Annotated in this window: 225 protein-coding genes, 2 tRNA genes and 6 pseudogenes (1 of these 233 only partly in view); 114 read left to right on the top strand and 119 right to left on the bottom strand. The window is 61.9% G+C overall.

From position 1 onward, the window contains the following. The first annotated feature begins 73 nt into the window (after window positions 1-73). The 3 genes from NHAM_RS02390 to NHAM_RS02380 all read left to right on the top strand — a co-directional run bounded on the left by NHAM_RS02390 (window position 74) and on the right by NHAM_RS02380 (window position 2,229). Complete coding sequence (locus tag NHAM_RS02390) at window positions 74-490, top strand: HIT domain-containing protein (RefSeq protein WP_011509055.1); 417 nt, start codon at window positions 74-76, stop codon at window positions 488-490. 221 nt (window positions 491-711) lie between these two features. Then, a complete protein-coding gene (locus tag NHAM_RS02385; protein ID WP_011509054.1) occupies window positions 712-1,638 on the top strand; it encodes a sugar kinase in 927 nt (308 codons plus the stop codon). Between the two features lie 81 nt (window positions 1,639-1,719). Next, window positions 1,720-2,229 (top strand): Lrp/AsnC family transcriptional regulator, encoded by a 510-nt coding sequence (locus NHAM_RS02380; protein ID WP_011509053.1) that lies wholly within the window; start codon window positions 1,720-1,722, stop codon window positions 2,227-2,229. Window positions 2,230-2,313: 84 nt separating this feature from the next. Here NHAM_RS02380 and NHAM_RS02375 read toward each other — a convergent pair whose 3' ends face one another. From NHAM_RS02375 to hrpB, 4 genes are all read right to left on the bottom strand, one after another. After that, complete coding sequence (locus NHAM_RS02375) at window positions 2,314-3,813, bottom strand: phosphomannomutase/phosphoglucomutase (RefSeq protein WP_011509052.1); 1,500 nt, start codon at window positions 3,811-3,813, stop codon at window positions 2,314-2,316. A 144-nt stretch (window positions 3,814-3,957) separates the two neighbouring features. Next, the gene (locus tag NHAM_RS02370; RefSeq protein ID WP_011509051.1) at window positions 3,958-4,485 is read right to left on the bottom strand and encodes a TIGR02281 family clan AA aspartic protease; all 528 of its coding nucleotides are present in this window, start codon (window positions 4,483-4,485) and stop codon (window positions 3,958-3,960) included. 110 nt (window positions 4,486-4,595) lie between these two features. After that, window positions 4,596-5,306, bottom strand: a complete 711-nt coding sequence (locus tag NHAM_RS02365; protein WP_011509050.1) for an MgtC/SapB family protein — start codon at window positions 5,304-5,306, stop codon at window positions 4,596-4,598. A gap of 89 nt (window positions 5,307-5,395) precedes the next feature. Next, entirely contained in the window at window positions 5,396-7,885 is a 2,490-nt protein-coding gene (hrpB, locus tag NHAM_RS02360) for an ATP-dependent helicase HrpB (RefSeq protein WP_011509049.1), read from the bottom strand. A 186-nt stretch (window positions 7,886-8,071) separates the two neighbouring features. Here hrpB and NHAM_RS02355 point away from each other — a divergent pair, with 186 nt between their 5' ends. The 7 genes from NHAM_RS02355 to rocF all read left to right on the top strand — a co-directional run bounded on the left by NHAM_RS02355 (window position 8,072) and on the right by rocF (window position 18,837). After that, a complete protein-coding gene (locus tag NHAM_RS02355) occupies window positions 8,072-9,118 on the top strand; it encodes an acyltransferase family protein (protein WP_011509048.1) in 1,047 nt (348 codons plus the stop codon). 170 nt (window positions 9,119-9,288) lie between these two features. Then, window positions 9,289-12,333 (top strand): DNA polymerase I, encoded by a 3,045-nt coding sequence (gene polA / locus NHAM_RS02350; protein ID WP_011509047.1) that lies wholly within the window; start codon window positions 9,289-9,291, stop codon window positions 12,331-12,333. 21 nt (window positions 12,334-12,354) lie between these two features. Continuing rightward, window positions 12,355-12,990, top strand: a complete 636-nt coding sequence (locus NHAM_RS02345) for a LysE family translocator (protein ID WP_011509046.1) — start codon at window positions 12,355-12,357, stop codon at window positions 12,988-12,990. A gap of 99 nt (window positions 12,991-13,089) precedes the next feature. Continuing rightward, window positions 13,090-13,653 carry an orotate phosphoribosyltransferase gene (gene pyrE / locus NHAM_RS02340; RefSeq protein WP_041357610.1) on the top strand — a complete coding sequence of 188 codons (564 nt, stop codon included), beginning with the start codon at window positions 13,090-13,092 and terminating at the stop codon, window positions 13,651-13,653. Between the two features lie 227 nt (window positions 13,654-13,880). Then, window positions 13,881-14,882, top strand: a complete 1,002-nt coding sequence (locus NHAM_RS02335) for a Ku protein (protein ID WP_011509044.1) — start codon at window positions 13,881-13,883, stop codon at window positions 14,880-14,882. Window positions 14,883-15,148: 266 nt separating this feature from the next. Further along, window positions 15,149-17,863 carry a DNA ligase D gene (gene ligD, locus NHAM_RS02330; RefSeq protein ID WP_041357608.1) on the top strand — a complete coding sequence of 905 codons (2,715 nt, stop codon included), beginning with the start codon at window positions 15,149-15,151 and terminating at the stop codon, window positions 17,861-17,863. Then, window positions 17,860-18,837, top strand: a complete 978-nt coding sequence (gene rocF / locus NHAM_RS02325) for an arginase (RefSeq protein WP_011509041.1) — start codon at window positions 17,860-17,862, stop codon at window positions 18,835-18,837. Before ligD ends, rocF begins: the two co-directional genes overlap by 4 nt. A gap of 124 nt (window positions 18,838-18,961) precedes the next feature. Here rocF and bla read toward each other — a convergent pair whose 3' ends face one another. The 3 genes from bla to NHAM_RS02310 form a co-directional block, all read right to left on the bottom strand. Continuing rightward, on the bottom strand, window positions 18,962-19,855 hold the full coding sequence (bla, locus tag NHAM_RS02320) for a class A beta-lactamase (protein WP_011509040.1): 894 nt from the start codon (window positions 19,853-19,855) through the stop codon (window positions 18,962-18,964). 254 nt (window positions 19,856-20,109) lie between these two features. Beyond that, window positions 20,110-21,726, bottom strand: coding sequence for a phosphoenolpyruvate carboxykinase (locus NHAM_RS02315; RefSeq protein WP_011509039.1), 1,617 nt, complete (start codon window positions 21,724-21,726; stop codon window positions 20,110-20,112). Window positions 21,727-21,906: 180 nt separating this feature from the next. Then, the gene (locus NHAM_RS02310) at window positions 21,907-22,650 is read right to left on the bottom strand and encodes a HugZ family protein (protein ID WP_011509038.1); all 744 of its coding nucleotides are present in this window, start codon (window positions 22,648-22,650) and stop codon (window positions 21,907-21,909) included. 213 nt (window positions 22,651-22,863) lie between these two features. Between NHAM_RS02310 and NHAM_RS02305 the strand changes: the two genes are divergently transcribed. The 12 genes from NHAM_RS02305 to modC all read left to right on the top strand — a co-directional run bounded on the left by NHAM_RS02305 (window position 22,864) and on the right by modC (window position 33,841). Next, a complete protein-coding gene (locus NHAM_RS02305; protein WP_011509037.1) occupies window positions 22,864-23,565 on the top strand; it encodes a response regulator transcription factor in 702 nt (233 codons plus the stop codon). Between the two features lie 233 nt (window positions 23,566-23,798). Continuing rightward, entirely contained in the window at window positions 23,799-25,622 is a 1,824-nt protein-coding gene (locus NHAM_RS02300) for a sensor histidine kinase (RefSeq protein ID WP_011509036.1), read from the top strand. Beyond that, window positions 25,619-26,125 (top strand): HPr kinase/phosphorylase, encoded by a 507-nt coding sequence (locus NHAM_RS02295; RefSeq protein ID WP_011509035.1) that lies wholly within the window; start codon window positions 25,619-25,621, stop codon window positions 26,123-26,125. Before NHAM_RS02300 ends, NHAM_RS02295 begins: the two co-directional genes overlap by 4 nt. A 150-nt stretch (window positions 26,126-26,275) precedes the next feature. Then, on the top strand, window positions 26,276-26,677 hold the full coding sequence (locus NHAM_RS02290) for a PTS sugar transporter subunit IIA (RefSeq protein WP_011509034.1): 402 nt from the start codon (window positions 26,276-26,278) through the stop codon (window positions 26,675-26,677). Continuing rightward, window positions 26,674-27,015, top strand: coding sequence for an HPr family phosphocarrier protein (locus tag NHAM_RS02285; RefSeq protein WP_011509033.1), 342 nt, complete (start codon window positions 26,674-26,676; stop codon window positions 27,013-27,015). The genes NHAM_RS02290 and NHAM_RS02285 overlap by 4 nt, the downstream gene beginning before the upstream one ends. A 348-nt stretch (window positions 27,016-27,363) precedes the next feature. Then, window positions 27,364-29,196, top strand: coding sequence for a translation elongation factor 4 (gene lepA / locus NHAM_RS02280; protein WP_011509032.1), 1,833 nt, complete (start codon window positions 27,364-27,366; stop codon window positions 29,194-29,196). A gap of 320 nt (window positions 29,197-29,516) precedes the next feature. Continuing rightward, window positions 29,517-30,479 (top strand): penicillin-insensitive murein endopeptidase, encoded by a 963-nt coding sequence (gene mepA, locus NHAM_RS02275; RefSeq protein WP_011509031.1) that lies wholly within the window; start codon window positions 29,517-29,519, stop codon window positions 30,477-30,479. 181 nt (window positions 30,480-30,660) lie between these two features. Continuing rightward, window positions 30,661-30,939 (top strand): hypothetical protein, encoded by a 279-nt coding sequence (locus tag NHAM_RS23835; RefSeq protein ID WP_049769282.1) that lies wholly within the window; start codon window positions 30,661-30,663, stop codon window positions 30,937-30,939. Window positions 30,940-31,051: 112 nt separating this feature from the next. Next, window positions 31,052-31,252 carry a hypothetical protein gene (locus tag NHAM_RS23830; RefSeq protein WP_049769281.1) on the top strand — a complete coding sequence of 67 codons (201 nt, stop codon included), beginning with the start codon at window positions 31,052-31,054 and terminating at the stop codon, window positions 31,250-31,252. 177 nt (window positions 31,253-31,429) lie between these two features. After that, window positions 31,430-32,254 carry a molybdate ABC transporter substrate-binding protein gene (modA, locus tag NHAM_RS02265; RefSeq protein WP_011509030.1) on the top strand — a complete coding sequence of 275 codons (825 nt, stop codon included), beginning with the start codon at window positions 31,430-31,432 and terminating at the stop codon, window positions 32,252-32,254. A 223-nt stretch (window positions 32,255-32,477) separates the two neighbouring features. Beyond that, window positions 32,478-33,173, top strand: coding sequence for a molybdate ABC transporter permease subunit (gene modB / locus NHAM_RS02260; protein ID WP_011509029.1), 696 nt, complete (start codon window positions 32,478-32,480; stop codon window positions 33,171-33,173). 2 nt (window positions 33,174-33,175) lie between these two features. Further along, the gene (gene modC, locus NHAM_RS02255; RefSeq protein WP_011509028.1) at window positions 33,176-33,841 is read left to right on the top strand and encodes a molybdenum ABC transporter ATP-binding protein; all 666 of its coding nucleotides are present in this window, start codon (window positions 33,176-33,178) and stop codon (window positions 33,839-33,841) included. 8 nt (window positions 33,842-33,849) lie between these two features. On the opposite strand, the gene NHAM_RS02250 is transcribed toward modC, so the two are convergent. Next, the gene (locus NHAM_RS02250; RefSeq protein ID WP_011509027.1) at window positions 33,850-35,643 is read right to left on the bottom strand and encodes a potassium/proton antiporter; all 1,794 of its coding nucleotides are present in this window, start codon (window positions 35,641-35,643) and stop codon (window positions 33,850-33,852) included. Between the two features lie 224 nt (window positions 35,644-35,867). Between NHAM_RS02250 and map the strand changes: the two genes are divergently transcribed. Continuing rightward, entirely contained in the window at window positions 35,868-36,692 is an 825-nt protein-coding gene (gene map, locus NHAM_RS02245) for a type I methionyl aminopeptidase (protein WP_011509026.1), read from the top strand. 129 nt (window positions 36,693-36,821) lie between these two features. Next, window positions 36,822-37,532, top strand: coding sequence for a RadC family protein (gene radC / locus NHAM_RS02240; protein ID WP_041357607.1), 711 nt, complete (start codon window positions 36,822-36,824; stop codon window positions 37,530-37,532). A 55-nt stretch (window positions 37,533-37,587) separates the two neighbouring features. On the opposite strand, the gene NHAM_RS02235 is transcribed toward radC, so the two are convergent. From NHAM_RS02235 to NHAM_RS02215, 5 genes are read right to left on the bottom strand one after another with little or no spacing between them, the layout of a single operon-like run. Next, window positions 37,588-38,310, bottom strand: a complete 723-nt coding sequence (locus NHAM_RS02235; RefSeq protein WP_011509024.1) for an AprI/Inh family metalloprotease inhibitor — start codon at window positions 38,308-38,310, stop codon at window positions 37,588-37,590. 1 nt (window position 38,311) lies between these two features. Continuing rightward, entirely contained in the window at window positions 38,312-39,295 is a 984-nt protein-coding gene (locus NHAM_RS02230) for a 2-hydroxyacid dehydrogenase (RefSeq protein WP_011509023.1), read from the bottom strand. Further along, the gene (locus NHAM_RS02225) at window positions 39,295-40,134 is read right to left on the bottom strand and encodes an ABC transporter permease (protein WP_011509022.1); all 840 of its coding nucleotides are present in this window, start codon (window positions 40,132-40,134) and stop codon (window positions 39,295-39,297) included. The genes NHAM_RS02230 and NHAM_RS02225 overlap by 1 nt, the downstream gene beginning before the upstream one ends. Next, window positions 40,131-40,937 carry an ABC transporter ATP-binding protein gene (locus NHAM_RS02220; RefSeq protein ID WP_011509021.1) on the bottom strand — a complete coding sequence of 269 codons (807 nt, stop codon included), beginning with the start codon at window positions 40,935-40,937 and terminating at the stop codon, window positions 40,131-40,133. The genes NHAM_RS02225 and NHAM_RS02220 overlap by 4 nt, the downstream gene beginning before the upstream one ends. 22 nt (window positions 40,938-40,959) lie before the next feature. After that, window positions 40,960-41,982 (bottom strand): ABC transporter substrate-binding protein, encoded by a 1,023-nt coding sequence (locus NHAM_RS02215; RefSeq protein ID WP_041358623.1) that lies wholly within the window; start codon window positions 41,980-41,982, stop codon window positions 40,960-40,962. A gap of 235 nt (window positions 41,983-42,217) precedes the next feature. Between NHAM_RS02215 and NHAM_RS02210 the strand changes: the two genes are divergently transcribed. Next, window positions 42,218-43,036, top strand: a complete 819-nt coding sequence (locus NHAM_RS02210; protein ID WP_011509019.1) for a creatininase family protein — start codon at window positions 42,218-42,220, stop codon at window positions 43,034-43,036. A 384-nt stretch (window positions 43,037-43,420) separates the two neighbouring features. Continuing rightward, complete coding sequence (locus NHAM_RS02205) at window positions 43,421-45,436, top strand: carbohydrate porin (protein ID WP_041357606.1); 2,016 nt, start codon at window positions 43,421-43,423, stop codon at window positions 45,434-45,436. A 253-nt stretch (window positions 45,437-45,689) separates the two neighbouring features. Here the strand turns inward: NHAM_RS02205 and NHAM_RS02200 are convergent, their stop codons facing one another. After that, window positions 45,690-47,315 (bottom strand): FMN-binding glutamate synthase family protein, encoded by a 1,626-nt coding sequence (locus NHAM_RS02200; protein WP_011509017.1) that lies wholly within the window; start codon window positions 47,313-47,315, stop codon window positions 45,690-45,692. A gap of 479 nt (window positions 47,316-47,794) precedes the next feature. On the opposite strand from NHAM_RS02200, the gene NHAM_RS02195 reads away from it, so the two are divergent. Next, complete coding sequence (locus NHAM_RS02195) at window positions 47,795-47,953, top strand: hypothetical protein (protein WP_198136983.1); 159 nt, start codon at window positions 47,795-47,797, stop codon at window positions 47,951-47,953. Window positions 47,954-48,072: 119 nt separating this feature from the next. Here the strand turns inward: NHAM_RS02195 and NHAM_RS02190 are convergent, their stop codons facing one another. The 4 genes from NHAM_RS02190 to NHAM_RS02175 form a co-directional block, all read right to left on the bottom strand. Next, entirely contained in the window at window positions 48,073-49,323 is a 1,251-nt protein-coding gene (locus tag NHAM_RS02190; RefSeq protein ID WP_011509015.1) for an MFS transporter, read from the bottom strand. Between the two features lie 90 nt (window positions 49,324-49,413). Then, window positions 49,414-49,923 carry a PRC-barrel domain-containing protein gene (locus NHAM_RS02185; RefSeq protein ID WP_011509014.1) on the bottom strand — a complete coding sequence of 170 codons (510 nt, stop codon included), beginning with the start codon at window positions 49,921-49,923 and terminating at the stop codon, window positions 49,414-49,416. 254 nt (window positions 49,924-50,177) lie between these two features. Beyond that, the gene (locus NHAM_RS02180) at window positions 50,178-52,382 is read right to left on the bottom strand and encodes an amylo-alpha-1,6-glucosidase (RefSeq protein WP_041358622.1); all 2,205 of its coding nucleotides are present in this window, start codon (window positions 52,380-52,382) and stop codon (window positions 50,178-50,180) included. 88 nt (window positions 52,383-52,470) lie between these two features. After that, window positions 52,471-54,234, bottom strand: coding sequence for an ABC transporter ATP-binding protein (locus NHAM_RS02175; protein ID WP_011509012.1), 1,764 nt, complete (start codon window positions 54,232-54,234; stop codon window positions 52,471-52,473). A gap of 292 nt (window positions 54,235-54,526) precedes the next feature. On the opposite strand from NHAM_RS02175, the gene NHAM_RS02170 reads away from it, so the two are divergent. Both NHAM_RS02170 and NHAM_RS02165 read left to right on the top strand, forming a co-directional pair. Beyond that, the gene (locus NHAM_RS02170; protein WP_011509011.1) at window positions 54,527-55,594 is read left to right on the top strand and encodes a glycosyltransferase family 4 protein; all 1,068 of its coding nucleotides are present in this window, start codon (window positions 54,527-54,529) and stop codon (window positions 55,592-55,594) included. A 121-nt stretch (window positions 55,595-55,715) separates the two neighbouring features. Next, window positions 55,716-55,952, top strand: a complete 237-nt coding sequence (locus tag NHAM_RS02165) for a DUF3551 domain-containing protein (protein ID WP_011509010.1) — start codon at window positions 55,716-55,718, stop codon at window positions 55,950-55,952. A gap of 81 nt (window positions 55,953-56,033) precedes the next feature. On the opposite strand, the gene NHAM_RS02160 is transcribed toward NHAM_RS02165, so the two are convergent. From NHAM_RS02160 to ccmA, 6 genes are all read right to left on the bottom strand, one after another. After that, window positions 56,034-56,651 carry a hypothetical protein gene (locus NHAM_RS02160; RefSeq protein ID WP_011509009.1) on the bottom strand — a complete coding sequence of 206 codons (618 nt, stop codon included), beginning with the start codon at window positions 56,649-56,651 and terminating at the stop codon, window positions 56,034-56,036. 317 nt (window positions 56,652-56,968) lie between these two features. Further along, complete coding sequence (locus NHAM_RS02155) at window positions 56,969-57,562, bottom strand: DsbE family thiol:disulfide interchange protein (RefSeq protein ID WP_011509008.1); 594 nt, start codon at window positions 57,560-57,562, stop codon at window positions 56,969-56,971. Further along, window positions 57,559-57,738, bottom strand: coding sequence for a heme exporter protein CcmD (gene ccmD, locus NHAM_RS02150; protein ID WP_011509007.1), 180 nt, complete (start codon window positions 57,736-57,738; stop codon window positions 57,559-57,561). Before ccmD ends, NHAM_RS02155 begins: the two co-directional genes overlap by 4 nt. Before the next feature lie 5 nt (window positions 57,739-57,743). Beyond that, the gene (locus NHAM_RS02145; protein ID WP_011509006.1) at window positions 57,744-58,475 is read right to left on the bottom strand and encodes a heme ABC transporter permease; all 732 of its coding nucleotides are present in this window, start codon (window positions 58,473-58,475) and stop codon (window positions 57,744-57,746) included. Between the two features lie 94 nt (window positions 58,476-58,569). Then, entirely contained in the window at window positions 58,570-59,238 is a 669-nt protein-coding gene (gene ccmB / locus NHAM_RS02140) for a heme exporter protein CcmB (protein WP_011509005.1), read from the bottom strand. A gap of 112 nt (window positions 59,239-59,350) precedes the next feature. Continuing rightward, complete coding sequence (gene ccmA / locus NHAM_RS02135; RefSeq protein ID WP_011509004.1) at window positions 59,351-59,965, bottom strand: heme ABC exporter ATP-binding protein CcmA; 615 nt, start codon at window positions 59,963-59,965, stop codon at window positions 59,351-59,353. A 232-nt stretch (window positions 59,966-60,197) separates the two neighbouring features. Between ccmA and acnA the strand changes: the two genes are divergently transcribed. The 4 genes from acnA to NHAM_RS02115 all read left to right on the top strand — a co-directional run bounded on the left by acnA (window position 60,198) and on the right by NHAM_RS02115 (window position 65,558). After that, a complete protein-coding gene (acnA, locus tag NHAM_RS02130; protein ID WP_011509003.1) occupies window positions 60,198-62,915 on the top strand; it encodes an aconitate hydratase AcnA in 2,718 nt (905 codons plus the stop codon). A gap of 307 nt (window positions 62,916-63,222) precedes the next feature. After that, window positions 63,223-63,978 carry a DUF1223 domain-containing protein gene (locus tag NHAM_RS02125; RefSeq protein WP_081434928.1) on the top strand — a complete coding sequence of 252 codons (756 nt, stop codon included), beginning with the start codon at window positions 63,223-63,225 and terminating at the stop codon, window positions 63,976-63,978. 628 nt (window positions 63,979-64,606) lie between these two features. Next, window positions 64,607-64,978 carry a DUF2794 domain-containing protein gene (locus tag NHAM_RS02120; RefSeq protein WP_011509001.1) on the top strand — a complete coding sequence of 124 codons (372 nt, stop codon included), beginning with the start codon at window positions 64,607-64,609 and terminating at the stop codon, window positions 64,976-64,978. A gap of 217 nt (window positions 64,979-65,195) precedes the next feature. Beyond that, entirely contained in the window at window positions 65,196-65,558 is a 363-nt protein-coding gene (locus NHAM_RS02115) for a ComEA family DNA-binding protein (protein WP_011509000.1), read from the top strand. Here NHAM_RS02115 and NHAM_RS26350 read toward each other — a convergent pair. The 5 genes from NHAM_RS26350 to ftsY form a co-directional block, all read right to left on the bottom strand. Then, window positions 65,536-65,769: a hypothetical protein gene (locus NHAM_RS26350; protein ID WP_157043510.1), complete on the bottom strand. Its 234-nt coding sequence runs from the start codon at window positions 65,767-65,769 to the stop codon at window positions 65,536-65,538. The two genes, NHAM_RS02115 and NHAM_RS26350, sit on opposite strands and share 23 nt — an antisense overlap. A gap of 47 nt (window positions 65,770-65,816) precedes the next feature. Then, entirely contained in the window at window positions 65,817-66,191 is a 375-nt protein-coding gene (locus NHAM_RS02110) for a hypothetical protein (protein ID WP_011508999.1), read from the bottom strand. 3 nt (window positions 66,192-66,194) lie between these two features. Then, window positions 66,195-66,320, bottom strand: a complete 126-nt coding sequence (locus NHAM_RS28805; RefSeq protein ID WP_283805359.1) for a hypothetical protein — start codon at window positions 66,318-66,320, stop codon at window positions 66,195-66,197. Between the two features lie 223 nt (window positions 66,321-66,543). After that, window positions 66,544-67,143, bottom strand: a complete 600-nt coding sequence (locus tag NHAM_RS02105) for a septation protein A (RefSeq protein ID WP_011508998.1) — start codon at window positions 67,141-67,143, stop codon at window positions 66,544-66,546. A 103-nt stretch (window positions 67,144-67,246) separates the two neighbouring features. Continuing rightward, a complete protein-coding gene (ftsY, locus tag NHAM_RS02100; protein ID WP_011508997.1) occupies window positions 67,247-68,194 on the bottom strand; it encodes a signal recognition particle-docking protein FtsY in 948 nt (315 codons plus the stop codon). 52 nt (window positions 68,195-68,246) lie between these two features. On the opposite strand from ftsY, the gene NHAM_RS02095 reads away from it, so the two are divergent. Continuing rightward, on the top strand, window positions 68,247-69,125 hold the full coding sequence (locus NHAM_RS02095; RefSeq protein WP_011508996.1) for an RluA family pseudouridine synthase: 879 nt from the start codon (window positions 68,247-68,249) through the stop codon (window positions 69,123-69,125). A 473-nt stretch (window positions 69,126-69,598) separates the two neighbouring features. After that, window positions 69,599-71,032, top strand: a complete 1,434-nt coding sequence (locus NHAM_RS02090; RefSeq protein ID WP_011508995.1) for a DEAD/DEAH box helicase — start codon at window positions 69,599-69,601, stop codon at window positions 71,030-71,032. A gap of 145 nt (window positions 71,033-71,177) precedes the next feature. Here NHAM_RS02090 and NHAM_RS27890 read toward each other — a convergent pair whose 3' ends face one another. After that, window positions 71,178-71,390: a hypothetical protein gene (locus NHAM_RS27890; protein WP_245269975.1), complete on the bottom strand. Its 213-nt coding sequence runs from the start codon at window positions 71,388-71,390 to the stop codon at window positions 71,178-71,180. Between the two features lie 60 nt (window positions 71,391-71,450). Here NHAM_RS27890 and infA point away from each other — a divergent pair, with 60 nt between their 5' ends. Both infA and NHAM_RS02080 read left to right on the top strand, forming a co-directional pair. Continuing rightward, window positions 71,451-71,732 (top strand): translation initiation factor IF-1, encoded by a 282-nt coding sequence (gene infA / locus NHAM_RS02085; RefSeq protein WP_011508994.1) that lies wholly within the window; start codon window positions 71,451-71,453, stop codon window positions 71,730-71,732. 270 nt (window positions 71,733-72,002) lie between these two features. After that, window positions 72,003-72,215 (top strand): cold-shock protein, encoded by a 213-nt coding sequence (locus NHAM_RS02080; protein WP_041357603.1) that lies wholly within the window; start codon window positions 72,003-72,005, stop codon window positions 72,213-72,215. Window positions 72,216-72,339: 124 nt separating this feature from the next. Here NHAM_RS02080 and NHAM_RS02075 read toward each other — a convergent pair whose 3' ends face one another. The 3 genes from NHAM_RS02075 to NHAM_RS02065 all read right to left on the bottom strand — a co-directional run bounded on the left by NHAM_RS02075 (window position 72,340) and on the right by NHAM_RS02065 (window position 74,329). After that, window positions 72,340-72,954, bottom strand: coding sequence for a TadE/TadG family type IV pilus assembly protein (locus NHAM_RS02075; protein ID WP_011508992.1), 615 nt, complete (start codon window positions 72,952-72,954; stop codon window positions 72,340-72,342). Window positions 72,955-72,967: 13 nt separating this feature from the next. Next, the gene (locus NHAM_RS02070) at window positions 72,968-73,537 is read right to left on the bottom strand and encodes a TadE/TadG family type IV pilus assembly protein (protein ID WP_011508991.1); all 570 of its coding nucleotides are present in this window, start codon (window positions 73,535-73,537) and stop codon (window positions 72,968-72,970) included. Between the two features lie 306 nt (window positions 73,538-73,843). After that, entirely contained in the window at window positions 73,844-74,329 is a 486-nt protein-coding gene (locus tag NHAM_RS02065) for a pilus assembly protein N-terminal domain-containing protein (protein ID WP_011508990.1), read from the bottom strand. A 322-nt stretch (window positions 74,330-74,651) separates the two neighbouring features. Between NHAM_RS02065 and NHAM_RS02060 the strand changes: the two genes are divergently transcribed. From NHAM_RS02060 to NHAM_RS02015, 10 genes are all read left to right on the top strand, one after another. Further along, the gene (locus tag NHAM_RS02060; RefSeq protein WP_011508989.1) at window positions 74,652-74,822 is read left to right on the top strand and encodes a Flp family type IVb pilin; all 171 of its coding nucleotides are present in this window, start codon (window positions 74,652-74,654) and stop codon (window positions 74,820-74,822) included. Window positions 74,823-74,861: 39 nt separating this feature from the next. Beyond that, window positions 74,862-75,065: a hypothetical protein gene (locus NHAM_RS02055; protein WP_041357600.1), complete on the top strand. Its 204-nt coding sequence runs from the start codon at window positions 74,862-74,864 to the stop codon at window positions 75,063-75,065. An 82-nt stretch (window positions 75,066-75,147) separates the two neighbouring features. Further along, complete coding sequence (locus tag NHAM_RS02050) at window positions 75,148-75,672, top strand: A24 family peptidase (protein WP_011508988.1); 525 nt, start codon at window positions 75,148-75,150, stop codon at window positions 75,670-75,672. Window positions 75,673-75,799: 127 nt separating this feature from the next. Further along, on the top strand, window positions 75,800-76,582 hold the full coding sequence (gene cpaB / locus NHAM_RS02045; protein ID WP_011508987.1) for a Flp pilus assembly protein CpaB: 783 nt from the start codon (window positions 75,800-75,802) through the stop codon (window positions 76,580-76,582). A 15-nt stretch (window positions 76,583-76,597) separates the two neighbouring features. Beyond that, window positions 76,598-78,058 (top strand): type II and III secretion system protein family protein, encoded by a 1,461-nt coding sequence (locus NHAM_RS02040; protein WP_011508986.1) that lies wholly within the window; start codon window positions 76,598-76,600, stop codon window positions 78,056-78,058. Window positions 78,059-78,079: 21 nt separating this feature from the next. Next, a complete protein-coding gene (locus NHAM_RS02035; RefSeq protein WP_011508985.1) occupies window positions 78,080-78,820 on the top strand; it encodes a CpaD family pilus assembly protein in 741 nt (246 codons plus the stop codon). Continuing rightward, a complete protein-coding gene (locus NHAM_RS02030; RefSeq protein ID WP_011508984.1) occupies window positions 78,817-80,085 on the top strand; it encodes an AAA family ATPase in 1,269 nt (422 codons plus the stop codon). Before NHAM_RS02035 ends, NHAM_RS02030 begins: the two co-directional genes overlap by 4 nt. Before the next feature lie 21 nt (window positions 80,086-80,106). Continuing rightward, complete coding sequence (locus NHAM_RS02025) at window positions 80,107-81,576, top strand: CpaF family protein (RefSeq protein ID WP_011508983.1); 1,470 nt, start codon at window positions 80,107-80,109, stop codon at window positions 81,574-81,576. Between the two features lie 12 nt (window positions 81,577-81,588). Then, a complete protein-coding gene (locus NHAM_RS02020; protein WP_011508982.1) occupies window positions 81,589-82,563 on the top strand; it encodes a type II secretion system F family protein in 975 nt (324 codons plus the stop codon). A 9-nt stretch (window positions 82,564-82,572) separates the two neighbouring features. Further along, a complete protein-coding gene (locus NHAM_RS02015; protein ID WP_011508981.1) occupies window positions 82,573-83,550 on the top strand; it encodes a type II secretion system F family protein in 978 nt (325 codons plus the stop codon). 92 nt (window positions 83,551-83,642) lie between these two features. Here the strand turns inward: NHAM_RS02015 and NHAM_RS02010 are convergent, their stop codons facing one another. Continuing rightward, window positions 83,643-84,452: a tetratricopeptide repeat protein gene (locus NHAM_RS02010; RefSeq protein ID WP_011508980.1), complete on the bottom strand. Its 810-nt coding sequence runs from the start codon at window positions 84,450-84,452 to the stop codon at window positions 83,643-83,645. 150 nt (window positions 84,453-84,602) lie between these two features. Here NHAM_RS02010 and NHAM_RS02005 point away from each other — a divergent pair, with 150 nt between their 5' ends. Then, the gene (locus NHAM_RS02005) at window positions 84,603-85,985 is read left to right on the top strand and encodes a leucyl aminopeptidase family protein (RefSeq protein ID WP_011508979.1); all 1,383 of its coding nucleotides are present in this window, start codon (window positions 84,603-84,605) and stop codon (window positions 85,983-85,985) included. After that, window positions 85,978-86,823, top strand: coding sequence for a C40 family peptidase (locus NHAM_RS02000; RefSeq protein ID WP_011508978.1), 846 nt, complete (start codon window positions 85,978-85,980; stop codon window positions 86,821-86,823). The genes NHAM_RS02005 and NHAM_RS02000 overlap by 8 nt, the downstream gene beginning before the upstream one ends. A 1-nt stretch (window position 86,824) precedes the next feature. Here NHAM_RS02000 and NHAM_RS01995 read toward each other — a convergent pair whose 3' ends face one another. The 6 genes from NHAM_RS01995 to NHAM_RS01970 form a co-directional block, all read right to left on the bottom strand. Continuing rightward, window positions 86,825-88,456, bottom strand: a complete 1,632-nt coding sequence (locus NHAM_RS01995) for an ABC transporter ATP-binding protein (RefSeq protein ID WP_011508977.1) — start codon at window positions 88,454-88,456, stop codon at window positions 86,825-86,827. A 6-nt stretch (window positions 88,457-88,462) separates the two neighbouring features. Continuing rightward, window positions 88,463-89,641 carry an ABC transporter permease gene (locus tag NHAM_RS01990; RefSeq protein WP_041357598.1) on the bottom strand — a complete coding sequence of 393 codons (1,179 nt, stop codon included), beginning with the start codon at window positions 89,639-89,641 and terminating at the stop codon, window positions 88,463-88,465. Continuing rightward, on the bottom strand, window positions 89,641-90,750 hold the full coding sequence (locus NHAM_RS01985) for a microcin C ABC transporter permease YejB (protein WP_011508975.1): 1,110 nt from the start codon (window positions 90,748-90,750) through the stop codon (window positions 89,641-89,643). The genes NHAM_RS01990 and NHAM_RS01985 overlap by 1 nt, the downstream gene beginning before the upstream one ends. A gap of 2 nt (window positions 90,751-90,752) precedes the next feature. Beyond that, window positions 90,753-92,639 (bottom strand): extracellular solute-binding protein, encoded by a 1,887-nt coding sequence (locus NHAM_RS01980; RefSeq protein ID WP_011508974.1) that lies wholly within the window; start codon window positions 92,637-92,639, stop codon window positions 90,753-90,755. A 14-nt stretch (window positions 92,640-92,653) separates the two neighbouring features. Further along, window positions 92,654-94,555 (bottom strand): extracellular solute-binding protein, encoded by a 1,902-nt coding sequence (locus tag NHAM_RS01975; RefSeq protein WP_041357597.1) that lies wholly within the window; start codon window positions 94,553-94,555, stop codon window positions 92,654-92,656. Window positions 94,556-95,023: 468 nt separating this feature from the next. Beyond that, entirely contained in the window at window positions 95,024-95,578 is a 555-nt protein-coding gene (locus NHAM_RS01970; protein WP_011508972.1) for a c-type cytochrome, read from the bottom strand. A 232-nt stretch (window positions 95,579-95,810) separates the two neighbouring features. Here NHAM_RS01970 and NHAM_RS01965 point away from each other — a divergent pair, with 232 nt between their 5' ends. From NHAM_RS01965 to NHAM_RS01955, 3 genes are all read left to right on the top strand, one after another. Continuing rightward, window positions 95,811-96,587: a 3-deoxy-manno-octulosonate cytidylyltransferase gene (locus tag NHAM_RS01965; protein ID WP_011508971.1), complete on the top strand. Its 777-nt coding sequence runs from the start codon at window positions 95,811-95,813 to the stop codon at window positions 96,585-96,587. A 185-nt stretch (window positions 96,588-96,772) separates the two neighbouring features. Then, a complete protein-coding gene (locus NHAM_RS24400; protein WP_430707693.1) occupies window positions 96,773-97,273 on the top strand; it encodes a helix-turn-helix domain-containing protein in 501 nt (166 codons plus the stop codon). 137 nt (window positions 97,274-97,410) lie between these two features. Further along, window positions 97,411-97,935, top strand: a complete 525-nt coding sequence (locus NHAM_RS01955) for a hypothetical protein (protein WP_157043509.1) — start codon at window positions 97,411-97,413, stop codon at window positions 97,933-97,935. A gap of 150 nt (window positions 97,936-98,085) precedes the next feature. Here NHAM_RS01955 and NHAM_RS01950 read toward each other — a convergent pair whose 3' ends face one another. Both NHAM_RS01950 and NHAM_RS01940 read right to left on the bottom strand, forming a co-directional pair. Next, window positions 98,086-98,664 carry a terminase TerL endonuclease subunit gene (locus NHAM_RS01950; protein ID WP_430707692.1) on the bottom strand — a complete coding sequence of 193 codons (579 nt, stop codon included), beginning with the start codon at window positions 98,662-98,664 and terminating at the stop codon, window positions 98,086-98,088. A 1,959-nt stretch (window positions 98,665-100,623) separates the two neighbouring features. Beyond that, window positions 100,624-102,633 carry an autotransporter outer membrane beta-barrel domain-containing protein gene (locus tag NHAM_RS01940; RefSeq protein WP_041357593.1) on the bottom strand — a complete coding sequence of 670 codons (2,010 nt, stop codon included), beginning with the start codon at window positions 102,631-102,633 and terminating at the stop codon, window positions 100,624-100,626. A 1,350-nt stretch (window positions 102,634-103,983) separates the two neighbouring features. Between NHAM_RS01940 and NHAM_RS27425 the strand changes: the two genes are divergently transcribed. From NHAM_RS27425 to NHAM_RS01910, 5 genes are all read left to right on the top strand, one after another. Next, the gene (locus NHAM_RS27425; RefSeq protein ID WP_198136982.1) at window positions 103,984-104,187 is read left to right on the top strand and encodes a hypothetical protein; all 204 of its coding nucleotides are present in this window, start codon (window positions 103,984-103,986) and stop codon (window positions 104,185-104,187) included. Window positions 104,188-104,203: 16 nt separating this feature from the next. Beyond that, window positions 104,204-104,455 (top strand): hypothetical protein, encoded by a 252-nt coding sequence (locus NHAM_RS01925; RefSeq protein WP_157043507.1) that lies wholly within the window; start codon window positions 104,204-104,206, stop codon window positions 104,453-104,455. A 253-nt stretch (window positions 104,456-104,708) separates the two neighbouring features. Further along, a complete protein-coding gene (locus tag NHAM_RS01920; RefSeq protein ID WP_041357587.1) occupies window positions 104,709-105,035 on the top strand; it encodes a hypothetical protein in 327 nt (108 codons plus the stop codon). Window positions 105,036-105,175: 140 nt separating this feature from the next. Then, window positions 105,176-105,553 (top strand): Rha family transcriptional regulator, encoded by a 378-nt coding sequence (locus NHAM_RS23825; RefSeq protein ID WP_011508968.1) that lies wholly within the window; start codon window positions 105,176-105,178, stop codon window positions 105,551-105,553. A gap of 426 nt (window positions 105,554-105,979) precedes the next feature. After that, complete coding sequence (locus NHAM_RS01910) at window positions 105,980-106,183, top strand: cold-shock protein (protein ID WP_041358613.1); 204 nt, start codon at window positions 105,980-105,982, stop codon at window positions 106,181-106,183. Window positions 106,184-106,233: 50 nt separating this feature from the next. Here NHAM_RS01910 and NHAM_RS26340 read toward each other — a convergent pair whose 3' ends face one another. Continuing rightward, window positions 106,234-106,494 (bottom strand): hypothetical protein, encoded by a 261-nt coding sequence (locus tag NHAM_RS26340; protein ID WP_157043506.1) that lies wholly within the window; start codon window positions 106,492-106,494, stop codon window positions 106,234-106,236. A 639-nt stretch (window positions 106,495-107,133) separates the two neighbouring features. Here NHAM_RS26340 and NHAM_RS26335 point away from each other — a divergent pair. The 5 genes and pseudogenes from NHAM_RS26335 to NHAM_RS01890 all read left to right on the top strand — a co-directional run. Next, window positions 107,134-107,283 (top strand): annotated as a pseudogene (locus tag NHAM_RS26335) (IS630 family transposase); the annotation flags it as partial. Between the two features lie 44 nt (window positions 107,284-107,327). Further along, on the top strand, window positions 107,328-108,188 hold the full coding sequence (locus tag NHAM_RS01905) for a prephenate dehydratase (RefSeq protein WP_011508965.1): 861 nt from the start codon (window positions 107,328-107,330) through the stop codon (window positions 108,186-108,188). Window positions 108,189-108,525: 337 nt separating this feature from the next. Next, window positions 108,526-109,440, top strand: coding sequence for a methylenetetrahydrofolate reductase [NAD(P)H] (gene metF, locus NHAM_RS01900; protein ID WP_011508964.1), 915 nt, complete (start codon window positions 108,526-108,528; stop codon window positions 109,438-109,440). Window positions 109,441-109,553: 113 nt separating this feature from the next. After that, window positions 109,554-113,450 (top strand): methionine synthase, encoded by a 3,897-nt coding sequence (gene metH, locus NHAM_RS01895; protein ID WP_430707691.1) that lies wholly within the window; start codon window positions 109,554-109,556, stop codon window positions 113,448-113,450. A gap of 3 nt (window positions 113,451-113,453) precedes the next feature. Further along, on the top strand, window positions 113,454-113,879 hold the full coding sequence (locus NHAM_RS01890; protein WP_011508962.1) for a PAS domain-containing protein: 426 nt from the start codon (window positions 113,454-113,456) through the stop codon (window positions 113,877-113,879). 87 nt (window positions 113,880-113,966) lie between these two features. Here the strand turns inward: NHAM_RS01890 and NHAM_RS01885 are convergent, their stop codons facing one another. Together NHAM_RS01885 and glpK are read right to left on the bottom strand one after the other, a co-directional pair. Beyond that, window positions 113,967-114,677, bottom strand: coding sequence for a carbonic anhydrase family protein (locus NHAM_RS01885; RefSeq protein ID WP_011508961.1), 711 nt, complete (start codon window positions 114,675-114,677; stop codon window positions 113,967-113,969). Window positions 114,678-114,783: 106 nt separating this feature from the next. Further along, entirely contained in the window at window positions 114,784-116,295 is a 1,512-nt protein-coding gene (gene glpK, locus NHAM_RS01880) for a glycerol kinase GlpK (protein WP_011508960.1), read from the bottom strand. Between the two features lie 216 nt (window positions 116,296-116,511). Between glpK and NHAM_RS01875 the strand changes: the two genes are divergently transcribed. Further along, window positions 116,512-116,916 carry a hypothetical protein gene (locus NHAM_RS01875; protein WP_011508959.1) on the top strand — a complete coding sequence of 135 codons (405 nt, stop codon included), beginning with the start codon at window positions 116,512-116,514 and terminating at the stop codon, window positions 116,914-116,916. A gap of 141 nt (window positions 116,917-117,057) precedes the next feature. Here NHAM_RS01875 and NHAM_RS01870 read toward each other — a convergent pair whose 3' ends face one another. Further along, window positions 117,058-118,245 carry an acetyl-CoA C-acyltransferase gene (locus NHAM_RS01870; protein ID WP_011508958.1) on the bottom strand — a complete coding sequence of 396 codons (1,188 nt, stop codon included), beginning with the start codon at window positions 118,243-118,245 and terminating at the stop codon, window positions 117,058-117,060. Next, a complete protein-coding gene (locus tag NHAM_RS01865) occupies window positions 118,242-120,365 on the bottom strand; it encodes a 3-hydroxyacyl-CoA dehydrogenase NAD-binding domain-containing protein (RefSeq protein WP_011508957.1) in 2,124 nt (707 codons plus the stop codon). Before NHAM_RS01865 ends, NHAM_RS01870 begins: the two co-directional genes overlap by 4 nt. A 349-nt stretch (window positions 120,366-120,714) precedes the next feature. Here NHAM_RS01865 and NHAM_RS01860 point away from each other — a divergent pair, with 349 nt between their 5' ends. After that, window positions 120,715-121,512, top strand: a complete 798-nt coding sequence (locus tag NHAM_RS01860; RefSeq protein ID WP_041357585.1) for an ABC transporter ATP-binding protein — start codon at window positions 120,715-120,717, stop codon at window positions 121,510-121,512. Then, window positions 121,509-122,222: an ABC transporter ATP-binding protein gene (locus tag NHAM_RS01855; protein WP_041357583.1), complete on the top strand. Its 714-nt coding sequence runs from the start codon at window positions 121,509-121,511 to the stop codon at window positions 122,220-122,222. Before NHAM_RS01860 ends, NHAM_RS01855 begins: the two co-directional genes overlap by 4 nt. Window positions 122,223-122,270: 48 nt before the next feature. Here the strand turns inward: NHAM_RS01855 and NHAM_RS01850 are convergent, their stop codons facing one another. Beyond that, complete coding sequence (locus NHAM_RS01850; RefSeq protein WP_041358610.1) at window positions 122,271-123,377, bottom strand: globin-coupled sensor protein; 1,107 nt, start codon at window positions 123,375-123,377, stop codon at window positions 122,271-122,273. Window positions 123,378-123,505: 128 nt separating this feature from the next. Between NHAM_RS01850 and NHAM_RS01845 the strand changes: the two genes are divergently transcribed. Next, window positions 123,506-124,696: a hypothetical protein gene (locus tag NHAM_RS01845; RefSeq protein WP_011508953.1), complete on the top strand. Its 1,191-nt coding sequence runs from the start codon at window positions 123,506-123,508 to the stop codon at window positions 124,694-124,696. Between the two features lie 104 nt (window positions 124,697-124,800). Here NHAM_RS01845 and NHAM_RS01840 read toward each other — a convergent pair whose 3' ends face one another. From NHAM_RS01840 to NHAM_RS01825, 4 genes are all read right to left on the bottom strand, one after another. Beyond that, window positions 124,801-126,033, bottom strand: coding sequence for an ABC transporter substrate-binding protein (locus NHAM_RS01840; RefSeq protein ID WP_011508952.1), 1,233 nt, complete (start codon window positions 126,031-126,033; stop codon window positions 124,801-124,803). Continuing rightward, window positions 126,023-127,060, bottom strand: coding sequence for a branched-chain amino acid ABC transporter permease (locus NHAM_RS01835; RefSeq protein WP_011508951.1), 1,038 nt, complete (start codon window positions 127,058-127,060; stop codon window positions 126,023-126,025). Before NHAM_RS01835 ends, NHAM_RS01840 begins: the two co-directional genes overlap by 11 nt. Before the next feature lie 2 nt (window positions 127,061-127,062). Further along, entirely contained in the window at window positions 127,063-127,941 is an 879-nt protein-coding gene (locus tag NHAM_RS01830; protein ID WP_011508950.1) for a branched-chain amino acid ABC transporter permease, read from the bottom strand. Window positions 127,942-128,135: 194 nt separating this feature from the next. Next, on the bottom strand, window positions 128,136-130,310 hold the full coding sequence (locus tag NHAM_RS01825; protein ID WP_049769279.1) for an ATP-binding protein: 2,175 nt from the start codon (window positions 130,308-130,310) through the stop codon (window positions 128,136-128,138). Window positions 130,311-130,674: 364 nt separating this feature from the next. Here NHAM_RS01825 and NHAM_RS01820 point away from each other — a divergent pair, with 364 nt between their 5' ends. The 19 genes from NHAM_RS01820 (at window position 130,675) to NHAM_RS01725 (ending at window position 149,290) form a co-directional block, all read left to right on the top strand. Beyond that, entirely contained in the window at window positions 130,675-132,072 is a 1,398-nt protein-coding gene (locus tag NHAM_RS01820) for an NfeD family protein (RefSeq protein WP_011508948.1), read from the top strand. Next, complete coding sequence (locus NHAM_RS01815; protein ID WP_011508947.1) at window positions 132,069-132,833, top strand: slipin family protein; 765 nt, start codon at window positions 132,069-132,071, stop codon at window positions 132,831-132,833. The genes NHAM_RS01820 and NHAM_RS01815 overlap by 4 nt, the downstream gene beginning before the upstream one ends. Window positions 132,834-132,965: 132 nt before the next feature. Then, a complete protein-coding gene (locus NHAM_RS01810; RefSeq protein ID WP_041357581.1) occupies window positions 132,966-133,619 on the top strand; it encodes an ABC transporter ATP-binding protein in 654 nt (217 codons plus the stop codon). After that, window positions 133,616-136,075 carry an ABC transporter permease gene (locus NHAM_RS01805; RefSeq protein ID WP_011508945.1) on the top strand — a complete coding sequence of 820 codons (2,460 nt, stop codon included), beginning with the start codon at window positions 133,616-133,618 and terminating at the stop codon, window positions 136,073-136,075. The genes NHAM_RS01810 and NHAM_RS01805 overlap by 4 nt, the downstream gene beginning before the upstream one ends. Beyond that, window positions 136,065-137,153, top strand: a complete 1,089-nt coding sequence (locus NHAM_RS01800; protein WP_011508944.1) for a lipocalin-like domain-containing protein — start codon at window positions 136,065-136,067, stop codon at window positions 137,151-137,153. Before NHAM_RS01805 ends, NHAM_RS01800 begins: the two co-directional genes overlap by 11 nt. Before the next feature lie 267 nt (window positions 137,154-137,420). Beyond that, a complete protein-coding gene (locus NHAM_RS01795; RefSeq protein ID WP_041357580.1) occupies window positions 137,421-137,645 on the top strand; it encodes a hypothetical protein in 225 nt (74 codons plus the stop codon). Beyond that, complete coding sequence (locus tag NHAM_RS23820) at window positions 137,626-139,665, top strand: AAA family ATPase (protein WP_011508943.1); 2,040 nt, start codon at window positions 137,626-137,628, stop codon at window positions 139,663-139,665. The genes NHAM_RS01795 and NHAM_RS23820 overlap by 20 nt, the downstream gene beginning before the upstream one ends. Before the next feature lie 147 nt (window positions 139,666-139,812). Then, window positions 139,813-140,598 (top strand): hypothetical protein, encoded by a 786-nt coding sequence (locus NHAM_RS01780; RefSeq protein ID WP_011508942.1) that lies wholly within the window; start codon window positions 139,813-139,815, stop codon window positions 140,596-140,598. Between the two features lie 345 nt (window positions 140,599-140,943). Beyond that, window positions 140,944-141,840, top strand: a complete 897-nt coding sequence (locus NHAM_RS01775) for a hypothetical protein (protein WP_011508941.1) — start codon at window positions 140,944-140,946, stop codon at window positions 141,838-141,840. A gap of 8 nt (window positions 141,841-141,848) precedes the next feature. Continuing rightward, the gene (locus tag NHAM_RS01770) at window positions 141,849-142,085 is read left to right on the top strand and encodes a hypothetical protein (protein ID WP_041357578.1); all 237 of its coding nucleotides are present in this window, start codon (window positions 141,849-141,851) and stop codon (window positions 142,083-142,085) included. After that, entirely contained in the window at window positions 142,082-142,285 is a 204-nt protein-coding gene (locus tag NHAM_RS26330) for a hypothetical protein (protein WP_157043505.1), read from the top strand. Before NHAM_RS01770 ends, NHAM_RS26330 begins: the two co-directional genes overlap by 4 nt. Continuing rightward, window positions 142,286-143,509, top strand: coding sequence for a phage portal protein (locus tag NHAM_RS01765; protein WP_011508939.1), 1,224 nt, complete (start codon window positions 142,286-142,288; stop codon window positions 143,507-143,509). Further along, window positions 143,506-144,039, top strand: coding sequence for an HK97 family phage prohead protease (locus NHAM_RS01760; protein ID WP_011508938.1), 534 nt, complete (start codon window positions 143,506-143,508; stop codon window positions 144,037-144,039). The genes NHAM_RS01765 and NHAM_RS01760 overlap by 4 nt, the downstream gene beginning before the upstream one ends. 7 nt (window positions 144,040-144,046) lie before the next feature. Continuing rightward, window positions 144,047-145,195, top strand: a complete 1,149-nt coding sequence (locus tag NHAM_RS01755; RefSeq protein WP_011508937.1) for a phage major capsid protein — start codon at window positions 144,047-144,049, stop codon at window positions 145,193-145,195. A 59-nt stretch (window positions 145,196-145,254) separates the two neighbouring features. Next, a complete protein-coding gene (locus tag NHAM_RS01750) occupies window positions 145,255-145,641 on the top strand; it encodes a hypothetical protein (RefSeq protein WP_011508936.1) in 387 nt (128 codons plus the stop codon). 973 nt (window positions 145,642-146,614) lie between these two features. Continuing rightward, the gene (locus tag NHAM_RS01740) at window positions 146,615-146,914 is read left to right on the top strand and encodes a head-tail connector protein (protein WP_041357575.1); all 300 of its coding nucleotides are present in this window, start codon (window positions 146,615-146,617) and stop codon (window positions 146,912-146,914) included. Further along, window positions 146,914-147,327: a phage terminase small subunit P27 family gene (locus NHAM_RS01735; RefSeq protein WP_011508934.1), complete on the top strand. Its 414-nt coding sequence runs from the start codon at window positions 146,914-146,916 to the stop codon at window positions 147,325-147,327. The genes NHAM_RS01740 and NHAM_RS01735 overlap by 1 nt, the downstream gene beginning before the upstream one ends. A 2-nt stretch (window positions 147,328-147,329) precedes the next feature. After that, the gene (locus tag NHAM_RS01730) at window positions 147,330-148,958 is read left to right on the top strand and encodes a terminase large subunit (protein WP_011508933.1); all 1,629 of its coding nucleotides are present in this window, start codon (window positions 147,330-147,332) and stop codon (window positions 148,956-148,958) included. Further along, a complete protein-coding gene (locus tag NHAM_RS01725) occupies window positions 148,955-149,290 on the top strand; it encodes a phage head closure protein (protein WP_011508932.1) in 336 nt (111 codons plus the stop codon). Before NHAM_RS01730 ends, NHAM_RS01725 begins: the two co-directional genes overlap by 4 nt. Window positions 149,291-149,313: 23 nt before the next feature. Here NHAM_RS01725 and NHAM_RS01720 read toward each other — a convergent pair whose 3' ends face one another. The 3 genes from NHAM_RS01720 to NHAM_RS01710 all read right to left on the bottom strand — a co-directional run bounded on the left by NHAM_RS01720 (window position 149,314) and on the right by NHAM_RS01710 (window position 151,909). Then, the gene (locus NHAM_RS01720) at window positions 149,314-150,117 is read right to left on the bottom strand and encodes a hypothetical protein (protein ID WP_157043504.1); all 804 of its coding nucleotides are present in this window, start codon (window positions 150,115-150,117) and stop codon (window positions 149,314-149,316) included. Window positions 150,118-150,238: 121 nt separating this feature from the next. Then, window positions 150,239-151,243, bottom strand: coding sequence for an exonuclease domain-containing protein (locus NHAM_RS01715; protein ID WP_011508930.1), 1,005 nt, complete (start codon window positions 151,241-151,243; stop codon window positions 150,239-150,241). A gap of 54 nt (window positions 151,244-151,297) precedes the next feature. Continuing rightward, window positions 151,298-151,909 (bottom strand): hypothetical protein, encoded by a 612-nt coding sequence (locus tag NHAM_RS01710; RefSeq protein WP_011508929.1) that lies wholly within the window; start codon window positions 151,907-151,909, stop codon window positions 151,298-151,300. A gap of 96 nt (window positions 151,910-152,005) precedes the next feature. Here NHAM_RS01710 and NHAM_RS01705 point away from each other — a divergent pair, with 96 nt between their 5' ends. From NHAM_RS01705 to NHAM_RS01680, 5 genes are all read left to right on the top strand, one after another. After that, the gene (locus NHAM_RS01705) at window positions 152,006-152,488 is read left to right on the top strand and encodes a hypothetical protein (RefSeq protein ID WP_157043503.1); all 483 of its coding nucleotides are present in this window, start codon (window positions 152,006-152,008) and stop codon (window positions 152,486-152,488) included. Between the two features lie 68 nt (window positions 152,489-152,556). Continuing rightward, window positions 152,557-153,087, top strand: coding sequence for a DUF2766 family protein (locus NHAM_RS01700; RefSeq protein ID WP_011508927.1), 531 nt, complete (start codon window positions 152,557-152,559; stop codon window positions 153,085-153,087). Window positions 153,088-153,095: 8 nt separating this feature from the next. Next, the gene (locus tag NHAM_RS01695; protein ID WP_011508926.1) at window positions 153,096-153,335 is read left to right on the top strand and encodes a helix-turn-helix transcriptional regulator; all 240 of its coding nucleotides are present in this window, start codon (window positions 153,096-153,098) and stop codon (window positions 153,333-153,335) included. Next, window positions 153,336-154,505: a tyrosine-type recombinase/integrase gene (locus NHAM_RS01690; RefSeq protein ID WP_011508925.1), complete on the top strand. Its 1,170-nt coding sequence runs from the start codon at window positions 153,336-153,338 to the stop codon at window positions 154,503-154,505. A gap of 127 nt (window positions 154,506-154,632) precedes the next feature. Next, window positions 154,633-155,409, top strand: a complete 777-nt coding sequence (locus tag NHAM_RS01680; protein ID WP_011508924.1) for a hypothetical protein — start codon at window positions 154,633-154,635, stop codon at window positions 155,407-155,409. Between the two features lie 125 nt (window positions 155,410-155,534). On the opposite strand, the gene NHAM_RS01675 is transcribed toward NHAM_RS01680, so the two are convergent. Next, window positions 155,535-155,726, bottom strand: a complete 192-nt coding sequence (locus NHAM_RS01675) for a hypothetical protein (protein WP_041357567.1) — start codon at window positions 155,724-155,726, stop codon at window positions 155,535-155,537. 536 nt (window positions 155,727-156,262) lie between these two features. Here NHAM_RS01675 and NHAM_RS01670 point away from each other — a divergent pair. Genes NHAM_RS01670 through NHAM_RS01655 form a run of 6 tightly spaced genes read left to right on the top strand, consistent with a single transcriptional unit; the run spans window position 156,263 to window position 158,180 of the window. After that, window positions 156,263-156,454, top strand: a complete 192-nt coding sequence (locus tag NHAM_RS01670) for a hypothetical protein (RefSeq protein WP_041357566.1) — start codon at window positions 156,263-156,265, stop codon at window positions 156,452-156,454. Further along, window positions 156,447-156,584: a hypothetical protein gene (locus NHAM_RS26325; RefSeq protein WP_157043501.1), complete on the top strand. Its 138-nt coding sequence runs from the start codon at window positions 156,447-156,449 to the stop codon at window positions 156,582-156,584. Before NHAM_RS01670 ends, NHAM_RS26325 begins: the two co-directional genes overlap by 8 nt. 53 nt (window positions 156,585-156,637) lie before the next feature. Beyond that, window positions 156,638-156,811 carry a hypothetical protein gene (locus NHAM_RS26320; RefSeq protein WP_157043500.1) on the top strand — a complete coding sequence of 58 codons (174 nt, stop codon included), beginning with the start codon at window positions 156,638-156,640 and terminating at the stop codon, window positions 156,809-156,811. Between the two features lie 15 nt (window positions 156,812-156,826). Further along, entirely contained in the window at window positions 156,827-157,555 is a 729-nt protein-coding gene (locus tag NHAM_RS23815) for a Rad52/Rad22 family DNA repair protein (RefSeq protein ID WP_011508922.1), read from the top strand. Beyond that, complete coding sequence (locus tag NHAM_RS01660; protein WP_011508921.1) at window positions 157,556-157,780, top strand: hypothetical protein; 225 nt, start codon at window positions 157,556-157,558, stop codon at window positions 157,778-157,780. It begins immediately after the preceding gene. A 1-nt stretch (window position 157,781) separates the two neighbouring features. After that, window positions 157,782-158,180 carry a hypothetical protein gene (locus tag NHAM_RS01655; RefSeq protein WP_011508920.1) on the top strand — a complete coding sequence of 133 codons (399 nt, stop codon included), beginning with the start codon at window positions 157,782-157,784 and terminating at the stop codon, window positions 158,178-158,180. Between the two features lie 156 nt (window positions 158,181-158,336). On the opposite strand, the gene istB is transcribed toward NHAM_RS01655, so the two are convergent. From istB to NHAM_RS01635, 4 genes and pseudogenes are all read right to left on the bottom strand, one after another. Then, window positions 158,337-159,200 (bottom strand): IS21-like element helper ATPase IstB, encoded by an 864-nt coding sequence (istB, locus tag NHAM_RS01650; RefSeq protein ID WP_011508919.1) that lies wholly within the window; start codon window positions 159,198-159,200, stop codon window positions 158,337-158,339. Window positions 159,201-159,208: 8 nt separating this feature from the next. After that, window positions 159,209-160,699: pseudogene (istA, locus tag NHAM_RS01645) on the bottom strand (IS21 family transposase); the annotation flags it as partial. 152 nt (window positions 160,700-160,851) lie between these two features. Continuing rightward, window positions 160,852-161,238 carry a hypothetical protein gene (locus tag NHAM_RS01640; protein ID WP_011508917.1) on the bottom strand — a complete coding sequence of 129 codons (387 nt, stop codon included), beginning with the start codon at window positions 161,236-161,238 and terminating at the stop codon, window positions 160,852-160,854. A 2-nt stretch (window positions 161,239-161,240) separates the two neighbouring features. Continuing rightward, on the bottom strand, window positions 161,241-161,603 hold the full coding sequence (locus NHAM_RS01635) for a hypothetical protein (RefSeq protein WP_011508916.1): 363 nt from the start codon (window positions 161,601-161,603) through the stop codon (window positions 161,241-161,243). A gap of 73 nt (window positions 161,604-161,676) precedes the next feature. Between NHAM_RS01635 and NHAM_RS26315 the strand changes: the two genes are divergently transcribed. Further along, the gene (locus NHAM_RS26315; RefSeq protein ID WP_157043499.1) at window positions 161,677-161,976 is read left to right on the top strand and encodes a hypothetical protein; all 300 of its coding nucleotides are present in this window, start codon (window positions 161,677-161,679) and stop codon (window positions 161,974-161,976) included. A gap of 143 nt (window positions 161,977-162,119) precedes the next feature. On the opposite strand, the gene NHAM_RS01630 is transcribed toward NHAM_RS26315, so the two are convergent. Genes NHAM_RS01630 through NHAM_RS23810 form a run of 3 tightly spaced genes read right to left on the bottom strand, consistent with a single transcriptional unit; the run spans window position 162,120 to window position 166,466 of the window. After that, on the bottom strand, window positions 162,120-163,577 hold the full coding sequence (locus NHAM_RS01630) for a hypothetical protein (RefSeq protein ID WP_011508915.1): 1,458 nt from the start codon (window positions 163,575-163,577) through the stop codon (window positions 162,120-162,122). Between the two features lie 3 nt (window positions 163,578-163,580). Then, on the bottom strand, window positions 163,581-165,089 hold the full coding sequence (locus NHAM_RS01625; protein ID WP_011508914.1) for a hypothetical protein: 1,509 nt from the start codon (window positions 165,087-165,089) through the stop codon (window positions 163,581-163,583). A 6-nt stretch (window positions 165,090-165,095) separates the two neighbouring features. Then, window positions 165,096-166,466, bottom strand: coding sequence for a hypothetical protein (locus NHAM_RS23810; RefSeq protein WP_011508913.1), 1,371 nt, complete (start codon window positions 166,464-166,466; stop codon window positions 165,096-165,098). 46 nt (window positions 166,467-166,512) lie between these two features. Here NHAM_RS23810 and NHAM_RS01615 point away from each other — a divergent pair, with 46 nt between their 5' ends. Beyond that, on the top strand, window positions 166,513-166,839 hold the full coding sequence (locus NHAM_RS01615; protein ID WP_011508912.1) for a hypothetical protein: 327 nt from the start codon (window positions 166,513-166,515) through the stop codon (window positions 166,837-166,839). Here the strand turns inward: NHAM_RS01615 and NHAM_RS01610 are convergent. The 9 genes from NHAM_RS01610 to NHAM_RS01570 all read right to left on the bottom strand — a co-directional run bounded on the left by NHAM_RS01610 (window position 166,826) and on the right by NHAM_RS01570 (window position 172,835). Beyond that, complete coding sequence (locus NHAM_RS01610) at window positions 166,826-168,715, bottom strand: hypothetical protein (RefSeq protein WP_011508911.1); 1,890 nt, start codon at window positions 168,713-168,715, stop codon at window positions 166,826-166,828. The two genes, NHAM_RS01615 and NHAM_RS01610, sit on opposite strands and share 14 nt — an antisense overlap. Window positions 168,716-168,717: 2 nt before the next feature. Next, complete coding sequence (locus tag NHAM_RS01605) at window positions 168,718-169,077, bottom strand: hypothetical protein (protein ID WP_011508910.1); 360 nt, start codon at window positions 169,075-169,077, stop codon at window positions 168,718-168,720. Further along, window positions 169,074-169,760 (bottom strand): hypothetical protein, encoded by a 687-nt coding sequence (locus NHAM_RS01600; protein WP_011508909.1) that lies wholly within the window; start codon window positions 169,758-169,760, stop codon window positions 169,074-169,076. Before NHAM_RS01600 ends, NHAM_RS01605 begins: the two co-directional genes overlap by 4 nt. Before the next feature lie 335 nt (window positions 169,761-170,095). Then, on the bottom strand, window positions 170,096-170,434 hold the full coding sequence (locus NHAM_RS01595) for a RusA family crossover junction endodeoxyribonuclease (protein WP_011508908.1): 339 nt from the start codon (window positions 170,432-170,434) through the stop codon (window positions 170,096-170,098). A gap of 79 nt (window positions 170,435-170,513) precedes the next feature. Next, on the bottom strand, window positions 170,514-170,777 hold the full coding sequence (locus tag NHAM_RS01590) for a hypothetical protein (protein WP_011508907.1): 264 nt from the start codon (window positions 170,775-170,777) through the stop codon (window positions 170,514-170,516). A 91-nt stretch (window positions 170,778-170,868) separates the two neighbouring features. Then, window positions 170,869-171,051, bottom strand: coding sequence for a hypothetical protein (locus NHAM_RS01585; protein ID WP_041357563.1), 183 nt, complete (start codon window positions 171,049-171,051; stop codon window positions 170,869-170,871). Further along, entirely contained in the window at window positions 171,048-171,914 is an 867-nt protein-coding gene (locus tag NHAM_RS01580; RefSeq protein WP_011508906.1) for an ArdC family protein, read from the bottom strand. Before NHAM_RS01580 ends, NHAM_RS01585 begins: the two co-directional genes overlap by 4 nt. Before the next feature lie 44 nt (window positions 171,915-171,958). Next, window positions 171,959-172,366: a YopX family protein gene (locus NHAM_RS01575; RefSeq protein WP_041357562.1), complete on the bottom strand. Its 408-nt coding sequence runs from the start codon at window positions 172,364-172,366 to the stop codon at window positions 171,959-171,961. Between the two features lie 121 nt (window positions 172,367-172,487). Continuing rightward, window positions 172,488-172,835, bottom strand: a complete 348-nt coding sequence (locus tag NHAM_RS01570; protein WP_011508904.1) for a hypothetical protein — start codon at window positions 172,833-172,835, stop codon at window positions 172,488-172,490. Between the two features lie 54 nt (window positions 172,836-172,889). Here NHAM_RS01570 and NHAM_RS01565 point away from each other — a divergent pair, with 54 nt between their 5' ends. Then, window positions 172,890-173,645, top strand: coding sequence for a hypothetical protein (locus NHAM_RS01565; protein WP_157043498.1), 756 nt, complete (start codon window positions 172,890-172,892; stop codon window positions 173,643-173,645). On the opposite strand, the gene NHAM_RS01560 is transcribed toward NHAM_RS01565, so the two are convergent. The 3 genes from NHAM_RS01560 to NHAM_RS01550 form a co-directional block, all read right to left on the bottom strand. Further along, window positions 173,642-174,496: a hypothetical protein gene (locus NHAM_RS01560; protein ID WP_157043497.1), complete on the bottom strand. Its 855-nt coding sequence runs from the start codon at window positions 174,494-174,496 to the stop codon at window positions 173,642-173,644. The genes NHAM_RS01565 and NHAM_RS01560 overlap by 4 nt on opposite strands. A 571-nt stretch (window positions 174,497-175,067) precedes the next feature. Next, the gene (locus NHAM_RS01555; protein ID WP_157043496.1) at window positions 175,068-175,361 is read right to left on the bottom strand and encodes a hypothetical protein; all 294 of its coding nucleotides are present in this window, start codon (window positions 175,359-175,361) and stop codon (window positions 175,068-175,070) included. Between the two features lie 331 nt (window positions 175,362-175,692). Then, window positions 175,693-176,343, bottom strand: a complete 651-nt coding sequence (locus tag NHAM_RS01550; RefSeq protein ID WP_011508901.1) for a hypothetical protein — start codon at window positions 176,341-176,343, stop codon at window positions 175,693-175,695. Window positions 176,344-176,541: 198 nt separating this feature from the next. On the opposite strand from NHAM_RS01550, the gene NHAM_RS01545 reads away from it, so the two are divergent. Beyond that, window positions 176,542-176,754 (top strand): hypothetical protein, encoded by a 213-nt coding sequence (locus tag NHAM_RS01545; protein WP_011508900.1) that lies wholly within the window; start codon window positions 176,542-176,544, stop codon window positions 176,752-176,754. Here NHAM_RS01545 and NHAM_RS01540 read toward each other — a convergent pair whose 3' ends face one another. The 25 genes and pseudogenes from NHAM_RS01540 to NHAM_RS27420 form a co-directional block, all read right to left on the bottom strand. After that, window positions 176,755-177,225 carry an HNH endonuclease signature motif containing protein gene (locus NHAM_RS01540; protein WP_198136981.1) on the bottom strand — a complete coding sequence of 157 codons (471 nt, stop codon included), beginning with the start codon at window positions 177,223-177,225 and terminating at the stop codon, window positions 176,755-176,757. Between the two features lie 140 nt (window positions 177,226-177,365). Then, the gene (locus NHAM_RS01535; protein ID WP_041357556.1) at window positions 177,366-177,554 is read right to left on the bottom strand and encodes a hypothetical protein; all 189 of its coding nucleotides are present in this window, start codon (window positions 177,552-177,554) and stop codon (window positions 177,366-177,368) included. Window positions 177,555-177,568: 14 nt separating this feature from the next. Next, window positions 177,569-177,766, bottom strand: a complete 198-nt coding sequence (locus NHAM_RS01530) for a hypothetical protein (RefSeq protein ID WP_041357554.1) — start codon at window positions 177,764-177,766, stop codon at window positions 177,569-177,571. 16 nt (window positions 177,767-177,782) lie between these two features. Then, window positions 177,783-178,718, bottom strand: coding sequence for a hypothetical protein (locus NHAM_RS01525; protein ID WP_011508898.1), 936 nt, complete (start codon window positions 178,716-178,718; stop codon window positions 177,783-177,785). A 113-nt stretch (window positions 178,719-178,831) separates the two neighbouring features. Then, a complete protein-coding gene (locus NHAM_RS01520; RefSeq protein ID WP_011508897.1) occupies window positions 178,832-182,203 on the bottom strand; it encodes a hypothetical protein in 3,372 nt (1,123 codons plus the stop codon). Continuing rightward, window positions 182,196-182,600 (bottom strand): hypothetical protein, encoded by a 405-nt coding sequence (locus NHAM_RS01515; protein WP_011508896.1) that lies wholly within the window; start codon window positions 182,598-182,600, stop codon window positions 182,196-182,198. Before NHAM_RS01515 ends, NHAM_RS01520 begins: the two co-directional genes overlap by 8 nt. 144 nt (window positions 182,601-182,744) lie before the next feature. Next, complete coding sequence (locus NHAM_RS01510) at window positions 182,745-183,896, bottom strand: type IV secretory system conjugative DNA transfer family protein (RefSeq protein ID WP_157043495.1); 1,152 nt, start codon at window positions 183,894-183,896, stop codon at window positions 182,745-182,747. Window positions 183,897-184,009: 113 nt separating this feature from the next. After that, complete coding sequence (locus tag NHAM_RS01505) at window positions 184,010-184,282, bottom strand: hypothetical protein (protein WP_041357553.1); 273 nt, start codon at window positions 184,280-184,282, stop codon at window positions 184,010-184,012. A 525-nt stretch (window positions 184,283-184,807) separates the two neighbouring features. Next, window positions 184,808-185,041 carry a helix-turn-helix transcriptional regulator gene (locus tag NHAM_RS01500; protein ID WP_198136980.1) on the bottom strand — a complete coding sequence of 78 codons (234 nt, stop codon included), beginning with the start codon at window positions 185,039-185,041 and terminating at the stop codon, window positions 184,808-184,810. 121 nt (window positions 185,042-185,162) lie between these two features. Next, window positions 185,163-186,362 (bottom strand): tyrosine-type recombinase/integrase, encoded by a 1,200-nt coding sequence (locus tag NHAM_RS01495; RefSeq protein WP_011508894.1) that lies wholly within the window; start codon window positions 186,360-186,362, stop codon window positions 185,163-185,165. A gap of 162 nt (window positions 186,363-186,524) precedes the next feature. Beyond that, window positions 186,525-186,600: transfer RNA gene (locus NHAM_RS01490), tRNA-Phe, on the bottom strand. Between the two features lie 142 nt (window positions 186,601-186,742). Beyond that, window positions 186,743-186,925, bottom strand: a complete 183-nt coding sequence (gene yacG / locus NHAM_RS01485; RefSeq protein ID WP_011508893.1) for a DNA gyrase inhibitor YacG — start codon at window positions 186,923-186,925, stop codon at window positions 186,743-186,745. Further along, window positions 186,915-187,538 carry a Maf-like protein gene (locus tag NHAM_RS01480; RefSeq protein WP_011508892.1) on the bottom strand — a complete coding sequence of 208 codons (624 nt, stop codon included), beginning with the start codon at window positions 187,536-187,538 and terminating at the stop codon, window positions 186,915-186,917. The genes yacG and NHAM_RS01480 overlap by 11 nt, the downstream gene beginning before the upstream one ends. Then, window positions 187,535-187,849 carry a hypothetical protein gene (locus NHAM_RS26060; RefSeq protein WP_086008300.1) on the bottom strand — a complete coding sequence of 105 codons (315 nt, stop codon included), beginning with the start codon at window positions 187,847-187,849 and terminating at the stop codon, window positions 187,535-187,537. The genes NHAM_RS01480 and NHAM_RS26060 overlap by 4 nt, the downstream gene beginning before the upstream one ends. After that, entirely contained in the window at window positions 187,846-188,454 is a 609-nt protein-coding gene (locus NHAM_RS27885) for a PepSY-associated TM helix domain-containing protein (RefSeq protein WP_245269974.1), read from the bottom strand. The genes NHAM_RS26060 and NHAM_RS27885 overlap by 4 nt, the downstream gene beginning before the upstream one ends. Continuing rightward, on the bottom strand, window positions 188,420-188,737 hold the full coding sequence (locus NHAM_RS27880; protein WP_245269973.1) for a hypothetical protein: 318 nt from the start codon (window positions 188,735-188,737) through the stop codon (window positions 188,420-188,422). The genes NHAM_RS27885 and NHAM_RS27880 overlap by 35 nt, the downstream gene beginning before the upstream one ends. Beyond that, window positions 188,710-188,952 carry a PepSY domain-containing protein gene (locus NHAM_RS27875; RefSeq protein WP_245269972.1) on the bottom strand — a complete coding sequence of 81 codons (243 nt, stop codon included), beginning with the start codon at window positions 188,950-188,952 and terminating at the stop codon, window positions 188,710-188,712. Before NHAM_RS27875 ends, NHAM_RS27880 begins: the two co-directional genes overlap by 28 nt. Window positions 188,953-189,114: 162 nt before the next feature. After that, the gene (locus NHAM_RS27870; RefSeq protein ID WP_245269971.1) at window positions 189,115-189,264 is read right to left on the bottom strand and encodes a TonB-dependent receptor domain-containing protein; all 150 of its coding nucleotides are present in this window, start codon (window positions 189,262-189,264) and stop codon (window positions 189,115-189,117) included. Continuing rightward, window positions 189,209-189,661: pseudogene (gene tnpA, locus NHAM_RS24385) on the bottom strand (IS200/IS605 family transposase); the annotation flags it as partial. The gene NHAM_RS27870 and the pseudogene tnpA, both read right to left, overlap by 56 nt. 71 nt (window positions 189,662-189,732) lie before the next feature. After that, entirely contained in the window at window positions 189,733-191,070 is a 1,338-nt protein-coding gene (locus NHAM_RS01465; RefSeq protein WP_011508891.1) for an IS701-like element ISNha2 family transposase, read from the bottom strand. A gap of 111 nt (window positions 191,071-191,181) precedes the next feature. Then, window positions 191,182-191,649: a low molecular weight phosphatase family protein gene (locus tag NHAM_RS01460; protein WP_011508890.1), complete on the bottom strand. Its 468-nt coding sequence runs from the start codon at window positions 191,647-191,649 to the stop codon at window positions 191,182-191,184. A 94-nt stretch (window positions 191,650-191,743) separates the two neighbouring features. Further along, window positions 191,744-192,238, bottom strand: coding sequence for a UPF0262 family protein (locus NHAM_RS01455; RefSeq protein ID WP_011508889.1), 495 nt, complete (start codon window positions 192,236-192,238; stop codon window positions 191,744-191,746). Next, the gene (gene hisD, locus NHAM_RS01450; protein ID WP_011508888.1) at window positions 192,235-193,530 is read right to left on the bottom strand and encodes a histidinol dehydrogenase; all 1,296 of its coding nucleotides are present in this window, start codon (window positions 193,528-193,530) and stop codon (window positions 192,235-192,237) included. The genes NHAM_RS01455 and hisD overlap by 4 nt, the downstream gene beginning before the upstream one ends. 203 nt (window positions 193,531-193,733) lie before the next feature. Beyond that, window positions 193,734-195,023 carry a UDP-N-acetylglucosamine 1-carboxyvinyltransferase gene (gene murA, locus NHAM_RS01445; protein WP_011508887.1) on the bottom strand — a complete coding sequence of 430 codons (1,290 nt, stop codon included), beginning with the start codon at window positions 195,021-195,023 and terminating at the stop codon, window positions 193,734-193,736. Between the two features lie 270 nt (window positions 195,024-195,293). Further along, window positions 195,294-195,461 carry a hypothetical protein gene (locus NHAM_RS27420; protein ID WP_198136979.1) on the bottom strand — a complete coding sequence of 56 codons (168 nt, stop codon included), beginning with the start codon at window positions 195,459-195,461 and terminating at the stop codon, window positions 195,294-195,296. Window positions 195,462-195,685: 224 nt separating this feature from the next. On the opposite strand from NHAM_RS27420, the gene NHAM_RS01440 reads away from it, so the two are divergent. Both NHAM_RS01440 and NHAM_RS23805 read left to right on the top strand, forming a co-directional pair. Continuing rightward, a tRNA-Thr gene (locus NHAM_RS01440) sits at window positions 195,686-195,760 on the top strand. 9 nt (window positions 195,761-195,769) lie between these two features. Beyond that, window positions 195,770-197,524 (top strand): hypothetical protein, encoded by a 1,755-nt coding sequence (locus tag NHAM_RS23805; RefSeq protein ID WP_198136978.1) that lies wholly within the window; start codon window positions 195,770-195,772, stop codon window positions 197,522-197,524. Window positions 197,525-197,533: 9 nt separating this feature from the next. On the opposite strand, the gene NHAM_RS26310 is transcribed toward NHAM_RS23805, so the two are convergent. Beyond that, window positions 197,534-197,818: a hypothetical protein gene (locus NHAM_RS26310; RefSeq protein WP_011508885.1), complete on the bottom strand. Its 285-nt coding sequence runs from the start codon at window positions 197,816-197,818 to the stop codon at window positions 197,534-197,536. Between the two features lie 197 nt (window positions 197,819-198,015). On the opposite strand from NHAM_RS26310, the gene NHAM_RS01425 reads away from it, so the two are divergent. Then, a complete protein-coding gene (locus tag NHAM_RS01425) occupies window positions 198,016-198,201 on the top strand; it encodes a hypothetical protein (protein WP_041357549.1) in 186 nt (61 codons plus the stop codon). Further along, window positions 198,188-198,724, top strand: a pseudogene (locus tag NHAM_RS01420) (recombinase family protein); the annotation flags it as partial. The gene NHAM_RS01425 and the pseudogene NHAM_RS01420, both read left to right, overlap by 14 nt. Window positions 198,725-199,173: 449 nt before the next feature. Here the strand turns inward: NHAM_RS01420 and NHAM_RS01415 are convergent. The 3 genes from NHAM_RS01415 to NHAM_RS26300 form a co-directional block, all read right to left on the bottom strand. Continuing rightward, the gene (locus NHAM_RS01415) at window positions 199,174-199,398 is read right to left on the bottom strand and encodes a hypothetical protein (RefSeq protein ID WP_041357547.1); all 225 of its coding nucleotides are present in this window, start codon (window positions 199,396-199,398) and stop codon (window positions 199,174-199,176) included. Then, complete coding sequence (locus NHAM_RS26305) at window positions 199,398-199,589, bottom strand: hypothetical protein (RefSeq protein WP_157043493.1); 192 nt, start codon at window positions 199,587-199,589, stop codon at window positions 199,398-199,400. The genes NHAM_RS01415 and NHAM_RS26305 overlap by 1 nt, the downstream gene beginning before the upstream one ends. 218 nt (window positions 199,590-199,807) lie before the next feature. After that, entirely contained in the window at window positions 199,808-199,978 is a 171-nt protein-coding gene (locus NHAM_RS26300) for a hypothetical protein (protein ID WP_157043492.1), read from the bottom strand. 270 nt (window positions 199,979-200,248) lie between these two features. Here NHAM_RS26300 and NHAM_RS01405 point away from each other — a divergent pair. The 4 genes and pseudogenes from NHAM_RS01405 to hemA all read left to right on the top strand — a co-directional run bounded on the left by NHAM_RS01405 (window position 200,249) and on the right by hemA (window position 205,657). After that, window positions 200,249-201,463 (top strand): annotated as a pseudogene (locus tag NHAM_RS01405) (IS701 family transposase). A gap of 506 nt (window positions 201,464-201,969) precedes the next feature. Next, window positions 201,970-202,656 (top strand): outer membrane protein, encoded by a 687-nt coding sequence (locus NHAM_RS01400; RefSeq protein ID WP_041358584.1) that lies wholly within the window; start codon window positions 201,970-201,972, stop codon window positions 202,654-202,656. 457 nt (window positions 202,657-203,113) lie between these two features. Further along, entirely contained in the window at window positions 203,114-204,136 is a 1,023-nt protein-coding gene (gene bioB / locus NHAM_RS01395; RefSeq protein ID WP_011508880.1) for a biotin synthase BioB, read from the top strand. A gap of 291 nt (window positions 204,137-204,427) precedes the next feature. Further along, window positions 204,428-205,657 carry a 5-aminolevulinate synthase gene (hemA, locus tag NHAM_RS01390; protein WP_011508879.1) on the top strand — a complete coding sequence of 410 codons (1,230 nt, stop codon included), beginning with the start codon at window positions 204,428-204,430 and terminating at the stop codon, window positions 205,655-205,657. Window positions 205,658-205,751: 94 nt separating this feature from the next. Here hemA and NHAM_RS01385 read toward each other — a convergent pair. Next, a pseudogene (locus NHAM_RS01385) lies at window positions 205,752-206,458 on the bottom strand (response regulator transcription factor). 190 nt (window positions 206,459-206,648) lie between these two features. On the opposite strand from NHAM_RS01385, the gene NHAM_RS01380 reads away from it, so the two are divergent. Next, window positions 206,649-210,158 (top strand): PAS domain-containing hybrid sensor histidine kinase/response regulator, encoded by a 3,510-nt coding sequence (locus tag NHAM_RS01380; protein ID WP_011508878.1) that lies wholly within the window; start codon window positions 206,649-206,651, stop codon window positions 210,156-210,158. Between the two features lie 87 nt (window positions 210,159-210,245). On the opposite strand, the gene NHAM_RS01375 is transcribed toward NHAM_RS01380, so the two are convergent. The 3 genes from NHAM_RS01375 to NHAM_RS01365 form a co-directional block, all read right to left on the bottom strand. Beyond that, window positions 210,246-210,920 carry a response regulator transcription factor gene (locus tag NHAM_RS01375; protein ID WP_041357543.1) on the bottom strand — a complete coding sequence of 225 codons (675 nt, stop codon included), beginning with the start codon at window positions 210,918-210,920 and terminating at the stop codon, window positions 210,246-210,248. 269 nt (window positions 210,921-211,189) lie between these two features. Then, window positions 211,190-211,606, bottom strand: coding sequence for a BA14K family protein (locus NHAM_RS01370; RefSeq protein WP_011508876.1), 417 nt, complete (start codon window positions 211,604-211,606; stop codon window positions 211,190-211,192). A gap of 189 nt (window positions 211,607-211,795) precedes the next feature. Beyond that, window positions 211,796-212,350, bottom strand: a complete 555-nt coding sequence (locus NHAM_RS01365) for a hypothetical protein (RefSeq protein ID WP_011508875.1) — start codon at window positions 212,348-212,350, stop codon at window positions 211,796-211,798. Window positions 212,351-212,914: 564 nt separating this feature from the next. Here NHAM_RS01365 and NHAM_RS01360 point away from each other — a divergent pair. The 5 genes from NHAM_RS01360 (at window position 212,915) to NHAM_RS01340 (ending at window position 215,509) form a co-directional block, all read left to right on the top strand. Next, complete coding sequence (locus NHAM_RS01360) at window positions 212,915-213,298, top strand: AtpZ/AtpI family protein (RefSeq protein WP_011508874.1); 384 nt, start codon at window positions 212,915-212,917, stop codon at window positions 213,296-213,298. Window positions 213,299-213,365: 67 nt separating this feature from the next. Next, entirely contained in the window at window positions 213,366-214,109 is a 744-nt protein-coding gene (locus NHAM_RS01355; protein ID WP_011508873.1) for a F0F1 ATP synthase subunit A, read from the top strand. A 58-nt stretch (window positions 214,110-214,167) separates the two neighbouring features. Then, window positions 214,168-214,395 carry a F0F1 ATP synthase subunit C gene (locus tag NHAM_RS01350; protein ID WP_011508872.1) on the top strand — a complete coding sequence of 76 codons (228 nt, stop codon included), beginning with the start codon at window positions 214,168-214,170 and terminating at the stop codon, window positions 214,393-214,395. Between the two features lie 63 nt (window positions 214,396-214,458). Then, window positions 214,459-215,016, top strand: a complete 558-nt coding sequence (locus tag NHAM_RS01345) for an ATP synthase subunit b 2 (RefSeq protein WP_011508871.1) — start codon at window positions 214,459-214,461, stop codon at window positions 215,014-215,016. Between the two features lie 7 nt (window positions 215,017-215,023). Then, window positions 215,024-215,509: an ATP synthase subunit b 1 gene (locus NHAM_RS01340; RefSeq protein ID WP_011508870.1), complete on the top strand. Its 486-nt coding sequence runs from the start codon at window positions 215,024-215,026 to the stop codon at window positions 215,507-215,509. A gap of 232 nt (window positions 215,510-215,741) precedes the next feature. On the opposite strand, the gene NHAM_RS01335 is transcribed toward NHAM_RS01340, so the two are convergent. The 11 genes from NHAM_RS01335 to coxB form a co-directional block, all read right to left on the bottom strand. Next, window positions 215,742-216,428 (bottom strand): hypothetical protein, encoded by a 687-nt coding sequence (locus NHAM_RS01335; protein WP_011508869.1) that lies wholly within the window; start codon window positions 216,426-216,428, stop codon window positions 215,742-215,744. Window positions 216,429-216,586: 158 nt separating this feature from the next. Continuing rightward, window positions 216,587-217,171 (bottom strand): GNAT family N-acetyltransferase, encoded by a 585-nt coding sequence (locus NHAM_RS01330; RefSeq protein ID WP_011508868.1) that lies wholly within the window; start codon window positions 217,169-217,171, stop codon window positions 216,587-216,589. Between the two features lie 177 nt (window positions 217,172-217,348). Continuing rightward, window positions 217,349-218,638 carry a M16 family metallopeptidase gene (locus NHAM_RS01325; protein WP_011508867.1) on the bottom strand — a complete coding sequence of 430 codons (1,290 nt, stop codon included), beginning with the start codon at window positions 218,636-218,638 and terminating at the stop codon, window positions 217,349-217,351. After that, window positions 218,635-220,053, bottom strand: a complete 1,419-nt coding sequence (gene thrC, locus NHAM_RS01320; RefSeq protein ID WP_011508866.1) for a threonine synthase — start codon at window positions 220,051-220,053, stop codon at window positions 218,635-218,637. Before thrC ends, NHAM_RS01325 begins: the two co-directional genes overlap by 4 nt. Window positions 220,054-220,484: 431 nt before the next feature. Beyond that, window positions 220,485-220,874 carry a DUF983 domain-containing protein gene (locus tag NHAM_RS01315; RefSeq protein WP_011508865.1) on the bottom strand — a complete coding sequence of 130 codons (390 nt, stop codon included), beginning with the start codon at window positions 220,872-220,874 and terminating at the stop codon, window positions 220,485-220,487. 74 nt (window positions 220,875-220,948) lie between these two features. Then, window positions 220,949-221,803: a cytochrome c oxidase subunit 3 gene (locus NHAM_RS01310; RefSeq protein ID WP_011508864.1), complete on the bottom strand. Its 855-nt coding sequence runs from the start codon at window positions 221,801-221,803 to the stop codon at window positions 220,949-220,951. A 102-nt stretch (window positions 221,804-221,905) separates the two neighbouring features. Continuing rightward, complete coding sequence (locus tag NHAM_RS01305; RefSeq protein WP_011508863.1) at window positions 221,906-222,556, bottom strand: cytochrome c oxidase assembly protein; 651 nt, start codon at window positions 222,554-222,556, stop codon at window positions 221,906-221,908. A gap of 5 nt (window positions 222,557-222,561) precedes the next feature. Then, window positions 222,562-222,726 carry a hypothetical protein gene (locus tag NHAM_RS01300; RefSeq protein ID WP_011508862.1) on the bottom strand — a complete coding sequence of 55 codons (165 nt, stop codon included), beginning with the start codon at window positions 222,724-222,726 and terminating at the stop codon, window positions 222,562-222,564. A 16-nt stretch (window positions 222,727-222,742) separates the two neighbouring features. Continuing rightward, a complete protein-coding gene (locus tag NHAM_RS01295) occupies window positions 222,743-223,681 on the bottom strand; it encodes a heme o synthase (protein WP_041358582.1) in 939 nt (312 codons plus the stop codon). Window positions 223,682-223,792: 111 nt separating this feature from the next. Continuing rightward, window positions 223,793-225,406, bottom strand: coding sequence for a cytochrome c oxidase subunit I (gene ctaD / locus NHAM_RS01290; RefSeq protein ID WP_011508860.1), 1,614 nt, complete (start codon window positions 225,404-225,406; stop codon window positions 223,793-223,795). Between the two features lie 82 nt (window positions 225,407-225,488). Further along, a protein-coding gene (coxB, locus tag NHAM_RS01285) for a cytochrome c oxidase subunit II (protein ID WP_011508859.1) crosses the window boundary here: on the bottom strand, window positions 225,489-225,979 show its 3' portion. 367 nt of this gene lie beyond the right edge of the window; 491 of the gene's 858 nt are visible here — the last part of the coding sequence; its start codon lies off the right edge, out of view; the stop codon is at window positions 225,489-225,491.

Raw genomic sequence — 225,979 nt, 5'->3', positions numbered from 1 at the left:
TTCCGGCCATTGACCTGTGCAGGTCGCCGGGCCAGCTTGCACCGGCACGCCTTGATTAAAGTGTTCGCAAACAATGTCCGCAATCTGGTCGCTTCACCCGCAGCTCGACAGCGACACGGTCGCAATCGGCGATCTGCCGCTCTGCCGGCTGCTGCTCAGCAAGGACCCCAACTATCCCTGGCTCATCCTGGTCCCAAGACAGCCCGACGCGGTCGAGATCATCGACCTCGATCCGGACGCGCGTACGCGTCTGATGACCGAGATCGGTCAGGTCTCGGAAGCGCTCAAGGACATCACCGGTTGCGACAAGCTGAATGTGGCCGCGCTCGGCAATCAGGTGCCGCAACTCCATGTCCACGTCATCGCGCGTCGCATAGGCGACGCCGCGTGGCCGCGCCCGGTCTGGGGCGCTGTGCCCGCGCGCGAATACGATGCGGCAGGGCTTGAGGCATTCATCAATGCGATCCGGCGCAGGATAGGGCTGGGTTAGACCAATTGTCAGGACTCTATAGCGTTTTCGAGCGAAGCATGTCCTCGGGCTTGACCCGAGGATGGATACTGGTTCGCGTGAAGAAAACGCGTCAAATCAAAATCATAGAGCCCCGCTTCTGATTTTATTAGAAGCGGAAAGGCTCTGGCCGGCGGAGCGTGAGCGAAAACGTGCCGATTTAACCGCTTGTCTCGACCTTCCTCATCGGCAAGGATTCCCGCATGATAAAAAAACCACGCATCCTGTGTATTGGCATTCCGGTGCGCGACATGACCTTTCGCGTACAGGGCCTGCCGGCGCGCGGTTTCAAGGTCGGCGCCGAGCATTTCGAGGAAATCGCCGGCGGCAACGCGCTCAACGCGGCCATCGCCATCTCCAGACTCGGCGGCCTCGCGGCGTTCTGCGGTCCGATGGGCGACGCCGGCGAAACATCCAGCCGCTACATCTTCGACAAGGCCGCGGAACTCGGCATCGGGATGCGGGACATCGTCCACATGCCGGGTCTGGTGACACCGATCTCCACTGTCATGATCGATCCCGGCGGCGAGCGCACCATCATCACCTTCCGCGACCCGGAATTGTGGAAGGTGCGACTGCCGGACCCCGACAAGCTGCTTGAGGACTGTGACGCGATCCTGACAGAGAATCGCTGCGCCGCATTTTGCACCGGTCTCTGTGCCGAAGCGCACCGGCGCGGTATCCCCGTCGTGGTCGATGTCGATTCCGCCATGTCGATGCGGGAGGGTCTGCTGACCGCATCGTCACATCTGATTTTCTCCAGCGAAGCGCTCCAGGCCACGGCCGGTGTCGCCGACGATGCGGCGGCGCTGCAGAAGCTCGCCAGGGCCACCTCGTCATTCCTTGCCGGAACGCGCGGGGCGCAGGGCACGGTGTGGCTCGATCCGAACGGCGCTCTCCGGCAGACTCCAGCCTTTCCGGTCCACACCGTGGACACGCTGGGCGCCGGGGACGTCTTCCATGGTGCGTTCGTTCTCGCCATCACCGAAAAGCAGGACGTGCAGGAGGCGCTCAGGTTTGCCTCCGCCGCAGCCGCTATCAAATGTACCCGCTTCGGCGGGGCCTTCGCCTGCCCGCAACGTCCTGAAGTGGAAGCGCTTTTGCGACAGGCGGCCTCGACCTCCGCATAGTCCGGGCTGACCGCTCTTGCGTTGGAATATTTGTCTATATATGAGGTTGAACAACTTCAATATTGGAACAATGTTCTAATCATGAGCGACATCGCCCTCCAGCCTCCTGAGTCCGGCCGTCGCCTCGACGCCATCGACCGCAAGATCCTGACCGTGCTCCAGGAGGACGCGTCCCTGTCCGTGGCCGAGATCGGCGATCGGGTCGGGTTGTCCTCGACTCCTTGCTGGAAACGGATCCAGCGGCTCGAAGCGGACGGCATCATCCTGCGCCGGGTCGCGCTGGTCGACCAGAACAAGATCGGGCTCGGCATTTCGGTGTTCGTGTCGGTGGAAAGCGGCGACCACTCCGACGCATGGCTGAAGACGTTCGCCGATGCGGTCAGCGCGATGCCCGAGGTGATGGAACTCTACCGCATGGCGGGCGACGTCGATTACATGCTGCGCGTCGTGGTCGCCGACATGGCCAGCTACGACCTTTTTTACAAGAAGCTGATCAGCGCCGTGGCGCTGAAGAACGTTACTTCGCGATTCGCGATGGAAAAGATCAAATCGGTGACGGCGCTGCCGGTGCCGGCAGCAAGCGCGGTGTAGCGATTTCAATCGTCATACGCGGGCTTGATCCGCGCATCCGTCATCTGATGGATTGCTGGATCAAGTCCGGCAATGACGCCTCTGTCAGATCTTCTGATTGTATTCGCCAACTTCCGGATGGGTGCGCAGCACGCTGTCCATCGCCTCGAACATGTCGCGCATCCGCTGCTCGGAGACCGGGCTTTCGACCACCACCACCAGTTCGGGCTTGTTCGACGAAGCCCGCACCAGCCCCCAGCTTCCGTCCTCCACTGTGACCCGGACGCCGTTGACGGTGACGAGATCGCGGGTCGGCTGGCCGGCCACTTTGTCGCCGTTGGCTTTGGCCGCCTCGAAATGCTTCACCACGCTGTCGACGATGCCGTATTTGGCTTCGTCGGCGCAATGCGGCGACATGGTCGGTGACGACCAGGTTTTGGGCAAGGCGTTCTTCAGATCGGCCAGCGATTTGCCGGCGGCGCGATCGAGCATGTCGCACACGGCGATCGCCGAGATCAGGCCGTCGTCGTAACCGCGGCCCATAGGCGCGTTGAAGAAGAAGTGGCCGGATTTCTCGAAACCGGCGAGCGCGCCGAGTTCATTGGTGCGCCGCTTCATGTAGGAATGACCGGTTTTCCAGTAGGTCGCGCTGGCGCCCTGCTGCTGCAACACCGGATCGGTGACAAACAGGCCGGTCGACTTCACATCGACCACGAAATGCGCATCCTTGTGTATCGCCGACATGTCGCGCGCCAGCATCACGCCGACCTTGTCGGCGAAGATTTCCTCGCCGGTGTTGTCGACCACACCGCAACGGTCGCCGTCGCCGTCGAAGCCGAGGCCGACATCGGCCTTGTGTTCGAGCACCGCGTCGCGGATCGCGTGCAGCATCTTCATGTCTTCGGGATTCGGATTGTACTTCGGGAAGGTGTAATCGGGCTCGGTATCGAGCGGGATCACCTCGCAGCCGATCGCCTCCATCACGGCAGGCGCGAAGGCGCCGGCGGTACCGTTGCCGCATGCCACGACCGCCCTGAGCTTGCGCTTCAGCTTCGGGCGCTTGGTCAGGTCGGCGATGTAGCGCGCCGGAAAATTCTCGTGAAACTGATAGCCGCCGCCGATTGTGTTGGCGAAGGCGGCTTCGAGCACGATCTCCTTCAGCCGCGTCATCTCGTCGGGGCCAAAGGTCAGGGGCCGGTTGGCGCCCATCTTGACGCCGGTCCAGCCGTTGTCGTTGTGCGACGCCGTCACCATGGCGACGCAGGGGACGTCGAGCTCGAACTGCGCAAAATACGCCGTCGGCGTCATGCACAGTCCGATATCGTGGACCTTGCAGCCGGATGCCAGCAGGCCGGAGATCAGCGCGTATTTGATCGACGACGAATAACTGCGGAAATCATGACCGGTGACGATTTCCTTCTTCTGCCCGAGCTCGCCGATCAGCGTGCCGAGCCCCATGCCCAGCGCCTGAATGCCCATCAGGTTGATTTCCTTGCCGAACAGCCAGCGCGCGTCGTATTCGCGAAAGCCGGTTGCCTTCACCATCGGCTCGGATTCATAGGCATAGGTGTTCGGCGCCAGAACGGGTTTCGGCTTCGGAAACATGCAGATGGCCTCGTTAGGGAAAGGACGTGACTACAACGAAAGTGCAGCCTTGTGCGGGGGGCCGGTTTGAGCGGCAATTGCGGCATAATTCGCAACGGCACAGCAGCGCGCGGCACCGCAGCTGAAATCAACGGCGCCGCCGGTCTATTGTTCCAGCAGCATCCGCCCGTTCGCGAATTCGAAGCGCTTGAGCCTGGATAAAAACGACAGGCCAAGCAGGTTTTCCGACAGCGCCTCGTCAGGCAGCACCATGGCATCGACATCGCGCACGATGAGACCGCCGACGTCAACCATGGCGAGCCGGGTGCGCGCCGCCTTGACCTTGCCGTTGGCCGTGGTCACCTGCGTGGTGTAGTCGTTTTGCGAGGGCCGCACGCCGATCCGTGCCGCCGAGGTTTCGTTGAGCGCGATCACCGACGCACCGGTATCGACCATGAAGCCGATGCGCTGGCCGTCGATCCGGCCTTCGGTCTGGAAGTGGCCGCGGCCGTCGCGTGCGATGCTGACACTGCGGCTATCGGCCTGGGTGTTATCCTGAATCGCGGTAAATGCCGTCTGCTGCGCGGGGGTGGTGACCCGCGCCGCCGCGGTTGCGGTCATCTTGTCGGCCAGTTGCGCCATATAGGTGCCGGCACCGATCAGAAGCGCGGCAAAAATCATCAGATTACGCATGGCGCATACTCACTGATACACGACGACGACGTTCGTTATTTGGGAAAACGATGAGCGAAGCGTTAACGCGGGAGTCTTTGACGCGGGGCAGTGACGCAATCGAGAAAATTCTAGCGGCCGTTTTCGGTGGTCAGGGCGAACACCTTGACCTCATAGTGCTGCCGGATCAGCGCCAGCAGATCGGCCGGCGGCGTCGATCGCTCGGCGCGCCGCCACGAGATATCGAATGAGCAATCGATCGACCCGTCATCGCGCCGTTCGACCTCCGCGAAGCGCGCGCGATAGCCGAGTCCGCCGGTCAGGCGCGGCAGCTCAATCATCGCACGCATCTCCGTGTCGGCCGTCACGGTCAATCTGGCGCGGTGCTCGCGGGGAATCGCGCGGTCCACCCATTGCAGCGCCCACAGGGTGATGACGGCCAGCACGGTGGTAATCATGCCAATTACCAGTTGACCGCCCCCCAGACAGAGGCCGATCACCGTCATCAGCCACAACGTTGCCGCGGTGGTGATCCCGGTGATGAGATCGCCTTTCTTGACGATGGTCCCGGCGCCGATGAAGCCGACGCCGGTGAGGATGCCGAGCGGCAAACGCAAGACGTCCATCACGGCGAAGGACTCGGGCGTCCTGCCGCTCGTCGACAGCAGGATGTTGGTCTGGATCATGGCGACCGAGGCGGCAAGTCCGACCAGAATGATGGTGCGAAATCCCGCCGCGTGCCCCCGCGCGCCCCGATCGAAACCGACGATGCCGCCTGCAATCATCGTCAAGGCGAGACGGATCGCGATGTCGGACCAGGTCGGTTGCAACGGCATGTCCATGGGGAGAGGCCTCGGAGCGAGACCCTTGTTAACGCTGCGAGGCCGGTACAGGTTCCCGGCGAAAACAGGCGGCGAGACGTCAACGCTCCTCAGGTCCCACGCGGCTTGACCCGTCGCGTCGGCGGCGCGTTCGCCGGGTCGTCCGGCCAGGGGTGCCTGGGATAGCGTCCGCGCAGATCGGAGCGAACGGCGGCATAGCTGCCGCGCCAGAAGCCCGGCAGGTCGCGCGTCACCTGAACCGGGCGATGCGCCGGCGACAGCAATTCCAGAACCAGCGGCACCCTGCCTTGCGCGATCGACGGATGCGCCGTCAGGCCGAACAGCTCCTGCAATCGCACAGTGATGGTCGGCCCCTGCTCCGCTTGATAATCAATCGCCAGCATCGTGCCGGTCGGCGCCTCGAAATGAGTCGGCGCCTCGCGCTCCAGCCGCGCGCGCAAATTCCACGGCAGCAGCGCCATCAGCGCGTCCGATAGATCGCCGGGGGAAAAATCCTTCAACGACGTTGCGTCTGATAGGGCAGGCACCAGCCAGGTTTCGATTTCGGCTGCAAGCCCCGTATCGGAGAGATCGGGCCACCCCTCCCGCTGCGCCGCGCGCAGGAACATCACGCGGTCGCGCCACTGCTTCAGCGGTTTCGACCAGGGCAGGCGATCCAGCCCCGCACCCGTCAGGCCTTCCGCGAGGATGCGCGCCGCCGCCATCGACGGAACGACCGCCAGCGGCGCCTCGGAGAGCGTGATCGCGTGCAGCCGCTTCCGTCTCCGCGCCCGCAACGCCATCGCCGCGCGGTCGAACACGACCTCGTCGTCGGTCTCGATCTGGTTCGCGAAGCGCAATTCGATGTCCGTTTGTGTGATCGGCGCGGCCAGCAGAATCCGGCCGCTGGCGGCGGTGCCGGTCAGTTCGGCGACGGCGATATAGGGCCTTCGCGCCAACGCGGACGCCGGATCGACCGACGCGCCGCGGCCGTTAACGAGCACGAACGAGCCGTTACCGCGATTGCGCGCCACGCGATCGGGAAACGCGAAGGCCAGCATAACGCCGGTGGACGGAATGGCTTCTCCCTGCCCCCTCTGGTGGGGAGGGGTCAAAGGAGCCGCCACCTGCGATGCCCACCGCTCCGCGAGTTGCCTTGCGCCGGCGGCGCGCGGCGAACGGTCGCGGCGGAAATTGTCGAGCCGCGCCTCGAGATCGACGCTGTCGCCGCCGAGTCCGCGCTCGGTCAGCACCGCTGCGATATCGGCGGCCTCGCGACCCGCGCCGAGACGATGCGAATCCACGATCATGCGAGCCAGCCGTGGCGGCAACGCCAGCGCCCGCAGGCTTTTGCCCTCATCAGTGATGCGGCCGTCGGCATCGAGCGCACCGAGCTCGCGCAGCAGGCTCCGCGCTTCGTTCAATGCCGGCGCGGGCGGGGAATCGAGAAAGGTCAGCGCCGCCGGATCGCTGACGCCCCATTGCGCGAGATCCAGCACCAGCGTCGACAGATCGGCGCTGAGGATTTCCGGCTGCGTGTAGGCGGCAAGCGAGGCGGTTTGCGGCTCGTCCCACAGCCGATAGCAGACGCCGGGCTCGGTGCGGCCGGCGCGGCCGCGACGCTGATCCACCGCGGCGCGCGAGGCGCGGATCGTCTCAAGCCGCGTCAGCCCGATGTCCGGCTCGTAGCGCGGCACCCGCGCCATCCCGGAATCCACCACGATGCGGACGCCCTCGATGGTCAGCGAGGTCTCGGCGATGGAGGTCGCCAGCACCACCTTGCGATGGCCTTTCGGGGCCGGCGCGATGGCGCGATCCTGCGTTGCTGCGTCGAGCGCGCCGAACAGCGGCACAATCTCGACCGATGCGTCGTGCACCCGCTCGGCGAGCATATTTTGCGTACGGCGGATTTCGGCCGCGCCCGGCAGGAACGCCAGCACCGAACCGGCTTCAGTGCGCAGCGCCACCGCGATCGCGTCAGCCATCTGCCGCTCCAGCGGCGCATCCGGCTTGCGGCCGAGATAGCGCGTCTCGACCGGGAAGGCGCGGCCTTCGCTTTCGATCACTGGCGCATCGCCGAGACGCTTTGCTATCCGCGCGCCGTCGATGGTCGCGGACATCACGAGGATGCGCAAGTCCTCCCGCAAGCCGGTCTGCACGTCGCGCGCGAGCGCAAGCCCCAAATCGGCATCGAGCGAGCGCTCGTGAAACTCATCGAACAGCACCGCGGCGACGCCGGTCAGTTCGGGATCGTCGAGAATCTGCCGCGAGAAGATTCCCTCGGTGACGACCTCGATGCGGGTCGCGCGCGAGACTTTCGAGCCGAAGCGCACGCGATAGCCCACGGTCTCGCCGGCGCGCTCGCCCAGCGTCTTCGCCATCCGCTCCGCGCTGGCGCGCGCCGCGATCCGGCGCGGCTCCAGCACGATGATCTTTTTGCTCTTGGTCCAGGACGCATCGAGCAGCGCCAGCGGCACCCGCGTCGTCTTGCCGGCGCCGGGCGGCGCCACCAGCACCGCCGTATTGCTCGCGCTAAGCGTCCGTCCAAGCTCGTCGAGCACGACGTCGATGGGAAGCGGTGAGGCAAACGTTTTCGTCAAGGATCGGTCCGGGGCGCGGGCATGGTTAACGGAGGAGCCGCCCGCTCTTAGCGCACGGCCAGCACGCGGGCAAAGTCCTCCACCCGATCACGATCCCATGAAACCCGGCACATTATTTGATTGGGGAAAGGAGAATGAAACCGATCCTCCTGTAAACGCGGCCAATCGCGCCGAAAAGGGACACCCATGACCGGAAACGGCACAGCTTCGCTGAAAAACGAACGGGTCGACTGGGTCGACTACGCCAAGGGCATCTGCATCATCATGGTTGTCATGATGCATTCGGTGCAGGGGGTCGAAAAGGCCGTCGGGCAGGACGGCTTCATGCATCTGGTGGTCGAATTCGCAAAGCCGTTCCGGATGCCGGACTTCTTCCTGATTTCCGGCCTGTTCCTGCCGCTCGTCATTAACCGCGACTGGCGGACCTATCTCGACCGCAAGGTCGTGCACTTTGCCTACTTTTACCTGCTGTGGACCGCGATCCAGTTCGGCTTCAAGGCGCCCCACTTTGCCGCCGAGGTGGGCTGGCCGGGCGTCATCCATCTCTATCTGATGTCGTTCATCGATCCGTTCGGCACGCTGTGGTTCATCTATCTGCTGCCGGTGTTCTTCGTGGTCATCAAGGCCACGCGCCGGATCTCGCCATGGGCAATCTGGGGCGCTGCCGCGGCGCTCGAGATGGCGCACATCTCCACCGGCTGGACCGCTATCGACGAATTCGCCGCGCGCTTCGTCTACATCTATTCCGGCTACCTGTTCGCGAGCCATGTGTTCGCGCTGTCGAACCGCGCCCGCGCCTATCCGGCATGGGCGCTGGCGGCACTGGCGTTGTGGGCGGTCACCAATGCCGGCCTCGTCTATACCGGCGCCAGCGAATGGCCCATCATCTCGCTCGCGCTCGGGCTGGTGGGCGCCGGCGCCATCATCACTATCGGCACGCTGCTGGCCAAAATGCACTGGCTGGACGCCGTGCGCTATTGCGGCGAGCATTCCATCGTCATCTATCTCGCCTTCTTCCTGCCCATGGCCGCCTCGCGCACGATTCTGCTGAAAGCGGGCCTCATCCACGATATCGGCCTGATCTCGCTGATCGTCACCATCGTCGGCGTGATCGGCGCGGTGCTGATCTGGTGGGCCTGCCGCAACACACGGGCGAACTTCCTGTTCGAGCGTCCCGACGCCTTCTGGATCGCGCCGAAAAAGCGCGCGGCCGCGATTCAGGCCGCCGAGTAAGGCAACACGGTCGCCGCGCCAACGGACGTCATCCCCGCGAAAGCGGGGAACCAGCAATCGCCCGGTCAAACCGGGCGATGACTCAAAGCCTATGGTGATATGCCCGACAATACCGATCGCGATCCTCCTCGGAGGCTGTCTTTCGCCGCAAAAATCCTTAAGTTGCGGCCATGCCCAAGAAGCCCACCCCTGCCACCAAGCCCGTACCCACTCCCGCCGCCGCGGAAGCTGTGACCGTGAAGTCCGCGGCCGCGACCAAGTCAGACATGCAGGGCAAGCACGTCTTTCTGGTCGACGGCTCCTCCTACATCTTCCGCGCCTATCACGCGCTGCCGCCGCTGAACCGCAAATCCGACGGCTTGCAGGTCAACGCGGTGCTCGGCTTCTGCAACATGCTGTGGAAGCTGTTGCGCGACATGCCGAAGGACGACAAGCCGACCCACCTTGCGATCATCTTCGACAAGTCCGAGGTGACGTTCCGCAACAAGCTCTATCCCGCCTACAAGGCGCATCGGCCGCCCGCGCCCGACGACCTGATCCCGCAATTCGCGCTGATTCGCGAGGCCGTGAAGGCGTTCGATCTGCCCTGCATCGAGCAGGGCGGGTTCGAGGCCGACGACCTGATCGCGACCTATGTGCGGCAGGCGTGCGAACGCGGCGCAACCGCGACCATCGTCTCCTCGGATAAGGATCTGATGCAGCTCGTCACCGATTGCGTCACCATGTTCGACACCATGAAGGACCGCCGCCTCGGCATCGCCGAGGTGATCGAGAAATTCGGCGTACCGCCGGAAAAAGTCGTCGAGGTGCAGGCACTGGCCGGCGACAGCGTCGACAACGTGCCGGGCGTGCCGGGCATCGGCGTCAAGACCGCGGCGCAGCTCATCACCGAATACGGCGACCTCGAAACGCTGCTGGCGCAGGCCTCCGAGATCAAGCAGCCGAAGCGACGCGAGGCGCTGATCGAAAACGCCGAGAAGGCGCGCATTTCGCGGCAACTGGTGCTGCTCGACGACCACGTCGCGCTCGACGTGCCGCTGGACGACCTCGCCGTGCAGGAGCCCGATGCACGCAAGCTGATCGCTTTCTTGAAGGCGATGGAATTCACCACGCTGACCAAGCGCGTCGCCGACTATTCCGAGGTCAACGCGGCCGAGATCGAGCCAGACAGGAAAAACGCCAGCGGCGCGTCTTCCACAGCAGCCAAGGCATCCGCAGAGGCCGTCACCAGCGACTTGTTCGGCAGCGACGGTGTCGCGAAGGCGACATCGGCCGGCAGGACAAGGGCGACGAGCGACACGGCGATCAAGACGCCGCAGGCCCTCGCCGCGGCGCGCCTCGAAGCGGTTCGAAAACTGCCGGTCGATCGCACACAATACGAAACCATCCGCACGCTCGACCGGCTGCAGCACTGGATCGCCCGCATCGCGAACCATGGCAGTTTCGTCGTCGAAGCGCTGGCGCCGACAATAGACCCTATGCAGGCCGAATTGTCCGGCATCGCGCTGGCGCTCGCGCCGAACGCGGCGTGCTACGTCCCGCTCAACCACAAGCAGGCCGGCGACAGCGCCGGTCTGTTCGCCGCCGGCCTTGCGCCCGATCAGATCGCGATCCGTGACGCGCTCGACCTGCTAAAGCCGCTCCTCGAATCCGGCGGCCACCTGAAGGTCGGCTTCAACGTCAAGTTCACCGCCGTGCTGCTCGCGCAACACGGCATCGTCATGCAGAACAACGACGACGTCGAGCTGATTTCCTACGCGCTCGATGCCGGACGCGGCGCCCACGATCTCGAAGCGCTGGCGCAGCGCTGGCTCGATCACACGGCCTTGAACTATGGCGAACTGATCGGCAGCGGCAGGAACAAGCTTGCCTTCGATCAGGTGACGATCGATCGCGCCACGACTTACGCGGCGGAGTACGCCGCCCTGACCTTGCGGCTGTGGCAGGTGTTGAAGCCGCGGCTGGTCGCCGAGCGTATGAATTCTGTCTACGAGACGCTGGAACGGCCGATGATTGCGACGCTGGCGCGGATGGAGCGGCGCGGCATCACCATCGACCGGCAGGTGCTGTCGCGCCTGTCTGGCGAATTCGCGCAGACCGCGGCGCGACTGGAAGCCGAAATCCAGAAGCTTGCCGGCGAGCCGATCAATGTCGGCAGCCCGAAGCAGATCGGCGAGATCATGTTCGGCAAGATGGGCTTGCCGGGCGGCAGCAAGACCAAGACCGGCGCATGGTCCACCTCGGCGCAAATCCTGGACGACCTCGCCGAGCAGGGCCACGACTTCCCGCGCAAGATTCTCGACTGGCGGCAGGTTTCAAAACTGAAATCGACCTATACCGACGCGCTGCCGGAATACGTCAATCCGCAGACCAGCCGCGTGCACACCACCTATGCGCTCGCCGCCACCACCACCGGGCGGCTGTCGTCGAACGAGCCCAACCTGCAGAACATTCCGGTGCGCAATGAGGAAGGGCGAAAAATCCGCCGCGCCTTCATCGCCACGCCCGGCCACAAGCTGGTCTCGGCCGACTACTCCCAGATCGAACTGCGGCTGCTCGCCGAGATCGCCGACATCCCGGTGTTGAAACAAGCGTTCCGCGACGGGCTCGACATTCACGCCATGACGGCGTCGGAAATGTTCGGCGTGCCGGTGACGGGCATGCCGGGCGAAATCCGCCGCCGCGCCAAGGCCATCAATTTCGGCATCATCTACGGTATCTCGGCGTTCGGCCTCGCCAACCAGCTCGGCATCCCGCGCGAGGAAGCCGGCACCTACATCAAGAAATATTTCGAGCGCTTTCCCGGCATCCGCGCCTACATGGACGCGACCCGCGACTTCTGCCGCGAGCACGGTTATGTCGAAACGCTGTTCGGACGCAAATGTCACTATCCGGACATCAAGTCGCCGAACCCGTCGCACCGCGCCTTTAACGAGCGCGCCGCGATCAATGCGCGATTGCAGGGCACCGCCGCCGACATCATCCGCCGCGCCATGGTGCGGATGGACGATGCGCTGGCGGCGAAGAAGCTGTCCGCGCGAATGCTGCTGCAGGTCCACGACGAACTGATTTTTGAAGTGCCAGACGACGAGGTGGCCGCGACACTGCCGGTCGTCCAGCATGTGATGCAGGACGCGCCGTTCCCGGCGATGCTGCTGTCGGTGCCGTTGCAGGTCGACGCCCGCGCCGCCGACAACTGGGACGAGGCGCATTAAAACATGCCGACGGCCTGACCGATGGGCGGCATTTTCACCAGCCCGCTCGCCGCCTTCGCGCTGACCTCGCTCGTCATCGAGATGACGCCGGGGCCGAATATGGCGTATCTCGCCGCGCTGTCGCTGTCGCAAGGTATCCGCGCCGGCCTCGCCGCCGTCATCGGCGTCGCGCTCGGCCTCGCCGTTTATGGCGCGGCGGCTGCGCTCGGTCTCAGCGCGGCGATCGACAATTCGCCGCTGCTTTACGAGGTGCTGCGCTGGGGCGGCGTCGTCTATCTGCTGTGGCTCGCCTGGGAGGCGTGGGCGAACGAAGCGGAGACTTCCCCGGAAAACACCGGTGATCTCGACGCCCGGCCCGGACAGGCGTTTCGCCGCGGCCTCGTCACCAATCTGCTCAATCCCAAAGCGGCGGTATTCTATGTCGCGGTGCTTCCGGACTTCATCCAGATCGGCAGAGGGTCGGTCGCGATGCAGACGCTGATGTTGTCGGCGCTCTATGTCGGCATCGCCACGCTGGTCCATCTCGTCATTGTGCTGCTGGCCTCGCGCCTGCAAAGCGTGATCCAGACGCCGGACAAGCGCAGGACCATCCGGCGCGTGCTGGCGGTGGCGCTTGCCGCCATCGCCATCTGGTTCGCCCTCAGCACCGGCCGCTAATCGTTCCGCATTGAAGTGTTGATGGGCGCGCCGAATAGTGGTTCACCCTCCCGATCGCCGCTAGATTGTGTTTCTCTCATCAACCGTTCGAGTCTGTCCGTGTCCCACACCACCTCCCGCGCCCGCCTCGCCGAGATCATCCGCACGCGCTCGTTCGGGCGCGGCGAAATCACACTCGCCTCGGGCCGCAAGAGCGATTTCTACTTCAACCTGAAGCCGACCATGCTCGATCCCGAGGGTGCGGCGCTGCTCGCGGAACTGAGCTTCGAGGCGCTCAAGGACGACAGGCTCGACTACATCGGCGGCCTCGAGATGGGCGCGGTGCCGCTCGCCGGCGCCATCGCGCAGTTGTCGTGGCTGAAAAATCAACCGATCGCCGCGTTCTTCGTGCGCAAGAAGCCGAAGGAGCACGGCGCGCGGCTGGCGGTGGAAGGTCTCGCCAAGGGCGAGAGCCTGAAAGGCAAGCGCGTCGTCATCGTCGAGGACGTCACCACCACCGGCGGCTCCGCCATCAAGGCCGTGGACTCGGTGCGCGAGGCCGGCGGCGAGATCGTGCTGGTCTTCACCATGGTGGATCGCGAGGAAGGCGCGGCGGAAACCTTCGCGCAGGCCGGGGTGCAGTTCCGCGCACTGTACAAGGCGAGCGAATTCCTCAAATCGTGATCGCCGGCCGGCATCCGGCAAAAACGCCCGGCCCGGCCGCTTGAATCCTTTCAGGGTCGCCGCGTGGACTCCGCTTGCCGCCACACAGCAAATAGCCCGTTTCACGACCAGCCACGGACTCTGCCAGGAACATAACTAGAACACATCGTGACCCGGAACGTTTCGCCGCTGATGATGTTGAATCCGCTTCTGTCGGTTTCCGGCCCGTCGCGTATGGAGTTTGTTCGATGGCCCCGCGTGCGAACTGGAAAGGCTTCTTGCGCCTTTCGCTCGTGACCTGTCCGGTCGCCCTGTTTCCGGCGACCTCGGAGTCGGAGAAGGTCAGCTTCAACCAGATCAATCGCAAGACCGGGCATCGCATCAAGTATCAGAAAGTCGATGCCGAAACCGGCGAGGACGTCGACACCGGGGACATCGTCAAGGGCTACAAGATCGACACCGACAGCTATCTTGAGGTGACCAGGGACGAACTGGACAACATCGCGCTGGACTCCACCCACACCATCGAGATCGACCAGTTCGTGCCGCGCGCCGAGATCGACGACCTCTATATCGTCAGGCCTTATTATCTCGTGCCGGACGGCAAGGTCGGCCACGACGCCTATGCCGTGATCCGCGACACCATCAAAACCACCGGCAAGATCGCGCTGGCGCGGGTGGTGCTGACCAATCGCGAGCATGTCATTGCGCTGGAGGCGCGCGACAACGGGCTGGTCGGCCTGCTGCTGCGCTATCCTTACGAGGTGCGCGACGCGGCCGATTATTTCGACGTCATCAAGGACGCGAAAATCACCAAGGACATGCTCGATCTCGCCAGGCATATCGTCGAGCAGAAGTCTGGCCACTTCGAGCCGACCGCTTTCGAGGATCACTATGAGGCGGCGCTGCTCGACCTGATCGAGCAGAAGAAGGCCGGGCACCCGATCGCGAAAGCCAAGGTCAGGACCGAAGGCAACGTCATCAATCTGATGGACGCCTTGCGGCAGAGCCTCAAGAGCGGCAGATCTGCACCGGCCGCAGGCGAGGCAGCTCCGGTGAAGGGCAAGAAATCCAGAAAGCGCGTCGAAGGCCAGCGCGAGATGCTGTTTCCGATCGAGGGCAAGAAGGCCGCCGCGAAGGAGACCAAGCGGAAGCCCGCGAAGCGCCCGGCCAAGACGTCTGGTGCGAAGACATCTACCACGAAGACGCCTGCTGCGAAGGCTTCCACCGCGAAGCGCAAGGCCGGTTAGCCGGCCGCGCCGATGCGCAAGCTGATCGCCTTCGACGACGAGACCATGGCGGCGCTGACGCAACTCAGCCGCGACCGCATGGCGACTTTTCAGGATCTGGCCGACGAGGCTTTCGCCGATCTTCTGAAAAAGCACGGCATCCCGATCGACCTTAAGGACGCCCTGCGCAAGAGCGCGGGCGTCAAAAAGAAAAAATCATGGCCGCGCGGCACCCGCGCGCCTGTTCGGACGTTGCACACCTCTGATCCCTCATTGGAACCAACGCCGTGCCCTCCCGAAAACTCACCACCTACCGCAACAAGCGCGACTTTACGAAAACCGCCGAACCGAGCGGCAAGGCGCGCGGCGCGGTCTCGAAGCAGCGGCGCTTCGTGATCCAGATGCACGACGCCACCCGGCTGCATTACGACTTCCGTCTCGAATATGACGGGGTGTTCAAGTCCTGGGCGGTGACGCGCGGCCCCTCGCTCGATCCAGCCGAGAAGCGGCTGGCGGTGGAGGTCGAGGATCACCCGCTCGACTACGGCGACTTCGAGGGTACCATCCCGAAAGGCCAGTATGGCGGCGGCACCGTGGAGATCTGGGACCGCGGCTATTGGTATGCCGACGATCCGGCGAAGGGTCTCGCCAAGGGCGACCTCAAATTCGCGCTGATGGGCGAGAAGCTCAAAGGCGAATGGGTACTGGTGCGCATGAAGCACGATCGCAGCGGCGGCAAGCGCACCAACTGGCTGCTGATCAAGCACCGCGACGACTATGCCAAACCCGGCACGGGCGAGGAGGTACTGAAGCACGACCGCTCGGTTGCGTCGGGGCGAACGCTCAGACAGATCGCGGAGGGCAAGGGCAAGGCACCGGAGCCATTCATGATGACCAGACGGATCGCCGGTTCGGATGCGGTGTGGGATTCAAACAAGGGCGTTGCTGCCAAGGCGCGCGACAGGAACTCGAAACATTCAGCGGTAAAGACGAGTGCCAAACCTGCTTCAGCCCGCAAGCGATTACCAACGAAGGCGAAGGCCAACGCGATCAAGAGCGAGATGCCGGACTTCGCCGGGCTTCAACTCTGCAAGACGTCGACGCGCCCGCCGTCGGCGGACGGCTGGGTGCATGAGATCAAATTCGACGGCTACCGCATCCAGATGCGGATCGAGAACGGTGACGTGACGCTCAAAACTCGCAAGGGCCTCGACTGGACCGACAAGTTTCCGGCCATCGCAAGCGCGGCTACGAAATTGCCCGACGCCATCATCGACGGCGAGATCGTTGCATTGAACCAACATGGCGATCCGGACTTCTCGGCCATGCAGGCCGCGCTGTCCGAAGACAAGACCGACGAACTGGTGTTCTTTGCCTTCGACCTGCTGTTCGCCGAGGGTGAGGATTTGCGCCCGCTGTCGCTGCTCGCGCGCAAGGAACGGCTTCGTCAATTGCTGGGACGTTCTGCAAAATCAGCCCGTGCGTCGATCCGCTACGTCGAACATTTCGATGCCGATGGCGCGCAGGTCCTGGACACCGCGCGTGAGGCGGGACTTGAGGGCATCATCTCAAAACGGGCCGACGAGCCCTATCGCGCCGGCCGCGGCGGAAGCTGGCTCAAGAGCAAAAGCCGCGCCGGCCATGAGGTGGTGATCGGCGGCTGGAAGACGACAAGCGGAAAATTCCGCTCGCTGATGGCCGGCGTCTACAACGGCGACTACCTTGTCTATACTGGAATCGTCGGCACCGGCTACGGCCGCGACACTGTCAAGCGCATCATGCCGGCGCTGAAGGCGGCTGCCGCCTCGAAGAGTCCATTCTCCGGCAACAACGCACCGCCGGGCGGTCCCGAGGTGCATTGGCTGAAGCCTGAACTCGTTGCCGAGATCGAATTCGCCGGCTGGACCGCCGACGGCATGGTTCGGCAGGCGGCCTTCAAGGGATTGCGCGCAGACAAGCCGGCCCGCGAGGTCAAGGCGGAGGCGCCGTCCCATGCGACGGTCCCAAGGCTCAACGCGACAAGGCTCGCCGCGAGCGCTGCGGCCGCAGCGCGCGCTGATACGACGACATCGCGCCAGCCGCGCGCACCTGCGGCGCGGGATCGCTCGACGGTCATGGGCGTTGCGATCTCGCACCCGGACAAGGCGCTGTGGCCGGATGCCGGCGACAAGCAGCCGGTCACCAAGCGCGACCTTGCCGCGTACATGGAAACGGCCGGCGACTGGATCATCCAGCACATCCGCGGGCGGCCGTGTTCGATCGTGCGCGCTCCCGACGGCATCGGCGGCGAGACCTTCTTCCAGCGTCACGCCATGCCGGGCCTGTCCGATCTCGTCACCGAAGTGAAGGTGTCCGGCGACCGGAAGCCTTATCTGCAGATCGACCGCGTCGAAGGCCTGATCGCGGTGGCGCAGATCGGCGGGCTCGAACTGCATCCGTGGAATTGCGCGCCCGATCAATATGACGTGCCGGGGCGGCTGGTGTTCGACCTCGATCCGGCGCCGGACGTCGCATTCCCGGATGTGATCGCGGCTGCCAAGGAGATGAAGCAACGCCTCGAGACGCTCGGGCTTGAAACCTTCTGCAAGACCACCGGCGGCAAGGGCCTGCATGTGGTCACGCCGCTTGCAATCACGCAGAAGAACAGGTTGAACTGGAAGCAAGCCAAAATGTTCGCGCAGGCCGTCTGCGAACAAATGGCAACCGATACACCCGATAAATATCTCATCACCATGTCGAAGAAGCAGCGCGAGGGCAAAATCTTTCTCGATTATCTTCGCAACGACACCAAATCGACCGCGGTCGCGCCTCTGTCGCCGCGCGCGCGCCCTGGCGCCACCGTGTCGATGCCGCTGAACTGGTCGCAGGTGAAAGCCGGCCTCGATCCGAAACGCTTCACGCTCCGCACCGCGCCGGACCTCCTGAAAAAGAGCAAGGCCTGGTCGGGCTACGACGAGGCCGCGCGTCCGCTGGCCGCTGCGATCGGAAAGCTGGTCCGATGACGGACGCCGGTGGCGGCCGGGTCGGAAGGGTCGCGCTGCTCGGCGTTCCCATCGACATGGGCGCAGCACAACGCGGCACCTTGATGGGGCCGGCGGCGCTGCGCATCGCAGGCATCAAGCCGGTGCTGGAAAGCCTGAGCATTGACGTGTTGGATCACGGCGACATCTCCATCGCTCAAGTTGCGCCGGCAACCGATCAGATTCCCGCGAACGCCAACCACTACCGCGACATCCAGGCATGGACGCGCACGCTCAGCCCGCGCGCTTATGATCTGGCGAAGTCCGGTGCCATACCGATCTTTCTCGGCGGTGACCACAGCCTGTCGATGGGTTCGATCAATGGCGTCGCGCGTTACTGGCTTGAACAGGGGCGCGAATTGTTCGTGCTCTGGCTCGACGCCCATGCCGACTACAACACACCGCTGACGACGATGACCGCGAACATGCACGGCATGTCCGCTGCATTTGTTTGCGGCGAGCCCGGACTCGACGACCTGCTCGGCGAAGAGCCGCGCGCGTCGATCACGTCAGCGCATCTTGACCTGTTCGGCATCCATTCGATCGACCCGCTCGAGAAGAAGCTGGTGCATGAGCGGCGGATCGCCATTGCCGACATGCGCGCGATCGACGAGTTCGGCGTGGCGGTGCTGATGCACAGCGTCATCGAGCGAGTCAGGGCGCGCAATGGCGTGCTGCATGTCAGCTTCGATCTCGATGTGCTGGATCCCGGCATCGCGCCCGGTGTCGGCACCACCGTTCCCGGCGGCGCGACCTATCGCGAGGCGCATCTCGTCATGGAACTGCTGTACGATTCCGGATTGGTCGGTTCGGTCGATATCGTCGAGCTCAATCCGTTTCTCGACGAACGCGGGCGGACCGCGCGGGTCGCGGTCGAATTGATCGCGAGCCTGTTCGGACAGCAGATCACCGACCGTCCAACCCCAAGCAATACGCTGATGCCGGGCGGAAGCTGAAAGCGGCGCGCCGTATAGCGTTTTCCGAGCGAAGTGGATACCGGTTCGCGTGAAGAAAACGCGTCAAATCAAAATCATGGAGCCCCCACTTCTGTTTCTATCCGAAGCGGGGCTCTAGCGAAAATCATGCGAGGGCGGTCGCGACCGCGCGCCCGACGGCCGCCATGACGGCGTTTTGCCGATCTGCCGAGACCGTGGCGCCGGTGAGGTAGGCGGTTATAATAAACGGCGCCCGGTCCGGTGGCCAGATCACAGCGACATCATTTGCCGTTCCCCGCTCGCCCGTGCCGGTCTTGTCGCCGACACGCCAGCCGGCCGGCAAACCGGCGCGCAGGCGTTTGCCGCCGGTCGTGTTGGCGGCGAGCCAGCCCACGAGTTGCGCGCGCGATTTCGCCGACAGCACATCGCCCACCGCCAGCGCGCGCAGGTCGGAGGCCATCGCGTTCGGCGTGGTGGTGTCGCGCGGATCGCCCGGCGCCGCCTCGTTGAGCTCGGTCTCGATGCGGTCGAGGCGCGTCACGTCGTCGCCCAGCTTGCGCACGAAGGCAGTCAAGCCCTGCGGGCCGCCGATGCTGGCAAGCAGCAGATTGCCCGCGGTGTTGTCGCTGAGCGTGATGGCGGCCTTGCAGAGTTCAGCAACGGTGATGCCGATCGGGCCGACACGCTTGTGCGTCTCCGGCGAGTGCGTCACGAGATCGGCTTCATTGAAATAAATCCGTCGCGCGAGACTTTCCTTACCGGCATCGACACCTTGAAGAACGGCGCCCGACGCCAGCACCTTGAAGGTGCTGCACAACGGAAACCTCTCATCCATCCGATGGCCGACGCACTGACCGGTACCGGTATCGAGCAGTGTGACACCCAGCCGTCCGCCGCTTTCGGTCTCCAGCCGCTTCAATTCGTCGACAAACCTCTCCTGCAATACCGGAGCCGCCCGGACCCGGCCGGCTCGACTCATGACGACAAGCCCGACCAGACCCGCACCTGCCGCGCGCAACAATCGTCGTCTGCCGATCATTTTTGAACCGTCCTCATGGCCGTCTGCGCCGAGTTGTCCACGATGCTGCGTCAAAACATCCATTGCTCAAGACTTAGCGCTAGAGTCTGTTCAACTGCGTTGAATCAGACTCTAGCCTTATTTTTTGATTGCGCATGATCTTATCCGAAACTCCGTTTCCACTTTTCGGGATCATGCTCTAATAACAAGACTCGGGATAAAAAAGGGCGGCTGATCGGGCCGCCCTTTTGATTTCAAGAAATTGATACGCGGGCCTACTCCGCCGCCGCCCTCACCTCGGGTGCCGCCGCCCTGACCTCGGCATCGACGTCGCCCTCGAATCTGGTGAAGTTGTTCTGGAACATGCCGACCAGAGCGCACGCGGTCTTGTCGAACTCGGCCTTGTCGGCCCAGGTCTTGATCGGATCGAGGATATGCGGCTCGATGCCGGGCACCGATGTCGGCACCGCGAACCCGAAATACCTGTCGGTGCGGAATTGAACCTCGCGCAGGGAGCCGTCGAGCGCCGCGCCAAGCAGCGCGCGCGTCACCTTGATCGGCATACGACGGCCGGTACCGTATTTGCCGCCGGTCCAGCCGGTGTTGACCAGCCAGCAATCGACGTTGTGCCTCGCGATCAGCTCGCGCAGCATGTTGCCGTAAACGCTGGGATCGCGCGGCAGGAACGGCGAGCCGAAGCAGGTGGAGAATTCCGGCTGCGGCTCGTTACCGAGCCCGCGCTCGGTGCCGGCCACCTTCGCGGTATAACCGGAGAGAAAATGATACATCGCCTGCGCCGGCGTCAGCCTCGCGATCGGCGGTAGCACGCCGAAGGCGTCGGCGGCCAGCATGACCAGATTTTTCGGCTGACCCGCGCGGCCGGTCAGCGACGCGTTCGGAATGAATTCGAGCGGATAGGCCGAGCGGGTGTTCTCGGTCTTCGAGCCGTCATCGAAATCGGGCACGCGGGTGGATTCGTCGTGCACGACATTTTCAAGCACCGCGCCGAAACGTTTCGAGGCCGCATAAATCTCGGGCTCGGCCTCCTGCGACAGCTTGATGCATTTGGCGTAGCAGCCACCCTCGAAATTGAAGATGCCCTCCTTGCTCCAGCCGTGCTCGTCGTCGCCGATCAGCGTGCGTTTGGGGTCGGCGGACAACGTGGTTTTTCCCGTTCCCGAGAGGCCGAAGAAGATCGTGCTGTCACCCTCGGGACCGACATTGGCCGAGCAGTGCATCGGCAGCACGCCGTTGTCGGGCAGATAGTAATTCAGCGTGGTGAAGATGCTCTTCTTCATCTCCCCGGCATAATGAGAGCCGCCGATCAGAATGATCTTGCGGACGAAATCGATAGCCACGACATTCTCCGAGCGGACGCCGTGCCGTTCGGGGTCGGCGCGGAAGCTCGGCAGGTCGATGACGGTCAGTTCGGGAACGAAACCCGCGAGCTCCGATGTGTCCGGCCGGCGCAGCAGCGTGCGGATGAACAGCGAGTGCCAGGCCAACTCGGTGAAGACGCGGGTCGGAATCCGAAAATTCGGATCGGCGCCGCCATAAAGGTCCTGCGCGAACAGCGTCATGCCTTCGGCGTGATCGAGAAAGTCGGCATACAGCGCGGCGAATTGCTCCGGCGTGATCGACTGGTTGCCGGCCCACCATACGCTTTGATCGGTGGTCGCGTCGCGGACCGTGAATTTGTCCTTCGGGCTGCGGCCGGTGAACACGCCGGTATCCGCACAGAGCGCGCCGTCGGCATTCACCATCGCTTCGCCTTTGCGCAGCGCGTGCTCGTAGAGTTGCGGCGCGCCGAAATTCCAGTACACGGCCTCGAGATTTTTCAAGCCGAACTTGTCGGCGCCGAAGGCGCCGTTACGCACGCCCGTCTCAGGCACGGAAAAACTCCTCCTCGAACCCGCACATCGCCGGGCGCGATCCCAGCCAATCGCACCTCGGCCGCAATGATCTCATTATAACATAACCATCCGGCCCCGGTCCGGCGACCCGACATTGGTGAACGCCGGTCCTGCCAGGCCGATCCCGGCAAACCCGGTTTATTCCAGGGCGAATCCAGGTCAGTGCCGGGTCGCAGCGCGCGCCTTTTCCGCCAGTTCCTTCAAAACAACGCGAAGCTCGGCAGGAGCGACGATCCGCCGCGGAAAATCTAGCCGCAGCGCACTATGCTTGTCGGCACTGATGTCGAGGCCATCGGGATCGCAACCGGTGCAGCGCCAGTCCGCGGTCTCCGCACCGAGCAATTGCGTCGCATAAAGATTCAAGGCGTCGCGATGATCGGCGTTCATATGATCGATCGCACTCTGCTCGGCCTCGAGCAACGCCTCCGCGCCCTCTAGGCTGGTCAGAATCTTTTCCGGCTTGAGATCGACGATCCGCCCGAAGCCGGCCACCAGATGAACGCCTGTCGGCCGAATCCGGAAGAACGAAAAATCGTTGAAATCCGCAAAGGATTCCGCCGATGGGTGAGCGTTCAGATAGCGCCGGCGCAGGGTTGTCCTGAGTTCCCCGCCCGCCTCCTCGGCTGTTCCCGCGACCATGATCCGCGAGCCTTCCAGCGGATCGCCCTCGGCGCGCTCGTCCAGCATCAGCGACACCCTGGTATCGGCGATCACATTTTTGGTATGGACTGCAAGCCGCGAAATGAGAAGAATTGATGAGCCATCGTAGTGACTTGCGACATTGACGAGCGAGCAATAAGGGTCGCCGCTGCCGGTCATCAAGGTGGCAAGCGCGCCCTGCCGACTCCGGCGCAGTAGCGATCGGGCAAGGTTTGCGGCTGTGAAGTTGGCGGTCGGCTGCATGGCTTAAGTCCTCAATTTATTTGAAAAAACCACTCTCTCAGGCTAAATAGACAGCCGAAGAGGCATGGAGCGGTGGCGCCCTTCGCGCGTTTCCGGGAACTCGGTCACACTTCAGCCCAGCTTGCATTGCTCGTTGACTGCGTTCTTAAAGCCACTCCAACGGCAGACGGTCGAATTGTTCGCCTCTCGCCATCCGCTTCGGAAAGCAGGCATATGCCCACAATCGCTTTGGTCGATGACGACCGCAACATTCTCACATCGGTCTCGATCGCGCTCGAAGCCGAAGGCTATCGCATCATGACCTATACCGATGGTGCGTCGGCACTCGACGGCTTTCGCACCAGCCAGCCCGATCTCGCGATCCTCGACATCAAGATGCCGCGCATGGACGGAATGGAGACGCTGCGACGGCTGCGTCAGAAATCCGACTTGCCCGTTATTTTCCTTACCTCCAAAGACGAAGAGATCGATGAACTGTTCGGTCTCAAGATGGGTGCCGACGACTTCATCCGCAAGCCGTTCTCGCAGCGGCTGCTGGTGGAGCGCGTCAAGGCGGTGTTGCGCCGCGCCTGCCCGAAGGACCCGACAGCCGCGCCCAAGGAGAGCGACGCCAAGGCGCTCGATCGCGGCCTGCTGCGGATGGATCCGGAGCGCCACACCTGCACCTGGAAGAACGAGCCCGTCACCCTGACCGTCACGGAATTTTTGATCCTGCAGGCGCTGGCGACGCGTCCCGGCGTCGTCAAGAGCCGCAACGCGCTGATGGACGCCGCCTATGACGATCAGGTCTATGTCGACGACCGCACCATCGACAGCCACATCAAGCGGCTGCGCAAGAAGTTCAAGGTCGTCGACGACGACTTCGAGATGATCGAAACCCTCTACGGCGTGGGTTACCGCTTCAAGGAAACCTGATAAACTGTCATTTTCGGGGCGCGCCGCCCGCCGAATCCATTGCCCGAGAGCATGGATTCCCCGATGTGCGGTAGTACATCCGAGGCCTGCGCCACCGGCGTGAACGCGAAACGTTCGTCGCCCTGGGCGCATCCCCAGCGACAAACGCGGAGGCGATTGCGCGGGGAACGGCGATAATAGTGAGTTGGATGATAGTGAGTTGGGTGAAACCAACAACCGGGTAGTTCCAGTCATTGCTTGATCGAACGCAGCCTGATCTCGATCCGGATACCGAGGACACCTCGCAGGTCCTCGCGCCGGAAGCCCCTGCCGATCATGTCGAGCCGACGCCCTACTGGCAGCGGCCGCTGGGCTGGCTGCGCCGCGTCGGACAGTTTTTTTTCACGCTGAGCTTTTCAAGCCTGACCCGCCGCATCGTGTCGCTGAATCTGGCGGGCCTGATCGCGCTGGTCGCCAGCATTCTGTATCTCTCGCAATTTCGCGCCGGCCTGATCGACGCGCGCGCGCAAAGCCTGCTGGTGCAGGGCGAGATCATCGCAAGCGCCATTGCCGCCTCGGCAACGGTGGAGACCAACACCATCACCATCGACCCCGACCGCCTGCTCGATCTCAAGCCGGGCGAAAGCTTCGGCGCGCCGGACGAATTTTCGGGGCTGGACTTTCCGATCAATCCCGAGCGCGTCGCTCCCGTGCTGCGGCGGTTGATCTCTCCGACCAATACCCGCGCGCGCATCTACGATCGCGACGGCGTGCTGATCCTCGACAGCCGCAGCCTTTTCCGTCGCGGCGATGTCATCCGTTTCGAACTGCCGCCACCGACCGACGTCAAGCCCGGCTTCGTGGAGCGCACCACGATCGCGATCCGCACCTGGCTCAATCGCGGCGATCTTCCGCTTTACCGCGAACTCGGCCCCGAGAACGGCAACGGCTACCAGGAGGTTGCGCAATCGCTCAAGGGCGAGAAGTCCAGCATGGTGCGCATCAACGACCGCGGCGAAATCATCGTCTCGGTCGCGGTTCCGGTGGAGCGTCCCCGCGCCACCATTTTCGGCGCGCTGATGCTGTCCACGCAGGGCGATGACATCGACCAGATGGTCATGGCGGAACGGCTGGCTATCCTGAAAGTGTTCGGCGTCGCCGTGGTCGTCATGATCGTGCTGTCGCTGCTGCTGGCCAGCACCATCGCCGGGCCGGTGCGGCGGCTCGCCGACAGCGCGGAGCGGGTTCGCCGCCGCATCAAGACGCGCATCGAGATCCCCGACTTTACCCGCCGCCGCGACGAAATCGGCCACCTGTCCGGTGCGCTGCGCGACATGACCGACGCGCTCTACAACCGTATCGAGGCGATCGAGACTTTCGCGGCCGACGTCTCCCATGAGCTGAAAAACCCTCTGACCTCGCTGCGCTCCGCGGTGGAGACCCTGCCGCTTGCGAAGACCGAGGCCAGCCGCGCCCGCCTGCTCGAGGTGATCGAGCACGACGTGCGCCGGCTCGATCGCCTGATCTCCGACATATCCGACGCCAGCCGTCTCGACGCCGAATTGCAGCGCCAGGACGAAGCCCAGATCGATATCCGGCGCCTGCTGACCACGCTGACCTCGGTCGCGAACGAAACCAAGCTTGGCCACGACATCGGCGTCGACGTGCGCTTCGAGGGCAATCGGGCCGATAGCTTCTCGATACCGGGGCATGACTCGCGGCTCGGCCAGGTGATCTCCAATCTCCTGACCAATGCGCAATCGTTCTCGAAATCCGGCGGCCGCGTGCGCATCGTGTGCCGGCGCCTGAAATCCGACATCGAGATCGTGGTAGACGACGACGGCCCCGGCATTCGGCCCGACGCGCTGGAGCGTGTGTTCGAACGCTTCTACACCGACCGGCCGCATCAGGGTTTCGGCCAGAACTCCGGCCTCGGCCTGTCGATCTCCAAGCAGATCATCGAAGCGCATCGCGGACGTATCTGGGCCGAAAACCGCCCCGGCCCGATCGATGCCCATGGCGACACCCGGATCGCGGGCGCGCGCTTCGTGGTCCGGCTTCCCGCGCCCGCGCCATGACCGCGTCGTCCGCTCCGACGATCCACGGCTCCGCGGTTTTGGTGGGAGATCGCGCCGTTCTGATCCGCGGGCCCTCCGGCGCCGGCAAGTCGCGTCTCGCTTTCGATCTCATCCTGGCCGGCCGCAGCGGTCAGCTTCCCGCAGCGACGCTGGTCGGCGATGACCGCCTGTGTCTGGAGCCGGTCCGCGATCGACTCCTCGTCAGACCGCCGCCTGAACTTGAGGGACTGATGGAAATCCGTGGGCTCGGCATTCGCCGGTGCGCTTATGTCGCGGAGGCGCCGGTCGGCCTCGTGATCGATCTCGACGCGCCCGATGCCGAGCGCCTGCCCCCGCTAAAAGCGCTGCGGACGACCATTTTGGCGATCGAACTGGCCCGAATCCCGGTCGCAGCCGGTTTTTCGCCACTTCCGATAGCCATCGCTGCGCTGACGACCGTTCCGGGCTGCAGCGACCCACGCTCCGCCGCCGATTGCCGGGAGGAATCTGGTAACCATATATAGCCCACTATTGCCACGGAGTAGATCATCGCGACTTGCGGAGCGGACCCGCTTTTCAGGGAAAAAGCCACCGCTCCCCCTTGCGTGAGGGCTCCGGATGGTCAAAGTGGCCCTTTCGTGCGGTGCACCAAAAGCACCCGCGAGGAGTTGTCAATGATTGGTCTGGTACTTGTGACCCACGGGCGCCTCGCCGATGAATTCAAGGCAGCGCTCGAACACGTAATGGGCCCGCAAAAGCAAATCGAAGCCATCACCATCGGCGCCGAGGACGATGCCGATCTGTGTCGGGGCGATATCATCGAAGCCGTCAACCGCGTCGACAGCGGCGACGGTGTTGCCATTCTCACCGACATGTTCGGCGGCACGCCTTCAAACCTCGCGATCTCCTGCATGAGCCGGCCCAAGGTCGAGGTGCTCGCGGGAATCAATCTTCCGATGCTGGTCAAGCTCGCCAAGGTACGCGAGGAACGCTCGCTGCCCGACGCCATCGCGATGGCGCAGGAAGCCGGGCGTAAATACGTGACGATCGCCAGCCGGGTGCTCGCCGGGAAATGACCGGGAAGCCGGACGACGCAACCTCCCCGAGCGCTGCTCCGGCGGTGAGCGGAGCATTTCCCGCAGGCGCGGTCTCCCGCGAAATTTCGATCATCAACAAGCGTGGCCTCCATGCCCGTGCGTCCGCGAAATTCGTGCAGATGGTCGAGCGCTTCAACGCCGAGGTCAGCGTGACGCGCAACGGCGAGACGGTCGGCGGCAATTCGATCATGGGATTGATGATGCTGTCGGCGGGGATCGGAACAACGATCACCGTGTCCGCAACCGGCCCCGAGGCCAAGGCGGCGGTCGCGGCGATCGCCGAACTCGTCGGCGACCGATTCAACGAGGAAGAGTAGCCGACATCGGTCGCCTCGGCCCGTAGCACGGGAACGACCAGAAAGCGCTTCCCGCAGATGACCCTTGCTTGCCCGCCGTTCGGGCCGGTGCTATCCCGCGCCCCATGACGACCAGTGCCGCCGATTTGCAGTTCCTGCAGCAGATGACGCGCTTCCTTTCAGGAACTGCAAATCGAAAATCCGGCACTGCTCATTGGAGTTGGTCGTGCCCCTTTGCTTCCGAAGTTCGTACTAGAGCCTTTTCGCTTCCGATGGAATCAGAAGCGAGCTCTATGATTTTGATTTGACGCGTTTTCTTCACGCGAACCGGTATCCACTTCGCTCGAAAACGCTCTAGAGGTTACCGCGATGTCTGACGAACTTCGGAAGCGGGGCACGACCCCAATTGCAAACATCCGCAACTTTTCCATCGTCGCCCATATCGATCATGGAAAATCGACGCTAGCCGACCGCCTGATCCAGATGACCGGCGGCTTGAGCGATCGCGAGATGGCGGGCAAGGAGCAGGTGCTCGACTCCATGGACATCGAGCGCGAGCGCGGCATCACCATCAAGGCGCAGACGGTGCGCCTGAACTACCATGCCAAGGACGGCAAGGATTACATCTTCAACCTGATGGACACGCCCGGCCACGTCGACTTCGCCTACGAGGTCTCGCGCTCGCTGGCCGCCTGCGAGGGCTCGCTGCTGGTGGTGGATGCGAGCCAGGGGGTCGAGGCGCAGACGCTCGCCAACGTCTATCAGGCGCTCGACAACAACCACGAGATCGTACCCGTCCTCAACAAGGTCGATCTGCCCGCCGCCGAACCGGACAAGGTCAAGCAGCAGATCGAGGACGTGATCGGCATCGACGCGTCGGACGCGGTGATGATCTCGGCCAAGACCGGCCTCGGCGTGCCCGATGTGCTGGAAGCCATCGTCACCCGTCTGCCGCCGCCGCAAGGCGACCGCGACGCCACCCTGAAGGCGCTGCTGGTCGATAGCTGGTACGACGTCTATCTCGGCGTGGTCGTTCTCGTCCGCATCGTCGACGGCGTGATGAAGAAGAACTCGCGCATCCGCATGATGGGCACCAATGCGGCCTACGACGTCGAGCGCGTCGGCTTCTTCACGCCGAAGATGCAGCAGGTGGACGAACTCGGCCCCGGCGAGATCGGCTTCATTACCGCCGCCATCAAGGAGGTCGCGGATACCCGCGTCGGCGACACCATCACCGACGACCGCAAGCCGATCACCGAGATGCTGCCCGGTTTCAAGCCGGCGATCCCGGTGGTGTTCTGCGGCCTGTTCCCGGTGGACGCCGACGATTTCGAGACGCTGCGCACGGCGATGGGCAAACTGCGCCTCAACGATGCCAGCTTCTCGTTTGAAATGGAAACCTCCGCCGCGCTCGGCTTCGGCTTCCGCTGCGGTTTCCTCGGCCTGCTGCATCTCGAAATCATCCAGGAGCGCCTCTCCCGCGAGTTCGATCTCAACCTGATCGCGACCGCGCCGAGCGTCATCTACAAGATGAAGCTGACCGACGGCGGCGAGATCGAGATTCACAACCCGATCGACATGCCCGACGTGGTGAAGATCGCCGAGATCGCCGAACCGTGGATCGAGGCCACCATCCTCACGCCCGACGACTATCTCGGCAGCGTGCTGAAGCTGTGCCAGGAGCGGCGCGGATCGCAGAAGGAACTGACCTACGTCGGCTCGCGCGCGATGGTGAGATATGATCTGCCGCTCAACGAGGTGGTGTTCGATTTCTACGACCGGCTCAAGTCCGTCTCCAAGGGCTACGCCTCGTTCGACTATCACCTCACCGACTACAAGGTGGCCGATCTGGTGAAAATGCAGATTCTCGTCAACGGCGAGCCGGTCGATGCGCTCTCGATGCTGGTGCATCGGACCCGCGCCGAGGGCCGCGGCCGCGCCATGGTCGAGAAGATGAAGGAATTGATCCCGCCGCACATGTTTCAGATTCCGATCCAGGCTGCGATCGGCGGCAAGGTGATCGCGCGCGAAACCGTGCGCGCGCTGCGCAAGGACGTCACCGCGAAATGTTACGGCGGCGACATCACGCGCAAACGCAAACTTCTGGAGAAGCAGAAGGAAGGCAAGAAGAAGATGCGGCAGTTCGGCAAGGTCGACATCCCGCAGGAAGCTTTTATTGCCGCCTTGAAGGTGGATGGCTGACGGCCACAGCTCGCCCTCGGCGGAACGTCCGGCAGCCGCGCGGTCGCTCTCGGCCAAGAAGGCCGCCGCGACGCGCAAGCGCAGTGCCGCGAAACGCTCCCCGGCGAAAGCAAAACGCTCTCCATCGAAAAAATAGCGCGCAAGCGATAGCAGAAGGCACAAGGGCGCACGCCTGCCCGTCTCCGTCATCCATGCAAGGATGGCCGCCAGGCTGCGGCGGCCGCTATGACGGCGGTGCGACGGCACGATCAACCATTTGTTGCCGCAAAGGCTTTGCGTCGGGCTGATTTCAAAGCGGGATTCCGCTACACTCGCTTCTCATGAACGTTCGCGCGATTCTCCCCCTGCTTCTGGTGTCCGCCATCGCCGTCTTGGGCGGACCCGCGACGGCGCCCGACGCGTTCGCGCAAACCAAGGGCACGCTGCACCCGAAGCCGCTGCCGCCGTTGACCAATCCCGACGATCCCTCGCTCGCCGCCAAGCAACTGTTCGGACGCAAGATGCTTCCGACGGCCGGACCGCCGCACGTCATCGGTTTTTATGCGAAGGGCTGCATCGCCGGCGCCGAGGCGCTGCCGATCACCGGGCCGACGTGGCAGGTGATGCGGCTGTCGCGCAACCGCAACTGGGCGCATCCGGCGATGGTCGCGCTGCTGGAGCGACTGTCGGCCAGGGTGCACAAGGATGCCGGCTGGCCGGGGCTTCTGATCGGCGACATGGCACAGCCGCGCGGCGGCCCGATGATCACCGGTCACGCCAGCCACCAGATCGGACTGGATGCCGACGTCTGGTTGACGCCGATGCCGAACCGGCTGTTGTCGCGCAACGAGCGCGAGGACATGTCGGCGGTCATGATGGTGCGTCGCGACCGTCTCGATATCGATCCCCATACCTGGACGCCAAGGCATCTCAGCGTCATCCGCGCCGCAGCCAGGGAGCCGTCGGTCGAGCGCATTTTCGTCAATGCCGCGATCAAGAAGGCGCTGTGTCGCGAAGCCAGGGGCGACCGTAGCTGGCTCTCCAAGGTCCGTCCCATGTACGGTCACGACTACCACTTCCATATCCGCATCAAGTGTCCTCCGGGCAGCCGTCAATGCGAATCGCAGACTCCGCCAAAGCCAACAGAGGGGTGCAGCGCTCACGATCTGGCCTATTGGTTCAGCGATGCCGTGCTGCATCCAAAACCGCCGAAGGTGCCGCCGAAGCCGAAGCCGCCGCTCACGCTGGCGCAACTGCCGTCGGATTGCCGTCAGGTGCTGGCCGCGCCGGATGCCAGACCATAGCAATGCCACGCGCGTGACCGTTTCGCCCCGCTAGAAGACCTGCTAATGTCAGTCATCGCCGTGCCGTAAGCGTTGGCGAGGTTGCAGGTCAGAGCGACTGATCCTTTTCATTCCCCATTTGCTCATCCCCGTTCGCCGACGCGGCGTTTCGCCGCGGGGATGTCATTGTGAAGGATCCATCATGCGCATCAGTGCACGCAACACGATCAATCCTGACGTCATCGATTTACCAACATGCCGTCGACGAACCCGGCATGATCGCGGTCAACTGATGATGCGATCGTCCCTGCCCGTCGCGCTGCTCCTGATCACCGCGACGTCGGCCTTTGCTGCCGATCCCGCCGGATGCGACAAGTTCAAATGGCCGATGGACAAGGAACTGGCCGTGCTCACCGCGCCTTCCTTGCCGAAGCTGACAGTGGGGGCGGAACGCCTCCGGCGCCCGCCGCCGTCACGGTGACGCTGCGTCCCATCGCCGACGCGGATTTGCCCAAACCGCCGGAGCGCCCCAGAAGCCGGACAGCTACGCAGGCTTCGTTCGCGCCACGGCAGAGTCCGCGGGACTCTATACCGTGACAATCTCCGACTACGGCTGGATCGACGCCGTCCAGAACGACGCCTATCTCAAGGCAACGGGATTTAGCGGCGTCACCGGCTGCCCCGGGGCCAGGAAAAGCGTCCGGTTCGATCTTCCGGCCGGCCCGGTGACCATACAGGTCAGCGGCGTCACCAAAGACGCCATCAACGTCGCCTTTACGCCCGCCACCCACTGAAACCCGTGGCCGCAGCCCTTTACGTGTGCGTCGTGCGGCTGATATTGTTCCCGAGCGATCTTTCCGGCTGGCCGTAAGCCTGCTGGAAATCCGTGGAACGGCGCTTCCACTGATCGTCCTGTCAATCCCTCGCATCGTCCGCGCGATCGCTCGCGCCGGACCGATTAGGAGCGCCCCATGACGTTATTCACCCGCTCATTGTTCTCGGCATTGCTGGTCGGTGCCTTTCTCGCCGTGCCGGCCTCGGCCAAGGACGCCAAGCCCTCGGCCATGGCACCCGCAGCCGCGCAGGACAAGATTCTGACCGTGTTCGCTGCCGCTTCGATGAAGAACGCGCTCGACGATGTCGACAAGGCCTACACCGCCAAGTCCGGCGTCAAGATCGTTGCGAGCTATGCGGCAAGTTCGGCGCTGGCCAAACAGATCGAACAGGGCGCGCCGGCCGATGTTTTCATATCAGCCGATACGGCGTGGATGGACTATGTGAACAACAAGAAGTCCATCAACGAATCGACCCGCGTCAACCTGCTCGGCAACAGCATCGTGCTGGTCGCCCCGAAGGATTCCAAGATCGACCACGTCGCCATCGAACAGGGGTTTGATCTCGCCAAGCTCGCCGGCGACGGCAAGGTCGCGACCGGGGACGTCAAGGCCGTGCCCGTCGGCAAATACGCCAAGGCGGCGCTGGAAAAGCTCGGCGCATGGAAAGCGGTGGAACCGAAAATGGCAATGGCGGAAAACGTTCGCGCCGCGCTGGCGCTGGTGGCGCGGAGCGAAGCCCCACTCGGCATCGTCTATTCCACCGACGCCAAGGTCGAGCCCGGCGTGAAGATCGTCGGCACCTTCCCGGCGAACTCGCATCCGCCGATCGTCTATCCGGTCGCGGCGACCTCCACGGCTCATCAAGGCGCAGCCGATTACCTCGCCTTCCTGCGCAGCTCGGAAGCCAAGGCAATCTTCGAGAAATACGGCTTCTCGTTTCTGGTCAGCCCCACGACCTGAATGGTTCCGGTCATAGCGGGATCGCGACAAAGCTGGCTGTTGCCGGTTTGCGCGTGACGCGAAGCAATCCAGGGCCCGCTTCCTTCCCTCCCCCGCAAGCGGGGGAGGGAAGTATGGGGCAATTGCTCCGTCGCTACCGGGACGACGCTACGCGTCGTTCTTGAAAATCGGCTTTGCCAATTTTGTCCCGACCTCGTAGCGACAAAAACATTATCGAGACCTCATGTTCGATATCTCGCCCACCGAATGGACGGCCGTCCTGCTCTCACTCAAGGTGGGCGTGGTCGCGACACTGGTGGCCACACCGATCGCCGTCACGCTGGCGTGGGCGCTGGCACGGTACGAGTTCTGGGGCAAATCGCTTATCGATGCCGCCGTTCATCTGCCGCTGGTGCTGCCTCCTGTCGTGACCGGCTATCTGCTGCTCCTGACCTTCGGCAGACGCGGGCTGGTCGGCGGCTGGCTCGCCGATCACCTCGGGATCGTTTTCGCATTTCGCTGGACCGGCGCGGCGCTTGCCTGCGGCGTGATGTCGTTCCCGCTGCTGGTGCGGCCGATCCGGCTGTCGATCGAAGCCATCGACCGGCGGCTGGAACAGGCCGCGAGCACGCTCGGGGCTTCGCCGTGGCAGGTCTTCGCCACCGTGACGCTGCCGCTGGCGTTGCCCGGCATTCTGGCCGGCATGGTGCTGGGTTTTGCGAAAGCGATCGGCGAATTCGGCGCGACCATCACATTCGTGTCCAATATTCCCGGCGAAACCCAGACGATTTCCTCGGCGATCTATTCGCTGATCCAGACGCCCGATGGCGATGCGGCGGCGCTACGGCTGGTGGTCGTCTCGATCGTCATGTCCATGGCGGCGCTGGTCGCCTCCGAGGTGTTCGCGCGGCGCGCGACAAGGCGCATTCACGGGAGCTGACCATGCTGCGTGTCGAGGTATCGAAACAGCTTGGCAATTTCTCGATCGATGTCGCGTTTGCGAGCGAAGGACGCGTCACCGGACTGTTCGGGGCATCGGGCGCGGGCAAGACGTCGCTGGTCGGTATGATCGCGGGGTTGCAAAAGCCGGATCGTGGCATGATCTCCGTCGATGGCGACACGCTCGACGACACCGCGCACAATCTCCATGTCGCCGTGCATCGCCGCCGCATCGGCTATGTTTTCCAGGATGCGCGGCTGTTTCCGCATCTCGATGTGCGCCGGAATCTCGACTACGGGCGCCGGATGAACCGCCTGACCCCCGACCCCGCGCAGGAAACCCGGCTCAACGAGATGCTCAATATCGGTCACCTGCTGGATCGCCGACCGGGCCAGCTCTCCGGCGGCGAGCGGCAGCGGGTGGCGCTCGGCCGTGCGCTGCTGGCGCGGCCCCGACTCCTTCTGCTGGATGAACCGCTGGGATCGCTGGATGGCAGCCGCAAGGCGGAAATCCTGCCCTACCTGATGCGGCTGCGCGACGAAGCCGGCGTGCCGATGGTCTACGTCAGCCACGATCCGGATGAGTTACGCCAGCTCGCGTCGCAAATCGTGATGCTGAAGCGCGGGCGGGTCGCCGCATTCGGCGGTATCGACATCCTGCCCGCCTGATTTGCAGGTCATATCCTCGCAATCGACGACCAGGCTTCCGCCATTTTCTGCCTGAATGCGCCGATCCGTGTCAGCGGCGGCGGTTGCTCTTCGTCTTCAGGCAACCGAAGTCCGACCGCGTTGACGCGGCCTTCGCTGATGTTGCGCGCGACAAGGACGATGGTATCGAGCGGCAGGGTCGCGCCGTCCTTCGGCGCGCGGTCGAGATGAACGTCGAAGTAATCCGCCAGCGTCAGCCGCGCGGCGGCCGGATCGACGGAGATGCCGTAGATTTGCGCGATATCCTCAACGGTGGTTTCGCCCGAGACCAGGAAATCGCCGAGCAGATGCGGGTCCGGCGGCGCCATCGGCTGCATTTCGACGAAGAAGCGATCGAGCGCCTCGGCCTTTTCCGGCGGCGCCAGCAGATAGAGGTAGTCTCCCGCCGCGATGGGCTCCGCTTCAGCCGGCGACAGAATTTTCTCGTTGCGGATCACGAGCGTCGGCTTCGACCATGACGGAATCAGCCCGCGCCGAAGGAACAGGCTCTTCGGTCTCACCGCATAGCCGACCAACTGCTGTTCGAGTTGTCCCGGCAGATCGAGTTCAACGCGGCGCGGGCCGCGGTCGGCGCGCGGCAGCGCCACATGCAGCCGCCGCGCGGCCGCGGCGAGCGTCCAGCCCTGCAGCAACAGCGAGATGATCACCACGACGAAAGCGACGTCGAAGTACAGATAGGCCTTCGACAACCCGACCAGCATCGGAATCGAGGCGAGGAAGATCGCGACCGCGCCCCGCAGCCCGGTCCAGGCGATGAACAGCTTTTCCCGCCAGTTGAAACGAAACGGCGCGAGGCAGAGAAACACCGCGAGCGGCCGCGCCACCAGCATCAGCACCAGCGCGACGATCACCGCCGGCACGACGCTGTCCAGCAGGCGGTGCGGCGAGACCAGCAAGCCGAGCAGCACGAACATCACGATCTGCGCCAGCCAGGTAGCGGCATCGAGGAATGTCACAACGGATCTGTGGGCGCGGGTCGGATGGTTGCCGATGATAATTCCCGCAAGATAGACCGCGAGAAACCCGGACGCGTGGAATATCTGCGCCACCCCGAAGATCACGAGCGCCGCGGTCGTGACGAACGGCGCATGCAACCCCTGGGGAAGCTCCACACGGTTCAGCGCGGCGACCACAAGCCGCCCGCCGATCACGCCGACGAGACCGCCAAGCATCGACTCCCTGAGGAATTCCAGCACCACATGCCAGACCGAGCTGTCACCCACCGAGATCAGCTCCACCAGCATCAGCGTCAGAAACACCGCGAAGGGATCGTTGGTGCCGGACTCCGCTTCCAGCGTCGCACCGACGCGCGGACGCAGCCTCAGCCCTTGCGCATGCACCAGCAGAAACACCGCGGCCGCGTCGGTGGAGGCGACAACCGCGCCGATCAGCAGCGCCTCGGTCCAGTTGAGGTCGAGCGCATATTTCGCCACCGGCGCCGTGACCAGCGCGGTCAGCAGCACGCCGAGAGTGGCGAGCACCATGGAGGGCGCCAGGACCGTGCGGATGCTCTGGAATCGTGTCTTCAGACCGCCGTCGAACAGAATCAGCGCCAGCGCGGCCGACCCGACAAGGTAGGTGTTCTGGACGTCGCTGAACATCAGGCCGCCGGGCCCGGAATCGCCTGCCAGCATGCCGATGAACAGAAAGACGAGCAGCAAGGGGGCGCCGAACCGTAGCGCCAGCAGGCTCGACAGAATTCCGGCCATGACCAGAATCGCGCCGAGCAGGATCGCCAGACTGACCGAATCCAGAGATGCCATTAGAGGTCCGAAGCGGTAAACACTTGCATTTTCATCCTTATCGTCGCCGGCGCGGCGCGCCAACCGATTTCTGCCCGTCAGCCGGCCACCGGGCCGACCCGGCCGCACGACATCGATCCCGCCTGTAAGCGGGCTTTCGAATAGCTGCTCCAGCTTGCGCTCACAGCGCCATCCATTAGATTAGAGGCCGACCACTCCTTTCCTCCCAGAATCCAGATCGTCTGATGAGCTACGTCGAAGCCTCCGAAACCTCCCTGCGCAAGACCGGACAGATCAAACTGCATGGCCCGAGCGGATTCGCCGGCATGCGTAAGGCCGGCGCCCTGACGGCGCGCTGCCTCGACGAACTCGCGGATCTGGTGAAACCTGGCCTTTTAACGTCGAAAATCGACGACTTCGTGCGCGAATTCGCCTTCAGCCATGACGCCTATCCGGCAACGCTGATGTATCGCGGCTATCGCTACTCGACCTGTACGTCGATCAATCACGTGGTCTGTCACGGAATGCCCGGCGATCGCACCCTGAAAGAGGGCGATATCGTCAATGTCGACGTAACGCTCATCGTCGATGGCTGGTATGGCGATTCCAGCCGGATGTATCCGGTCGGCCCGATCGCGCGCAAGGCGGAACGGCTGATCGAGGTGACCTATGAGGCGATGATGCGCGGCATCGCCGCGGTCAGGCCCGGCGCGACGACCGGCGACATCGGCTACGCCATCCAGAGCTTCGTCGAACCGCAGAGCATGAGCGTGGTCCGCGATTTCTGCGGCCACGGGCTCGGCCGCATGTTCCACGACGAACCGAACATCATCCATATCGGCCGGCCCGGCGAAGGCGTGCCGCTCAGGCCGGGCATGTTCTTCACCATCGAGCCGATGATCAACATCGGCAAGCCGCATGTGAAGATCCTGTCGGACGGCTGGACCGCCGTGACGCGCGACCGCTCACTGTCGGCGCAGTTCGAGCATTCGGTCGGCGTGACCCAGACCGGAGTCGAGATCTTCACGCTGTCGCCGCGCAAGCTCGACAAACCGCCCTACGGCGGCTGAACCTCGAGCCCCGGCGAAGATCGCGCCGGAGCGCACAGGCTTTCGTAACCGGCATCCGGTGAATTGGGGTTGCAAATGCCGCCGGCCGCGGCAAGGTTGCGGGAGCCAAGAAATGGTCCGCCGCGCCCAATGCCCGCAGATGCCGACAACCCCGCAGGATTTGCCGAAGCGCCGCATTATCACGGCCATCGCGAGCGGCTGCGGGAACGATTCCGCGACGCCGGACCGGATGCGCTCAGCGATTACGAATTGCTCGAAATGGTGCTGTTTCGCGCGCTGCCCCGCCGCGACGTCAAGCCGCTGGCCAAGTCCCTGATCGGCCGATTCGGATCGTTCGCCGAGGTGGTTCATGCGCCCGATGCCCGGCTCCGCGAGATCAGCGGGCTCGGCGAAGCGGCGATCATCGAGATCAAGCTGATCGCGGCGACCGCCAGCCGCGTTGCCAAGGGACAACTGAAGCCGCGGACGATGCTGTCGTCATGGACCGCGGTGATCGACTATTGCCGGGCCTCGATGGCCTTCGCCGACAAGGAGCAGTTCCGCATCCTGTTCCTCGACAAACGCAACCAGCTTATCGTGGACGAATTGCAGCAGGTCGGCACCGTCGATCACACGCCGGTCTATCCGCGCGAGGTCGTCAAGCGCGCGCTCGAACTATCGGCGACCGCAATCATCATGGTGCACAATCACCCCTCCGGCGATCCGACGCCGTCGCAGGCCGACATCCAGATGACCAAATCGATTATCGACATTTCGAAGCCGCTCGGGATTTCCGTGCACGACCACATCATCGTCGGCAAGAACGGCCACGCCAGCCTGAAAGGGCTGCGGCTGATTTAGCGGGTTGGCGGCGGGCAGTAGAGCTTTCGGATTCGAACGCAGCACGCGCCAGCGCTTACTGCCTCACAAGAATCAGCGGATTGGCACTGTCGGGAACGAGCCGCCACTGCGCGTTGTCGTCGGCCTGGAAGTGCCAGGTTTCGCCGCTCGCCGACATCAGCAGGATTTCGCCGCGCTCGAGCCGCCAGGCCTCGGGCTTGAAGCCGGCGATCGCCGGATCGCATTTCGGTTTAAGGAAGGCCTGGAAATTGTCAGGCGGGACTTCGGTATTGGTCAACGTTATGCCGCATATCGCCTGACCGTTGCCGCGGACGAACGCCCAGTCGCCGATCATCTGATCCATCGATCTAGCGAGCGAGCGGGCCTCGGCGAGATTTTGCAGGATGTAGATGCCCTCATTTTCCCGTCGGCCTTCGAAAATGCCGCTTTCGACTTCGGTGAAATCGATCACTGGTTCTCCGCTGGCGGTCTGCAAGCGCACGATATCGAGGCCGGCGACAGTCCAGACCGCGATGTCCTTCGTGAACGGCAGCGCCGCCGCGCAGCCCGGTTCAAGATCGAGCTTGAGACCCTGCGGCGATGGATCGCCGGTGAGCGTCACGACGCAGGTCTTGCTGCGTTCGGTGGTCGACAGCTCCCACTGTCCGATCATGTCCTTTTTCAAGGTGGATGCGTTCTGCGCCGATGCGACCGATCCGCCGGTCGTCAGCATCACCACAGTGGCGAGGACAACCCCCCGTTTCCGCCATGCCTGCGTGCTGTCGTCCGGACAACGCATACTAGCGTCCCTCCACCGGCGTCTCCGGAACCGGCGTCAGCGGCGGCTTGCCGGCGAACCACGCCCTGAGATTATCGACCACAAGCTGGTCCATCACATCGCGTGTCACCACCGACGCAGAACCGATGTGCGGCAACAACACGACATTCTGCAACGCGCGCAGTTCTTCCGGCACGTCCGGCTCATTGGCGAACACGTCGAGACCGGCCGCGAGGGTGATGCCGGACTTCAGCGCGTGGATCAGCGCCGGTTCGTCAATGACGGAGCCCCGCGCCATGTTGACGATGACGCCGCGCGGCCCGAGCGCCGCCAGGACATCGGCATCGATCATCTTCAGCGTCGATGCGCCCCCGGGCGTGATGACAATCAACGTGTCGACCGCCTTCGCCATCTCGATCAGGTTCGGATAGTGCTGATAGGACACGCCCGCGGCTGGATTGCGCGCATGATAGACAACCGGCACCCGCGCCGCATCGAGCCGCCGCGCGATCGCCTGACCGATCCGGCCCATGCCGACCATGCCGACCTTGCGGTCGCGCAGCGAGCCGGCGCTCAAGGGGAAGTCCTGCGTGGCCCACAATCCCTCGCGCACATAACGATCCGCCTTGACGAATTCGCGCAACGTCGCGATCAGCAGGCCGATTGCGACGTCCGCGACCTCCTCGGTCAGGACGTCGGGTGTGTTGGTGACGACGATGTTGTGTTCGCGCGCGTGATCCGTATCGATGTGGTCGTAGCCGACTCCAAAGGAGGACATGATCTCGAGTTTTGGAAAGCGCGTCTGCGCCGTGCTACGGCAAGGAACGGAATCGGTGATGGCCATGCCGCGGATTTTCCCGGCGACCGCGGGCGTCAGGCGTTCCAGATCGGCCTGCTTCTCGCAATGATGCAGCACGAACTGATCGGTAAAACCGTTGTCGACGATCGGCCTGTGCGGTCCGTACACCAGCAGGTCGATCTTTTCCGGGGAGACAGGCGCGGCCATCAGTTTTCCTTCCCAAGCGCGCTTTCGTGCCAGCGCCGCAACATCAGATGCGATACCGCCGCGAGACACATATAAATGACGATGCCCGCCACCGAGAGCAACAACAACGCCGCGAACATGCGCGGAATGTTGAGCCGGTAGCCGGACTCCGCAATTCTGTAGGCGAGACCCGACCCCGCGCCGGCCGAACCCGCCGCGATTTCCGCAACCACGGCGCCGATCAGAGACAGGCCGCCGGCGATGCGCAATCCGCCGAGAATATACGGCAGGGCCGCCGGCAGTTTCAGATATCGCAGCGTCTGCATCCGCGAGGCACCATAGAGCTGGAACAACCCGGCGAGGTTGCGGTCCACGGAATTAAGGCCGAGCGTGGTGTTCGACAGCACCGGAAAGAACGCGACGATCCAGGCGCAGACAACCACCGCGGTCTGCTGCGGCAGGTAGATCAAAAGCAGCGGCGCAATCGCGATCACCGGCGTGACCTGCAGGATGATCGCATAAGGCAACAGCGCATGTTCCAGCCATTTCGACTGGTTGAACAGCAGCGCCAGCGCGACGCCGCCCACAGTTGCGGCGGCAAAGCCCTCCCCCGTGGTCAGCAAGGTCGTCAGCAGTGATTGCCACAGGATCGGCCAGTCCTGCACCAGCGTCGCCGCCACCAGCATTGGGCCCGGCAGCACATAGGGCGGAATCCCGTTGATCCGCACCACCAGATCCCACACCAGAACGCCGGCCGCGAGCACGGCGACCGGCAACAGCACGCGTGCCGCCGATGTTCGAGAATCGCGCTCCGACGCCTCGCTGCCGATCGGCACCGCCGATGAACCGGATACCGTCATCGGCGGAGCGCTCCCTTGCCGGTCGCCAGCGACAGCCCGATCGACACTTCACGGCAATACGCGGCGTATTCCGCCGAGGTCCTGAAATCCTCGCCCCGCGGCTCGGCCGTGTCGATGCGGTACTCGGCGCTGATGCGGCCGGGACGGGGCGTCATCACCACTACGCGGCGCGCGAGATAGACCGACTCGAACACCGAATGGGTGACGAAGATGACGGTCTTGCGCAAATCGCGCCACAGCGCGAGCAGATCGTTGTTGAGGCGGAAGCGGGTGATCTCGTCGAGCGCCGCAAACGGTTCGTCCATCAAAAGGATATCCGGGTCTGTGACCAGCGCGCGCGCCAGCGATACCCGCATCCTCATGCCGCCGGACAGTTGGCGCGGATAGGCCGCGGCGAATTCGGCGAGCCCCACCCGCGCCAGCGCGGCCTCGACGTGTCCGCCGATGTCGGTGCGCGGCCGGTGCGCGAGTTTCAGCGGCAGCGCCACGTTGTCGCGCACGCTGGCCCATGGCATCAGCGTCGGCTCCTGAAACACGAAGCCGATGGAGCGCCCGCCGCCGGCGACACGAACCGTGCCGGACGTCGGCGCGCTCAGCCCGGCGATGATCCGCAGCGCGGTCGATTTCCCGCAGCCGGACGGCCCGAGCAGCGACACGAAATCGCCGTCACGCACATTGAAATCGAGCGGTCCCAGCGCCGCGACGCCGCGATCATAGAGTTTCGTGACACCCTTCAGGCTCACGGCGTCTCCCGCGCGCGGACCCGTGTCGGCTTTGGACAGCGCTAAAGCGGATTCGGTCATCGACGCGAGGCTCTATTGCTTTCTAATTCTTGGGCCGCAAGTCGAGGCCGACGCCCTTGTTGACGAACCGTAGCGTGTAGGCCTTGCGAAAATCGATGTCCCGGCGCACCACCCCCGCCCGCACCATCTTGTCGAAGAAGCTCGCATAGCGCGCATCGCTCATGGCGCCGATGCCGTCACGCAAGGAATCGCCGGAATCGACGATGCCATACTTCCGCATCTTCGCCACCGAATAGGCCAGGAGGTCGTCGGTCATTTCGGGATTGAGCTTCTTGATCATGGCATTACCGGCGGTGTTGTCGCCGTACAGGTAGGTATACCAACCGACGATCGAGGCGTCGACGAAGCGCTGCACCAGATCCTGCTTGTTCTCGACCAGATCGCGGCGGGTTTCGATCAGGGTCGAATACGGGTTGAATCCGGCATCAGCGAGCAGGATCACGGTCGGCTTGAAGCCCGCCCGCTTCTCCACCGCGAACGGCTCCGAGGTGACATAGCCCTGCATCGCGCTTTTCCTGTCGGCGAGAAACGGCTGGGCGTTGAAGGTGTAGGGTTTGACCTTCTCCCCGCTGAATCCATACTCGGATTTGAGCCACTGGAAATAGCTCGCGATCCCTTCCTTTGACACGAACAGCGTGAGTGGCTTCAGGTCCTCGATTTTTGTCACCTTCGATTCCGGGTGCGCGAGAAAAACCTGTGGGTCCTTCTGGAACATCGCGGCGACCGCGACGACCGGCACGTTGTTGGCCACCGCGTCGAACGACTGCAAGGTATTCGCGGTCATGAAGAAATCGAGCTTGCCGGAGATCAGGAGCACCCGGTTGTTCACGTTGGGGCCACCCGGCACGATCTTCACGTCCAGACCATATTTTTTGTAAGTGCCGTCGGCCAGCGCCTGAAAGAAGCCGCCATGCTCGCCCTCGGCGACCCAATTCGTGCCAAAGGAGACCTTGTCCAGCGCCGGCTCGGCCGTGGCCGGTCCGGCAAGGCCGAGCGCCAGCACCAGTCCGGCCGTCAACGTTCGCAGCGAAAGGGCAAGGCGCATCATTGGACTCCCTCGATCGTTCCGGCCCATGATAGGAAGCGACCGGATCGGCGCGAATTCTTCAGATTCGGCCGCGGTCAATCGGACACGACAACCTAGAGCCTTTCCGCTTCTGATGAAATCAGAAGCGGGGCTCTATGATTTTGATCTGACGCGTTTTCTTAACGCGAACCGGTATCCACTTCGCTCGAAAACGCTATAACCTGCATTTCGACTCGATGAAACGCTGCGCACGATGACCCGCACGCCCCCTTTCGACTGGTCCGCCATCTACCGGCCCGGTGTGCCGCCGGAGACCGCCGCGAACTGGATTGCGGTGCTGCCGCTGGCGGCGACCGAGCAGCACGGGCCGCATCTGCCGCTCACGACCGACGTGTTGATCGCGGAAGCCTATCTCGCGCGCGTCCGTGAGCTGCTGCCGCAGGATATCCCCGCGAATTTTCTGCCGGTGCAGCCGATCGGCATTTCCACCGAGCACACCGATTTTCCGGGCACGCAAACGCTGACCAACGAAGCGGCGCTCAAGGCCTGGACCGCGCTCGGTGAAGACGTGGCGCGGACCGGAATCAGAAAGATCGTGATGGTGTCGAGTCACGGCGGCAACAGCGCGGCGATGACGATGGTGGCGCAGGATCTGCGCGCGCGGCATCGGATGCTCGCGGTCACCACCGCATGGTCGCGCTTCGGCGTGCCGGATGGCCTGTTCGATGCACAGGAATTGCGCCACGGCATTCACGGCGGCGCCATTGAGACCTCGATCATGCTGGCGCGCTACCCGGAACAAGTGCGCCGCGACAGCATCGCCGACTTCCACCCCGCGAGCATCGCGATCGAGAAGATCTATCGCTGGCTGGGCACGCAACGGCCCGCGCCGTTTGCGTGGCAGACGCAGGACCTTCACCCGAGCGGCGCCGTGGGCGATGCGACACAGGCCTCCGCGGAAAAGGGCGAGCGGCTGCTCGAGCACGGCGCGCGTGCGTTCTGCGAATTACTGGCCGACATGGCGAGGTTCGATCCGGCGGTGCTGACAGACGGCCCACGCGGTCGCGCCTGACCGTCGCGGCAACTATCCCGACGACTACGGCCGCCGCGGCCGGGCTGTCCCGTCCTCGGGCAAGTCGTTTCGCCCACGTCCCTCACGCGATCCTCGCAGGTACTGGCGCGACAGCCATCCGACCGCTGTCGCGCTGGCGTCATCAGGCAATGGGATGAGCAGTCCTCCTGTCCACACAGTTACAATTGCGAATTAGTTGCAGTAATAATCGGGAATAATCCCACATGGACCTGATCCGAGGCAGATGGACGAGAGAAATGGCGCTATCAAACGGTCGCGGATCGGCGATCGCCGTGCGGACCGAGGGAACCAGGTGACGCGTTGCGAGCGAACGGTGCGATAGATGACCAATACGGGAACTTGCCAGTCCAAGCGGACGGTCCGATGAGTGCCATCCGGCCATTCCGGCTGCGGCGCGGAAGGCACGTTGTGCTGGCCGGCGTGGCCTTGAGCGCGCTTGCGCTGGGCGGCTCGGCTGTCGCCGCCGATGTCGGCGCATCCCTCCTGCCGACCAAAGCCATGCCCCGCCCGGTGATCGACTGGACCGGCCTCTATTTTGGCGCCCATGCCGGGTTCGGCGGCGGCCGATCCACAGCAACGCTCGTCGATCCTGCGTCGACCACCGGCCGCAACGATTACGGCGGCATTATCAGTGGCGTTCAGGCCGGCTACAACATCCAGCTTCCCTCGGGACTGCTGCTCGGCCTCGAAGCCGACATCTCGTTTCCGAACTACATCGAGTCCAATTCGGACGTCTCAAAGCTCGCGACCGCACGCTCCGCCGTCACGCAGCAGTGGGATTTCATCGGATCGGCGCGCGGCCGGATCGGCTACGCCACGGGTCCATGGCTGACCTATGCCAGCGGCGGTCTCGCCTTTGCCGGCGAGCGCTACCTGAACGATCTGCCGTCGGGCGATCAGGAGAAGGCGCTGGACATGCGCCTTGGCTGGGCAGCCGGCGCGGGGCTTGAATACGCCTTCACGCCAAGTTGGAGCGCGCGGCTGGAATATCTTTACTACCGGTTCGACAAGACGAACGTTCAGTTTCCATCGGCCGCGCAATACGCCGCGACGATGGACATGCATTCGATTCGCGTCGGCCTCAACCGCAAGCTCGGCGGGTCGGCCGGCATAGCCGATCTCTCGCTGAAGTCCCTGACCGATCCTGAATCCGATCGCTGGGAGATTCATGGCCAGACAACCTATCTCGGCCAGGGCTACCCGGCGTTCCGCGCGCCCTACAGCGGCGCCAACAGCCTGACGCCGGGCGCGCAGTATCAGGCAACCTGGAGCAACAGCCTGTTCTTGAACGCGCGGCTCTGGGACGGCGGCGAAGTCTACTACAACCCCGAACTGCTTCAGGGCTTCGGCCTCAGCGACACCGTCGGAGTCGCGGGCTTCCCAAGCGGCGAGGCGCAAAAGTCCAACTTCCCCTATCCGCACTACAACACCTCGCGGCTGTTCGTGCGCCAGACCTTCGGCTTCGGCGGCGAGCAGGAAGAACTGGCGAGCGGGCCGGCGCAACTCGCGGGCAAAGCCGACATCTCGCGGCTGACGATCCAGGCCGGCAAGTTCGCTGTCACCGACGTGTTCGACGGCAACGCCTATGCCAAGGATACCCGCTCGGACTTCATGAACTGGTCGCTGTGGGCGCCCGGCGCCTTCGACTATTCCGCCGACAGGCTGGGACTGAGTTACGGCGTCACCGCCGAGCTCAACCAGAAACAATGGGCGCTGCGTGGCGGCTATTTTCTGATGGACGCGGAATCGAACGCGAACAGCTTCGACACCCGCCTGTTCCGGCGCGGCGAGTATGTGCTGGAACTGGAAACGCGCTATTCGCTGCTGGGCCAGCCCGGCAAGCTCCGCACCATCGGCTGGCTCAACAGCGCCTATATGGGCAGTTATCGCGACACGCTGAACAATCCCGCTTTCAATCTCGACATCGCGCAGACCCGCACCGGCCGCATCAAGTACGGTTACGTCGTCAATATCGAGCAGGCGGTCACCGACGACATCGGACTGTTCGGCCGCTGGAGCTGGAACGACGGCAAGACCGAGATCATGGCGTTCACCGATATCGATGCCAGCCTCGCGCTCGGGACCTCGATCAAGGGCACGCGCTGGAGCCGGCCGGGCGACGTGATCGGCATCGGCGGCGCGATCAACGCGCTGTCACGGGATCATCGCGACTTCATCGCCGCCGGCGGCCTCGGCGTTCTCGTCGGCGATGGCCAGCTCAACTACCGCCACGAGCGCGTGCTGGAAGCTTACTATGCCTATGCGCTCAACAAGCAGTTCACGCTGACTGCGGACTATCAGTTCATTGCCAACCCCGCCTACAACGCCGACCGCGGCCCGGTGCACGTGTTTTCCGGACGGCTGCACGGGGAGTTTTGAAGGCTCTCGTCATGCCGTTGAAGATCGTCATGCCCGGGCTTGACCCGGGCATCCATCTTTCATGAACGTTTGATGGATTGCCGGATTAGAGCCTTTTCGCTTCTGATGGAATCAGAAGCGGGGCTCTGTGATTTTGATTTGACGCGTTTCTTCACGCGAACCGGTATCCATCCTCGGGTCTAGCCCGAGGACATGCTTCGCTCGAAAACGCGCTAAGTCCGGCAATAACGCCGCAGTCGCGGCAAAGCATCGCTCACCCCACCGGCGCGAACGAACCCGCCTGCGCCTGCGCCCAGGCGTCGCGGAAGCGCGGATCGGCGGTGCCGTCGAGCAACTCGCCGGGCCGCAGCGTCGGATAGAGCGTGTCGAACGACGCAACCTCGGTGTTCGACACGCGCTGCGAGAAGTGGACCGGACGCAGTTCCCGCGGATGCTCCAGACCCGCCGCCGCGATCAGTTCGGTCAGCGCCAGCAGCGTGGCCTGGTGATAGTTGTAGACCCGCTCGAGCTTGTGCGGCACCACCAAAGCGCGGTTGCGTGTCGGATCCTGCGTGGTGATCCCGGTCGGGCAGCGATCGGTGTGGCAGCTCAGCGACTGGATGCAGCCGAGCGCGAACATGAAGCCGCGCGCCGAATTGCACCAGTCGGCGCCGAGCGCCATGGCGCGCGCGACGTCGAAGGCGGTCGCGATCTTGCCGGACGCGCCGATCCTGATGCGGTCGCGTGCATCGATGCCGATCAGCGCATTGTGGACGAAATTGACGCCCTCGCGCATCGGCATTCCGAGATGATCCATGAATTCCAGCGGCGCGGCGCCGGTACCGCCCTCATTGCCGTCGACGACGATGAAATCCGGATAGATGCCGGTTTGCACCATCGCCTTGCAGATGGCGAGAAACTCCCATTTGTGCCCGACGCAGAGCTTGAACCCGGCCGGCTTGCCGCCCGACAGCCGCCGCATCTCGGCAATGAACGTCATCATGCCGACCGGCGTCGAGAACGCCTTGTGATGGGACGGCGAAATGCAGTCCTCGTCCATGCTGATGCCGCGAATCCTGGAAATTTCCTCCGAGACCTTGGCGGCCGGCAACACACCGCCATGACCGGGCTTGGCCCCCTGGCTGATCTTGAGCTCGACCATCTTGATCTGGTCGTCGGCCGCGACGCGGGCGAACTCGCGGGCATTGAAGCTGCCGTCGCGGTTACGGCAGCCGAAATAGCCGGAGCCGATTTCCCAGATGAGGTCGCCGCCATTCTCGCGGTGATAGGGGCTGACGCCGCCCTCGCCGCTGTCATGGGCGAAGTTACCCATTTTGGCGCCGGCGTTGAGCGCGCGCACCGCATTGGGGCTAAGCGCGCCAAAGCTCATCGCGGAAATGTTGAAGATCGACGCCGAATAGGGCGTCTTGCAATCCGGCCCGCCGATGGCAATGCGGAATGTCTCCTCGGCATGGGGCTTCGGCGCCATCGAATGATGCATCCATTCGTAGCCTTCGGCATAGACCTTTTCCTGGGTGCCGAACGGACGCTTGTCGAGCACCATTTTCGCGCGCTGGTAGATTACGGAACGGGTGTCGCGGCTGAACGGCATGCCGTCCTTTTCGCTCTCAAAGAAATACTGCCGCATTTCGGGGCGAATTTCCTCAAGCAGGAACCGGATGTGCGCCGAGATCGGATAGTTGCGCAGGATGGCGTGGCTCTTTTGCAGGAGGTCGCGGACACCGAGCGCGGTCAGCGCGCCGAAGATCAGGATCGGAACGACGACCACTGTGAGGGTTTCGTGGTCCGCGACCCCGAGGCCGATCAGCAGCGCCGTGACCACGGCGCAGATCGTCAGGACGATGAAGCGCGGCGAAAAGGGAAGCAGCAACGTTTCCATGAATCCTCGCTGAAACAAATCCGCCGCGAGCCGGCAGGACGATGACCGTCCATGATCTGGTATCGCGCCCGGCAACGGTTTGCAGGCCCTGAGGTCCCCGGACCCCGGATATTACACAACATCGGCGGCGTTTCCGATTCAAGGCTCTGCTCCGCAGGGTACGCCTGCCGTGGGCGCAACGATCCGGCCCGAGGGCGCGGTCTCGCAGAGCATGTGATCGCCGTGCCAAGTCAGCGCTTCGTCGGCCTCTCAGGTTGGGTATCTGTCGAGACACAGATGACCCGGACGCGCTTCCGTTCCTCAATCACGGCAACTCCTGTGCAGAATCGAGAACGCAAGGCCCCGGCGCGTGTTAGCAAGCATTCGCGTTTGATGTCGTGGATAGTCGCCTTCCTTTGACGCCTTTCAAGTCAGCCACCGCGGATGAATCGAGCATTGAAGGCTCCGGACCCCAGGAATTCATGAGATCCGATGGCACCATGGATATCGAGTTCCTCAAGCAACAGGCTGAACGCTGCCGCCGCCTCGCAAAGGGAACGGACCCGTTTACCGAAAAGCGCCTGCTTAAGCTTGCCGAAGAATACGAAGCGCAGATCAAGGAGCTCGAGAAACGCAGCTTAGAACCCTGGAGCCATTAAGCCGGCCGCCGCGCTATCCGTAAACAAGGGAAACAAGGCTGGGACATACGGCTTATTGCCAAAAGTATCCCTTTGCCAGCTTTGGAAAAGCATCTCCGTCGCGGGATCGGGTTTTCAGCTTACGACCCTCGCTCCAGTCCCTCCGCGAGGCGGGTTTCCGGCATGAGGGTCCAGACCACCAGCAACCCCGTTAACGCGACGGCGGCCAGGGCCATGAACGCGACGCCATGTCCGAGCTGGTCGCTCACATAGCCGGCAACCGCGGTGCTGAGCGACGCGCCTATTCCGACGGCCGTGCCAATGATGCCTTGCGCGAGGTTGAAATGACCGGAGCCGAAGGCGACGTCGGCGACAATGAGCGGGGTCATGACGCCGAAGACCGCGGCCGTGATGCCGTCCAGCACCTGCACGGCGACCAGCAGCGTCGGATCGTGGATTGTCGCGAACAAGGCTCCCCGAAGCGCCAGCGCGGCGAAGGCGATCATGAGCAGCGGGCGGCGTCCCCATAGCTGCGCCTTGCGGCCGACCGAAGGCGACACCAAGGCGACGATCGCCTGCGGGACGATGATGCAGAGTGCGATCAACGCCGGCGTCCCCTGGCTAGAACGTTCGGTCACGATGCCTGCCATCAACGGCAGCATGGCCGCATTGGCGAACTGGAGCAGGAAAACCGTACAGGCAAAAATGACCAGCGGCCGCTGATGCAGAAGATGGACGATGCTGGTCGTATCGGGATCCGGCTTGGCGCACGCAATCGTCCCATGAGCGTGCTCCGGATCGATTTCCCGGTCGCGGATTCGCGCCAGCGAAAGCAGCGTCGCGATCGCAAACGCAAAACTCACCACGAACACGGCACGGCTCGACAGCAGGTATCCGACGGCACCCATCACCCCCGCCGCCACGCCATTGCCAAGGGATGCGTAGCGCGCGTTGCGTCCGAGCCTCTCGCCGATCGCTCTCGGTCCCACAAGGCCGAGGCTGATGGCGGCGATCACAGGCCCGAGCACGCAACTCGCCGCGGCGTGCAGGATCGCGGCCAGCGCGATGACCGGAAAGATCGGCCAGGCCGCGTAGGCGAGCGCGCTGACGCCGATCGTGGCGACGGCGAGCCCCGCGACCAGACGCTCCGAGCGGGCCGCATCGATAACGGCGCCGCCCGGCATCTGACCGATCAGGCCGACGACCCCGCCGATCGACAGGATCAGGCCGATCTCGGATTGCGTCCACTTCTGCGTGGTGAGATAGACCGCGACGAAAGGACCGAACCCGGTCTGCACGTCGGCAAGAAAGAAAATGAACCAGTCGAGGCCGCGCTGGCTTTGCGCCGAAGGAGAACGGCCCTGCTCGGCGGCCGGCGGCGGCGGATTCACATCCCCTGCGCTCGCCCGCCGCCGCTGGCGCGCGCTATCCGGATCGGACGATCGTCGGGGCCCGTCGCGCAGATCGGATATCCTCTCTGATCAAGGACCGAAATTGAGGGGCTGCAGGGTTCCCGACGCGCCCAGCACCACGACAGGCGCGCCTTCCTTGTATTCCGGCGCCGCCTTCACCTGGTCCTGCGTCAGTTCGAGGCTGATGCTGTCGTTGGTGCCCTTCACTCCGCCAAAGCGGAGCGCATTCCAGTCGACCGCGATCTTCCGGCTGCCGACCCCAAGGAAGCCGCCGAAATCGATCACGGCGGCGCGAACCACGCCCGCCCGGTCCACGATCACCTCGACGATCCGCCCCATGTTCTGACCGCTCATGCTCCGCACGTCGCGTCCCAATACGCCATGCGCATCGGCGGGACTGATCACGGTGATCGAGGGCGGCGGCGCCGTCGTCCCGCCCGAGGGCTTTGCCGCCACTGGCGGGTTGGAGGGGGCGGGATCGGCCTGCGACTGAGCCGTGTCGTCGGCCATCACCTGCGTGGCGGCGAAAACCAGGACGGCCATCGAAAGAACGGCATTGGTCGAGCCTTGTCGAAACATGAATCCTCGCTGCCAAATGAGCCATGCCGCGCGGAGCGCCGTCTAGTGTGGTGGTTTAGACGTTCGCTTCATTGTCTCTGCAAGCTCCTCAAGCGCATCAAAGGTTGCTGCAAGCCCACGCGAACTTCGGAATCGGGGCACTCGATCACGATGATTTCGGATCGAATCGATCCAAAATCATGAACGTGATCGATTCCAATATTTTAGAGCGGGATGCGGGCGGAAAACCGCTACACACTTTTCCTCATCCCGCTCTAGCGCGTCAGCACGATCGACACCTGAATGTGGCCTCGCGTTCGCAACACTTCGAGCGACACGTCCTCATCGTGACGGCGCAGTCGCAGATCGACACTGGATTCGCCAAGATGCAGCCCGCGCAGGATCACCTCGTTGAGGAATGCGGGAAGCCGCGGGTTGCGCAGCCTGATCTCGCTTCTTGCGGCATCGAACTCCAGACCCAGCGCCGCTTCCAGCAGCGTGAACGGTGTCGCGCTCGCCCATGCCTGCGGCGAGCAGGCGACGGGATAGAGCGTCGGCCCGCGCCGCGGCTCGCGCCGGAAGCCGCAGAACAGTTCCGGCAGCCGCCGCAAATCCATGTAGGTGGCCGCATCGAACAGGCCCTTGAAGACATGCTCGACAGAGTGCTTGAGGCCGTATCGCGCCAGCCCGAGCGCGATCAGCGCGTTGTCATGCGGCCAGATCGAACCGTTATGATAGGACATCGGATTATAGCGCGCCTCGCCGCTGGCAACGGTGCGGATCCCCCATCCAGTGAAGAGCGGCGGCCGCATCAGGTCGGCGGCGACCATCCGCGCCCGCTCCTCGCCAACCAGACCGGTGAACAGCAACTGTCCGGCGTTCGATGTCCGTACCTTGCAGGGCCGTTTCTTTCCGTCGAGCGCCAGCGCGTAGGTGCGCAGATCCGGCAGCCAGAATGCTTCCTCGAACCGCGACGCCAGGCGTTCCGCCGCGCGCTCCAGTTCCCTCGCGCGGTCGGTCAGACCGAGCGCGCGCGCGCACCGCGCCGCCGATCGCTTGGCGGCAAAGACGTAACCCTGCACCTCGGCGAGCGCGATATTGCCTTCCGCAAGCGCGCCGTCGGCATGGAAGATGGCGTCGAACGAATCCTTCCAGCCCTGATTGGGGAGCCCCTGTTCGGACGCGCGCCGATACTCGACGAAGCCGTCGCCGTCCGGATCGCCGGGGCCGTCGATCCAGCCCAGCGCCGCCTCGATCGCCGGCCACAGCTCTTTGAGGATCGACTCGTCGCCCGTGCGTTCGACGTAAAGCCCCGCCAGCAGCACAAACAGCGGCGTCGAATCGACGCTGCCGTAGTATCGCGCGAACGGCACCTCGCGTAGCGCGGCCATTTCTCCGCCGCGCATCTCGTGAAGAATCTTTCCCGGCTCCGCGTCCGCGAGGGGATCGACGGCCTGCGCCTGAAACGCTGCGAGCCTCCTCAGAACGCCGCGGGCGATGCCGGGGTCGATCCACAACATCTGCAACGCCGTTATCAGCCCGTCCCGCCCGAACGTCGTCGAGTACCAGGGGATGCCGGCATAGGGATAGCGGCCGTGCGGCGTCTGCGTCATCAGGATATTCAGATCGGCCATCGACTGGCACAGCACCTCGTTGAAGATGTTGTTCGAGGTTTCGACGTTGGTCGCACCGGACCAGGCGCGCCGCATTTCGCGGCGATGCGCCAGCAATCCGCGATAGAACGGAACAGGTTTCTCGGTCGCCGGCTTGTTGCAGGACACGGCGAGGAATATGGCGGTGGTCTGCTGCGGCGGCAGATCGAGGTGATAGATCGCGCCGTTGACGGTCAGGCGCGTCGGCCGCGGATCGAAATGCAGGCGCGAGGTCCGAATGATGTCATCGAGACCGATGTAGGAGAGAGCGACGGTGGCGGGGTCGGACAGTTCGCCGGTGCCGACGCCGCGGCGCGCGCGCCGCTCGCCGCGCACCTCGAACAGATCGGCGAAATCGTTGTCGAACAGCAGGGAGAGATCGAAGCTCGCGGTACCCTCGCCGTGGTTCTGGATGCCGATCCGCTGATACGCGGTCCCGCGCCAGAGAAAGATCGTGCGCACGATATGGATGGTATCCTTGTGAAATACGATCCTGTCGCCGTCGTAGATATCCGGATTGGTCAGATCGACCGTCAGGCCGGAATTATCGTTGCGCAGATTGGATCCGAGCAGCAGCGGTTGCATGTCGTTGAGAACCAGCTCGAGCCGGGCAAGATAGCGCGTGTCGGTATTGAACAGCCCGTCGGGTCCTCCCGCGGAAGCTCCGATATCGCCATGGCTGTCCAGCACGACGAACGTATCATCGTGCTTCAACGTGCGGCGCGGGCGGGCAGAAGGCCCGGTCATCGGAATGTAGAACGGCGATTCCGCCGCAAGAACATCGGATAACTGCGTGGTCGTGATCTGAGCTGTGGCCTTGATTGCCATCATCTGACCCCTGCCGGATTCCCCATCGCACGGCTCCGGCCGACACCCGACGTCAAACGGCGTTTTAGCCGTGTGAACCGAGAGGCGTTCAAGCCGCGTGAACCGCGAGGCGGCTCATCTCCTTGGCGACAAGCTGCCGGTAGTGTCCGTCTTTGCGCATCAGGCGGCCGGGCTGACCGTCCTCGATGATCTTTCCGTTCTTGAGCACGACCATGCGGTCGAAATTACGCAGGGTCGCAAGTCGGTGCGCGATCGCGATCACGGTGCGGCCTCGCATCAGGCGGCCGAGCGCTTCGCGGATGGCTTCTTCGGACTCACTGTCCAACGCCGAGGTCGCCTCGTCAAGCAGCAAGATCGGCGCATCCTTGAGGAACGCGCGCGCGATGGCGATGCGCTGACGCTGGCCGCCGGAGAGTTTGACGCCGCGATCGCCGACCATGGTCGAAAGGCCATCCGACAAGCCCTCGACGAAATCGCAACGCGCCGCGATCGCTGCGCGCAGCACCTCGTCGTCGGTCGCCGTCGGACGGCCGTAGCGGATGTTCTCGAGGATGGATCGATGAAACAGGGAGATGTCCTGGGGCACCACGGATATGGCGGCGCGCAGACTCTGTTGCGTGACCCGCGAAACATCCTGGCCGTCGATCGTGACGCTTCCGCGCTCGGGATCGTAGAACCGCTGCATCAGGACGAACAGAGTCGACTTGCCGCCGCCGGACTCGCCAACCAGACCGACGCGCTGCCCGGGTTGAAGCCGAAGATTAAAACGCTCGAACACCGGCCGACCGCCGGGATAGCGAAACGAAACGTTGTTGAACGCGATGGCCGCGCCGTTTTTCCGCAACGGCTCCGCTTCCGGGTGATCGGTCAATTCGTGCGGGACCAGCAGCGTCGCGACCGCCTCAGACAGCCGCGCGACATGCTGAGTGATATCGACAAGCGCGACCGCCAGGTCGCGGGTCGCGTGCAGGATCGACAGGCCGAGCGTGCAGACCAGCACGACATCGCCGGTGGTGGCGCCGCCGCGCTGCCAGAGCGTGATGGCCCATGCCAGCAGCGAAACGGTCAGCGCGACGGTGATGGCGGCATGGGTGATCCTGAGTTTCTCGAGATAACGAAGACTTCGTCCACGCGCGCTCAGTTCACGACCCACGGTCGCATTGAACCTGTCCAGTTCATGATCGATCCCGCAGAAAGCACGGACCAGCGGCATGTTGTTGACGACATCGACCATCTCGCCATCGACCGCCGCGGCCTTGTCGGCGAAATCCTCATGCAAGGGTTTGCCCGCCGCCGCCATTTTGAACATCGCGACGACCATGATGCCGGCGACGACCGTCAGCCCAGCCGCCATCGGCGGACTGACGGTCCCAATCAGCGCGATCGCGGCCATTGTCGCGATGCAGGGCGGCAGCACATTCCAGACCAGCATGTTTTCGACACTATACACGGCGTTCGATGTCGCCGTGATCCGGCTCGTCAGCATCCCCGGCATCCGCTCGGCGAAGTAACTCGGCGCATGGCCGGTCAGGTGCCGGAAGATGTCGCGGCGCAGGTCGCCGGTCACGCCGACGAAGGTGAAGCTCGCGACCCAGCCCGCGATCCGCCACAGAAAGTTATCGGCGGCAATCAGCGACATGAGAAAGATGAATGCCAGCCATACGCCGCCGCTGCGCGAAGGGCCGCCCGCGAGAGCATCAACAAGGGATTTGACTCCGTATTGCGTTCCCACCGAACACGCCACCGCCGCCACGACGCAAAAAAGAATCGCGACATGCGACGCCGATCGCTGGCGGCAATAGCGCATCACGAATGCGAAGGGCCGGCCGCCGTATCCCGAGAAATCGTCCATGCATTTCCTACCGAGGCGCTTTGAAAGTTCATCGGAGCGTTACGTCCTCGGATCCGGTTCGGCAGTGCCGCACAAGACCCTCAGAAAAGCCGTCAATGCGCAGAAACTTCGTTGCAAAGACTTCGTAGCCTGTCTGGAAGGATGTGATGGCATCAGCAAGACGACAATGTGAAGAAGTTCGTAGATGTGGGGAACTGCGCAGTTACAAAAACGTTCCTTGAAGTAGCGATGCTGGCGCTATCGAGGGCTTTCTAAAATTCATGACAACTTAAATGTGACAGGAGGCGATTAGATGCGCATCGCGCAAGTTGCTCCGTTGACGGAGGCTGTTCCGCCGAAGCTGTATGGCGGCACTGAACGTGTAGTTCACTGGTTGACAGAGGAACTCGTGGCGCTGGGTCATGACGTGACGCTTTTCGCCAGCGGCGATTCTCGCACCTCGGCCCGGCTCGATGCGACATGGCCGAAAGCCTTGCGGCTCGATGGCGCCGTGTGCGATCCGAACGCCCTGCACATGGTGATGCTGGAACGGGTCCGCCGGAAATGCGACGACGAGGAATTTGACTTCCTCCACTTCCATCTCGACTACTATCCGTTCTCGCTGTTTTCGCGGCAGCCGACGCCCTTTCTCACGACGCTTCACGGGCGGCTCGACCTTCCCGAGCATCAGCCGGTATTCACGGCATTTTCATCAATTCCGGTGATTTCGATCTCGAACGCGCAACGCCGCCCGGTGCCGCAGGCCCGCTGGCTCCGCACCGTTTATCATGGCCTCCCGGAAAAGCTGCTGACGCCGCGGCCGACCACACCGGGCTATCTCGCCGTGCTCGGCCGCATCGCTCCGGAGAAAGGCGTCGACCGGGCGATCAGGATCGCCCTTCGATGCGGCATCCCGCTCAAGATCGCCGCAAAAGTCGATCGCGCCGATCAGGACTATTACGATGAAGTCGTCCGCCCGATGATGGATCATCCCCTCGTGGACTTTATCGGCGAGATCAGCGACCACGAGAAGCCGGATTTCCTCAGCGGCGCTATCGGGCTGCTGGTGCCGATCGCCTGGCCTGAACCGTTCGGCCTCGTCATGATCGAGGCGATGGCGTGCGGAACGCCCGTCATCGCCTACAATCGCGGCTCGGTTGCCGAAATCATCGAGGATGGCCGGACCGGTTTTATCGTCGAGGACGAAAACAGTGCCGTCGCCGCCGTCGACCGGCTGGCGTCGCTCGATCGCGCAATCGTTCGCAAGGAATTCGAGGCGCGTTTCACGGCACGGCGCATGGCGCTGGATTATCTCGATGCGTATCACGACCTGATCGAGGCCGCGACGCCGAAGATCAAGCTGGTCAGCAGCGCCGAATAATGCCGCAGCCCGCCTTGCCGACCGGCAGTGCTCGCGGCAGGCGGTCAGTTCGATATCCGCGGCCGACGGAGCGATGGAACGCCTTGGCTACCAATTCGTTCCTCCTTCCGGAGGAAATATCATGCGCAATTTGATCTATGCGGCCCTGTCAGCCGCAGCCATCCTGGCAATCAGCACTCCGATTTCGCCGGCGTCGGCTCATGACTACAGATACTGCCTGCAAGGCAGGGAGTGGGGTTATCCGGGAAACTGCCAGTTCTCGACCTACCGGCAGTGCATGCTCACGGCATCAGGCACCGACGCCTATTGCGGCATCAATCCGCGCGTCGCTTTCCGCGAGCGAGGACATTACAGGTAAGCCGCGACAGGTAAGCCGCAACGGCCGCTAATCGCCGACGATTCATTTGACGGGTGCGGCTCCATCAGAAGCGAAAAGTCTCTAGCTGCGCTCGTCTTTGCGGACGAATGAGCCGAACAGAGCCTTTTTGAGGTCGCGCACGCCGGTTGAAATTCGCGACCAACTGCAAGTCGAGAAAAACGCCTCCTCACAATGAGGCGCAATCTTCGGGCGCGGGCGCGGCAGTACAGCTACATGCTTTTCGGCCGTTTTCGGCGTTGTCGTCAGCCTGACATTGCTGGAGCCGGCGTTGGGCTTGACCGTCGCCCTGGCCTGCTCGACCTCCTGCTGCTTCCGAAAAAACGCCGCTGCAATGATGCCGCGCCGTTGGTCCTTGAGATAAGCGGCATACTGCTCATCGATGTGCTTCTGCTCTTCCGCCGTCGGGTTCGGCCCCGCGATGTCGAAATGCCGGTTCTGCATGAAGTCGTAATAGGTGTAGCCGCCACCGGGGTTGCGCCGGCCGGCAAATTTGGCCTCGCACGCCGTAAGCCGCTGGCCCTTGTCCTCCGCGGACGTCGCATTTTTTTCCACACTCGCAGCGCATTCCTCGAAGTCGGCCGGCGTACGCGACCACCATCCCGCATTTGCATGGGAGGAGGCCAGCACCATGCCGCAAGCAATTGCAAAACCGGCCAGAAGTCTTCTCGCGCCAGCCACCGCCAACAACCCCGTCCAACGCTCTCCCGATTGACCGATTCTCAGGAAATATCGCTGCCTTGTCACCCCTGGATCGAGGTTTATCCCGCTTTTGCTTTAGTCCGACGGCCAGTCAGACCGACGCTGCGTTATATTGGAGCGTTTTCGAGCGAAGCATGTCCTCGGGCTTGACCCGAGGATGGATGCCGGTTTGCGTCGTCCCGGCGAAAGCCGGAACCCATAACCCTTGTGTGCGTGTTCAAGCAAACCAGGCTACGCTGCCGACGCGAGACGACACGGCGTATGGGTCCCTGCGTCTGCAGGGGCGACAGCAGATGTCAAGATCCCGCCTTCAGCGCCTTGTCGATTTCCGGCTTCAGCACCGCATCGATGTTCTCGGGCGTGATCGCCCCGACCAGCTTGTAGGCGATGGTGCCGTCGCGACCGACCACGAAGGTCTCGGGCACGCCGTAGACGCCCCACTCGATCGAGGCGCGGCCGTTGTCGTCGACGCCGACGATGTCGAACGGGTTGCCGTAGCGGCCGAGGAATCGACGGGCGTTGTCCGGCGCGTCCTTGTAGTTGATGCCGACGAATTGCAGCCGCCGGTCCTTGGCAAGTGCGGTCAGAAGCGGCGCCTCGCCGTGGCAGGGGACGCACCAGGACGCCCAGACGTTGACCAGACTGACCTTGCCCTCCAACGATGCGGGGTCGAGGCCTGGTACCGGCTTGCCGTCCGCGACGAGGCCGGACAGCGGAGGCAGCGTGGTTCTGGGCGCGGCGTGGCCGATCAGCGCCGAGGGGATTCGCGAAATGTCGGTGTCGCCGAGCCGGAACCAGAACAGCAGCGCCAGCGCGGCAAAGACCACCAGCGGCAGCGCCATCAGCCAGCGTCGTTTCGGTGCGGCGGCGGGAATTGCGGGATCGGTCATTTGATCTCCGCCGCGCTGCGTCCCGACCGCCTGACGGCGCCGGCGGCCTCAAGGTCGCGCAGGCGCGCTTTCTGACGGCGGTAATCGACGATCACCCAGATAACGAGCGCCACGACCACGGCTGCGACCGCGACATAGGACATGACGATGAAGGAGGCGTAGGGACCGAGCGTCATGATCGTCACGCCGCCGACTTGCTGGCTTGCAGCATCTGCAGGGTGCGGACGCGACGGCGCAGGATTTCATTCCGCATCGCCGCGATATGCAGGGTCAGGAACAGCAGCGTGAATCCGATTGCCATCACCAGCAGGGGAATCAGGAAGGCGCGGTCGAGCGTCGAGCCTCCCATGCGGATCACCGAGGCCGGCTGATGCAGCGTGTTCCACCAGTCCACCGAGAACTTGATGATCGGAATGTTGATCGAGCCGACCAGCGTCAGCACCGCGGCGGCGCGCGCGGCGCGCGACGGATCCTCGACTGCGCGCCACAGCGCCATCAGGCCGAGATACATCAAAAACAGGATCAGCACCGAGGTCAGTCGCGCATCCCACTCCCAGTAGGTGCCCCACATCGGGCGGCCCCACAGCGATCCCGTCAACAGTGCGAGGAATGTGAACGCCGCGCCGATCGGGACGGCGGTCTTGGCCGCGACGTCGGCCAGCGGATGCCGCCACACCAGCGTGCCCAGCGCAGCAATGCTCATCACGCCCCACACGAACATCGACAGCCACGCATTCGGAACGTGGATGAACATGATCTTTACGGTCGCGCCCTGCTGGTAGTCGTCGGGCGCGGTCGCGGACTGGTACAGGCCGATCGCCAGTACGAGCACGGTCACGGCCACGAGCCACGGCAGAATCCGGCCGGCAAGCGCGAGAAATCGGGAGGGATTGGCGAGATCGATCAGGGTCATGGCACCACTGATAGTCGCCGAAGCCATCGCAGGCAATCCGGATTCGGCCCCGGCTTCTCCGTTAAGCAAAAGTTGATCGGCCGCATCGGACGCCTCAATCCAGCCCATGCCGCAGGCTCGCCGCGGCGGCAAACGGGCCGATCACCAGGCTTGCCAGCGACAGCGCGCACAGAATCGAGAACGGCGTGCCGAACGGCGATGGTCCGGATAGCGCAGCGTTGGACGCGGCGACGCCGAAAATCAGCACCGGAATCGATAGCGGCAGCACCAGCACCGAGAGCAGCAGACCGCCGCGACGCAGGACGACGGCGATTGCGGCGCCGATCATGCCGGTAAACGTGAGCGCGGGCGTTCCCGCCAGCAGCGTCAGCGCCACGGCGCCGGTCGCAGCGGCGTCGAGGTTGAGCAGCAGGCCCAGCACCGGCGTCGCGGCGACCAGCGGCAGCCCCGCCGCCAGCCAGTGGGCCAGCGCCTTGGCCGCGCAGGCCAGTTCGAGCGGTGTGCGGCTCATGACGATCAGATCGAGCGAGCCGTCGTCGTGATCGGCGGTGAACAGGCGATCGAGCGTCAGCAGACTTGCAAGCAGCGCGCCGATCCAGAGAATCGCGGGGCCGAGTTTTTTGAGAAGCGCGAGGTCGGGACCGACCGCGAATGGCATCAGCACCACGACGGTGAGGAAAAACAGCACGCCGATCAGCGCGCCGCCGCCGACGCGCAGCGCGACGCTGACATCCCGGCGAACCAGTGCGGCGAGCGCGGTCATGAGGGATTCCCGGAGCACGGCGCGCGCCCCTCCCTCCACGGAGCAAAGCGACATGGCGGGGAGGGGTCGGGGGTGAGAATCGCGTCGGGTGGCATCTCCAGAATAATCACGCTCACGTCGTTCCCCCGATCCGCAGTTCCCGCGCGGCAATGCCCAGCGGCGTGTGCGTCGCAGCCAGAATGATGCCACCGCCCGCAAGGTGGCCGGTCATGATGGCGGCGAAGGCGCTTTGGCCGGCGACGTCGAGCGCCGAGGTCGGCTCGTCCAGCAGCCAGACCGGGCGTTTCACCGCCAGCAGCCGCGCGATCGACAGCCGTCGCCGCTGTCCCGCCGAGAGATAGGCCGCCGGCAGATGCGCGACATGATCGAGCCCGACCGCCGCGAGCGCTTGCGCGGCATCGGGGCCCGACGCCCGCGACGCGCCGCCGAGAAACCCCCGCCAGAACGACAGGTTTTCGCTGACGCTGAGCGCGGGTTTCAGGGCGTCGCGATGGCCAAGGTAATGCGCCTGCTCGGGCAGCGTCAGCTCAGGATCGCCGCCCTCAAGGCCGATCGACCCGCCCTCTAGCGCCAATAGCCCTGCCAGCAGCCGCAGCAGGGAGGTTTTCCCGGCGCCGTTGGGCCCGGTGATCGCCACCGCCCGGCCGGACTCCGCCGCGACATCGAGGCCGGAAAACACCTCCCGTCCGCCTCGTACGCACCGCAAGCCGTGCCCTGAAAGTTTCATGATGATCCTGTTTGCGGAGCCGTCGCGCGGCTTCTGTGCATGGCTGAAAGGCGGGGAGCAAGCATTGTTGGCGTGGCGGACGATCTGGAAAGACTCTATAAATCCGGAACTTGATGCAGCACAAACTGCCCCGCAACGAAACCCCGCGAGCCGGGCTCGTCTGCGGTGTTTTAGTACCTCTAGGGCTCGCCCGACCGGCTAACCCCCAAACTCTTGGATCGGGATTCCTCACATGGCTTCGCTCGACAGTTTCAAATGTTTGAAAACCCTCAAGGTCGGCGGCAAGACCTACGCCTATTACAGTCTGCCGGCTGCGGAGAAAAATGGTCTCAAGGGCATCTCCAGGCTGCCCTACTCCATGAAGGTGCTGCTGGAAAATCTGCTGCGCAACGAGGACGGCCGCTCGGTGACGAAAGAGGACATTGTCGCGGTCTCCAAATGGCTGAGGAAACGCAAGCTCGAGCATGAAATCTCCTTCCGCCCGGCGCGCGTCCTGATGCAGGATTTCACAGGGGTGCCCGCGGTGGTCGATCTCGCGGCCATGCGCAACGCGATGCAGAATCTCGGCGGCGAGCCTGCGAAAATCAATCCGATGGTGCCGGTCGATCTCGTCATCGACCACAGCGTGATCGTGAACTTCTTCGGCGACAACAAGGCGTTCGCCAAGAACGTGGTCGAGGAATACCGGCAGAACCGGGAACGCTACGAACTCCTGAAGTGGGGCCAGAAGGCGTTCTCGAACTTCTCCGTGGTGCCGCCCGGCACCGGCATCTGCCATCAGGTCAATCTCGAATATCTGGCGCAGACGGTGTGGACGAAGAAAGAGAAACTGACCATCAGCAAGAAGACCCGCAGCATCGAGGTCGCCTATCCCGATACGCTGGTCGGCACCGACTCGCACACGACGATGGTCAACGGCCTCGCCGTTCTGGGCTGGGGTGTCGGCGGCATCGAGGCGGAAGCCGCGATGCTCGGCCAGCCGCTGTCGATGCTGTTGCCCGACGTCGTCGGGTTCAAGCTCAAGGGCGCGCTGAAGGAGGGCGTTACCGCCACCGATCTCGTGCTCACCGTCACGCAGATGCTGCGCAAGCAGGGCGTCGTCGGCAAGTTCGTCGAGTTCTACGGCTCCGGCCTCGATCATCTGTCGGTCGCCGACAAGGCGACCATCGCCAACATGTCGCCGGAATACGGGGCGACTTGCGGCTTCTTCCCGGTCGATGCCGCGACTATCGATTATCTCAAGACGTCCGGCCGCGCGCCGTCGCGCGTCGCGCTGGTCGCGAAATACACCAAGGCGCAAGGCCTGTTCCGCACCACCGCTTCGCCAGATCCGGCATTCACGGAAAAGCTGATGCTCGATCTTGGCACGGTCGTGCCGTCGCTCGCGGGACCGAAGCGGCCCGAAGGCCGGCAGCCGCTGCCGGCGATAGCGGAAGGCTTTGCCGCAGCGCTCGCAAGCGAATACCGGAAGACCGACGCTGCGGCGCGCTGGCCGGTCGAAGGCCGCAACTTCGATCTCGGGCACGGCGAGGTGGTGATCGCGGCGATCACCTCGTGCACCAACACCTCCAACCCGACCGTGCTGATCGCCGCCGGGCTGCTCGCGCGCAAGGCGGCGGCGAAGGGGCTGACCGCGAAGCCGTGGGTGAAAACCTCGCTGGCGCCCGGCAGCCAGGTGGTCGCGGAATATCTGGCAAATTCCGGATTGCAGAAGGACCTCGATACGGTCGGGTTCAATCTGGTTGGCTTCGGCTGCACCACCTGCATCGGCAATTCCGGTCCGTTGCCGGAGGAGATTTCGAAGTCGATCAACGACAACGGCATCATCGCCGCGGCGGTGCTGTCGGGCAATCGCAACTTCGAGGGTCGCGTTTCGCCGGACACGCAGGCGAATTATCTCGCCTCGCCGCCGCTGGTCGTCGCCTATGCGCTGGCGGGGTCGGTGACCAGGAACCTGGCCACCGAGCCGCTGGGCACGGACAAGGCCGGCAAGCCGGTGTACCTAAAGGACATCTGGCCGACCTCGAAGGAGATCAACGCTTTCATCAAGAAGTTCGTGACCTCGAGGATCTTCAAGAAGAAATACGCCGACGTGTTCAAGGGCGATACCAACTGGCGCAAGATCCAGACCGTCACGAGCGAGACCTATCGCTGGAACATGGGCTCGACCTACGTACAGAACCCGCCTTATTTCGAAGGCATGACGAAGGAACCGGAGCCGATCGCCGATGTGGTCGATGCCCGCATCCTGGCTATGTTCGGCGACAAGATCACGACCGACCACATCTCGCCGGCCGGAGCCATCAAGCTGACCTCGCCCGCCGGCAAGTACCTCACCGAGCATCAGGTACGGCCGGCGGATTTCAACCAGTACGGTACGCGGCGCGGCAATCACGAGGTGATGATGCGCGGTACCTTCGCCAATATCCGCATCAAGAACTTCATGCTCAAGGGCGCCGACGGCAACATTCCGGAAGGCGGATTGACCAGGCACTGGCCGGACGGCGAGCAGATGTCGATCTACGATGCCGCGATGAAGTACCAGCAGGAGAACGTGCCGCTCGTCGTGTTCGCCGGGTCTGAATACGGCAACGGTTCGTCGCGCGACTGGGCGGCCAAAGGCACGCTGCTGCTCGGCGTTCGTGCGGTGATCTGCGAGAGCTTCGAGCGCATCCACCGCTCCAACCTCGTCGGCATGGGCGTGCTGCCGCTGACCTTCGAGGACGGCGCGTCATGGCAATCGATCGGACTCAAGGGCGACGAGACGGTGACGATTCGCGGTTTGCAGGGCGATCTGAAACCGCGCCAGAAGCTGACGGCGGATATCGTCTCCCGCGACGGTTCGCTCCGTCGCGTCTTGCTGCTCTGCCGCATCGATACGCTCGACGAACTCGACTATTACCGCAACGGCGGTATCTTGCATTATGTGCTGCGCAAGCTCGCGGCGTGACCTGATGGTCCGATTCCAACATTCGCATCCCGTTCCAGCGCGTGCTTTTGCGAATGCCGGAATCAAAAGGACCGCAAGCAAATATAAGCTGTCGGTGGAGTTTTGAATTTGATGCTCGCATGCGGAAGCCGCGGTCCAGGGGTTAGCGAATATCAGATCCAATCCTCCAGTCTCGCGATGGCCTCACCGCGAATTGAGTGGCAGGTAAGCGGAAGGCGGCCTATGAAAATGCCGGTTCCTCGCGTTCGGAGGTGTGCTTCCCTTCATGGCGCCGGCACACGTTGTGTCGCGGTTTCGGTGTAGCCCTATGATGACTCATGGTTGTTTGTCGCGCCTGTCCGGCGCGCTCGGCGTGTGCGTGTTCGTCGCGATCATTCGTCCCGCCGAGGCGGGCCCGCGCGCGGTGGTCGAACTGTTCACGTCGCAGGGCTGCTCATCGTGCCCGGCGGCGGACAAGATTCTTGGCGACCTCTCCAGGGATCCCTCGATTGTCGCGCTGAGCATGCCGATCGATTACTGGGACTATCTCGGTTGGAAAGATACGCTGGCCGACAACCGCTTTACTGCGCGCCAGAAGGCCTATTCGCAGATGCGCGGCGACCGCGACGTCTACACGCCGCAGGTGATCGTCAACGGATCGGCCCATGTGATCGGCAGCGATCGCGCGGCCATCGACAACGCAGTCCGCGATACCAAGAAGAACGATGACGTGATGTCGGTGCCGGTCTCGATGGCGGTGTCGGGACGGCAACTCAATGTGTCGGTTGCGTCCGCCAGCGCCAATCATCCTTCCGATCACGGCGAAGTCTGGATATGTGCGATCTCGAAGGCGGTGCCGATTGCGATCGGGCGCGGTGAGAACGGCGGCCGCGAAGTGACCTACCACAACGTCGTTCGAAGCTGGCTCAAGGTCGGCGACTGGACCGGCAAGGCCGGGACCTGGGCGGTGCCGATGGAGAATATCGCGCAAGATGGCGTCGACGCCGCGGTCGTCTACGTTCAGGACGGCAATCGCGACAGGCCCGGTCCGATGCTCGGTGCGGCCTATACCTCGCTGCACTGAATCATCCTCAATCTTTCAGGATTGTCGTTCCAGGCAGTATCGTTGTTTCGGGATCGTCCTGTCCGACCGGCACAACGCGTTTGCGCGCATGGTGCAATCCCGATGCGCAAATCAAACAGCGGGATTTCTCCCAAAAGAGGCAAAAGAGGCATGTCTCGCAAAAGAAAAAGGACCAGCTTTCGCCGGTCCCGAGCGGTCTTGGAGTTTTAGTTCCCCGCGAATAGGCCCGATCCTGATGGCCCCGGGGGGCTGGGGGCTGAGGATCCGGCACCGAAAGGACCGGGCCATCGCAGTGACTGTTTTCTCGCAATCCAGCAGGGCGGTTGCTTGACGGAAATTGGGCTGCATTATGATTTTGACTGACGTTCTTGTGACGGCGCTGTTTTGATCGCGGCGTTTGGACGCAGCTATAGCGCTTTCGAGCAAAGTATGTCCCCTCGGGCTTGACCCGAGGATGGGGTGAAAACGCGTCAAAGCTGGAGCCCGGCTTAATTCGACCAAAGCCGGAATGGCTCTGGTGCGACGGGTCAGGACGAGGTTGCTGCGGGACCTCTCGAGAACGCCCAAGGCCTCTTGCGGCGAGGCGCATCCGGCGCGATCATGTCGTTGACATTGACAGGAGGCGCCGATGAGTTCGCTATCGGGCGACATTGATCCAAGCGAGAACCGCGCGGCGGACCGCAGTCCCGCAGCGCTCCCCGTTCCAGGCCGCGTCACGTTCACCCGCCTCGAACTCAATCGTATCCTCAATCTTTATGGACGCATGGTCGCCGACGGTGAGTGGCGGGATTATGCAATCGATTTTCTCAAGGACCGTGCCGTGTTCTCGATCTTCCGCCGCGCCTCGGAGGTTCCGATCTACCGTATCGAGAAAGATCCGCGGCTGGCGCGCAAGCAGGGTGCCTATAGTGTGATGTCGGCAAGCGGCCGGGTCCTGCGGCGCGGCCACGAACTCGACCGCGTTCTGCTTGTCATCGACCGCAAGCTGGCGCTGGTCTAGAGCCTTTCGCTTCTGATGGAATCAGAAGCGGGCTCTATAATTTTGATTTGACGCGGTTTCTTCCCGCGAACCGGTACCCACTTCGCTCGAAAACGCTCTAATCTGGTTAACCGCAGGAAAATGCTCTCAATCAATAATCTGCGCGTATTCTAATCGCAAAACCGATGTCTACTTTTGCGGAATACGCGTCTGCACCAGCCCTGGAGGAAAATTTTTCATGCGTCATTTCACGCTCGCCTCGATCACCGCCGCCGCGCTTGCGCTCGGCCTGCTCGCCTCCTCGCCGTCGATGGCCCAATCGACACAGCCTGCCGCCAAATCCGACAGGATGGCGCCGGCGGGGAAAATGGCACCCGCCGCCAAGACGGTGCCCGCCAACTCCGACGCGGCCAAACTCGACATCAACACCGCGACCAAGGAAGAGCTGATGGCCTTCAAAGGCATCGGCGACAAGTATTCCGACAAGATCATTGCCGGCCGTCCCTACGCCAAGAAGGACCAGCTTGTCTCGAAGAACATCCTGCCCGCCGCGATCTACAAGAAGATTGCCGGCCAGATCATCGCATCGCAGTCGAAGTAGTTATTGCGACCGTCTTCATGAGGCGGGTCAAATTATCAAACGCACCGGCCATCGCCGCCGGTGCGCTTTTCATGTGTTTGAAAGAGCCCCGAGACTCGGCATTGCGGTCGACCGCCCCAATTTGTTGGCTTGGAGCGTTTTCGCTTCTGATGAAATCAGAAGCTGGCTCCATGATTTTGATTTGACGCGTTTTCTTCACGCGAACTGGCATCCACCTCGCTCGAAAACGCTCTAATCCCGAGCCTTGCGAAAGGTTCCTTACTTAGCCCTTGCCCACAGGGCCTTTATTTTGTTCGGAACACGCGTGAAGGGCAATAAAAAGCCCAGCCAGAAAAAAGACAAACCGAGCAGCACCACCAGGTTCACTTTATCTGATGTATTGGCTAATCCCGTTTGAAGCGTTTGGGCGTAAGCAAAAGCAAAGTAAATGCAAAACAGCGCGCTCACGCTTAACGTCAGGAACCTTTTAGGACGCGGTCTTACGAACCTGCCAACAAGCTGCCCCGCTTGATATCCAACCATCACGCCAACCGCTGCTATGAGCCGAAACATTGAGAGTTCTGAAGGAACAAAAAATCCAAAGCTCAAAACAAGCCCGGCGACGCCAAATACAATAGTCAGCATTAAATTCATTATTCATTCTTTTGCGAGAGCCAACAACGATACGTCGCTGGCAAAGATAGGCTCCAATTTTTTACGATCAAGCAAAACCAGATCGACAGATACTTTTTGAACCTTCTTCGCCGGTATTTCAAACTTCATTGACTACCCCGAAACGACAAGAAAATCTGATTTTTTAAGATATTTCGACTGGAACGTTGGCCAGAGCGCTTTGGGTGTCACCCGCTGGCGAAAATTCATTCAGGAGTACATGTCCCAATAAACTCAATGGAATGCTGCGCCGCATAACGTGTGGGGGGCTCGTGCGCACCCATGGAGAAGACCGTCAGAATAAACCGTAAGACCCCCAGCGGTTTGGGTGAAGCTACTTCCTGACATCGCCCTCGCTGGCATCGCTGGCCTCGAGCGTGGCAGGCTCCAGATGATAGCGTTTTGTCAGCGGCATCTGCATCATCGCAAATATCATGGTGAGCGGGACCGCCCCGAAAACCTTGAAATTGACCCAGAAATCCGTGCTCTGGGTGCGCCAGATGAGTTCGTTCAGGATTGCCATGCCGAAAAAGAACAGTGCCCAGCGCAGCGTCAACACCTGCCAGCCCCGCGGCGTCAGGTTGAACACCTGATCGAACATGATCGCGATGAAGGAGCGGCCAAACAGCAATCCGCCGCCGAGCACGCCCGCGAACAGGGAGTAGATGATGGTCGGCTTCACCTTGATGAAGGTCTCGTCATGCAGCACGAGCGTCAGCGTGCCGAACACGATGACGACAATGCCGGTGACCAGCGCCATCAGCGGGATATGTCGCGTCACCACATAGGACGCGATCATCGCCGCCACGATCGCCACCATGAACGCAGCCGTTGCGACGAACAGGTTAAACTTGGCGTTGGCGGCGAAGAACACCAGCAGCGGGCCGAGTTCGGTCGCGAGTTTGAACAGCGGGTGCGGTTGCTTCTTGTCCATCGTCCTGCCTGTTGTGACCGTCATCATCCGCGAAAGCGGACGATCCGATATTCCGATCAACGCGCCAGCATACTGGATGCCGCCTTGCGCGGGCATGAAAAAACTAAGCCTCGATCCCCGCGATCGCCTTTGCGAAATCGTGCGCGGTGAACGGCGCGAGATCGTCGACCCCCTCGCCGACACCGATGAAATGCACCGGGAGCTTATGTTTCTCCGCCAGCGCCACCAGAATGCCGCCCCGCGCGGTGCCATCCAGCTTGGTCATCACCAGCCCGGTGACGCCGGCGGTGCGATGAAACGCCTCGACTTGCGACAGCGCGTTCTGTCCGACGGTGGCATCGAGCACCAGCAGCACCGCATGGGGCGCCGCCGCATCGACCCTTCGGATGACGCGAACCACCTTTTCGAGTTCGTTCATCAGTTCGGCCTTGTTCTGCAGGCGGCCGGCGGTGTCGATCAGCAGCACGTCGCGTCTATCGTCCCGCGCCGCGGTCAACGCGTTGAACGCGAGGCTTGCGGCGTCCGATCCTTGCGCGCCGGCGACGACCGGCGAGCCGGTGCGCTCGCCCCAGACCTGCAATTGCTCGATCGCCGCGGCGCGAAAGGTGTCGCCGGCCGCCATCATCACCTTGCGTCCCTCGGCGGACAACTTCGCCGCGAGCTTGCCGATGGTCGTGGTCTTGCCGGAACCGTTGACGCCGACCACCAGGATGACGAACGGCTTGTGCGTTTCATCGACGACCAGCGGCTTAGCCACCGCCGCGAGAACTTTTTCCACTTCGGTCGCGACGACAGCCTTCACCTCATCGGCGGAGATAGCCTTGTCGTAGCGTCCCTCACCGACCGCCGCCGCGATCCGTTCCGCGACCGCGGTTCCAAGATCGGCGCGCAGCAGCACGTCCTCGATATCGTCGAGCATGGCGCGGTCGAGCTTGCGCTTGGTGACGAGATCGGCCACCGCCGTGCCGAGCGAACTCGAGGTCCGCTTGAGGCCGCCGGACAGCCTGCGCCACCAGCTCTGTTTCGGTTTGTCGTCGGTGCTGTCGCTCATTGTGGAGGTGTGTTAGCCGTTTCAACCTCCAAGCGAAAGCCTTGAACTATTCATGGATACGCCCCAACTCAGCGCCGAACAAATCCAGGCCCGCGTGCTCCACCGCGACGGGCTGATGCTGGTGATCGACAAGCCGGCCGGCATCCCCGTGCATCGCGGTCCCAAGGGCGGCGCCAATCTCGAGGCGTCGTTCGAGGCGCTGCGGTTCGGCCTGCCGCGGCCGCCGGTGCTTGCCCATCGGCTCGACCGCGACACCTCGGGCTGTCTGGTGCTCGGACGTCATCGCAAGGCGACGGCGTCGCTCGGCCTGCTGTTCAAGCACGGCAAAATTTCAAAAACCTACTGGGCCGTGGTCGAGGGCGGCCCCACTGAGGACGAGGGCACCATCGACATTCCACTCGGACGGCTGAACCACGAACGCGGCTGGTGGCAGAAGCCGGACCCGAACGGGCTGCCGTCGGTGACAAGATGGAAAGTACTGGGGCGCGGCATTTTCACTGCGGCCAGCGATCGCTTCTCCCCTTCCCCTTGCGGGGTCGAGACGAGCGAAGCCCGTCCTGAGGGGGCGGGCGCGAGGGGCAACAGTGACGGCATTGCACCAGATCACCCCCCTCCCCGCGCAAGGGAGGAGGGAATTCAACTCACCTGGCTGGCGCTGGAGCCGGTCACCGGCCGCACCCATCAACTGCGCGTCCATTGTGCGGCGATGCGCTGGCCGATCGCCGGCGACAACATTTACGGAACGCAGGCAAGTCTGCGCCGCCTGCGCAATGAACAATATATCCCACAGTTCGGCGAACCCAGTCTGCATCTGCATGCGCGCGAGATCGCGATTCCCCTATCGAAGAACAAACCGCCCATCGTCGTCACCGCATCCGCGCCCGTGCATTTGCACGCGCGACTCAAGGCGTGCGGGTGGAATGGGGAGTAATTCGCGGCGTAAGGACGGCGACGCCGCCAGCACGGCTAACCGCCGCCACTTTTTGAGCATTTGCGGCTGATCGGTTAGAGCCTTTCCTCTTCTGATAGAATCAGAAGCGGGGCTCTATGATTTTGATTTGACGCGTTTTCTTCACGCGAACCGGTGACCACTTCGCTCGAAAACGCTCTAGAATTATCGCGCCGCGAATCACAAGCCCAGGCGCACGGCGAGGATCGGTTTTCGCTTCCAAAAATCCTTTGCCAGGCTAAACCTCGACAAAATACCTTGAATCTGCCGCGTTCCTGTTCCATATGGTGTCGCGACCCTGAGAATGATCGGGTCACTGCGAGCCGCGTGTTCTGAGCCCGTTCGACGGTTTCTGGCTTGCCCTTCACCTAGCCTCAATCGACGCCCCAAGCACGCGGGTGTCCGCAGACACCTTGGCACGCCCCGGCTGATGTGGCCGGGCGCCCAGTCGCATAATGGAAAGAAACCACCTTTTGTCCTCCTTTCAGGATTTCGGCCTTGCCGATCCAATTACACGTGCGCTCGCAGAAGAGAACTATCTGACGCCCACGCCCATCCAGACTCAAACCATTCCTCTTGCCCTCGCCGGACGCGACATCGTCGGAATTGCCCAGACCGGAACCGGCAAGACCGCATCCTTCGCGCTCCCGATCCTGCATCGCCTGTTGCAAAACCGCATCAAGCCGCAACCCAAGAGCTGCCGGGTGCTGGTGCTCAGCCCCACGCGCGAGCTTTCGGGCCAGATCCTGGAGAGCTTCAACGCCTACGGCCGCCACCTGCGCCTGACCTCGGCTCTCGCGATCGGCGGCGTTCCGATGGGGCGTCAGGTCCGCGCGGTCATGCAAGGCGTCGAAGTCATGGTCGCCACACCGGGTCGCCTGCTCGATCTCGTTCAAAGCAACGGGCTGAAGCTCGGTCAGGTCGAATTTCTCGTGCTGGACGAAGCCGATCGTATGCTCGACATGGGTTTCATCCATGACATCCGCAAAGTCGTCGCCAAGCTGCCGGTCAAACGGCAGACGCTGTTTTTCTCGGCCACCATGCCGAAGGACATCGCGGAACTCGCCGAGCAGATGCTGCGCGATCCGGCACGCGTCGCGGTGACGCCGGTCGCCTCCACCGTGGACCGTATCGCCCAGCGCATCATCCAGGTCGATCATGCCAGCAAGCCCGCGTTTCTGGCCCAGCTTCTGAAGCAGGAGCCGGTCAACCGCGCGCTGATTTTCACGCGGACCAAGCATGGCGCCGACAAGGTCGTGAAGAGCCTCGCCAAGTCCGGCATCAGGTCCGATGCGATCCACGGCAACAAATCGCAGAACCACCGCGAGCGCGTGCTGGCGGCCTTCCGGACCGGAGAGATCCGGACGCTGGTTGCGACCGATATCGCGGCCCGCGGCATCGACGTCGACGGCATCAGCCACGTCGTCAACTTCGACCTTCCGAACGTCCCCGAGACCTACGTCCATCGCATCGGCCGCACCGCGCGCGCAGGCGCCGACGGCGCAGCGATTTCGCTGGTCGCCGGGGCCGAAGAAATGGCCTATCTCCGCGATATCGAAAAGCTGATCCGCGTGGCACTGCCGAGAGAAGATCGCCGGACACCGGGGCAGCGCGAGGCGGCGCCGGCCCATCAGCAGCATCGCGCCGGACGCCCGGCACAGCCTAGTCACACGACCAGAGCGGGCGACGCCGCTCCCGGCGCGAAAGGTCCGCGCCGCCGCAGCCGTCATGGCAACGGCGTGCCGCAAACGAAGCGGCCGGAAGCCGGCCGGCATGAGCCCTCCCGTTCATCGCAGGGCGGCAAGGCCGAGGGGATGCAGGGCGTTGCCTTCCTGCACCGCCAAAGCCGGCCAGCGCGCGCAAAGCCCGGCCAACGTCCTCAACGCTAGGAGTGGATTTGACATTCACTACCCACCTGACCGCGCGTCCGGGACGCGAATGTCAAATTCAAAACTCCACTGGAAACCTGATAGTTGCTAGTGGTCCCGTGGTTCTAACATTCGCAAAAGGGCCTGCTGAAACGAGATGCGAATGTTAGAGCCGGACCACTAGAGCGGAATGAGGAAAAGTGCGTAGCGGTTTTCCGCCCGCATCCCGCTCTAAAATATTGGGATCGATCACGATCATGATTTTGGATCGATTCGCTCCAAAATCATCGTGATCTAGCGCGCGTTCCGCAAAAGTGGATACCGGTTTTGCGATAGGAATACGCGCAAGTTTTTGATTGAGAGCATTTTCTTCACGCAAACCGGTTTCCACTTAGCCGGAAAATGCTCTAGTGAAGCGCCACTCGATCCGGAGAACCATATGGCGAAAGAAGAACTGATCCAGTTCGAAGGACTGGTCACCGAAATCCTGCCCGACGCCCGCTATCGGGTGCAGCTCGATGCCGGGCACGAAATCGTGGCCTATACCGCCGGCAAGATGAAAAAGAACCGAATCAAGACGCTGGCCGGCGATCGCGTCACCATCGAGATGTCCCCCTACGATCTCGAAAAGGGTCGCCTGATCTTCCGGCACAAGGACGAGCGACCCAGCGGCGCACCGCGTGGCGGACCGCCGCGCGGGGGCCAGTTCCGCCGCAGATAGCCGACGTCCGACGGTGGGAGGACCGTGCGCCGATATCAGGGCGAGGGCCGGCGGCCGCGCCGGCAGCTCGGCACATCTTAAAAAATCCTGCACGTCAGGATTGTTTTGCGGCCTGCCTTCGAATAATATGGGCTCTAGCGATTTTCGGCCGGACGACATTGGCTATCCACCGGTACAGCCGGTTTAGACCCTGACGACCCTTCCAAAAATCCGATCTCGCCAACCCGCCGAAAGCGGGCTTCGACATACGTATTTGAAAAGGGACTACCCGTGAGCATGGGAACCGTGAAGTGGTTTAACGCGACCAAGGGCTACGGCTTCATTCAACCGGACGATGGCGGCAACGACGTGTTCGTTCACGTCAGCGCCGTTGAACGCGCCGGACTTGGAACGCTGCGTGAAGGCCAGAAGATCAGCTACGAGATCGTCGCTGATCGCCGCTCTGGCAAATCATCGGCCGACAATTTGCGGGCCGCTGGTTAAACACTACCTAGACGCTTCGTTCAGCGAAGCGCAATTAAGATCGAAAACGATCGGATTACCGAAGGCCGTGCGTCAGCGCGGCCTTTTTTTTATTTGCAACGATACCCGAAGTGTTGGCGTAGCTTCAATTCGTCGGGCAAGGAGGAAAAGGGGTGCCGGCAGGCGGCGTGGGATAGGTGACGCACATGGACTGACGCGGCCGCGTATAGGCGGTGTCGCTCAGCGTCACGCCGGCTTTCGCCATCACGTAGCCGACGATCGGCTGGTAGAGATAGCTGACCTCGCTGTAGATCAGGTACTGACCGGGAAGCGTCTTGTCCGACGAATCCTTGCCGATGAGGTCCGACGAAATGCTGACTGTCGAGCCCACGCCTCGCGGCGACGATCCCTGGCTCCACTGCACCCGCGCCACAGACGTCGCCGGATCGATGTAGAGTTCCGAAATGGTGGCCTGGACCGGCGCCGACGGATAGGGCCACATGATGCCATAGCTGGCAGCCAAGAAGTTCGTGATGTCCGCGTCGCCCACCACCTTGGACTGCGACGTCAGGTCGGACAGCGTCCTCGCGACCAGCGTGACCTTGCGCTTGACCGCCACGCCCGACGACACATCGATGGTCCCGAACAGCATCACCAGCATCAGCGGCACGATCATCGCAAATTCGATCGCGGCAACGCCCCGCGAATCACGCCGCATCGCTGCCGCCGAAACCCTGATGCATGACCAGATACTGGACATCGACGTCACGTCCTCAGCTATAGGGCTCGTTTTTGAAGGCGACCGTCGCTGCCAGCAGCCGCTTGCTGCCGCTCAGGTTGGCGAGGTTGTAGCCGAGTCCCGTGACAAACAGCGGCCACTGATAGAACAGCCGCACGACGACGATATCTCCCGGACCGCCGGCGCTGTATTGCGTATTATCGACGAAATTTCTGTCCCCGGTGATCGGATCCGCGGTGATCGAATCGTCGATCTCTACGCTTCCGAATCCGGACGGGTAGCTATGGACATCGACAAAGATTCCATTCTCGCAATCGAACAGCACGCTCGCATTCGCGCAGACGACGTCTTTCTTAAAGCTCGCCTTGTCGTACTTGGCGATCTGTGCCTGACCGGTCTGGATCATGCGCGCCGAGTCCTGCAACGTGGTCTCCAGGCTCTGGCTCGCAAAGAACACCATGCCGGTCTCGATGATCGCAAACAGCAGCGCGAAGAACAGCGGCGCGACGAGAGCGAACTCCACCGCCGCGGACCCGCGCTGATTGCCGCGGAAACGGCCGGCCACCCTTGCGGCTACGGTCCTGAAACGGGGGAATGGCGACATCGCAAAATCCTTGAGCACGGCGGGATTTATCTACCGTCAAGGACTAGCCGAAACAGATTGTTGAAGTGTTTCGCCCGATGGAAGCAGAATGCCCCTCGCCGTATACCCGATATCAACCATTCCTGGATTGGCTTGCTAGAGCATGATCCCGAAAAGTGGAAACCGGTTTCGGGTAAGATCATGCTCAATCGAAAGGATAAGGCTAGAATCTGATTCAACGGAGTTGGATCAGACTCTAGCCGCGCTGTCGCGGAACGCACGCGCCAGGCGTCCCGGTATCGGTTGCCGGACGGTCAATCGGCTTTATTATTTTGCACCGCCGGCCTGCGAACTTAGATTGCTGGCCTGGTCCATCGTCGCCTTGAAGTAGGCGACGCTGTCCCCGAGGGTGATGCGCTTCTGGCAAACCGGCATGCAGCTATACGACTCGCGCTCCACGCCGCGATAGACCGTCACCACCTGATCGCTCGGCCCTTCGACCTGAATGACGCGATCCACCAGAATGCTCCCGGCGCGGTCCATCGCAATCACGTTGGTTGCGCCGTATCCCTTTCCGGTCACGACCACGAGGCCGCCCGGCTGCAGGGTGACGTCGGCGATCAGCGGGTTACCGACCACGATCGTCGCGATATGTCCGGGCAGCTTGACCAGCTTCGCCTGGTCCACATTGACCGAGATCGGGTCGCTCGTCACCTCGGCGAGAGCCGCCGTCGGACCAAGCAAAATCGCCGTTGCAAGCGACAGGCCGACGACCGAAGCACGCGAACGACCACGCAAAAACTTGAACCACATACTGTACTCCGGGACGCATACCAGCCGGCAAAAGCGATACGCAACGGTGCCGGCGCCCGACATGGCAAATCTGCCGTTAATTGATGAACGAACTGCAAACGGCCCCCCGCAGCTATCCTTTCGAGGTAGAATGCATTTTTATACATCTCCCTTAAATCTAAATTCACTCTGAGAAAGAACCAGCCCGTTACGGCCGCGTTTCTGCAATCGAATTAACTGCGCTGCAATTTCTCCCACCCTACGGTGGTGTCATGGTCACGGTGCTGAGAACGCCGTTAGGACCAGGTAGTTCGAAAGCCACGTGAGCACAGGGAGTTTTCTTATGAAGAATCTGGTCAAGCGTTTCGCCAAGGATGAGTCCGGCGCCACCGCGATCGAATACGGCCTGATCGCCGCCGGCATCGCCGTCGCGATCATCAGCGCCGTAAACCTCGTCGGCACCAACCTGATCAGCAAGTTCACGCAGGTCAGCGACCAACTGGCGAAGCCATAAGCGAAAGTCTTCCGTTTCGCGCTCAAAAAAGGTCCCGGTATGCCGGGGCCTTTTCTGTTCCTGCTTCTGCTCGTCCGCAAGAAGCTGAACCGGGCCGCCATGATCATGTTGAAGCCTTCCATGCCCAAAACGCATTATCGGCCCGACGATGAGCAAACGAGACAGGCCATCCAGACCGTTTGCATGGCACTGACCCTCGCCGTGATTGCCGTCACAGCCCGGATTATCGCCGTCTGGCCATGACCTTTCCCGTTTCCCGAACGTTCACTTTGACCGGCCAGGATCAAACTTCGTAACGGATGGCGCTGCAGGGGCTCATATCACCATGGCACTCGATGTCGCACGCTTGCTGCTGTTTCCAGCCCTGATGGCATTCGCGGCCGCCAGCGACCTGCTCACCATGACGATCTCCAATCGGGTCTCGCTGCTTTTGGTGGCCGGCTTCCTCGTGGTGGCTGCCCTGAGCGGCATGAGCCTTCACGACATGCTGTTACATGCCGGCGCCGGCCTTGCTGTCCTGCTTGTCGCATTCACCTGTTTCGCGATGGGCTGGGTCGGCGGCGGCGACGCAAAAGTGGCGGCCGCGGCCGCCCTTTGGTTCGGCTTCGGACATCTGCTGGAGTATCTGGTCTATGCCTCGCTGTTCGGCGGAGCCCTGACGTTGCTGCTGCTCCAGTTCCGGCAATGGCCTCTGCCGGCGCTATTTTACAGTCAGGACTGGCTGCTCCGGCTGCACGGCAAGGATACGGGAATTCCCTACGGCATCGCGCTCGCGCTTGGCGCCCTGCTGATCTATCCGGAGACCGGTTGGATCAAGGCGGTCGATTTGGCGCGCTTTGCGCTTCACTGAAGCGCGTACAAGAAACCTCTCATTAACGCGATTTGGATACGCCTCATTAACCATGCTTTGACGAATATCTGTTCAACTCCCGTTACGACGGCGCAAGCGCCGCGGCGTAACGTGGAAAGTGAAGCGTATGAATACCGCACGCATTGTCGTCCTGACCATCGCAGTCGGTGCCGGCGGCCTTGCCGCCTATCTCGCGAGCGGATCCGACAAGAAGCCGCAACCCGCGCAGACCGCGCAGCTCCAGACGGTGGACGTTCTGGTCGCGAAATCGGACATCCCGCTCGGACAGGCGGTGACCGCGAACGACGTGGCGTGGCAGGCCTGGCCCGCAAATAGCGCCAGCAGCAGCTTCATTCGCCGCGACCAGCGTCCCGACGCCACCACGCAACTGGCGGGATCGATCGCCCGCTCGCCCTTCATCGCGGGAGAACCCATTCGCGAACTCAAGCTGGTCAGCGCGAAAGGATCCGGATTCATGGCCGCGATCCTGCCGACCGGGATGCGCGCGATCTCGACCGAAATTTCGCCCGAGACCGGCGCCGGCGGCTTTATTCTCCCCAATGATCGCGTCGACGTGATCCTCTCACAACGAGACAAAAACCCGGATCATCCAAACGCGAACTCCGTCAATTCGGAGACCATTCTCAGCAACGTGCGCGTTCTCGCGGTCGACCAGACCATCGAGGAGAAGAACGGGCAGAAGGTCGTGGTCGGCAAGACCGCGACGCTCGAATTGAAACCGGAGCAGGCGGAGATGCTGGCGCGGTCGCGCCAGATGGGAACGCTGTCGCTGGCGCTGCGCAGCCTCGCCGACGCCAATGCCCCGGAGAGCAGCACCGACGATCAGAGGCGCGACAGCATCAATATCGTCCGCTACGGCGTTCCGACCCAGACCACCGTACAGAGGTAATCAAGGACGCCCGTCATGACGTGGACGATAAATCCGACACCGCTGCAGGCCATTGTGGCGCGGTCTCTCTCGTTCGCAGCAATCGCCGCCTTCACGCTGAACCCGGCGCTGACGCCGGTGTTCGCGAGCGATTACCGCGTGCCAGCCGCAACGGCCGGCGCAAAGATGCACGCGCAATCGCTGTCGCTCGGCATCGGCAAGTCCGTCGTGGTGGACTTGCCCCGTGACGTCAAGGACGTCCTGGTCGCCGACCCGAAGATCGCAAATGCCGTGGTGAGGTCAGCGCAGCGCGCCTACATCATCGGCGCAGCGGTCGGTCAAACCAACATCATATTCTTCGACGGCAGCGGCCAGCAGATTTCGGCTTATGACATCGCAGTCACGCGCGACCTCAACGGCTTGCGCGCCGCGCTCAAACAGATCTTGCCGAATGCGGATATCAAGATCGACGGCCTCGGCGACGGCGTCGTACTTTCGGGTTGGGCCCAGAGCCCGGTGGAATCCCAGCAAGCGGCCGATCTGGCTGCACGCCTCGCGGGCGGTGCCGACAAGGTGGTCAACAGCATAGCGGTTCGCGGCCGCGACCAGGTCATGCTGAAGGTGGTGGTCGCGGAGGTGCAACGCGACATCATCAAGCAACTCGGCGTCGATTTGAGCGCCAACCTGAGCTATGGCACCGCCGTCGTGAACTTCAACAATTCGAATCCGTTCCTGGCGACCGGATCGGCGCTGGTGCCGGGCAACAGCGTGGTGGGCGGCTTCGGCAAAAGCATCATCAACGGCGTGACGATGCCGACCGTTCAGGCGACGCTGCGCGCGATGGAAAACTCAGGCGTCATCCGCACGCTCGCCGAGCCCAGCCTGACCGCGATCTCCGGCGAATCGGCGAACTTTCTCGCTGGCGGCGAATTCCCGATTCCGTCGGGCGTTAGTTGTACCAACGGAACGTGTACGCCGACCGTCACTTTCAAGAAGTTCGGTATTTCGCTGAATTTCACGCCGGTGGTGCTGAGCGAGGGCCGTATCAGCCTGCGCGTCGCCACCGAAGCGTCCGAAGTCAACAACGAAAACGCCATCCAGATCTCGGGCACCGCGGTGCCGTCGATCAAGACGCGGCGCGCCGATACCACGCTCGAGATTCCATCCGGCGGCTCGATGGTCATGGCCGGTCTTATCAAGCAGCAAACCAAGCAGTCGATCAGCGGCATGCCGGGCGTATCCCAGATTCCGGTGCTAGGAACGTTGTTCCGCAGCCGCGACTACGTCAACAACAACACCGAGCTGATGATTCTGGTGACGCCTTACGTCGTGCGCGCCGTCGCACAGAAGGATCTGTCGCGGCCCGATGACGGATTCGCGGATGCATCGGACCCGCAGGCCGACCTGCTGGGCAGCATCAATCGCATCTACGGCGTTCCGGGTCGCGCCGAACCCGCGCGCCAATATCGCGGGACCTATGGCTTCATCACCGACTGAGGCGGGGCAAGGAACGAAACGATGACATCCGCAGATTCCGCCGAACGCTACCGCAGTCTTCGCGTGGCTGTCCTCATCGCCGGCCTGGCCGCCGCGCTGGGCGCCTGCACGCATACGAGCCAGGAAGCCACCACCGCGAGCATTCCCAACGATTATCGCTTGCGGCATCCCATTGCGATCCAGGAAGCCAACCGGACGGTCAACATCTTTGTCGGCAACACGCGCGGCGGCCTGTCGGCATCGCAGCGCGCCGATGTCGTCGGGCTTGCGAGCGTCTGGCTCCGCGAGGGAACCGGCGCCATCGTCGCCGAGGCGCCAATGGGCACCAGCAACGCCCGGGCCGCCGCCGATTCACTCAGGGAAGTCCGCTCGCTGTTGACGGCTGCGGGCGTACCGCCGCGCGGAATCATCGTCCGGCATTACCATCCCGCCGACCCGCGCCTGTTCGCAACCATTCGCCTGACCTATCCGCAAATCGCGGCCGTGGCGGGACCCTGCGGGGTCTGGCCGGAAGACCTCGGCCCGTCGATCAAGAACAAGGGCTATCTCGACAACAAGCCGTACTGGAATTTTGGCTGCGCAAGCCAGCGTAATCTTGCTGCAATGGTCGATAATCCCTCCGACCTCGTGCAACCGCGTCCGGAAACGCCGACCTATACCGCCCGCCGGACCTACGCGCTCGATAAGTACCGGCAGGGTCAATCGTCAGCCACCGTCTATCCGGATGCGGACAAGAGCAAAATCAGTAGTGTGGGACAATGATCAGCTACCCTCGCCAGGACGCAGAAGAGCCAACCGCATCCGCTTCGCCGAAGGCCGACGATCATATCGCGCCGGCGCCGCGCGTATCGGTGCAGGCCTTTTGCGAGACGATGGAAACAGCCACGGCCGTGCAGGCGGCCGGCGAGGATCGCCGGCTGGGCAAGGCCCACCTCAAGATCCAGATGGGCGGCATGGCCGCTGCCGCGGAAGCCTATCGCTCGGCGCCGACGCCGAACGTCATCATTCTCGAAACTGAGGAGCGCGGCGATATCCTCGCCGGGCTCGACCAGCTTGCAACCGTGTGCGACGCAGGCACGCGCGTCATCGTGATCGGCCGGGTCAACGACGTCACGCTGTATCGCGAGTTGGTCAAGCGTGGCGTCAGCGATTATGTCATCGCGCCGGTCACCGCCGTCGACATCGTACGCGCGGTTTGCGGCCTGTTTTCAGCTCCCGAAGCCAAGGCGGTCGGCCGGATCATCGCCGTTGCCGGCGCCAAGGGCGGCGTCGGCGCGTCGACGATCGCCCACAATGTCGCCTGGGCGATTGCACGCGATCTGGCGCTCGATTCCGTCGTCGCCGACCTCGACCTCGCCTTCGGTACGGCCGGGCTGGACTTTAATCAGGACCCGCCGCAAGGCATCGCCGACGCCGTATTTTCGCCGGACCGCATCGACACGGCGTTCGTCGATCGGCTGTTGTCGAAATGCACCGATCATCTGAGCCTGCTCGCCGCGCCGGCGACGCTGGACCGGGTCTATGACTTCGGAACGGAGGCGTTCGATTCGATTCTCGATACCCTGCGGACGACGATGCCCTGTATCGTGCTCGATATCCCGCATCAATGGTCGGGCTGGACCAAGCGCGCCCTGATCGGTGCGGACGACATCCTCATCGTCGCGACGCCCGATCTCGCCAGCCTTCGCAACACGAAAAACCTGTTCGATCTGCTCAAGGCAGCACGACCGAACGACCGGCCTCCGCTCTACTGCCTCAACCAGGTCGGCGTTCCGAAGCGGCCCGAGATCAGCGCCAGTGAATTCGCCAAAGCCATTGAAAGCCAGCCGATCGTCAGCATCCCGTTCGACCCGCAGTTGTTCGGGTCTGCCGCGAACAACGGACAGATGATCGCTGAAATCGCGGCGAACCACCGCATCACGGACATGTTCTTGCAGATCGCCCAGCGCCTGACCGGCCGCGGCGAGACAAAGAAGCCGCGAAAATCGTTTCTGCCGCCATTCATCGAGAAGTTGCGGGCGAAATAAGTCACTGCGTGGAGTACCGTCGTGTTTGGCAAGCGTAGCGGACCAGAGGACGACGCCCGGAAGATGGCGGGCCTGACGCTGGAGGCCACTCCGGCCATCCAGAATGTGCGAGCGCCCGCGGAGATCGCTTCGCCGACCGTCGCCTCACCGCCGCTCGCCCCGGCGCGCTCCGCGCCGCACACACCGGCCATCGATGCCCGCCGGTCCGAAACCTATTATCAGGTCAAGGCGACGATTTTCGGCGCGCTGATCGAGGCCATCGATCTCGCCCAGCTCGCCAAACTCGACGGTGAATCCGCACGCGAGGAAATCCGCGATATCGTCAACGAGATCATCGCGATCAAGAACATCGTGATGTCGATCGCCGAGCAGGAAGAGCTGCTTGACGACATCTGCAACGACGTTCTCGGCTACGGTCCGCTCGAGCCGCTGCTGTCTCGCGACGACATCGCGGACATCATGGTCAACGGCGCCGGCACGGTCTTCATCGAAGTCGCCGGCAAGATCCAGCGGACCGGAATCCGGTTCCGCGACAACCAGCAACTGCTGAACATCTGCCAGCGGATCGTCAGCCAGGTCGGCCGCAGGGTCGATGAATCCTCGCCTATATGCGATGCGCGTCTAGCCGACGGATCCCGCGTCAACGCCATCGTTCCGCCGCTGGCGATCGACGGACCCGCGCTGACAATCCGAAAATTCAGGAAGGACAAGCTGACCCTCGATCAGCTGGTGAAATTCGGCGCCATAACGCCGGAAGGCGGCACGATCCTCCAGATCATCGGACGGTGCCGCGCCAATGTGCTGATCTCTGGCGGCACCGGCTCCGGCAAAACCACACTACTGAATTGCCTCACGAACTATATCGACCACGACGAGCGTATCATCACCTGCGAAGACGCCGCCGAGCTTCAGTTACAGCAGCCGCACGTGGTGCGCCTAGAAACCCGGCCGCCCAACATCGAGGGCGAGGGCCAGGTCTCGATGCGCGAACTGGTCCGAAACTGCCTTCGTATGCGCCCGGAGCGCATCATCGTCGGCGAGGTTCGCGGACCCGAGGCCTTCGACCTGCTGCAGGCCATGAACACCGGCCATGACGGTTCGATGGGCACGCTGCACGCCAATAACCCCCGCGAGGCGCTGTCGCGCTGCGAGTCGATGATCACGATGGGGGGCTTCGCGCTGCCCTCGCGCACCATCCGCGAGATGATCTGCGCCTCGATCGACATCATCATCCAGGCTGCCCGCCTTCGCGACGGCTCGCGGCGTATCACTCACATCACCGAAGTGATGGGGATGGAAGGCGACACCATCATCACCCAGGATATCTTCATCTACGATCTTCTTGGCGAGGACGCCAACGGGAACGTGGTCGGCCGACACCGTTCGACCGGAATCGGCCGGCCGCGGTTCTGGGAGCGCGCCCGGTACTATAACGAGGAGAAGCGGCTCGCAGCGGCGCTCGATGCGGCGGAAGTCAAGGTCGAAATCTGAGGACGCGCGCCGATGAACTTGCAGACCCTCGCAATGGCATTCATGGCTGCAACCGCGGTTGGCGGCGTCGCATGGGTATTCCTGTATCCGGCGCTGTCGGGCGAGGCGAAGGCGGAGAAGCGCCGTTCGGCATTCGCGCGGACAGCGCCGGCGGTCCGGCAGGTCGACAGAGCCCAGCGTTCGCGCCGCGAGCAGATCGAGGGATCGCTGCGGGAAATCGAGCAACGCCAGAAGCGCGACAGCAAGATCACGCTCAACGACCGCATCGCACAGGCAGGCCTGTCCTGGTCGAAGGAAAAATTTCTGATCGTCTCCGGCATTTTCGGCGCGGTCTGTTTTGCCGTTCCAATGTTTTCGGGAGCCGGGCCGATCGCCGCGGTCGGCCTTGCATTCGCGGCGGGCTTCGGCTTGCCGCGCTGGCTGCTGGGCTTCCTCAAGACGCGCCGCGAGAAGGCGTTTCTGCGCGCGCTTCCCGATGCGGTGGACGTGATCGTTCGCGGCATCAAGGCCGGCCTGCCACTGTTCGAATCCATCAAGGTGGTCGCGGCCGACTCGCCGGAGCCGCTGAAAAGCGAATTCGCGGCGATCATCGAAACGCAGGCGATCGGCATGCCGCTCGGCGAGGCCTGTGCGCGGCTGTACGAGCGGATGCCGGTTCCCGAAGCGAACTTCTTCGGCATCGTGATCGCGATCCAGCAGAAATCCGGCGGCAACCTGTCGGAAGCTCTCGGCAACCTGTCCAAGGTGCTACGCGACCGCAAGAAGATGGCCGAGAAAATCCAGGCCATGTCGATGGAAGCCAAGGCGTCCGCCGCCATCATCGGCTCGCTGCCTCCCGTCGTCATGATGCTGGTCTATCTGACTACCCCGGACTACATCGCAATGCTTTGGACCCATCCCACCGGGCGGCTGATGCTGGCCGGCTGCGTATTGTGGATGTCGGCCGGCATCTTCGTGATGAAGAAAATGATCAACTTCGACTTCTGACGGTGCAGCATGCTCGACTTCCTGATCGAGAAACTCCACGACCCGCAGTTCATGACGATGGTGCTCGCCGCCATCGCCGCCAGCGCAACTGTCTATACTCTGATCACGCCGTTCTTCGCGGCGGAGGGGCTCACCAAGCGGATGAAGGCCGTCGCCAGCGAGCGCGAACGCATCCGGCAGCGCGAGCGCGAGCGGCTCGCGAAATCCGAAAAGGTCTCGCTGCGTCAGGCCCCGAAGCAGTTCGTCTCGAAGGTCGTGGAAGATCTCAATCTCGGCAAGTGGGTGGCGCAGGAAGCCGCACGCGAGAAACTCGTCATGGCGGGGTATCGCGGTCAGGCGCCTTACGTCACCTTCCTGTTCTTCCGCATGGTCACCCCGATCGTGATGCTGATCGGAGCGATCGTCTACGTTTTCCTGCTATCACACATGCAGCAGTCGACCCCGATCAAGATCGGCATCTGCATCGGCGCCGCGTTTTTCGGCTTGCAGGCGCCGATGCTGTTCCTGAAGAACGCCATCACCAAACGCCAGATCTCGATCAAACGGGCCTTCCCGGACGCGCTCGATCTGCTGCTGATCTGCATCGAATCCGGCATGTCGATCGAAGTCGCGTTCCGCAAGGTCAGCACGGAAATCGGCAGCCAGTCGGTCGCGCTGGCCGAGGAGTTCACGCTGACCACGGCCGAATTGTCGTACCTTCAGGACCGCAAGGTCGCCTACGAGAATCTGGCAAAACGCACCGGGGTCGAGGGCGTGAAATCGGTGTGTCTCGCACTCCAGCAGTCGGAACGATACGGCACTCCGCTCGCACAAAGCCTTCGCGTGATGGCCCAGGAAAATCGCGATATGCGCATGACCGAAGCCGAGAAGAAGGCGGCCGCCCTGCCGCCCAAGCTGACGGTCCCGATGATCGTGTTCTTCCTTCCCGTGCTGTTCGTGGTCATTCTCGGGCCGACGGGCATCAAGATCGCGGCCCAGATGCATTGAGGGTTTACGGATCGGCGGCGCTGCTGCAGGCCGGTCACTCCGATCGCGGACCGCTTTCGGGAGCCATGACCCAAATCTTCATGACCGAAGTCTTATGATTTGCGGGAATCCGGACCAAGAACATCTCCCGCGCCGGCCCGCGCGTTGGCGCCGCGGCCGAGCATCTGCTTCAGATAGGCGACGTTAGCCTCCGCCTCATTGGCGGGCAGATCGGCTTTCACGATGCTCTCGGCCTCGTCGAACCGGCCCTGCAAGCCGACGACCAGCGCCAGGTTCTGCCGGATCCGGCTGTCGGCCCGAGCGCTGGCATAAGCGCGGCGCAACACCTCCTCGGCTTTTGCAAGTTCCTTGGTCAGGACATACGACATGCCGAGATTGGACAGTACCGAGGGCTCGTCGGGCCTGATCCTGAGCGCGCTTGCATAATAGCGGCGCGCGTCGTCGTGACGGCCGAGCTTGTCGAGCGTGGTCCCCTGGACCGAGAGAATCCGCCAGTCCGGATTTGCCGGCGTGTGCGCCCGGCCGAGCACATCGAACGCCTGCTGTGACTGGCCGTTGTCGGCCAGCGCCCGCCCCCAGCCGGCAAGCACCGCCTTGTTGCCGGGGTTCAGGATCGCGGCGCGTTCCAGCACCGCAACGGCCTGGGCGCGCTGCCCGATGGCGCGCAATGCCTGCCCGTACTTCAGGGCCACATCGGGGTCTTTGGGATTGGCGCGAAACCGCTCGCCATAGACTTCGGCGGTGCGATGAGGATCGGTTGCGGGATTCGCCTCCGTCCTCGCGCCGAGCGAGCCGGTGACGTCGGACATGCCCGCGGTCTGACAGCCGGCGAGTCCGGCCGCCAGCATCGCCGTCACGGCTGCGGATGCGAGGAGCCTGGCAAGACACGACTGCTGACGCATAAGCACTTACTCGCAATTGCGGGCCGATCAGGAAGCTGGACGGTTTCAGCAATAGACTGTTAACCCTAACGTCTGGTTAACTACCCTGCCTGACACCCGCGCCTCCTCCCGTTAAACTCCTCCTCATCAAACCGAGAGATCGAGACAACCATGCATCCTGCGTTTGCGACCGTGCCTGCCGAGGAGGCCGTTCCGATCACCTTCGTGGCCAAGGCGACGTGGGAAACGATGGGTGTACCGCTCGATGCTCCGGCACGCCGGTTTGCCGAGGCGAGCGGCTTTGCGGCGAAGCCGGGGCAGTACCTCGCGCTGCCCGCAGCGAACGGCGACGTCTCACACATTCTCCTCGGACTTGGCGATGCATCGGACCTCGCGCGCGACCCCTTCCTCGCCGGCAAGCTGCCGGGGCTGTTGCCTGCCGGGACATTCCGCTTTGCCAATGCGCCGGACGATATGCATCTCGCGGCGCTGGCGTTCGCGCTCGGCAGCTACCGCTTCGATCGCTACCGCAAGGCCGATGCACAAAAAGCCACGCTGGTGCCGCCCGAAGGCGTCGACATCGCTGATATCTCGCGGATGGCGGATGCGGCGACGCTTGCCCGCGACCTGATCAATACGCCCGCCAACGATATGGGCCCCGGAGAGCTTGCGGCGGCGGCCGAGAGCCTTGCGCAGCGTTTCGGCGCGAAATTCGGCTGCATCGTCGGCGACGATCTGAGACAGCGGAATTTCCCGCTGATCCATGCCGTCGGCATGGCCTCGCCGCGCGCGCCGCGCCTGATCGATATCGCCTGGGGCGATCCCGCGCACCCGAAGGTTACGCTGGTCGGGAAAGGCGTCTGCTTCGACACCGGGGGCGTCGATCTCAAAACCGCCAGCGGCATGCAGATCATGAAGAAGGACATGGGCGGCGCGGCCAATGTGCTGGCTTTGGCGCTGATGATCATGGATGCGAAGCTGAAGGTCCGGCTGCGCGTGCTGATCCCGGCGGTCGAAAACTCCGTGGCCGGCAACGCGTTCCGGCCGCTCGACATCTTTCCGTCGCGCAAGGGACCGACAGTGGAAATCGGCAACACCGACGCCGAGGGCCGGCTGGTCCTCGCCGACGCGCTGGCGCTGGCCGATGAAGAGAAACCCGACCTGCTGATCGATCTGGGGACGCTCACCGGCGCGGCGCGCGTGGCGCTGGGACCGGATATCCCGCCGTTCTATACCAGCGACGACGCACTGGCGCTCGATGTCGCGCGCTGCGCGCAGGCCGAGAACGATCCGCTGTGGCGGATGCCGCTATGGCCCGCTTACGATGCGTGGCTCGATTCCAAGGTCGCCGACATCAACAATGCGCCGTCGGGCGGCTTTGCCGGCTCGATCGTCTGCGCGCTGTTCCTGCAGCGCTTCGTCGAGGCGGCGAAGAACTGGCTTCATGTCGATATCTACGGCTGGACGCCGTCGGCGAAGCCGGCGCGCCCGGAGGGCGGCGAATGCCAGGCCGCGCGCGCGATCTACAGGCTGTTGAGCGAACGCTATGGATGATCCGCGTCTCACGCCGGCCCGGCCGGAGGTCGCCGCCCGCTATCTCGAAGGCACGATCGAGGCGGCACGCTTCGCCGATGGCGAGGAATGGGAGGTCGTTGACGCGGTGGTACCGCTGCGGCGCCAGCCTTTGCCTGACGCCATGCTCGACACCCAGGCGCTGCGCGGCGAGCGCGTCACGGTTTACGACCACAACTCCGAAGGCTGGGCCTGGGGTCAATTGAACGGCGACGGCTATGTCGGCTGGCTGCCCGACCGCGCGCTCGCACGGCCCGGCGCGGCACCGACACACAAGGTCATTGCCTTGCGGACGTTTGCCTTTCCCGGGCCGTCGATCAAGCTGCAGCCGGCCGAGACGCTGTCGCTCGGCGCCAGGCTGACCGTCCAGCGCCATGACGGCGACTTTGCCGTCGCCGCCGGCCATCTCCACATACCCGCCGTCCATGTCGCGCCGCTCGATGACATCGCGGTGGATTTCGTCACGGTCGCCGAAATGTTCACCGGAACGCCGTATCTGTGGGGCGGCAAGACCAGCCTCGGTATCGACTGCTCAGGGCTCGTGCAGGTGGCGCTCAACGCATCCGGCATCGGATGCCCGCGCGACAGCGACATGCAGGAGCGAGCCCTGGGCCGCACGCTATCTCCCGTGGAGGCGCAACAGCCGCGGCGCGGCGATCTGATGTTCTGGAAAGGACACGTCGCCATCGTCCGCGATGCGACCACGCTGGTCCACGCCAACGCCCATCACATGGCCACCGCCATTGAGCGCATTGACGAGGCGATCACCCGCATCAAGGCGGCGGGAAGTGAAGTGACGAGCGTGAAGCGGCTGGATTGATTTATTTCGATTCGCCCGGCGCGGTCTCCAGCCGGAAAGCGGCAGCAAACAGCGCGCGCGTGTAATCCGATTTCGGATTCTTGAACAGGTGCGACGCCGGCCCTTCCTCGACCACCTTGCCGTGCCGCATCACGATGAGATGGCTGGCAAGAGAGGCGACCACGCGCAGATCGTGCGAGATGAACATATAGGTCAGGTCGCGCTTGCGCTGCAGGTCGCGCAAGAGATCGACCATCTGCGCCTGGAACAGCATGTCGAGCGCACTGGTCGGTTCGTCCAGCACGACGAAATTCGGCTCCAGCACCACGGCGCGCGCGATACTGATGCGCTGGCGCTGGCCCCCGGAGAATTCGTGCGGATAGCGAAAGCGCGTTGCAGGATCGAGCCCGACATCTTTCAGCGCCTTGACCACCCGCGCCTCGCGCTCAGTGTCCGAAAGCGATCGCTGATGCACGCTCAAGCCCTCGGCCACGATATCGCCGACCGACATTCGCGGACTCAACGCCCCGAACGGGTCCTGAAACACGATCTGCATGTCGCGGCGGAACGGCCGCATCGCCTTGAAACGCAGACCCTGGATGTTCTTGCTCAGGAACACGATCGGGCCATCGGACGAGATCAACCGCAACAGCGCCAGCCCCAGCGTGGTCTTGCCGGACCCGGATTCGCCGACGACGCCGAGCGTTTCGCCCTTGCGCACCTTCAGCGTCACGCCGTCGACCGCCTTGATGTGGCCGACCGTCTTGCGCAACAGGCCGCGCCGGATCGGAAACCAGACCTTGAGATCGTCGGCTGCGATCACGACCGGAGACTCCGGCCGCGGCGGCGCAGGGTCGGGCTTCGGCTCGGCGGCCAAAAGCTCGCGCGTGTAGGGATGGCGCGGCTCTTCAAAGACCTGCTCGACCGGTCCCTTCTCGACGATCTTGCCGCCGTTCATGACGCAAACACGGTCGGCGATGCGGCGGACGATGCCGAGATCGTGGGTGATGAACAACAGACTCATTCCGAGCCGGGCGCGAATATCCGCCAATAGCGCCAGGATTTGCGCCTGCACGGTGACGTCGAGCGCGGTGGTCGGCTCGTCCGCGATCAGAAGGTCGGGTTCGTTGGCGAGCGCCATTGCGATCATGACGCGCTGGCGCTGGCCGCCGGACAATTGATGCGGATAGCTGGCGAGGCGGGTTTCCGGATCGGGAATGCCGACTTGTGTCAGCAGTTCCAGGGTCCGCTGCCGCGCCGCCGCGCCGCGAACCCCGCCGTGCAGCAGCATTATCTCGCTGATCTGCGCTTCGACGGTGTGCAGCGGATTGAGCGAGGTCATCGGCTCCTGAAAGATGATCGAGATGTCGTTGCCGCGAATGCTCCTGATCTCGCGCTCGGACATGCCGAGCAGCTCACGGCCTTTGAAGCGGATATTGCCGCTGGGGTGCGACGCAGCCGGATAGGGCAGCAGCTTCAGGATCGAGAGCGCGCTGACGGATTTTCCAGAGCCGGATTCGCCGACCAGCGCCACGCACTCGCCGCGTTTGATCTCGAACGAAATGCGATCGACGGCAACCGATGGTCCGCTGCCATGGTGAAACGCAACGGACAGGTCACGAACGTCGAGTAGCGGCTGATCGATGGCGCCCATTCCGGCCTACCTGAACGTCTTGCGCGGATCGAAGGCGTCGCGCACGGCTTCGCCGATGAAAATCAAGAGCGACAGCATGATCGCGAGCGCGAAAAATCCGGTGAACCCGAGCCAAGGCGCCTGCACGTTGGCCTTGCCCTGCGCCAGCATTTCACCGAGCGAGGGCGAGCCCGGCGGCAACCCGAAGCCGAGAAAATCCAGCGCCGTCAGGGTCATCACCGACGACGACACGATGAACGGCAGGAATGTCATGGTCGCGACCATGGCGTTGGGCAGAAGATGGCGGAACATGATGGTCGCGTTCGACACGCCGAGCGCCCGCGCCGCCATGATGTATTCGAAGTTGCGGCCGCGCAGGAATTCGGCGCGCACCAGACCGACCAGCGAGACCCACGAGAACAGCAACAGGATTCCGAGCAGCACGAAGAATCCCGGCACCAGCACCGACGACAGGATCAAAAGCAGATAGAGCGAGGGGATCGCGGTCCAGACCTCGATGAAGCGTTGAAAGCCGAGATCGACCCAGCCGCCGAAATATCCCTGCACGCCGCCAGCCGCGATGCCGATGACCGACGACACGATGGTCAGGCAGAGTCCGAACAGCACCGAAATCCGGAATCCGTAAATCAGCCGCGCCACGACGTCGCGACCCTGATCGTCGGTGCCGAGCCAGTTGTATTCGAGATCGCGACAACCCGTGAGGTGCTTTCTCTGCACCACATCCTTGCATTCCGCCTCGGTCAGCAGCCAGGTCGGTTTTGAGGGCGCCGGCGTCGGCAGATCGAGGTTGTGGGTGTCGTAGGAATAGCGGATCAGCGGCCAGACGATGGTGCCGCCCTTGTTCGCGATCAGCTTCTGCAAATAGGGATCGCGATAATCGGCGGCGGTCTCGAAGTCGCCGCCGAACGCGGTTTCCGGATAGGTCACGAATGCCGGGAAATAGAGATGCCCGTCGAACCTGATCAGGAACGGCCGATCGTTGGCGATCAATTCAGCGAACAGCGAGATGAAAAACAGAATCAGGAATATCCAGAGCGACCAGTAGCCGCGCCGGTTCGATTTGAAGCTCTGCCAGCGGCGGCGATTGAGCGGCGACAGGCGCAGCGAATGGCGCGTCGGCGGCACCGCTTCGCCGAGCGGCGAGACGGCCTCGGCTTCGATGGGCTTTGGCGAAGTCACCGCCATCAAACCTCCCGCGCCTCGAAGTCGATCCGCGGGTCGATCCACATGTAGGTCAGATCGGAGATCAGGTTGATCGCAAGCCCGACCAGCGAAAAGATGAACAACGTGCCGAACACCACCGGATAGTCGCGATTGAGCACGCTCTCAAAACCGAGCAGGCCGAGCCCGTCGAGCGAAAAAATGGTTTCGATCAAAAGCGACCCTGAAAAGAAGGCGTGAACGAACGCGCCGGGAAACCCGGCGATGACGATCAGCATGGCGTTGCGGAACACGTGATTGTAAAGCACCTGCCGCTCGCCGCAGCCCTTGGCGCGCGCCGTCATCACGTACTGCTTGCGGATTTCGTCGAGGAACGAGTTCTTGGTCAGCAGCGTCATGGTGGCGAAGGCGCCGAGCGCCATCGAGATGATAGGCAGCGTCAGGTGCCAGAAATAATCGAGGATTTTCCAGTACCAGGGAAACTGGCTCCAGCCGTCCGACGTCAATCCGCGCAAGGGAAAGATGCTGAAGAACGATCCGCCGGCGAACAGGATAATGAGCAGGATCGCAAACAGAAAGCCGGGGATCGCAAAGCCGACGATAATCACCGCCGAGGTCCAGGTGTCGAAGCGTGATCCGTCCCTGACCGCCTTGCGGATTCCGAGCGGTATCGAAATCAGGTAGGTCAGAAGGGTCATCCAGATGCCGAGCGACATCGAGACCGGCAGCTTTTCCTTGATGAGCTGGATCACGGTGGTGTCGCGGAAGTAGCTCTTGCCGAAATCGAAGCGGGAGAAATTCCACACCATCAGCAGAAAGCGTTCCGGCGCCGGTTTGTCGAAGCCGAACTGCTTTTCAAGACTCTTGATGAAGGCGGGATCGAGTCCCTGAGCGCCGCGGTATTTCGAATTGATGGCGTCGGACGACGCCCCGACCTGGCCGCGCGCGCCGAAATCGCCGCCGGACGATCCGGAAATGCGTGACATCGCGCCGGTATCCGCGCCGCTCAGTTGCGCGATCACCCGCTCGACCGGACCACCGGGCGCGAACTGCACCACGACGAACGACACGAACAGGATGCCCAGCAATGTGGGAATCATCAACAGAATGCGGCGGGCGATATATGCGCTCATGCCTATTTCGCCTGCCCAGACGACGCCGGTTTGGCCGGCGACGACCACCAGATGTCAGGAGCCATCACGCCGAGATATTTTGGGAGGTTCGGCGGATGCCCGAACAGATCCCAATAGGCCAGCCGGTGCGCGTTCGAATACCATTGCGGCACCCAGTAACGGCCGGCGCGAATGACGCGATCCAGCGCGCGAGCGGCGAATACGAGCCTGGCGCGGGTATCGGCCGCGATCACCTGTTCCATCAGAGAATCGACCTCAGGATCCGAAATGCCGGCGAGGTTGTTCGATCCCTTGGTTCTTGCTGCCCGCGACGAAAAGAACGGCCGCAGCGAGTCACCCGGAACGGTCGAGAAGCCGAAACGTTCGATCATCATGTCGAAATCGAAGTCATCACGCCGCGCCCTCGCCTGCACGGGATCGACCAGCCGCAGCGTCGCCTCGATACCGAGCGTTCCGAGGTTCTTTATATACGGCATATGATGGGCCTGGAACGCCGGCTCATCGAGCAGGAACTCTACGCGGAAGACCTCGCCCCGCGGGGTCATCCGCTTGCCGTCCTTGATGTGAAAACCCGCATCGTTGAGCAGTTGTGCCGCCTTACGCAACAGCTTGCGGTCCTGTCCCGAGCCGTCGGACACCGGCGGCACGAACGGCATGCCGAACACCTCGTCCGGCACCTTGCCGCGGAACGGCTCCAGCAACGCCGCTTCCTCCGGCGACGGCAGGCCGCTCGCCATCAGGTCGGAATTCTGGAACGGCGACACCGTCCGCACGTAGGCGCCGTACATGATGCTCTTGTTGGTCCACTCGAAATCGAAGGCGCAGTCGAGCGCCTCGCGAACGCGGGGGTCCTTGAACTTGTCGCGGCGGGTATTGATGAACCAGCCTTGCGCGCCGGACGGCGTCTCGTCGGGCAACTGCTCGCGCTTGACGCGGCCCTCGGTCATCGCCGGGAAATCGTAGCGCGTATTCCAGATGCGGGAGGTGAATTCCTCCCGGTACAGGTAGCTACGACCGGTAAAGCCCTCGAACGCCACATCGCGGTCGCGGTAGAAATCGAACCGCACCGTATCGAAATTGTAACTTCCGCGATTGACCGGAAGATCGGCGCCCCACCAGTCCTTGACCCGGTCGAACTCGATGAAACGGTTCGACTCGAACCGGCCGACCTTGTACGGCCCGCTGCCGAGCGGAACGTCGAGCGTGGATTCCTCGAACGGATGCGCGGTGTAATAGGCTTGCGAAAAGATCGGCAGGCCCGCGACAAACGGCGGCACGTCGCGTCCGCGCTTCGGCGCGAAGGTGACGATCAGCGTCGTGTCGTCGGGTGCTTCCGCCTTCACCATGTCGCGCATCTGCTGCGTGATCAGGGGATGCCCCTTGGTCTTCAAGACCATCAGAGAGAAGGCGGCATCGCGCGCGGTGAGTTTCTGCCCATCATGAAACCGGGCCTCCGGCCGCATCGCGAAACGGTAGGTCAGTCCGTCGGCCGAGATGCGCACCGACTTCGCGGCCAGGCCGTACATCGCATCGGGCTCGTCGCCGGCCCGCGCCATCAGCGACGTGAACGTCATCCCCATGCCCTGTGCACCATCACCCTTCAGGATGAAGGCGTTGAGCGAGTTGAAGGTCTGGAACGATTGATTGAAAGCACGGCTCGACGGAATGGTCGAAAACAGTCCGCCCTTCGGTGCATCGGCATTGACGTAATCGAAGTGATGGAAATCGGCCGGATATTTCAGGTCGCCAAACGCCGACATGCCATGAGATTCACCTTGGGATTCGGTCTCCGCACCGGCCGCGGGCGCAGCGATAGCCGGCAGGAACCAGGCCGCGCTCGCCGCACCGACACCAAGACCGATCACCTGCCGGCGGCTGGGCTGCCTCATCCGCGCGAAACTCCTCAAGATCGATTGCCGACCTTGGCCGCTTTGCCGGCATCGTACCACCACAGCGCCGGGAAGGCCGAAAGACCGTACTTCGGCATTTCGGCCGGCCGGCCAAAGCGATCCCATCGCGCAGTGCGCACCTTCGAATAGGTCCACTGCGGCACCACATAGTTATTCCATAAAAGAACCCGGTCGAGCGCGTGAGTGGCAGCGACGAGATCGGCGCGGTCCGTGGCGAAGATCACGCGCTCGATCAGCTTGTCGATGGCGGGATTCTTGATGCCGACGATATTGCGCGATCCGGGCATGTCCGCCGCGCGCGAGCCCCAGAACTCGCGCTGTTCGTTGCCGGGCGACAGCGATTCGCCCCACGACGCGACGACCATATCGAAGTCCCAGGTCCGCAGCCGGTTCTCGTATTGCGTCGAATCGATCGTCCGGATGCTGACGGTGATCCCCATGCGTTCCAGCGATGGCTTGTAGGACAGCAGGACCCGTTCGAAGCTCGGGTCTTCCGCCAGCAGTTCGATCTCGAACGGCGCGCCGGTCTTGCCGTCAACCTGCTTGCCGCCACGCACCTCGTAACCCGCGTCCTTCAGGAGCTTCATACCCTCGCGCAGGTTGGCGCGAACCGCCTCCGAGCTGCCGCCGACCGGATTGCTGTAGGGTGCCGTGAACACCTCGGGCGGAACTTCGGCGCGAACGGGTTCGAGGATTTCAAGCTCCCTACCCTCGGGCAGACCGCTCGATGCCAGTTCGGTGCCCTCGAAATAGCTCGCGATCCGCGTGTATTGCCCGAAGAACAGTTGCTGGTTCATGGTCTCGAAATCGAACGCGAAGTTCAGCGCCCGCCGCACCCGCGGATCGGAAAACTTCTCGCGGCGGATGTTCGGCGCGAACGCCTGCATCACGCCCGAACTGCGATTGGGAAATTCCTCCAGGACGACGCGGCCTTCCTTTACCGCCGGAAAATCGTAGGCCGTGGCCCAGTTCTTGGCGCTGTTTTCCGTGCGCCAATCGACCTGGCCGCCCTTGAAGGCTTCGAGCGCGACGGTGCCGTCACGAAAATAGTCGTAACGCAATTCGTCGAAGTTGTTGCGGCCGACATTGAAGTTGGAATTCAGGCCCCAGTAATCCTTGACCCGCTCCAGCGTGACCGAGCGCGCCGCCTCGAAACTTTTGATCCTGTAGGCGGCGCTGCCGAGCGGCGGCTCCAGCGTGGTCGCGGAAATGTCGCGCCTTTTGCCCGCATCATCGGTGCCTTCCCACCAGTGTTTCGGAAGCACCATCAGTTGTCCGACGATCTGCGGCAGTTCGCGGTTTCCCGGCGCGTCGAAGGTGAAGGTGACGTCGCGCTCGCCGGTCTTTTCGGCCTTCACCACATGACGATAGTAAGCCGCGTATTGGGGGTGATGCATCTTGAGCGAATCGAGCGAGAAAATCACGTCATCCGGCGTCACCGGCTTGCCGTCGTGCCACCTCGCTTCCTTGCGCAGCCGGTAGACCACGTAGGAGAAGTCGTCGGGATAAGCGACCGACTCCGCGAGCGCGCCGTACTCCGTTGAAACCTCGTCCAGCGACGGCAACGTCAGCGATTCGTAGATCAGCCCGACTGCCAATGCGATCGAGCCTTTCACGCCCGACACCACAGGGTTGAAATTGTCGAAGGTGCCAAGCCCGATCTGCCGCACTGCGCCGCCGCTGGGCGCGTCCGGATTGACATAGTCGAAATGCTTGAAGCCTTCGGGATATTTCACGTCGCCGAACAGCGAAAGCCCGTGCCGCCACTTGAGATCGACCGGCGCAGCCTGCGCACGGGCTGCTTCGATGGGTGAAGCGCCGGTCAGGACTTTGATCGCGGGAGCGGCTGCGATCAGGGCTCCGCCATGAAGGAGACGTCGTCGGGTGAAGGCCAATGCGGGTTTCCTGCGAGCTGTCGGTCGAGGGACTAGCGCATGATCCGCCAAAGTGTGAGCGGCCTGGCGAAAGACCATGCACATTCCCAATATCTTAGAGCGCGATGGGACGCAAAACCGGGATCACTTTTGCTGATCGCGCTCTAACGGTGCAACACAAAGCGGTGTTTCGCCCGATTATGTCGGTTTTTCGGGATGACGCCACCCCACCTCCCGCACTTGTGCGGCGAACGTGCTGATATGTGAGGATGACCGGCAGCGTAGCCGGGAGAATCCTCGTCGCGAACCGATAGCCATCCTCGGGGTCAAGCCCGAGGACATGCTCCGCTCGAAAACGCTATCGATCACGTTCATGATTTTGGATCGATTCGATCTAAAATCATGAACGTGATCGATTCCAATATTTTGAGAAGCGGGATGCGGGCGGAAAACCGCTGCACACTTTTCCGCATCCCGCTATCGCCCGCGCTACTTCGAGGCGGCCGGCAGCGGCTCCGGCTTGTCGGAGTTCTTGTTCAGATAGGCAATGATGTCGGCACGCTCGCTGTCCTTGGGCACGCCGGCGAACGACATGGCGGTGCCGGGGATGTATCCCTTCGGATTGGTGAGGAACTTGTTCAGCTCGTCGAAGGTCCAGGTGCCGCCCTTGGCCTTCATGGCCGCCGAGAAGTTGAATCCGCGGCCCTGGCCGCGCGGCTCGCCGACGATGCCGTAGAGATTGGGGCCGACCCGGTTGGGTCCGCCCTTCTCGAAGGTATGGCAGGCGGCGCACTTCTTGGCTGCGGCGGCGCCCTCCTCGGCCGATGCGGTTTGCAGCAGCTTCCCGATCGGCACCTCCGCCGCCGGCTTGGCTTCCTTGTCAGCCGCAGCCGGTTCCTGCTTGACCTTGACGTCAATTTTGAAACCAGGCTTCGCCGGCACGACAGGCGCGAAAATCGCCTGGGCGACGAAATTCATGACCAGCAGAACGATGCACGTGCCCAGGAGCACGCCGAGAAATTTATTGATATCGGAAACGCCCATTTTCGGTCAGGCTCCAGTCGTTGTCAGGCTTCAAGTCCTTGAAAGTCGACTGTAAGGCCGGCTAAACGACCACGGAATACGAAATGCCGCCGCAACCGCTGGCCGGATCGTGGCAGGCGGCGGGACGAGATAACGGTTTGCCCGTGCCCTGACAACCCGTATAAACGCCGCAACCCTTGAAAAACCGCGCCAAATCCCGATCACTTTCTCCGGGCCGTGGACTTTCCGACCGATGACCAAGACCCGCACGCTGGTGCTGATTCCGGCCCGCATGGCCGCGACCCGGCTGCCCGGGAAACCGCTGCTGGATATCGGCGGCCTGCCGATGGTGGTCCATGTCCTGCGGCGAGCCGAGACCGCCGGCATCGGCCGCGTCGCCGTCGCCACCGACACTCCCGAGATCGCGGCCGCAGTGACGGCCCATGGCGGCGAAGCAATCATGACGCGCGCCGATCATCCGTCCGGATCCGACCGCGTCTTCGAGGCGCTCGACCGTCTCGACCCCGACGGACGCATCGAGACGATCATCAACCTGCAGGGCGATTTCCCGACCATCCGCCCGGATATTATCCGCGACGTGCTTAAGCCGCTGGCCGACCCCGCGGTCGATATCGCGACGCTGGCCGCCGAAATCCACAGCGACGAAGAGGCCACCAACCCGAATGTCGTCAAGGCCGTGGGATCGCCGGTAGCCCCGCGGCGGCTGCGCGCGCTCTACTTCACCCGCGCCACCGCCCCGCACGGCGACGGCCCGCGCTACCACCACATCGGGCTTTACGCCTATCGCCGCAAAGCGCTGCAACGCTTCGTCGAACTGCCGCCCTCACCTCTTGAGCGGCAGGAAAGGCTCGAGCAATTGCGGGCGCTGGAAGGCGGAATGCGGATCGACATCATGATCGTGGACGACGTGCCGCGGGGCGTCGATACCGCGGCCGACCTCGAAACCGCCCGCCGCATTCTGGCTAGTGTCCCGATACCAAAGCTCGCATACCCTCGCAGCAACCTTTGATGCGAACTTCGGAATTAAAGGGACACTAGCAACTTTATGATTCTAGTGTGGTTTGGGTTCGGAAGTTCGCTTGACGGACTTGCCGAGACAATGAAGCGAACTTCTGAACCACCACACTAGTCACCTGGAACTGAAGTTCGTTTCATGATAATCTGCTGCATTCGCAAGAGTGCGGGAGCGCAGTTATGGCCAACACGGCAGGACGCCCGGCTTCTCCCTTGATCCTCAGCGCGGATGAGCGCGCGTATCTCGAACGGCAGGTTCGTCGTCATCGCGTGGCGCGTTCTTTGTCTGAGCGATGCCGCGTCATCCTGCGATGCGCGGATGGCATACCCAGCAAATCCGTTGCGCACGAACTGGGTGTCCATGAGCATACAGTTGGCAAGTGGCGTCGGCGCTTTCTGAAGGGGCGCATCGAAGGGCTCTTGGATGAAGCCCGCCCTGGCAGGCCTCGCACGATTGATGACGATCAGGTCGCTGCAATTATCGCACGCTCCGCTCCACGCCGAGCGACGCCACGCACTGGTCCATCCGTTCGATGGCGACCGCGACCGGCTTTTCGCACACGACGATCCGACGGATTTGGAACGCCTTCGGCTTGCAGCCGCACCGTTCGGAGACATTCAAGCTTTCCAGCGACCCATTATTTGTCGACAAGGTCCGCGATATCGTCGGTCTATCCTTGATCACAGTGCAGCCCGAGAGGATGTTGAGCCCAGATCGTACACCCAATCTTCGCCCTTAGCGTTGCTTGGCGTACTTTCGACGCTATGCTCTCACCCGGACGATGGACGCCTGCATCCGCTGCAGGGAGCGGTCTCGGATGCATTATACATTGATCTACGATGTGGTTCGGGATGGCAGAGTAGGTCTGGTCTTTCCGAGCCTTGGCGTTGCCCTCCTTGTTGTGGGTATTGGTATGCGCATGCTGTGGCCCCGATCAATGTTGTTCAGCATTTTTCTGATCCTTGTCGGCTTGTTCACCCTCGTTGCCGCCGGCGCGCTTCCCTGGTGGGACGATCATCGGGCCAAGGCCGCTGTCCACAGAGGAGAAGCCAAGATGGTGGAGGGGCCCGTCAACGACTGGCGACTGACGCGCAGCAGGCAAGCTAGATCCAAGGGTAGCAAGGTTCACTACAATTACTTCGAGCACTTCACAGTTGGCGGCGTGGCATTCCACCTCACATGGGGCAATCTGGAAGCGGGCTTCAACAATCAAGGGAGCGATGACGGCAAGCAGCATACCCGCATCGCCGATGGGGATAACGTCCGGATCTGGTACCTGCCGCCTGACAAGCTGATATCGACTCCGCGCATCGTCCGGTTCGAGACGGCAGCGGCGCCATAAGAGTAGAGGCCGGCCTGGGAGACGATTATTCTGCTGGTTTGGCCAGCGTTGCTTTTGGCGAGAGCGGCCCGCCACGCCGTCCAATCGATGGGCTGCGTAGCGAAGTGATATGGCGGTGCTGATTAAAGAGTGTCGCGGCGGCAGTCCTGTTTAATTAAAACCCGCGATAGCACTCTCCCGATCATCTGAATCATACAGCGACGTAGCCGCCGCACTGCCGCCTGCGCTGGCTCGATTCACAGCCATGGCACTCGCCACGGTGTCATCGATCGACAGCCATTTTTTCTGCTTGGTGAATCTCACGATATGACCGGCCGCGTTGGTCTCAGCTTCGACGTTGGCAAAGCAGAACCGAAGTACCGGATGGCCACCGTGCTTGAACTTCCGACCGATAATCGCGCGCTGTAATTCGACAATCGCGGGCATCATCGACAAGCTGCCCTGGCGATGTTCGATCGCCGGGAGTCCGTCTTCCAAGAGATTATTGAGCAGATTTCGCGCCATCGCGGGGTCGCAGGCGATCTCCTGGACCGAGTACGTCTGACACAACTCCCGAATGCGATCTTCGACCACGCGAAAGTCGATCACGTTGCCGGGCGTCGCGGTAATCAGGCCGCGGCCTTGCCAGTCGAGATATCGTGCGCCGGTTGATTCCTGCCGCTCTCGCAAATTGTCCTGCGGGCAGAAAAAATGCGGCACCACAATGTAGCCGTCGCCATCACGGAACATGCCACGATTACTGAGAGGTCGATTGACGACGAAAGGTCAACGCCCAGCCAACAAGGCTCGCCTTCCAGCGCGGCCATATCGATCTCGCCAGCACCTTCATCATAGGACGCAGATACGGGGTCAAACTTCGGCGCCGATCGACAAGGCAGGTGGCCGAGGCAAGGCTTTATGGCGACCGTCTGACGCGCGTCGAAGTCCGTCTCGATAACGTCGTCGGCGGAATTTCCGAAATCAAGGCGCTGCTGCGAGAGCAGCCGCAATAGCTGCAAGGTCGCGCTCAAGTCGGATGCTCTGAAACGCAAATCGGGACTGCCGGTCCGACAGAATCCGAGGGGAACGGGTAGACCGGCAGCCCCTTAGCCGGACGCCTCCCGGCTACCTAACCATATCCAAAAGATCATTGGAGAAGCTATGCGACCAACCGTCCTTCTGGCGGCGCTTTGCGTTGCGCTGTTCGCGTCGAATGCCGATGCGAGGCCACGGCACCATCACCACAAGTCAAGCATGAACGATCAGTTTGCGTATTTGCGCAATTCTGCAAGTTTGGCCGGCTGCTCGGATCCAGTCATGCGACCGTGCGGAGGAGCGCTCAATTTTGAGCCATCCTTTGAGCATCACCCCAAGTCATTGAAACCGCGATTGAATAGTCGAAAAACAGGCCGTTTGCACATCGCCCATCGGGATGCCGTCAGATCCGCACCTCCCGGCCTCCGCCGCGTCATGGCCGAAGGAGCGGGGAGGGTGGGTCGGTAGCCGTCCAGCGGGCTGTCGCCGCGCTACTGCGGCTGCGGGGCGTCGCTCTACCTGTTCGGCAAGATCATCCCGAAGCTGAACCTGGCGGCGAACTGGCTGCGGTTTCCACGAGTGGCACCAGCGCCCGGTATGGTCGCGGCGCGGCGTGGGCATGTGTTCGTGCTCAAGCGACATATCCGCGGGAAGGTCTGGCATGTTTTCGATGCAAACAGCGGCCACGGGAAAACGCGCATCCACAATCGGTCCATTGCCGCTTTCAAGATCGTGGACCCGAGCGGGTCGCGGATAGCGGCTCAATTCCCTCCCTATTAGGAGAAGATCGCGCCTTCTTTTTCCGGGAGTCGCGTCAGCTACCTGAAATAAGCAGGCCAAGGGAACGGTTGCGGCGTCCCCGAGGCCCTAACCCGAACCAAAGGAGGCATCCAATAGCGCGGGCTGAAATCGTCTCTACCATATCCGGTCGTGGGGAAAAACTGCGGTCATTTCTTCTTCCCAAGCGCCTGATCGACGAGCCCCACCAAAAAGGCCCGCTGAAACGGAGACGACGCAGCAGGCCTAATTGGGGCTCGGGGAAGAGCTGGGGGTCAACCCGTCCCGCTCAGATAATGCGCGGGGAGGAGAAGTGTTCCAGGCACAGCTTAACCCCCGCTCTGGCGGGGTTTTCTATTTCTGCCGCCATTCGTTACCGATCTCTCGCCAGCTTCCGTTCGCCCGCGCTAAGGACGCTGATGCGCGAGTTCTTTTGCCGCATAGCGTGATCAGCGTAAGCCACCACATGAGTCAGAAATCTCAGACCGGCCCGACATCTAACGATGTCGGGCCTTTTTCTTGTCACGAAGGGGATATGTCGAGAAACGCGAAGCCAATTCGGCTTGCCTATATTGTCGGTTGGGGACTGATTTTGGCGGCCCTTTGCGGTGTCCTTGTTTGGAAGGTGGCACTTTAGCCGCCGCCGCTTCGTCTCTCTCCATCCACACCGACAGCGCCGGCAACCGAACCATGCACATGGGCAAGTCCCGTCACCGCATGGATGGCGGTGTCGCGCGCCGCTGCATCGGAGACGCGGTCGTTCTACGATTCGGAAGCGTCCACCGAGGACATGGCGAGCTTCTGATAGCGTGCATGGCCCTCACCAACTATATCGCACGACACTCTTGCCGGCATAGCTTTCGGTGGTGTCGGACACCTCGCTCTATCGAGAGATACCTACCAGTTGAACCGGACCCCGACGACGCCCTGGACCGAAGCGTATCGCTCGGCGCCGTCCACCGACCAGCGACGGTCGACATGGCCATAGAGGCTGGTGGTCTGCGTGATCCGGGCAGTGAACCCCGCGCCCAGTTCCAGCGAGGTGTTGCCGAACCGGTTCTCGATCGCCGGCGAATCCCCGAAGCTGATCCGGTCGACGCCGCCGAAGCCGTGCCAGAGGTTGGCCTTGAGGTAGGGCTGCCACAGCGTTTGCCCATCTTGGGTCGTGTATTGCAGCCGCCCGCCGAAACGTCCGGTCACCGCGTTATTTGCATCCCACCCGACCGTCGAAAAAGCGTCCCGGCTGCGGTTCACCGACATGGTCTGGTAAATGATCTGCGCCTGCGGCTCGATCTGCCAATGCCGGCTCAGGCGGATCGGATAGCCCCCCTCCAGCGAGGCGGTGAAGCCCGTGCCGCTGGTGCTCATCCCCGATTGGTAGAGCGACGTCGCCCTCGCATCGAACCAGTTCTCCTGGACCACCGCGTCCAGGTACCAGCCCGAAGGGCCGAAATGGGTCCAATAGCCGCCCGCCGCCGGCCCTTGCAGGGCCAGTTGGCCGACCTGCAAGTTCTGCTGGCCCAATGCGAAGCCGCTGATGGAGGAGCGGTAGCTGGTCTCGGCGATATAGAGGCCGACATGGTCGCGATGGCCATTGTCGTGCAGGCTTCGATAGATATCGAAGCCCGCCTGGATACCAACAAGACTGGCGTTGCGGGCGCGGGCATCGACGGTGCCGGACCAACTGCTGTTGCCACTCTCGCCAATGAGCCGTGCCCAGGTGCCGTTCCCGAATTTCCCGGAAGCTGTCTGGTTCGGGATATTCATCTCCTCGCCCACCCGCTCATGCAGCGTGCCGAGGGTTGCCAGGCCCATGTCGCGGCCGATGGCCGGGATGGGGGTGTAGAGGGGAACCTCCGGTCGATAGAGCGGAATGACCGGCTCTGGCGCCGGTGGCGTCGGGCTGGGCGGATCCGGGATCGCGTTCAGGGTGGAGCGCAGGAACCAGTCCTGCGCGCCCGAGCTGCCGCCCCGGAACAGGAGATACTCAAAGGAGCCGGCGGCGACGCGCCCGGCGAGAGCGAACGCGCCCGGCTGGGTAGCGCCGCCGTTGACCGCCTGCACGAGGCGGATGCCGTCGCCCACGGTCAGTGCGCCGGACCCGCCGGCATTAGTGACCGACAGCGCGGTCGTGCCGCTCGCCGTCCCGCCATTGATCACCAACAAATTCGTGGGGGAGTTGTCGGCGCCGAGATAGGTGTTGAAGGCGATCCGGCCGCCCTGGCCGACATAGCTGCCCGTGGTCAGCGTCGAGAACCCGCTGGACAGCGGCACGAACTGGATCAGCCCGGCATTGGTGATCGTGCCGGTGGCGTTGGACGTGCCGGTGATGGTCCAGGCGCTGGACCCGTCAATGCCGATATCGGCCGCGTTGGCCGCCTGACCGGTCCACTGGCTGGCGATTAGTGAGGTATTCGGAGTGTTGCCGGTGTCGGCGATGAGATCGCCGGTCCAGTTGGTCGCGTTGAAGGTGGTGTTGACCACGTTACCCGTGCCCGTCACCCGCAAGGCGCCGGCAACCTGACCCACTCCGGTCAAATTGAGGGTGAGGTTGCTGGGCGTCACACCCCCGGAACCCGCGGTCACCGTGGCGAGGGCGGCCTGGCCCCCGACGATCCCCGAGGTGGTCGCGATCGGCCCATTCAGGGAGATCGTGCCGATGCCGCCCTCGGACAGGATGAGGGGCCCCAGGCTGGAGGCCAGGCTGCCGCCGGTGACGGTCACCACGCTCGGATCGGCCGCCGTGCCGCCCACGATCTGGATGGCGGCGGCGCCGGCTCCCGTCACCGCCACGGCCGTATTCGTGGCGGTGAGCGTGCCGCCATCCTGCGCGCTCAGGCCATTCGCGAGCGCCCCCGATGTGGTGAAGGTTCCGCCGGTGAGGGTGACGGTGGCGCCGGGGAACACGGCTCTGGCACCGTCCGCGTCGTTGCCGGCGGTGGTGACCGTGCCCGCCCACGCCGGAGGTGGTGATGCGGCCGCCCGTCAGCGTCACCGTGCCCCGGTCTTGGGCGAATGCGCCGTTGCTGTTGTCGCCGCGAACGTCGATCTGGACATTCGTGGCCGTCAACCGGGAGCCCACAGAAGCGATTAAGGCCGCAGAGTAAGTTCCCTTAACCAGGATGGAGCCGCCGGTCAGGTGGACCTCACCATCATTATAGGCGATGGCGCCATCGGCCGTGTCGCCCTCGATGACGATGTGAAGGTCGGTCCCGGTGATGCGGCCACCGGTGTAAGCGTAAACGCCCTCGGCCCGCGCTCCTGTTGTGGTGATCGAGGCGCGGGTGAGATCGAGCACTCCCCCCGCTTCCGCTACAGCTCCGTGAGCCTCACCATCGGCGCCTTCGGTCCTGATCGTGAGGTCGGTACCGGTAATTACCCCTCCCAAGGCCCATAAGCCGACGGATCTACCCTCAACGGTCGACACATCGGTATTGGTCAACGTCACCGATGAGTTCGCGTTGGCCATGACACCCGCTGAACCATACCCCGTTGTGTTGATGACGAGACCTTGCCCCGCGACCGCCCCTCCGCCCGTAGCTCGGAGGCCATAGGAGTAGATGCCGGTGGTTGAAATAAGGCTCTGTGAGAGATCGATGTGCCCTGAGCCCGCGGCAGTGGCGCCAGTGACGAAATTAGTTGCTGTATTCAGCGTGATGTTGCTGCCGGTGTAGATGCCGCCTGATACGTCGACTGCGGGAACATTAGTCACGGTGCTGGTGCGGGTGACATTCGTGTCAGTGCAGGCCCCGGTAGAGAGGGCGACGGGTGACGGTGCGGCGGGGACACATTGCGCATAGGCAGCACTAGGCAAGGCCAGCGCCGCGACCAGAGCGATGACCGAGTAAGAGAGCAGAAGGTCGGATCGGAGTTTGAATGCGCGGAAATAGCGCGTGGGCGGCGGGTGATTGTGCTCTGGAGCCAGTTGTTCCGTCGCCTTGAGGCTATCTATGGGAATCTTGTCCATGACTCCCCCGAAGTCCAAGAGACACTAGATCTGCAACCATGGCGGGTAAACCGTAAAATAGGGTTAATCAATTCTTGCGTCCCACCACCTCGCAGAACGCCACGCCGACACGTAAAGTCCGGTCGCCTCCATCGATGATGCATGTGTCCGATCCCCGCCGTCGCTTTCTTCAGTCTTGTGCTGATTCATTAATTTTTATGCTGAATGAAAACTTACGGCGACGAGGCGCTCAGGAGATCGAGACGGGATCCCGGCTCAACCGCGAGCCTGTGCGCCCACATGAGCTTGCGATGCTCCAGGCGCTGGAGCCGCCTATCTGGAAGCCTCAATGCAGGACACCTCCAAGGGTCGCCACGATCCCGGTAGAGCAGAAGGCCGCGCGCATCGCCGTCCTGAACCGTACCATTGAACTGGCCTCGTACAGCGAAAGCTGGGCGCAGGCTTCCCGTAAGATCAGCGCCGCTCGCGCTGAGATTGCCCGTCTGTCTATCTGAGATGAGGGAAGAGGAAATGAACGTTACTGCTGTCAAATCCCGCAGGAGATTTCTCGCTGTTGCGACCGCAGCGGCAGTTATGCCGTCCGTAGCCGCGGCACAACAGGCCGACCCGATATTCGCGATCATCGAGCGCCATCAGGCGGCTTACAAGGATTTGGCGCGGCCTGTGTGGTCAACGATGAAGTCGCAGCTAAGCGGGGCGGCCGGGAAATCACGCAGTCTGAAAGAGATTGGTATGACGCTGCGGATGATGCGGAAACTGTAGCGGCCGATCGGTTTGTTTCCACGGCCCCGGCCACGATGGCCGGACTCGCTGCAGCTATAGCGTGGCTTCTGGAATACGACAGGCAATGTACCCTTGATACGTCCGGCCAGTTTCTGCGGACGCTGGCTGCGTCCCCTCTCTTGGTGGGAGGCTAGATCTGGCTCGAGCTACCGATTCCAATATCACATCCCGCCGTAATTTTTTCGTCGGCGCCGGCATTGTCAGCGCCGCTATCGTTACGCCTTTGGCTGTTGTGGCCGGCGTCCCGGTCGCCGCAGATCCGATCGCCGCGCTGGCCGCTGAGTTCGAGGCCGCGTGGGCTGCGTCGGATGAGTTCTTTCGCAACAACCCAACTGGCGCGACGAATGAGGATTGCGAGCGGATGTTCAGGTCGGTCTGTGATCTGGCTAATCGCATCGCCGATATGAAGGCTACCACCCTTGACGGGCTGCGGCTCAAAGCCCGCGCGCTGATGTGGTGCGACGAAGAAGTTGGATTCATGGACGGCAATACCACCGATGAGCGGCTCGCTCGCGGCATCGTCCACGATCTCCTCGACCTGAAACAGGCCAACGCCTGACGATCTGAAATTTCGGAATTTCCCTTGGCTAATAAGGGATAGCGCGGATATCGGAGCTACATTGAGCCCCGGTTCCGTGAAAGCGGACCCGCACGCGCTCGGGCTTGGCCGGCCGGGTGCTCAATGGAGACTGTTGAAAAATGGAAAACGGAATGACAGCACTAACCACTATCTCGCATGGCGACGCGCTCACTCTGTCGAGCCTCGAAATCGCGGGGCTGACCGGGAGGGCGCATCGCAATGTCATGCGAGACATACGGTCCATGCTTAACGCGCTCAAAATTGAGCCCGTCGGCGGTGAAACCAGATTTGGTTCGACCTATCTCGACGCCAAAGGGCAGGTCCGCGAGTGCTTCAACCTCCCGAAGCACGAGCGAATGGACGAAATCGGCAGCAGGCCGTTCCATGAATGGACGCCAGCGGAGCTACGAGGCGGTTTGGCTGGCCTACCAGCGGGCGGATCAGGAAACCAAGATCAGGTCTGGGCCCTGCTGCGGGGGCCGGAAGTGCCGCGATGAGCATCGCAGAGGATCTTATCCGAGAGGTGCAGAATGCGGCTTCAGGAATTGGCGAAGACCTCCCCCCTTTGAGGACTTCAACGGCCTGATCTGTGTTCTGCTAACGGCACCCGACATCGACGAATAGCCCGGCCTTCATCGGCTCATGATTGTCATGTGGGGTCATCTTCACACCATAAGAGGGCGACAGGGCAAGGCGTCCAGCGCGGTCCATCGGCTTGCGAGCCATGACCTGGGAGGCCCCGCCGGCCGGCGTGGACCGGCGGGTTTTTCTTGCATTCCTCGGCTGGGGCGGGCTCTTATTTCGCCGGGAACCAGATCGATCAATTGGGGTTATGGTTACCGGACGGGTCCGCCGTCCAACGCAGGTCAGCCGGTCATCGCCTGGTTTGTGGTCTGCGTCCTTGAATGGTTATGGAGATCTACGTGGCGACAGGTACAGTGAAGTGGTTCAATGCGACAAAGGGTTTCGGATTTATTCAGCCCGACAGTGGCGGCAAGGACGTGTTTGTCCATATCTCGGCCGTGGAGAGGGCTGGCCTTAGCTCGCTCAATGAGGGCGCCAAGGTGAGCTACGAGGTCGTCGCGAACCGCGGCAAGGAATCGGCGGAAGACCTCCGGGTAGGTTGATCTTTCTGCCCGCCGGCTTACCCCGGCGGGCTTCGCTTGTCGCTAAATCTCTACCGGCGGCGATAACCGCGGTGGTGTCCGTAACCTCTATGCACGTAACCATGGCGGCGGACACCGTAGCCACGATAGCCGTAGCCGTATCGTCGGTAGACAGGTGCCGTGCGAACACAACCGTTCGGGCCGCAGACCACGGCAACGTTCTCGACATTTGAAGCGGTAGAAGGTGGGGCGAGCGGCATTGCCGATGCGCTTCCTGCCGCGGCGAGGCTGCAGAGTGCCGCCAGTCCGACAAGTGCAAGTTTAAGCTTCATAGCCTCCTCCTGTGGCATTCCGGATTGTCGCACAAAGTAGGAAGTTCAATGTGAATAAGGGATGAGCAACCCGGCCTCATTTAAACCAAAGTGGGGCTGCTGAGGCGGAGAAGGCGTTTTCGTAAATCCCACGGGCGCCTCGCGGCGATAGGTGTTCCTGCCGCGTCGGGCGGAGTCGGCCACGCGGGCTATTGGTAAACCCGGCGTGGCTTTTCAGCGTCCCTTGCCAGTTTTCACATCACGCAAACCGGCATGGCTCAATTTTGGGCAAACCCGGAATTCTTCGTTACAGAAGTGGGGAAGTAACGGGGGTGTTCGAGGAATCGGGCGTACCTGTGACGGCGTCACATGTGACGCTTTTGGCTATCGCAGTGTGCCGGAGGTTCAATGTAGCGTGCGATAGTGGGAAGCTAAGCCGCTATCGTGATCTGTTTCCCAACCTGTATTTTCAGGTCCGACGACCAGCTTTTCAGCATCGATAACCGAGAGCGTGGGTCAGCTATCGGCCCTCAGACCGGCGGCAATGGCCGCTACACGCTGCTCATTGCTGCTGGGGTATTGGCCGGGCGGGATTCCGAAAGCTCCTGCGAGGCCTGCTGATCGCCGCGGAGCACAGCGCAATCCGTGAGCAGCTTGCGCCGTTCAGGCGAAAAAGATATCCGCGCCTTCATCGAGCGGCACAATGAAAATCCCAGGCCATATCGATGGACAAAGTCAGCTGACGAAATCCTCGCCTCCGTCAAACGCTTCTGCCAGAAAACTCAGCAGACCTTATGCCACGAATTTTAGATTCACCTGACTAGCGAAAAATCAACCGGCTGATAGAAGACCTGATGACCAAGACCATGACAATCGCATTCCAGGGTGAGCCCGGGGCGAATTCCCACATCGCCATCGCCGAAGCCTATCCCGATGCCGAGCCGCTGCCGTGCGCGACCTTCGAGGACGCGCTCGCCGCGATCGCGTCGGGCGAAGCCGACCTCGGCATGATCCCGATCGAGAATTCGGTGGCCGGCCGGGTCGCCGACATTCACTACCTGCTGCCGCAGTCCGGACTGTTCATCGTCGGCGAATACTTCCTGCCGATCCGCCATCAATTGATGGCGCCGCGCGGCGCAACGCTCGCGGGCATCAAGACAGTCGAAAGCCACGTTCACGCGCTGGGGCAATGCCGCCGCATCATCCGCAAGCTCGGCATCAGGCCGATCGTTTCGGGCGATACTGCGGGCGCCGCCCGCATCGTCGCCGAACGCGGCGACAGGAGTTGTGCATCGATCGCCTCGCGCCTCGCCGCGCAAATCCACCATCTCGATATCCTCGCCGAGGATGTCGAGGACGAGGCCCACAACACCACGCGTTTCGTGGTGCTGGCCCGAGAAGCCGACTGGGCCAAACAGGGATCGGGACCGCTGGTCACCAGTTTCGTCTTCCGGGTGCGCAACCTGCCTGCCGCGCTCTACAAGGCCATGGGCGGCTTCGCCACCAATGGCGTCAACATGACAAAACTCGAAAGCTACATGGTCGACGGCAATTTCTTCGCGACGCAATTCTATGCCGACGTCGAAGGCCACCCGGACGATCGCGGCCTCGCTTTTGCGCTTGAAGAGTTGAACTTCTTCTCCAAGGAGTTTCGCATCGTCGGAGTCTATCCGGGCCACCCGTTCCGCGCCACCTTCCGCGAACAGGCGGACTGATCGCGGCTTCGCACGCGTTATTGCTCGCGCGTGTTGGGCAGAACTACCATATTTTTGAATAACATGGATTTTTCCCAACGCGTGGTGATTTAAATTTATACAATTATATCAATATATTATCTATAAATAACATTGCCCACCTTTCTTACATTATGGGGCTATATCGTCCTACATATAAACAATATTGGGCTACTTCCCATCGCATAGGGTGCGGCTCATGGGCTACTGTGGTGGGAACGTCCTTATTGAACCGCCCGGCCAACGAGGCGCCAGGCGCGCCGGAAGCCGTCCCGATGCCGAGAGGCGCTGAAGCAAATGCAGTGGAGTTTGACGAGTTATGACCGACGCTTCCGCCCCGGTGCATAATGGCCCTGCCGCGCAAAAACGCCCGGCGATCTCGTTCGAGTTCTTTCCGCCCAAGACCGAGGAGATGGAGCGCAATCTGTGGGACACCATTACCCGCCTCACGCCCCTTGCTCCGAACTTTGTCTCCGTCACCTACGGTGCCGGCGGCTCGACGCGCGAGCGCACCCATTCGACCATCGCGCGCATCCTGTCCGAGACCGAGCTTCGGCCGGCGGCGCATCTGACTTGCGTCGGCGCGGCGCGCGGAGAAATCGACGAGATCGTCAGCCGTTATCACGACATCGGCGTCCGCCATATTGTTGCCCTGCGCGGAGACCCGCCGGGCGGCATCGGCACGGCCTACAGCACTCATCCCGATGGCTATCGCAGTTCGGCCGACCTCGTCGCCGGCATCAAGCGGCAATACGGTGATATCGAAGTCTCGGTCTCGGCCTATCCCGAGAAGCATCCGGAAAGTCGCGACATCGATGCCGACATCGATGTCCTCAAGGCCAAGGTCGATGCCGGCGCCGCCCGCGCCATCACCCAGGTCTTTTTCGACAACGACCTCTACCTTCGCTATCTCGATCGCGTCCGCGCGCGCGGCATCTTTATTCCGATCGTGCCCGGGATCATGCCGATGCACAACTTCAGGCAGGCGAGAGCCTTCGTGACCAAGGCGGGCACCACCGTGCCATCGTGGCTCGCTGAAAAGTTCGAGGGCCTCGACGACGATCCGGAAACGCGCAAGCTGGTCGCGGCCACCGTGGCGGCCGGCCAGGTACAGAAGCTCGCCAAGCGCGGCGTCGATACCTTCCACTTCTACACCATGAACCGCGCCGACCTCGTATTCACGGTCTGCCATCTGCTCGGCATCCGGCCAGACGCCGCGCAGAAGGCGGCATAGTTTTTCTCCGTCATGCCCCGCCTTGTGCCGGCATTCACGTCCTGGCGGCAGTCTGAGGGCGTAGGTGGGACCAAGACACAGGCGAGCCAAGCGACGCCGTCGTTCGAACGGCCATGCCCGGCCCTGATGATCATAAGGTGACCATAGTGACAAAAGTTTCGAATCCCATCGCCGACAAATTCCGCAAACTCGCGCGCGAGCGCATTCTGGTTCTCGACGGCGCCATGGGCACCATGATCCAGGCGCTGCAGTTCGACGAAGCCGCGTTTCGCGGCGAGCGCTTCAAGGATTTTCACCGCGACGTGCGCGGCAACAACGATCTTCTCATCCTCACGCAGCCGAAGGCAATCGAGGACATCCACGCGCAATACCTGCGCGCCGGCGCCGACCTCGTCGCCGCCAACACGTTCTCATCCACCTCGATCGCGCAGGCCGACTACGAGATGTCGGACCTCGCCTACGAACTCAACCGCGAGGGCGCGAAACTCGCGCGCGCCGCCGCGATGCGCGTCAGCGCCGAGGACGGCAAGCCGCGCTTCGTCGTCGGCGCCATCGGTCCGACCAACCGCACCGCGTCGATTTCGCCCGACGTCGCCAATCCCGGCTATCGCGCCGTCACCTTCGACGATCTGCGCAAGGCGTACGGCGAACAGATCAACGGCCTGCTCGACGGCGGCGCCGACCTGCTGCTGGTGGAGACCATCTTCGACACCCTGAACGCCAAGGCCGCGCTCTATGCCATCGCCGAAATCGGCGAGGCGCGCGGCATCGACGTGCCCGTGATGATCTCCGGCACCATCACCGACAAGTCCGGCCGCCTGCTGTCGGGACAACTCCCCGAAGCCTTCTGGAATTCGATCCGACACGCAAAACCGATCACCGTCGGTTTCAACTGCGCGCTCGGCGCCGAAGACATGCGCGCGCATATCGCCGACATCGGCCGTGTCGCCGACACGCTGGTCTGCGCCTATCCGAACGCGGGCCTGCCGAACGAATTCGGCCAGTACGACGAAAGCCCGGACTATATGGCGCGGCTGGTCGGCGAGTTCGCAGCCAGCGGCCTCGTCAACATCGTCGGCGGCTGCTGCGGCACCACGCCGGATCATATTGCCGCGATCGCCGCCGCGGTCGCGCCGCACACGCCGCGCGTGATTCCCGCGATCGAGCCGCGGCTGCGGCTGTCCGGCCTCGAACCGTTCACGCTCACATCGGACATTCCCTTCGTCAACGTCGGCGAGCGCACCAACGTCACGGGCTCCGCGCGCTTCCGCAAGCTGATCAAGGCCGACGACTACGCCGCCGCGCTGCAGGTCGCGCGCGACCAGGTCGAGAACGGCGCGCAGATCATCGACGTCAACATGGACGAGGGCCTGCTGGATTCGGAAGCGGCGATTGTGACGTTCCTCAACCTCGTGGCGTCCGAACCCGATATCGCCCGCGTCCCCATCATGGTGGACTCCTCGAAGTTCAGCGTGATCGAAGCCGGACTGAAATGCATTCAGGGCAAGCCGGTGGTGAATTCGATCTCCATGAAGGAAGGCGAGGAGAAGTTCATCCGCGAGGCGACGATCGCGCGGCGCCACGGCGCCGCCGTGGTGGTGATGGCGTTCGACGAAGTCGGGCAGGCCGATACGTTCGCGCGCAAGACGGAAATCTGCAAGCGCGCCTACGACATCCTGGTCAATCGTCTCGATTTTCCGCCCGAAGACATCATCTTCGATCCCAACATCTTTGCGATCGCCACCGGTCTTGAGGAGCACAACAACTACGGCGTCGACTTTATCGAGGCGACGGGCTGGATCCGTCAAAACCTGCCGCACGCGCATATCTCGGGCGGCGTCTCCAACCTGTCGTTCTCGTTCCGCGGCAATGAGCCGGTGCGCGAGGCGATGCACTCCGTGTTCCTGTATCACGCTATCAAGGCCGGCATGGACATGGGCATCGTCAATGCCGGACAGATGATTATCTATGACGACATCGACCCCGAGTTGCGCCAGACCTGTGAAGACGTCATTCTCAATCGCGACGCGGGCGCATCCGAACGGCTGCTGCAACTGGCGGAAAAATTCCGCGGCGCGGGCAAGGAAGCGAAGGAGAAGGATCTCTCCTGGCGCGAATGGCCGGTGGAGAAGCGGCTGGCACACGCGCTGGTCAACGGCATCACCGAATATATCGAGGAAGACACCGAAGCCGTGCGTCTGACGGTCGAGCGCCCACTCAACGTCATCGAGGGCCCGCTGATGGCGGGAATGAACGTGGTCGGCGACCTGTTCGGCGACGGCAAGATGTTCCTGCCGCAGGTGGTGAAATCCGCGCGCGTCATGAAGCAGGCGGTCGCCTATCTGATGCCGTTCATGGAGGAGGAGAAGGCGCGCAATCAGGCCGCTGGCGTCGCCAGCGAAAGCAGCAATTCCGCCGGCAAGATCGTGCTCGCCACCGTGAAGGGCGACGTCCACGACATCGGCAAGAACATCGTCAGCATCGTGCTCCAGTGCAACAACTACGAGGTGATCGACCTCGGCGTGATGGTGCCGGCCGCCAAGATCATCGAGACCGCGAAGGCCGAGAAGGCTGATATCGTCGGCCTGTCCGGCCTGATCACGCCGTCGCTGGACGAGATGGGCCACTTCGCGGCCGAGCTGGAACGGCAGGGCCTCGACCTGCCGTTGCTGATCGGCGGTGCGACCACCAGCCGCGTCCATACTGCGGTGAAGATCGATCCGAACTATCGCAACGGCCCGGTGGTGCACGTCAACGACGCCAGCCGCGCCGTCGGCGTCGTCGCCTCGCTGATGTCGCCGGAGCGGCGCGAGGCTTACGCGGCCGGGGTACGCGCCGAATACGCCAAGATTTCCGCGGCGCATTTCCGCGCCCAGCAGGACAAGAAGCGGCTGCCGCTCGCCGCCGCCCGCGCCAATGCGGTGCCGATCGACTGGAGCACCTATCGCCCCGTCAAGCCGACATTCCTCGGAACCAAAGCCTTTGCCGACTATCCGCTGGAAGAACTGGTAGAGGTGATCGACTGGACGCCGTTCTTCCAGGTCTGGGAACTGTCCGGACGGTACCCTGCGATCCTCGACGACAAGGTGGTCGGCGAGACCGCGCGCGCGCTCTATGACGATGCCCGCAAGATGCTGGACCGCATCGTCAAGGAAAAGTGGTTCAAAGCCTCCGGCGTGATCGGCCTCTGGCCCGCCAACCGCATCGGCGACGATATCGCCGTCTACAGCGACGAGACCCGCACCACGCAGATCGCGACCTACCACACCCTGCGCCAGCAGTTGGAGAAGCGCGAGGGCCGTCACAACGCCGCGCTGGCGGACTTCATCGCGCCGCAGGAGACCGGCATCGCCGACTATATCGGCGGCTTCGCCGTCACCGCCGGGATCGGCGAGGACGAAATCGCCGTGCGTTTCAAGAACGCCAATGACGACTACTCGTCCATTCTGGTGAAGGCGCTGGCCGACCGCCTGGCGGAAGCCTTCGCCGAACGGATGCATCAACGCGTGCGCAAGGAATTCTGGGGCTACGCGCGGGACGAGGCGCTGACCAACGATCAGCTCATCAAGGAAGACTATGTCGGCATCCGCCCCGCGCCCGGCTATCCGGCGCAGCCCGACCATACCGAGAAGGCTACGCTGTTCCGCCTGCTCGACGCGACGTGCTCGACCGGCGTCGAACTGACCGAGAGCTTCGCGATGTGGCCCGGCTCCTCGGTCTCCGGTCTCTATTACAGCCATCCCGAGAGCCAATATTTCGGCGTCGGCAAGATCGAACGCGATCAGGTCGAGGACTATGCCGCCCGCAAGGGTATGGAGGTTGCCGAGATCGAACGCTGGCTGGCGTCGATCCTCAACTACATTCCCGGCCAGTCCGGAAAGGCCGCCGCGACGCCGGTGCCGGCGCCGACGCCCGCCAACGACGCCTCCGCCGACGTCGCCAATCATCCGCCGGGCTGCCAGTGCGCTGTGCATTTGCAGCTTCGCAAGACCAAGGCGCGGGCGGGCTGACCGATGGACGCATCGTCGGTCGCCGTCGCCTTGCTGCATTCGTCCGCGGACGCGATCATCGCAGCCGATCGCGACGGCAACATCACGTTCTGGAATCCCGGCGCTGTCAGGATCTTCGGCTTCACCGCCGACGAGGCGACCGGCCGGTCGCTGGATCTGATCATTCCGGAAAAACAGCGCGCCCGGCACTGGGCCGGATATCGCGAGGTGATGCGGACCGGGCAGAGCCGCTACAGCGGCGGCGATATTCTCGCCGTTCCCGCGCTTCGCAAGGATGGACGGCGCATCTCGCTCGAATTCACCATCGTGCCGGTGAAGGACGCCGCCGGCCGCATGACCGGGTTGGTGTCGGTGCTGCGCGACGTCACCGCCCGTTTCGAGGAAATCCGCGAATTGCGCCGCAAGGCCGCCGCCGCCCCGCAAACCTGAGCGATCCGGCTCCCGGCAGCGCCGTCGCCGCCCCCGACTTCAAATCTCATAACAGCTGCGGGCGGCGCACGGTAACATTCATGGCCGTCAGCTCAACCAGCTCACGCGTCCGGTGGCGAGATCATGCATGGCCGCCGCGATATGCAACTCGCCCTTCGCCGCCAGCGCTTTCAGGATCGGGCTCCGCTCCGTGAGCGCCACTGCTGCCATGCGGGCATTGGTCTCGGCCACCGCCCGGACAAAGGCGTCGTTTTTCGATGAAGGCTTGCCGACGGCCTTGGTGGCCGAGACCGCGGGCCGGATGTGGGCGAGCGCGCCGGTCAAATGGCCGAGCCTGACCCCGTCGATCGCGCCCTTGATCGCACCGCAACTGGAGTGCCCGAGCACCACAATGGCGCGCGCGCCGGAGACCTCGGTGGCAAATTCCAGACTGCCGATGATGTCATCGTTGATGAAGTTGCCGGCGATACGGGCGCAGAACACATCGCCGATGCGCTGGTCGAACACCAGTTCGGGCGGTACCCGCGAATCGATGCAGCCGACGATGGCCGCAAACGGCGCCTGCTTCTTCGCGGTTTCGCGAACCTGCGCCATCAGATCGCAATTGACGGTCGTGCCGCCGACAAAACGATCATTGCCGGCCTTGAGTCGTGCGATTGCCTCATTGGGACTGATGTGCTTCTGCCGGTCAGGCGTGAACACCGCACATTCCGCGGGTTCGGCGCGCGCGCTTTCGGACGAAGCGCCGGCAAACAGGGCAAGCGAAGCACACTGGCAGAACAAACGGCGGTTCAGCATTGGAAGCCCCTTCGCGACCGGAACCTTCCGGTATGGCGCGCAGCAAGGACCTGATCGTACCGCATCCTGATTAACGATATGTCGAGCCGATCCAGCGCCGTGAGGCTTACCGGCCCTCGCCCCCATCGCTTGCCAGCACGCCACGCACCGCCGCCGCCCAGCCCTTGAGCTTTCGCGTCCGCGTCGCGGCGCTCATGGCCGGCTTGAACCGGCGCTCGAGCCGCCAGTTGTCGGCGAATTTCGATGGCTCCGGATAAACACCGGCGCTCAGCCCTGCGAGATACGCCGCGCCGAGCGCCGTGGTCTCCTGAATGACGGGCCGATCGACCGGCGCGTCGAGCAGGTCCGCGAGGCGCTGCATGGTCCAGTCGGACGCCGTCATGCCGCCGTCGACGCGCAGCACGGTGTGCGCGGCGGCGGCGTCCGGCCAGTCGGCGCGCATCGCTGCCCACAGATCGAACGTCTGGTAGCAGACGCTTTCCAGCGCGGCGTGCGCCAACTCGGCCGGGCCTGTGTTGCGCGTCAGCCCGAACAGCGCGCCGCGCACATTCGGATTCCAGTACGGCGCGCCCATGCCGACGAAGGCCGGCACCAGGTACACCGACTGCGTGGCGTCGGACCTGTCGGCCAGCGGGCCTGTTTCCGAGGCCTGCTTGATGAGGCCAAGGCCGTCGCGCAGCCATTGCACCGCGGAGCCTGCAACAAAGATCGAGCCTTCCAGCGCGTAGGTGCGCTTGCCGTTCAACTGATAGGCAATCGTCGTCAGCAGCTTGTTTTTCGAGGCGACCGGCGTCGCGCCGGTGTTGAGCAGCGCAAAACAGCCGGTGCCGTAGGTCGACTTGATCATGCCCGGCGCAAAGCAGGCCTGCCCGACGACCGCGGCCTGCTGGTCGCCGGCGATGCCCCTGATCGAAATCGGTGCGCCGAACAGATCAGCGACGCTGTCACCGAAATGCGCCGAGGAATCCTTCACCTCCGGCAGCATCGCCCGCGGCACCCGCAGAATTTTTAGAAGTTCTTCGTCCCATTGGCCGGTGTGAATGTCGAACAGCAGCGTGCGCGAGGCATTGGTGGCGTCGGTGGCGTGAACCTTGCCGCCGGTTAGCCGCCACAACAGATAGCAGTCGACGGTGCCGAACAGCAGATCGCCGCGCGACGCACGGGCGCGCGCGCCGGGCACGGAATCGAGAATCCAGGCAATTTTGGTGCCCGAGAAATAGGGGTCGACGATCAGACCGGTTTTCGCCGATATCGCGGGTTCATGGCCCTCGGCCTTCAGTCGCGCGCAGATATCGGCGGTGCGGCGGTCCTGCCAGACGACGGCGCGATGCATCGCCTGTCCGGTGGCACGATCCCACACCACGGTGGTCTCGCGCTGGTTGGTGATGCCGATGGCAGCGATGTCCTTCGGCGTGACACCGGCCTTGTTCATCGCCTCGCGGCAGGTCGCAACCGTCGAGGTCCAGATGTCCTCCGGCTCGTGCTCGACCCAGCCCGATGCCGGGAAGTGCTGCGGGAATTCCTGCTGCGCGATCGCGGCGATGGAGGTGTCGGCGCGAAACAAGATGGCGCGCGAGGATGTGGTGCCCTGATCAATGGCGAGGACGTGGGTGACCATGAGGGTTCTTCCCGAACGTATCGGCTTGCGTAACGGTCGCACCAAGGCAAGCGGATTGCACCTGGGACGTCAAGTTTGGGTGCCGCCGTTTTGACTCACGCTCCTGTTAGCGAGAGGGTAAGATGTCAGCATGATGCTTGATCCGACCACGGCGCAACGGAACAAATCATTCGTCCGTCCAATTGTAGTCACCGTTCAACCACCGAAAGACCTTAGATGAGACTGGCAAAGATCATCCTGGCTGGTTCCGCGCTCACGATCGTCAGTGCGATGGCCTCTGCTCAAACAACGCCCGCGATCAAGGAGACGCCGCCGCCTCCGGGGACCCAGAAAGGTCTGGTGACGGTCGTCAACCGGCTCGACAACACGATTGCGATTCGGGCGGAGCAGGACAACAAGGATGGAGCAAAAGCTCCAGACAAAACGAAACCGGATGAAGCGAAACCGGATGATGCAAAATCAGACGGAGCGAAAGCCGAGGGCGCAACCACGCAGTTCAAGATCGACCACAAGCTGTCGGAGACGGTGCATGCCGGCGACAAGGTGAAGTTTTCAGTCAGCGAAGGCGGCGACCCCAAGACCAATACCGAAAAGACCATCACCAAAATCGAGGCGGAGTAGCGGCGGAGCCGTTTGCCCGCCATACCGCTCCCTGTCATCGCGAGAGCAATCCGGATGAACCTCAAAATAAGCCGGATTGCTTCGCTTCATGCGCAAAATTGCCAGAGCCAATTTTGCCGCAAGCCGCAATGACGCAGATGTTTACTGCACCACCTCGAACAGCCCGGCCGCGCCCATGCCGCCGCCGACGCACATGGTGACGACGGCGTACCTGGCCTTGCGGCGGCGTCCCTCGATCAGCGCGTGGCCGGCAAGGCGCGCGCCCGTCATGCCGTAGGGATGGCCGACCGCGATCGCGCCGCCGTCGACGTTCAGCTTCTGCGGATCGATGCCGAGCCTGTCGCGGCAATAGATCACCTGCACCGCGAACGCCTCGTTCAGCTCCCAGAGGTCGATGTCGTCGACCTTGAGGCCGTGGCGCTTGAGCAAGCGCGGCACCGCGAAAACCGGGCCGATGCCCATTTCATCGGGCTCGCAACCGGCGGCGACGAAACCGCGGAAGATACCGAGCGGCTTCAGCCCGCGCCGGGCGGCTTCCTTGTCGCTCATGATGACAGTGGCGCTGGCGCCGTCCGACAACTGACTGGCATTGCCGGCGGTGATGGTGAAGCCCTCGCCGCGCACCGGCTTGAGGCCGGCGAGACCCTGCGCCGTGGTATCCGGACGCGGGCCTTCATCCTGTGACAGCGTCACGTCCTTGAATGAGACCTCCCTGGTCTCCTTGTTGACGACCGCCATCCTTGTGGAGATCGGCGCCAGTTCGTCCTTGAACCTGCCGCCCTGCTGCGCGGCGGCGATACGCCGCTGGCTTTCCAGCGCGTACTCGTCCTGTGCCTCGCGCGAGATATTGTAACGCTTCGCCACCACCTCCGCGGTGTCGATCATGGGCATGTAGACCTCGCTTTTGATCGCAAGCAGCGCCGGATCCTGCGAATGGAAGGTGTTGGCGTGCTCGTTCTGCACCAGGCTGATCGATTCGCCGCCGCCGCCGACCGCGATCCCAACGCCGTCAAACAAGACCGAGCGCGCGGCGAGCGCGATCGCCTGCAGGCCCGAGGCACACTGGCGATCGATGGTGGTGCCGGCGACGGTGACAGGCAGGCCGGCGCGAAGCAGCGCCTTGCGGGCGATATTGCCGCCGGTCGCGCCCTGCTGCATGGCAGCGCCCATCACCACATCCTCGATCTCGTTCGGGTCAAGTTTGGCGCGGGCAACGGCCTCACCGATCGCATGGCCGAACAGGGTCGCCCCCTCAGTGGCGTTGAGGGCGCCGCGATAGGCCTTGCCGATCGGGGTGCGGGCGGTGGAGACAATAACGGCTTCGGTCATCGGCGACCTCCTGTTGCAAGCGTCTGAGTGGATTTCCTGCCGGCCGCCGGCGACGCGAAGGTCCTGCCTTCGGCGGCGAGTCGCTTGAGCAGCGGCGCGGGCTCCAGCGACGGATCGTTGGTGGCCTCGGCGTAATACGACAGGCGGTCGGCGATGTGCCTGAGCCCGACCTGATCGGCATAGTACATCGGGCCGCCGCGATAGATCGGCCAACCGTAGCCGTAGAGCCAGACTACGTCGATGTCGCCCGGCCGCGCCGCGATGCCCTCTTCCAGAATGCGCGCGCCTTCATTGACCGTCGGATAGACCAGGCGCTCCAGAATCTCGTTGTCACCGATCTCGCGCCGCCTCAAACCGAGCCGCGCGCAGGCATCGACGATCAGCGTCTCGACGTCGGGATCGGGCAGCGGTGCGCGCGAGCCGCCTTCATACTTGTAGTAACCCTTGCCGGTCTTCTGGCCGAAACGCCCGGCCTCGCATAGCGCGTCGGCGATCTCGGACTTGACGCCGCGATCCCTGCGCGAGCGCCAGCCAATATCGAGACCGGCGAGGTCGTCCATCGCGAACGGCCCCATCGGCATTCCGAACCGGGTGGCGACGGCATCGACCTGCCGCGGCAGCGCTCCCTCGAACAGCAGCTTGTCCGCCTGCCTTGAGCGAGCAGCTAACATCCGGTTGCCGACGAAGCCGTCGCAGACGCCGACGACGACCGGCACCTTGGCGATCCTCCTGGCGACCGCGACCGCCGTCACCAGCACATCCGGCGCGGTTTTCGCACCGCGCACGATCTCGCACAGCTTCATGACGTTGGCCGGCGAGAAGAAATGCATCCCGAGCACGTCCTGCGGCCGTTTGGTGACCGAGGCGATCTCGTTGATGTTAAGATACGACGTATTGGAAGCCAGCACCGCGCCGGACCTGGCAAACTTGTCCAGCGTGGCGAACACCTCCTTCTTCACCGCCATGGTTTCGAACACCGCCTCGATGACGAGGTCGGCGTCCTTGACGTGCTCCAGCCCGACGACGCCGGTGACGAGCCCCATGCGCCTAGCCGGCTCGTCCGCCGCGATGCCGCCGCGCGCCGCGGTGGCCTCGAAGTTCTTCCGCATGACGCCCAGGCCGCGCTTGAGCGACTCGTCGCCCATCTCGATCAGAGTAACGGGAATGCCGGCGTTGGCAAACGACATCGCGATGCCGCCGCCCATGGTGCCGGCGCCGATAATCGCGACGCGCTCGACCTTGCGCGGTTTGGTGCCTTCAGGAACGCCGGCGACCCTGGCCGCCTCGCGCTCGGCGAAGAAGGCATAACGTTGCGCCTTCGACTGGTCGCCGTTCATCAGCTTGAGGAAAAGCTCGCGCTCCTGCTTCAGCGCCTCGTCGAACGGCGTATCGAGCGAAAGACCGACGGCTTCGGCCGCCGCGAACGGCGCTTCGAGGCCGCGCGCGCGTTTGGTCACCGCCGCCACCGCATCGGTGAAGATCGAACGGTTGGCCTTCGCGGCCATGAGCCTGCTGTCGTCGTCGCGCAGCCTGCGCAGCGGACGCCGCTCCGCCAGCACCCGGCACGCGAAGGCCTCGCCGCCCGACGCCGGCCCCTCGACGATCGCATCGATCAGGCCCTGCTTCAGCGCCTCCGTCGCGCCGACCGGTTCGCCGCCGACGATCATCTTGACCGCAAGCTCCGGACCGACCGCACGCGGCAGGCGCTGGGTGCCACCGGCACCCGGCAGCAGGCCGAGTTTCACCTCGGGCAGGCCGAGCCTGGCGTCCTTCACCGCGACGCGGAAGTGGCATCCGAGCGCGACCTCGAGACCGCCACCGAGCGCGGTGCCGTGGATCGCGGCAACGGTCGGCTTCGGCGAGTTCTCAAGCGCCGCAACCACCTCGGCGAGCGCCGGAGGCTGCGTCGGCTTGCCGAATTCGGTGATATCGGCGCCGGCGATGAAGGTCCGTCCCGCGCAGGCCAGCACGATCGCTTTCACCGCGGGATCGGCGACCGCTGTTTGCGCACACTCCAGGATGCCGCGGCGAACCGCCGCGCCCAACGCATTGACCGGAGGGCTATCGACCGTGACGATGGCGATCCCGTCATGACGCTCAAGCCTGACCACCTCGCTCACGGCGTACTCCCTGGAGATTTTTCAAGCACCGCCCTGATTTCGTGTAGCGGGATCTGCGCGCATCTCAATCCCAATGACGGTCCGCCTGGCAATCAGGAACTGTGGCCAAAACAGCTTTGCCATCTCGTTTGCGCACCGATATTGAACCCCATCTCGTGGCGATGGTAAGGAGCACCGAGGCTGCGCCGGGTTGTATTGTGCCACAAGCTCAGAAGCAGCCGAAACCAGCAAGCCGAGAGCGGGAGCAAGGGTTGCGCGTGTGGCCGGGGAGACCATGTCGGCTTTCCGGACTGCGTCGGGAGACGCCCGCCCGCCGCCGGAGCATTGCACGCCACGCGGGTCGCCGCCGGTGACGAAGGGTCAGTCGGCACAGCGGCACGCCCCCCTGCTCGCCGTTCGCGACCTCGGCGTCGTGTTCGGCGGCATCGTCGCACTGAACGGCGTCTCGTTCGATATGTATCCGGGGCAGATTCTCGGCCTGATCGGCCCGAACGGCGCCGGCAAGACCACGCTGTTCAACTGCCTGAGCCGACTCTATCAGCCGAGCAGGGGCGACATCCTGCTGGAAGGCGTCAGCATCCTGACCCGGCCGCCGCACCGCATCGCGGAGATCGGCATTAGCCGCACGTTCCAGAACGTCGCGCTGTTTCCCAATCTTTCCGTGATCGACAACGTCCGGGTCGGCACGCATTCGCGCACCAGCAGCAACATCGTCAGCGACTCGCTGAAACTCGGGTGGGTGCGCCGCGGCGAGGCCGCGTTGAACCACAAGGTCGACGAGATTCTTGGGTACCTGGACTTGCGCGACGTCGCGCATACCGTGGTGGCGGGATTGCCGTTCGTCACCCAGAAGCGCGTCGAGCTGGCACGCGCGCTGGCCGCGGAGCCGAAGATCCTGCTGCTCGATGAACCCGCCGGCGGCCTCAATCACGAAGATGTCCATGGGCTTGGTGACCTGATCCGCCGCATCCGCGACGAGCGCGATATGACCGTGCTGCTCGTCGAACATCATATGGGGCTGGTGATGTCGATCGCCGACCATGTGGTCGCGCTCAATTTCGGCAGGAAGCTCGCGGAGGGCACGCCGTCGCAGGTTCAGTCCGACCCGGGCGTGATCGAGGCCTATCTCGGACGCAAGGACCGATGACCGCGATGCTCGATATCAGGAATCTTCGCGCCTGGTACGGTCAGGTGCAGGCGCTGCGCGGTCTCGAATTCCATCTCAGCGAAGGCAGCATGACGGCGCTGCTCGGCGCCAACGGCGCCGGCAAGACCACCACGCTGCGCGCGATCTGCAACATGGTGCGCACCACAGGAACGATCACGTTCGAAGGCAAGCCGCTCGAAGGCCTATCGACCGAAAGCATCGCCCGCCTCGGCATCGCGCATGTGCCGCAGGGACGCGGCATCTTCACCACTATGACGGTCGAGGAGAATCTGCAACTCGGCGCGATCTCGCGATCCGACAAGCCCGGTATCATCAGCGACATCGAGCGGATGTACGGCCACTTCCCGGTCCTCAAAGAGCGCCACAGGCAACAGGCGGGAACGCTGTCGGGCGGCGAGCAGCAGATGCTTGCGGTCGCGCGCGCGCTGATGCTGCGACCACGGCTGATACTGCTCGACGAACCGTCGTTCGGCCTCGCCCCGCTGATCGTGCGCGATGTGTTCAGGATACTCGGCAAGATCAACCGCGAGGACAAGGTCACCATCCTCGTGGTCGAGCAGAACGCGCAGCTCGCGCTGAAACTCGCCGATACCGCCTACGTCATCGAGACCGGACGGATCGTCATGTCCGGCAGCGCCGCCGACATCGCGAACAACGAAGGCGTGCGCAGATCCTACCTGGGATACTAGATGCAGTGACCTTTCGGTCAATCTCGACGACTTGATCGCTTGGCATCGTCAGGCGGCGTTGAGCGTCTTGAAGCGCTCCCGCAGTCCACGCGCGCTTTCGGACACCGCCGCGAGCGTTGTCGAGATCTCGCTGACGGCCGCACTCTGGGCGCCGATGGATTCGCTCTCCGTGGTCATGCCGGCATCGATCTCCTGCACCAGCCGCTGCGAGCCGGAGACTTGCCTGATGGCGTGATCGATGGCGTCCTGGATTTCGCTGGCCTGCCGCGTGACGTCCCTGGTGGCTTTTTCGGCCTCATTGGTGAGCGCCTTGACCTCGTTGGCCACGACCTTGAACCCGCGGCCGTATTCGCCGCTACGCGCCGCCTCAATCGCGGCGTTCAGCGCCAGCAGCTTGGTCTTGCGCGAAACGTCGGTGATGACCTTGACGAAATTCTCGATCTGCCGCGTGGTCTGCGCAAGATCGGCGAGATTTCTGGTCAGGGCCTCGATGCTCGACACGATGTCGCGGCATCGCTGCATATTGCCGAGGTTGACGTCGACGATGTTCTTGACGGTGCGGTTGAGGTCTTCGGCGGCGCCGGCCATCGATTTGAGATCGCCGGCGACCTCGACCTCGAAGGCGTTGAGCAACGGCTCGGAGACATGCTGGAATGCGGTTCGGGCGGCGGCGTTGTCGTAGGCCGAAATCGCGTGGGAGATATCGAGGAAGAACATCCGGACGATGGCGCTGAGCGACGCCTTGACCGTCGCGGCCTGTCCGGCATCATCGAGATGCTGGTCAAGTGCTAGTCCAAGAAAGTTCCCAAGAATGACGGCGGAACTCGCGACATAGAGGTCGCTGCTGAGAAGACATTTCTCGTGCGCGATTCCGATCCTGTTGGCGAAATCCTTGAAGGCCTTGTCCGGCCTGCCGTCGAAGAATCGCTGCCAGTGCTTGAACTGGACCTCGTTGATATGAGCGACAAGCTGCCCGATATCGATCTTCTCCCGCTCGCAGGTCTGACCGATCATCTCCTTGAAGCCGGGAAACGACAGAATGCGTCCGTAGAAGGCGTTGATGATCTCGTCCTGGCTGCCCACCACCCGCAGCTTGAGCGACTGAAGGCAGCTTGCGTCCGCCGGAGTCAACCCGACGAGCGCGGCAAGATAGATCGATGTCCATGTTGAATTATCCGGGTAGGAGGTGATGCATTGGACATCAGAATGATAAACAACGGCTGAATCCGGTTGCCTGACCGATTGGCGGCTGACATTGGCCGCGGGCTTGCTAAAGAGGTCGGATGCGAAGCCAAGCGATTCGCCGCTGCAACCCAATCATTGTCTGCGCGCTGCTGCTCGCGCCGCTGACCGCCATTTCCGGGATCACGGCGGCTCCTGCGACGGGCGCGATGGCGCAGGCCGCGACTCCGGCAGCCATTGCGGACTACCGCCGCAAGCTGAACGCGTATCAGGAGGCGCGCGCGGCCTTTGAGGAAGAGGCCGGCGCTTACTGGAACGCGATTGCCGACAAGCGGCGCATTCGCAACGCTAGGCGGCGCGACCATCAGCCCGTCACGCTCGACGACTACGTGCTGGTCCAGCCGCCGCTCTATGACGGGCCGAAACAGCCGGTCAACCCGGAACCGGAAGAGGAGCGTCCACCGCGTCAGCGTAAATACATTCCCGTTGTCGCCGATCTCCTGAAGGCCGCGGCGGAGCAGTTCCAGTTCGTGCCGCAGCGCCCGGCGAGCGAGATGGATTTCAAGCGCGCCTATGCGCGCCTGGCGCGGGCTTACGGCCTGACGAGAGAACAGGCGGTTCGGATCTATTCGTTCGAGACCGGCGGCAACGGCAATCACGACATGCAGTCGGGCCTCAGCGCCTCGCGGCCGGGATCGCGCGCGATCTCCACCGCGATCGGCTACAACCAGTTGCTCACCACCAACAGCGTCGAACTGCTTGCTGAGCAGGGCCACGACATCCTGCGCGCGCTCGGTGCGAAAGCGGCGCGGCTATCGGGGTCGCAGCGCGGGGCAATGGAACGCAAGATCGCGGTGGTCCGCCGCATGGCGGCCTATGCGCGCTCGGTGCCCGATACCTGGAGCGCGCACGAGAAGCTTGCCGATACGCCGAAAGGCTGGGCAATCCATGCGCTGGTGCTGGATATCGACGTCGGGCCGCTGTTGCAGACCCACAAGCTCCTGACCTCGATCATCTTCGCGCGCAACAAGGGTTACACCCGTCCGCTGACCGCCGCCGAACTGGAGATGATGAACCTCACCGGCGACGGCACCGGCCTCGACATGGTGACGATGCCGCAGGCGATGCGCGAGCGGGTGCCGACCGCGAATTTCTTCCAGCGCCGTGGCTATGAGCGCAATCCGGTCGCGATCCGCCACAACACGGTGGCGAAACTGCTGGCGGTCACCGATGCGCGGATGGACAGCAACAGCGCCAAGCCGGGCGCGCGGGAGTTGGCGGCAGCGTTCTGACTAATTAGAGCGTTTTCGAGTGAAGTGGGCACCGGTTCGCGTGAAGAAAACGCGTCAATTCAAAATCATAGAGCCTCGCTTCTGATTCCATCAGAAGCGAGGCTCTACCCGCCCGTCCCGGCGCCGATGGTGTCGCCGAAGAACACCCACCGTCCGTTCTTGAATTGCATCATCCGAAGCTGCTCGATCGGCGCAAAATCGGCCGCGCCGGTGTTGATCCTGATACCCGGCATCAGGGTGGACGGCACGAAATCCTTCAGGCTCGCCGCCTGCTTCATGACGTTCTCGCGGGTCAGATCGTCGCCGCATTGCCTGAGCACCTGCTCCACTGTCTGCGCCACGGCGAAACCGTAGATCAGGTGGGTGTCCGACAGATTGGCGCCCGGCATGTACTTGTCCACGAAGGCCGTGAACGTCTTCATGTCCTCGTCGTTGACCCACTGCGGATCCGAAGCATCCTTCAGATAGCCGGCGGACAGCACGCCTTCGGACGCCTCAACGCCGGCCGGCTTCATAACGGCGCCGCTCGAGATCGAGACGTTGGTCAGAAGCTGCATCGGCTTCCACCCGATCTCGGCCGCCTTCTTGATGGCCTGTGCGGCGAATTTCGGCGTCGAGATGTTGACCAGCACGTCGGCACCCGAATCCTTCAGCCTGACGATGTGGGAAGCGATGGACGGCTCGCTGTTCTCGTAGCTCTCTTTGGCGGCCACGATGCTCGACCACCTCTCGCCGAAGATATCCTTCAGGCCGCTGACGTAGTCCTTGCCGAAGTCGTCATTGGCATAAAACACCGCAACCCTGGCGTCCGGCCTGGTCTTGAGGATGTATTTGGCGAAGATCCGCGCCTCGACGCGGTAGCTCGGCTGCCAGCCCATGGTCCACGGGAACTGTTTTGGGTCATTCCACTTGCTGGCGCCACTCGCGACGAAGAGCTGGGGGGCTTTCTTGCCATTCATGTATTTCTGCACGGCTGTCTGGGTTGCCGTCCCCAGCGCGTTGAAGGTGAAGAGCACATCGTCGCTTTCGATCAGCTTCCGGGTCTGCTCGACCGCTTTCGGCGGGCTATAGGCATCGTCATAACTGATGAAATCGATCTTGCGGCCGTTGATGCCGCCCTTGTCGTTGACCATCCTGAAATAGGCGGCTTCGGTCTTGCCGATGACACCATATGCGGAGGCCGGGCCGCTGTAGGGCATGGTGCTGCCGATCCTGATTTCGGTATCGCTGGCGCCGCTGTCGTACTTCCCCTCGGCGAGGGCGCTGCCGCTTGCGGCGGCAAAGGCGATGATCGCCGCCGAGAGCGCAGCGGTTCTCAGTCGTTGCCTAGCAGACATTGCTTCCTCCGTGGTTCTTCTTGAACCCGCCGATCATGGCCTGGAACGCCAGCGCGACTTGCCTTGCGCCGTTCGGCGCAAGGAAGATGACAACGAACAGCAGGATGCCGGACACCGCGCCCGACAGACCTTTCGAGACCGACTCGGCAACGTTCGGAATGAATACGATAAAGGCCGCCCCGACGATGGATCCCGGCAGCCAGCCGACGCCGCCGACGACCATGCCGAGGAACAGCGCGATCGCGAGCTGGATGGTGAAGCTGTCGGGCGCCACGTACTGCACCGCGATGGCACCCAGCCCGCCGGCTATTCCGGTGATGCCGGCGCTGATGCCGAACGCCAGCGTCTTGTACAGCGCGACGTTGATGCCCATGGCCGAGGCCGCGATTTCGTTGTCGCGGATCGCCATCATGGCGCGCCCTGAGCGCGAGCTTAAGAGGTTGACCGAAGCGATATAGATCGCGATCGCGACCACGAGTGTGAAATAATACAGCCAGGCGTCCTGGGAGACCGGCAAGCCGAACGGCGCGTCGGGCTTGTCGACCGTCAGCCCCTGCACGCCGCCGGTCCAGGGTTCGAGGACGCCGAGTTTCAGAAGCTGGGGCGTCGCGACGGCGAGCGCGAACGTCGCCAGCGCCAGATAGACGCCGCTCAGACGCAATGCGGGCAGGCCGAACAGGAAGCCCATCGCGAAGCAGACGACGCCGGAAATCGGCAGCGTGAGCGCGTAATTCATGCCAGCGTGTTCGATCAGGATCGCCGATGTATAGGCGCCGAGCGCGTAGAAGGCGCTGTGCCCGAGCGAGAACTGGCCGCTGCCGCCGGTCAGGATGTTCAGCGCCAGCACGGCGATGCCGTAGATCAGAACCGTCGTGAGCTGGAAGATGATGAAATTCTTGAAAAACAGCGGAACGGCAAGCAGCAGCAGCAAAATGACGATCGACGTTGCGGTGCCGAGCGTCACGGCCTGCCCGGAGCCAGTGTCGACGGCGGGTGCGCCGGCCGCGGATTCCCGGTTGGCGCTCATGGTCAGACTTGCCTGACGACGGTATGGCCGAACAGGCCCGAGGGTTTGACGACCAGAACGATGACGATCAGCGCCAGCGCGAGAGGCAGCTTTAGCTCATTGCCGGCGCCGGGGATGTAGGTTCCGACCAGATTCTCGAAGATGCCGACAAGGAAGCCGCCGACCACCGCGCCGAGCGGGCTCGAGAGGCCGCCGAGCACGGCGGCGGCAAAGCCGTAGATCAGCACGCCGCCCATCATGTTCGGCTCCAGGAACACCACCGGCGCGATCAGCATCCCGGCGACGGCGCCGACCGCGGCGGCCATGCCCCAGCCGAGCGCGATCATCCAGCTCGTATTGATGCCGACCAGCCGCGCGGATTCGGGTTGGATTGCCGCGGCCCGCATCGCAAGGCCGATACGCGTGAAGCGGAAGAAAAAGAACAGGATAGCCAGCACCAGCAGGATCACGCCGATCATGCCGGCCTGATGGGTGGAGATGAGCTGGCTGCCGAGAAACGGCGACGCCCCGAACGGGGAGGGGAACGGCTTGATGGTGAAATCCCAGATCAATCCGGCGACGCTGCTGACGATCGCAAACAGCGCGAGGAAACCCGCGAGGTTGGTCAGGATCGGCGCCTTCGCCAGCGGCCTGAACAGCAGCCGCTCGATCACGATGCCGCCTATGAACGACAGCATCAGCGTCAGCACGAACGCCGCCCAATAGGGCATCCCCCACTGAATCATCTGCCAGGCCATGAACGTCGAGAACATGGCCATCTCGCCCTGAGCGAAGTTCAGGTGGCCGATCGCCTGGTAGATCATCACCAGCGCCAGCGCCATGCAGGCATAGATCGCGCCGGTGGCGATGCCAGCCAGTATCTGATTGCTCAGCAGCTCCATGGCCGTCCCTTTCGGCATCCCATTTCGACGTTCGTAGCTCCTTGTTGCACCCTCCGATACAAACGTCGAATTCAAAGCGACACCGAACCAAAAAAGGTAGTTGGTGATCGACCTTTGCAACAAATCCGATCACACGGACGGACCGCCATACGGTCCGCACCTGTGGGCTGAAACCGAGTCCTGGGACGAAAGGCCTAACCCGCTACACCAAGCGCGGCCGGCGGGACCCTGGCCTGCTCCATCGCCTCGCGAACGTGGCGGCGCAGGCTCTCAAGGTCATAGGGCTTTTGCAGAACAACCACGCCGTATCGCGCGGCATCCTGGGCGCTGGCGCTGTAGCCGGTGGTGAGCAACACCGGGATGTGCGGAAAGCGCTCGCCGATCTCGCGCGCGAGATCGAGCCCATTGCGGCCGCCCGGCATCATGATGTCGGAGAATACGAGGTCCACTTGCGCATCAACCTGCAGGGCGGCGAGCGCAGCCTGCACATCGGCAACACTGCGCACGCGATAACCGAGTTGGCGCATGTAACTGGCACCGACATCGGCTACATCGACATCGTCCTCGACCAGCAGCACGGTGCCGGCGGCTTCGGCCTGCGCCGGTGCCTGTAGGGGCGGCTCGGCGGGTTGCGGCTGTTCCAGGCTACGCGGCAGATAGAGCGTCACCGTGGTACCCTGCCCTTCGGTGCTCGTCACCGTTGCGGTGCCGCCAGACTGTTTGGCAAAGCCATAGACTTGGCTCAAACCAAGCCCGGTGCCCTTGCTGACATCCTTGGTGGTAAAGAACGGCTCGAACACGCGCATCATGACATCGGCGGGAATACCCTGTCCGGTGTCTGCGACGTACACTGCAACGAAATCGCCGGAAAGACCTTCTTCGCTGGCATCGCCCTTGAGCGTCACCGGTCTTGCGCTCATCGACAGCGCGCCGCCGTTCGGCATGGCGTCCTTGGCGTTGACGGCGAGGTTGAGGATGGCAAGCTCGAATTCGCTGGGATCGACGCGTACGGCGCAGACCGTATCCGGCACCTCGACATTAATCTCGATATCGGTACGAAGTGAACGCGTGAGCAATTCACGCAGCACCGGCAGCCGCTGCGCGAGATCGATCACCTCCGGCGTCAGCGTCTGGCGCCGCGAATAAGTGAGCAAATGGCGGGTGAGCGTCTCGCCGCGGTGAGTGGCGGTGCCGATCATATCGAGCAGCCGCAGCGACTTCTTGTCGGTGAGTTCGCGGCGCAGGCGCTGCACGCTACCGCTGATGATCATCAGCAGGTTGTTGAAGTCGTGCGCCACGCCGCCGGTCAACTGCCCGATCGCCTCCATTCGTTGCGCATGACGCAAGGCGTTCTCGACCGCCTCGCGCCGCTCGGATTCGTCGTAAAGACGTTGCGTGCGCCGCAGCGCCAATCCAAGGACCGCGAACAGAAACACCATCAGCGGGGCGCCGAAAATCAGGTAGTTGATGTTGTAACGCAGCCATTCGGAGACAATCGCCTTCCATTCCACGCCGACCAGCACGTAGAGAGGATAGCCCGCGATCTTGCGATAGCCGATGCGGCGGGTGATGTGGTCGTACGGCGACTCCGCCGTATAAATGGAGTAATCGTGCCCGTGCGCAATGCGGGTGCGGAAATCCTTATCGTCGTCGAAGCTGAGAAGACTGGCCGGCGAGACAACTGGATAGCGCGCCAGAAAATGGCCGTCGGCGCGCACCAAGGCAAAATAGTCGACTGTGTCGCTGATATGGGCGTAGAAATTCTCGAAATAGCTCGTCGGGACTGCAATCGAGATGACGCCGTTGAACGTGCCGTCGTCCCAAGGCCGGCGCTGCGACAGTGAAATGAAATAGCCTGGCACGCCCGGGCGGGGCGCGTTGATGGTGCTCACATATGTACCGCCCTCTCTGCTTTTCAACGCGGTAAAATATTCAGCCTTGCTGAAGTCGATATCTCCCGGCGTGAGCAGACCGTTGGAGGAGACCAGCGGATGGCCGTCGCGGTCGATGATCTCGATGCCTTGCATCTGCGGCGTGCCCGTGACGATCTGCTTGAGCCGTTTGTTCAGGGCAGCTTCGTTCAGGCGGATGTCGTTATCCGACATGCCCCGCACGACCTCGTTGACTTCCGCGTAAGCACGCTCGGTCGTTTCCAGGACCTTGAGCGAATGCTCATGCAGGATGTCGAGCGAGCGATCGATGCGCTCGTTGGTGATGCGTTCGAAATTGCGGTAATCCACCCAGGCGGTGATTGCAAACAACGCCATCGGCAGCAATACCGATGCCACCATCAAAGCCTTGAGCAGCCTGACGGCGGCGTGACGCTCGCTCTGCACGGCGCGGTGGGACTGCCCGTGTTCCACGGTCATACACCTTCGAAACCGCAGGTTCGAATACAGTTTATATTATACGCCTTAATCGAGATAAAATCTCGCCGTCGCGGACGCCCCGGACATGAAATACGCGATGGTGGACGCCACCATCGTGAGGTCCACTGCCACGGACATACGAGAATTGCGACAGCCTGAGTTCGCAGTTTTATTCTGCGATGGTGTATGGCGCGCCATTCAGAATTTTATATCATTGGATTCGCTATATAATTCCGAGCAGCCGTCTTGCCTTCGGCAATCCTGACGTCGGTTTCGGCAGGCGAGCGACGGCGCACTCCATCCCGGCCGCATTGAGGTTGGGCGAGGATATCCCTATGTCATTTCCGATAAGGGAGTGCTCGCCGTGCAGGCCGTACAGGCGACTCTTGCCGTGGCACTTGCAGCCGCCGCTTTGGTTTTCTCTCCCCTTCCCGCCTCGACGGAAGAGAACGGCAAACTTGTGCTGACGATCGCGATCGATGGAGCGATCGGACCGGCGACCACCGGTTACGTGAAGGACGCTCTCGCCAAGGCGCGTGAACGACACGCAGAGGCCGTCATTCTGCGTCTGAATACGCCGGGCGGCCTTGCCAGCAGCATGCGCGAGATCATCGCCGATGTGCTGGCCTCGCCCGTTCCCGTTATAGGTTATGTTGCCCCGTCCGGAGCCCATGCCGCCAGCGCCGGCACCTATATCCTCTATGCCACGCACATCGCCGCAATGGCGCCGGGCACCAATCTCGGCGCAGCGACGCCAGTGCAGATCGGCAGTCCGGTGCCGGGCCTGCCTGGCATCCCCGACAAAGGCGACAAGGACAAAAAAAACGGCTCCCAGCAACCGGAACCGACGGACGCAATGACGGCGAAGGTGACGAACGACGCCGTCGCCTTTATCCGCAGCCTGGCCGAGTTGCGAGGACGGAACGCCGATTGGGCCGAGAAAGCCGTCCGCGAGGCGGCCAGCCTTTCCGCCAGCGCGGCGTTGCAGGCCGGCGTCGTCGAACTGATCGCACGCTCCCCGGCTGAGTTGCTGCGAAAGGTCGACGGTCGCACCGTGGACCTCGTCAATGGCGACAGGCGGCATCTGGCAACGAAGGACGCGACGATCGAGACCATCGATCCCGGGTGGGTCTCGCAATTTCTGTCGATCATCACCGATCCCAACGTCGCCCTCATTCTTCTGCTGGTTGGAACCTATGGCCTGCTTTTCGAATTCATGTCTCCTGGCGCCGTCGCGCCCGGCGTGGTCGGCACGATCTGTCTGCTGCTGGGCCTCTATGCCCTCAACCTGCTGCCGATCAGTTATGCCGGCCTTGGGCTGATGATGCTGGGAATCGCGCTCCTGACGATCGAAGCCTTCAACCCGACCGTGGTTCTCGGACTCGGCGGAGTCATCGCCTTCGTCCTTGGTGCGCTGATGTTGTTCAGGAACGAGGCGTCCGGATACCGGCTGTCATGGACGTTCGTCGGCATCGTGGCGTCGATGTTCACCGGGTTGGTTCTCATCGTGCTCGGCTCGCTTCGGCGCGCCCGCAAAGGTCCGGCGCAAGTCGGCGCGCAGGCCATGCGCGGCCTGCCCGCCGAGGTTCTCGACTGGAACGATATCGAAGGCCACGTCTTCACGCAGGGTGAGCGCTGGCAAGCCCGCAGCACGGAAGCGTTCAAGCCCGGGGACACGGTCGAGGTGGCCAGCATCACGGATCTGACGCTGACGGTGCGTCGCCGGCCGGCACTCCGCGGCGGCGAAGGAGGTGTGCGATGATGCTCGATTACGTAACCTATATAGTGCTCGCGGTCGTCGTGATCGCATTTCTCTCCTCGTCCATTCGTATCCTGCGGGAATACGAGCGCGGCATCATCTTCACGCTCGGACGCTTCACCGGCGTGAAAGGTCCCGGCCTCATCATCCTGATTCCGTTCGTGCAGCAGATGGTGAAGGCCGATCTCAGGGTCATGGTACAGGACGTGCCGCCGCAGGACGTGATTTCCCGCGATAACGTTTCCGTCAAGGTGAACGCCGTGCTTTATTTCCGCATCATCGATCCCGAACGCGCGATCATTAAGGTTGAAAACTTCATGGCCGCGACCAGCCAGTTGGCGCAAACCACGCTGCGCTCGGTGCTCGGCAAACACGAACTGGACGAGATGCTCGCGGAGCGCGACAAACTCAACGCCGCCATTCAGGAGATTCTCGATCAGCAAACCGATGCGTGGGGAATCAAGGTCACCAATATCGAGATCAAGGACATCGACCTTAACGAAAACATGGTTCGTGCCATCGCCAAGCAAGCCGAGGCGGAGCGGCTACGGCGGGCGAAAGTGATCAATGCGATGGGCGAGCAGCAAGCCGCCGAGAAGCTCGTCGAAGCCGGACGGATCCTTGCTCAGGAACCGCAGGCCATGCAGCTGCGCTATTTTGCGGCGTTGCACGATATTGCCGGCGAGCGATCATCGACTGTGGTGTTTCCGCTGCCGATGGATCTGCTCAGCCATCTAAAGCCCCGACCCGACGGAACGTCATGACTGCCATTCCGTGAGAATGGCGCAAGAATTACCGATTGTCCGGTCATCTTCCGAGCCGTGCTCGCCTTATGAAAATTGGAGAGGCCGGAGCGGCCAGATCGAATGTGTGTCCCGACACCCTCAAAAGCACCGATGCTGGATGTCCAGAACCTGACCAAAACCTATCGTTCGGCGCAGGAACGGATCACCGTTCTTCGCGGCGCCTGCCTGCGCGTTGACGCCGGCGAGAGTGTCGCGCTGACGGGCGAGTCGGGAAGCGGCAAAAGCACCTTGCTGCACCTGATCGCGGGCCTCGATCAGGCGGACGGCGGTTCCATCCGGCTCAATGAGACGGAGGTGACTGCACTGGCGGACCGGGGCCGTGCAGCGCTGCGCCGGGACCGGTTGGGACTGGTTTTTCAACAATTCAACCTGATCCCCTCTCTCACCGTCGCCGACAACCTGGCTTTTCAGTCGCGTATCGCCGGGCGTCACAACAGCCAGTGGCAAAGCGAACTTGTCGATCGGCTGGGGCTCGGCGATTTGCTGAACCGATATCCCGAACAACTCTCAGGCGGCCAACAGCAGCGGGTTGCAATCGGGCGCGCGCTCGCGGTCAGGCCGCCTCTGCTCCTCGCCGACGAACCGACCGGCAACCTCGATGAAGCGACGGCCGACGAGGTCATGGATCTCGCGCGCGATCTCATCAAGCGAACCGGATGCAGTTTCCTGATGGTCACGCACAGCGCGCGGCTTGCCGCGACGCTGGACCGGCAAGTCCTGCTCAGCGCCGGGCTGATCTCGTGAAACAGGGGTTCTGGATCCTCGCCGTTCTGCTCAGCCATTGGCGCCGGCATCCGCTGCAATTGACAACCCTCATGATCGGCTTGATCTCCGCGACCGCATTGTGGAGCGGCGTGCAGGCGCTGAACCAGCAGGCTCGCATCAGCTACGATCGGGCCGCGGCGGTCTTTGGCGGCGCCAGAATCGCGATGCTGGTCGGGCAGCAGGACACGTTTCCCCAGCAGCTCTTCGTCGATCTTCGGCGGGCAGGCTGGCCGGTCTCACCCGTGCTCGAAGGCCGCGTTCGTATTCACGGGAAGACATTCCGCCTATTGGGAATCGAGCCGGTGACCTTTCCAGCGGAGGCAGGATCGATTCCGGCGATCGGGACGTCGGATCTGACATCGTTCATTGCGCCGCCGGGCGAGACCCTGGTCGCGCCGGAGACATTGACCGAGCTGACCGGAACGGAAGGCACGGCCCTTCGAACAGACGACGGCGCGTTGCTGCCGCCCCTCAAGGTTCAAGCGCAGCTCGCACCGGGGGTTGTGATCGTCGATATCGGAGTGGCGCAAAGCCTTCTTCACCTGCCGGACCAGCTCTCACGTCTGTCGATCGGAAAAACGCGCAGCACGCACGCGCCGCTCGAGGCTGTCACTGGTGACAAGCTCAGATATGTCGCCCCGGACGCCGAAACCGATCTTGAGCGTCTGACCGACAGCTTTCATCTCAATCTGTCGGCCTTCGGGCTGCTATCGTTTCTGGTCGGACTCTTTATCGTCTATTCGGCGATCGGCCTCGCCTTCGAGCAGCGCATGCCGATGCTGCGCACATTGCGCGCCTGCGGCGCATCGTCCCGGATGTTGAACGGCGTGTTGCTGATCGAGTTGCTGGTGCTGGCCCTCGCAGCCGGGCTGATCGGGTTGGCCTGCGGATATCTGATCGCCGCGGCGTTGCTGCCCAATGTCGCCGCAAGCCTGCAGGGGCTGTATGGCGCCCGGCTTCCCGGCCAATTGACGCTGAGACCGGAATGGTGGGCCGCGGGACTTGCAATGAGCGCCCTGGGAACGCTGGTGGCGGCAACGACGAGTCTGCTGAGGGTGGTTCGCCTTCCGGTTCTCGCAATGGCGCAACCTTATGCGTGGCAGCAGGCCCAACGGCGATGGCTGCGCTGGCAAGGCCTATGCGCCGTTGCGATGCTTGTCACGGCGGTCGCCGTGCTGACGATCGGCGATTCGCTGGTCTCGGGATTCGCCGTGCTGGCGGCACTCCTGCTGGGCGCAGCGCTGACCCTGCCTGTTCTGCTCGGATTCGTACTTCACGCCGGCGAACGAAGCACGCGCCGGCCGCTGGTGATGTGGTTCTGGGCCGACAGCCGCCAGCAGCTTCCCGGATTGTCGCTGGCACTGATGGCGTTGCTGCTCGCGCTCGCGGTCAATGTCGGCGTCGGAACCATGGTCGAGAGCTTCAGCAAGACGTTCGCCACATGGCTGGACGGCCGGCTCGCGGCGGATGTGTATGTCAACGCGCGCGACGACGCGCAGGCGCGCGACATCGAAACAAGGCTGCGCGCGCGGCCCGAGGTCACCGCGATCCTGCCGAGCGGCCGCGCCGAGACAGAAATCGGCGGCTGGCCCGTGGAGGTTCTTGGCCTCGCCGATCACGCCACCTATCGCGACCGCTGGCCGTTGCTCCGATCGCAAGCGAATGCGTGGGACGAGGTCAAATCAGGTCAGGCTGCGCTGATCAGCGAACAACTGGCGCGCAAGCTGAAACTGCGGCTCGGCGATCGGCTGACGATCAGCACCCCCGGCGGCAACTGGCCCGTAGACATCGCGGCGATCTACGCTGATTACGGCAATCCCAAAGGGCAGATCGCCGTCAATATCGTCGCCTTCACAAGCCGGTTTCCAGATCTGCCGCGAACCCGGTTCGGTCTGCGCGTGACCCCCGGCAAGATCGCGCCGCTGATCGATGACATGCGCAAGACGTTTCATCTCGACGAGAGCCGCCTCTCGGATCAATCCACGCTGAAAGCGGAATCGACGCGGATTTTCAACCGCACCTTCGCCGTGACGGCTGCGCTGAATACGTTTACGCTCGGCGTCGCCGGCGTTGCGCTGCTCACCAGCCTGCTGACCCTGAGCAACTCCCGCCTTCCGCAACTGGCGCCGTTGTGGGCGCTCGGCCTGACCCGGCGGCAATTGGCCGGCATCGAGCTTCTCAAGACCCTGTCCGTCGCGTTCGTCACCGCGATGCTGGCGCTGCCGCTGGGCTTGCTGGTGGCGTGGTGTCTGATCGCGGTGGTCAACGTCAGGGCATTCGGCTGGCGCCTCCCGTTCCATGTTTTTCCGCTGCATCTGATTGAGCTTCTCGGCGTCGCCATGCTGGCGTCGCTGCTGGCGATGCTGGTGCCGGTCTTGAAACTGATGCGCATGCCTCCGGCGACGCTGATCAAGGTCTTCGCCGATGAGCGTTAGTGCAAAAATCTCGCGCCGTGCATTTGCGACCGGGCTCGCTGTTGTTGCCTTCGGGCGAAAGGTGTCGCTGGCTCAGGGTTTCGCCGGTCTCGGTGGTGAGGCTTCCGGATTCGCCGCGGTCACGCCGGGCCGGAGCTTCGTATTTCCGGCGGATCACGCTCCTCATCCGGATTATCGCATCGAGTGGTGGTACCTCACCGCCAATCTCAGCGACGCTGAAGGCCGCGCTTACGGCGCGCAGTGGACGCTGTTTCGCCAGGCGATGCAGCCGGGGCCGCAACGGGATGGCTGGGCGAACCAGCAGATCTGGATGGGGCACGCCGCGGTCACGCGCGCCGACACCCATCGCTATAGCGAAACCTTTGCACGCGGCGGCGTCGGTCAGGCCGGCGCGGAAGCAGACCCGTTTCGCGCGTGGATCGATTCATGGCAGATGCGCGGGCTCGATGGCATGTCCGCGATGAACATCGCACCGCTTCAGATCAACGCAACCGGCGCGGATTTCAGTTACACCCTGCGGCTCGACGCTGACAAAGCCCTCGTGCTCGAAGGCGACGCCGGCTACAGCCGGAAATCCGAACGCGGACAGGCGTCCTACTACTACAGCCAGCCGTATTTCACCGCGGACGGAACCGTCACGATCGACGGCAAGTCCGTGAGCGTCAGCGGACAGGCCTGGATGGACCGCGAATGGAGCAGTCAGCCGCTGGCGCCGGATCAGACCGGGTGGGACTGGTTCTCCCTGCACCTTGGGACCGGCGAAAAACTGATGCTGTTTCGCTTGCGGCAAACCGACGCCAAACCCTCCTTTGCAGGCAACTGGATCGGACCCGATGGGCAATCGGTTGCGCTCTCTCCAGAGTCCATTGAGATGACCCCGATTGCGATGACCGAAGTCGCGGATCGCAAGCTGCCGACAAGCTGGCGCATCGCCGTTCGCGACCGGGGGCTGGCGATCGAAACCCTCCCGCTGTATGCGCGAAGCTGGATGGGGACGAGTTTTTCCTATTGGGAGGGTCCCGTCAGCTTCACCGGCACCCACCGGGGTATCGGCTATCTTGAAATGACGGGCTATTGACCGAAGTTGCCAGCCACTTCGGTCAAGGAGTCAGCTCTTGATTTTGCTTATTTGCTTTCGAAACAAACGTTTAAAAGTATCATGGTGCCCAGGGGCGGGCGAAAGAAGAAAAGCAGAGACAAATAGTTAGCCGGGGTGGGAACGTCGCTTTGTTTCCCACCTTTCCATAGCTTTTTAGTTACCCGTTCCCACCGCTTTCAATTCGATACCCGCTTTCGGGATCGAACCGCCGACAGATTCATCCGACCAACCAACCACGAGACCACCTTGAAAATCATATCATACCGACCGGCACCATCCGGTGGCGGCACAATCGGCTTTGCTGAAATCGAAGCCGCTCCTGGCATCCGCATGTTCGACGTCAAGATCGTTCGGACACATGACGGCAGCATCCGCGCCTATGCGCGAAACACCGCGTTCGATCGTACCGCGATCGCGGAAATTCAGAAGTCCCTTACCGGAGGCGCATGCCTTGAACGCATTGCAAGCTAAACAAACCTTCACCGACCCCGTCCGCACTCACGTCGAAATGCTTCACGACCTTGCCGCTGGCATCGATGGCGTGTTCGTCGTGTCGGCATATAATGTGAGCCTGCCGAAGGGCGGTGGCACCATCACCAAGCATAATGTCGGCGACGTTAACGGCATGGTGGAAGCCATCGCGGCACACAGCGACACCCCCGGCGCGAACGTCTACACCGGCCTACATCTAATGAAAACCGGCCTTGCCCGCGGTAAGCGTGGAACGAGGAGTGATGTTGTAGCCGTGCTTGGTCTTGTCGCCGATATGGACGCAGATACGGGTAACGCCGGCAACCTGCCATTCGAACCCAGTTACATCATCGAAACGTCGCCCGGAAACCAACAACCCGTTTGGCTTTTTGACAAGCCGTTGACCGTGACCGAGGCCGTACCGCTTGCTGCCGCATTGAAACGTGCAACCGGCTCCGACCATGGCACAGCCGATGTTGACCACGTCTGGCGCATTCCCGGAACGAAGAACTGGCCGAACGAAGCCAAGCTGAAGCGTGGTCGCTCGGCCGAACCCGCGCCGGTGCGCTATTTACATGAGTGGCGCGGCGACCTGATGAACGTGGATGAGCTCCGCGCGGCGCTCGAGCCATGGGCATCTGCGCCGGCGAATGAAGCCAAACCGGTTCAACTTGGCGAACTGCCAGACATTGACGGTGTGGTCGCATCCCCGAAGTTGGCCGCACTGCTCGCGGCCGACGACGTTGAAGATCGCTCGAAGCATGCATCAAGGGTTGTCGAGCAGATGATGTTCGACGGTCACGATGTAGAAACTGCCGCCGCGCTCTTCCTCTCGGCGAGCGGTAACTGGTCCGCGCGCTACCAAGGCAAGGGCGCACGCGACGACTTCGCTCGCATGTGGGGGAAATTTCAGAAGCCAGATTATAGCGGTCTGGCGGATGGCCTGCTGCGAAAATCGGATCCACCCATCGCGGCGAATGACAACGAGCCGAAATCGCGTTTCAACCTGACGTGGTTCGATGACATCGAAGCCGATAAACCTAAGGCGTGGGTTATCAAAAATGTTTTAGGCAGGGGCGAACACACTCTTATCTCGGGACTCCCAGGCACAGGTAAGTCGGTGGTCGCAACCGATGGCGCATGCCATGTTGCCGCCGGCATGGAATGGTTCGGACGGAAAACAACCCAAGGGTTGGTGCTTTTCGTCGCGGCCGAGAGGAAGGCACTGACCGAACGTCGCATGATGGCGTTCCGCAAGCACCACGGCGTCAAAGATGTTCCACTGCTGGTTCTTGGCGGTAGACTCGATCTAACATCATCGCTGGCCGACGCTAAAGCATTGGCCGGGATCGTCCAGCAGGCCGAGATTGATTGCGGCCAGAAGTGCGTCTGGATCATTATCGACACGCTGACTCGGGTGTTCGGCGCTGGTGACCAGAACACCAGCAAGGACATGGGACGCTTTATTCAGGCGTGCGACGAGTTGATCCGGCTGACTGGTGCCCACGTCACCGTCGTTCATCACACCGCATGGTCTGGCGAACGCGGCAAGGGCGCGATCGATCTGGATGGCGCAGTAGACGCCAGCTTTATGGTCGTCAAAAACTCCGGCACATACACCTTAAAGTGTGATGGCGCGAACGACGGCGACGAAGGGACAATCGCGACGTTCACCATGCAATCCGTTGAGCTTGCCAAGGATGAGGATGGCGAACCGACGACCGCGCCTGTCGTGGTGCCGGGTGAAAGTCTCGCCGATCGGCTGGCCTTAAAGGGACATACCAAGGGCGTGCTGGCCGCGCTCAACTCCATCATCGAAGACGATGGGATTGAACCGGAAGGCTCGGACTTCCCTGAAGGCATTATGGTGGTGAAAGAGAAGCAATGGCGCGCCGCATATTACGAGGCCGAGTCCGGTGCATCTGTTGAGACCTTAAAGAAGCGCTTTGGACGCGCGAAGAAAGATTTGCTTGCCAAAGGTCAGGTGAAACAAATCGGGCAATGGTACTGGCCGAGTTAAGGGGACAACGGGACATGTCCCGGACATTTTGAATTTTGTCCCCTTGGTATCTTAGGGGGACAAAGGTGACAGTTCTTTAGAACTGTCCCGATGTCCCCTTACCCCAGAATAGAGAAGCCGCAGACGGCAAGCATTAAGAGGAACTCAATGCAGCACGCTAACGACAACACGCCGCGCACTCCCGAGCAGCATCGCGCATATGTTGCGAGCCTACGCCAAGATGATGACGAGACCGAGGTGCGCGCCCGCGCTCGCCATTGGCCGACGTTCGGCAGACTCAAGCGCGCCGACCGATGGCTGGAAATCCAAACCCTGGAACGCTATGCGGACGATGAAGGCATCGCCATGCCCGAGGGCAATCTTCACCACGCCAACGATAACAGTCCCGTAAATGAAGACGGTCGCATGGAGATCGGCCGCGTTGATAGTCGGCTTGTGGACGCTCGCCTCGACGAGGAAAATCCCACGGCCGACGAGATCGCAGCCGCGGCATGGGCTGACGAGAAGGATCGGAAGGAAGGCCGGCCTGAAATGGCGACCCGGATTCAGTTCGGAGCTTATGGCAAGATTGTCGCCGTGAAGGTGCGCGGCCGGTATCGCTTGCTGGAGGAAACGTTCTCGGAGTCGCGTGGCGCGGAAGATGAGAAGGCTAGCCTTGGTGCCGGCTACGGTCTGAAAAATGAGTTGCCCGACGCTCAGGACGAGGCGGCGCGCCGGATGGATCATGAAGCCATGAAGCGCCGGCTCGGCGATGAAACCTGTCGGCTGGTGGAGTTGGCCTGCGGCGATGCCACCTCCGAAGAGATCGGCGAGATGCATGGCACGGCCGGCAAGACTGCCGAGCGTTTGGGCGTCCGGCTGGTGGATATCGCCATCGGCAAGTTGATGGCGGCCTATGCGGCTCGGGACGCTGCGGATCGGGAGGCGGCATAGCCCCGAGCCGGCGCGATGGTGTCGACGCCATCACAATCCGTGTTCGGAATACATATTCATCGACATGCACAGGCCGGTGCCGGAGCCGTATTCGGCACCAGTCCTTAATCTGCCACTCATTCCGCTTTCTTACTTAGGGGGCAATTATCCGCCCTCCACCGCCACTGCGTAACGCTGGCGAGGGGCGTATTGCCTCGGGGGAACCGAGGGCGCCCATTTCAATGCTGCAGCAGCAATAGCCGCTCCCCGCCGCGTCTGGCAATCGGGAGCGGCGACCTTTCCCCCATCAGCACCTCGGTCCCATTGCCCGGTCCAATCCCCAAGGCCGATAAATGCTTTGCCGCCATGAAGGCGGCTATTGCGTCCGGCATGTCGGATCGTCAGGCCACACTGACGGTGCCCGGCGCACCGTCCGATGCAGCGTGGTCTCGCTATCTGCAAAACCGTCCCGAGCGCGCGGCAGAGATTGCTGAGGTTCGGCATGCCAAGGGCAAACCGAGCTTTGATCGCATCGCGGCGAACTTCGACGCTCTGATTAAGTTGATCGGGGAGGGGCACAGCGCCGTCACCGCCGGCCGGGAGTTGGGCATCAACGGCGATCGCCTAACCGAATATCTTCTCGCCCATCCCCAAAAGCGGCCGGCCTACGTCGCCGCCATGGTGAAGCGCGCCAAGGTGCTTGGTATTCGAAGCACGACAATCAAAGGGATGCCAAGGCGCAAGGATTTCACCGAGGCCGAGTTTGACGCGGCCCTTGCGCTAATCGCACGATCAACTGCTCCAGACCTTGCGACGGCCCTGCGTCGGGCAGATTTGCCGAGGAACGGATCGCTTCAGCGGCGTGCGAGGAAAGACCCTGCATTCCGCGGCCGGTTAGATCGCGCATATAGCGCGCACGGCGCGAGTACCCATTACCTCCGCTACATTAAAGACCCGACCGAGCCACGAATGTTGTTGGCGTCGTTGCTGGCCGATAAGGATTTCGCCGCCGGCTTCAATCGGTTCAAGTCGCAGCGCTATGATCGTCACGATCTCGCGCAGGAATATTGCCTGGCTGTGCTTGAAGGCCGCCTGTCGAAGGCGGACCTGAAGAAGAATAAAGCCATGAACGATATCCGCAAGCGCGCCTTAGGCAACAGCCTTGCGTTTACGTCGCTCGATGCACCGTCGCACGGTGACGGCGACTCTCGATACAGCGTCGGTGACACGATCGCCAGCCCGTGCGGCATCCACACCTACTAGAGATTCCCATGACCATCAAAGTGAACTCGCCAGCGGCATACAACGGCCGTCTGGTCAAAGTCGCATCCATAAGTGGTGCTGAGGCGGAAGTGGTTTGGATCGGTCGCGATGGGGAAATTGAAGTTCGCGACGTTTGGGTCGGCGAGTTGGTCAGTTTCGACGACGCGATGAATCCGCAGACATCATGGAGTGCCGCGAGCGCTCTTGAGCATGAATCAAAAATCCGAGCCTGGAGGGCTGAGTGAACCACGAGAGCGAGTCCGATCGCATGTATGCGGCGTCAGCACCGAGCCGCAAAACATATTACGACGCACGCCGCGCCGAACTGATCCAGTTGGGTATTGATGCCAGCGTCCCTTATTGGCGCGCTCGGCAGAACGTCGGCTTGCCAATCCCGGCCGACAATGACAACGCGCCTGCCAAGCGCAAGCGGAAGGCGGCGTAAATGGGTTGGTTCTCCCGCAAATCCGCACCTGTTGCGGAAGTGAAATCGGAATTGACCGATTGCACGTCAGACAGTTGGGCTGCGCTATGTGATGCCTTCGCCATTTCCGCCTCGGGCGTGACCGTCACGGTTGATGCCCTTATGCGATGCCCCCCCGCCGAGGCGGCGGTTAGCATCACGTCAAACTCCACGGCAGGCGTATCGTGTCGATTGTTGCAGGATGATGCTGACGATTCCGAGCGGGCCGCAAAACAACATCCAGCCTATCAGCTTGTGCATGGCTTCAGCAATGAATGGATGTCGGCTGGCGAGATTCGCCGTCGAGTTACGCTGGACGCGATCATCTTTGGCGATGGCTTCGCGCTGGTGACGCGCACCGCCGATCGGCCAGCGGAGATCCTTTACGTGCCGCGGCAGGTCGTGGTGCTTGAGTACAAGCCTGATGGCGAACCGGTCTATCGGATCGATGGCCGCGAGTATGGCCCAGCCGACGTTATTCATTTGCAGACGCCAAATCCGAGCAATCCACTGCAACAGCGAGGGTTGGGGCTCTTGCATACGGGCCGCGATGCTATTGGCTTGGCGATCTTGCTTGAGCGCAGCGCGTCACAACTGTTTAAGAATAACAGCCGGCCCGGTGGCGTTCTGTCATTCAAGGGTAGCCTTAATCCGGTAGCGGCCGGTCGCATCGCCCAGATGTGGCGCTCCGCTCATGGTGGCGACAAGTCGGGCGGCATTGCTGTTATCGACAACGAGGGCAAGTATGAACCGATTGCCTTTAGCTCCGTCGATAGCCAGGCAATCGAACAACGCGCCTTTGTGGTCAGTGAAATCTCGCGATTGACGCGAGTTCCGGCCACGCTGTTGTCGGACATGAGCCGCGCGACGTGGAGCAATAGCGTCCAGCTCGATCTTCAATTTGTGAAGTATGGCCTGCAGCCTTGGTTGCGTGCGTGGTGCGACGCCTATGCGCGCACACTGTTGACGCCTGAAGAGCGGGCAACGATGCACTTCGAGTTCGATCTGTCGCAACTGTTGATGGCCGATCCCGCCGCTCGCGCAACCGCATTCGGCCAGTATCGGTCCGCTGGCGTGATGACGGCCAACGATGTGAGGCGAGAACTTAATCTCCCGCCACTCCCGGACGGCGACGTGCTGGCGTCACCTCATGTGCAGTCACCAGCGAACGACAACACTCAACCTCCAAAGGATCAAGCGGCTTGAAGAATCTCGAGACTGGCGTCGTCCAGCTAGACGTTAAATCTGTCGGCGATGACGGCGTATTCTCCGGTTACGCCTCCTTGTTCGGTATCACCGACTTGGGTCGTGACATTGTGACTCGCGGCGCATTCACCAAGAGCTTGAAGCAAAAATCCGCTTCTCGCGTGAAGATGCTGCGGGAGCATGACCAGACGGAACCAATCGGAGTCTGGACCGAGATCGTCGAGGATACCAAAGGTCTGCGCGTTTCAGGCCGGCTGGTACTCGATACCGTCAAAGGGCGTGAAACCCACGCTCTCTTGAAGGCGGGAGCGCTCGACGGATTGTCGATCGGCTACCGCACCAAGTCTGCCCGGTTCGATAAAGCCAAGGGCACTCGAATGCTCGACGAAGTCGAGTTGCACGAAATCAGCGTGGTCACTTTTCCAATGCTGCCTTCAGCGACGGTTGAGGCCGTCAAATCCAACGGCCCGACAACGTTCCGCGCGCTAGTCGACGCCATCAATTCTGCGCGTACCTCCATCAATAGTTAGGACTACAATGACCTTTCATTTTCTTGAGACCAAATCTGCGGCTGACGTCGACGAAGGCGATCCGTCCATCGTTGAAGTCAAGTCGGCGCTGACCGCTCTTACGGAAGACGTAAAGAAGGCCACCGCACCGGTTGCCGATCTGACCAAGCGCCTCGACGAAATCGAGACGAAGATCAATCGTCCGGCCATTCACACTGAGAAAAAGGACGAGATCAGCGACGAGCGCAAAGCGTTCACCGGCTATCTTCGCCGCGGCAAGGAAACGCTCCAGCCGGACGAGATCAAGTCGCTGCGCGTTGCCGATGATACCTCGGGCGGCTATCTGGCGCCTGCGGAGTTCAGCGCCGAAGTGGTCAAGGGCATCGTGGAAATGTCGCCGATCCGTCAGGCGGCTCGCGTTGGCTCTACGTCCAGCGGTGAAGTTCTGCTGCCGAAACGTACCGGCCGTCCGACCGGATCGTGGGTTGGCGAAACCGATGCGCGTCCGGGCACGGAATCGAGCTATGGTCAGATCGAAGTGCCGATCCATGAAATGGCTTGCTACGTTGACGTGTCACAGCGCCTGCTTGAGGACGCGGCAGTCAATGTCGAGTCCGAAGTTGCTTCTGACTTGTCCGAGGAATTCGGTCGGCTTGAAGGTCTCGGCTTCTCGCAGGGCGATGGCGTAAAGAAGCCGATTGGCATCATGGAAGCGGCTGGCGTTGCCTATACCGCGACCGGCAATGCTTCGACGCTTGGCACCGCGCCGGCCGACACCCTGATCGACGTTTTCTATTCGCTCCCGGCGTACTATCGCAATCGCGGCGTCTGGCTGATGAATTCGAAGACGATCGCAGCGGTTCGCAAGCTGAAGGACGGTTCTACCGGTGCCTACCTGTGGCAGCCTGGCCTTGCGCAGGGTGACCCGGCGACGATCCTTGGCCGTCCGCTGATTGAAGATCCGACCATGGATGACATCGGCTCCGCTGCCGAGCCTATCCTGTTCGGTTCGGTTTCCGATGCCTATCGCATCTATGACCGACTGAATCTTTCGATCATGCGCGACCCGTACTCGCAGGCAACGTCTGGCGTTGTCCGCTTCCATGCGCGTCGTCGCACTGGCGGTGCGTTGGTTCTTGCCGATGCGCTCCGCAAGATCAAGTGCGCGACCAGCTAATCCATCAACGAGCGGGCTTCGGCCCGCTCACTTTCTCTTTTCAATAAGGATAAATAGTAATGCGCGATATCGCGAATAACATCGGCGTCGACCAGACGCTTTCTCCCGTCGACTACGCTGCGACCACCAAAGGCACCGCCGTTGACCTTCAGGGCTTCAACAGTGCGGCGGTCATCGTCAATACCGGCGCGATCACCACCGCTGGCTTGTACGTTGTGAAGGTCCAGGAGTCTGACACCACGACTGACGGCGACTTCACGGATGTTGTGGCCGGCGATCTTGTCGGCACGCTGCCTGCCAGCCTTGCCGCAACCTCGACCTACAAGCAGGGCTACATCGGCAATAAGCGCTACATCCGCGCCGTCATCACCAAGACGAGCGGCACGAGCATCGTTGCCGGTGCCATCGTGGTGAAGGGTAACGCTGCGGATAAGCCGGTAGCGTAACTGGTATGGCTGCGCGCGACGTGACGTGCTGAACGCGCGCAACCAAGGGGGAATCCGCGACGGTGGATTCCCCCGCCGTTTCTAAGGGGTTCGCATGACCATCCGAAAGCCTATCGATATCATTAAGCTGCTGCTGGCGTCACGCGGTGCGGATGACAGTCTGGCAGAGCAATTGATTGACGCTCTGGAATCCTCGGGCTGGTACTTCTGTCACCGTGCTCGCTAATGCCATTTGCAGCGCCACGCCTATGCACCTGTGGCCGGGTCGTACCAGCCGGCAAGCGGTGCGAATGCTCCATCAAACGGAAGGCAGAGCGTGACAAGCTTAGACCTGCGGCACCGCAGCGAGGATACGATGCCGAGTGGCGTCGGTTGTCTAAGGCGTATCTCGCAGAGCCTGGCAATGATGTATGCGCGGATTGTGGTCGGCCTGCCGTATTGGTCGCGCATCGGGTGAGCATCCGTAAAGCACCGCACTTACGTCTTGTGCGCAGCAACTGGAAGCCTTCCTGCATCGCCTGCAACAATAGACAGAACATCGCCTGCGAAGGCGGCTTTGGAAGACCAATCAAGCAATGATACCTATCGAACCATTCGAGGCAGAGTATGCCGCGCATGACAGTAGCCATCAGCGTGTGTGGTTGCCATGCACCGTCATTGGCGTGCGCGAGGGAAGCCTCCGTTACGAGATGATTGCGCTCATTCCATACGACGAAGATGACGGTGCAATGATGACCGTCATGTCAGTGGATGACGTTCGCGTTAAGGCCACTAGCAAGCCCGCTGATGCCCCATCGGATTGATGGCACCGCGATGCGTCTCGTTCAAACCATCGCGCACAGCAGGCGCGCTGCTGGCTGGCGCTATCACCCGGCGGTGGTCGCAGACTTGCCGTGATCCGCTAGTTACCGGCGGCCACCAAGCACGCAAGAGATTTCCATATTGGGTCACTCCCTAAATGTTAGGTTCCTTAATGCCTTACGCAACACTTGAAGATTTCAAAGCCCATGCACGCATTGGGTTTGATGATGATGATGACCTGATTGAGGCGCAGATTGCAGCCGCGACCGAGTACGTCCGCGGCTTTCTGGATCACGATCCGGAAGCGGATTCTCCGCCTTCGGATATCCCGGATGACGTTCGCCAGGCCACGCTGCTCATTGCCAGCGCGTGGTATGAGACCCGAGAATCCACCGCGCCTGATTCCTTGAAGGAAATTCCATACGGCGCACGCGATATTCTCAATCAGCTTCGCGGCTGGACGTTCGGCTAATGAAGCATACAGCCGGCCGCAAGGCCACACCGCAGCCGATCGCAGACGCGATCCGCACGGTGCCGCAACCGCCTAAGCATTTCCCGCCAGCGGCAAAGGCGGAATGGAAGCGAGTGATGCCGGTTCTGGTTGAGCGCCGCGTGATATCGGTTGCCGACCTTCATGCGGTCGAGCGCTTCTGTGAGGCCGCAGCCGATATCGTCGACGCTCGCGCCGCCATTGCACAATACGGTGCGTATGTTGAAAACCGTTTGGGCGAGCTGAAGCGCAATCCGGCATTCGCAACGTTACGCGAGGCCACCGGGGAGTCTCGCCGCTGGGCTGCGGAGCTAGGCTTGTCACCATCGTCGCGCAGCCGTGCCGGCGTGCATGAAGATCAAGATGCGGATGACGACAGTCCGCTATCGATGTAACCATGACGGCAAAGAGTACATTCCCCGAGTGGATATATGACGGTTCGGAGATCCTCGATCCATTCGGATACGGCGAGCGCGCCGTTACGTTTCTTCGGCGGCTGAAGCATCCGAAGTCGACGTTGCCGGGCAAAGCATTTCAGCTTGATCCATGGCAAGAGCGGATCGTCCGTCGCATCTATGGTCCGCGGCATGATGACGGCCGGCGTATCGTCAACACTGTCGTCATGCTTCTGCCTCGCGGCAATCGGAAAACTTCGCTTGGCGCTGCGCTCGCCTTGCTGCATACGATCGGCCCCGAGCGTATGCCCGGTAGCGAGGTTATCTTTTCGGCGAGCGACCGCAAGCAATCCGGTATTGCGTTCAAAGAGGCGCGCGGCATCGTGCAGGCCGATAAGCGGCTTGTGAAAGCGACGAAGGTTTACGACGCCTTCAACAGCGCAAAGAAGATCGCTTATCCGAAAGACAGTGTCGAGCTTGAGATCATCTCGGCCGATGCGCCATCATCGGAAGGTCGCACACCTGCCTTTGTGCTCGCGGATGAGACGCACATCTGGCGCGGCAAGGACTTGTGGACCGTCCTTACCAACGGTCTTGATAAGATCGACAACAGTTTGCTGGTCGTCACGACGACGGCAGGGCGCGGCACCGATAACATCGGGTATGAGATCATCGATCGGGCGCGGAAGATTGCGCGCGGCGAGATCGTCGACCCGACCGTGTTGCCGGTGTTGTTTGAGGCCGAACCGGACTGCGATTACACAAGCGAGGAAGTCTGGCGGCGCGTTAATCCCGGTAGTCCGCACGGCTATCCTTCGATCGAAGGCTTTCGACGTCACGTAAAGCGCGCTCAGGACAATCCGACCGAGCGCAGCAGCCTTAAGCGATATAAGCTCAACATCTGGGAAGATAGCAGTTCGTCCCCGTTCGTCGATATGCTCGTTTATGACGAGGGCGAGGGCGAGATTGATGTCGCGGCGCTTGAAGGGCAGCCTTGCTGGCTCGGCGTCGACCTTAGTTCTAGTATCGATCTTTCAGTCGTTATCGCGTGCTTCCGTGACGGCGACGATTATGTCGTGCAGCCGCACTTCTTTTGTCCGCAGGATAATCTGCGGCAGCGGCAAGAGGCGACCGGTGCGCCCTATATCGAATGGGCGCGCAAAGGGCTGATAACGGCGACGCCCGGCAACGTGATTGACTTCCGGGTTGTCGAGGAACGCATTCGCGAGCTTTGCCAGACATATTCTGTGCAGGAGATCGCGTGCGACCCTGCGATGGCACGCAACCTGCTCAACAATCTTTTAGAGGATGGACTTCCTGCGATCGAACATCGCCAGGGCAGTCTGTCGATGATGCCAGCCATCGCTGAATTGCAACGCGCGATCATTGGCCGGAAGTTCAAGCACGGCGGCCATCCCGTGCTGCGGTTCTGCTTCGCGAATGTTGAAGCGGAGACCAATGCAGCCGGGCATATCGTGAGATTCACCAAGCAGAAGAAATGGCTCTCAATCGATGGCGCACAAGCCTCGGCCATGAGTGTCAACAGAGCATCTGCCGGCGGCAGCGCGGCGACAACGTCGCTCTACGATGACCCGGAATGGGAAACAGCTTTACAAGGATTCAACGCATGACGACGGCAGGTGAACTGCGCGAGAAGGTGGAATTGCAAGCGCTGGTAACGGTGCCTGACGGCGCGGGCGGTAGTACGCAATCGTGGGAAACCGTCGTCACAGCATCGGCAGCGATCAAGGTTCTGAAGGCAGGCGAGGCCGTGATGCAGGGCCGGCTCGCCACTGAGCAGACGCTGGTTGTTACGTTACGGTGGCAGCCAGCCTTGGCCGATGCCTTGACGACTTGGAAGTTGAAAAACAGCCGCACCGGAAACCTGTACGGCATTAAGAGCATCACGCCGGACGTGCGACGCGCGTGGGTCGACATTCTGTGCCAGACGGACACGCTGTGAAGATCGCGCGGCGAATTCTAATCCTATCTGTTATAATTGTAGTCTTCGCCGCCTCGCTGAATCAGTCGTTTTCTTCCACGCTCACACAACCATGTAGCGGATGTTTCGTGGCCGCTACTGAACGGGCCTCGATATCTAACGACGACGCGGAAGAACACTTCGTGTCCCGGCGGGACAACCCAGTCAGGTTCAGAGCGAGCCGGATACCAACCGCCTGCGTCATCCGAGATGTTGACGGGAGCCTTGGAGTCCATTCCAGTGGGGACGATCGAGGTGAGAGACCTCCGGACCCCACCGGCTTCAAGAATCGGACTCGTGCAAAGGTCGTGATCGTCCCCGATCCGCGACGGCAACTCTGGAGCGGTTGTGTCACTGGTGACAAAACCTACAAAGACTTCCTCCAAAATGGCCGGGATAGTCCCGTAATTGGCGACGGTGTAGTCAATAGAAAACGCGGTTTGAGCGGGCTTAAATTCAGTAACACCGAAGACGAAAATATAGGGACGTTGGAGCTTGATGGCGCTATCGCGCGCTACCCTGGCCTGAGCCACGGTCGCCACCGCGGATCGTCGAGCGGCGCGAATGCCGATGGTCGAATCCGTCATGCCCTTCCGCATAAGGCTCAATTGGATAAAAAACAAAAGAGCTTGACCGACACCCACTGCGACCAGACCGAAGGTGAAAAAACCTGCCGCGTCCTTAAGAAGCCAATCCGACCATCCGGCTGGGTTGCTTTCAGCCTGCTTTTCTTTGCTCTCGGCTTGGGCGGCGGGAGCACTTATTTGATAGGCCGGTTGATGGGGATATGGCCATTGAACGAAAAGCATGCCGGCCGCAAACACGGCGACCGTAAGAAAGCAGCCTAGGAAAAGCTCCGGTGTTCGGAATCGATGCATTGCGCCCCCATCGCAATCGTAGCGCGCGGGAGACAGATGGGGCAACTAGGCTTTAGGCGTCACTCAAAGGCATCCCGGTCAACATTCTTTGCAATTCCTCATCTGTGAATAGGTCTTCCAGTGATAGCGAAACGATTAACTGACCGCGATGATTGGAACGCTCAGATGGTGGCCGTTCGGTTTTAACGTTCGGTCGCATCGGTTTCGGTACGATTGCCCAAAAATCGCCCTCTGACAGAATACGAATGTCCTGCCCTAAGCCCGCCAGAGACTCGGCCTTGCGGTGTTTGGAAGATTTGTCGTATCCGCCGGTTTTGGTCCTATCCTGAACCCCGGCACATAAAACAGTCGTGCGTTTAGTGACGCCATCCTCGACTCGGAATCCTAACCTCTTAGCTATATCGGCCGCCTCTGAACGTGGGATATTCAGTTCACCTGTGAAAACGATGGTTTCGCCAGAAAACGGACCATCAGGATTTCCATCGCCAGATATCGTCTTCGCAGTAGTCGGCAGCGATTGCTTTATTCGGGATAGCCAATCAGCAGCAGTCGTTCCGGATTCATTTAGGGCTCGCCGGAATATCTCATTTGTGGCGATGGCATCTTGCAAAGCATCATGGTGTTGGAATTCAATTCCGAAAAACGCGGCCAGGCTTTTTAGGGCATACCCGCTCTTGCTGAATTGCTCCCACACTCTGCGCACTACTCGCTGATTATCGAGCCACTGCACGTCGAAGCTTTCAATCCCGCAGCGCTCGCATGCCCGCGATATAGACACCCGATCAAACGGCCCGTGGTGCACAATAATTGAGCCGCTAAGGCGTTGAGACAGTGCGGCGTGGACTTCGTGGAATAGAGGCGCGCCACAAACGTGGTCTGCGGTGATTCCATGAATAGAGGTATTGAACCCATCGAAATAGTCGTCCGGGTTCACCAGTATCGCTTCCTGAGAAACCACCTCGCCGGCCACCACCTCAACCAAGCCTATCTGGCATATCGAGGCATAGTCGGCATTGGCCGTTTCCACGTCCAACACAATAAAATCTGAATTTGACATTCAAGGCTCCCCAGACCCTTAGCAAGGCTAGGCTTGAGGTGCCCGGAAGCGCAATCAGTTTTTGGGCCGTGGGTCAGACCCTTCTGCTGCCACCATCTCCCCGACGTGTCCGATCGTGACCTGGGTAAACTTGGAAATGAATTCTAGGTCGGCAAACATCCTCTTGGCACCCCGCTTATGCGGAGGCCGATAGTCGATTGTGCCGCCTCGTTCGCCAACTTTCCATATAATGCGCGCTGCCGGGTTTGGTCCGTATATGGTCACCTCGACTGATCCATGTTCTGGATCGCGGTATGAGTCTCGATCGGCTGGCAGGGCTTCCAACAAAGCGGCCAGCGCATCGCCGAAGGTCTCCCCTCTCACAATGTCTTTGCCTTGGTCGTTGAATACAAGCGGCGCGGTCGCCTTCAGCGGCGCATACAGCCGAACCGTCTCCGCGCTGTCTTTCACGTTACGACTGCCGGCCACCGCGATCAGGAGATTCGCGGCATCCTCGAATGTCACCACCGACTTGCCTCGGCCCCGCTGTCCTTCCGATCGGAGACCGGCGGTCAGGAGATTGCGGTCATGAAGGATCGCCGTCCCTATAGGCACACCGGTCTCTTCTGCAATCTTTTCAACTAGTTGCTTCGGCGTGGCCACATAAATCTCCGCTTCTGTTGCCATAGCATAATCTTTTTTTGCGTAAAATACACTTTTGGTCTTGCTTATTTTGTTTTTTGCGCTAAATAAGAATTATAGCGCAAAACGGAGGACGAAAAATTGCCGAAGACAGCCAACGTGATACCCGCCACACCATCACGCCCCAACATTCCGCCTCAGACCGGGATGGATATGCTCGCGCTCTTTCGCGATCTGACGACGACTTTCGAGGCGAAGGAAAATGCCGGCGGCAACTCGGATTATGACGAGTATGAAGCAGCTCGGAACGTGGCGAAAACAATATCTTTCGTCCGGCCGGTGACAGCGATGGAAGCCCTTGCGCAGATAGTTTTTCTCTACGACGAGGCGACTGACATTGATCAGGCGAATGAGTGGACTGAGGCGCGCTGCAAGGAATGGTCCGACCGGATGACCCGCCGGGCCTTCGCTCTTGCCTACTGGATCGAGCGCACCCACGCCATCGATCGGCGGGAATACGCGCTGGCCAATTATTGCAGCGACACCTTGGCAAGCTCCGTCCTTCCGCATGCACCCGCCGAGTCATGGCATCGCGGTGGGGCCAACACGAAAACCCTGACCTGACGGCCCTCACGGGCAACGATGACGCTTGCGCCAATGGTGGTGCTGCGAACGCTTTACGGGGTGAAGATATGTCTGATTTTGATCTGAGTTATGCTCTCCAACAGACCTTGGAGTTTCGCCAACGCACGGCGGAACGTCACCAAAACGACGGCAGAAACTACACTGCTATCGCCCTAATCGAGAAACTCCTGTCGGAGACTCCATCTGCCGACAAACTTGAGTCTCTTCGCGAGGCTTTCGAAGCTTACGAAAATGAAGAACTCCTGGCGGTGATCGACGTGGATAATCCTGCACCCCTCAATAACACCATCACTGGCAGGCTCGGCTCAATCGGGTTTACCTGGCATCCAGCCGGCATTGATGAAGTGGTGCACGGCATCGCGATGGAAGCACGGCTCGCTCGCAAAGCCATGGAGGACGCGCGCAACGAGGCCGTGGTATCTGACGTTATTGCTGCGATGGGAGCCGAAACCAAAGTCTTTCCGAAGTCCAAGGTCGATGACGCATTCGAGGTAATGATGGAGCGGGCCTGCGAACGTGATGCTGCCCGTCAGCGTGGCGAAACACCGCCGCCGCCTCTGAGTGTGAAAATCGGGTAGGCCGCCTGATGACCACCACGCACGCCAACGACAACCAACGCGGGGGAATCGTCCCCCGCGGCCTGCGCCGGGTTGATGCGGCGACCTACATCTGCATTTCACCATCGTTGTTTGACGACATGGTGAAGGATGGCAGAATGCCCTCGCCGCGCATGATCAATAGCCGCACGGTCTGGGACCGATTCGAACTGGATGAAGCTTTTGAGGCGCTGCCCCGCAAAGAGGCCGCCAACCCGTGGGATGCGTAGGTGCCACGACCGAACCCGCCACGCCTGACGAAAGACACCGACCGGCATGGCAACATCCGGTGGTACGTTCGCACGCTCGACGGGCCGAAGGTTCGGTTACGGGATGAATATGGCACGCCTGCATTCTGGCAGGCGTATCGCGACGTTCTGGCCGGCAACATCAAGCCGCCGCCACCAAGCACCCGCATAGAGCGCAAGCCGTTCGACAAGGCTTCGCTGGCGTGGCTGTGCTCGCAGTATTACACCTCCGCTGAATACAAGCAGTTGAACGAGCGCACTCGATACGTTCGGCGCGCGACCCTCGATCACATCTGCGCCGCGGATGGCGAGAAACCGTACAAGCTGCTTTTGCCGAAGCACATCAGGGCGCGGCGCGATGCGCGTGCAGATCGCCCCGAATCGGCCAACGGCATGATCAAGGCGTTGAGGCAGGTGTTTGCCTTCGCCATCGAGAATGACTACGTGGCGCTGAATCCCGCGCAGGCCGTGCCCTACCTCAAGGCGAAAGGCGACGGCCATCATTCGTGGTCGCTGGAGGAGATCGAGAAGTTCGAGAAGAAGCATCCGATCGGCACCATGGCGCGGCTCGCCTTGGCACTTCTGCTCTACACCGGCCAGCGACGTTCGGATGTGATCGTGCTCGGGCCAGCGCTTGTCCGCGAAGGCTGGCTGCACTTTACGCAGTTCAAGGGACGCGAGCACAAGCCGATCACGCTCGACATACCGATCATTCCCGAGCTTCAGCGCGTCATCGACGCCACCGCCTGCGGCAAGGACACCTACCTACTTAATGGCCTTGGCCGTCCATTCACAGCCGCGGGATTCGGTAACTGGTTTCATGACCGATGCAAGGACGCCAAAGTACCGGGCCGGGCGCACGGGCTGCGGAAGGCGGCAGCATCACGGTTGGCGGAACTGGGCTCCAGCGAGCACGAGATCATGGCCATCACCGGCCACACCACCTCGAAGGAAGTGATGCGCTACACCAAAGCGGCCCGGCAGAAAGTCCTGGCAGCCGCAGCTATGGCGCGCCTCAAGCCAAAGTCCGAAATTGCTGTGACTTTCCCACCGGAGACAGACCCAAAATCGGGTGGGAAGAAAGTGCCACCTAAGTCTTTGAAAAATATGGAGGTGACAAATCTAATGGTGCCAGGGGCGGAGCCGCACTGAGCACCTAAGCTGCTGAGAAGCTGCAACTTTCCGAAAATGGCCGGAGAGAGATACCCATATTCTTACCCAGCCTGACGCGAGGTGCCCTGTCGCGCTATGATTGTCCCCTCAGAGTTAGGGATTCGCGATGTCAGAGCCAAAAGATTTCGTCAGCCTGCAGCATTTTCTTTTCGAAACGCCGATCTATACGCCGCTGAAGTTGCAGCCGGGGCACTTCCCGAGAGGGGATAATCTTCGCGGCTATTGTCCCCATTGCAAAGACGAATCCATATTCAAGGTGAGATTTGGCAACACCCCTTCGATACCATCCAACGAAGTCATGGCCGAATTCCAGTGCAAATGCGTACAGAATGAAAGCCATGTGCTGAGGTTCAATCTGCGCATATATCGGGATACGGTCGAAAAATGCGGCCAATTTCCTTCATATGCCACAATTGAGCAGGGCAGCATTAAGGGCCTGCGGAAGCTCATACCTGGCGAAGACGGGGCCGAGCTCGCGCGGGCCATAGGCCTAGCGTCGCATGGTGTGGGCATCGGGTCCTTTGTGTACGTTCGCCGGATTTTTGAGCGCGTCATTAAGAGAAAATTCGAAGAGCTTCGAGATTCTGAAAATTGGCCTGTGGATGCGCTCGATGGAAAGCGATTAGATGAGCGTATTCAGCTCATGAAAGATCACTTGCCGGATTTTTTAGTTCGCAATCAGAAGCTCTATGGCATTCTCAGTCTCGGTATCCATGAACTGAATGAGCAGGATTGCCTAGACTTCTTCACCATCGCGTACTCGTCGATTAAATTTATCTTGGATGAGGATCGCCGAAAGCGTGAGGAAAAGGCCGAGCGCGCCGAAGCGGAAAGGGCCATAGCCGGCTACAAGCCGCCTATCAGCGAGGCGCAAGCTTCATAGCTCGCTATTCGATGCCTGGACTGCAGTTGGCCCGCCATGCTCATGGCACCACCACTGCTTCATGCCGGGCGAGTACGGCTCCAGCGTTTGCTCTGTTTGCTTGCGGCAGGATAAGCAAACCCATTTCATAGTTTGGAGTGTTTAGGGCACTTCGATGGATAGCCAATATTGGCGGCGCGAAATTCGCAGACCTCACAAGTTTCGTAGCGTGCATAAGCCACGCGGCGCATAATCTCACTCCGCTTCTTCTTGGAAATGCGCGACCAGCGGATGATTGCACCTTTGCGGCCCGCCTCCGCCTTGGTCATTTTCTTCATTAGTGTGATTGTAGCATAAGCGTAGCAAAAACGCGCAATCCGCTGTTCACACCTTGACACAACGACAATCCCCAAGTGCCATATGCATAGCAGTTGCGTAGCAACGTACATATGAGAGGATAGAGATAGAGCTGGTCGTTGAACGAAGCGGTGGCGGAATAGGTAGACGCTATAAGCCCGTGTTGGCAGTTAAAGGGGTAAAGGTTGCGGCTGAAAGCCAACAGTAAGCGCAACATGCGAGGTGACAACGCGGAACTGCGATGGAATGGATAGATGCTTCGCGCACTCACCTAGTACTCGCGCATGTTGCCAAATCCTCGCCCGCTTCATTCAGCGACTAGCCAGCACATTGAAAACGGAAGGCATGTCCTTCCTACATCAGCAGGTGCGTCGTTGGGGGAGGTTAGTTCAACGGTAGAACGCCCACGGAAATTTCCTCGGGAGAAAGTACTGAGAAATGCAGTCTCGAAAGCTGCACTTCCCCACGGGCGCATCTGCAATTATCAAAGTTAACTCGGGCGTGGGACGCTGGGACGATGCTCCCGAGTGTCGTCTTAGCGCCGCGCGAAAATATGAACAAAGAAGAACTATTGGAGCTATTGAAGAAGCAGGCAGAGAGCGACGATACTGAAGCCGCACACAGCAATGCTGATGGTGCGTTGCTCTCATTTATCAATGATGCGGAAATAACAGCCGCCTACGCGGCAGTTCCCAAGTGGTATGCCTAAGCTAGACCACGACCGCACCTGGACGCCGCGCAAGGCGTTAGAAGAGCAGGTCGCCAAAGAGGACTTACGTGCGTGGGCGCTCAAAGAGGATGCGCCGTTCCATGCCATCCCGCCCATGAAGGCAGAGTGATGGCCCGCCGTATCGCTCCACGTGCTTAAAAGCCAGTTGCGGCAGTTGATAGCATGAGTGACTACAACGAAGCGCAGATAGCCGAGTATGAGGCCCGCGTGTATCCCGACGGCGGGATGCCGGCGGTGAATAAAGCTCTGCTTAGGAAGCAACTCGAAGCGGAAGACGCCTTCTGGCAGAAGCAGGAGGTGCGGATCGACAATAGCAATTCGCATGATGATTACTAGGTAACGAAACTATGCATGGACCTGAAAGAACTGAAGAAGAAAATACCGTATCAGTGGCGGGTGCAGTCCTACTCTAAGAACAAGTCTTCAGCATCATGCGTGGCCTACATCGACGTCCGCGATGTGATGGAGCTTCTTGATGAGGTCTGCGGGCCGGAGAACTGGCAGTCGGACTTCCGCGATGTAGGCGGTCAAGTGTACGGGGGCGTAGGCATCCGACAGTACCGAACCATCAAAGGCCCAAGCGGAGACGATATGCAGCTTTTCGACGAGGAAAGCGAATGGGTGTGGAAGTGGGACACAGGTTCGGAAAGCAACGTAGAGAAGGAAAAGGGCCAAGCCTCGGATGCTTTCAAGCGAGCGGCGGTCAAGTGGGGCATTGGTCGGTTCCTCTATGACCTAGAGATTGCCCACGTCAAAACAGATGGCCCGCTCACTGACAGCCACAAATATCCCTTTGTGGTCGATGATAGCGGCAACCGTGTGTGGGACTTGACCAAGCATATGAATAACGGTTCTCGGACTGCACCTGCGGCTCCTAAGGTATCCAAGCCTGCCGTTGTCTCTGCCGCTGAAGCGAAAGAGGCCGCTCTAAAAAAAGAGATTGTCGATCTGTGCCACGTGAAATCAGAAATCCCCTTGCTTACCAAGGAAGACATAAAGGCGTTTATCCTAAAGGCAACGGCGCTGGAATACGGCGAAGCGAAGAACGCAGAAATTATTGAACGTCTAAAAGTAATCTAAATGAAAAAATTCAACGTATCGGTGCCGCGTAAGTATGAGAAGGATGGGGAGACTAAGACCGCGTGGGGCAATGTAGGCAAGCTGGTCTACTTCGAGGCTACGGACAGCAAAGAGGAGGGCTTCATCCTAGAACTGAATATGTTCCCCGATACCAAGTTCGGCGTCTTCCCCGACAAGCCGCGCGAGGAGAAGAGCGCAAACGAGGCATCGATAGACCTGGACTAGCATGGTGTTCCGCGCCCAGATAAAGGATGACGGAAAATTCGACTTCGGCTCCGACTACAATCTGGCCCGCTTCAAAGCCTGGTGCAAAGAGCATCCTGGCAAGTGGGTCAGGATAGAGGAGCAGGTATCGGTTCGGAGCCTCTCACAGCACAACTTTTACTGGGTCTATCTCGGCTTCGTAAGCCACGAAACAGGGCACACCCCGGAGGAATTGCATGAGTGGGCCAAGAAGAAGTTTCTTCCGCGCAAGTTTGCGACGGTGTTTGGAGAAGAGGTCGCCGTTACGCCTACTACCAAAACCCTGACGAAGCTGGCGTTCGGAGAATATCTTGAGCGCATCTGTGCTGAGACTGGCGTTCCCCTGCCAAATCCACAAGAGGCGGGCTATCTTCCTCACTAATATGGCGATTGATCCGAAACAGTATCGGCCGGAGTTCCTCAAAGACAAACTTGAAGCAGAGCCGTCCGCATCTAACACGACGCGCCGCACCTGCCTGAAGTGTCCGAACAAGCTGCCGCCGTGGGTCAAGTACTATTGCTCGGGCGCGTGCATGTGTCAATCGGCGCCGAAGTTTGACCCCGTATCGGCGTCCAAATTTGACCCCTTTGATCGACGGGATTTAGCGGTAGCGCTCGGTCCGTCGGAGCTGGCCGGGATTGCGGAGACGGACCGAGCGCGGGTTGTTTGATCATCGTCGCGGCTTTTGAAGCGCCAGCTGTCGTTGCCGGTTTCGACGATGTCGCAGTGGTGGGTCAGACGATCGAGCAGCGCGGTGGTCATCTTGGCGTCGCCGAACACGCTGGGCCATTCGCCGAAGGCGAGATTGGTGGTGACGACGATGGAAGTGCGCTCGTAGAGCCGGCTGACGAGATGGAACAGAAGTTGTCCGCCGGATTGGGCAAATGGCAGGTAGCCGAGTTCGTCGAGGACGATGAAGTCCATTCGGGTCAGATGCTCGGCGATACGACCCTGCCGTCCGTTGCGGGTCTCGATCTCGAGACGATTGACGAGGTCGACGACGTTGTAGAAGCGCCCGCGGGCACCGGATCGAATGCAGCTTCGGGCGATGGCGATAGCCAGATGGGTCTTGCCGGTGCCTGTACCGCCGACCAGAACGGCATTGCGTTGCTGGGCGATGAAGCCACCGCCGGCGAGATCATTGACCAGCGTCTGGTTGATAGGGGTGCCCTCGAACTGGAAGCCATCGAGATCCTTGGCGAGCGGCAGCTTGGCGATAGTGAGCTGGTATTTGATCGAACGCGCCTGCTTCTCGTTGATCTCGGCATTGAGCAGGTCGCCGACAATGCGTTGCGGTTCGTGCTGGCGCTTGACGGCGGTCGCCATGATCTCGTCGAAGGCGGCCTTCATGCCATAGAGCTTGAGTTCGCTCATGAGGTCGAAGAGTTGAGTGCGTTCCATCAGACCGGTCTCCTGAGGTTGTCGTAACGGGCACAGTCAGCGATCGGCGCATGGCGCAAGGTCAGCGCCGCCGGGGTGAGGATGTTGGCTGGTGGCGCCGGCTCACGCTGGCGGGCGAGGATGTTGAGAACGACATCGGCGGAATGGACACTGTGGGCGATCGCCTCGGCACAGGCGGCCTCGACTGCCGGCAGTCCGTCGGTCAGCACCGCGTTGAGGATGTCGACCATCTGCCGATTGCCATCGTCGGCACCGGCGAGCTTGCGCCGCACACGCTCGATCGCGGCCGGCAGCACCCAGTCCTTGAACGGGGCGCCGTTGCGCAACGCGCCGGGTTTGCGAGCCAGCACCGGCACATAATGCCAGGGATCGTAGGTCGTCTCGCCGCGGCCGAATGAACGCGGATGCTCGGCGACGATGCGTCCGTCCTGGCGGATCACGATGCGGTCGGCATAAGCTTGCACTTCGACGGGCCGCCCGACGGCGTTGGCCGTAACCGAGTATTTGTTGTTGTCGAAGCGCACCAGGCAGGTCTTCGAGACGGATGCCGGCACGGCATGGAATCCATCGAACCGGCCGGCATAGGGAACGAGCTTCGGCCGCTCGGCTTCGAACACTTCCCAGACCGTCTGTTCGGTCAGTTCCGGATGACGGTGCGCCTTGGCGTAGGCGATGCACTTATCCAGCAGCCAGGCGTTCAACTCGTCGAGGGTTTTGAACCGCAGCCGCGGCGTGAAGAAGCGCTCCCGGACCAGCCCAACCTGGTTCTCAACCTGGCCCTTCTCCCAGCCTGAGGCCGGCGTGCAGGCGACCGGATCGACCAGGTAATGGCTGCACATCTGCATGAAGCGGCGATTGTAGAGACGCCCTTTGCCGACGAAGATCGTCTCCACCGCGGTCTTCATATTGTCGTAGATGCCGCGGCCGCAGGTGCCCTTGAACAGAGCGAAGGCCCGGTCGTGGGCGTCGAACACCATCTCCTGCGTCTCGCGTGGATAGGCGCGAGCGAACAGCATCCGGCTGTGACAGAGCCGGACATGAGCGACCTTCACGATCACCGTCACGCCATGCAGCAGGACAACCTCATGGCTCCAGTCGAACTGGTAGGCTTCTCCCGGTGCAAAGCTCAGCGGGACATAGGCCGCCGCCGTCGATTGTCCGCGCTCCTGGCTCCACCGTCTGGCGTAACGTCGCACAGCATCGTAGCCGCCGTCATAGCCGCGCCCGCGAAGCTCTTCGAAGACCCGGATCAGCGTCAGCTGTTCGCGAGCGGACTTCGCCGCGTTCGACGCCAGCAATCCGTCGAGATCAGCGGCCCATCGCCCCAGCTTCGGCCGCGGCTGCACCGCACGTTCGTACTCGAATGAGGTCTCCCCAGACCGCAACACCTTGCGGACCGTGTTCCGCGACACCTTCAGGTCGCGTGCGATCTCCTTGATCGTCTTGCCCTTGATGAAGTGCTCGCGGCGTATCCGCGCAATCGTCTCCACGATCAGCATCCCCAACCACCTGCTTCGTTCCAAAGCAGGCAGCGCAACAGACCAACCTATCGGGGGTCAATTTTGGACGCCGATCCCCCGGCTCAGGGGGTCAATATTGCAGGCCGAATAACAGTACTGATTCCAGAGGGCGCGTTGGTATTCGGTCATAATCAGTCTTCAATTAGCTCATCAATACGATGCCGCACCTCGGCGCTGATGGCGATGTTCGCCGTCGGTTTGCCTCCGAGCAGCTGGATAGCCTCAGTAAGGCTGGCGAGCGACTTGCGCAGCTCGTCGTACGTCGCGTACTCGAGGTGCTCGTCCATCTTGGCCATGACCTTCTGGCGGTGGATTTCCATCCAGTCCAGGGCGGGCTTCAGGTGGGGGCGCAGGCCCGCCATGATGTTGGTCCACTGGCGCGCGCTCTCCTCGGCGTACCCGGCATCCTTAAGTATCTGCACGATTGATTTGCCCGTGGGCCGCGTCACCTCGGTATAGAGCAGCTGGATGGCCCGCTGCTGCTTGAGGGTCGGGTTTTCCTTCGTGCCCCTGGCCATACCTATTTGGCGGCCCGCTTCTCCTCGATGAGCCCCTTGAGGTAGTCGGCCTTGGCATCCTGGTCGTCCATCGCTTCCTGCGTGGCGCGGATGGCATTATCAAGCTCTTCGTACTTGCCCTTGTTGTGGACGGGATTGAGGCCCGCGATGTCGCGCTTGAGCATGTGGAGCGCGATCCCCTGCTGGAATTTGGCGTTGCCAACGCTCTCCAACAGCTCGACGATGTCCGCTGCGGGATCGTCCTCGTAAAACACGACGATGGTGTCCTTGTTGAAATTGATATTGCCGACCGGCTTGTGGGCCTTCAAAAACTCGTTGGCCTTATCCTGCTCTGCGGGGACTAAAAAGGTTGCTACTTGAAGCATGATATTAGAGTGAACTTGTAATGCGCCCAGTGTAGCATGCGGCGTTACAAAGGCTCAGGCAAGGATGGGGATAATGGCTTCGGTACAAGAACTAGAAGAAAAATGCAGCCTGCGTCGACTATCTGAGCACGAATCGATGAAAGCATTGGAAACGGCAATTCGTGACGCGCTTCTCACCAAAATAAGTCGAATCACAGCTTCAATAGAACTCGCCGAAGCGCGTCGCGTCCCCCGTAAGGAAGTTGACGACTTGCTTACGGAAGCGAGATTTCTCGACCACACTCTTCAGTACAAAATTAGTCGGCTTGCCGGAAGAACAGTGGATTCGAGCTGGTGGATGCGGACGTTTGGTTATTCCAACCCCTTAGCCTGACAAGAATCGGTCCATATGTTATACTACCCGTCATGTTCTGGCTTGCCCTATTGGTCGTCAGCGTCCTCGCCTTCCTGGTGGGCCTTTTTCATCCTGTCGTAATGCTTGTGCTCGTCCTGTCCTCTCTCGTTGGCCGCTTCCTTCTACCGAAGGATAGCTTCCCCGCCTGATATCGCCCCGCCAGCAACGCCTGCGCCTATCGCTGCCTGCTTGAGCAGTTTGCCTTTCGGCGTTTTCAAAAATGACATGGCGCGGCCCTCTTGGGTGATGCCGCGTATCTTAGTTCCTATATTCTCCGATGCGCGCAACAGGCTCGTCTCACGCCGCATCGCGTCCTTGTAGACCGGCAGATAATCGCCGATGAGGTCGTTGGCCGCGCCGCGCACGGTCAGCACCACCTCGCGCCGCAGATTCTCGCCGTCGGCGCCCTTGAGACCGTCGAGGAGCTTCTTGACCGCGGGGATGCCGTCGAACGACTTGCGGGCGGCAAAGAGGCCCGCGATGTTTTTCTTGCCGACGCTCTTCACGAGCGCGTCCGCAACCGCATCGTACGTGCGCTCGATGGTCGGGTCCGAAGCAAACACGATGCTCAGGTCATTCTTCGCGGCCTTGAGGCGCGTGCGCAGCTGAGTCTCATTGAACGGCTGGTTGAAGCGCGGGTCGTGCGCGTGCTGCTCTACCTCGTGGTTGATGCGGCTCACCTCGATGTTGATCTCCTCGCGGTTCTTCGCGGGCGCAAATTTGGGGGATACCCGACCCTCTTCGACAAGCGGCTGAAGCGCTTCGGCCACGCGGGTCTCCTGCGCTGACGGCGCGACCGCCGCGGGCTTGAATATCCCCTGCTTGCCGACCCGCCCCTCGTTGAAAGCCTGCTGTTCGAGCTTGGAGGTCATCTTCGGGCGCGAGATGTCCAATGCGTCACGGAACGCAGTTTCGGTCGTCCTAGAGGCCGTTTTGGCGGCTTGGGAGGCTATTACGCGCTCGCCTGTCTTGGCCGCGGCGGTCCCAGCCGCCTTCAGCCCTACTTGCGCGCCCTTTGCCGCAACCTGGCCGATCTTCCCTATGGGGAGGATGCTCGCGATATTGCCGATCGCCGCCGCGTCCTTGGCGATCACCGGATGCTTTGCCGCGAAGTCGCCGCCGGCCTTCGCAATATCCTGCACGGGCTTGCTGGAAGCAATCGAGGTGAGCACGCCTTTTACAGCCGGTATCGCACTCGGCGCCACTGAGCGCACCGCTTCCTTGCCGGCTGCGAATAGCGTGTCGCCTACCAGGCCGGCAGCCTGGCCGGCGGACTGCAAGAGGCCGTGGAAGAGTCCCTGCTTGCCGCTCTGCACATCGGCTTTGGACTGCGCCACGTTTTGGCTGCGCTCATTGAAAGATTGGCTCACATCGCTGGCGATGCGCGGCAGGATTCCGGGCTTCTGAGCTGGGGCCGTGTCCACCTTGTCGGCATACTGCGGATACTTGGCGAGCATCTTCTGCGTCAGGGTCGCGTTGTCCACGCTCGCGTACTGCGGATACTTCGCCTTGATAGACTGGGCGAACTGGTCGGCCGATAACTTTGCGCTGGGCTGCGGTTGTGCTTGAGTCGTTGGCATACGTTAGATTCCGAGCCCGAGCGGGTCCGAGTCGGAGCCGCCGGAGCTGTCGCTCGATGTCTGGTAATCGCGGACGAACTTCGCGCCATCGTCGCGGCCGGTGAGGTTGTTGATGCCCGTCTGATACTGTCCTTCCAAGTGCGTGTATGACTGGAGCGAGGCCTTGTAGCGCGCCTCGATGGTGTCCTTGATGTTGCGGCGTGCCTGCTCGGAGAGGAAACCCGTTCCCATAATCGCCTGGCTCACGCCCTTGCCGTAGGCGTTAATCCACGACTGCGAGTACTTCTGCGCGGTCGCGTATTCTCCTTCGCGGACGACGGAGCCCGGGTCGAGCGCCTTTGCGAGCGCGTAGATGAGGCCTTGGTCATCGGCCGGGTTCTTCGTCGTGTTGGAAAGCGAGCCTGCAAAGTTGCGGCCCTCCTGGATAATGCCGAAGTTCTGCACGAGAGGCTCAGTCTTGAACGCCGCGACTTGCGCGCGCACCGCGGTGGCGGTCTTAGTGCTGAGCCCTGCATAGAGCTGCGGGTTGTCGCCAGGGGCGCCGCTGCTGCCGTCTGAGGAGCCGCCCGCTATAACCTTGAGCTTGCTGGTGTCGCCGTCCCAGCCATCGGGAATAGCGACGATGCTATCACCTATTTTCTGGAAATTGTTGTACTGGGCCGGCAAGCCGCCCGGCACCTCCACCTTGTCATAGCTGACCTTGCCGGTGATCGGGTTCTGGTACGCCTGTATGAAATGGTCGCCGACGCGGGTGGGCGTGCCGACAAGCTGATCCTGCGGGCGGTTGACCGCGAAGAGGCCGCGCAACGCCTGCTCAGAGCCTCCCACGGCGTCCAGTGCGTGCTGGTACACCTGAGCGTTCTGCGGGCTGCTCTTGAAGCTGTCGAAGTCGACCAAGCCCCCGGCCGCGATGGATTTGAGCGTATCGAGCGTCTGGGCCTGCGCGTCCTTGCGCCGCGTCACTATGTCGTTGGCGCTCTTCGTCGCGTCCTCGCGCTGCTGCTGCGCCTGGTCTATAGCCTGCTGCGATATCTGGCTGTAGAGCGACTGCAGCTTCAATAGGCGCTCGTTGTTGATGGCCTGCGTCTCCTTGTCGTTCTTGTCCAACACCGCCCCGCGCGTACGGCCCGCTTCGGTCGACCCGGTAAGGCCTGAGAGGACGGATATCGCGTTGTCCTGCGCCAAGCGCTCTTGGCCTACTACGTTGTTGGCGTTTACCTGGTCGTCATAGACCTTGTTGATGGCGTCGATGGAGCCTTGGGAGCCTTGGCGCAAGCGCTCCGCAATCTGGTCGGCCGTCTCGGGCGCTTGAAAGGTGTCGAGATATTTGGTCGCGGCGTCCGCGCCCGGATCGATCGTGCGCTGGATGGGCGATACGACGGGATTCTGCCCAGGCACCATAGCCGCGGCACTCGCTATCGCGGCCTTTTGCGCATCATTTGTAGGCGCGAAGGCGGCGCCAAGTCCTGCGCTAGCTTCATCAGGATTTTTGTAAGGGGTTGCGGTCGGCATAAGAAATTACCAGCGCACGATAACGATGCCGTTGCCGCCCGAAGTGCCGCCCGTGTTGCCTGCGTTGGCGCCGCCCGCGCCGCTGCCGTAGCCCGTGCCAGGATTTGCTCCGCTTGTCGCCGCCACGCCTCGCCCGCCAAATCCGAGCATGGAACTGCCGCCATCGCCGCCCCGAGCGGTGGCTCCATCAAAAACGGGCGAACCTGCCTGCCCCGTGATGTTGAGATCGCCGCTGGTCGCCGCTCCTCCTGATCCAGGGCTCGAAGCAGTGCCGCTGCCAGAGCCGCCATTGGCCGAACAATAGAATCCGTTGGTCCCAAACGTCGACCATCCGCCGGCTGTTCCGGTACCGCCGCTAGTGCCCGCGGCGCCTCCGGCGCCGACGAACACCTGCACTGAGGTCGTTGCGCTCACGTCGACGGTCTTGATGCACGTGCCGCCCGCGCCGCTCCCGGCGAGGTCGGAGCCGCCCCCCGCGCCCTGCACCTGCACTTGCACCTTCGTTATGCCGCTAGGGACAGCAAACGTCGAAGTACCGGTCGAGGTGAATATCTGGGAATTCTTGCCGATCGTATATGCCGGGAAGAAGCCGATGTAGGTCGAGCTGGCGAATTGGAACACCTTCGTCGTGGTGGCGGGGAGGAAGTTCTGGTCTATCGCCTTGGTCGCGGCGTCGGTCACAGGTACGACGTTGCCCGCTGTGGCGCTGTTGTAGGTCGATGTAGCGAGGGAGGCCGGTAGCGCGAGCGGACCAGACCCGCCGCTTGCGGTCGATGCTGCGGCCTCGGCGCCCGTCGCAAGCTCAACAACGCCTTTGGCTATAGTCGAAGCGTCAATGACGCCCGCGCCGCTGAAGGCGACCCCGTCCACGTACTCCTTGTCGGTCAAGTCGCCGGTATTGGCAGGCGTCACGCCGGCCGCGTACGTCAGCGCATGCTCATAGGCGTCCGCGCCGTTGGCCTGGTTGCGCAATATCTGCAGCAGAGGGAAGTCGGTAATTTTAACGTCAGAACCGACGCGGTGCGCGAACTTCAACGTGCTGTTGGTGCTCGTGCCGGTCGCCGGGTCGATGCCGCGCGTCAGGCTGGTGACGCTGGTGCCCGAAATGGTGCCGCAGACGTACTCCGCGTCGGTGCGCCCTTCGTCGACCGTAAAGCAGTTGTAGCCGGAAAGCGCAGAGCCGCCGCGCACGCTGTTGGACACGAGCGTCAGGCTGGTGTCGGTCGAGCTTATGCGGCTCTGCAGCGAAGTCTCAAAGACGGCCGTTCCGGAGGGGAGCGCGGCGCCTAGGCTCGGGCCTGTTGCGGGAGCAGCACCGAAAAGGGAGCTGATAAACGTGGCGACGCCGATGAACGCGGAAGCAATAGCGTGTAGCATGCCTCACATGGTACGGAGGCAATAGGCTTTGTAACGGGAGACAGCCGTGGACGTACTCAAGCAAGAATTTCAAGTGGAGCTTTTCAACGCATACAAACGCGCGAAGGATGAGGCTAAGTATCACGCCACGATATTCATACAGATGCTCACAGACCGCGGCGGCCTTGAAACGGCAAAATTTCTTATCAACTCGCCGAAGGTATCGGATGGATATACGGCATTGTACGAGCGGGAACGGCTTGACCTCACAGTGGAAGCAATAGTTGCAGAAAACTCGAAGTGGCATCCACTATTCACCACTGAAGAGATCGACCGCTGCCACAAACGCCTTGCGCAGTACGGCTATACGCCGCGCCTGTCTAAATCGTCTTAATCGGCAAGCTCCTGCTGCCCTTATCGCGGATATCGCGATAACTGTAGCTATTGACGGCGGCGTGGCCGATGCCCATCGCACGGAAGCGCACGCTTATGTTCTGAAATCTGTCAGTGTGTATCGGGAACGTCACGTCGAAGGGGTGGGCCGTCGCCTCGCCTCTGCCGCCGACAACCTTCGAGCCGATGGTGTAGGAGCCGATGGGCGTGTTGATGCCCTGGTCGACGTAGTCGCCGTCGCCCTCGATCGTGAAGGCCTCCACAGGCTGGCCGTCGTCGAGCACCAGCGAAACATTGATGCTCTGGTCCTTCATGATGTGGCCGGTCACGCGCATATAGTGCGCGCGCTTGAGCCGGTCAGTCCCAAGGTTGAGCTGGCCGTCCTGCCAGTAGTTCTCAATCGCCGCCTCGTCGTCGTCGAAGCCCGAGAAGAGCGTATAGACGTTGCTGGATATCGGGTCGCCGCCGATGAGCGCCCCGTTGAAGATGTCGAGGCACGACGCGCGGAAGTCCAGCTTGTCTATGGCGTGGGAGTAGACGTTGCGGACGTACATGACCGAGTTATAGGCGTTGGCCATCCCGTTGGTGAGCTCTTGGCAGCAGACGATCTCGTAGTCGCCCCAGCGGAACGCCACCGCGTAGTCGAACGCGTGGGCGCTGAGGTCTACCGCGTCGAAGATGCTCGTCGGCACGATGGTGAGGTTGTTGGTGTTCTGCCCGATCTCCAGCCGGCGGACCTTCGGGTCGCTCGGGTTCGATACGTCGATGCACAGGATGCCGTCCGGCGTCTCCTTCGCGGCGCGCGGATTGGGGATGCCGATATTGCGATACGGAAGGTTGGTGGCCGAGGTGTCGTCTATGGTCGTCGTAACCGCATATGTCTTGAGCAGGTGGAAGGCGTACTCCACATCGAGGAACGGCAGCACGGCCATGAACGCGCCGCCGTCGTCCTGCCGGAATATCTTGGCCTTGCCTGCGCCGGTCGAGCTGGTGTCGAAATCCAGCGGGCCGTCGCTCGTGGCGTCCTCGGTGTAGTAGTCGGCCGTCACCGCGCCTGCGGTCGCATGATTGAACGTCACGTCATAGGCGCCGGTCGCGTAGTTTATGGTGCCGAGAGAGCCTTGGGTGCCGACGAGGGTGCCGTTGCGGTCGTCCGTCAGGGTCTCGCCGCCCGCTTCCTTGACGGCGACGTACATGCACGTCTTCTTGCCGGTGACGACCGCGAGCGTGCCGGCGTAGTGCGTGCCGCCAGATGAGCCTACGGCTTCGGCGGTTGTCTGCGTGTAGAGGGAGAGGTTCGCTTTATCGATGTCGGACAGGTAGAGGCCGGTCTTGTCGAGGTTGCCGGCGGTCGTGCCGTTGCGCTGGCCCGCGAATGCGCGTCCTTGGCCGAAGCGCAGGATGCCGAACCGGAAGTTATTGACGAGCTGGTCGACCGCGCTGCCGGGATTGGCCACGGGTATCTTGTAGATGCCGCTATTAGGCGAGCCCGCGTACATCATCGAGCCTGCCAAGTTGGCATACGGGGAGAACCAGCAGTCCTCGCCGTCCGCTGTGACCGGAAGGATATCGCTGCCGACCTCGGCCCGGTCGTCCGTTGCCGCGTTGTAGTACTCTAGCTTACGCCCGCGGCTCCAGAACGGGACCTGCACGCCGTCGTAGCGGGTGCCGACGCCAAGGCCAGTGATCTTTCCCGCGCCATTGACGCGCGTATTGCCCAAGAGCGCGCTGCCGCGCCGAAGCTCTATGTGGTCCCCGTACTTCCCCGTAACCCAGTTGAGGCTGTCGGTCGCGACGCCGGGCTTCAGGGTCTTGAGGTCCTTGATGAAGGTGTTGAGCCCGGAGAACTGCGAGACTGTGTAGTCAGGGATGCGCATAGCTATTTTTGGAGATGCTTGCTCACAGTCCTGACAACTGCCGCAATACCGTGGGCACGAAACTCTCCATGCTTGTCTTTGATGCCGATGTATCGCTCTAGGGAATCCATGGAATGGGATGCCTCGTGCGCCAAAGTGGCGAGAGCCGTACGCACAGGCAAGCGGCCATCTACGATGATGAGCGGGTACAATCCTTTGTCGATGTAATCGAGAGCTTGGCCCCTGCCCACAAACTCCTTATCAAACTTGGCTTCCGTTTCTCCAATGTATTTCGCAGCAGCCTTCACCAATTCAGCGCGTGAGCCGATATAGACCCAAATTTTGTACTCCTCTGTAAATATCGGAACGAGAATCTTCTTCATGAAATGTAGATTGCGCCCGGCCTCCAAGCATCATCGCTTTGATATGGGTCGATGTTCTGCTGGGCCTGCAGCTGCTTTTCGTTGTCGAGCCACTCAAGTCTGTCGGTGATTACCTTAGCCTGCGCGCGGTTCTCCGGCGCCATGCGCGCGTTGATGTCGTCGTAGTCCACGCCGCCCTTGTTTATGGCGACCGCGTAGAAACCGAGGAGCGGATGCGCCCAGCTCGGGAAGATCCACGATGAGCTGTCATCGTTCGTTATCTCGGGGCTGTCCTTGATGTGGTCGATGTAGAGCGTGCCGGCGAACTGCACCGTGCCGTTGAGGTAGAGCGTCTTGTTGGCCTCGTCATAGACGAACGTGCCGGGCGTGTTGCGGTACAAGAGGCGTTCGTTAAACGGCACTTGGCGATAGCGCTGGAAGCTATTATTGCCATCGAACACTTTGATAGGTGTCTCGCCATAGAAGCGATTGAAGCGAGCAACGGTCGAGAGGTCGATAGCAGTCTGCCATGTATTGCCGGTCGCCACGGTCTTGCTCGTGTCGGTGTAGAGCAGCGCAACCCACGGCCGCGTCTGCTCCACCATCGCCTTCGCCAGATTGATGAACTGGAAGAGGACGGTCGCGCCGATCGAGGCGCCGCCGTTTATCTCCTCGCAAAATGTTTCAAGCTCCGGGCCAGTCATGTCGCAATGGTACGGGGGTTAACCGCTTTGTAACGAGCGGCGAACCCTCCGTGCTCTACTGCGAGTGTAACCCCTCCATGCAGGGTTGGCAGATGTGATGGCCCCAATCCGCCGGCATGAGCTTGACGCACTCGGAACACTTCCGCCTGAGGGGAGCGTATGCGGGATCGCCGCGCATCTGACGCATTTTGAAACTGTCCCCAGGGTGCCTCATTGTGTAGCGCGATAGTTCACGATGCGGAGGAGGCCAGGATTGTCGTAGAGCACTCCCTGCTCGGTGTGGCGCCGGAAGTCCTCTTTGTTCGTGAACCACCGCTGGCAGTGCTGGCAGAAGTTCATAGCTGAGAAAGGGTCAGTTCGATGCGCGGCCTCAGTTTGTCCTGAAGCTTGTACGCATGAAGCTCCTGTATCTGCCGGTCGTCCTTCCAAAGAATGCCCGTAAGGCTGTCGAGCGCCGCCTTGCATACGTTGTCGATGTCGCTTGATGCTTTCGATTTGAAATAGACCTGTAGCTCTACGCAGACTGGGCCTTCCAATGGTGCGCCTCGGTACTGCTTGCGGGCGCTAACCGCGTTTAAGAGCTTGGTGCGCTTGCCGTCAGTGGTGAGGAAGCGGCGGCCTCTGTAGAGCTGATTGACTGATACCGGCTGTCCTTCGAGGATGATAGATAGCATCGCTCCTGTAATTATAAGCCCGAAAGAAAACCGCCCCTCTCACACAGGGGCGGTGTGGGGATAGGTCAGACCTCAAGGCTCAGAGCCGCCGCGCGAAATCCTCAACGAGCCAATGGCTTGAATACGGACACAATGGGTGCTCCTTCTTGAATCCGGCGGCGCGTTCGATCACCACATCGAGAGTCGGAGGCTTGTGCCAGTTTGCAACGTCGAGGTGATTAAAGAAGCGGTCAGACCACACTGCCTGGTCGTTCAAGGTAAGGCCGAACTCGGCGGCAATATCCTCGCCTTCCTTCTCGTAGGACGAGTAGTACCCGCCGCCTGTAGGCCATTCCTTCTCCATGTAGTGCTCCTTCACTGTTCCTAGAACTTTATACCAATGCCGAAGACAAAAGAAAAACCCCGCATTTGCGCGGGGTTATTGATAGTCACTCCTACTTGCGCGTCTCACGCGGCTGACGGCTAGCGCGGATTGCGTCCGCCTCTTTGTGGAGGAGGGGCATATCCCGCGCCAGGTATCCTTTGGCCCGTGCAGTCTCGATGTCGGAGAACGTGGCGTCGAGTTGAAGGATGAGGTTTTCAAGCCGCTTGACGTAGGCGCGGTTGATGCGGGTCATGCCGCTTCCTCCTGCTTGGTTTCGGAGAACGCGCGAAGGTAGTCCGTGGCCTTAGAAGCCATACTGGCAGCCGATAGTATCGCACGGCTGTCTTGCTTGAGCACGCGGAGCCAGTGGTCGACATAAGAAGCATGGCGCAATTCTCCTTTCACTTGCAAATGAGCGCAGGTCATCGCGGCGCCTATCTCCGCCACGAGCTCTTCAAAGGCATAGGCGTCCTGGTCGAAGCGGCTTTTGAGGTCGCGGTCGAGGCGGGACTTGTGGCCGGTGAGATGGATGTGCTCATGCGCCCATGTGGCGTAGAGGCTCTCAGGGTTGAGGAACGCGCCGCGCTCGGGCATCACGATGATGTCGAGGCTCGGCGAGTAGGCGGCTTTTGGCTCTCCCCACCTCGTCGTTGCTCCTATCGCGGCGAAAAACGCCTCTGCCTGCTCGTTGCGCTCATGCTCGGGCAGGTCCGCTATGGGCTCGTTCTGCGGAAGTCCGTCGCATTGAGCGACGTTAAACAAAGCAAACTGGCGCATGAACGGCACCAATCGTTCCTCTTCGGTGCCCTTCTCAATCACCTGCTTGTTCACATAAATGCCGGGCGTAGACTTCTCGCCCTTGCGGACTTGGCCTCCGGCTTCCTGGCATTGCTTGTACGTGAGCCATTCGGCGAGAGCGTATTGCTTCTCCTGCCGCTCGGCCCAGAGCATCAAAACATTCAAGCCGTTATAGCTCTTCTTGGTAACGGCGTTTATCGGAATGATGCCGCCGCGTTTGCCGGCTTTCCAAGGCTGGAGCCATGGCGGAAGGTTGCCTGCTTCGATTTCTGAGATGATGGTGCGGGTGACTTGCTCGTAGAGTTGTTGAACGCCCAAGTGAGCCTCCTGTGTTTAAGGAACGCTCACCTCATTGTACCGCGCTATTTCAACAGCTCTGGGTTCTCGTAGATGTTGCCGATGATTTCGAACGTGTAGTCGGACATGTGCGCATTGACCATGTCACCGAGAGTGATGCCATCATATCGGAACGCTCCATCGTCAAACGTAATGACCTTCTTCTCATCGGTCTGAAAGTTCCTTTCGAGCGTGTGCATTCCAGCAGTGCAGTGAATGATATCTCCTTCGTATATCTCCGTGCCGTTCTTATCGCGGAGGCCGGTGAATTGCATGGGCTTCACGTCGCTTAAGGAGAACTCAATGCGGTTGTTCTCCCCGTACCAGCCTTCGCTTTTCGAGATATAACGTTCGTCTGTGTCAATCATCATCTCCAACGTGCAGACGTTTATCATTCGCCTCCCGTCCCACGCCCTGAATTTTATTTCGCGCATAAATCGTTTCTGCCAGAGAGATGCACTCGCTTGTGAGAAAGTGCATCGCCCCGGCCACAAGCTAACTTTTAATCGAACTCCTTCAGTGTACCACGCCCAAGAAAAAGGCCCCCGAAGGGGCCTAAGGCAGTCTCAGCGCGAAGTAGACGTGCTCGACGAACCGGGCGCGCATCTCCCTGGTGCACGTGAGCTTCTCCGCAAGATGCACGACCTCGTGCAGCGTGGTCCGACGTATCGTGTCGGGATCGCTGCCGAACGCGACGATGACCCACGGGGTCTGGTCGTCCCGGCAAAAGCAGCCTCCCTTGCTGCCTTCGAGGTCGTGGTACGCTTCTGTGAATTGCCTTTTGACTGAGGGCGCGAGGAATTCGCCTATCAGGGTCTCGAAGTCCGCTTCATTGTGCCGGGGCTGGATGATGAAGAGGCCGCACACGAAGGTCTCTAAGCGCAGTTCTATCTTGTGGGACATGGAACACCTCCGTGCGTAATCATACCGCTCGCCAAAAAATAATCTCCGTTCGCTATGCACAGCCATGGTCGGCATGAGGAGCGTTGGCGCCCTATGCGCCAAGTTCACTTCCGCGCGAGCCGCGCCTATCCTCTCGTGAGTGCAAACAAGGAGGCGCGCGTGTCTTACACGGTGATAAAGACTATCAAGGGCCGGCAGTATTACTACGAGCAGACGGCGCGCTATCGAAATGGCAAACGAACGCCATTGATGCGATACATCGGGCCTGTCGATCCGAAGCGGCAACGCAAACGCATCGCGCTCAGCGATATCTTCAGGGCTCTCTTCGAAGTTGGCGGCTATGTAGCTGTCAAAGGCACGAAACGTCCCGACTACAAGGTCAAGGATATCGAAAGCGGGCGCACGTGCCAGATGCGCCAAGCGAACCTGAAAGCGCTCTACAAGCAATACGGCGTCGACCTTTCAAGCCCGCAAGCCTTCAGCGCGACGAGCGCACACCTATCGCAGGCACAGAGGCAGGAGCTGATGCACAAGGTGCTCGCGGCGGGTCGGGCAGCACGCGCACCAAAGGCTCCCGAGGCTAAATTCGATTGGAGCGGCCTTGAAGCTAAGATGGCGGCTAACAAGGCTGCCCGTCAGACCGCACAGGATGCGCCAGGACGCACGCAAGAGGCTCCTGCCAAGAACTTCACCGTGGACGATGAGATAGAGGCCCGTGAAGCCAAATTCGAGGCCGCCGTGGATGAGTACAATGCCGGCACTACGGCCGCGCCTGATGCTCCTGCGCCAGACGACGCGCCAGAGAGCTAGGCAGTCATTACCCCGTGGCCTTTGCAATTCGGACAGTCCACGAGCGGCTTATTTATCTCCGCCATCAATTCCTTCAGGTACGCTTCGATGTTCTGTTTCAACTCTTGAACGTTGTGACCTGTGAACGGCTCAGTCTTGGTATATCCCTTGTACACCTCACCTCCTCTTAGGGGCGCTGTTTCATAGACCACCAACTTTCGCTCCGTGCGATAGTCCGTGACCATGCGCGGCTTCCGCCTGCGGCCGAAAAAACTGAAATTCGCATCCCGCGTATATGGTTCTGGCTCTGCTAGTTTGATTTTCTTTTGGACAGTGAGGCAGAAATCGTAGTCACTCGTGATTGCAGCCACCTTGGGGTCGATGTTGTCTTTTACGTGCGTACGAATAATTTTGAAGCTATCTTCAGAAGACAACTGACACGGGACTTCCTGATGTAGCAGTGACGGTGCTGTTATTCGGTCGAGGAGACTGACTTGAATGCTCTGCTCGGTGACTGACCAGCGCTTTCCTTCGTGCGAGTAGGTTCCGTACACTGGAAAATTCATGGCTTTTTGCACAAGTTCGCCATCAACCGTCGCGATGATTTCCAACTCTATCTCTATGGGCTCTGCTTTTTCCGGGACAGGTTCGTAGGTCGGTTCGTAGAGGCCACGTAAATGGGCGTTGTTTTGTTTGTCGTCCGAGTATGCGAAGAAATCGACACCAACGCTCGAGGGCATAGCATCTGTTGCAACAAATTCCGGCTTAAGCGAGTAGCCCGATAGTCGCTGCGTCGCGAGTGTCACCCGGTAAACTTGCCGTCCCTCAACGGAAGAGACCTTGAACCACTCACGGTTCCAGGTGGCAGTCACATCCTCTTTTCCAAAGCGAAGGCCCACTGCGTCCTTTAGGAAATATCCATCTGAGCATTTTATTGTTTGTAGCTTCATAGTTTTAGATTTAGTTTGTCATTTCAACGGCACGACGCGCCTTTGCCGTCCTAGCCGCACGAGCCTTAACCGCCCGTGCCTTCCGCTGCTCTGGGGTGAGCGCGTCGGCACTCGCCCTGCCGCCTTGGCTGGCCATTAGCTTCCGCGCTTGTTGCAGTGGGTCGGGGTTCATCGGGTTACGTTGGTTAGGCTTTAAATGTTGGAACTAAGCTGCCTGTTGCAAGTTCCCTGTCGGTACAACTTGCTAGGGGTCCGAAATGGACACTACAACGCTCATCATCATCATTGTGATCGTGCTTCTCGTTGGCGGCGGCTTCTATGGCCGCGGACGCTGGTTCTGATCAGCTGAGGCGCGGGTCATACCTACTGAAAGTGGGTCGGAAACCCGTTAGCTGATATCTCGATGACGGCAACGCCGATGAGCATGAAGAGGACGAACGCGGCGCAAGCGACAGCGGCGGCGACTGCGATGCGGCGATAAGTTAGTTTCATATTACTGGTTGGTGCGGTTATCTCGCTTAAGAGCTTCTAATGCTGCACGCTGGCCGCCATGCCGACGCATGCTTGTTGCTGTGTCGATGAGCTTGATAGTGCGAGCGGACGACTGCGAGGCTTTGCCCAAGAAGCGTACCGGGGCGCTTGCGCTGTATGCCAAGTCACTCGCCGCCTTCACCGCTTTCATCATGTTGGCGGTGAACTCCAGGTACATCTGGCGTTCGGCCTCCATGTACTTACCAAGTGCGTCTAAGGTTTCTTTGGAAAGCATATTATTCGGTGAAGTGGTCATAGCACTCGGTGCAGACTGAAGCATCCTCGCTGAAGCGCATCTCGTCCTCATGCGCCTTGTGGCCGCCGATGTCGCACCACACACCATTGATAATGATTTCGTTCTCGGGAAACTGGTCGTGCTGAACCTTAATTTGCTTTGCTATACTGCATATATGGTTACGCTTATAAATGCTTACGCTCTAACACTATTCATCTTACCAGTTAGAAGAAATCCTGCAAGGAAACGCGGTCTAACAAGGCACGCGAGAACTAAACCGCCACTCTGTCAAGACACACCACGCCCTCACCCATTTAAAGCCGAGCGAAAAAGAAAAGCCCCCGATTGGGGGCTATGCAGTCTTCTTGCCGAAGGGAATCACGTTTGGCGCTGATTCCTCAAGCCACCGAGCGCGTGCCGGAAGCTTGAGCGTGCCGTTGCTGTAGTCATAGAAGCACGCGATTTCACCTGTGGGATGCCGGAGGGGCGCGTACACCTTGCCCCGGTAGAAGCCTACGCCGAAGTGCTCGGCATCCTCCTCGCTGAACCCGAGCGCCGCCACCTCCTCGCTGAACACGAGCTTTGCGGCGAATGCCACCGGGTCGAAGTTTGGAGCGGGTTGGGCCGAAGCCGTCCCGCCCTCTCTCTTCTGGGGAACAGTGGCACGCTCCTTGCTAACTGTACTGTTACTGTCACTGTTCACAGTACTCTTCCGCGCAAGCGTGCCGATCTGCTGGGCGAGGTATTGCCCCGCCTCGAAGTTCGTCGTCTGCATCACGTGGGCGCATAGCGCGATGCAGTCGCCTCCCTTCTTGGCGTCTGTCGTTGCCTTGCATACGAACAGGCCTTTTGCGGGCGTGATGATGAGTGAGCGCTCGCCGCCGTGCACCGGGCAATCGGCCCTCAATTGCTGGCCCTCGGATTTCCACTTAACGGGCAACATCTCAGCGGCGTCCTCAATCGAGAGGCGCTCACGTATCTCTGCGAAGTCAACGAATGGCATGGCTGCCTCCTTTGATGTGGGGATAGCGACGCGGTACTAGGTCTATCGCCATTGTATCATCTGGAAAGAGGCGGTTCGGATGTGGGTGGGGGAGAGGTGCAGAAGACCTTGGGGTCTGCACAGCCTGAAAAGGAGCCGCGCTAGCCTGGCTTCCCCACCTGCATCTGAGCAACAAGCAGGAGAGAAAAGGAGTTTAAAATGCCCAATGGAAACCCGCCGGTGGTGAAGTTTCGTCTCGGCTCTGTCACGGCCTCGGTCTGGCAGAACGAGAAGCACTACAATGTCACCCTCGCGAAATCCTACAAGGACGGCGAGGAGTGGAAGGAGACGGACAGTTTCGGAGGCGGCGACTTAATGAATGCGGTTCGCGTTCTGCAGCGCGCCGAAAGTTTCATTTCAGATCAGCACTAACTAAGCAGCAAGGGCCACATCTTTGGGTGTGGCCCTTCTTCCGTGATTTTGGTGATAGCCGTACTTCCTCTCAGCTTCTTCGCGGAGATTGATGGCTTCCTGCTTAGTCTTGGTGCGACCGAGTATTTTTAGTTTTTTGTCTACATTGATGTAAGCAAACCAAGTCTTTTGAGAAGGTGCCCAACAAACCCCGATACGACCAGACTTGTTACGGGAAGTCATTGCCATGTTGTGGGCATTACCTTCCATGGTCACTAACCGGAGATTATCTAGACGATTGTTAGAGCGGTTGCCATCGATGTGGTCGACAAAGAATCCCTCAGGAATAGGGCCGCGTTCTAACTGCCAAATGAGCCTGTGAATGGCATGGTGTTTGCCGCCTATTTCACAAATGATATAGCCTGAGTAGTGCTTCCTCCCTAGCTTGTGTTTCTTATAAAGAACCCCGGTAGTTGGCTCGTAGACCAACAAATCCAATATGTCTGGCATAAATACGTGAGGGGATACCGCGCGTTGTAAGTACGGTATCCCCTCAAGTTACAACGCTATTAATCGCACATATTTATTATACCACCTTGTCTTCAAGCTTTCTTCTTTTTTCTTGTTCTCGCTCAAGCAGGATATTGAGACTCGCTCGCTTCTATGGTCCCAGTATCGCCGTGCCCATTGAGCGCCTCTTTTCTCGGCCGGCCCCGCTTGGCTATCGACGCTCCGCTGAACAACCCGTCCAGCTCGGCGTCTATCCTGTCGCGCTCGGCGATGAGCTCGCGGGCGCGGGCGATCTTATTTTCGTTCGGCATTACGCACACTCCTTTCAATCGAATGGGGCATCGACGTGCGCGCGCACCAACGACGCGAACAGCTCTTTGACGTCGGCAAAATGCCGGACAGTGGGTTCGCGCCGGTATAGGGTGAGCTTGCGCCGGAGGTTCGGCACAATCGCACGCACGCGCTTGCGGCGGTCGACTTCTTCTTTGCGTTGGCGTGGCGGCAACCTTTTCAGCGATTCCATCGTGTGCTCTCCTCTTTTATGGTTGGGAAAGATAGAAGTCGGGATATCCGGCGCGCTGCCACGGGCCCTCGTACAGCTCGGGCATCGGCTTGACGCTGGTCATGCTCTCGTCGACGGCGGGCACGACCTGGAAGAGGACGTAGCTCGCGCCTTTCCCGCCGGTCTCGCGCATGACTATTGCCTTGCGCCTATCGATCTCGTGCTGGTCCGTGCACACGAAGAGCGAGAGCAGGTGAGGGAGGCCCCACTCTGTACGGTACAGCTCGTGCTGGGCGATGTAGCGGATGGCGAGGAATTTCTTGAGGAACGACGGCCGCTCGAGATTATTGGCGTCCACCTCGCCATGATGCTCGGACTCGAGCGAGAGGAAGCGCGCCGAGCCTCCGTAGTTGATGCCGAACGGCCCGTGGCTATCGTTCTGATAGTCGAACTTCGCCGACGCGAACGCGCCGTTTGGCAGCGTGCAGGAAACCTCCACCGGCAGGCGGTTCGTTGCCTTTGGGATCTCATGCCGCCAAATCATCTTGGGCGCGAATAGCTCGAGGGACTGGATCGCGTCGTTCGTCATCCTGGAGTGCGGGTAGAACTTCGAGTCGCCGAACGGCTCGATGTCGTCGCGCCACGCGCTGCGCTTGCGCATCAGCGCGACCGCCTTGTCCGCGACGCGGTAGCTCTGGTCCTTGTAGTTCTCGTTAGGGACATTGCGCTGCTGGAGCGGGCGGTACAGGTACCGGTTGGGCTCGCGCGAAAGAAGGTTGAGCCGCGCCTGCAGCGCGATGGGATTGGTCTTGTTGAACGCGACGATGAAGCTCGTCCCCATGTCGCGGTAGCGGTTGAACCGCTCGAACACCGGGTAGTCGGTGTCGACTATCTTCGCGGCGCGGGGCTTCCCGTCCTTGCCGCGTATGGGTTCGTCGCTCCAGCGGTTGAGTCGCTTAGTGGCCTGGCTCATACATGATGATAAATACCAAAAATAAAAAGCAAACTAGGTTCGGTATGAGGAGCCATGGTCAAGGCGAGCGCAGTGCGCGCTATGGCGCACCCGGCGCTCTGAAAAATATTTTATCATGGCCACGGAGCAGCTCCCATATCCATGTCCTCGCGATCGGACTGCTCGGGCATCGGCGGAACGATGATCTTCAGGAAGAAGTCGCCGCCCTGTCCGCTGCGTCCCTTGAATCTGAGCTTGGTGCCGTCGACAGTGCCGGGCCGTATAACGATATCCGCAAGAGTGCCGTCCGGCATCTTGAAGTCCGCGATAGTGCATCCGTTCTTCGCCTTAATCGGGCTTATCGTATGATTCCATTCGACGTCCTTCGAGCCGACGGGATCGGGGCGCGGCGGCGGCGGGCTCTGGCTTTGCTTGCTATTCTGTTGACCTGAGTTGCCCTGTTGGCTTCGATTGCGAGCGCCTCGGTACATATTCGACGTGTCGAAATTCTCGAGGTTGCCGTATGCCAGCCGCACGCTGATCGCATGCTCAAGGCTAGGATAATACAGAGCATAGTCGATCCACTTCGGAAGCTTGGGCGCCTTCACGGGTTCAGGCCGCTGCGCTTGCAGGAACGAAGGTGGAGCGTGGAATATCCCGGATAGCCGGGCCATGTCGTTCGGCGCGACGCGCGTCGTGAAATGCACGGCCATATGCTCCAGCGCATCCTGCAAGGCGCCCGGGGCCTGGCTGTACTGGTGATGCGTGAGGACGATGCCGAAGCGCCGCTTGCGTCCCTGGTAGATGAACTGGCGCAGGACGCCCTCCGCCTTAAAGTACTCGTGCGCTTCGTCGCAAAGCAGAAACGCCGGATAGGGATCGCCGGTTGGCGCGGGAATCCGCCGCATCATCGACTGCTGCGCGAGCAATATGAATAGCCGTCCGAAAAACGCGGCGTTCTCGAAGCCCAAGTTGCCGCTCGTATCGACCAGCACCATGCCCGGTCCGTCGAGGTAGCGGTCGAGGTCAAGCTCGTTGCGCTCTGCGCAGAGCATTTTCCTTATCGCGGGGTCACGCAGCACTTCATAGAGCCGCTGATGCACCTGCAAACGAGTATCTGAGTAGCCGCTGATATTATGCTTGTCGAAGAACATCCTCCCATCATCGTCAAGATACTCGATTTCCGCCTTGTACTTTGCCCATGGCTGGGAAGAAGCCATAAAGTCGTGAAGGTCGCGCATCGTTGCCGTGCGTTTTTGTACCGCGGGAATGCCAACGAGAAAGAGGCGCACCACCTGATCGAACAGCGTCTTCATCTTGCCGCTCAGCTCGCTCGACCCCGTCGCGAACAAGGCTACGAAGAAATCAGCTACCGAGGTAATAGCGCTGCCCTGCTCAGCCTCAGTCATGCCCGAGAAATCAACATCGAAAGGATTGATGTTGATGGGGGCTTTATGCGGATGAATTCGTAAAAAGCTTGCTCCAAGCTGAGGCGCGAACTTGCGCTCAAGCAGGTCGAGGATGGGACCCTGTGAGTCGACCACGATCAAGGCCGGGTCATTGAAGTAATGCGCTAGATGCAGGACCAGCGTCTGCGTCAGCTGCGTCTTCATGCCGCCCGGAGGCGCGCAGATATGGATGCCGCCGTATAAGAACTCGTCCGATATCTCCAGCTCATAGGGAAGGTGGGACCTGAACAGGTCCAGAAGCGGCGTATCCTTCAGCGCCAGCTCTAGAGCCGCGTCTATCGTGAGGCCCGCCTTGCGCGCCTGCAATTCGCCGACGTTCCTGTTGAACGCGGTCCGCAGCCTCTCCAGGACCCTCAGCTGCACGGCGCGCGGATGGATGAGGCACTGCATGAAGTCACAGACGGCGCTGAGCGGGTCCTCCATTCGCGTCGTGAACATCGGGGCGCCGGCGGGCTTCGGAAATTTCGGGACGATCGTCATGAGCGCGGCGACGACCATCTCGACGAACAAGTCCTCGGCTTCCGGGGTGGCGAAGGAGAGCTGCTCCAGCATTGCGCGGTACGCGGCATGATCATGCAGATCGAACCGCGACTCGGGCGGCTCGGGCATGCCGCCCAGCAGTTCCTCCTTCAGGGCCTCGATGACCGGCTCGACGCGGAGGCTTGTAGAGGGAAGCTGGGACAGTATGCGCTGCGCGAGGTCGATTGAGGTGAAGCCGTCGCCCGCGCTTGCGTACATCTTCTCGTATTTGCAAAGGCTTGCCCATTCCGCGTCGCGGTACGCTCGAAGGAAGCAGAAATACAGTATCGCTGTCGGAAGGCCGATGAGGATGGCGAGCACGCCGGCGCCCTGCTGCTTAGGGCTGCCGAGCGCCAAGAAACCGACCAGCACGAGCGACGTGAAGAAGAGCGGGAATATCACGAACACGATTATTCTCGCCGCCTTCTTGTAGGCGAGGACGCGGTTCTCCCCGCGCAGGATGAGGAAGTGGTAGTCGGCCTGCGCAAGGAAGAAGAGCCCGACGATGAACCAGCCGAAAAGCCCGGGCGCATTGCCGATGCTCAAGCTGAGCAGAACGGACAACGCGAACCATATGACTAATCCCCACGCCGCTAAGCGGCGTGGCTCATTAAAAAAATAGGCTATGAGTCCTCCCGCGACTCCGACAGCTTTAGGAACAACCGGGCTTCCTTTGAGGAAAGCGTAAATGCGGTTGAGCGCATCCCATGCACGGAGGAGGAATGACTTCACGCGCGGCGAGCGTGCCGCAGACGCGACGCGGGGCCCGCCGACGTTTAAGGCCCAATCGATGGCCAGCCGTCCCCGGAAGACCAGAAATAGGATCGTCAAAGCGAAGAGAAATTGGCTCAAGGAGCGCAGGTCGATCATGGCCGTGGAGGGCGGCACTTGCGGTGCTATCATGGGCCCCGCCTGCATAGGCAATGGTGCGGCGGTAGATTTCTCCAGCAGCGGGGTGCGAGTTTCGGTCTGGGTCTCAGCTAGTTCTGATTCGGGAGCAGGTTGCGGTTCTATATTCGTGAGTGCCTGCTGGTCGTTGGGAACGCTCGTGGTGCGCACGTTGCGGTCCAAGGTCCCCACAGTAACGGCATCGAGCGTGCCAGTTTCGGGCAGCCCATGCGCCCACTGGTATAGCTCCAATGCGCTTGAGACGTATTCATCCAAGACGAGTGCATCATGTTGCCCTACCCAGCTCGGAACGCTCAAGCGGGTCCGTAAGCCAGGAATGCGGCTGTCGAAGCCTGCGCCTAACGTGAGGACGGGCCCTTCGCCCACCGCCGGGCCGAATGCCACTCCTTCCAAGCAATCTTGCGGTTCATTGTTCAATCTCGCGTTCTGTTCGATCCCACGCTTGAGGGCGACCGCACAATACTCACGGTCGGCTTTAGCGTATCGGCCAACCTGCTCTGGCGTAAACACGAGCCATTGTCCCGATGGGAGCTCGGTGAAGTAGCCTTTCGCCGCATAGCTGGAGATGGGCAGCATCGAGAGAAGTGCGGCAATCAGTATCCTATACATCGAAAATGTCTCCCTGCGCCGGAGCGCCGTTGGCGACCAAAAATTCCTTGAATTTGAGAAAGCCTTGCCGCAGCTCAGCGATGAACGCATTGGCTGCTGACGGATGAGGGAATTGCCACTCTGCATCCTTGCCCATGAACGCTCTGAGCCGGATATTGTTGTCGATCTCGCGCTTGTCCTTGGCCACGCGCACGTGCCCGCGGCCGTCCGCCTCTTCCCGCTCGTCTATGACGACGGTGGGCTTGCGCGAAACGAGGACATGACTCTGGAATCCGTAGTGACGGATGATGATATCTTCGTCGCGTTCAAGGATGAGTCTGACCGATACGCGCGTTCGCGGCGCGACGGGGAAGAAAAGCACGCGGCTTTTCTCGATGCACGCGATAGACACGCGCATGGGGGAACACCTCTCCTAAACCGAGCCTCTAGAGCAGGTGGTGTCCCTCCCTTGAAATACATAATGACACAGCATTGAGTCAAGTTTGATCAGTCACCTCGGTTAAGAACGGAACAGTATTCATCGCTACACTCCTGGCGCGTTTCAGTACGAGCGTTTGGAGAGTCGAGTTGCTGTTGTGTAGCGGCTCCACGTCCTTCGTCGCACCGCAGCTAATCGGCCGCGGCCGGCTATTGGAGCTGCGGTCTTGAATTGCTTGGGCATAATGCTGGTGCTGCGCTCCCAAGCCTCGAACCGGTTCAGATCAATCAATTCCTCGGCGGTAGCGGGGAAACCTAATTCCCGGGCAATAACCGGCGCATCCTCGCTGCCGATCTTGAAGCTAATGAACCGGCCAACGTTGCCGAATACTGCCTGTCGCAATAGGTCAGGCAGTTGCCCAAGAAACTGGTGGGCGAGCACCAAATCGAGCCGGTATTTGCGGGCCTCCGAGAGAATACGGGAAAAGTTGTTGGTGGCGAAGTTCTGGAATTCATCCACGTAGAGCGTGAATGGCCGCCGCTCCGCAAACGGAATATTCGCCCTTCCTTCTGCCGCCTGCGCGAACGCGGAGACTAAAAGGGCGCCCAACAAATGCGACGGCTCCTCACCGAGCTGGCCCTTCGAGAGATTGACGACCAGCCGCTGGCCCCGGTTCATGATGCGGGAAATGTCGATGGTGTTGTGGCGCAGGATGCCGGAGAGCACCGGGTTGGCAGCAAGCTGGCCCACTTTGTTCAAGACCGGGCTGATTGCGGCGGCGCGTTCGCGGGGCTGGAGTGCGTCGAATTCGTAGAGCCAGAAATTGCGCCGCGCGCCGGCCGCATGGTCGGTCGGGTTTTTTATAAGCCGTTTGTGCAGCGGTCTGAGACATTTCGACAGATACCCGCTATCTGTGAGGAGCTTGGGGATGTCCAATAAAGAGCCGTTATTGTCGAGGAGCAGAGAAACGGAATTGTAGAGTATCCATTCCAGCCGCGGCCCCCAGCTATCGCCCCATATCGCCTTAAAGGACGAGACGACCTGCGCGGCCACCAAATGTCTTTGAGGCTCTGGGACATTCTCAAGGACATTAAACCCGATGACGTGCTCCGTGTCCGACGGCTCCCAGAATATGCAGTCGATGGTGTCGGCCAGTTTTTCCGCGCTGTCGCCGTGCGGGTCGAGGAACGCAAAGCTGCCCTCGTTCTCCAGGGCATGATTTTCAAGGAAGGTGGATTTTCCGACACCGGATTTTCCGATGATGTACGAGTGCATTTGTTCAAAGCTCGCTGCCCGAGCCGTGCAGCGGTCTTCTGGTAGAGACATTGCTGTCGGTGGCGGGAAGCGAGGTGCGAGCAAATGTACTGTCCGGCTTTATTGTAGCGCGGCTAGTAAAGGTCTTCGCTGTAAAGCTCTCCGTGAAGGTACGCCTCCACACCTTCGAGAACAGATTTAATACCGGCCGCCTTCTGGAGTTTGCAGGCGTCTACCCTCCCTACAAACCTGTTGAGTGAAGTCACAAAACCCTGATCACCGCTGTAAGGCCGCTCATTGCGGTAGCGTGGAATTTGGCTGGCCGTCCGCATGGCGTCGGCGTGTCGATGTCCCCGCACGATATAACCATCCGACATGCGTATTGCAGCGCAGATAACGATTTCCATACTTAAATCATAACACGCAACAAGCCGCCGTATGCAGCGGCGGCTTTCGCAGTGGTCGTGCAGTCCGCTCGTGGCGGAAAAGTGCCGTCGGTTCAGGACGGCAAATAGATTGTAGCATGGTCTAAAAGTGAAATGTCCAGTTGTCCGATTTTATCGGAAGGTTGAATTGTCCCGCACACCAGTCGTCGGTGGTCGCGAAGCGCCACGACCAATTTCGTTTGCCATGCGCGGTGGGGCGTAGTGTTAACTCGCACGGCCGCGCGGGCTATCATCTCCCGGTTCAGTCCGGATCATGCGCAACCCGAAGGGCCCCGCCTCGAACGTGAGAGAGAGGTGAGCAAGGCAAGGCCAGGGAGAAAACGAAATTGGTCGTGGCGTGTAGCCCGACGACTGGTGTGCGGAAGTGTATGCCTGATAAGGCTTTTCTCCGCGCGGCTACGTGCGGCATATGTAGGTACAGTACAAACAATCGTACATAGAGGCTGTACATAGAAAAAGGCGGCCCCGTTAGGAGCCGCCTCGAAGTTATTCGACCACGCGTAGGTGGCTAGCTCCCTTCGGCTGGGGACGCTTTTCCGATTTCGCATCGCGCTCAGCGACGCGCGCCCGCATCCATTCCTCCACCTCGCTCTGCAGCCACATCACGCGGGAGCCCCGACGTAACCTTTTCGGAAACGTACCGGCCTGCTCCTCACGGTCAATGGTCGCGTAGCTCAACGAAATCAGGTCACGAACGGCCTTCTTTGAAAGAAAACGCATCTGAATGCTCCTTCTAGGAAGCATCCGGATGCAGCCCAACTCCTGCCGGGTATCCGGCAGGCAGGGCCGCCAGGAATCTAGAGTCCCGCTCAGAGAAAGAAAAGGCCCGCGTAATGCGGGCCTAGGCAACGTGCCTGAGTGACAGTGTCCTGAACTCGTCCAACAGGTCGGCCCAGTCCTGCATGAGCTTGGCGCGCTCAGGCAGATAGGTCGCGCGGTTGTACGCGCGGCGAACATCGTCCTCGTCCTGGTGGGCGAGCGCGGCCTCGATAACGTCGGGGTTAAATCCCCGCTCGTTGAGGATGGTGCTGGCGCTCGAGCGGAAGCCGTGCGCCGTCGCTTCCTCCTTCGAATATCCCATGCGCCGCAAAGCGGAGTTCATGGCATTTTCCGAAAGCGGCTTAATTGCCGACCGTATGGATGGCAGCAGTAGGCCGTTGCCGGCCGTCAGGTCCCACACCTCGCGGATAATCGCGAGCGCCTGCTTCGAGAGCGGGACATCGTGAGGCCGGCGCATTTTCATGCGTTCGGCCGGTATCCGCCACAGTGCCTTCGGAAAGATTATCTCCGATTTGCGCATGTGCCGGACATCGCCTGGGCGGGTCATGGTCAGCGCCAGCAGCAACAGTGCCGCCCGGAGGGTCGGCCACCCGTCGTACTGGTCGATATTCACCATGAGCGCCCCGAGCTTCGCCTCGTCGACTATCGCCGCGCGGTGATTTACCTCCGGCTTTAAGAGTGCGCCCCGCAGGGCGTAGGTCGGGTCGCTTTGCGCCCGGAGCGTCACGACCGCGTACCGAAATACGCTGCCGATCGTGCCCCGGAGCCGACGCGCCGTATCACGCCTGCCGCTTTTCTCAACTCTCTTGCAGAGGTCGAGGATTTCGGCCGGGAGGATGTCGGCAATGGGACGCTTGGTGAGCGGACTGGCCAGGTCTTGGAGGAGCCATTTATTCTTCGACACCGTCGAGGGAGCGGCGCCTTCCTTTTCCAGCCGGTCGATATATTCCGCCGCCACGACGCCGAACGTGTTCGCGGCCGAAATCGAGGCCGCGACTTTGTCCTCCTTGCGCTTTTGGGCCGGGTCTATTCCCCCGGCCAACGTCTGCCGGGCTTCGTCACGCTTGGCGCGAGCCTGAGCGAGGGTCACCTCCGGGTACGCGCCGAAGGAAAGCATCTTTTCCTTGCCCCCGAAGTGGTAGCGGAACCGCCATAATTTGCCGCCGCCCGTCTCCACCAGGAGCGAGAGGCCGGCGCCGTCGGAGAGCTTGTAGGGTTTAGCCTTCGGCTTGGCAGCCGTAATCGCCAGCTGGGTGAGCATGGGTAGGCTCCTTATGGGTAGATGAGCGTCTACCCAGAATCCTACCCATAAAAGGGCGAGCTGTCACAGGGCGGTATGAGGAGGCATGATGAGAGAAACGCCCGCCGTTAGCTGGTTTCTTTGATTCTATGAGGAGCTATGCGCTGCGGTGGAAGGAGCTATTGGTGCCCAGGGGCGGGATCGAACCACCGACACTGCGATTTTCAGTCGCATGCTCTACCAACTGAGCTACCTGGGCGCCGCCCGGCTTTAACCGGGGCGCGCCGGTTTATAATCAGGCCCGATGGCCCTGTCCACCCATCCCGCGGCGGACGAACGAGCGCCGCGAGCGCTTCTCCCCTTGACCGAGCGGCGAATCGCCGACCCAAGAGGCCGACGGCCTATTCCGCATCTTCTCCATCGGTCTTGCTGACGGGGATGACGTAGGAGCCGGACAGCCAGCGGTTGAGATCGACATCGCGGCAGCGCTCCGAGCAAAACGGCCGTGACGCTGCGACAGCGGGCTTGCCGCAGATCGGGCACGGCTTTTCCGGCCGTGCGCCGGCTGGTTTCCTAGCCGGCATTCAACCAGCCGGAGCGGATCGGAAATCCCTCGCCGCCGAGCAGCGAGACCGATTCGTAAAGCGGCAGGCCGACCACATTGGTATACGAGCCGACCAGCTTGACCACGAACGAGCCGGCGATGCCCTGCACCGCGTAGCCGCCGGCCTTGCCGCGCCATTCGCCGGAGCCGACGTAGCCCCGGATGTCCTCCTCGGTCAGCCGCTTGAAGCGCACGCGGGTCTCGATCAGACGCTGACGGCAGTTGCCCTTCGGTGTCACCAGACAGACCGCGGTGTAGACGCGATGGTTGCGCCCCGAGAGCAGCCGCAGGCATTGGGAGGCCTCATCGGCCAGATCGGCCTTGGGCAGGATGCGGCGGCCCACCGCAACCACGGTGTCGGCGGCAAGAATGAACGAACCGCGCAGGTCGTCGTCGAGCTGTACCGCCTTCAACGTCGCATCGGCCTTGGCGCGGGCGAGGCGGTTGGCGCAGGCGCGCGGCAGCTCGCCCCGCTCCGGCGTCTCGTCAACGTCGGCAGGGCGCAGCGCGTCGGGGTCGATGCCTGCCTGATTGAGCAGACTGAGCCGCCGCGGCGAACCGGAGGCGAGTACAAGTTTGAGGCGGCCTGTCATACGGACTTTATGTGTCGGGGCAAGGATCGGTGCGCGCGGAACCTATCGGAACGAACCTGGTTCGACAACCGGGGACAGCGCTGGTCATGGAAACCCGCGGAAAAACCCGCACTGCCTGTCGCTGACGTGCCGTGCTGGAAGAACCCGCAATACAATGCGACAGGAACGGCCAGCACGACCCACGACACGTCGTCCCAGATGTCGTCGCCGAGCAGCGCCGACAGCAATCCGGCCGCGCTCAAGACGGCGATGACGGCCGGCCAGGCGAAAATCTGGCGGACGGTCTGATGTCTGGCGCGCGCCGGCGTCATGACGACAGCATCGGCCGATTGACCGCGACCGCGGCGTCCGCGAGCGGCGCTTTCGCCCGGTTTGCGCCGCAGCCAGAGATAGACGCCAGCAGCGCCCAGATGATCTTCAGCGGCATCCTGCCATAGTCGCCGAAATGCAGCGGCTGCGAGATGAACAGCGTCGTGACATACCACGGCATGTCACGGCTGTCGGTAAGCTTGCCGGTTTCGGCATCGACCAGCGCTGGCTTGAGCAGTCGCGACGTCACCGGCGTATCGCCGCGCATGAACACGGCATAATGGCTCTTGCTTGAGAAGATCGTACCGGGGAACGCGATGAACGACGGCAACGTGCCGGGCTCGGCCTTCGCGGCCACCTGCGCCGCCGCCTGAACCGAAGTCGGATGCGCGGGCGGCGTGCGGTTGCGATATTGCGCCGTCATCTCGGCAAGCTGGCCGTACTGCCACGCCTTGAGTACGAGGTTGGCCCAGGTGTTGATGACGCCGGTGAAGCCGACAACCAGCGTGCACATCACCAGCAGGATGCCGGCGAGGTTATGCAGATCGAGCCAGCGCACCACGCGCGGGCGCTCAGTGCGATATACGCCGAACTTCTGCTTGCGCATCGACGGCGCGTAGACCACGACGCCGGATATGATCGCGACGCAGAGTGCCCATCAGCCCGAGAAACAGCTTTCCGGGCAGGTCGGCAAACATATCGGTGTGCAGCTTGAGCATGATGTAGATGAAGCGCCCGGTGGGTGCGTCGAGATAAGCCCCGGTATGGTTGTCGACGCGGACGATGCGATTGTCGGCTGGATTGGCGTCGATGGTCTTGCCGACGCTGACCAGCATCGCGTTCGGATCGTCGCGATCCCAGATCAGGAAATGCGGCACCTGGTCGGGCATGGCAGCCACCTTGCTGGCCACGACGCGGTCGAGGTTCGGGGCCGTCGTGCCTTCAGGGACGACGGCCCCTCGGCCTGATCATGCAGCAGCGCGTAGATCTCGTCGTGGAAGATCAGCGGCAGGCTGGTGATGCACAGCATCAGCATGAACAGGGTGCAGACGATGCTGGACCACTTGTGAACGCAGCTCCATTTGCGCAAGGTTTTTTGTGTCATTCCTCGCTCACTTCGTGATCAGCGACGGCCGCGGATCCGCGTTCCAGCTATACCTCAGCGTGCCGAACACGGTGCGGCCAGTGCCCATCGCACAGTAGGGTAACCCGGTCAGACATGCACGTAGTAGCGATCGGCGAGGTTGGTCGCATTGACCTGCATTTTTCAGCCCTTCATATCCGGCCGCAGATAGGCGAGATCGTAGCTCATGGTCGCATCGAACAGGGTGTAGGACGGGATCACGAACGTGTTCCCGGCGTCACCATAGCTCTTGCCGACATAGCGCACGCCGGCGCCGAGAGTGAACGCTGTCATCTGGCTCAGGCGGCTTTTGGCCTTCTATGTACTTCTTCCACACTTCATCGGTGACGTTTCCACTCGAAGCAACCCAGTATCCCCTGCCCCATAGATGCTGCCCCCAGTATCGCTTCCTGAGCGATTGATACTCCGTCAGAGGCTTGTGAGAACTCTTGCCTTTGAGGTATTGCACCGCACGAGAGACCGATAGATGCGGTGGGATCGACAACAACAGATGGACATGATCCCGGTTTATCGCCCCGGCATGAATAACCATCTCATGGCTCAAGGCAATTTCCCGCAGCAACTCTCGGGCGCGAAAGCCCACATCCCCGCCCAAAACTGCGAACCGATACTTCGTCACCCACACAATGTGGTATTTGCAGTCCCACACCGTATGACTGCCAGACTTCGCCGGATGCTAATGCATCCCGTCGCCTAAAGGCGAGGGGTTCGCTGATCCTAGCACTACTTTGGCAGATTTATTCACGCCGCTGCTTTTCGCCGATTTGTCTTCGGCAGTATGCGCACCGCTGAGGTGGTGGTTGAGCGATGAGATCGACGATGGCTTGGCGTACGGCCGGCAGGCTCGGCTGAGGCGGTGGACCGTTGATTCTTTTTTTTCCGCCCCGCTTGTGCGAGACGGCGATGCTGGAGGAATGCGTAAGCAATCATGGTCATGAGCGCGTGACGATGGAGGCCTTGCCAGGATCTTCCCTTGAAGTGATCAAGCCCGAGTTCCTCTTTCAACTGCTGATGGGCCTGTTCGCAAATCCATCGGGCTTTGATCGTGGCAGCTAACGCGCGCAGCTTCGTCTTGGCCGGCAGATTGGCGAGATAATATTTCTTCTCTCCCGACGTCCTGTGTTCGCCGATGAGCCAGGCTTCGTCCCCCGGGAGATGCTGCTGGCCCATGTCCTTGATCCGCTGAGGTGGCCCATCGGCGGTTCGCACGCGAACAGCGGCGAAGCGAGCTTCCAGCCGACCCTTGGTACCGTTTCGCCAACTCACATTTTGCCACTTGGCATTGGCCAGCATATCTTCGGCCGCCCTCGATAGGATATCGGGAATGTGCCGCTTGCGGGGACGGCCCCGACCGGCAACCGGCCAGATCAGTTTAACCCCGACCGGATACACCTTCAGGTGACGAGGGATCCCGACGGCCCAGGCCAGGCCGCGTGTCGTGAGCCCCTGACGGAACGGCGCGCTGAGGCCATAACCGGCATCCGCCAGCACACAGCCGAAGCGCATACCGGCTGCCATCACGCGATCGATCTCCGCCAAGGCGATCTCTGGCTTGGTCCGCGCTGCGCGGTGCTCGACTGGCACGCCCGCACGCTTCAAACGCACCGGATTGCTCGTCCAACTCTCGGGAACGAAGAGACGTAATGCCACCATGACCGGCACTTCACCCCGCGCAAGCGTCAGCGACACCAATGTTTGGCAATTGGCCGTCTTGCCGAGCGACGAGGCATATTGCGGAGCGACACCAACCGAACGATCGCCCTTCTTCGGCATCGCCGTGTCGTCAATGACCAGCACCGCATCTTTGCCGCCGACGAGGCGATCGGCCTGAATCAGCAATTCTGACTCCAATGGCGCCGCATCCCAAACGCCATCAGCGATAAAATGGTGCAACTGGTCATAGTCGTTCGGTGCCAGCCGCGCCGCCATCGGCTGGACGCTCTTGCGATCACCCGGTCCAATCAGTCCCGAAACATACAGCGGACACATCCGCCGCCGGGCCTTGTGACCTAAACGATCCAGGAATGGCTTGAGCCAGCGTCCAAGCTCGTCTTCCCACTTCGACCTCGTGTCCACCATGGTCGGCCCTCCAAAAGCCGACCACCCATGAATCATTGAAAATCTGATTCGGGAATCCAGTTGCGCCCATCAATCGCAAAAATCTGCCAAAGTAGTGCTAGAAAGGGGACTCTAAAGGCCCACACCGCCGCCCCGCGCAAAACGCTTGCGGATGCGCGACAGCAATCCGTCACAGACATTGCGATAGGCCTGCATGCGCTGCTCGCGATTGCCCTCGATACTGGTCGGATCCGGCGTCGGCCAATACTCGACAACGGCGGCAATCGTGCGCGTCAACTCCAACGCCTTGTGATGGGCTTCCGGCGACAGCGTGATGATGAGATCGAAGTTGAGGCCTTCCCAGTCCTCGATTTCTTCAAACGTCATCGGCCGGTGTTTTGAAATGTCCTGGCCGAGTTCGGCCATCACGGCAACAGCGAACGGATCGAGCTGGCCGGTCCGAACGCCGGCGGATTTCACATACAGGGTTCGCGGAAACATGTGCTGCAACAGGCTCGCCGCCATCGGCGAGCGTACGCTGTTGTGCGCGCAGGCGAACAGCACCGACTGGGGATTGTGCACGCGGGCCGGCGCGGCCATGCGCTCAGGCTACTTTCGGTTCGCGCGCGTCCTCCGCGCAACCGCTTCGCATGCATCTCGACGACAACGGGTGTTGCGTGATTCGAATCATGCGCTAACCCTTCCAGTGCAGGACAGAGATCAACGTGAACAGTCGCCGCGCGGTCTCGAAGTCGACGCGGACCTTGCCGTTCAGCCGCTCCTGCAGCGTGCGCGAGCCTTCGTCGTGGATTCCGCGGCGGCCCATGTCGATGGCCTCGATCTTGTCCGGCGTCGCGGTCCGTATCGCCTGATAGTAGCTGTCGCAGATCATGAAGTAGTCTTTCACGATCCGCCGGAACGGCGTCAGCGACAACAGGTGCGTCACCACGGGCGCGTCGTCTTCGCGCCGGATATCGAACATCAGGCGGTTGCCGGTGATCGCGATGCGCAATGTGAACGGGCCGCCTCCCGCGCCTTCCGGCGCGAACAGGTTCTTTTCCACGAGATCGTAGATTGCGATCGCCCGTTCGTGCTCGATATCCGGCCCGGAACGCCCGATCGAATCCTCATCGAGCATGACCGCCACGATACGATTCCGAGAGTCTTCCTTTGGTGGAGTCTTGCTCATTGCAGATTGAGGCGAACTCCGACCGAGCGGGCATGGGCGTCGAGGCCCTCGGCCTTGCCCAACGTCATCGCTGCCGGCCCCAGCGCCCGCAACTGGTCCGGCCCGCATCTCAGGATCGACGTTCGCTTCATAAAGTCAAGCACGCCAAGGCCCGACGAGAACCGCGCCGAGCGCGCCGTCGGCAACACATGATTGGAGCCGCCGACATAATCGCCGATCGCCTCGGGTGTATGGGGCCCGAGGAAGATCGCACCGGCATTGCGGATCCGTGCGGCGAGGCTTTCGGGATCGGCGGTCATGATCTCAAGATGCTCGGCGGCGATGGCGTCCGCCAGCGTCACCGCCTCACCGAGGCTCCTCACCAAAATAATGGCGCCGAAGTCGGTCCACGAGGCGCGCGCGATGTCGGCCCGGGGCAGCGTTGCAAGCTGCGTGTCCACCGCGCGCTCGACATCGGCGGCGAGCGCGTCGCTGTCGGTGATCAGAATCGATTGCGCGTTGGCATCGTGTTCGGCCTGCGCCAGCAGGTCGGCGGCTATCCAGCCAGCATTGCCGGTGTCGTCGGCGATGACGAGCACCTCTGAGGGACCGGCGATCATGTCGATGCCGACCTTGCCGAACACCAGGCGTTTGGCGGCCGCGACATAGGCGTTGCCGGGCCCCACGATCTTGGCCACCGGCGCGATCGTCGCCGTGCCGTAGGCGAGAGCAGCGACCGCCTGCGCGCCGCCGACACGATAGATTTCGGAGACGCCGCCGAGCCGCGCCGCCGCCAGCACCAGCGGATTGATCCTGCCGTCCGGCGACGGCACCACCATGACGACGCGCGCGACGCCGGCGACCATGGCCGGCACCGCGTTCATCAGCACCGACGACGGATAGGCCGCTGAGCCGCCGGGCACATAAAGGCCAACCGCCTCGATCGCGGTCCAGCGCGAGCCGAGTTCGACGCCGAGCGCGTCGGTGAAGCGGTCGTCCTTCGGCAGTTGCCGGCGGTGAAACAGCTCAATGCGGTCGCGTGCCAGGTTCAGCGCATCGAGCGTTGCGGTGTCGCAAGCCTCCACGGCGGCGTCGATCTCAGCCGCCGTGAATCGCAGACCCGCAGCATCGACGGAGAGCCGGTCGAACTTGCGCGTCGCCTCGATCAGCGCCACATCGCCACGCGCAGCCACGTCGTCGACAATGGCGCGGGTCGCGGTCTCGATATCGGCCGAAACCTCCCGCTTGGTCGCGAGAAACGCCTTGAAGCGCGAGGCAAAGTCGGCGCTGCGGCTATCGATGCGGATCGGCATGGCAATGTTTCCGGCAAGACCTGGTGACAAGATTTGGTGGCAGGACCTGGTGGCGTGAACCCGGTCACGGCTACAGGCTCAATGGCGCGGCCTCAAATCGCCGTCAACCCTTTGCACCACTCGAAACGTATAGTGCGATCCCGCGATTCTAACATTGGCAAAAGCACCCGCCGAAACGGAATGCGAATGTTAGAACCGGACCACTAGTCGCTGATCCGTTCGATCGAGGCACCGCACCCCGACAGCTTTTCCTCGAGTCGTTCGAAGCCGCGGTCGAGATGGTAGACGCGGTTGACCATGGTCTCGCCTTCAGCGGCGAGCCCCGCAATCACGAGCGACACCGAGGCGCGCAAATCCGTCGCCATGACCGGCGCGCCGCGAAGTATCCCGATGCCCTCGATGGTGGCGGTCTCGCCGTCGAGATGGATGCGTGCCCCGAACCGCGCCAGTTCCTGCACGTGCATGAACCGGTTTTCGAAGATGGTCTCGGTAATGTGGGACGAGCCCTTAGCGCGTGTCATCAGCGCCATCAATTGCGCCTGAAGGTCGGTCGGAAAGCCTGGGAACGGCGCGGTCGAGACGATCACCGGATTGATGCCGGCGCCGTTTCGGGCCACTCGAATGCCTTCGTTGTTCGGCGTGATGACAGCGCCCGCCTCGGTCAGCACGTCGAGTGCGGATTGCAACAGCTCCGGCCGCGCGCCGCGAAGCAGCACGTCGCCACCGGTCATCGCCACCGCCATCGCATAGGTGCCGGTCTCGATCCGGTCGGGCAGCACGGTGTGCCGCGCACCACCGAGCCTGCTGACGCCCTCGATGACGATTCGCGGCGTGCCCGCACCGGAAACGCGCGCCCCCATCTTGTTCAGACAATCCGCGACATCAACGATCTCCGGCTCGCAGGCCGCGTTGGTGATGACGGTGGTGCCCTTCGCCAGCGTTGCCGCCATCAGCGCGACGTGGGTGCCGCTCACGGTCACCTTGGGGAAATCCACCTCGGCGCCCGTCAGGCCGCCGGGGGCCTTTGCGATCACATAGCCGCCGTCGATCGCGACCTCGGCGCCGAGCTTTTCCAGCGCCATGATCAGGAGATCGACCGGGCGGGTGCCGATCGCGCAGCCGCCGGGCAGCGAAACTTTGGTTTCATGCATCCGCGCCAAGAGCGGCGCGATCACCCAGAAACTCGCCCGCATCTTTGAGACCAGTTCGTACGGCGCCGTGGTGTCGATGACGTTGGCGGCCGAAATGTGCAGGGTCTGTCCCTGATACTCGTGATCGCCGGAGCGCTTGCCCGCCGACATGATGTCAACGCCGTGGTTACCAAGGATACGCTGCAACTGCGCGACGTCGGCCAGCCGCGGCACATTGTCGAGAATCAGCGTCTCCTCGGTCAGCAGCGCAGCGATCATCAAAGGCAGCGCCGCGTTTTTCGCGCCGGAAATCGGAATGGTGCCGTTGAGCTTGTTGCCGCCGACGATGCGAATGCGATCCATGCCGATTCCTGTTTTCTATGCATGAAGTATAGGGCAAATCGCCCGATGCGCCAAAGAGTGGGAAATCCAAGGCTATCTGAGCGGCCTACGGCGGATTTCCCCGGATAGTGCAGGCCTTCGCGCAGCTAGAGCCTTTTGTTCACGCGAACCGGTATCCATCCTCGGGTCAAGCCCGAGGACATGCTTCGCTCGAAAACGCTATAGCCCTGTCCGACCGCGCCTGTCGCGCACCGAAGAGAACAGCACCGCAGAGAACTATGGGCTTCCATGTCATTCGTCCTGGCGCTCCGAATCAGACCTCTCCGTGGCACCGACCTGATCGGCGCGGCCGCGGGATTGCGATTTTCGCCGCTTGAGATTTTCGCGCAGCGCTGCGCGCAGCCGCATCTCGCGCCCCGCATGTTCTCCGTTGCGATCCGTGTCCGGTTTGTCGATCATGGCGTCCCTTGCCTGGGCATCCGGAAACCCCCGGTCCCGATCCGCCGGGGCCGACGGAATGACGATCGCAACATATACACCGGAGCCCTTGCCGCAACCGAAGCGGCGGAGCGGGTTGTTCCCGGAGCCCCGCCTCGCGCTTGCGCGCCTTCCAGCCTTGTGGCAAGGATCGGCCCGCCTTGCGGACCTTCGATTTATGAAGACTGATTCCCGTGTTGGGCCTTGCTGCCGTAGCTCAGTGGTAGAGCACTCCATTGGTAATGGAGAGGTCGACAGTTCAATCCTGTCTGGCAGCACCATATAACCTATTGAAAACGTTGATTTTGTTGGAAATTCGGTCCAAAGTGCCACACAAAAGTGCCACACAGACCATGGTTTCCTTGAAGCGTTCGATGACTACCCGCGCCCGATCCGCCCTCCCTCAATTCCGAGTCCGTGTCCCTGCGACGGTGGTCGATTCGCTGCGGGTCTTGCTGTACCTTTCGGAGCGGGCCGGACCTCCCTTTGCCAAGGTGGTGAAGATCGGAGAGACGGTGGAATTCAGTCTCGGAACCACCGACTCGGTGGTCCCGGCAGCGCGCCAGGATGACGCCCTCGATCATCTACGGCGGCTTTTCGACCTAACGGCCACCATACCGGTCCAATTATCTCATCGCGACATGGTTGCCCTGAGCGGCGAAACCTACCGGCTGTACATCAAGGCAAATGAAGAAAACCCAGGCGAGCCGATGGCGTGGCGGATGCATAAAGCGCTTCACCGGGCCGTAGTCGAAGGTCGGATAGCAAATCCGCCTCCCGCCACCCTCAGCGCTGACGACGCGACCGCTGCCACCGATCTATTCGGCTCCGGCGACCTAACTGCGGCTGTTAATGCCCTCCCCGCCGGCCAGCATGACGGACTCGAGGATCGGTTCGGGTTGCTGGCGGACTGGGTATTAATCCGCAGCCGGCTCAATCTGACCACCGATGATCGTCGACGCTTCCTCCAATTGGTCGGGACCGCAAGCCTAGACGCGAGTTGGCAGCTTCGACGGAATAGCGAGGGAGACTACAGCCCCGATCCGAAGGCCGCACGATTCCCGGCCATGGAAACGGTGACAGCCGGCCAGCCACGACAAACAATTACCGGCCTATTCGATCTATGGTGGACTGAAGCGAAAGCCCTTGGTCGGTCTCAATCGACGCATGATGGCTACAAAAACGGCATTGATCGGCTAGTTGAATTCCTGGAGCACGACGACGCCAAGCGGATCACGGCAGACGATGCCTTACGATTCAAGGATCACTGCCTAAAGACGGTCACCCCTAAAACATTCAGGGATGCTGACTTACCAGGACTCAAGAGCGTTTTCGGCTGGGGACTTACAAATCGAAAGATCGCCGCCAACACATTTGCCACGGTCACGATAAAGCGGGAAAAGAAGATCGTTGTCAGGTCTCCGGGATTCACCGACGAGGAAGCGGCAGCGATATTCCGGCATTGCCTCGCATACCAGCACAAGCCGAAAGAGAACGCCAAGACGGCAGCGGCCAAGCGGTGGGGACCTTTGATCGCTGCATATACCAGTTGCCGGATTGCTGAGGCTTTACAGCTTCGCAAAGCCGACGTTTTCGAAGAGTCCGGTTACAGCGTTATGAGGTTCACACCGGAAGCCGGATCTATCAAAACCGGAATCTATCGCCTTGTGCCGATCCACAGCCATTTGATTGATCTTGGTTTTCTGATTTTCGTCGACGAATCTAGCGATGGCCCATTGTTCGCCACTGGCAGCTACAAGCGGGTGTTCGATTTTGTCCGCGGAGTCGTGACTGATCCGAACGTCCAACCGAACCATGGCTGGCGTCACCGGCTGAAAACTGTCGCTCGAAACCTGGGGCTTGATCCTCGCGTGGTCGATGCAATCCAAGGCCACGCGGCTAGAACGGCCAGCGATGGCTACGGCGACGTTTCGGTGGTCGCGATGGCGCTGGTTATGGATAAGATACTAAGATACCGCTCGTCGACCCGAAAAATGCCGGGACCACGGAAGCAGCCCCGGCGGGAATCAGTGAGTGAGAGGTAGCTAGGGCTGTTATGCAGCCTTCGTCTTTTTTGAGCCGTTGTCACTGGTTTGGGCAGTCTGTAACTCGGTGAGCCGTGCCATGGCAACATCAAGCGCCGCCTGTTCTGCGCTCAGGCTTTTTGCCTTTTCGAGGACTTCCCTTGCTTGTGCCACCTCATCCTCGGCAAGCGCAAGCTGGCGCTTCCTGTCCATTTCGGCAAGCGTTGCGGCGCGGGCTGCCCGGATATCGGGCGTTGCGGCGGTAGCGATTGCAGCATGACCCCGGCTGCGGCGGGTTGGTGTGAGTTTGTACATTTTTGGTTACCTTTAGTTCTGCCGCTCGTCGGCTATTTCGTCCATCATTTTGGCCGTCAAGCCGGTGCGTCTGTTTCTGACGACGTCCCAACCGCGCCCCTCGCTCGCAGCGCTCGCTGACGTGCATCGCCTACTCGTCGCTTGTGGATTCAGGCGAAGCTCCGAGGACGAACAGAGATTCGCCTAGGAGGACCCAAATGCGACGCTCGCCCCAGCTCCCGTCAGTAGCCAAGCCGACCCATCAGCTGAACCTAACATTCGGGCCACGACCGCTGTCGGGCTTGTCGACGACCGACCGGTCGCGGTCCATTGCATTGCTGGCGTTTCTCCTGGCGCAGGCCGCCGGCGCCGCCACGGAGGAGCGTGACGATGTCGAACGCTGACAACCTTCCCGCGACGGTCTTGGGCCGCAAGGCCGTGGTCTATGTTCGCCAGTCGACCCAAGCCCAGGTCGAGACTAACACCGAGAGCCGGCGACGCCAGTACGAGTTGGTCGAGACGGCGCGGGCGCACGGCTTTCGGTCGATCGAAGTGATCGACGATGATCTTGGTCGCTCCGCCAGCGGAATGAGTGAGCGACCAGGCTTTGATCGGCTCGTTGCGTGGCTGTGCGCAGGTGATGTCGGCGCGGTCTTGTGCTTCGATGCTTCCCGCCTCGCTCGTAATGGCCGTGATTGGCATCATCTGTTGGAGCTGCGTGGCCTTGTTGAAGCGCGCGTGATTGATCTCGACGGCGTCTACGACCCTTCGCGCCCCAATGATCGATTACTGCTCGGCATGAAGGGCAGCATCAGCGAGTTCGAGCTTGGCGTCCTGCGCGCTCGCATGCTCGACGCCGCCCGTGCCAAGGCGAGGCGCGGCGAACTTCGTATCAGTGTTCCCCTCGGGTACCTTTGGAGCCGCGAGTATGTGAATAAGGGATGAGCAACCCGGCCTCATTTAAACTAAAGTGGGGCTGCTGAGGCGGAGAAGGCGTTTTCATAAATCCCACGGGCGCCTCGCGGTGATAGGTGTTCCTGCCGCGTCGGGCGGAGTCGGCCACGCGGGCTATTGGTAAACCCGGCGTGGCTTTTCAGCGTCCCTTGCCAGTTTTCACATCACGCAAACCGGCATGGCTCAATTTTGGGCAAACCCCGAAATTCTTCGTTACAGAAGTAGGGAAGTAACGGGGGCGTTCGAGGAATCGGGCGTACCCGTGACGGCGTCACATGTGACGCTTTTGGCTATCGTAGTGTGCCGGAGGTTCAATGTAGCGTGCGATAGTGGGAAGCTAAGCCGCCATCGTGACCTGTTTTCAAACCTGTATTTTCAGGTCCGACGACCAGTTTTTCAGCATCGACGACCGAGAGCACAAATCAGCTATCGACCCTCAGACCGGCGGCTATGGCCGCTGCTCGCTGTTCATTGCTGCTGGGGATATTGGTCGGACGGCATTCCGAAAGCACCTGCGAGGCCTGCTGATCGCCGTGGAGCACAGCGCAATCCGTGAGCAGCTTGCGCCGTTCAGGCGATAGGCGCGGCCGAGAATGGCGCGCAGACTTCAATTCCAGTTTCTCGAGGCGGTTGCTGAAATCAGCCATCAGTGAACCATCGGCTTTCCGGTGATGCACAGGAAACCGTCGTTCTGATCAACGGCGCCGGCGGTCATCAACTCGGAAATTTGACGCATGCTGTCGTCGTGATCGGTCGCCCTGATGACATGCATTTGTCGGGTCTTCACGGACTTGCGCTGTTCTAGTGCTGCCAAACGGCGCTCAAGTGCTGTCCTCATGTCCAGACCTCTAAAGCAGCCGACCACAGCGCCTCGTCGGGCCACGTGCAGAGATAGGGCGGAGCGTCCGTTGGGCCCGTGGCCTTGGTATCGTCTGCGCTGGCGACAATCCGGTTTCTAAACGTCTGGTAGAGGCTATCCTGTTCCGGGAGCGTCAAATCTCCCCCTTGACGCGCCGGACCCATCGCGCGGCAGGCAAATCGCCGTCGCCATACCATTCACCGCACAACACCAGATCGCCGGAGCCGGAACAGCCCGGCCTTGTTCGCCGACAACACCGCCGCGCCGATATCGCTCCCGGGCTTGCGCCACAGCATCAGCATTTCGTCATCGTTGCGTCGACGCGCTTCCAGCTTTTCAATGCGCGTGGTGATGCTGCGGGCCGTCATGGTGACACCATCAAACGATAGATGAAGCGATCAGACCGTGAGGCCTGGTTAGCGGAAACCATAGCGGTCATCGTCGCCTCGCACTCAACCACTGTGCAGCCCATAATTCGGCGACATGGCGTCCAAGAGGACATCGAGGCCGATTCCAGTTTGCGCAATCTGTTCTCGAGATTGCCGCTCATCTCAGCGCGTCGATCCAGCCTAGCATTACAGTTGCAATTGTTGCTGCGCTCTGAATCGATGGGTTTCCATGATTCGGAGGGTCATGGAATGTCGGGGGCTACGATCGAGGCGACGCTTGAACTTTGGGCATCTTCGCTGCGCGATGTCAAAGAACGGATACGCCCGTTGTTCACACAGGATCGCATCGCGGCGTCGGCTGGGCAGTTTATTGATGGGCTTCTGAGTGCGGAACAACGCAAGACGGGATGGATGCGAGCCGAGGCGGCCGGCGATTCTGGCCCCTGGCGCCAGCAGGCGATTCTGGGTCGTGGGCGATGGGAAGCGGATGCCCTGCGCGATATCGTGCGCGACTATGTCATCGAGCATCTGGCGGATGACGATGCGGTGCTGGTGATCGACGAGACCGGCTTTCTCAAGCAGGGCAAGGTGTCATGCGGCGTGGCGCGGCAATACACCGGTTCGGCAGGGAAGATCACGAACTGCCAGATCGGCGTCTTCGCGACCTACGTTTCGCGTCATGGTCATGCGTTGATCGATCGGGCGTTGTATCTTCCGAAGGAATGGACCGACGATCCCGATCGTCTGGAAGCCGCATATGTGCCGGCCAGCGTCGGCTTTGCGACCAAACCGAAGCTTGCGACAAGAATGATCGCACGCGCGATAGCCGCGTCTGTCCCATTCAAGTGGGTTGCCGGTGATACCGTCTACGGTGTTGGCGACATCGAACAGCAACTCCGTCGGGCAGGCAAAGGCTACGTGCTTGGGGTCAGCAGCGCTCATGTGTTTTGATCCTGGGGCAAGCGACCGCCGGTCGCCGGGACGGCTGCAGACATCGCCCGGACGCGGCGCTCATCCGACTGGAAGCGCCTGTCGGCGGGAGCCGGAACCAAAGGACCGCGGCTGCACGACTGGTGTTATCTCGAATTGGCCGATCTCGAGGCCGGGCAGTTCAACCGCACACATGATGGTTTGTGGACACGCGGTCTGCTGATCCGTCGTCGCATCGCCGATGATGACCTCGCCTTCTTCACCACCTGGTGTCCAACGGGAACATCAATTGAAACGCTGGTCGCGGTCGAAGGCCATCGATGGGCGATTGAGGACAGCTTTGAAACCGCGAAAAACGAGTTCGGGCTCGATCACAACGAGAGCAGATCCTGGCATGGCTGGCACCGTCATGTGTCCCTGGTGATGCTCGCCTTCGCCATGATGGCCGCGATCCGACATCGCGCCAATCCGCCGCCCAAAAAAACCAAACGTCGCCCCCCGGCAAAAGCCAAAGCATCGCCACGCCGCCACTGATCCGTTGGTCAATCCAGGAAATCCGCCGCATTGCCACCAGACTCGCGCGAAGGCGTATTCAACCCGCACACATCATCGCATGGTCTTGCTGGCGCAGAGCCCATCAGGCTGCCGCTCAGCGCGCTCACTTCAAATCAAAAACGCAACTGTAATGCTAGGGAATCTTTCTCGCTGCGGCCAAATCACGGGCAGACATCGTCCATAGTGATTCGTTCACCCCTGTCTGTCGTGACGAAACGAAAAACAGATTTTGCTCCCCGATTTGAAAGAAGATTCTCATTGAAACCGTTTCGGTGGTTGTTGCCGCGCGAACGGGGTGTGAATGAAGGCTTCATTTAGTTCTGTTTAAGGCATCATTAAGCAAACAAGTTCCGTTGTTCCCCAAAAGGTTGCGAACGTTCCCGAGTGTGGCTGATCAGTGACAGCTTTTTGCCCGGAATCGATCTAGGGTTTTGATGACGGGGCCGACGAACGGTTGCTCGGACATCGAATTCCTGGAGAACGTAATGAAAAAAATCCTACTCGCTTCTGTAGCAATTGTCGGCATGGCCGCGATCGTGCCGGCACAGGCCGCGGATCTCGCCGCTCGCCCCTACACCAAGGCTCCGGTCTATGAGGCCGCGCCGATCTACAACTGGACCGGCTTCTACCTCGGTGGTCACGTCGGCGGCGCCTTCGGCGGCGATCACAACCTCGCCGCTCCCGGTTTCACCCGCAATGGCAACGACGGCGTGTTCATGGGCGGCGGCCAGATCGGCTACGACTATCAGTTTTCTCCGAACTGGGTGTTCGGTATTGGGGCTAACTACAGCTTCCTCGACACCAACGACCATCCCTTCGTGAACCGCGGACTCGGTTCGGTCACCGGCCGTCTCGGCTACACTTGGGGTCCGGCGCTGCTGTACGCCAAGGGCGGCTACGCCTGGGCCGATACTCGCAACACCAACGGCTTCGGCGGCGACACCTTTTCCAACAACCGCATCGGTCGGGACGGCTTCACCGTCGGCGGCGGTCTGGAATATATGTTCACCCAGAACTGGTCGGGCCTGATCGAGTATCAGTACTATGACTTCGGCACCACGCGCACTACCTTCCGTAATCAGGACGTTCGCTTCCGCAACGACGAGCACACCATCAAGGTCGGCCTGAACTATCGCTTCAACTGGGGCGCCCCGGTCGGCCCGAGGTACTGATCCTCCCGAGCCTTTACGGTTTCGAAATAGGAAAAGGCCGGCATCATGATGCCGGCCTTTTTATTTTCAAGCCGTATCACGCATCAACAGGGGCGACACGAGGTCTCCGCGACATCGGATGCGGCCGGCGGCCCACCAAGCCGTCGCGGGGCATCTCGGCATGAGCGGCCTGACGGGGCGGGATCGGCCGCCGGTTGCTCAAGTGATTCGGGCCACTGCGCAGTGAGGCCCGATCCGTCGTGCTGACGCGATTGGCGCAATGCTCTCCCAATGTCGGGACGGCGTAATGCCCGGATATGTGCTCCAAGCCGAATTGATATTCATAAACGGGACGACCTCCGATAAACCGGAGCGTGGCGTCATTCGAAATTCGCGGCACGCCATGATATCGTCGTGTCGCGCGGACGACGGTTTCAAAAACCAATTCCACGTAACGCGGCAACACGGGGTTCGTGACATGGATGCAGCATCGGTTTCGTTCGGCAGCGGTCACGATTTGTCCTCGCAGCCGCGCCACGACTGGACGCGATCCGAAGCCGAGACACTCTATAATCTGCCTTTCGCAGACCTGATCTTTCAGGCGCAGACCCTTCATCGCCGCCATTTCGATCCCAATCACGTCGAGACCGCGAACCTGCTCAGCATCAAGACCGGCGGCTGCCCGGAAGATTGCGGCTACTGTTCGCAGAGTGCACATTACGATTCCGGCGTGAAAGCCACCAAGCTGATGGATCGGGAAGCCGTCATCGAAACCGCGCGGCGGGCCAGGGATGCCGGCGCCAGCCGGTTCTGCATGGCGGCAGCGTGGCGCAATCCGAAGGACAGGGATCTCGACCGGGTCTGCGACATGGTCAGCGCCGTCAAGGAGCTCGGCCTGGAGACCTGCGCGACGCTTGGCATGCTCACGCCCGATCAAGCTCGGCGACTGCACGACGCCGGACTCGATTTCTACAACCACAACGTCGATACCTCGCCCGAATTCTACGGCAACATCATCACCACGCGGACGATGCAGGATCGCATCGATACGCTCGCCCATGCGCGCGAGGCCGGGCTCAAGGTCTGCTGCGGCGGCATCATCGGCTTGGGAGAACAGGTCGGCGACCGGCTCGGTATGTTGATGCTGCTGGCCAATCTGCCCGCGCACCCCGAAAGCGTCCCCATCAACATGTGGAACGAGGTCAAGTCCGTGCCCGTCAACGACACCGCCGAGCGGCCCGATCCGATCGCGCTGGTCCGCATGATCGCGGTGGCGCGGATCATGATGCCGAGGAGCGTGGTCCGGCTGTCGGCGGGCCGGCAATACATGACCGACGAATTGCAGGCGCTGTGCTTTTTGGCCGGCGCCAACTCCATTTTCATCGGCGATGTCCTGCTGACCACGAAAAATCCGCAGACCGCGCGCGACGCCGCGTTGCTCGACCGCCTCGGCATCAGGTCACGGCTGGATGACGCGAAGGCGGCCGCTCCGCCTCACTGATCGGATGCGACAGGGTCAGATCCGACAGCGCCGGCCCGTCACGGAAAACGGGCTATTGTCTGCAATCTCTCTGCAACCTCCTGGAGCAGTTTTCGGACTGGCTTCATGGGTGAACTGACGGTCCCGCACAGGACCCGGCAGCAGGGACTCTTTGCGCTAGAGCAAATTAACGGCGATTTTTAACCCTTAAACCGGCGTTTTTGCGGATTCTGGCTCGACAGCCCGGCTGGAAAGGCTCTAAAAAGGTCTTCGATCGGTCCGGCCGTCCCGGGCTCTTTTCCGGATTTAGTCATGGATTATAGCAAGTTCTTCAGTAACGCGCTCGATCGACTTCATGACGAGCGGCGCTACCGCGTTTTCGCCGACCTTGAACGCATCGCCGGCCGGTTCCCCTACGCCACTTGGCACTCCCCCAAGGGGCCGCGCAATGTCGTGATCTGGTGCTCCAACGACTACCTCGGCATTGGTCAGCACCCGAAGGTCGTCGGCGCCATGGTCGAGACCGCGACCCGCGTCGGCACCGGCGCTGGCGGCACCCGCAACATCGCTGGAAACCACCATCCGCTGGTCCAGCTCGAGCAGGAACTGGCTGATCTGCATGGCAAGCCCGCAGCGCTCGTGTTCACGTCCGGCTATGTCTCGAACCAGACCGGCATTTCGACCCTCGCCAAGCTCATTCCGAACTGCCTGATCCTGTCGGACGCGCTCAACCACAATTCGATGATCGAAGGCATCCGGCAGTCGGGATGCGAGCGCATCGTATTCCGCCACAACGACGTGGCGCATCTGGAGGAGCTGCTTCGCGCAGCCGACCCCGACCGCCCGAAGCTGATCGCTTGCGAGAGCCTGTATTCGATGGATGGCGATGTCGCGCCGCTTGCGAAGATCTGCGATCTCGCCGAGCGCTACGGCGCGATGACCTATGTCGACGAGGTGCACGCGGTCGGCATGTATGGGCCGCGCGGCGGCGGTATCGCCGAGCGCGAAGGCGTCATGCATCGCATCGACGTCCTCGAAGGCACGCTTGCCAAGGCATTTGGCTGTCTCGGCGGCTACATTGCCGGCAATTCCGATATCATCGACGCGGTGCGTTCCTATGCGCCCGGCTTCATCTTCACCACCTCGCTGCCGCCCGCGATCTGCTCGGCGGCGACCGCTGCGATCCGGCATCTCAAGTCATCGACATGGGAACGCGAACGCCATCAGGAACGCGCGGCGCGCACCAAGGCAAGCCTGATTGCGGCCGGTCTGCCGGTGATGGTGAGTTCGACCCACATCGTCCCGCTCTTCGTCGGCAATCCCGAGCGCTGCAAGCAGGCGTCCGATATGCTGCTGCATGACCATGGCATCTATATCCAGCCGATCAACTATCCGACCGTTGCCAAGGGAATGGAGCGGCTGCGAATCACGCCGTCGCCATATCACGACGACGCGCTGGTCGATCAATTGGCGGAAGCCCTGCTTCAGGTCTGGGAACGCCTCGATCTGCCGTTGCAGGCGAAATCCATGGCGGCCGAGTAGCGATCTGTCAGAACGCGCTCGCTTTTGACAGACTTTAGCGTTTTCGAGCGAAGCATGTCCTCGGGCTTGACCCGAGGACGAGTACCGGTTCGCGTCAAGAAAGCGCGGCAAAACAAAAAGCTAGAGCCCGGCTTGATTCCATCAGAACGGAAAGCGCTCTAGAGGCGGACAGTCGTCGCCGTGCGCTCGCCTCGGACAACACGATCCGAATCAGATCGGCGGCATTTTTGGCGCCGAGCTTGTCCATGATTCGCGCGCGGTGAACCTCGACCGTGCGCGGACTGATACCCAGTCTGCGTCCCGCTTCCTTGTTCGACGCACCCCTGCCACTTGGGACAGGACTTTCGCGCTCTCGGCAGGTCAGCAGATGGCGGCCGGGGAAATTGGCGAGCCCGTCGATCTCGCCGCCTCGCGCCACACCTTCACCGCGGCACGAACCCGGTCGACGATCGCATCGGAGGAAAATGGCTTCTCCAGAAAATCGAGCGCGCCATATTTCATCGCCGCTACGGCTGTTGCGATGTCAGCCACGCCGGAGATCACGAGGATCGGCGCTGCAACCCACTCAGCCGCCAGCTTGCGCAGGATATCGAACCCCGATTCGCCGGGAAGATGCAGGTCCAGAATGACACAGGCCGGCAACACGCTCCGAACCGCCTCGAGAAACGAGGCTCCGTCGCCAAAGCTTTGCGCGGCATAACCCTCGATCTTCAAAAGCAGGACCAGCGTTTCCCGCACCGACGGATCATCGTTGACGATGAAAACCGGAGTATCCGGAACGAAGGACAGAAGTTGACCCATCCGCGGCGCCCTCAATAGAGATCGATGAGTATCACAACTTATACGTGTATAAGCTGATTCGCGCCGGTGTGCAAATCATGACGGCAGAGCTGTCGCGCGAGGCCGCGTAAGACGTTAGATTTTCCGCGAGGACGGCTAGAGGTTAACCCGAAGCAGACCCAAGGCAGCGACTGCCGGAGGAGCGACCGCAATGCTGCACGACTGGGGCGTGATCGCGGCCGCCATCGGCTACATCGGCTTCCTCTTCCTGGTCGCAAGCTATGGCGACCGGGCCCCGAAGTTTGGCCGCGGCCCCGCCGGCCCGCTGATCTATCCGCTGTCGCTGGCGGTGTACTGCACGTCGTGGACGTTTTTCGGTTCTGTCGGGCTCGCGACCCGAACCGGCCCCGAGTTTCTCGCGATCTATGTCGGGCCGGTCCTGCTGATCGCATTCTGCACGCCGCTGCTGCGGCGGATCATCCAGTTGGCGAAATCGCAGAACATCACGTCGGTCGCCGATTTCATCGCCGCGCGCTACGGCAAGAGTCAGGCGGTGGCGGCAACCGTCGCCGTCATCGCCATGATCGGCTCGATTCCGTATATCTCGCTTCAACTCAAGGCGGTGGCCTCCTCGCTCGGGACCATCCTGATCGACGACCAGGCGATCGCCAAAATTCCTGTCATCAACGACATCGCACTGATCGTAACGATCGCGCTGGCCCTGTTCGCGGTGCTGTTCGGAACCCGGCAGACCGATGCGACGGAGCATCAACACGGCCTGATGCTGGCGATCGCGACCGAGTCGATCGTCAAGCTGGTGGCGTTCATCGCCGCGGGCGTCTTCGTCACGTTCTGGATGTTCAGTCCCGTCGAACTGGTCGAGCGCGCACTGAAATCGCCGGAGGCGATGCGGGCCATCGAGTACACGCCGTCGATCGGCAACTTCCTGACGATGACGCTGCTGTCGTTTCTCGCGATCATGCTGCTGCCCCGGCAATTCCATGTCAGCGTGGTGGAGAACTCCAGCGACGCCGAGGTCGGCCGGGCGCGCTGGCTGTTTCCGCTCTACCTGGTCGCCATCAATATCTTCGTTGTCCCGATCGCGCTCGCAGGCCTCGTCACGTTCCCGTTCGGCAACAGCGACATGTATGTGCTGGCGCTGCCGATCGAGGGCCAGTCCAGGTTGCTCAGCATCGCAGTGTTCATCGGAGGACTTTCAGCGGGAACCGCGATGGTGATCGTTGAATGCGTGGCGCTGGCGATCATGGTGTCCAACGACATTGTCGTGCCGCTGGTGTTGCAGCGCAGTCCGGCGGCCCGTGGCGGCCGCAAGGACTTCGGCAACTTCCTGCTCAAGACCCGCCGTCTTGCGATCTTCGCCATCATGATCATGGCGTATTTGTACTACCGCGCGCTCGGCAGCGCACAGCTCGCCGCGATCGGGCTGCTGTCGTTCGCCGCCATCGCGCAACTCGCGCCGGTGTTCCTCGGCGGCCTGGTCTGGCGGCGTGCGACGGCGCGCGGCGCGATGGGCGGGATGCTCGCCGGTTTCGCCGTCTGGGCCTACACGCTGTTTCTTCCGAGCTTGCTGGACGGCACCACCGTCGGCACGATGCTGCTGCAACACGGCCCGTTCGGCATCGGCGAACTGAAGCCGCAGGCGCTGTTCGGCGTCAACCTGCCTCCGCTCATGCACGGTGTGCTATGGAGTCTGTCGCTAAATGTCCTGACCTACGTCGCGCTGTCGCTGACGCGGCAACCATCGTCGATCGAGCGGGTGCAGGCGGGAATCTTCGCGCCCCACGCGCTCGCGCCGCTGACCCCGCCATTCCGGCGCTGGCGTTCGATGGTGACGGTGCAGGATATTCTCGGCACCGTGGCACAATACCTCGGCCCCGAGCGCGCACGGCAGTCGTTCAAGGCGTTCGCCGCTGCGCGGCGCCTCAACCTCGATCCGGCAGCGCCGGCCGATTTCGAATTGCTGCAGCACGCCGAGCATCTGATCGCGTCGTCGATCGGCGCGGCGTCGTCGCGACTGGTGATCTCGCTGCTGCTGCGGCGTCGCACGGTGTCGGCGAAGGCAGCCTTGAAGCTGCTCGACGACGCCCACGCGGCGCTCCACTTCAACCGCGAGATGCTGCAGACCGCACTGAACCACGTGCGGCAGGGAATCGCGGTGTTCAACACCGATCTGCAATTGATCTGTTCGAACCGACAATTCGGAAATATTCTCGGGCTGCCGCCGCAAATCGTTCAGATCGGGATTCCGCTGACCGAAATTCTTGAATTCCTCGGCACCATCGATAAGTCGCAGATCGACCGGGAGGCTGCGAAGCAGACCCGTCTCACCGCATACACGACGGAGGGACAGCCGTATCTGGAGCGGCGTCCCGACCGCAACATCGTGATCGAGGTCCGCGCCAACCGGATGCCCGACGGCGGCCTGGTGATTACCTTCTCCGATGTGACCCCGAGCTTCGAGGCCGCCGAGGCGCTTGAGCGCGCTAATGCCACGCTCGAAAAGCGCGTGCGTGACCGCACCGAGGAACTGACCCGGCTGAATTCCGAACTCGCGCGCGCCAAGAGCATCGCCGAAGAAGCCAACATCTCCAAAACCCGGTTCCTGGCGGCCGCCGGCCACGACATCCTGCAACCGCTCAACGCCGCACGACTCTATGTCACGAGCTTGGTGGAGCGGCGGAGCGGCGGAGAGGATTCCAGGCTGGTCCAGAACATCGACGATTCACTGGAGGCCATCGAGGAGATTCTCGGCGCGCTGCTCGACATCTCGCGGCTAGACGCCGGCGCCATCACGACGTCGATCACGAGTTTCCGGGTCGGCGACCTGATGCGCTCGCTCGAAATCGAGTTCGCTCCGATGGCGCGGGCGAGGCAGGTCCGCCTGACGTTCGTGCCGAGTTCGCTGCCGATCGCATCCGACCGGATGCTGCTGCGGCGGCTGCTGCAAAACCTGATCTCGAACGCCATCAAGTATACCCCGCACGGCCGCGTGCTGATCGGCTGCCGCAGACGCGGCGAATCGCTCCGGATCAACGTCTATGACACCGGCGTCGGAATCCCGATCCTCAAGCGCGGCGAAATCTTCAAGGAATTTCATCGGCTCGAACAGGGAGCGCGCATCGCGCGGGGGCTCGGGCTGGGGCTGTCGATCGTCCAGCGGCTTGCGCGCGTGCTTGATCTGACCATCGCACTGGACTCAAACCGCGGCGGCGGCTCGCTGTTCTCGGTCACAATTCCGATCGCACCGGCCATCAATCAGACTGCCCATGCCACCGCGGTGACCAGCAGCACGCCGCTGTCGCACGCGCCGATGAGCGGGACCCTGATCGTCTGCATCGAGAACGATCTGGCGATCCTCGACGGCATGAAGACGCTGCTGACATCCTGGGATGCCCGCGTGATCGCCGTCACCGATCATGAGTCGGCGATCGCGGCGATCGAAGCGGCCGGCGGACCGATCACCGGGCTGCTGGTGGACTATCATCTCGACCGCGGCAACGGCATCGCGACGATCCGGGAGATTCGACGGAAATTCGGCGAGACCATTCCGGCGATCCTGATCACGGCCGACCGCAGCCCCCACGTTCGCGAAGCGGCGCAGCTGGAACGGGTTTCAGTGCTCAACAAGCCGTTGAAACCGGCTTCGCTGCGGGCGCTGATCGGCCAGTGGCGAAGCCAGCAGATCGCCGCCGCGGAATAACCGCAACACATCTTTGTCTTCTGCCGAGGAGTTGTCCGGGGAAAGCGCCGCTACGATCAAATGCCGAGATCGCCGCGAACCGACGACTCAACCCGCCGACGGCTCGCTCTGACGCCACTGATCTCCGGCAATCCGCGCCGCCGCAATGACCGCCTGGGTGCGGCTGTCGACCCCGAGCTTTTGCAGGATCGCGGAGACATGCGCCTTGATGGTCGCCTCCGATACCCCGAGTTCGTAGGCGATCTGTTTGTTGAGCAGCCCTTCGGACAGCATCATCAGGACGCGCACCTGCTGCGGCGTCAGCGTGACGAGCCGGTCGCGCAAGCGCGTCATCTCCGGATCGGCGGCGGCCGACAGATCGACGTCGGGCGGGATCCAGATATCACCCTCGATGACCTTGAGGATCGCGGTGCGCAGCGCATCGACTCCCAACCGCTTCGGAATGAACCCGGAGGCGCCGAAATCCATCGAGCGGCGGATTGTCGCCACGTCGTCGCTGGCCGACACCACCACCACCGGAATCGCCGAATACTGGGCGCGCAGATAAATCAGCCCGGAAAACCCGCTGATCCCTGGCATCGACAGGTCGAGCAGAATCAGATCGACGTCGGCCTCCTGCTCGAGCCGCGCCGTCAACTCCTCGAACGTGCCGGCCTCGTCGATCTGCGCAGGCATGATGCTGGCGACCGCCTGCCGCAGGGCATCGCGGAACAGCGGATGATCGTCGGCGATCACGATACGGGTGCTATCGGATGCGGTCATTGAATCCACGGGCTCGCGCATGCATTCGCGTTCATTGCGGTCTCGGGCCGGGTGCGTACCCCGGAACCAGATTGTCCACCGCTCGAACCGGTCTTGCAAGGCGCAATGCCGCGGACCATGGAAACGAGTTAACGGTCCTGATCCCCGCTTGCCTGAACAGCGCCCGTCCTGCTGCGATTTTATCGATAGCAACGACCTCGAAAACAGAAACGATCCGGCCGCGCGGAGCAGCCGGATCGTCGCGCCGGACGAGCTGCGTCCTCGTCTGACTACGGGCAGGGATGGCGGTTGCCATCGTAGCCAAGATACGTCCCGGAGCGCGGGTCGTAGGATTTGAAGCGGCGGAAGCAATAGGCGTCGTCGCTTCTTGGCGCGCGAGCCTGACTCCCGGCTATGGCGCTGCCGATCATCGCGCCGGCGGCGAGTCCGCCGAACACGGGACCCGGACCATAGCCATAGTAACCCGGGCCATAGCCATAGTGACCACGCCGCCAGCCGTGATGATGCCAACCATGATGATGGTGATGACGATGCCAGCCATGGTGTCGATAACGGACCGGCTGTGGCGTCGCGGCTGGGGTGGCAAGCGATCGGTCGACCGTCAAAGGCGCAGCCATCGCGGGCTGAAACAAAATGGACGTGGTGCCCACCGCCAGCGCCGCGAGCAGGATTTTCGAAAATCGCATGAAGACCTTCCCCTTTTTTGCAGTGAAAGGAGGACAACCGGTGCGTGCAGCAAGCGTTCCGACAGAACGGGGAGATCGTTTTGCGGCAGATCGTCGCGGGCGGCGCGCGAGGATCGAGCCCACGTCTTGCGCCAAAATGTCTTGAGTCAATTATCTTGAATCAAATGTCTTTGCGTCGGACCGCGCCGGTCAGATTCCTCCGGACGCATCGCGGTGAACGCGGCCGGCCATCTCGATCAGCCGCCGCCAGGCGCGCTCGACGAACGACATGACGCGATCCATGTCGCGATCGCTCGGCAGCGGAATCTCGATGCTGTTGCGGTTGGCGTCGGCGGATTTCGGTTGGTCAGCCTTGGGAACGCCAGCCTTGGGAGCGCCCGGCCTCAGCGAATCCGCCTTGGGCAAAGCCTGCTGGGTCTTGCCGCTGGCAGTCGGCTCGCGCGCGGCGAGTTGCGCCTTCAGTTTCTCGTTCTCCGCCAGCAGCCGGCCGATTTCCTTATCCAGCGCAGCACGTTCTTCGGGCAAGGCGTAACACGCCCAGCCGTTGCCTTTGTCCCCGCAGTGCGAGACCACACCGGTCCGCGTATCCAGCCTGACGAAGCCGCCGCTCATCGGCGTAAGCGTATAGCGTCCGTTCTCCACATCCGGCGTCGCCTGCGCCAGCGCCGGTGCGGCGAGGCAGGCAGCCAACGCGGCAGTCGCCGGAATCCGCGACAGTCTGAGAGGTGAAGTCGCTGCGCTCATGCTCGGCTCCGTCAACGCCATCCGCTCGCCACCGAACCGGCGTCTGCGCCAGGCACTCTCGAGCTATAGGACGCGCGACGCGATTTCAACGCGTCGACCGCCAATTCGATCCGGTTCCGCCCTTGACAACCCCAACGCTGCAAAAGCGGGCCGCCGGTTTCGCGGAACAGGTCAGTCGGCGCTATTCACCCTTGGATTATAAGTGGTTACGAGATGACGAAAACGGCGCATGACCGACATCACCTCACGCCGACCAGGCCGAAAAACAAGGATCGATCTGCTGGAATCATACAGCCCCGCAGGATACCACCATCCGCCGGCTTGCGTGCGTCCCAGTTGCGCCGCGAAGCAAAAGCAGGCAGCCCTCCCGCGAGTCCGCTGTTGCAGCGCGGCAACTGGGCGCAGCCGATTTGATTTTTCAAAATAAAATCAGCTAATTCAATGCTATAGTCAGATACGGCACAATCTTGACTTGACCTGTGGCCGTCAGTATGGTCCGCGCGGCTTTTGAGGGTAACGGGCGTTATTTCCTGAGATCGCGGCGTTGTGTCGGGTGTCGAGAGCATGGCTGACGGCACAGACAAAAACAGCAGCGGGCACGGAGATCGCGAGCATTCGGCTCCCGACGAAGCTGCGCTTTCCGAAAGGCTCGGAAATCTCGATCAGCGGCTGTCCAAACTTCAAGGCGCCCGCAAGAACGAGACTGACCAATTCGGAGATGGAAGCGGGAACGGCGCCGCCAGGGCCTCGGCGATGGCGCGTGGTTTCCGCCTGTCGTCGGAGTTGATCGCGGGCGTTGTCGTCGGAGCGGTGATCGGCTGGGGATTCGACCGCTTGCTGTCGACCTCGCCTTGGGGGCTGATCGTGTTTTTCCTGCTCGGCTTCGCGGCCGGCGTGATCAACGTGATGCGGTCGGCAGGCGTGGTTCCCGAGCAGACCGACCGATGACGGGTGGCTGCCCGATAACTGAGTTGCTTGAACGCCGGCCTGCCGGCAGACTGAAAGTTGCACGCGGATGATGGACCCGATCCACCAGTTCAACATCGAGACGATCTTCACGATAGGCCATATCGGCGGCCAGGAAATCGCTTTCACCAATTCCTCCGCCTATATGCTGGTCGCCGTCGTTCTGACGTCGCTTTTGATGCTGGCCACCGGCCGCAAGCTCGTGCCCGGGCGCATGCAGTCGATCGCCGAGATCAGCTACGAATTCGTGGCGGACACCATACACACCACCGCCGGCAAGGACGGGATGAAGTTCTTCCCGTTCGTGTTCACGATCTTCATGCTGGTGACGGTCTCCAACCTGGTCGGCATCGTCCCCTATACCTTCACGATCTCGAGCCACATCATCGTGACGGCCGCGCTGGCATTCCTCGTCTTCTTCACCGTGCTGATCTACGGGTTCTACAAGAACGGTCTGAGGTTCTTCAAACTGTTCGTGCCCTCGGGCATTCCGATCGTGATCCTGCCGCTGGTGGTGGCGATCGAGGTGATTTCGTTCCTGTCGCGGCCGGTCTCGCACAGCGTGCGTCTGTTCGCCAACATGCTGGCCGGCCACATCACGCTGAAGGTGTTCGCGAGCTTCGTCACCATGCTCGGCGCCATGGGCATCGTCGGCGTGTTCGGCGCCGTGCTGCCGCTGGCGCTGGTGGTGGCGCTCACCGCGCTCGAACTGCTGGTCGCATTCCTTCAGGCCTACGTCTTCACCATCCTCACCTGCATCTACATCAACGATGCGATTCATCCCGGTCACTAGGACCGGTTTCGGCAGCCCTCTAAAGTCACTCTCACAAGCCTCAACTAAGGAGTTTGTTATGGATCCGCTCGCAGCGAAGTACATTGGCGCCGGTATTGCCTGCATTGGCATGGGTGGTGCCGGCGCCGGCGTGGGCATCATATTCGGCAACTATCTTGCCGCGGCGGTGCGCAATCCGTCGGCCGCCCAGGGCCAGTTCGGCAATCTGATCTTCGGCTTCGCCGTGACCGAAGCGCTCGGCATCTTCTCGCTGCTGATCGCCCTGCTGTTGCTGTTCGCCCTTTAAGATCACTGGCTGGCTGACGGGACCCGGAAAACCGGGACCCGATCAACCGCAGAGGAGAGGCCCGTGGCCGACAGTCATGGCAACGCAAAGGGCGCGACGGCCCACACCGAAGCCGGCGGCGGCCACAAGGCCCCGTTTCCGCCGTTCCAGAAAGACACGTTCGCGTCCCAACTGGTGTCGCTGACGATCGCGTTCGTCGCGCTCTATCTGATCTCGTCGCGACTGGCCTTGCCGCGCGTCCGCAAGACCATCGACGACCGCCAGAACAAGATCGAGGGCGATATCGCGCAGGCGCAAACGCTGAAAAACGAGTCCGACGCTGCGTTGAAGGCCTACGAGGTCGAACTCGCGGCCGCGCGGACCCGGGCGCAGGCGATCGGCAACGAGACCCGCGAGAAGCTGAATGCCGAGGCCGATACCGAACGCAAGGCGCTCGAGAAACGGCTGTCCGCCAAGCTTGCCGACGCCGAGAAGACCATCGCCTCGACGCGCACGGCGGCAATGAGCAACGTCCGCGGCATCGCTAGCGATGCGGCAACGGCTATCGTGCAGCAACTGACCGGCGCAATGCCTGACCGCAAGCTCGTCGACAGCGCCGTCGAAGCCTCGATGAAGGGATGACGAGACCATGTTTGCCGAGCCGGAAACCTGGGTTGCCATAGCCTTCGTGATCCTGATGGGCGTCTTCGCCTATGTCGGAGTGCACCGCACCGTGCTGACCACGCTCGATCGTCGCAGCGCGCGCATCAAGGGCGAGCTCGACGACGCGCGCCGCCTGAAGGACGAAGCCGCCAAGCTGCTCGCCGACTACAGAGCCCGCCACGCGAGTGCCGAGCGCGAGGCGCAGGACATTATCGCCTCGGCCAAAGCCGAAGCCGAGCGCATCGCGGCCGAAGCCAAGGTCAAGATGGAGGATTTCGTCGCGCGCCGCACCAAGAGCGCGGAAGGCAAGATCGCATCGGCGGAAGCCCAGGCCATCGCGGATGTCCGCGCCGCCGCCGCCGACGCCGCGGTCGCCGCCGCCGCCGCCATCCTGTCGCAGTCGGTGAAGGGACAGGTCGCCGACGATCTGCTCGCCAACGGCGTCAACGAAGTTCGCGCCAAGCTGAACTGAGTTTTTCACGATAAAAGCAAAAGCCGGCGCGAACCCATCGCGCCGGCTTTTTATTTCGGCTGGCTGTTGATGGCGGGGCTACCGATGCCGGCGTCATCATCCGCGAAAGCGGATGATCGATATTTCATTGAGTCGCGGTGAAATTCGCAAGGCCTAAACGTACTGGATACCCGCTTGCGGGGTATGACGGCCAGACAAGTGTCAGCGCCGTGTCCTCGCGGTCGCACTTCGATTACCTCTGCCGCTTGCTCCTCGCCCGCGGCTCAGGCTTCAGTGCCTGCGGATCGAACCCGATGTAAAACACATATCGGTCGGCGACCGCGCCTTGCGGCGCCGGATAGGCGATATCGTCCGACACAAAACTGTAGGTCCCGCCTTCGACGCCCGGCACGTTCACCGTAATCGTATAGGCCTTGGTGGCGATAGTTTTCGCGGAAACGCCGTCCTCGACCACCGCGACGCGCAACGGCACCTCCACCGTCGGCGGCGCGCCGGCCGGCCCCACGATGACCCGTCCCTGAATTCCGACCTTGATCGCGATCTGATGCGTGTCGGTGTTGTAGTCGCATTCTCGCGCGGTCTCGCCGATGATTGCCTGGTAGCGGAGATCGGTGCCGCTCGCCGGCTTGCCCGGCAGGCCGACCGCGTAAGTCGACGCGCCGGCGCGGATGGTCACAGGCGGACAACTGAGGTCGCTGGGCGCGGAAGCCGTCTCGCCTGATGCGGGCGCCGCCCGCTCCGGCTGCGATTTGATGCCGAACATGTCCTTGAAGCGATCCCCGAGCGATTGCGCTTGGGTCGGCGAGGCCGCAACGATGCCGAAAACTGCAACCATGGTCACCAGGCCAAACGGAAAGCGCCGCAATGGCCCGGCAACAGCCGGTTCAGGCGCGTCAGTCGAATCCGCAACAGGAACCATTCGCGTCGTCCGATCATTGTTTCCACGCGCTGGCTTTATAACAAGGCAATGGCGGCAAGCCAAAGGCGCAAAACGACCAGCGCGCGCGTCAAATCAAAATCATAGAGCCTCTCAAAATCAGAAAGCCTCGCTTCTGATGCGATTTGAAGCGGAAGGTTTTAGCCGTGAAAATCCTCGTGCAGCATGCCGAACAGCAGGTGATCCTGCCAGATCCCGTTGATGCAGAGATAGCGGCGCGCCAGCCCCTCGCGCGTGAAGCCGCACTTTTCCAGCACCCGGATCGACGGCGCATTGCTGGGAATGCAGGCGGCCTCGATGCGATGCAGGTTCAGCTCGCCGAACAGGGTCGGCAACAGCACCCGCAGCGCCGCGGTCATATAGCCCTGTCCCGCATAGGGTTCGCCGATCCAGTATCCGATGGTGCCGGCCTGCACGATGCCGCGGCGAACATTGGCGAGCGTGACCCCGCCGAGCATGACACCGTCGGATTCCCGAAACACGATGAACGGATAAGATTTGTCTCCCGCGATATCCTCCGCGTAGCGACGCAGCCGCCGCCGGAAGCCGGCGCGGGTCAGGTCGTCCGATGGCCAGATCGGCTCCCATGGCGTCAGATAGGCGCGGCTGTACTCGCGAAGCCGCGTCCATTGCAGAAAATCGGACACCTCCGGCGCGCGCAGCAACAGGCCGCGTCCCCGCGGCATGAGCGCCGGCGCGCTGGATGGCAAACGAAACAGGGCCATGGCCGTTCCTCGATGCCGAACCCGCCAGCCTCTAATCTATAACGTTGATCTCTAGCGTTTTCGAGCGAAGCATGTCCTCGGGCTTGACCCGAGGATGGGTACCGGTTCGCGTCAATAAAGCGCGTCAAATCAGAATCATGGAGCCCCGCTTCTGATTCCATCAGAAGCGGAAAGACTCTAGTGAAGCAGGATTTTCGCCTTCGACGGCGTCAATCCTTCCGCAAAAGCCACCGCCGTGTCCAACCCCCTGCCGCTGCCGAGCGCGACGACAGCGGGCCGGCTGCGCGTCAAGATATCCCGCGCCACGTCGCGGGTCGATTCGATGCTGACGGCATCGATCCTGGCCATCAATTCGGCCACGCTCTGCGGCCGCCCGTAGACGAGGATGTGACGCGCCAGTTGTTCGGCGCGGGCGCTGCAACTCTCCAACGCCATCAGCAGACCGGCTTTCATCTGCGCTTTCGCGCGCGCGATTTCGGTATCGGTCAGCGTCTCCACCGCCTCATTGATGACATCGACCACGACTTCCATCATCTCCGGCGCGTCGCTCGGATCGGTGCCGGTGTAGAGCCCGAAGAACCCGGTATCGGCATAGGGCGCGTGGAAGGCGTAAATCGAATAGCACAGCCCGCGCTTCTCGCGGACCTCCTGAAACAGCCGCGAGGACATGCCGCCGCCGATAAGATGGGTGAACACCTGCAAGGAGAACAGCGAGCGGTCGGTCTGCGGCAGCCCTTCCAGCGCCAACGTCAGATGCGCCTGCTCGAGGTCGCGATGCACCACCTTGGAGCCGCCCTTGCCGAATTTCGCCGCTTGCGGCTTCGGCGCCGGCGCAGCATCGAAGCTCGCAAAGCGCCGCTCGACTTCTGCAACGACCGCCTTGTGCTCGACCGCCCCCGCCGCGGCCACCACCATATTAGGCCCGCGATAATGGGTCGCGAGATAGCCATGCAGGCTGTCGCCGTTGAACCGCTTCAGCGTCTCCGGCGTACCGAGCAGCGAGCGTCCCATCGGCTGATCGGGATAACAGAGTTCGTTGAGATGCTCGAACACGACGTCGTCGGGCGTGTCCTGCGCCGCGCCGATTTCCTGCTCGATGACGCTCTTTTCGCGTTCGAGTTCGTCCGCGGCGAAGTTCGGATTGGACAGGATGTCGCTCAGCACATCGAGCGCGAGCGGAACGTCCGCCTTCATCACCCGCGCGTAATAGGCCGTGGTCTCGACGCCGGTGGCCGCGTTGAGATCGCCGCCGACCGCCTCGATTTCCTCGGCGATCTCTCGCGCCGACCGCGTGGTGGTTCCCTTGAACGCCATGTGTTCAAGAAGGTGCGAGATGCCGTGCTCGTTCGGCTTCTCGTCGCGGCCGCCGACCCCCGTCCAGACGCCGAGCGCGGCCGTTTCCAGATGCGGCATGGTGTCGGTGACAACCGTGAGGCCGGAGGGCAGCTTGGTCACGTCGACACTCATCCGGCAACTCCGTGCTTGGCGGCGCGGCTGACGGACAGCACGAACCGTTCGATTTCTACCTGATCGTTGTTCACAACCGTGATCCGCTCGGGCCGCGTCATCAACCCGTCGAGCCACGCCGGCAATTGCGGCCGCGCGCCGCAAGCGGCCTCGACCGCATCGGGAAACTTCGCGGCATGCGCCGTCGCCAGCACGATGTTGGGAATTTTGGAGTCGGAGGTATCGCGATCGGCTATCGCGAGGGCCACCGCGGTATGGGGATCGACGAGATCGCCGGCCTCGCGCCACGCCGCGCGGATCGCGGCCGCGGTCTCGGTCTCGTCGCTGCGCCCGACATCGAAATCGCGGCGGATCTCGGCCAGCACGGGATCCGGCAGCACGAAGCGTCCGGACTGTGCGAGCGATGCCATCAGCGCGCGTACCTGCGCGGCGTCGCGACCCGTCGCCTCGAACAGCAGCCGCTCGAAGTTCGACGAAACCTGGATATCCATCGACGGCGAGGCGGTGGCGCGAACCTCGCGAACCTCGTAGATGCCGGTCTTCAGCGTGCGCACCAGGATATCGTTGACGTTGGCGGCGATGCGCAGGCAGCGCACCGGCAGGCCCATTTTCTTCGCGACGTAACCGGCGAAGATGTCGCCGAAATTACCGGTCGGAACGGTAAAATCGACGGTGCGCGCCGGCGCGCCGAGCGCGACCGCCGAGGTGAAATAATACACCACCTGCGCGACGATCCGCGCCCAGTTGATCGAGTTGACGCCGGAGAGCGACACCTCGTCGCGGAAGCGGTGGTTGTTGAACAGCCCCTTCACGATCGCCTGACAGTCGTCGAAGGTGCCCTTGACCGCTAGCGCGTGAACGTTGGACGCGCCCGTCGTCGTCATCATCCGCCGCTGCACCTCGGAGATGCGGCCGTCCGGAAATAGCACGATCAGGTCGACATTGGCGCGGTTGGCGAACGCGTCGACCGCGGCGCCACCAGTATCGCCCGAGGTCGCCACCACGATGGTCGTGCGCCGGCCGCGTTGCGCCAGGACGTGATCCATCAGCCGCGACAGAAGCTGCATCGCCACGTCCTTGAACGCGAGCGTCGGACCGTGAAACAGTTCCAGCATGAATTGATTGGGGCCGATCTGGTCGAGCGGCACCACCGCCGGATGCCGGAACGTCGCATAGGCCTCATTGGCCATGCGGCCGAGATCGGCATCGGAGATATCTCCGGCCACGAACGGCCTGATGACCTCGACGGCGACCTCCCAATACGGCCGGCCGAAAAAGCCCGCGATGGTATCGGGCGTCAACTGCGGCCAGACCTCGGGCACATAGAGACCGCCGTCGCGGGCGAGCCCGGCCAGCATCACATCGCAGAACCTGAGTTTCTGGGTTTCGCCCCGGGTCGAAATATAATGCGTCAAGCCGGCCTCCAGCGGCAGCGTATGTCACCAAGCATTTGATATTGAGGGATGTTCACTTCGCCTTCGGGCGACAGCCGCCGCGCACCATAGAGCGTTTGGCGGTAAAGGGGAAACCCGGCAGCGGAGAAAAACCGCGCCGCAAGGACCACAATTGGCTCTATAGAGTGTTTCGCCCCTGGACGGCAACACCTCGATGATCCGTCTTTGCCGGGCATAGCCGGTAGGGACGGCGTCGCTTCGCTCGCCTATGACATGGCGATCCCATCATCTCCGAAAGAAAATGGATGCGCGGGTCAAGAGAACCGACGACATCCTTCGACCAGCTATGCCCGCGCACGACGCCGGAACATGGATCGATTACATGTCATCGAGACCCGTTCTGGTCGAACAGCAAGGCCGGCTTTTAGAGCCTTTTCGCTTTGCGAGCTTGGTCATGGGTTTGGCCGGATGGAGCGGCCTTCGGCGGCCTTGTGGTGGAATTGCAGGCTGATCAGCAGCGATTTCATGGCGCGCAGCGGCGCCAGGGTGACGGCGAGGATCAGCGGGATCCAGAGCGCGGCGTGAACCCAGTATGGCGGCTGATACTTGACCTCGACGATCAGGGCGCAGCCGACGACGATGAAGCCGCCGATCAGGATGATGAACACCGCGGGGCCGTCGCCGGAATCGATGAAGGCGTAATCCAGCTCGCAGCGTTGGCAGGATGGCCGCAGCGTCAGGAACCCGGAAAACAGCTTCCCCTTGCCGCAGCGCGGACATTTGCAGGCGACCCCGCGCAGGATGGCCTCGAACAAGGTCGCCCGGGCGTAAAAATTGGACATCGGACATTCCCCGGAAGAGAAAAGGGCGGCCCCAGCGGCCGCCCTTTCCATATTTGAGCTGCTTGCGTCCCGGATCAGTGCGCGGCGTGCGCCATGGCCGAGGCGCCGTTGCCCCAGACATAGATGCAGACGAACAGGAACAACCACACCACGTCGACGAAATGCCAGTACCAGGCGGCGAATTCGAAGCCGAGGTGCTGCGTCGGCGTGAAGTGTCCGGCATTGGCGCGGAACAGGCAGACGATCAGGAAGATGGTGCCGACCAGCACATGGAAGCCGTGGAAGCCGGTGGCCATGAAGAAGGTGGCGCCGTAGACGTTGCCGGCGAAGCTGAAGGCCGCTTCAGAGTACTCGTAGGCCTGCACGCAGGTAAAGGTAGCGCCGAGCGCGATGGTCAGGATCAGCCCCCACTTCAGTCCCTTGCGGTCGCCATTGAGCAGGGCATGATGGGCCCAGGTCACCGTGGTGCCCGAGGTCAGCAGGAGCAGGGTGTTGAGCAGCGGCAGGTGCCAGGGGTCGAAGGTCTCGATGCCCTTGGGCGGCCAGACGCCGCCGAACAGCACCTCGCGGGTCGCGTGCACGGGATCGCCCGGGAACAGCGCCGAATTGAAGAAGGCCCAGAACCAGGCGACGAAGAACATCACCTCGGAGGTGATGAACAGGATCATGCCGTAGCGATGGCTGATCTGCACCACGCGGGTGTGGTCGCCCTTGTGCTCGGCTTCGCGGATCACGTCCGCCCACCAGCTCGCCATGGTGTAGAGCACGCCGACCACGCCGATGCCGAAAATGATCGGCGCGACCGCGGTCAGATGATGCATCCACAGGATGGCGCCGACGGCCATGACGAAGGCCGCGGTCGCGCCTACGATCGGCCACGGACTCGGGTCGACAAGGTGGTAATCGTGCTTGACTTGCGCCGTAGCCATTGCGGTCTCTCTCCGTCTGCGTTAGCGGTGCCGATTGAATTGGCACCTAATCCATCCCAAAAACAAAACGCGTCAGCAACCAAACGCGTCAGCCGTCGAAGGTCAGATGCTTCCCCCTGGCCTGTCCGGTTCGCTCGCCGCCACCGGCTTCGGCGCGGCGTCCTTCACCGGGAAGAAGGTATAGGACAGGGTTATGGTCCTGACGCCGTCATTTTCGCTGTCGGCGGCGAAGCTCGGGTCGACATAGAAGACGACGGCCATCTCCCGCTTCTCACCGGGCGCCAGGGTCTGCTCGGTGAAACAGAAGCAGTTGATCTTGGTGAAATACGATCCGACCGTCAGCGGCGTGACGTTATAGGCCGCCTGCCCCGTCGTGGCGGTCGCCGCATGGTTGGTGACGGTATAATATACGGTGGCGACCTCGCCGATCCGGACGTTTATCTCGGTCTGTTCCGGCTCGAACTTCCACGGCAGCCCGCCGGAGATGTTGGAGTCGAAGCGCACCGCCACCGTGCGCGCAAGCGGTGCCGCGCTCGGCGCGACTTTTGCGACCTGCGTGGTTCCATTGAAACCGGTGGCGCGGCAGAACCAGTTGTAGAACGGCACCGCGGCGTAGGCGGCGCCGACCATGAGCGCGACCAGCAGGCCGCAGGTCGCGCCGATCCTCACGTCGCGGCCCACGCGCGGCGCGGCCTTCGGCGTGGCGGGAGTCCCGGTGGCGGGTTGCTGCGGGTGCTGTGGCGCGTCGGTCATTTCAATCACATCGGACGGACGATGACGCCCGGCCCCTTGACGAGTGTGACCGCGAAGAACAGCACGACCAGGATTCCGAGCGCGCAGGCGATCGCGATCGAGCGCTCGCGCCGGCGCTTTTTCTGCGCCTCGGTGAGAACGATCTCGTCCGGCTTCGGCTTGTTGTCCATCGCTCCATGCGCCCCCTTACCAGATCAACGGCGCGACGGCCTTCGCAAGCACATCGAGCAGCAGAACGGCAAACAGCGCGAACAGATAGAGGATCGAAAATGCGAACAGGCGTCGCGTGGCGCGCAGCGCCGTGCTGCCGGTGCGATGGCGATAGACATTGATCGCGAGCACCAGCATGCCGGCGCCGAGAACCAGCGAGGTGACGCCATAAACCCAGTCGAAATAGCCGAGCGGCCAGGGCGCGGCGGCGATCGCCACCAGCACGATGGTATAGAGCAGGATCTGCAGCCGCGTCGCATCGGGGCCGGCGACCACCGGCAGCATCGGCACGCCGGCGCGCGCATAATCGTCGGAGCGGAACAGCGCCAGCGCCCAGAAATGCGGCGGCGTCCAGAAGAAGATGATCAAAAACAGCAGCAGCGGCTCGACCGACAGCGACCCCGTCGCCGCCGCCCACGCCACCACCGGCGGCAGTGCGCCGGCGGCGCCGCCGATCACGATGTTCTGCGCGGTCCGGCGCTTCAGCCCCATGGTGTAGATCACCACGTAGAAAAAGATCGTAAAGGCCAGCAATCCCCCGGCGTACCAGTTGACCAGGGCGCCGAGCGTCATCACCGAGAAGAACGACAGCGTGAGGCCGAACCCCATCGCCTCGCCGCGGGTGATGCGGCCGCGCGGGATCGGCCGGTTGGCCGTGCGCGACATCAGCACGTCGATATCGCCTTCGAGCGCCATGTTCAGCGCGCCGGAGGCACCGGCGCCGACCGCGATGCACAGGATCGCGGTGAAGCCCAGCACCGGGTGTACATGGCCCGGCGCAATCATCAGTCCGACCAGCGCGGTGAAGATCACGAGCGACATCACCCGTGGCTTCAGCAGCGCGAAGTAATCGGCGACGCTCGCCTCCGATATCCGGGGCGGCAGCTCAATGGCGTTTTGATCGACTACCGGCAAGACACAACTCACTTTGTTGAGGTACGCGGCGCGGCGAGCGCGCCGCATACAGTTCGCTTTGTTGGGTGCGCGGCGCGCACCAGGCGCGCCGCGCACAGTCACATGACTTGCTTACTGCACCTTCGGCAGCGTTCCGAACTGGTGGAACGGCGGCGGCGACGACAGCGTCCACTCCAGCGTGGTGGCGCCTTCACCCCACGGATTGTCCGCAGCCTTCTGCTTGCGCGCGAAGGCATCGATCAGGCCGTAGAGGAACACCAGGACGCCGGACCCTGCGATGAAGGCACCGTAGGACGAGATCTCGTTCCAGCCCGCGAACGCATCCGGATAGTCGACCGAGCGCCGCATCATGCCCTGCAGTCCGAGGAAGTGCTGCGGGAAGAACAGGACGTTGGCGCCGATGAACATCAACCAGAAGTGCAGCTTGGCGATGGTCTCGTTGTACATGTAGCCGGACATCTTCGGGAACCAGTAGTACCAGCCCGCGAAGATCGCGAACACCGCGGCAATGCCCATCACGTAGTGGAAGTGCGCGATGACGTAGTAGGTTTCCTGCATCACGCGATCGACGCCCGCATTGGCCAGCACCACGCCGGTAACGCCGCCGACCGTGAACAGGAAGATGAAGCCGATCGCAAACAGCATCGGCGCCCTGAACTCGATCGAGCCGCCCCACATGGTGGCGATCCACGAGAACACCTTCACCCCGGTCGGCACCGCGATCACCATGGTCGCCGCGACGAAATAGGCCTGCGCCGACGACACCATGCCGACCGTGTACATGTGGTGCGCCCACACCACGAAGCCGACGCCGCCGATCGCGACCATCGCATAGGCCATGCCGAGATAGCCGAAGATCGGCTTCTTCGAGAAGGTCGAGATCACATGGCTGATCATGCCGAAGCCGGGCAGAATCAGGATGTACACCTCGGGATGACCGAAGAACCAGAACAGATGCTGGAACAACACCGGATCGCCGCCGCCATCGGGAGCGAAGAACGTGGTGCCGAAGTTACGATCGGTCAGCAGCATCGTGATCGCGCCCGCCAGCACCGGCAGCGCCAGCAGCAGCAGGAACACGGTGACCAGGATCGACCATACGAACAGCGGCATCTTGTGCATGGTCATGCCAGGCGCGCGCATGTTGAAGATCGTGGTGATGAAGTTGATCGCGCCGAGAATCGAGGAGGCACCGGCCAGATGGATCGACAGAATGCCGAAGTCCACCGCCGGACCCGGATGACCGCTCGTCGACAACGGCGGATACAGCGTCCAGCCCGTGCCAGCACCGCTGGAGCCCGGCTCGCCCTCCACGAACGTCGAGATCAGCAGCAGCGCAAGCGCCGCCGGCAGCAGCCAGAACGAGATGTTGTTCATGCGCGGAAACGCCATGTCCGGCGCCCCGATCATCAGCGGCACGAACCAGTTGCCGAAGCCGCCGATCATCGCCGGCATCACCATGAAGAAGATCATGATCAGGCCGTGATTGGTCACAAACACGTTGTACTCGTGAGCAGGATGGAAAACCTGCACGCCGGGAAACATCAGCTCCGCCCGGATGCCCATCGACATCAGGCCGCCGATGAGCCCCGCAACGAGGGCGAACACCAGGTACATGGTCCCGATGTCCTTGTGATTGGTCGAATACGCAAAGCGCCGCCACCCGGTCGGGTGGTGCGCGTGGTCGTCGTCGTGCGCATGATCGTGAGCAGTTGCTGTTGCCATTGTCTAATCCTGTCTTTCGTCCCTTGAAGTCCTTCGAACCTTAAGTTGTCGCCCTCGTCAGAAAATCTCCTGACGCCGGCGCCTAGTGCATCACGTCGGCAGCCGAGGCCACCGCGTTCGCCGGGTTCGAAGCAAACTTCTTCTTCGCGGTTTCAACCCAGGCCGCAAAATCCTGCTCGCTCACCACCCGCACCGCGATCGGCATGAAGGCGTGATCCCGGCCGCACAACTCCGAGCACTGGCCGTAGAACATGCCGGTCTTGGTGGCCTTGAACCAGGTCTCGTTGAGACGGCCCGGAATCGCATCCACCTTGATGCCGAACGCAGGAACTCCAAAAGAATGAATCACGTCGGCCCCGGTCACCTGAACCACGACCACCTTGTTCACCGGAACCACCATCTCGTTGTCGACGGCCAGCATCCGCGGCTTCTTGTCCTCCGCCATCAGCGAGTCGAACTCGAACTTGCCATTGTCCGGATAGGTGTAGCTCCAGTACCACTGCTTGCCGGTCGCCTTCACCGTCAGGTCGGCCTTCGGAATGTCAAGCTGCTCGAACAGCAGCCGGAACGACG

It is taken from the genome of Nitrobacter hamburgensis X14, from assembly GCF_000013885.1.
GTDB lineage: Bacteria > Pseudomonadota > Alphaproteobacteria > Rhizobiales > Xanthobacteraceae > Nitrobacter > Nitrobacter hamburgensis.
The sequence above is the reverse complement of the archived record's forward strand: the minus strand, read 5'-3'. Positions and strand labels throughout refer to the sequence as shown.

Coding starts and splice junctions, on each gene's coding strand:
- NHAM_RS02390 (WP_011509055.1), top strand. CDS start 74: ATGTCCGCAATCTGGTCGCTTCACCCGCAGCTCGACAGCGACACGGTC.
- NHAM_RS02385 (WP_011509054.1), top strand. CDS start 712: ATGATAAAAAAACCACGCATCCTGTGTATTGGCATTCCGGTGCGCGAC.
- NHAM_RS02380 (WP_011509053.1), top strand. CDS start 1,720: ATGAGCGACATCGCCCTCCAGCCTCCTGAGTCCGGCCGTCGCCTCGAC.
- NHAM_RS02375 (WP_011509052.1), bottom strand. CDS start 3,813: ATGTTTCCGAAGCCGAAACCCGTTCTGGCGCCGAACACCTATGCCTAT.
- NHAM_RS02370 (WP_011509051.1), bottom strand. CDS start 4,485: ATGCGTAATCTGATGATTTTTGCCGCGCTTCTGATCGGTGCCGGCACC.
- NHAM_RS02365 (WP_011509050.1), bottom strand. CDS start 5,306: ATGGACATGCCGTTGCAACCGACCTGGTCCGACATCGCGATCCGTCTC.
- NHAM_RS02355 (WP_011509048.1), top strand. CDS start 8,072: ATGACCGGAAACGGCACAGCTTCGCTGAAAAACGAACGGGTCGACTGG.
- polA (WP_011509047.1), top strand. CDS start 9,289: ATGCCCAAGAAGCCCACCCCTGCCACCAAGCCCGTACCCACTCCCGCC.
- NHAM_RS02345 (WP_011509046.1), top strand. CDS start 12,355: ATGGGCGGCATTTTCACCAGCCCGCTCGCCGCCTTCGCGCTGACCTCG.
- NHAM_RS02335 (WP_011509044.1), top strand. CDS start 13,881: ATGGCCCCGCGTGCGAACTGGAAAGGCTTCTTGCGCCTTTCGCTCGTG.
- rocF (WP_011509041.1), top strand. CDS start 17,860: ATGACGGACGCCGGTGGCGGCCGGGTCGGAAGGGTCGCGCTGCTCGGC.
- bla (WP_011509040.1), bottom strand. CDS start 19,855: ATGATCGGCAGACGACGATTGTTGCGCGCGGCAGGTGCGGGTCTGGTC.
- NHAM_RS02310 (WP_011509038.1), bottom strand. CDS start 22,650: ATGCAGCCGACCGCCAACTTCACAGCCGCAAACCTTGCCCGATCGCTA.
- NHAM_RS02305 (WP_011509037.1), top strand. CDS start 22,864: ATGCCCACAATCGCTTTGGTCGATGACGACCGCAACATTCTCACATCG.
- NHAM_RS02295 (WP_011509035.1), top strand. CDS start 25,619: ATGACCGCGTCGTCCGCTCCGACGATCCACGGCTCCGCGGTTTTGGTG.
- NHAM_RS02290 (WP_011509034.1), top strand. CDS start 26,276: ATGATTGGTCTGGTACTTGTGACCCACGGGCGCCTCGCCGATGAATTC.
- NHAM_RS02285 (WP_011509033.1), top strand. CDS start 26,674: ATGACCGGGAAGCCGGACGACGCAACCTCCCCGAGCGCTGCTCCGGCG.
- lepA (WP_011509032.1), top strand. CDS start 27,364: ATGTCTGACGAACTTCGGAAGCGGGGCACGACCCCAATTGCAAACATC.
- mepA (WP_011509031.1), top strand. CDS start 29,517: ATGAACGTTCGCGCGATTCTCCCCCTGCTTCTGGTGTCCGCCATCGCC.
- NHAM_RS23835 (WP_049769282.1), top strand. CDS start 30,661: ATGCGCATCAGTGCACGCAACACGATCAATCCTGACGTCATCGATTTA.
- modA (WP_011509030.1), top strand. CDS start 31,430: ATGACGTTATTCACCCGCTCATTGTTCTCGGCATTGCTGGTCGGTGCC.
- modB (WP_011509029.1), top strand. CDS start 32,478: ATGTTCGATATCTCGCCCACCGAATGGACGGCCGTCCTGCTCTCACTC.
- modC (WP_011509028.1), top strand. CDS start 33,176: ATGCTGCGTGTCGAGGTATCGAAACAGCTTGGCAATTTCTCGATCGAT.
- NHAM_RS02250 (WP_011509027.1), bottom strand. CDS start 35,643: ATGGCATCTCTGGATTCGGTCAGTCTGGCGATCCTGCTCGGCGCGATT.
- map (WP_011509026.1), top strand. CDS start 35,868: ATGAGCTACGTCGAAGCCTCCGAAACCTCCCTGCGCAAGACCGGACAG.
- radC (WP_041357607.1), top strand. CDS start 36,822: ATGCCCGCAGATGCCGACAACCCCGCAGGATTTGCCGAAGCGCCGCAT.
- NHAM_RS02235 (WP_011509024.1), bottom strand. CDS start 38,310: ATGCGTTGTCCGGACGACAGCACGCAGGCATGGCGGAAACGGGGGGTT.
- NHAM_RS02230 (WP_011509023.1), bottom strand. CDS start 39,295: ATGGCCGCGCCTGTCTCCCCGGAAAAGATCGACCTGCTGGTGTACGGA.
- NHAM_RS02225 (WP_011509022.1), bottom strand. CDS start 40,134: ATGACGGTATCCGGTTCATCGGCGGTGCCGATCGGCAGCGAGGCGTCG.
- NHAM_RS02220 (WP_011509021.1), bottom strand. CDS start 40,937: ATGACCGAATCCGCTTTAGCGCTGTCCAAAGCCGACACGGGTCCGCGC.
- NHAM_RS02215 (WP_041358623.1), bottom strand. CDS start 41,982: ATGCGCCTTGCCCTTTCGCTGCGAACGTTGACGGCCGGACTGGTGCTG.
- NHAM_RS02210 (WP_011509019.1), top strand. CDS start 42,218: ATGACCCGCACGCCCCCTTTCGACTGGTCCGCCATCTACCGGCCCGGT.
- NHAM_RS02205 (WP_041357606.1), top strand. CDS start 43,421: ATGAGTGCCATCCGGCCATTCCGGCTGCGGCGCGGAAGGCACGTTGTG.
- NHAM_RS02200 (WP_011509017.1), bottom strand. CDS start 47,315: ATGGAAACGTTGCTGCTTCCCTTTTCGCCGCGCTTCATCGTCCTGACG.
- NHAM_RS02195 (WP_198136983.1), top strand. CDS start 47,795: ATGGATATCGAGTTCCTCAAGCAACAGGCTGAACGCTGCCGCCGCCTC.
- NHAM_RS02185 (WP_011509014.1), bottom strand. CDS start 49,923: ATGTTTCGACAAGGCTCGACCAATGCCGTTCTTTCGATGGCCGTCCTG.
- NHAM_RS02180 (WP_041358622.1), bottom strand. CDS start 52,382: ATGGCAATCAAGGCCACAGCTCAGATCACGACCACGCAGTTATCCGAT.
- NHAM_RS02175 (WP_011509012.1), bottom strand. CDS start 54,234: ATGGACGATTTCTCGGGATACGGCGGCCGGCCCTTCGCATTCGTGATG.
- NHAM_RS02170 (WP_011509011.1), top strand. CDS start 54,527: ATGCGCATCGCGCAAGTTGCTCCGTTGACGGAGGCTGTTCCGCCGAAG.
- NHAM_RS02165 (WP_011509010.1), top strand. CDS start 55,716: ATGCGCAATTTGATCTATGCGGCCCTGTCAGCCGCAGCCATCCTGGCA.
- NHAM_RS02155 (WP_011509008.1), bottom strand. CDS start 57,562: ATGACCGATCCCGCAATTCCCGCCGCCGCACCGAAACGACGCTGGCTG.
- ccmD (WP_011509007.1), bottom strand. CDS start 57,738: ATGACGCTCGGTCCCTACGCCTCCTTCATCGTCATGTCCTATGTCGCG.
- NHAM_RS02145 (WP_011509006.1), bottom strand. CDS start 58,475: ATGACCCTGATCGATCTCGCCAATCCCTCCCGATTTCTCGCGCTTGCC.
- ccmB (WP_011509005.1), bottom strand. CDS start 59,238: ATGACCGCGCTCGCCGCACTGGTTCGCCGGGATGTCAGCGTCGCGCTG.
- ccmA (WP_011509004.1), bottom strand. CDS start 59,965: ATGAAACTTTCAGGGCACGGCTTGCGGTGCGTACGAGGCGGACGGGAG.
- acnA (WP_011509003.1), top strand. CDS start 60,198: ATGGCTTCGCTCGACAGTTTCAAATGTTTGAAAACCCTCAAGGTCGGC.
- NHAM_RS02125 (WP_081434928.1), top strand. CDS start 63,223: ATGATGACTCATGGTTGTTTGTCGCGCCTGTCCGGCGCGCTCGGCGTG.
- NHAM_RS02120 (WP_011509001.1), top strand. CDS start 64,607: ATGAGTTCGCTATCGGGCGACATTGATCCAAGCGAGAACCGCGCGGCG.
- NHAM_RS02115 (WP_011509000.1), top strand. CDS start 65,196: ATGCGTCATTTCACGCTCGCCTCGATCACCGCCGCCGCGCTTGCGCTC.
- NHAM_RS26350 (WP_157043510.1), bottom strand. CDS start 65,769: ATGCCAGTTCGCGTGAAGAAAACGCGTCAAATCAAAATCATGGAGCCA.
- NHAM_RS02110 (WP_011508999.1), bottom strand. CDS start 66,191: ATGAATTTAATGCTGACTATTGTATTTGGCGTCGCCGGGCTTGTTTTG.
- NHAM_RS28805 (WP_283805359.1), bottom strand. CDS start 66,320: ATGAAGTTTGAAATACCGGCGAAGAAGGTTCAAAAAGTATCTGTCGAT.
- NHAM_RS02105 (WP_011508998.1), bottom strand. CDS start 67,143: ATGGACAAGAAGCAACCGCACCCGCTGTTCAAACTCGCGACCGAACTC.
- ftsY (WP_011508997.1), bottom strand. CDS start 68,194: ATGAGCGACAGCACCGACGACAAACCGAAACAGAGCTGGTGGCGCAGG.
- NHAM_RS02095 (WP_011508996.1), top strand. CDS start 68,247: ATGGATACGCCCCAACTCAGCGCCGAACAAATCCAGGCCCGCGTGCTC.
- NHAM_RS02090 (WP_011508995.1), top strand. CDS start 69,599: ATGGAAAGAAACCACCTTTTGTCCTCCTTTCAGGATTTCGGCCTTGCC.
- infA (WP_011508994.1), top strand. CDS start 71,451: ATGGCGAAAGAAGAACTGATCCAGTTCGAAGGACTGGTCACCGAAATC.
- NHAM_RS02075 (WP_011508992.1), bottom strand. CDS start 72,954: ATGTCCAGTATCTGGTCATGCATCAGGGTTTCGGCGGCAGCGATGCGG.
- NHAM_RS02070 (WP_011508991.1), bottom strand. CDS start 73,537: ATGTCGCCATTCCCCCGTTTCAGGACCGTAGCCGCAAGGGTGGCCGGC.
- NHAM_RS02065 (WP_011508990.1), bottom strand. CDS start 74,329: ATGTGGTTCAAGTTTTTGCGTGGTCGTTCGCGTGCTTCGGTCGTCGGC.
- NHAM_RS02060 (WP_011508989.1), top strand. CDS start 74,652: ATGAAGAATCTGGTCAAGCGTTTCGCCAAGGATGAGTCCGGCGCCACC.
- NHAM_RS02055 (WP_041357600.1), top strand. CDS start 74,862: ATGCCGGGGCCTTTTCTGTTCCTGCTTCTGCTCGTCCGCAAGAAGCTG.
- NHAM_RS02050 (WP_011508988.1), top strand. CDS start 75,148: ATGGCACTCGATGTCGCACGCTTGCTGCTGTTTCCAGCCCTGATGGCA.
- cpaB (WP_011508987.1), top strand. CDS start 75,800: ATGAATACCGCACGCATTGTCGTCCTGACCATCGCAGTCGGTGCCGGC.
- NHAM_RS02040 (WP_011508986.1), top strand. CDS start 76,598: ATGACGTGGACGATAAATCCGACACCGCTGCAGGCCATTGTGGCGCGG.
- NHAM_RS02035 (WP_011508985.1), top strand. CDS start 78,080: ATGACATCCGCAGATTCCGCCGAACGCTACCGCAGTCTTCGCGTGGCT.
- NHAM_RS02030 (WP_011508984.1), top strand. CDS start 78,817: ATGATCAGCTACCCTCGCCAGGACGCAGAAGAGCCAACCGCATCCGCT.
- NHAM_RS02020 (WP_011508982.1), top strand. CDS start 81,589: ATGAACTTGCAGACCCTCGCAATGGCATTCATGGCTGCAACCGCGGTT.
- NHAM_RS02015 (WP_011508981.1), top strand. CDS start 82,573: ATGCTCGACTTCCTGATCGAGAAACTCCACGACCCGCAGTTCATGACG.
- NHAM_RS02010 (WP_011508980.1), bottom strand. CDS start 84,452: ATGCGTCAGCAGTCGTGTCTTGCCAGGCTCCTCGCATCCGCAGCCGTG.
- NHAM_RS02005 (WP_011508979.1), top strand. CDS start 84,603: ATGCATCCTGCGTTTGCGACCGTGCCTGCCGAGGAGGCCGTTCCGATC.
- NHAM_RS02000 (WP_011508978.1), top strand. CDS start 85,978: ATGGATGATCCGCGTCTCACGCCGGCCCGGCCGGAGGTCGCCGCCCGC.
- NHAM_RS01995 (WP_011508977.1), bottom strand. CDS start 88,456: ATGGGCGCCATCGATCAGCCGCTACTCGACGTTCGTGACCTGTCCGTT.
- NHAM_RS01990 (WP_041357598.1), bottom strand. CDS start 89,641: ATGGCGGTGACTTCGCCAAAGCCCATCGAAGCCGAGGCCGTCTCGCCG.
- NHAM_RS01985 (WP_011508975.1), bottom strand. CDS start 90,750: ATGAGCGCATATATCGCCCGCCGCATTCTGTTGATGATTCCCACATTG.
- NHAM_RS01980 (WP_011508974.1), bottom strand. CDS start 92,639: ATGAGGCAGCCCAGCCGCCGGCAGGTGATCGGTCTTGGTGTCGGTGCG.
- NHAM_RS01970 (WP_011508972.1), bottom strand. CDS start 95,578: ATGGGCGTTTCCGATATCAATAAATTTCTCGGCGTGCTCCTGGGCACG.
- NHAM_RS01965 (WP_011508971.1), top strand. CDS start 95,811: ATGACCAAGACCCGCACGCTGGTGCTGATTCCGGCCCGCATGGCCGCG.
- NHAM_RS24400 (WP_430707693.1), top strand. CDS start 96,773: ATGGCCAACACGGCAGGACGCCCGGCTTCTCCCTTGATCCTCAGCGCG.
- NHAM_RS01955 (WP_157043509.1), top strand. CDS start 97,411: ATGCATTATACATTGATCTACGATGTGGTTCGGGATGGCAGAGTAGGT.
- NHAM_RS01950 (WP_430707692.1), bottom strand. CDS start 98,664: ATGTTCCGTGATGGCGACGGCTACATTGTGGTGCCGCATTTTTTCTGC.
- NHAM_RS27425 (WP_198136982.1), top strand. CDS start 103,984: ATGCTCCAGGCGCTGGAGCCGCCTATCTGGAAGCCTCAATGCAGGACA.
- NHAM_RS01925 (WP_157043507.1), top strand. CDS start 104,204: ATGAACGTTACTGCTGTCAAATCCCGCAGGAGATTTCTCGCTGTTGCG.
- NHAM_RS23825 (WP_011508968.1), top strand. CDS start 105,176: ATGGAAAACGGAATGACAGCACTAACCACTATCTCGCATGGCGACGCG.
- NHAM_RS26340 (WP_157043506.1), bottom strand. CDS start 106,494: ATGAAGCTTAAACTTGCACTTGTCGGACTGGCGGCACTCTGCAGCCTC.
- NHAM_RS01905 (WP_011508965.1), top strand. CDS start 107,328: ATGACCAAGACCATGACAATCGCATTCCAGGGTGAGCCCGGGGCGAAT.
- metF (WP_011508964.1), top strand. CDS start 108,526: ATGACCGACGCTTCCGCCCCGGTGCATAATGGCCCTGCCGCGCAAAAA.
- metH (WP_430707691.1), top strand. CDS start 109,554: ATGCCCGGCCCTGATGATCATAAGGTGACCATAGTGACAAAAGTTTCG.
- NHAM_RS01890 (WP_011508962.1), top strand. CDS start 113,454: ATGGACGCATCGTCGGTCGCCGTCGCCTTGCTGCATTCGTCCGCGGAC.
- NHAM_RS01885 (WP_011508961.1), bottom strand. CDS start 114,677: ATGCTGAACCGCCGTTTGTTCTGCCAGTGTGCTTCGCTTGCCCTGTTT.
- glpK (WP_011508960.1), bottom strand. CDS start 116,295: ATGGTCACCCACGTCCTCGCCATTGATCAGGGCACCACATCCTCGCGC.
- NHAM_RS01875 (WP_011508959.1), top strand. CDS start 116,512: ATGAGACTGGCAAAGATCATCCTGGCTGGTTCCGCGCTCACGATCGTC.
- NHAM_RS01870 (WP_011508958.1), bottom strand. CDS start 118,245: ATGACCGAAGCCGTTATTGTCTCCACCGCCCGCACCCCGATCGGCAAG.
- NHAM_RS01855 (WP_041357583.1), top strand. CDS start 121,509: ATGACCGCGATGCTCGATATCAGGAATCTTCGCGCCTGGTACGGTCAG.
- NHAM_RS01845 (WP_011508953.1), top strand. CDS start 123,506: ATGCGAAGCCAAGCGATTCGCCGCTGCAACCCAATCATTGTCTGCGCG.
- NHAM_RS01840 (WP_011508952.1), bottom strand. CDS start 126,033: ATGTCTGCTAGGCAACGACTGAGAACCGCTGCGCTCTCGGCGGCGATC.
- NHAM_RS01835 (WP_011508951.1), bottom strand. CDS start 127,060: ATGAGCGCCAACCGGGAATCCGCGGCCGGCGCACCCGCCGTCGACACT.
- NHAM_RS01830 (WP_011508950.1), bottom strand. CDS start 127,941: ATGGAGCTGCTGAGCAATCAGATACTGGCTGGCATCGCCACCGGCGCG.
- NHAM_RS01825 (WP_049769279.1), bottom strand. CDS start 130,310: ATGACCGTGGAACACGGGCAGTCCCACCGCGCCGTGCAGAGCGAGCGT.
- NHAM_RS01815 (WP_011508947.1), top strand. CDS start 132,069: ATGATGCTCGATTACGTAACCTATATAGTGCTCGCGGTCGTCGTGATC.
- NHAM_RS01810 (WP_041357581.1), top strand. CDS start 132,966: ATGCTGGATGTCCAGAACCTGACCAAAACCTATCGTTCGGCGCAGGAA.
- NHAM_RS01800 (WP_011508944.1), top strand. CDS start 136,065: ATGAGCGTTAGTGCAAAAATCTCGCGCCGTGCATTTGCGACCGGGCTC.
- NHAM_RS01780 (WP_011508942.1), top strand. CDS start 139,813: ATGCAGCACGCTAACGACAACACGCCGCGCACTCCCGAGCAGCATCGC.
- NHAM_RS01775 (WP_011508941.1), top strand. CDS start 140,944: ATGAAGGCGGCTATTGCGTCCGGCATGTCGGATCGTCAGGCCACACTG.
- NHAM_RS01770 (WP_041357578.1), top strand. CDS start 141,849: ATGACCATCAAAGTGAACTCGCCAGCGGCATACAACGGCCGTCTGGTC.
- NHAM_RS01765 (WP_011508939.1), top strand. CDS start 142,286: ATGGGTTGGTTCTCCCGCAAATCCGCACCTGTTGCGGAAGTGAAATCG.
- NHAM_RS01755 (WP_011508937.1), top strand. CDS start 144,047: ATGACCTTTCATTTTCTTGAGACCAAATCTGCGGCTGACGTCGACGAA.
- NHAM_RS01750 (WP_011508936.1), top strand. CDS start 145,255: ATGCGCGATATCGCGAATAACATCGGCGTCGACCAGACGCTTTCTCCC.
- NHAM_RS01740 (WP_041357575.1), top strand. CDS start 146,615: ATGCCTTACGCAACACTTGAAGATTTCAAAGCCCATGCACGCATTGGG.
- NHAM_RS01735 (WP_011508934.1), top strand. CDS start 146,914: ATGAAGCATACAGCCGGCCGCAAGGCCACACCGCAGCCGATCGCAGAC.
- NHAM_RS01730 (WP_011508933.1), top strand. CDS start 147,330: ATGACGGCAAAGAGTACATTCCCCGAGTGGATATATGACGGTTCGGAG.
- NHAM_RS01725 (WP_011508932.1), top strand. CDS start 148,955: ATGACGACGGCAGGTGAACTGCGCGAGAAGGTGGAATTGCAAGCGCTG.
- NHAM_RS01720 (WP_157043504.1), bottom strand. CDS start 150,117: ATGCTTTTCGTTCAATGGCCATATCCCCATCAACCGGCCTATCAAATA.
- NHAM_RS01715 (WP_011508930.1), bottom strand. CDS start 151,243: ATGTCAAATTCAGATTTTATTGTGTTGGACGTGGAAACGGCCAATGCC.
- NHAM_RS01710 (WP_011508929.1), bottom strand. CDS start 151,909: ATGGCAACAGAAGCGGAGATTTATGTGGCCACGCCGAAGCAACTAGTT.
- NHAM_RS01700 (WP_011508927.1), top strand. CDS start 152,557: ATGTCTGATTTTGATCTGAGTTATGCTCTCCAACAGACCTTGGAGTTT.
- NHAM_RS01695 (WP_011508926.1), top strand. CDS start 153,096: ATGACCACCACGCACGCCAACGACAACCAACGCGGGGGAATCGTCCCC.
- NHAM_RS01680 (WP_011508924.1), top strand. CDS start 154,633: ATGTCAGAGCCAAAAGATTTCGTCAGCCTGCAGCATTTTCTTTTCGAA.
- NHAM_RS01675 (WP_041357567.1), bottom strand. CDS start 155,726: ATGAAGAAAATGACCAAGGCGGAGGCGGGCCGCAAAGGTGCAATCATC.
- NHAM_RS01670 (WP_041357566.1), top strand. CDS start 156,263: ATGCTCCCGAGTGTCGTCTTAGCGCCGCGCGAAAATATGAACAAAGAA.
- NHAM_RS26325 (WP_157043501.1), top strand. CDS start 156,447: ATGCCTAAGCTAGACCACGACCGCACCTGGACGCCGCGCAAGGCGTTA.
- NHAM_RS26320 (WP_157043500.1), top strand. CDS start 156,638: ATGAGTGACTACAACGAAGCGCAGATAGCCGAGTATGAGGCCCGCGTG.
- NHAM_RS23815 (WP_011508922.1), top strand. CDS start 156,827: ATGGACCTGAAAGAACTGAAGAAGAAAATACCGTATCAGTGGCGGGTG.
- NHAM_RS01660 (WP_011508921.1), top strand. CDS start 157,556: ATGAAAAAATTCAACGTATCGGTGCCGCGTAAGTATGAGAAGGATGGG.
- NHAM_RS01655 (WP_011508920.1), top strand. CDS start 157,782: ATGGTGTTCCGCGCCCAGATAAAGGATGACGGAAAATTCGACTTCGGC.
- istB (WP_011508919.1), bottom strand. CDS start 159,200: ATGGAACGCACTCAACTCTTCGACCTCATGAGCGAACTCAAGCTCTAT.
- NHAM_RS01640 (WP_011508917.1), bottom strand. CDS start 161,238: ATGGCCAGGGGCACGAAGGAAAACCCGACCCTCAAGCAGCAGCGGGCC.
- NHAM_RS01635 (WP_011508916.1), bottom strand. CDS start 161,603: ATGCTTCAAGTAGCAACCTTTTTAGTCCCCGCAGAGCAGGATAAGGCC.
- NHAM_RS26315 (WP_157043499.1), top strand. CDS start 161,677: ATGGCTTCGGTACAAGAACTAGAAGAAAAATGCAGCCTGCGTCGACTA.
- NHAM_RS01630 (WP_011508915.1), bottom strand. CDS start 163,577: ATGCCAACGACTCAAGCACAACCGCAGCCCAGCGCAAAGTTATCGGCC.
- NHAM_RS01625 (WP_011508914.1), bottom strand. CDS start 165,089: ATGCCGACCGCAACCCCTTACAAAAATCCTGATGAAGCTAGCGCAGGA.
- NHAM_RS23810 (WP_011508913.1), bottom strand. CDS start 166,466: ATGCTACACGCTATTGCTTCCGCGTTCATCGGCGTCGCCACGTTTATC.
- NHAM_RS01610 (WP_011508911.1), bottom strand. CDS start 168,715: ATGCGCATCCCTGACTACACAGTCTCGCAGTTCTCCGGGCTCAACACC.
- NHAM_RS01605 (WP_011508910.1), bottom strand. CDS start 169,077: ATGAAGAAGATTCTCGTTCCGATATTTACAGAGGAGTACAAAATTTGG.
- NHAM_RS01600 (WP_011508909.1), bottom strand. CDS start 169,760: ATGACTGGCCCGGAGCTTGAAACATTTTGCGAGGAGATAAACGGCGGC.
- NHAM_RS01595 (WP_011508908.1), bottom strand. CDS start 170,434: ATGCTATCTATCATCCTCGAAGGACAGCCGGTATCAGTCAATCAGCTC.
- NHAM_RS01590 (WP_011508907.1), bottom strand. CDS start 170,777: ATGGAGAAGGAATGGCCTACAGGCGGCGGGTACTACTCGTCCTACGAG.
- NHAM_RS01585 (WP_041357563.1), bottom strand. CDS start 171,051: ATGACCCGCATCAACCGCGCCTACGTCAAGCGGCTTGAAAACCTCATC.
- NHAM_RS01575 (WP_041357562.1), bottom strand. CDS start 172,366: ATGCGCGAAATAAAATTCAGGGCGTGGGACGGGAGGCGAATGATAAAC.
- NHAM_RS01570 (WP_011508904.1), bottom strand. CDS start 172,835: ATGTCCCACAAGATAGAACTGCGCTTAGAGACCTTCGTGTGCGGCCTC.
- NHAM_RS01565 (WP_157043498.1), top strand. CDS start 172,890: ATGCACAGCCATGGTCGGCATGAGGAGCGTTGGCGCCCTATGCGCCAA.
- NHAM_RS01555 (WP_157043496.1), bottom strand. CDS start 175,361: ATGACCACTTCACCGAATAATATGCTTTCCAAAGAAACCTTAGACGCA.
- NHAM_RS01550 (WP_011508901.1), bottom strand. CDS start 176,343: ATGCCATTCGTTGACTTCGCAGAGATACGTGAGCGCCTCTCGATTGAG.
- NHAM_RS01545 (WP_011508900.1), top strand. CDS start 176,542: ATGCCCAATGGAAACCCGCCGGTGGTGAAGTTTCGTCTCGGCTCTGTC.
- NHAM_RS01535 (WP_041357556.1), bottom strand. CDS start 177,554: ATGCCGAACGAAAATAAGATCGCCCGCGCCCGCGAGCTCATCGCCGAG.
- NHAM_RS01530 (WP_041357554.1), bottom strand. CDS start 177,766: ATGGAATCGCTGAAAAGGTTGCCGCCACGCCAACGCAAAGAAGAAGTC.
- NHAM_RS01525 (WP_011508898.1), bottom strand. CDS start 178,718: ATGAGCCAGGCCACTAAGCGACTCAACCGCTGGAGCGACGAACCCATA.
- NHAM_RS01520 (WP_011508897.1), bottom strand. CDS start 182,203: ATGTATAGGATACTGATTGCCGCACTTCTCTCGATGCTGCCCATCTCC.
- NHAM_RS01515 (WP_011508896.1), bottom strand. CDS start 182,600: ATGCGCGTGTCTATCGCGTGCATCGAGAAAAGCCGCGTGCTTTTCTTC.
- NHAM_RS01510 (WP_157043495.1), bottom strand. CDS start 183,896: ATGCACTCGTACATCATCGGAAAATCCGGTGTCGGAAAATCCACCTTC.
- NHAM_RS01505 (WP_041357553.1), bottom strand. CDS start 184,282: ATGGAAATCGTTATCTGCGCTGCAATACGCATGTCGGATGGTTATATC.
- NHAM_RS01500 (WP_198136980.1), bottom strand. CDS start 185,041: ATGCGTTTTCTTTCAAAGAAGGCCGTTCGTGACCTGATTTCGTTGAGC.
- NHAM_RS01495 (WP_011508894.1), bottom strand. CDS start 186,362: ATGCTCACCCAGCTGGCGATTACGGCTGCCAAGCCGAAGGCTAAACCC.
- yacG (WP_011508893.1), bottom strand. CDS start 186,925: ATGCCGGCTAGGAAACCAGCCGGCGCACGGCCGGAAAAGCCGTGCCCG.
- NHAM_RS01480 (WP_011508892.1), bottom strand. CDS start 187,538: ATGACAGGCCGCCTCAAACTTGTACTCGCCTCCGGTTCGCCGCGGCGG.
- NHAM_RS26060 (WP_086008300.1), bottom strand. CDS start 187,849: ATGACGCCGGCGCGCGCCAGACATCAGACCGTCCGCCAGATTTTCGCC.
- NHAM_RS27885 (WP_245269974.1), bottom strand. CDS start 188,454: ATGCGCAAGCAGAAGTTCGGCGTATATCGCACTGAGCGCCCGCGCGTG.
- NHAM_RS27880 (WP_245269973.1), bottom strand. CDS start 188,737: ATGCCCGACCAGGTGCCGCATTTCCTGATCTGGGATCGCGACGATCCG.
- NHAM_RS27875 (WP_245269972.1), bottom strand. CDS start 188,952: ATGACACAAAAAACCTTGCGCAAATGGAGCTGCGTTCACAAGTGGTCC.
- NHAM_RS27870 (WP_245269971.1), bottom strand. CDS start 189,264: ATGACAGCGTTCACTCTCGGCGCCGGCGTGCGCTATGTCGGCAAGAGC.
- NHAM_RS01465 (WP_011508891.1), bottom strand. CDS start 191,070: ATGGTGGACACGAGGTCGAAGTGGGAAGACGAGCTTGGACGCTGGCTC.
- NHAM_RS01460 (WP_011508890.1), bottom strand. CDS start 191,649: ATGGCCGCGCCGGCCCGCGTGCACAATCCCCAGTCGGTGCTGTTCGCC.
- NHAM_RS01455 (WP_011508889.1), bottom strand. CDS start 192,238: ATGAGCAAGACTCCACCAAAGGAAGACTCTCGGAATCGTATCGTGGCG.
- hisD (WP_011508888.1), bottom strand. CDS start 193,530: ATGCCGATCCGCATCGATAGCCGCAGCGCCGACTTTGCCTCGCGCTTC.
- murA (WP_011508887.1), bottom strand. CDS start 195,023: ATGGATCGCATTCGCATCGTCGGCGGCAACAAGCTCAACGGCACCATT.
- NHAM_RS27420 (WP_198136979.1), bottom strand. CDS start 195,461: ATGATCGACAAACCGGACACGGATCGCAACGGAGAACATGCGGGGCGC.
- NHAM_RS26310 (WP_011508885.1), bottom strand. CDS start 197,818: ATGTACAAACTCACACCAACCCGCCGCAGCCGGGGTCATGCTGCAATC.
- NHAM_RS01425 (WP_041357549.1), top strand. CDS start 198,016: ATGCGACGCTCGCCCCAGCTCCCGTCAGTAGCCAAGCCGACCCATCAG.
- NHAM_RS01415 (WP_041357547.1), bottom strand. CDS start 199,398: ATGGCTGATTTCAGCAACCGCCTCGAGAAACTGGAATTGAAGTCTGCG.
- NHAM_RS26305 (WP_157043493.1), bottom strand. CDS start 199,589: ATGAGGACAGCACTTGAGCGCCGTTTGGCAGCACTAGAACAGCGCAAG.
- NHAM_RS26300 (WP_157043492.1), bottom strand. CDS start 199,978: ATGACGGCCCGCAGCATCACCACGCGCATTGAAAAGCTGGAAGCGCGT.
- NHAM_RS01400 (WP_041358584.1), top strand. CDS start 201,970: ATGAAAAAAATCCTACTCGCTTCTGTAGCAATTGTCGGCATGGCCGCG.
- bioB (WP_011508880.1), top strand. CDS start 203,114: ATGGATGCAGCATCGGTTTCGTTCGGCAGCGGTCACGATTTGTCCTCG.
- hemA (WP_011508879.1), top strand. CDS start 204,428: ATGGATTATAGCAAGTTCTTCAGTAACGCGCTCGATCGACTTCATGAC.
- NHAM_RS01380 (WP_011508878.1), top strand. CDS start 206,649: ATGCTGCACGACTGGGGCGTGATCGCGGCCGCCATCGGCTACATCGGC.
- NHAM_RS01375 (WP_041357543.1), bottom strand. CDS start 210,920: ATGACCGCATCCGATAGCACCCGTATCGTGATCGCCGACGATCATCCG.
- NHAM_RS01370 (WP_011508876.1), bottom strand. CDS start 211,606: ATGCGATTTTCGAAAATCCTGCTCGCGGCGCTGGCGGTGGGCACCACG.
- NHAM_RS01365 (WP_011508875.1), bottom strand. CDS start 212,350: ATGAGCGCAGCGACTTCACCTCTCAGACTGTCGCGGATTCCGGCGACT.
- NHAM_RS01360 (WP_011508874.1), top strand. CDS start 212,915: ATGGCTGACGGCACAGACAAAAACAGCAGCGGGCACGGAGATCGCGAG.
- NHAM_RS01355 (WP_011508873.1), top strand. CDS start 213,366: ATGATGGACCCGATCCACCAGTTCAACATCGAGACGATCTTCACGATA.
- NHAM_RS01350 (WP_011508872.1), top strand. CDS start 214,168: ATGGATCCGCTCGCAGCGAAGTACATTGGCGCCGGTATTGCCTGCATT.
- NHAM_RS01340 (WP_011508870.1), top strand. CDS start 215,024: ATGTTTGCCGAGCCGGAAACCTGGGTTGCCATAGCCTTCGTGATCCTG.
- NHAM_RS01335 (WP_011508869.1), bottom strand. CDS start 216,428: ATGGTTCCTGTTGCGGATTCGACTGACGCGCCTGAACCGGCTGTTGCC.
- NHAM_RS01330 (WP_011508868.1), bottom strand. CDS start 217,171: ATGGCCCTGTTTCGTTTGCCATCCAGCGCGCCGGCGCTCATGCCGCGG.
- NHAM_RS01325 (WP_011508867.1), bottom strand. CDS start 218,638: ATGAGTGTCGACGTGACCAAGCTGCCCTCCGGCCTCACGGTTGTCACC.
- NHAM_RS01315 (WP_011508865.1), bottom strand. CDS start 220,874: ATGTCCAATTTTTACGCCCGGGCGACCTTGTTCGAGGCCATCCTGCGC.
- NHAM_RS01310 (WP_011508864.1), bottom strand. CDS start 221,803: ATGGCTACGGCGCAAGTCAAGCACGATTACCACCTTGTCGACCCGAGT.
- NHAM_RS01305 (WP_011508863.1), bottom strand. CDS start 222,556: ATGACCGACGCGCCACAGCACCCGCAGCAACCCGCCACCGGGACTCCC.
- NHAM_RS01300 (WP_011508862.1), bottom strand. CDS start 222,726: ATGGACAACAAGCCGAAGCCGGACGAGATCGTTCTCACCGAGGCGCAG.
- ctaD (WP_011508860.1), bottom strand. CDS start 225,406: ATGGCAACAGCAACTGCTCACGATCATGCGCACGACGACGACCACGCG.